Raw genomic sequence first — 222,723 nt, forward strand, 5'->3', positions numbered from 1 at the left:
CTGGCGGTAGGTTTCAACGGCAATGCGCTCGGCCACGAGGTTGGCGCGCACCATCGCTTGCAGGTCGGTGGACTCGTCGTAGCTGGCATGGCTGCGGTCGAGCAGGTGATTAGGCGCAAAGTCGGGCTCGCCGCCCAGCTGCACGATGCGTTCCGCAATGCGGTCGGCATGGGCCGACTCTGCATTCGCATGCCCCAGGAATTCTTCGGCGATCTTCGGCGACGACACGCCATGGGCGGTGAAGTAGTGGCGCTTGTATCGCAGCACGCAGACCAGTTCTGTGGCGAGCGCGTCGTTCAGCAGCTTCACGACATCGTCCCGCCAGGGGCCGTAGCTCGGCGTGACGGCGCCTTCGTCGAGACTCTTGGCGGCCTCGCCGATGGCTTTCTCGTCGAGCACCAGATGCTGGTGTCCCGCCGGGTTCGCGGCCGTGGAAACTTGGGCATTCATGAAGGGTCCTTTCGTGGGCTTGTGTGTTTCTGCATCAGCGTGTTGACGACGTCAGCAACGTCGGATGTCTTGAGCACAGCCGCGAGCACTGCCGTGAACGAAAGCAGGCGCCACGGCTTGAGCAGCACGAGCGCCGCGCCCGTGCCCGCAGCAATCGCCATGAGCTTGGCCGGCTCCTTGCGCGCATAGTGTTCGAGCAAGGGCCGCGCAAGCTGGCCCATGGCATGGGCCGGATGGCGGCGCCACCAGCGCTCGGTCATGCTGCGCGCCATCGAGACCCATCGTCGGCTCTGGCCGAATGAATGGCCTTGCGCCTCGGAATCGTCGAAGCCGGGTGTTCCGTCCGGCTCCTGCTCGGCCGCAGCGCGCCGGACGCGAGGGCGGTCGTCTCGCTCGTCGTCGCCGTTCAGCTCTCTGACGAGCGCCCGGCGCGAAATGGCAAGCCGCTCTTTCGGCGTGAGGGAATTGCGCTCAACGTCGTTCATGGCGGGCTCCTGCTGCGTGCAACGCCGTCAGGTCGGCATGGACCTGCTCGCGCAGGTCGTCGAACCCGTAGGCTGGAAACGGACGTGCGGCCAGCCAGGCGCAGGCGCCGGCAATCGCAAGTGCCGCGCCGGGTACGGCCACCAGCACCCAGTGGAAGCTGCCATGCAGCACGCCCATCAGCACCGCAACGCCGATGAGCCCCAGCGCCAGCATCGCGCTGGCTGCCGCCAGCACGCCAGCCACGATGCGCGCGACGATGCCGCGCCCGGCCTCGGAGGCCTCCTGCCTCACCAGGGCCGCGTAGTTCGCCGCGTGTTCGGCAATGAGTTCCGGATGCCCGAGCACCGTGGAAAAGATCGGATGAAGCATGGTGCGGGGGATGGGTGGAACAACGTATCAGCGGCAGTGGATCAGTAGTCGTCCCGGCGGTTGCGGCTGGCCAGCACGATCAGCGCGGTGATCGCGGCGCCAGCTGCGGCGGCAATCAGCACCGAGCGCACGGGCTGGTCGGAGATATAGCGGCCGGTGACGTCGGCCGCCTGTTCGAGCCGGCGCTGGGCACGGGCACTCGTGGTCGAGGCCGCATCGAGGCCGCGCTGCACGGCCTGCTGCACGCGCGCTGCCAGTTGCTCGACCGCCGGTTCCGCATCGCGGCGCAGTTCGCGCACCTTCTCGCCGGCCGCATTCACTGCGTTCTGCGCATACGCGCGGGTCGTGTCGACCGCGTCGTTGGCGGTCTGGCGCGCCTCTTCGGCAATTTGCGAGGGAGTCTTGGTCGTCGTGTTCATGAGAGTTTCCTTTCCGGGGAGATGAATTGCGGGAGCCTGTTGATCGTAACGACGCTACTTGCGCCTGAGCAAGCCGGCCAGGAAACTGGCGATGGCAAGCACGGCGAAGATCACGAAAAGGATCTTTGCGATTCCTACGGCGCTGGCTGCAATGCCGCCAAAACCGAACACTGCGGCAATCAGCGCGATTACCAGAAACACCACTGCGTAATACAACATGGGGACTCCTTCGAGGCTTCGCTCGTCGTGTTGAGTGGCCCGTTCAATAAAGAAGAAGGAGATGAACGGCTTGGAATCAACCTTAAGGGCCCCCCCCCGCGAGGGCCTGTCAGCAACCGGGCGCGGGGTGCGTAGGAGATGGCCGAGTTCCTCGGGGACTCGCGTTTAACGGGGGGCGCGGCAGCCTGCCGGCGACACCGGCCGCGGTGTGTCTCAGAGCACCTTGACTGTGGGCAGCATGGCGCTCAAGCGGGTGCCGCGGCCCGGCGTCGACGAGATGGTGAGCCTGCCGCGGGCGGCCTCGACCCGGTGGCGCATGCCGGCAAGGCCGTGGGTAGAAGGGTGCACGCGCCGGGGTTCGAAGCCCTTGCCGTTGTCGGCCACTTCCACGATCACGTGGTTGTCGTAGTTCTTCAGCACGATTGTGGCCTCCGTGGCCTCCGCGTACTTGCCGATGTTGGTGAGGCTCTCCTGCACCATGCGGTAGATCGTGAGCTGGCGCGATTCGTCCATGATCACGGGCTCGAGCGCCATCTGCACCTGGATGCCCGAGCGCTCGGCAAATTCGCGTCCCAGGATTTCGAGCGATGCGACCAGCCCGAGGTTCGAAAGCGACGAGGGGCGCAGGTCTTCGATGATGCGGCGCTTGAGCGCGATGCCGCTGTTGAGGAGCTCCGTCAGGTGCTGCAGCCGCTGGGTGGCATCTGGCGCATCCAGTAGCCTGGACTTGAGCCGGGCGACGTCCAGCTTGGCGGCGGTGAGCAGCGAGCCAAGCTCGTCGTGCAGCTCGCGGGCGAGATAGCCGCGCTCTGTTTCCCGCACGTCCTGCAGATGGGTGGCCAACTCGGCGAGCGAGGCGGTGCGTTCGCGCACCTCGTCTTCCAGCGCGTTGCGTTCCCGCTGCAGCGTTTCCTGCTGGCGCTCCCCGATGGAGCGCAACGCATGCGTCTGCCGCAGGTACAGGAAGAACGCAAAAAAAGCGGCGAGCGCCACGATGGCGGTGCCGATACGAGCGAGTTGCAGCGACTTCATCACCTGCACCTGGCTTTCCTGCAGGGTCTTGTTGCTGATGGCCACCAGGTCGAGTGCGCTCTTGCGGATGGCATCCATTTCCTCGCGCCCGACGTCCGTCGTGATGACGAACTTCCAGGCGTCGTCGTTGCCGTCCTGCCGCAGCCGCACGCTCATGTCCATTTCGGCGATCTTGCGCAGCACGTGTTTGGAGAGCTCTGCCAACTGGGTACGCTCGGTCGGCCGTTCGGCGTAAAGTTGGCGTAGGGTGGCCAGATGCCCGTCGACCTGCTTCACGGCCGTGTCATAGGGTTTCCGGTAGCTGGCTTCGCCGGTCAGGAGGAAGCCTCGCTGGCCGGTTTCGGCATCGAGCATGTTCTGCAGGATGAGGTTGAGCGTGGCGCGCACCTTTTGCGCCTCGCCGATGTCTGCCAGGGCACGGGTCGACTGGCGGTAACCAGCCTCGTTGATGCCAACGAGTGCCAGTGCAGCCAGCGCCGCGAGCAGGAGGCTCACGGCCATTTTTGGAGGGGTTAACCAGTGCATGAAACTTTCGAAGGTGCTTTCAACACAAGTTCGTGAATAATCGATAACTAGCAGGGGACCGGCATGTTGCAGCTTCCACAGATGCGACACAACGAAGAAAGTAACAGATGATCAAAATTGGAATTGTGGACGACCACGCCATCGTGAGATCTGGCCTGAGGCAGTTCTTCTCCGAACACGTTGACTTGCGCGTGGCCGGCGAAGCCGCCAGCGGCCGCGAAGCCATCGAACTGGTACGTACCACCGAACTCGACGTGCTGGTGATGGACCTCTCCATGCCCGGGCAGAGCGGCATCGACGCTCTTGCCATGATCCGCGCCAAGGCGCCGGACGTGGGTATCCTGATCCTGAGCGGCTACCCCGAAGAGCACTACGCGATGAATCTCATCCGGCAGGGCGCGAGCGGGTACCTCAACAAGGAGTGCGACCCGATAGAGATCGTCAATGCGATTCGCACCATCTCGCTCGGCCGCCGCTACATCACACCGGCCGTGGCCGAGTTGCTGGCGCGCCAGCTCGACCGCAAGGACGATGCTGCACCGCACGAACAATTGTCCGAGCGGGAATTCCAGGTTTTCCTGAAGCTTGCCAAGGGCGAAACCGCGGGCGACATCGCCAAGACGCTGTCGCTGTCGGTCAAGACGGTGAGCACCTACCGTACGCGCCTGATGGAGAAGATGAACCTGTCTTCCAACAGCGACCTCACGTACTACGCGCTGAAGAACAAGCTGATCGACTAAGAACAACGGCAGAGCGCCGAAGAAGAAGCGGCCCGTTGCGGCCGCTTTTTTGTTTTCATCAGTCGGTGTTGCCCGCAGCGGGGCGGTGAGCCACCGCCTCGAGGATGCAGAAGTCGACCAGCGCGTCGATCTCGTTCGACTTGTCGAACACCGCGTCAACACCGAATTCTGCGCAGCGGCGCCGGATGTCGGGCGTCGCATAGTTGCTGAGCACCACCACCTTCTGGTTGGTCCGGCGCGTGGTGCACGCCTGGAGCACGCCCAGCCCGCTGCCTTGCTTGAGAAAAAGATCGACGACCGCCAGGTCCCACTCTTCGCTGTGGTCGTGCAGCCATTGCCTGGCATGCGCTTCGGTTTCGGCAAAGCCCACGACCGTCGTGCAGGTGAGTTCTTCCAGAGTGCCAATGAGGTTTTCACGGATCGTGGGGTTGTCTTCGACGATATAGGTCTGCAATCTGGTATCCATGCCGAACCGCGCTTCCTCTGACGTTGGCAGGTGTCTCCAAACTCCTGCTGGCGATTGCCTGCTCATCGAACATTGATGCGCCGCCGGCAAGCATCATGCAGGGTTCGGGGGGAGCGTGTTGTAGGCGGGTTCTGACGAAGCCGCTTTATCTAGCGATTCCGTAGGCAATGCCGCACGGTTTTTGCGGTCGGCTGCCGACCCGTGAAAAGTCGCGCTAGGTTTATCCAGTCAGCATGGCAACGAACGTCGTCCTTCGCAACCGGCTGCGCAACGGGCCGCTCTGGCTCAAGCTGCTGGCGGTCTTCGTGCTGCTGCTCGCCGGGCTGGCGGTTGTGCTGGCGCTCTTTCCGTGGGACACGTTGCGTGAGCCCCTGAACCGCTACGTGAGCGAAAAGACCGGGCGCAAGTTCGAGATCACGCGCCGGCTCGACGTGGGCCTCGGCCTGCGCGGCGCCACCATCAAGGCCGACGGCATCGAGTTTGCAAATCCGCCGTGGGCGCGCGACCCCTACCTGGTCAAGGCCGAGCGCGCGGAATTCGACATCCGGCTTTGGCCTCTCATCAGACAGAAGGTGGTGATTCCGCGGCTGGCGCTCGTCTCACCCACGCTGGGCCTCCAGATGGAGGCCGACGGACGCCGCACGTGGGCGCTCGGCAAGGACACCTCCGATCCCGGCACCGTTCCCGTCATCGGCCTGATGGAGGTCGACAACGGTTCCGTCGATTTCCTGGCCAAGCACCTGGGAGTCGACCTGCACGCTGACGTGAATTACGACACCAGCCTCGGCACGCTGCCTCTCAGCTACCGCATCAAGGGCCGCTACAAGGGCCAGCCGCTCACAGCCGAAGGGCGCACGGGCAACGTGCTGCAACTCAAGGCGGCCGGCGGGCAGCCGTTTCCGCTGGAGATCGACGGCGCGGCAGGCCAGACGAAGCTCAAGGCCTCTGGCACGGTGACCGACTTTGCCGACCTCGACGGCATCGACGCGAAGTTCGACCTCAAGGGCCAGACCCTCGGTGCCCTGTTCCCATTGCTGGGCATCGCGCTGCCGGAAACCTCCCCCTATGCGCTGAGCGGCGACCTGCGCAAGCGCGGCAAGCAATGGGAAGTGGCCGGATTAAAGGGCAGGCTCGGCCTGTCCGACATCGCCGGCGACATGCGCTTCGACCAGGCGGGCAAGGTGCCGCACCTTGCGGGTGAACTGCGCTCCCGGGTGATGGACATGGACGACCTTGGCCCGCTCATCGGCCTGCCGCCCACTGAGCGGTCGGCCAAGGCGGTCGAGGGCGTGGCGCCGCCTCCCACCATCAAGCAAACCAGGCGCGGCAGGGACGCCAAGGTGCTGCCGAGCGCCACCCTCGACTTCAACCGGCTGCGCGCGATGAACGCCGACGTGAAGTACGTGGCCGACCGGATCAAGAACGTACGCGACATGCCGCTCGACCGCGGCAGCGTGCAGGTGAAGCTGAACAACAGCGTGCTTGTGCTGGAGCCGCTGGACCTGGGCGTGGGCGGCGGCAAGCTGGCCGGCGCCATCCGCATCGACGCCACCCAGAATCCGGCGGACATCCGCGCCTCCCTCGACCTGCGCAATGTGCAGCTCAACCGCCTGATCCCCAAGATCGAGACCATGCGAAGCAGCTTCAGCAGGCTCGATGGCCGCATCAATCTTTCGGGCCGAGGCACGTCGGTGGCAAGCTGGCTCGGCGGCGCTTCGGGCGACGTCGCGGCGATGACCGGGCGAGGGCGGTTCAGCAATTTGCTGCTGGAGTTCATGGGGCTGGACGGCGCCGAAATCATCAAGTTCTTGCTGCGCGGTGACCAGAACGTCGAACTGCGCTGCGCCGCCGTGGCCTTCGACGTCAACAAGGGCCTCATGACCAGCCGCAGCATGGTGCTGGACACCGAGGACACCGTTTTCTATGCGAGCGGCCAGGCCAACCTGGCGACCGAAAAGCTGGACTTCGTGGTGCGCCCCGAGCCCAAGGACCGGAGCTTCCTGTCGCTGCGTTCGCCGCTGGTCGTCGGCGGTACCTTCGGGGCGCCGACCGGCGGGGTGCAGGCGGCGCCATTGGCGGAGCGCGGCATCGCCGCTCTGGTGCTGGGCGCGCTCAATCCGCTTCTAGCCCTGGCCGCCACGGTCGAGACCGGGCCGGGCGAAGACGCGGATTGCAAGGGTGTGCTGTCGCAAGCCAACAAGCCCAGTCCAGGTGCTGCGGCTGCGGGTGCGGCCAAGGCGAAGGGTGCGAAGCAGCAGCGGTGATGCCTTCTGCGCCTACTGCGCGGCCTCTTGGCGCCGCGCTTTCCGTTAGTTGCCTGATGCTGCGCGGTGCGCGCACACGCTGCAATGCGGATCGCGCGCAACCTTCAGGGTGTCGAACGCCGTGCGGCGCCCGTCGAACATGAGGAGTTTGCCCGCCAGCGACGGACCGATGCCCGCCAGCAGCTTGAGCGCCTCGCTCGCCTGCAGCGTGCCGATGGTGCCCACCACAGGGCCGAACACACCGAGCACCGCGCACAGCGTTTCCTCGAAAGCCGCGTCCGGCGGAAAGATGCACGCGTAGCAGGGAGAGGCGGGGTCGCGCGTGTCGTACACGCTCAGCTGGCCATCGAAGCGGATGGCCGCACCAGCCACCAGCGGCTTGCCGTGCGCCACGCAGGCGCGGTTGACCGCGTGCCGGGTGGCAAAGTTGTCGCAGCAGTCGACCACCACGTCTGCCGTCGCAACCAGGTGCGACAGCAGCGCCTCGTCGGCCCGCAGGGCGTGCGTCTCGACGACGATGTCTGGATTGATGCCGCGCATGGCCTCGGCGGCCGATTCGACCTTCAGCTGGCCGACGCGGGCGTTGGTATGGGCGACCTGGCGCTGGAGGTTGGTGAGGTCGACCTCGTCGTCGTCCACCAGCGCGATGTGCCCGACGCCGGCGGCCGCGAGGTACAGCGCCACGGGCGAACCCAGGCCACCCGCGCCGATGACAAGCGCGCGCCCGGCACTGACGCGCGCCTGGCCGTCGATGCCGAATTCCTCGAGCAGGATATGGCGCGAATAGCGCAGCAGGTCGTCGTCGTTCATGGCTTGTCCCGGGTCTTCGCCAAACGCAAAATACCGCGGCCCGGCAGCGCCGGTTCCGCGGTATTTCGGGATCTGAAGGCGCCGGGCTCCAGATCAGTTCTCTTTTTTCTCTTCCTTGTTGTCGACGATGACCTGCGTCTTGCTCACGAGCACCGGCTGGCCCTTGAGGCGGTTGAGCGCCTGCACCAGCGGGAAGTCCTTGTCGGTGCCGAACTCGGGCACCTTGCGGTCCTGCGGCGGCTTCTTGGCTTCTTCCTCGAGACGCTTGCGGGCTTCGTCGCGCGCCTTTTCGCGTTCCGGGTCCTTGGTCTCGGGGCCCTGGCCGCTGGCCAGGTGCTTCTCGAGGTCGGCCTCGCGCATGCGAAGGGCTGCGAAGGGGCTGCCCTCGGCGCTTTCGTCGACCAGCACGTTGGGCACGATGCCCTTGGCCTGGATCGAGGTGCCGCTCGGCGTGTAGTAGCGCGCCGTGGTGATCTTGAGGCCCGTGTCCGGTCCGAGCGGGCGCACCGTCTGCACCGAGCCCTTGCCGAAGGTCTGGCTGCCCATGACGGTGGCGCGCTTGTGATCCTGCAGCGCACCGGCCACGATTTCGCTCGCGGAGGCCGAGCCTTCGTTCACCAGCACCACCAGCGGCACGGTCTTGAGGGCCGCGGGCAGGTTGCGCAGCGGGTCGCTGCCAGAGCGGCGCTGGTAGAACTCCGGCGCCGCCTTGTAGACCGACTTGCTCTCGGCCAGCTGGCCGTCGGTGGACACCACCGTGACGTTCTCGGGCAGGAAGGCGGCCGATATGGCCACCGCCGCGTCGAGCAGTCCGCCCGGGTCGTTGCGCAGGTCGAGCACCATGCCCTTGAGGTTGGGCTCTTCCTTGTAGATGTCTTCGACCTTCTTCACGAAGTCGTCGACCGTGCGTTCCTGGAACTGCGACAGCCGGATCCAGCCGTAGCCCGGCTCCATGACCTTGCCGCGCACCGATTGGGTGCGGATTTCTTCCCGCGTGATCGTGACCGGGAAGGTGCGGCTCTCGTCCTTGCGGAAGATGGTCAGCAGCACCTTGGTGTTGGCCTCGCCGCGCATGCGCTTGACGGCTTCATTGAGCGACAGACCGCGCACCGCCGTGTCGTCGATCTTGGTGATCAGGTCGTTCGGCTTGAGGCCCGCGCGGAAGGCCGGGGAGCCTTCGATCGGAGAAACCACCTTGATGAGGCCGTCTTCCTGCGAGATTTCGATGCCCACGCCGACGAAGCGGCCGGTCGTGCCTTCCCTGAATTCCTTGAAGGACTTCTTGTCGAAGTACTGGGAATGCGGGTCCAGCCCGGCCACCATGCCGGAAATGGCGTCGGAAATGAGCTTTTTCTCATCGACCGGCTCGACATAGTCGCTCTTGACCATGCCGAAAACGGCAGCGAGCTGCTGCAATTCTTCGAGCGGGAGCGGCGCAAGCGAGCCGCGCGCGACCGTCTGCAACGAGACGGTGGTCAGGACGCCAGCAACGGCGCCAGCGGCGACCCAGCCGGTAATCTTCAATTTCTGGCCCATCATGAGTGATTGTCCTTGTCGGCTGTCGAGCCAATATACACAGCTTGGAAGCAGAATGCCTGCCGGGGTTCCACGGGGGAGCGCCGCCAAGGGTTTTCTTTTTTCAGCCTTTGCCCTGCGACGCCACCGCCGCGGCGGCCTTTTCGGCGGCTGCGGCATCGCCGAGGTAGTAGTGCCGCAGCGGCTTGAGTTCGTCGTCGAGCTCGTAGACCAGCGGAATGCCGTTCGGAATGTTCAGGCCGACGATGGCGTCGTCCGAAATGCCGTCCAGGTACTTGACCAGCGCCCGGATCGAATTGCCGTGTGCCGCCACCACCAGGCGGCGTCCGGCGCGAATGGCCGGCGCCATCGATTCGTTCCAGAACGGCAGCACGCGCGCCACCGTGTCCTTCAGGCACTCGGTCAGCGGAATCTGCTCGGGCGAGAGCTTGGCGTAGCGCACGTCGCTGCGTTCGCTGCGCGGGTCGTCGGCTTCCAGCGGCGGCGGCGGGGTGCCGTAGCTGCGGCGCCAGACCAGCACCTGCTCGTCACCGTATTTCTTGGCCGTTTCGGCCTTGTTCAGCCCCTGCAGCGCGCCGTAGTGGCGCTCGTTCAGGCGCCATGAATGCACCACCGGGAGCCAGGTGCGGTCGAGCTCGTCCAGCGTATGCCAGAGCGTACGGGTGGCGCGCTTGAGTACGCTGGTGTAGGCGACGTCGAAGTCGTAGCCCTCGGCCTTGAGCAGCCGGCCGGCCTGTTTGGCCTGCTCGATGCCGGTTTCGGTCAGGTCGACATCCGTCCATCCGGTGAAGCGGTTTTCGAGATTCCAGGTCGATTCGCCATGGCGGATCAGTACCAGTTTGTGCATGTGGGAAGCCTTTGGCAGCGCTTGGGAAAACCAGCATTCTAAAATCCCAGGTTTGCCATCCAAGGAACCCCCGTGAAATTGATCGAATTCGTCACCGCCAACTGGATGCTGATCCTGATCGCACTCAGCTCGGGTGGCATGCTGGCCTGGCCGCTGATCCGCGGCGGCGCCGGCGGCGGCACCCTCACGGCCCAAGGGGCGGTGCAGCTCATCAACCGCGAGCGGGCGGTGCTGGTCGACGTGCGCGAACCCGAAGAGTTCGCCACCGGCCACATGATCGGCGCCAAGAACGTTCCCCTGAACCTGCTGGAAGAAAAGCTGACCGGCACGGTCAAGAACAAGAACGTGCCGCTGCTGCTGGTGTGCGCCACCGGAGCACGCGCCCAGCGCGCCGTGGCCATGGCCAAGAAACTCGGCTACGAGCAGGCCCAAGCGGTGGCCGGCGGCCTCAAGGCTTGGAAAGAGGCTAACCTGCCGGTTGAAAAAGCCTGAGCCTGCCTCAGCTAAAGCGTATGCAAGCCGTCAAGATGTACACCACCGCCTTCTGCCCGTACTGCGTTCGTGCCAAGCAGATCCTCAAGTCCAAGGGTGTCGAGGAGATCGAAGAAATTCGCATCGACAGCGATCCGGACGCCCGCAACACCATGATGGAGATCACCCGGCGCCGCACCGTGCCGCAGATTTTCATCGGCGACACCCACGTGGGCGGTTGCGACGACCTGATGGCGCTCGACAGCCGCGGTGGCCTGGTTCCGCTCCTGCAGGGCGCCTGAGACACCAAGCGGCCGGTTGCCACCGAAGCGGTTCGGGCGCCGGGCGATAATCGCGTGCACATTCATCTGCAGCCCGCTGCGGGAAACTCTCCCCGGCGGGCATTGTTTTGATCCTCGAAAGTTCAGCCATGGCCGACCAGCAAGCCCAAGATCCCGTTTTCCAGATCCAGCGCGTCTACCTCAAGGACCTGTCGCTCGAACAACCCAATTCGCCCGGCATCCTGCTCGAGCAGGAGCAGCCCACGGTCGACATCCAGCTTGGCGTGGACGCCCAGCCGGTCGCTGATGGCATCTTCGAGATCACCGTGTCGGCCACCGTGCAGACCAAGATCCAGGACAAGACCGTGTTCCTGGTCGAGGCCAAGCAAGCCGGCATCTTCGAGATCCGCAACCTGCCTGAAGACCAGATGGGTCCGATCCTCGGCATTGCCTGCCCGCAGATCGTCTACCCGTACCTCCGCGGCAACGTGGCCGACGTGATCCAGCGCGGCGGCTTCCCGCCCGTGCACCTGGCGGAAATCAACTTCCAGGCCATGTACGAGCAGCAGCAGGCTCAGGCCGCCGGCCAGCCCTCGCCGACCCTCGCGCAGTAAACCTGGCACAACGCCGCAACGCCGATGAAGATCTGCGTTCATGGCGCCGGTGCCTGGGGCACGGCGCTGGCCGTCAACGCGGCGGGCCGCCACGAGGTCACGCTCTGGGCGCGCGATGCCGCCCAGGCCGACGCGATCTCGAAGGCGCGCGAAAACATCCGCTACCTGCCCGGCCTCGCCTTGCCGCCCGCGCTTACCGTGCGCGCCGGCGATCTTCGCCACGCCCGCAGGGGCGCCGAACTCATCATCGTGGCCACGCCCATGGCCGCTTTGCGCCAGCAACTCACGGACTTGCGCGGGACGACCGCGCCGGTGGCGTGGCTTTGCAAGGGCGTGGAGCCAGCGCAGGGCAATTCCCCAACTTCCTTCGGCTTGCTGGCCCACGAGATATGGGCGCAGGTCGCTCCTGAATTGCTAGCGGGCGTACTCAGCGGGCCGAGCTTTGCGCAAGAAGTCGCCGAAGGCCGGCCGACCGCCCTGGTGGCCGCGAGCCCGCACGCCGAGGTGCGCGACGCCCTGGTCGATGCCTTCCACGGCCCGGCTTTGCGCGTCTACGCCAACGACGACATCGTGGGCGTCGAGGTCGGCGGCGCCGTCAAGAATGTGCTGGCCATTGCCACCGGCCTTTGCGATGGCCTGGCGCTGGGGCTCAATGCGCGCGCCGCGCTCATCACACGCGGCTTGGCCGAGATGACCCGCTTCGGCCTGGCGCTCGGTGCGCGCGCCGAGACTTTCATGGGCCTGTCCGGGCTCGGCGACCTGGTGCTGACCTCGACCGGAGACCTGTCGCGCAATCGCAAGGTCGGCCTGCTGCTGGCGCAGGGCCGCACCTTGGCAGAAGCCGTGGCTTCGCTGGGGCACGTGGCCGAAGGCGTCTATTGCGCACGCACCGTGGTGCAGCGAGCGCGGGGGCTGGGCGTGGAAATGCCCATCGCCGAAGGCGTCGTCGCGCTGCTCGACGGCAAGCTGAGCCCGAAGGAGGCCGTTGCCTCGCTGACCGGACGCGATCCGGTGCCCGAGTCGGTGCTCGCGCCCGCGGACCCACGCGGTTCACCCCAACAAGACTGAAGAGACAAGAGCCATGAGCCTTCGCTTTGATTTTTCGGCGCCGGCCGTGGCCGAGCTGGCCCACGCCGACGCCGCCCGCGCACTGCAGGAAGATGTGGCCGATGGCGACCTGACCGCTTCGCTGGTCGATCCCGGCCGCCGGGCCCTGGCCCGCGTGCTGGCGCGCGAGGCGGCCGTGGTCTGTGGTGCACCGTGGGTCGAAGCCACCGTGCGGCAGCTCGATCCGGAGGCCCGCATCCGCTGGCTGTGCGGCGAGGGCGAGCGCTGCTCGGCCGACCAGATCGTGCTCGAAATCGAGGGCAGCGCCCGCGCGCTGCTGACGGCCGAGCGCACCGCGCTCAATTTTCTTCAGCTGCTGAGCGCGGTCGCCACCAAGACCGCCCTGTACGCCGATGCGGTTCGCGGCACGCGCGCCCGTATCGTCGACACCCGCAAGACGCTACCGGGCCTGCGCCTGGCGCAGAAGTACGCGGTGCGCACCGGCGGCGGCCTGAACCACCGCATCGGCCTTTACGACGCGGTGCTCATCAAGGAAAACCACATTGCCGCGGCCGGCGGCGTGGCCGCCGCGTTGCGTGCGGTGGCGCAGGTGGCGCAGCGCGCGGCCTTCGTCGAGGTCGAGGTCGAGACGCTGGCGCAATTGCGCGAAGCGCTCGACGCCGGCGCGCGCATGGTGCTGCTCGACAACATGGACCTGCCGACCCTGCGCGAAGCCGTCCGCATCAACGACGACGCCGGGGCCGACCGCAAGGCCGTGCTCGAAATTTCCGGCGGCGTAACGCTCGAGGGCCTGCGCACCCTGGCCGAAACCGGGGTCGACCGCATCTCGGTGGGTGCGTTGACCAAGGACGTCAAAGCCATCGACTATTCGATGCGCTTCCAACCCGAGCACTGAACCGCCATGGTGACCGCTTCCGTCATCGACGTCGACTACGAACAGCCCGCGGCCCAAGGCAGCGTCTGCGACACCCGCCACGCCTGGGCGCGCGTGCCGCCCGAGCCTTCACCCGGCGAACGCGTCGTGCTCAAGGAGCGCATTCGCCGCCTCTTGCGCGAGCGCAATGCCGTCATGGTGTCGCACTTCTACGTGCACCCCGACCTGCAGGACCTGGCCGAGGAAACCGGCGGCATCGTGAGCGATTCGCTCGAGATGGCGCGCTTCGGCCGCGACCATGCCGCCACCACGCTGGTGGTGTCGGGCGTGCGCTTCATGGGCGAAACCGCCAAGATCCTTTCGCCCGAGAAGCGCGTGCTGATGCCCGACCTGGACGCCAACTGCTCGCTCGACCTGGGTTGCCCGGTCGACGAATTCAGTGCGTTCTGCGACCAGCATCCCGACCGCACCGTGGTCGTGTACGCCAACACCAGCGCGGCCGTGAAGGCGCGCGCCGACTGGCTCGTCACGTCGAGCTGCGCGCTCGACGTGGTGAGCGCGCTGCACGCACAGGGCCGCAAGATCCTCTGGGGCCCCGACCGCCACCTGGGTGACTACATCCAGCGCCAGACGGGCGCCGACATGGTGAGCTGGAACGGCGCCTGCATCGTGCATGACGAGTTCAAGGCGCTCGAGCTCGACCTGCTCATGAAAGAGCATCCGGCCGCGAAGGTGCTGGTGCACCCTGAATCGCCAGCCGACGTGATCGCATTGGCCGATGCCGTCGGCTCGACCTCCGCGATCCTGAATGCGGCACGGGGCATGGACGCGAAGGAATTCATCGTCGCCACCGACACCGGCATGCTGCACAAGTTGCGCACGCTGAATCCGGGCAAGACTTTTATCGAGGCGCCTACGGCCGGCAATGGGGGCACGTGCAAGAGCTGCGCGCATTGCCCTTGGATGGCGATGAACGGGCTCGTCGAGTTGGCGAATGCGTTGGAAACCGGCGCGGGTGAAATTCATGTCGACCCGGCGCTGGGGTTGCGGGCGCGGGTGCCGATTGATCGGATGCTGGCGTTCACCGCCGGGCTGAAGAATGGCCAACCGGCAGGCAGCCTGATCGCAGGTATCGGCGCCGCCTGAAGCGTTGTTCCCTCTCCCGCGTGCGGGAGAGGGCTAGGGTGAGGGGTTCTCACAACATCGCGCGGCCTTCATTGCCGCTCACCCTCACCCCAACCCTCTCCCCAAGGGGAGAGGGAGCAAAACCTAGAACTCCAGCGTGCAGCTGTCCCCCAGCGCCTCGCGCCACACGCGCACCCGCGCGAGCGTCGCATGAAATTCCGGCAGCGCATCGGCAATGAAAAGGCAGAGGTTTTCCAGCGTCGGCGGATGCAGCCCTTCCACGTCGTCGAGCAGATGATGGTCCAGCCGCTCGCGCACCTCGTCCAGCCGGCGGCGCAGCAGCCCGAGGTCGATCACCATGCCCGTCACGGGATCGCGCTGGCCCGAAAGCCAGACTTCGGCGTGGTAGGTGTGGCCGTGAATACGGCGGCTGCCTTCGACCTCGATGTCGCGCTTCAGCGTGTGCGCGGCGTCGAAGAAAAAGCGTTGGCTGACGGTGAATCGCATCTGGAAAGTCTCTCCGCACTCAGCGGATGCCGGTGATCTTGTGGGTCTGGACGCTGAGCCGCCAGATGGGGTCGCGCATGCACTCGGCAATGCACAGTTCGGTGTTGGCCACGCGGTCGGGGCCGTCCATCGGCTGCAGGAAGCGGTGGGTGAACTCACCGGTGCGGGCCATCGTGCCAAGCTCGAATTCGGTCTGCGGCCACACCAGCTTCAGTTCTTGCCCGCGCTGCTGCACCCACGGTGCGCCGGCCTTGGGGCTGATACAGAGCCAGTCGATGCCTTCGGGCGCCGCGACGGTGCCGTTGCTTTCGACGGCAATGCGAAAGCGGCGCGCATGCAACGCGTCGACCAGCTCCGCATCCACCTGCAGCAGCGGTTCGCCGCCGGTGAGAACCACCAAACGATGCTCGGCGTCGCCAGCAGGCCACTGCGCGGCGATGGTGTCGGCGAGCTGGCCGGCATCCTTGAACTTGCCGCCGAGCGTGCCATCGGTGCCGACGAAATCGGTGTCGCAGAAACGGCAGACAGCTGTGGCGCGGTCCTCCTCGCGGCCCGTCCACAGGTTGCAGCCGGCAAAGCGGCAGAACACGGCCGGCATGCCGGCCTGGCCGCCCTCGCCCTGCAAGGTATAGAAGATTTCCTTGACGCTGTAGGTCATGAAGCCGGTGCCTCGATCTCGAGGTTGTCAATCAGCCGCGTGCCGCCCAACCTAGCCGCGGCCAACGCCACGAGCGGCTCGCCGTTCATGCCGAAAGTGGGCGCCTGCAGGTCGGTACGCCGCCGCAACACAAGATAGTCCGGTTGCCAGCCGCGCTCCGTGAGCGCCTGCATTGCCCGCGCTTCTATCGCGGCCAAATCGCGTTCGCCGGCTTGCACGGCCTCGGCCATGGCCTTGAGCGCCTTCGACAGCTGCACGGCCTCCGCGCGCTCCCCATTGTTCAGGTAGCCGTTGCGCGACGACAGCGCCAGCCCATCGTCCGCGCGGAAGGTTTCGCTGCCGACGATCTCGATGGGCAGTGCGAACTGTCGCACCATGTGGCGGATCATCATCAGCTGCTGGTAGTCCTTCTTGCCGAACACGGCCACGCGCGGCTGCACGCACTGGAAGAGCTTCATCACGACCGTGCACACGCCCACGAAGAAGCCGGGGCGGAAGTGGCCTTCGAGGATGTCGGCCAGCGCCGGGTCCGGGTGCACCTTGCAGGTCTGCGGCTCGGGGTAGAGCGCCTTTTCGTCAGGCGCAAACAGCACGTCGCAGCCGGCCGCACGCAGCTTCTCGCAATCGCTGTCCCAGGTGCGCGGGTAGGTGTCGAAATCTTCGTGCGGCAAGAACTGCAGGCGGTTGACGAAGATGCTGGCCACGGTCACGTCGCCCAGCGGCTTGGCTTGCCTGATCAGCGCCAGGTGGCCGTCGTGCAGGTTGCCCATGGTGGGAACGAAGGCGGGGCGCTTGAACGCGGCGAGGTGGTCGCGCAGTTCGGCGATGGTGTGTGCGATGTACATGGTCTCGGTTCCTTACCAGGCGTGGAGTTGGTCGTCGGGGAAACTGCCGTCCTTGACGGCCTGCACGTAGGCCTTGAGGGCGGGCAGAACGCCCGGCGCGTCGGCCATGAAGTTGCGCACGAACTTCGGCATCTTGCCGAGGTTGATGCCCAGCATGTCGTGCAACACCAGCACCTGGCCGGCGGTGGCCTTGCCCGCGCCGATGCCGATGGTGGCGCAGTGCTTCAGCTCGACGGTGAGTTCGGCGGCCAGCGCGGCCGGCACCATCTCGAGCACCAGCATTGCGGCGCCCGCGTCTTGCAGCGCATGGGCCTGCTGCTTCAGCAGCGCGCCGGCGTCGCCCTTGCCCTGCACGCGGTAGCCGCCCAGCGCATGCACGGTTTGCGGCGTCAGGCCCAGATGCGCGCACACCGGAATGCCGCGCTCGACCAGGAAGCGCACCGTCTCGGTGGTCCAGCCGCCGCCTTCGAGCTTGACCATGTGCGCGCCGGCCTGCATCAGCACGGTGGCGCTGGCGAGCGCCTGTTCGCGCGACTCCTGGTAGCTGCCGAAGGGCAGGTCGGCAATCAGCCATGCCGTGCCCTGCACGCGGCGCAGGCCGCGCGAAACGCTGTCGGTGTGATAGCGCATGGTGTCCAGGCTCACACCCACTGTGCTGTTGAGCCCCTGGCAGACCATGCCGAGCGAATCGCCGACCAAGAGGCAGTCGACGCCCGCCGCGTCGGCCATGGCCGCGAAGGTGGCGTCGTAGGCCGTGAGCATGGCGATCTTCTCGCCGCGCGCATGCATGTCGGCCAGGCGCGGCAGGCTCACGGGCTTGCGCGAGGCAAGCGGGGAGGCCGGCGGCAGCGTGCCGTAGGGCGAGGCCGGGGGTGTTTCGGCAATGGGTGTGGTGTTCGACATGGTTGGGTTTCTCCCTGCGGGCGTCGGTGGCCGGGCATCCTTGAATGAAGAAAGCGAAGCGGGTGGGTCGATCAGTCGGCCGGCACCAGCACCGTGGGTGTGGTGGATTCGGCGAGCGAAGGATAGTCGCGGCTGAAATGCAGGCCGCGGCTCTCGTGGCGGGCCTGCGCGGAGCGCACGATCAGCTCGGCCACCTGTACCAGGTTGCGCAGTTCGAGCAGGTCGCGCGTGATGTGGAAGTTCGCATAGAACTCCTGGATCTCTGCCTGCAGCAGCGCGATGCGATGGCTCGCGCGCTCCAGGCGCTTGTTGGTGCGCACGATGCCCACGTAGTCCCACATGAAGCGGCGCAGCTCGTCCCAGTTGTGCGAGATGACCACCGTTTCGTCGGCATCGGTCACCTGGCTGTCGTCCCAGGCCGGCAGATCGGCGCTGCCGCGCGACGGCGCCGCGGCAATCGCGCCGGCCGCGGCGCGCGCGAACACCATGCACTCGACCAGCGAATTGCTCGCAAGGCGGTTGGCGCCATGCAGTCCGGTGCAGGCGGTTTCGCCGATGGCGTAGAGGCCGGGCACGTCGGTGCGGCCATTCAAGTCGCTCAGCACCCCGCCGCAGGTGTAGTGCGCGGCCGGCACCACGGGAATGGGCTCGCGCGTGATGTCGATGCCCAGCTCCGCGCAGCGCGCGAGGATGTTGGGGAAGTGTTCTTTCAGGAAAGCGGCCGGCTGGTGCGAGATGTCGAGGTGCACGCAGTCCAGGCCGTGCTTCTTCATCTCGAAGTCGATGGCGCGGGCCACCACGTCGCGCGGTGCGAGTTCGGCGCGCTCGTCGTGCTTCGGCATGAAGCGCGTGCCTCCCGCCGATTCCGGCAGCTTCAGCAGCCCGCCTTCGCCGCGCACCGCTTCGCTGATCAGGAAGGACTTGGCGTGCGGGTGGTACAGGCAGGTTGGGTGGAACTGGACGAACTCCATGTTCGACACCCGGCAGCCCGCGCGCCACGCAGCGGCAATGCCGTCGCCGGTGGCGGTGTCGGGGTTGGTCGTGTACAGGTACACCTTGCCAGCGCCGCCGGTGGCCAGGATGGTGTGCGGCGCGCGGAAGGCCAGCACCTCGTCGGTTTTGTCGTCCAGCGCGTAGAGGCCCAGGCAGGCCGGATCGTCCAGGCCCAGCTTGGTGCCGGTAATGAGGTCGACCAGCGTGTGGTGTTCGAACAGCGTGATGTTCGGCGTGCGGCGCACCCGCTCGATCAAAGTCTGCTGCACGGCCGCGCCCGTGGCGTCGGTCACGTGCACGATGCGGCGCTGGCTATGGCCGCCTTCGCGCGTCAGGTGCAGGCCACCGCCGTTTTCCTTCGCTTCTTCCGAGAACGGCACGCCGAGCTCGCGCAGCCAGCCGATGGCCTCGGGCGCATGCTCCACAACGAAGCGCGTGGCCTCGGGGTCGCACAGACCCGCGCCGGCCACCAGCGTGTCTTCCACATGCGCATCGAAGCTGTCGCCCGCGGCCAGCACGGCCGCAATGCCGCCCTGCGCCCAGGCGCTGGAGCCGTCGCTCAATGCGCGCTTGGTCAGCACGGCAACGCGGTGCGTCGGCGCCAGGTGCAATGCAGCGGAGAGGCCTGCGAGGCCGCTGCCGACGATGAGGACGTCGAAGTCGCGCACGCAGGGCTCCGCTGTCAGGCCGGCGAGTACGCCAGGCGCACGTAAATGGGTGCGAAGGCTTCCGCCTGCGTGATGTCGATCAGCGTTTCCTTCGCGAGCTCGAGCATCGCGATGAAGGTGACGATCAGTACCGGCGCGCCGCGCGACGGGTCGAACAGTTTTTCGAACTCGACGAAGCGCTGCCCCTGCAGATGCCGCAGCACGATGCTCATGTGCTCGCGCACGTTGAGTTCCTCGCGCGAGATCTTGTGGTGCTGCACGAGCTTGGCGCGCTTCATGATGTCGGCCCACGCATCGCGCAGCTCGACCACGTTCACGTCCGGAAAGCGGGGCTTGAGCGATTGCTCGATGTAGACCTGCCCCTTCCAGAAGTCGCGCCCGTAGGTTGGCATGGTGCTGATGGCGGCGGCCTGTAGCTTGGTCTGCTCGTATTCGAGCAGGCGGCGCACCAGCTCCGCGCGCGGGTCTTCGGCCTCTTCGCCTTCCGCCACCTTCTTGGGCGGCAGCAGCATGCGCGACTTGATCTCGATCAGCATCGCGGCCATCAGCAGGTACTCGGCAGCGAGCTCGAGATTCGTCTGGCGGATCTCGTCGACGTAGCTCAGGTACTGCCGCGTGAGCCCCGCCATCGGGATGTCGAGGATGTTGAAGTTCTGCTTCCTGATGAGGTAGAGCAGCAGGTCCAGCGGACCTTCGAAGGCTTCGAGAAAGACCTGCAGCGCTTCCGGCGGGATGTACAGGTCCTTCGGCATTGCGAACAACGGCTCGCCATAGAGCCTGGCGAGCGCGACCTGGTCGACCACCTCGGGCATGCTGGCCACGAGCGTGTCGTTGTCCCCGTTTCCCTTCATCGGGTGCTTGCTATCATTTTAATAGCTGAAGGCAATGGGGGCGAACGACGGATGCCGGATGGGCACCATTACTTGCTTTGGGTCTGGTAGACGTACGGCTGCTGCGGTACGCGGGCTTCCGCGTACTCCTCGAGCAGGCTGCGGTCGAGGTGCTTGTCCCACAGCAGGGCACGGCCGGCGCGCTGTTCGGCTTCCAGCGTCGGCTTCTTTTCCTTCATCTCCTCGATGAAGCTGGTGATCTCGGAGGTGTAGTGGGGGCGGCGGAAGATGGACATAGACTGGACCTTTGAAGCGCGAATTTTACCGGGGATGGCATGAAGCGACGACAACAGTGGCGGATCGGCTTTGCAACAGCGTTATTGGCGACGGCATTGATGGGACTTTCGGGTTGCGACCCGCAGCGCATCGGCGAGCTGGAGGAGGGCGTCTCGACCGAGGCCGACGTGCGCGCCAAGTTCGGCGAGCCCGAGAACATCTGGGACGCGCCGAACGGCCGGGTGCTTGAGTACAACCGCCAGCCGCAGGGCCAGAAGAACTACATGATCACCATCGGCGCCGACGGCAAGATGAGCGCGCTGCGCCAGGTGCTGACGCCCGAGAACTTTGCCAAGGTGCAGCCGGGCATGATGATGGAAGACCTGCGCAAGCTGCTCGGCAAGCCCGCCAAGGTCACGCCCTACGCGCTCAAGCGCGAAACGGAGTGGGAGTGGCGCTGGGTCCAGCCGCCGAATTCTCCGATGGTGTTCACCGCCACATTGAACGACGACCAGCGTGTGGTGCGAAGCGGCTCTTCGCCCGACCGCGCCACCGAGGCGAACTAGTCTTCGGCGGCGCGCGGCTGGCCGCTCGTCAGCTCGTCGGCAAAGCCCGAGCGCACGATTACCTCGAGCGGCTGCGGCTGCAGCGACTCCAGGCGCAGCAGCCCGTCGCGCGACAGCACTGCCCGGTGCAACTGGCGCAGCGCATCGACGCCGGTCGCGTCCAGGTAGATGAGGTGCGTGGCATCGAGTACCACCGTCATGCCGCGCGGTGCGCTCTCGGCCGCGTTCACCGCTTCATCCAGCTTGGCCGCGGCCCCGAAGAACATCGCGCCGTAGAGCCGATAGGTGAGCACCGGCGGCTGCATGGTGACCAGCTCGACGCTGAAAAGCTCGCTCATGCGCCGCACGAAGAGGGCGCACGCGAGCACGATGCCCACCTGCACCGCCACGGTCAGGTCGAACACGACCGTGAGAAAGAAGGTGCCCAGCATCAGCAGCCGGTAGTGGCGGCTGAAGTGCCGCAGCTGCCCCGGCGTGAACTCGCGCCATTCGCCCATGTTCAGGCCGACGAACACCAGAATGCCCGCCAGCACCGCGAGCGGCACATGGCGCGCCAGCGGCGCGGCCAGCAGCACCACCACCATCAGCGTGACGGCATGCACGATGCCGGCAATCGGCGAACTGCCGCCCGAGCGGATGTTGGTCACCGTACGCGCGATGGTGCCGGTGGCCGGCATGCCGCCGAAAAAGGGCGTGACCAGGTTGGCGATGCCCTGCGCCATCAATTCCTGATTCGGATCGTGGCGCGGCTGGCCACTGAGCTGGTCGGCCACGCGGGCGCACAGCAGCGACTCGATGGCGCCCAGCAGCGCGATGGTCAGCGTGGGCGTGACCAGCTGCTTGACCGTTTCCCACGAAAAATCGGGCAGCGCAAAGGCCGGGGCGCTTTCGGGAATGCCGCCGAAGCGCGTGCCGATGGTTTCCACCGGCAACTCGAAACCCCACGACACCAGCGTGAGCGTGACCAGCGCCACGATGGGCCCCGGCAAGCGCGCGCCCACCTGCACCGCGCGCGAGCGCGCCATGCGGCCCGCCAGGCGCTGCACCGCATGGCCCACCTTCGACTCATTGCTCAGCAGCATCGGCCAGACCGTCAAGCCGAGCACGCAGGCCAGGCCCAGGGCAAAGGCGTAAGGATTGAAGGTGCCGATCTGCAGCGCCATCGCATGCAGCTGCGAGAACACGTCGGCCGGCATCTTCTCCACCGTGAGCCCGAGCATGTCCTTGAGCTGCGACAGCAGGATCAGCACCGCAATGCCGTTGGTGAAGCCGACCACGATCGACAGCGGCACGAAGCGCACCAGCCGCCCGAGCCCGAACAGCCCCGCCGCGAACAGCAGCACCCCGGCGCAGGCGGTCGATATCAGCAGGTTCGCCACGCCGTAGCGTTCGACGATGCCGTAGACGATCACGATGAAGGCGCCGGCCGGCCCGCCGATCTGCACCGCAGACCCACCCAGCAGCGAGATCAGGAAGCCCGCGATGATCGCCGTCCAGATGCCGGCCTCGGGCTTGAGCCCCGAGGCGATGGCGAACGCCATGGCCAGCGGCAGCGCCACGATGCCGACCGTGGCGCCCGCGCCCAAGTCCTTGAAAAAACGTGTCCGGTCGTAGCCCGCCAATGCGTCCAGCAGGCGTGGGCGAAAGCGGGTGATGTTCAGCGGTGACTGCATGGGGCACCCATTGTGTACCCCGCGCAGGCGTTGCCTGCCCCCGCCCGTTCAGTCGCTGTCGGGAATCACCGCGTCGGCCGCCGCGCCCACCGCCTTGCCGGTGATGCGCGCGGTGCCAATGGCCGCATCCGCTGCCAAGCCCACAGCACTGGCGCCCACGCTCACGGCGGTACCCGCCACGGTCACCACCGCGCAGCCGCTCAGCATGGCGACGAAGGGCAACAGGAGGAGGGTGCGCTTCAGCATGGATTGGTCCTCTGGCTCAGCGAACCCGCATGCCGGGAGTGGCGCCGGGCCAGGGTTCGAGCACATGGATGCCGGGGGCGGCTTTTTCGTCGGCGTGGCTCGCAGCCAGCACCATGCCTTCGCTGATGCCGAACTTCATCTTGCGCGGCGCCAGGTTGGCGACCAGCACCGTGAGCTTGCCTACGAGCTGTTCGGGCTCATAGGCCGAGGCGATGCCGCTGAACACGTTGCGGGTTTTGCCCTCGCCGGCGTCCAGGGTCAACCGCAGCAGCTTGGTCGAGCCTTCGACTTTTTCGCATTCCACGATCTTCGCAATGCGCAAGTCGATCTTCGCGAAATCGTCGATGGTGATGGTGGGCGCGATGGCTTCGCCGCCGGGCAGCGCGCCGGCGGTGGCCGCTTCGGCCGCCGCCGGTTCGGGTGCGTCGAACAGCTTGTCGACCACCTTGGCGTCGGCTCGCTGCATCAGGTGCTTGTAGTCGCCGATGGCATGGCCAGTGGGCAGCGCCTGCGCGGCATCGGCCCACGCGAGCGGTGCGATTTTGAGGAAGGCCTCGACGTTCACGGCAAGCGCCGGCAGCACCGGCTTCAGGCACAGCGTCAGCAGGCGGAAGGCCTCGATGCACACCGTGCACACATCGTGCAGCCGCGCCTCCTGGCCTTCCTTCTTGGCCAGCTCCCAGGGCTTGTTCTGGTCGACGTACTCGTTCACCTTGTCGGCCAGCGCCATCACCTCGCGCAGCGCGCGGGCGTAGTCGCGGCCGTCGTAGAGCGAATGCAGCTGCGGCGCCGCGTCGCGCAGCGCGAACAGAAGTGCGTCGCCGTCGGCCGACACCTCGCCCAGCTTGCCGCCGAAGCGCTTGCCGATGAAGCCCGCCGCGCGGCTCGCAATGTTGATGTACTTGCCCACGAGGTCGCTGTTCACGCGCGCCACGAAGTCCTCGGGGTTGAAGTCGATGTCCTCGTTGCGCCCATTGAGCTTGGCCGCGATGTAGTAGCGCAGCCACTCGGGGTCCAGGCCGAGCGAAAGGTACTTGAGCGGGTCGATGCCGGTGCCGCGGCTCTTGCTCATCTTCTCGCCGCTTACCGTGAGGTGGCCATGCACGTACACCGCGTCGGGCGCCTTGCGGCCGCTGAAATGCAGCATCGCGGGCCAGAAGAGGGTGTGGAAGGTGATGATGTCCTTGCCGATGAAGTGCACCTGCTCAAGGTCCGGGTCGGCCATGTACTCGGTGTACGAGATGCCGTCGCCGCCCAGTTCGATGCAGCGCTTGTCGAGCAGGTTTTTCAGCGAGGCCAGGTAGCCCACGGGCGCGTCGAGCCACACGTAGAAGTACTTGCCCGGCGCATCCGGGATCTCGATGCCGAAATACGGCGCGTCGCGGCTGATGTCCCAGTCGCCGAGGCCGCCCTTGCCTTCGTCGTCCTTGTAGAGCCATTCGCGGATCTTGTTCTGCACCTCGGACTGCACGTGGCCCGGCGCGGTGGTCCATTCCTTCAGGTAGGCCTCGCAGCGCGGGTCCGAGAGCTTGAAGAAAAAGTGCTCCGAACTGCGCAGCTCCGGCTTGGCGCCCGACAGGGCCGAGTAGGGGTTGATCAGCTCGGTGGGCGCGTACACGGCGCCGCACACCTCGCAGTTGTCGCCGTACTGGTCCTTGGCGTGGCAGTTGGGGCATTCGCCCTTGATGAAGCGGTCGGCCAGGAACATGCCCTTGGCCGGGTCGTAGAACTGCTCGACGCTCTTGGTGCTGATGAAACCGTTGGTGCGCAGGTCGCGATAGATGTCCTGTGCGAGCTGGTGGTTCTCGGGCGCGTCGGTCGAGTGCCAGTTGTCGAACGAGATGTAGTAGCCGTCGAGGTAGGGCTTGCGGCCCGCGGCAATCTCGGCCACGAAGGCTTGCGGCGTCACGCCGGCTTTGTCGGCTGCGATGGTGATGGCCGCCCCGTGTGCGTCGTCGGCGCAGACAAAGTTGACCTCGGCGCCATTCATTCGCTGGTTCCGCACCCAGATGTCGGCCTGGATGTATTCCATCATGTGGCCGATATGGAACTTGCCGTTGGCATACGGCAGGGCGGTGGTAACGAAGAGCTTGCGCGGGGCGGACATCGGGAAGGGCGCTTTCGGGAGTGGCGGACTTGCTGGCAACGAAGGCGACCTGGGGCCGCCTTCGGGAACCGGGCATTTTAGGTGGCGCCGCCGCGCCCTGCCGAACACCCCCATCCCGGAGCTCGGCCACGGGGTGCCGAACTCGCAGTGACCCGAAAGCCGCCGGGGTGTCTCCGGCGCGACGTATGCTCCACCCCGCGCGTTTCGCCACGCTCCCTCCCCATATGGCGAAGAGATATACAAGATAGATATACAGAAAGCGAGTTTCCGATGACCACCCCCATTTCCGCAACCCTGATTCCTGGCGATGGCATCGGCCCCGAAATCGTCGACGCCACCCTTGCCGCGCTCGACGCGCTGAAGGCGCCCTTCGAGTGGGACCGCCAGATTGCCGGCCTCGGCGGCGTCCAGACTTCGGGCGATCCGCTGCCGCAAGCCACGCTGGACAGCATCCGCCGCACCCGCCTTGCCCTCAAGGGCCCGCTGGAAACGCCTTCGGGCGGCGGCTACCGCTCGTCGAACGTGCGGCTGCGCGAAGAGTTCCAGCTGTACGCCAACCTGCGCCCCGCGCGCACCATCATTCCGGGCGGCCGCTTCGACAAGATCGACCTGATGGTCGTGCGCGAAAACCTCGAGGGCCTGTACATCGGCCACGAGCACTATGTGCGCATCGACGGTGACCCGCATGCCGTGGGCATGGCCACCGGCATCAACACGCGCCAGGGGTGCCTGCGCCTGCTCGAATACGCTTTCGAGACCGCCGTGGCCACCGGCCGCAAGAAGGTCACGCTGGTCCACAAGGCCAACATCATGAAGGTGCTGACCGGCCTGTTCCTGGAGACCGGCCTTCGGCTCTATGAAGAAAAGTACAAGGGCAAGTTCGAGCTCGACACGATCATCGTCGACGCCTGCGCGATGAAGCTGGTGCTCAACCCCTGGCAGTTCGACATGCTGGTGACCACCAACCTGTTCGGCGACATTCTGTCCGACCTGGTGGCGGGCCTGGTCGGCGGCCTGGGCATGGCACCGGGCGCCAACATCGGCGCCGATGCGGCCATCTTCGAGGCCGTGCACGGCTCGGCGCCCGACATTGCCGGCAAGGGCATTGCCAACCCCACCGCACTGCTCTTGGCTGCCGCGCTGATGCTCGAGCACGTCAGGCTGCCCGACCTTGCCACGCGCCTGCGCAAGGCCATCGACGACACGCTCAACATCGACAAGGTGCGCACCGGCGACCTGGGCGGCACCGCGGGCACGGCGGCGTTCACCAAGGCGCTGGTCGCTCGCATCCAGAACGGCTGAAGCGAGAGGCGGCTTTCCGTGGCTTCATGAGAAAGCTGCTGCTCCTGCTGGCCTTGTGCGTGGCCGGCGCGGCCGGCCTGGCCACCGCGGCGGCGGCCAACGCCGAGCCACGCTACACCGTCGTGAAGATCGATCTGCGCAAGGAACGGCTCGAGCTGTTCCTGCGCGACGATGCGGGCGTCGAGTTCAAGCGCCTCGACCGCCTGGAGGCCTGGCTCGCCACGCACAATCGTCAGCTCGTGTTCGCGATGAATGCCGGCATGTACCACGCCGACTTTTCACCCGTGGGCCTGCTGGTGCAGGAAGGGCGTGAGGTTTCGCCGCTCAACCTGTCGGCGGGCGAGGGCAACTTTTTCTTGAAGCCGAACGGCGTGTTCCTGGTGTCCGGCACTCGGCCGCGCGTGGTCGAGTCGTCGGAGTATCCGGCGCTCTCAAAAGGCGTTCGGCTGGCCACGCAGTCGGGCCCGCTGCTGTTGCGCCGCGGCAGGGTGCATCCCGCTTTGATCCCAAACTCGGATTCGCGAAAGATTCGCAACGGCGTGGGCGTGTCGGGCCACACGGCCATCTTCGTGATCAGCGAAGACCCGGTGAACTTCTACGAATTCGCGCTTTATTTTCGCGACGTGCTGCGTTGCCGCGACGCGCTCTATCTCGACGGCACCGTGTCTGCTCTTCATTCGCTCGCGCTGCAGCGCACCGACTTCGTCAGGGAGCTGGGCCCGATACTCGGCGTGGCGGTGCCATGAACCGGTCTCTGGCCACCGTCGTTTCCATTACGATTTTTGAGCCATGACCCAACCCCTTCCCATTCTTTCGCTCGTTGAAACCCGCGTGCTCGGCGTGCTGGCCGAGAAGCAGCGCACCGTGCCCGACAGCTATCCGCTGACGCTCAACTCCCTGGTGTCCGGCTGCAACCAGAAGACCAGCCGCAACCCGGTGCTCGAACTGAGCGAGGCGCAGGTGCAGGCGGCCATCGACAGCCTGAAGGGCTACAGCCTGGTGGCGGAAACCAGCGGCGGCCGGGCGTTTCGCTACGAGCACAACGTCGACCGCGTGCTGCGCATTCCATCGCAGTCGGTCATTTTGCTCACCGTGCTGATGCTGCGCGGTCCCCAAACGGCCGGCGAACTTCGCATTGCCTGCGACCGCATGCACAACTTCGCGGACATCTCGTCGGTCGAGGGCTTTCTCGACGAGCTCGCCGAGCGACAAGCCGGGGCGTTGGTGGTGAAGCTTGCGCGCCTGCCCGGTGCGCGCGAAAGCCGCTGGGCCCATCTGCTGAGCGGCGCGCCGGCGGAAGAGGTTGCCGGGCCAGGTGGCGGGTCGGCCGAGGGAGCGTATGCGTCGCACGATGCATCGCTCGGCGAGGTGGCGGCGCTCAAGGCCAACGTGGCGCGGCTCGAGGCCGAGCTCGCGTCGCTGAAGGCGCTGGTGGGGCGGGTGTGTTCGGAGCTTGGGATTTCAGAGGCGGAGTGATCGGGCGCCGCGGGCACTAGCCCGGCAGTGCCGTTGTTGTACGCGGCACCGGCCGCGCAGATCGCGCCTCGCCGGCCAACTGCAGCAACTCATCGACTTCCCAATGGTCGTCCGCATGCGCGCCGTACTTGCACGCCACGATGCGCCCCTGCGCGTCGACGAGAAAGTCTGCCGGCAGGCCCAGGATGCCGTTCTCGGCCCGGGTGTAGAAGCGCCTGGCCGCCAAGATCCACCGCAGCCCGCTCCAGAAGACGCGGGGATTCAAGAGCGCCCGCACTGAGGTCTCGACGCCGAACGCCTTGAAATACTTCTTGCCGGGGTCGGCAATGCAATCGAACGGAAGCTGCGCCTGGTACTTGAGCATTTCTTCGCGCGACGAATGAAAGAAAACGAGCTGGCGAATGCCGGCCGCGGCAATTTCCGCGTGGCGCCTGCCCATGGTGAGCAGGTGAAAGTTGCACACCGGGCAACCCGCGAAGCGCCGGAACTGAAGATGCACGTAGCGCGGCAGCGGGTCCGGAACATGGGCAGGCTTGCCGTGGATGGTGCTGGCGGCAATGGCGGGAGCTGTGTCGCGGGGTGCGAATTTCATGAGCTTTCCTCTTTAAACGTACGATGTACGTAATTGAATATACTCGCGTCTTCCAAACTGCGTCAACCTCCACTCTTATGGGACGACCCGCCAAATTCACGCATTCGCAGCTCCAGGCCGCCGCATTGGCCCTTGTCGACAGGGAAGGACTCTCGGGGCTCTCGATGCGCGCGCTGGCCAGCGAGCTCGGCACCGGCGCGATGACGCTCTACAACTACGTCTCGCAGCGCGAGGACATCGACCTCTTGGTGGTGGAGGCGGTGATCGGCGAGGCGCGCTGGCCCGAAGGCAGTTACGCGGCGTGGCAGGACGAAGTCCGAGCCATCGCCACGGCGTTGTGGCAGGCGGTACGGGCCCATCCCCATGCCATTGCGCTGATCCTCACGCGCAGAAGCCGCTCTCCCGCGGTCTTTGGTGTGACCGAGGCGATGCTGCGCGCCCTGGCCCGCAGCGGGCGCTCAGGGCAGGCGCTGCTCGTCGCCTTCCGGGCCGTGTCGGGGCTGATCACGGGGCTCGCGCAGTCGGAACTTGCGGGCCCGCTGGCGCTGCAGGCTTCGGAGTCGGCGGAGCTCACCATCGAACGATTCCGAGCCTTGCCGGAAGACCGCTTTGCGCACCTGATCGACATCGCGAATGCAGCGACCGCAAGCACCGCCGATCAGGAGTTCCGAGCGAGCCTGGACCTGCTGCTGGCGGGCCTTTCAGCAGGGGGCGGCGGCGCTCGCTGATCTCCGTCAGGCTGCTGTTTCCAACCCGAAGAACCGCAGCACCTCGCCCTGCTGCCGCATCGCGTCGGCCCGCCCGAGCGCCATCAGCTCGCGCGTGTACGCCGACTCGAACAGCAGGTAGCTCGCGAGCGCGCCGCCTTTCACATCGGCGGCGCCCTTGGAGCCGCCCAGCAGGTGGCGCACGGCGCCGGGCAGTGCATCGACATGGCGCGCCGCGATCACGTCGAGCCGTTCCGACGGCGAGATCACCAGAAGGTCAAGTGGACGCAGCGAGCTGGAGGCGCGCGCTTCCTCGGGAATGAGGCCCAGCGTGTGGTTGATACGCCGAAGCCGCTCGATGTCCACCGCCAGCGCATCGAGAAAGATGCTCGACAGCGCATGGCCCGCGATCTGGGCCATGGTGGGGTAGCCGCTGTAGGTGTTGGGCGCGTCGGCGTCGCGCGGCTCGTGCATGCGGCCGGCGCCGATCACCAGGATGCGCTTGGCGCCGAGATGAATGGCCGCGGCAATCGGCGCCGACTGGCGCATCGAGCCGTCGCCGAAGTATTCGGTATGCCCTTGCATCGAGAGCGCCGTGGCCGGAAACACGAAGGGAATGGCCGACGAGGCCAGCAGGTGCGCGTGGCTGATGCGGTCGCGCACCGAGAGCCGCTGCGAACGCACCCAGGGTTCCATCGGCACGGCCGCTTCGAAGAAGGTGACGTGCTCGCCGGAGCTATAGCTCGATGCGGTAACGGCCAGCGCCTGCACGTGGCCTTGCTGCATCAGCCGGGGCAGCCGATCGAGCGGCACCATGCGGCCCAGCAGTTGGGCCAGCGGTGTGTTGTCGAGCAGCGAACGCGGCTTGATGCGCATCCAGTTGGCCGCGAAGCGCCCGAAGCCGAGCAGCATGCGCCAGCGCGCACCGCTGCCGATGACGGAGAGCGAGTCGGCGCGGTAGACCTGGCCGGCGTGGAAATCGCGCCAGACCTCTGCGATGCGCGCGACGGCTTCGTCGAAGTGGTCGGCCCCGCAGGCCAGCGCGGCCGCGTTGATGGCGCCGGCAGATGTGCCGGTGATCACGGGAAAGGGATTGCCTTCGCCAGCGAAACCTGCCGCGCGCCGGATACCGGCAATGGCCTCGAGCACGCCGACCTGGTAGGCAGCCCGGGCACCGCCGCCGGTGAGCAAAAGACCGGTGACCGGGGGTGTCTCAGGCATTGTTCTTGTTGCTGTGGCTGTTCAAAAAGCGCTTGCCTCCCCCGTGATTCGCAGGTGTTGCCCCCGGCAGCGGGAAGGCGAAGCGGCCCGAAGCGCGCGGGGCCCGCTGGCAAGCCACTAGACTACCCGCCATTCAGGAGTTAGATCAATGGCACTCACCCCAGAAGGGCTCATGGACGCGCTCAAGGCCGTCCAGGACCCGAACACCGGCAAGAATTTCGTGGCGACGCGTTCGCTCAAGAACCTGCAGATTACCGAAGGCGACGTTTCGTTCGACCTCGAGCTCGGCTACCCGGCCAAGAGTCAGCACCCGGCCCTTCGCAAGGCGCTGGTGGCGGCCGCCAAGACGGTGCCGGGCGTGAGCAACGTCTCGGTCAACATCACGACCAAGGTCATCAGCCATGCGGTGCAGCGCGGCGTGCAGCTGATGCCCAACGTCAAGAACATCATCGCGGTGGCCTCCGGCAAGGGCGGTGTGGGCAAGAGCACCACGGCGGCCAACCTGGCACTGGCGCTGGCGGCCGAAGGGGCGGCCGTCGGGCTGCTGGATGCCGACATCTACGGCCCGAGCCAACCCATGATGCTGGGCATCGAGGGCCGGCCCGAGAGCGAGGACGGCAAGACCATGGAGCCGCTGGAGAACCACGGCGTGCAGGTCATGTCGATCGGTTTCCTGGTCGACCAGGACGAGGCCATGATCTGGCGCGGCCCCATGGCCACCCAGGCGCTGGAGCAGCTGCTGCGCCAGACCAACTGGAAAGACCTCGATTACCTGATCGTCGACATGCCGCCCGGCACCGGCGATATCCAGCTCACCCTGTCGCAGCGCGTACCGATGACCGGCGCGGTGATCGTCACCACGCCGCAGGACATCGCGCTGCTCGACGCCAAGAAGGGCATCAAGATGTTCGAGAAGGTCGGCGTGCCGATCCTGGGCATTGTGGAGAACATGGCAGTGCACATCTGCTCCAACTGCGGCCACGTGGAGCACATCTTCGGCTCCGAAGGCGGCAAGAAGATGGCCGAGCAATACCAGATGGAATACCTCGGTGCGCTGCCGCTGGACATCAATATCCGCCTGCAGGCCGACAGCGGCAAGCCCACGGTGGTGGCCGATCCCGACGGCGAAGTGGCCGGCATCTACAAGGCCGTGGCGCGGCAAGTGGCCGTGGGCATTGCGGAGAAGGCCAAGGACTTCTCCGCCAAGTTCCCGACCATTTCGATCAGCAAGAACACCTGATCGACGGCGCGCCCCGTGAATCTTCTCGCGTCGATGCGCTACCTGGTCGCACTGAGCGAGCACAAGCATTTCGGACGCGCGGCGCAGGCCTGCCACATCACGCAGCCGGCGCTCTCGAATGCGCTGCGCTCGCTCGAAAGCGAGTTTGGCGTGGTCATCGTCAAGCGGGCGCGCGTGTACGTGGGCCTCACGCACGAGGGCGAGCGCGTGCTGGCCACCGCGCAGCGCATGCTGCGCGACAACGAGGTGCTGCAGCAGGAGCTGCGCAGCGAAGAGGGGCACCCACGCGGGCGGCTGCGCATGGCGGCGGTGCCCACCGCCATTCCGATGCTGTCGCGCTTTGCGGCGATGCTGCACGAGCTGCACCCGGGCATCGTGCCGGCCGTGCTCTCGATGAGCTCGCAAGACCTGGAAATGGGGCTGGAAAGCCTTTCCGTCGACCTGGCGCTTGGCTACACCGAACGCATGCACCTGCCGGGCATCAAGCTCACGGCCTGGCCGCAGAGCGTGGAGCACTACTTTCTGCTGCGCCGAGCGGCCAAGCCCTCGGCCGACCGGCTGCGTATCGGCCGGCCGATGTCATGGGCCGACGCCGGCAAGCTGCCACTGTGCCTGCTCACGCCTGACATGCACAACCGCTTCATCATCGACCAGGCGTTGCGCGACGCCGACACCGTGGTGGAGCCGGCCATCGAAACGAACTCGGTACTTACCCTTGCATTGGCCGTGCTCGCAGGGACCGTCAGCAGCGTACTGCCGGGCTCGATGGTCGCGGCCGTGCGCAGCTACCGCGAACTGGAGGCGCTGCCGCTGGTCGCGCCCGAGGTCAAGACTCCGCTGGGCTTCATGACCCAGACCGGCGTGCGCCCCTCGCGCGCGCTCGATGCCGCCCTCGTGTTCCTGCAGACGCCGGCTTGGCGCGAGCAGGTGCGGCTGCACAGCGGCGCGCTCGGCGAATAGCTGGCGGCCGGCCCAGAGCGGGCGCACCATTTAGTTATTGAATCGATCGATGCGCCGATCGAATTTGACGCACCCTGGGCGGCCCCACACACTCGGTCAGCCTCCCAGCATCCGCTCGGGGCAGAGCCAGACAGACACCCGAAAAAAGGCCTAGGCAGTGAACAACCACCCAGCCACGACCCGCGAGACAACAAAGGCGACCCCGACGCACACCATCGTGCCGCTCGCCACCGCCGACGAGATGCGCGAGCGCATCCGCCGCAAGAGCAAGCTCAAGGGCCGCCAACCCGAGGAAGCGGCGCTGCTCGAAGTGCGCACGCTCATCGGCGCGCCCCCGGCCGAGGGCCACCGGCGCGACCTGCTCATCGAGCACCTGCACAAGCTCAACGATGCTTTCCGCTGCCTGCACGACCGCCACCTGGTGGCGCTGGCGCGGGAAATGAACATCCCGATGGCCGAGGTCTACGAAGTCGCGACCTTCTATCACCACTTCGAGGTGGTGCGCGGCGACGATGCCGCGCCGGGCCTCACCGTGCGCGTGTGCGACGGCCTAGCCTGCGAGCTGGCCGGCGCCAAGGATCTGCTTGCGCGGCTACCCGAACTGCTCGGCGTCGAAGGCGGCGACGTGCGCGTGATTGCGGCGCCCTGCGTCGGCCGCTGCGAGCAGGCGCCGGTCGCGGTCGTCGACCAGCAGGCCGTGCCGCTCGCGACCACCGGCAAGGTGTTGCAGGCGCTGAAGTCCGATCCCGACGAGGCCACGGTCGCGTACTTCGACGCCGCCGCGTTCGCCGAAAAAAGCGTCTCGCCCCTGCCCGGCGCCATCGAGCGCATGCCGGCGTTCACCGACTACGCCACCTACCGCGCGCATGGCGGCTATTCGCTCGCGGCCGCACTCGTCAACGGCGAGGAAGACGCCGAGGCCATCATCAAGACCATGGAAGACTCGGGCTTGCGCGGCCTGGGCGGCGCGGGCTTTCCGGCCGGGCGCAAGTGGCGCATCGTGCGCGACCAGCCCGCGCCCCGGCTCATGGCGGTGAACATCGACGAAGGCGAGCCCGGCACGTTCAAGGACCGCACGTACCTCGAGCGCGATCCGCACCGCTTTCTTGAAGGCCTGGTGGTGGCGGCGCAGATCGTCGGCATCGAGCAGTGCTACATCTACCTGCGCGACGAATACCACGACTGCCGCGCGCTGCTGGAAAGAGAACTGGCCCGGCTCCAGGCCGATCCACCGTGTGCGCTGCCGCGCATCGAGTTGCGGCGCGGCGCAGGGGCCTACATCTGCGGCGAAGAGTCGGCCATGATCGAGAGCATTGAAGGCAAGCGCGGCGAACCCCGCATGCGCCCGCCGTACATCGCGCAGGTGGGCCTGTTCGGCCGGCCGACGCTGGAACACAACTTCGAAACCCTCTATTGGGTGCGCGACATCGTTGAAAAAGGCGCTGCCTGGTTCAGCGGCTTTGGCCGCAACGGCCGCAAGGGCCTGCGCAGCTTCAGCGTGAGCGGCCGGGTGAAGCACCCGGGCGTCAAGCTCGCGCCCGCGGGCATCACGGTGCAGGAACTCATCGACGAATACTGCGGCGGCATGCTCGACGGCCACTCGCTGTATGCGTACCTGCCCGGCGGCGCGTCGGGCGGCATTCTTCCGGCGCGAATGAACGACATTCCGCTCGACTTCGACACGCTGCAACCCCATGGCTGCTTCATCGGATCGGCCGCGGTGATGGTGCTGAGCCAGCACGACCGCGCCCGCGACGCTGCGCTGAACGTGATGCGATTCTTCGAGCACGAAAGCTGCGGCCAATGCACGCCGTGCCGGGTCGGTACCGCCAAGGCCGCGGCGCTGATGCAGGCGCCCACGTGGGACAGCGCCACGCTCGAAGACCTCGCGCAAGTCATGGGGGACGCCTCCATCTGCGGGCTCGGACAGGCGGCCCCCAATCCGATTCGGTGCATCCAGCAATATTTTCCGGAGGAGGTGGCATGAACGCCCCGTCCAAGCTCGCGGAGCTCATGCCGCAAACCATCGAATTCACGCTCGACGGCCAGGCCATCCAGGCCTTCGACGGCGAGACCATCTACAAGGCGGCCGAGCGCCATGGCGTGGAGATCCCGCACCTTTGCTACAAGGACGGCTACCGCGCCGACGGCAACTGCCGCGCCTGCGTGGTCGAGGTGAAGGGTGAGCGCACGCTGGCGCCCAGCTGCTGCCGCAACGTGACGGCCGGCATGGAAGTGAAGGCCACCAGCGAACGTGCGCTCAAGAGCCAGAAGATGGTCGTCGAGATGCTGCTGTCCGACATGCCCGACCAGGGCTACAAATGGATCGGCGACGACGCCACCCAGCAGCACGGCGAGCTCAGCGCCTGGGCCAAGAAGCTCGACATCGCGGTACGGCCCGAACTCAAGGCGCTGCGCCGCGAGCAGCCGAAGACCGACATCTCGCATCCGGCGATGGCCGTCAACTTGGACGCCTGCATCCAGTGCAACCGCTGCGTGCGCGCCTGCCGCGAGGAGCAGGTCAACGACGTCATCGGCTATGCCATGCGCGGTGGCGACAGCAAGATCGTGTTCGACCTGGACGACCCGATGGGCGACAGCACCTGCGTGGCCTGCGGCGAATGCGTGCAGGCCTGTCCGACCGGCGCGCTCATGCCCAAGAGCCACATCGGCTCGCAGCAGGTCGATCGCAAGGTTGATTCCGTGTGCCCGTTCTGCGGTGTGGGTTGCCTCGTGACCTACAACGTGAAGGACGAAAAGATCGTCAGCGTCGACGGCCGCGACGGACCGGCCAACCACAACCGCCTGTGCGTGAAGGGCCGCTTCGGCTTCGACTACGCGCACCACCCGCAGCGGCTGACCAAGCCGCTGATCCGCAAGGCCGGCGTGCCGAAGGACTTTGGCGATACGCCGCGTCCGGACGACTGGAGCGAGTATTTCCGCGAAGCCACCTGGGAAGAAGCGCTCGCGCTCACCACCGGCAAGCTCTCGGGGCTGCGCGACACCTACGGTGCCAAGTCGCTCGCGGGCTTCGGCTCGGCCAAGGGCAGCAACGAAGAGGCCTACCTGTTCCAGAAGCTCGTGCGCACGGGCTTCGGTAGCAACAACATCGATCACTGCACGCGCCTGTGCCACGCATCGAGCGTGGCCGCGTTGCTCGAAGGCGTGGGCTCAGGGGCAGTGAGCAACCAGGTCAACGACGTGGAGCATGCGGGGCTGATCTTCGTCATCGGCTCTAACCCCACGGCCAACCACCCGGTCGCCGCCACCTGGATGAAGAACGCTGCCCAGCGCGGCGCAAAGATCGTGCTGGCCGACCCGCGCCGCACCGACATCAGCCGGCACGCTTGGCGCACCCTCCAGTTCAAGGCCGACACCGACGTGGCCATGCTCAATGCGCTGATCCATGCCGTGATCGACGAAGGCCTGGTCGACCAGGAGTTCGTGCGCACGCGGGCCAGCAACTACGAGGCACTGCGCGAGAACGTGAAGGGCTACAGCCCCGAGGCGATGGCGCCCATCTGCGGCGTGCCGGCCGAAACCCTGCGTGAAGTGGCGCGCGCCTTTGCCACCGCCAAGGGCTCGATGATCCTCTGGGGCATGGGCGTGAGCCAGCACGTGCACGGCACCGACAACGCGCGCTGCCTCATTGCGCTGGCCACCGTGACCGGGCAGATCGGCAAGCCGGGTTCGGGCCTGCATCCGCTGCGCGGCCAGAACAACGTGCAGGGCGCGAGCGACGCAGGCCTGATCCCGATGATGTTCCCCAACTACCAGCGCGTCGACAACCCGGCTGTGCATGCATGGTTCGAGAACTTCTGGGGCACGCCGCTGGACGCAACGCCTGGCTATACCGTGGTCGAGATCATGCACAAGGCGCTCGCGCCCGACACCGATCCGCACAAGGTGCGCGGCATGTACATCATGGGAGAGAACCCGGCCATGAGCGACCCCGACCTGAACCATGCGCGCCATGCGCTTGCGAGCCTGGAGCACCTGGTGGTGCAGGACATCTTCATGACCGAGACCGCCTGGCTCGCCGACGTGGTGCTGCCCGCGAGCGCCTGGCCCGAGAAGACCGGCACGGTGAGCAACACCGACCGCATGGTGCAACTGGGCAAGCGCGCGCTCAACCCGCCGGGCGACGCGCAGCCCGATCTCTGGATCATCCAGCAGATCGCCAAGGGCATGGGCCTCGCGTGGAACTACGAGGGCGAAGAGTCCGGCGTGGCCGCGGTCTACGAGGAAATGCGGCAAGCCATGCATGCGGTGATCAGCGGCATCAGCTGGGAGCGGCTGCAGCGCGATTCGAGCGTGACCTATCCCTGCCTGAGCGAGGACGACCCGGGCCAGCCAACCGTGTTCATCGACGACTTCCCGACGGCGGACGGCCGCGTGAAGCTGGTGCCCGCCGACATCATTCCGGCCGACGAGCGGCCCGATGCCGAATACCCGTTCGTGCTCATCACCGGCCGCCAGCTGGAGCACTGGCACACCGGCAGCATGACGCGCCGCGCCACCGTGCTCGATGCGCTGGAGCCCATGGCGACCGCCTCGATGAACCAGGCCGACCTGCTGAAGCTGGGCTTGGAGGCCGGCGATGTGATCACGGTGCAGTCGCGGCGCGGCGAGGTGGCCATCCACGTGCGGCGCGACGACGGGACGCCGAACGGCGCGGTGTTCGTTCCCTTCGCCTACTACGAGGCGGCGGCCAACCTGATGACCAACGCCGCGCTCGATCCGATGGGCAAGATCCCGGAGTTCAAGTACTGCGCGGTGCGCATTGCGCGCGGCGGCCAGCCGATGGCGGCGGCCGGCTACGGCACCGGTTCTGGCGTGCTGGCGACGGTGGACTGACACGGGCGGTGGTGCAAGCAGCGCTGGCGTTGAGGTGCGCATGGTTTAACCTTTGCGCCCCGACGCCCCTGCACCGCTCACCACCACCGGCATGAAAACCAGAGTCCAGTTCCGCCTGCGCATCTACCGGGACGACAGCATCGCCATCGGCCCCGGCAAGATCGCCGTGCTGGAGGCCGTGGCGGAGACCGGCTCGATCTCGGCCGCGGCGCGCCAGCTGGGAATGTCGTACCGGCGCGCCTGGATGCTGATCGACGAGATGAACCACGCCCTGAGCTCCCCGGCCGTGAACACGGCGGCCGGCGGCTCTCGCGGCGGCGGCACCGCGCTCACGCCCGTGGGCGAGGAAATCGTCAAGCACTACCGCGCCATCGAGAATGCCGCGCGCCTGGCCACGGCGGCCGACGTGCGTGCGCTGACGCGCCTGCTGGCCTCCTGATCCCGTTCTCGCGCTGTATCCGGAAGGATATCGGCGCCGCCCTCCCGAAGCGGCCAACGAACCTCTCGTCGAGGGGGGGAGGGTTGGTTCGTGCACAATTGCGTTGTATCTTCATGAATACGACGAACTCCCTCATCGCCTCGGCCGACTGGTTTCCGCTGGTGCTGTCGCTCAAGGTGGCCGCGGTCGCGACCTTGCTCGCGCTTGTGGCCGGTGTGGCGCTGGGCTGGGTGTTCGCACGCAAGCGTTTTCCGGGCGACACGGTGCTGGAGGCGGTGTTCATGCTGCCGCTGGTGCTGCCACCCACGGTCATCGGCTACGCCATCCTGGTCGCGGCGGGGCGCCATAGCCCGCTCGGCAGTTGGCTGCGCGAGCACCTCGACTACAGCATCATCTTCAGCTGGCACGGCGCCGTCGTGGCATCCGCGGTGGTGGCGTTGCCGCTGGTGCTGAAATCGGCCAGCGCCGCCTTCGCGGGCGTGGACCGCTCGCTCGAGGCCGCCGCCAGCACGCTGCGGCAGTCGCCGTTCTCGGTATTTCTGCGCGTCACGCTGCCGCTGGCCTGGCCCGGCATCCTGGCCGGCACGCTGCTCGCATTCGCGCGTGCCATGGGCGAGTTCGGCGCCTCGCTGATGGTGGCGGGATCCATTCCGCAGCAAACGCAGACGCTGTCGATGGCGATCTACGACGCCGTGCAGGCCGGCCATGACGACTTGGCGTTGCTGCTGGTGGTGGTGACTTCGCTGCTGTCGGTCACGGTGCTGGTGCTGTCGAACCGGTTTTTCTCCCTGCGCTGATGGCCCGCGCATCCCACCCGTAAAAACCCGAATGCATCCCCTCCGCCTCTTGCCTCTCGTGCTGGCCTTGGCGCTGCCGCTGGGCGCGGTGGCTCAGCAGATCACCGTGTCCGCGGCGGCCAGCCTGACCGACGCGTTCAAGGCGCTGGGGCCGAAGTTCGAGGCCGTGAAACCAGGCGCCACGGTGCGCTTCAATTTCGCCGCTTCGGGCGTGCTGCTGCAGCAGATTGCACAGGGCGCACCGGTCGACGTGTTCGCCAGCGCCGACCAGGAGACCATGGGCCGCGCCGCCGAGCAGAAGCTCATCGATGCGGCCACGCGCCGGAACTTTGCGAGCAACGCCCTGGTGCTGATCGAGCCGCTGAGAGACGCGGCAGGCGTGCGGTCGCTGCAAGACCTTGCCGGCGCGGGCGTGCGAAAAATCGCAGTTGGCAAGACCGCCACAGTGCCGGTCGGCCGCTACACGCGGCAGGTGCTGGAAGGGGCAGGGCTCTGGAGCGTGCTCGAGCCCAAGTTCGTGCAGGCCGACAGCGTGCGCCAGGTGCTTGACTACGTGGCGCGCGGCGAAGTGGAGGCCGGTTTCGTCTACCGCACCGATGCGGCCGTGATGGGCGACAAGGTTCGGGTCGCCTTCGCGCCTGCAACCTCCGTGCCGGTGACCTACCCGGTCGCGGTGGTCGCCGACAGCCGGCAGAAAGCGCTGGCCGGCGATTTCGTGGCCTTTCTTTCGAGCGACGCGGCACGCGAAGTCCTCGCGCGTCATGGCTTCGGTACGCCATGATCGACGTCGACCTGAAGCTCACGGTCACCGACGGCACGCGCCGCTTCGACCTGGCGGCGCGTTTCGCGACCGATGTGCCATTCGCGGCGCTTTACGGACCTTCAGGCGCGGGCAAGACACTCACGCTGCAAGCCATCGCTGGTTTGCTGCGGCCGTCCGAAGGGCATGTGCGGCTTGATGGCCGCACGCTCTACGACTCTGCGCGCGGCATCGACGTGCCCGCGCCGGCGCGGCGCATCGGCTACCTGTTCCAGAACTACGCGCTGTTCCCGCACCTGTCGGTGCGCGAAAACGTGTCCTTCGGCCTGACCGCGTGGCACCGGCGCAAGCTGCCGCCGCGCGAGGCCGAGATGGTGCAGTCGCTGCTGGATGGTTTCGGCTTGGCCGCGCTGGCCGACAGCCGGCCGCAGAAGCTCTCGGGCGGCCAGCAGCAGCGCGTGGCGCTCGCCCGCGCGCTGGCCTGCCAGCCGCAGGTGCTGCTGCTCGACGAGCCCTTTGCCGCGCTCAACCCGATGTTGCGCAGTGAGCTGCGCAACGAGCTCGCGCAGGTCCGCCGCCAGTGGGGCATTCCGGTGCTGATGATCACGCACGACATCGACGACGTGCTCGCGTTGGCCGACGTGGCTTTCGTCTACGACAACGGCCAGGTGGTGCGGGAGATCGACCTGCACAACGGCGAGAGCCGCAACCTTGCGCTGCGCGAAGCGGGCGGCGTGCCGCCTGCGGAGGCGACGCCGCTGCATCGGAAGCTGCGTGGCCTGCTGCTGCAGGATGCGCCCGGCGCCTGAGTCTGTGGCGCATATGACCCTCGGCGCAAAAGCGGCTTGCGGTGGCGCTACGATCGCCGCATGAATCCTTCCATCGATGTTGCCGTCGTGATGCGCCGAGAGCGTGTCGAGAGCCGTTGGCAATCCTGGCGCTGGATTCTCGAAAGCGTCGGCCCCGACCAGCCCGGCTTCGGCACCGAGCCACGCCTGCTCGAGGCGAGCGATGGCGCGCAGCGCTGGCTGTACCCGGGTTTCAAGACCGAGCTGTTCCGCGACGAAGTGGAGGGCTACCACCTGAACGCCACCACGCCCGCGCCCTGCTGGTTCGTGCTGTGGCGCATGGAGGAAAACCCCAGCATCGCCAACGAGCCGCTGGCGCGGCCGGTGGTGGTGAGCCTCAGCTACAACGAAGCCGGACGCTGGCTCGACGCGCAGGAAACCGTGGAGCAAGTGCCTGCGCCCGAAGAGGTGATCGAGTGGATGCGCGGCTTCGTGCAAGAGCATTACGTGATCGAGCCCAAGCGCCGCAAGCGGCCCGAGAGTTTCCGTCCGCTGGTCGACCGCTTCGGCAACGCGGCCAGTGTGTCGACCGAGAAAAAGCGCGGCCACGGAGGAGGCGATGTCTGAGAACTTTTTCGACCGCTGGTCGCGGCGCAAGAACGAAGCGCGCGAAGAACTCGCGCCGCCGCCCGTCGTGCCGGAGACGCCGCCTACCGCGGAACCAATACCCGTTGCCGCGGGTCTTGCGGCCGAAGGGCAGGGGGAAGCGCCCCCGCCCACGCTGGCCGAGGCCGAGGCGCTCACGCCCGAGTCCGACTTTCGGCCCTTCGTGGCCAGGAACGTCGCGCCCGAGGTCAAGAACACCGCGTTCCGAAAGCTCTTTGCCGATCCGCAGTTCAATGTGATGGACGGCCTGGACACCTACGTCGACGACTATTCCAAGTCGACGCCGATCCCCGACAGCGTGCTGCGCCAGATCGCCAGCGCCAAGTTCCTCAAGCTGTTCGAGCACGAGGAAGAAACCGAGGAAGAAACCGAGGGAGATGAAACTCCCGCACCACCCCCGGAAACTCCCCACGCCGACACGCCGTCGGACGTGGCACAGTCCGAGCCTCCGGGGGATCTCCCCAGCCAGCAGGTTGCCGATGCGCAACCCGCAAGCCACAAAACCGATGACCACCACGCTGATCTGCGACTGCAACCAGACGATGCCGCTCGAGCCGAAGACGCTCGGCGCAGCGCTGGCTGAGCCGCTGCCCCTTCATTCCACCTTGTGCCGCCGTGAGGCGCCGGCTTTCCAGCGCGCCATCCGCTCGGGCGACGAAGTGGTGGTGGCCTGCACGCAGGAGCGCAAGCTGTTCACCGAGCTGGCCGAACAGACCGAAGGCGCGACCTCGCCGATCCGCTTCGTCAACATCCGCGAAACCGGCGGCTGGAGCCGCGACGCGAAGAACGCCAGCCCGAAGATCGCCGCCTTGCTGGCGGTGGCCCACCTGCCGGAGCCCGATCCAGTCTCGACCGTGAGCTATGCGAGCCAGGGCCGGCTCCTGATCGTCGGTCCGCTCGACGAAGCCGAAAAGGCCGCCGCGCTGGTGACCGACACGCTCCAGGTGTCGATCTTTTCCACCGGTCCGGGCGCCGCCGGCGGCGGGCAGGAACGCCGCTGGCCGGTGATGGCGGGACGCATCGCATCGCTTCAAGGCTGGCTCGGCGCCTTCTCGCTCAAGTGGACGCGCGACAACCCTATCGACCTGGACCTTTGCACGCGCTGCAATGCCTGCCTGAGCGTGTGCCCCGAGCAGGCGATCGGTCTCGACTACCAGATCGACCTGGCCAAGTGCACTTCGCACCGCGACTGCGAAAAAGCCTGCAGCGTGGCCGGTGCCATCAACTTCAGCCGGGCACCCGAGGCGCTCGATGCCGGGTTCGACCTGGTGCTCGACCTGGGCGCCACTGCGCTGATCGACTGGCATGCGCCGCCGCAGGGTTATTTCCACTTGGCGGGCGGACTCGCGCATGCCGAAGGCCTCTCGACCCTGCTGCGCCTGCGCGAGCTGGTGGGCGAGTTCGAGAAGCCGAAGTTCTTCGATTACAAGCAGAAGATCTGCGCCCACAGCCGCAACGAAGTGGTGGGCTGCAACGCCTGTGTCGAGGTTTGCTCGGCGCATGCCATCTCGAGCGACAAGGCGCGCCAGCGCATCGTCGTGAATCCGCAGCTGTGCGTCGGCTGCGGCGCCTGCACCACGGTGTGCCCGACCGGCGCGCTGGGCTACACCTATCCGCGCACGCCCGACCAGGGCCGCAAGCTGCGCACGCTGCTGTCCACCTATCTGGGTGCCGGCGGCCGCGACGCCGCGGTGCTGCTGCACAACGAGGAAGGTGGTCAGGCTCTCGTCGAACGACTCGGCCGTGAGGCGCAGCTCGGGCGCGGCAAGCGCGACGGTCTCGGTGGCGTGCCCGCGCACGTGCTGCCGGTGGCGCTGATGCATGTCGCGAGCACGGGCATCGATCTCTGGCTCAGCGCCATTGCGTTCGGCGCGTCGCAGGTGGCGGTGCTGACCACCGGCGAAGAGGCGCCCCAGTATCTGGACGCGCTGAAGAAGCAGATGGCCGTCGCGCAGGCGCTGCTCACGGGCCTGGGCTACACCGGTACGCACTTCCACCTGATCGAGGCCGCCACGCCGGCAACGCTGGATGCGGCGCTGACCGGCCTGCGCGCCACGCGGCAGCGCGTGCCCGGCAGCGCGGCGCGCTTTGCCGTCGGCGGCGAGAAGCGCGGCACGCTCGAGATGACGCTGGACCACCTGATGGCCCAGGCGCCCGCGCTGTCGGCGCCGGCTGCCGATGCCGCCGCACCGCTGGCGATTCCCCTGCCCGAGGGGTCTCCCTTCGGCGCGATCACCGTCAACAAGGACAGCTGCACGCTGTGCCTGGCCTGCGTGAGCGCCTGTCCCGCGAGCGCGCTGCAAGACAACCAGAACGCGCCGCAGCTGCGCTTCATCGAAAAGAACTGCGTTCAGTGCGGGCTCTGCGCCACCACTTGTCCCGAGAACGCCATTGCGCTCGTGCCGCGGCTTTCGACTGCCCCCGAGCGCAAGCAGCCCGTGGTGCTCAACGAGGCCAAGCCCTGGGCCTGCATCCGCTGCAGCAAGCCCTTCGGCACGCAGAAGGCCATCGAAGCGATGCTCGGCAAGCTGGCGGGCCACGCCATGTTCCAGGGCGAGGCGCTCGAGCGGCTCAAGATGTGCAGCGACTGCCGGGTGATCGACCTGTACAGCGCCCAGAACGAAATGAAGATCACCCAGTTATGAGTCAATTTCCTCCAATGACCTCGGCGCTCGACGAGGAGATTGCGCGTGCCGAGGTCTATGGCCTGCTCGCGCGCCTCTGGTATGCCGCGCCCGACGCCGAACTCCTCGGCGCCTTCAGCGTGGCACCGACCGAGGCGCCCGCGGCCGGCGCCTTTCTCGAAGAGCCCTGGCGGCAGCTGGTGGGCGCGGCGCGCGGCACCGACGCCGCTGCGGTGCATGCCGAGTACGACGCGCTCTTCGGCGGCATGGGCAAGCCCGAGGTGTACCTGTTTGGGTCGCACTACCTGAGCGGTTTTCTCAACGACAAGCCATTGGCCCAACTGCGCACAGACCTGGCCCGCCTCGGACTCGCGCGCGGCGACGCCGTCTCCGAAAGCGAAGACCATGTTGCCTGCCTGTTCGAGGTAATGCGCTACCTTATTGCCGGTGACGACGCAGCGGTAGCCAACCTTGCGCAGCAACAGGCTTTTTTCGCCACCCACCTGCAGTCGTGGCTGCCGACGCTCTGCGACGCAGTGGCGCAACATCCGAAGGCCCGCTTTTATGCCTCACTGGCCGGCTTTACCCGCGCCTTTGCCGAGGTCGAAGTCCAAGGCTTCGACATGCTCGGTTAATCGACATAGGGAAGTGTCGGATTGTGGGAAATAAGGGTCTAGACTAGTATCCAGATGTATGCAGATCAGTTCATATCTGGTTTGCCCCCCAGCCACTCCTGGAGATCACATGCAGGACAGCCAAGCGGTCGGAATCAAGCCGGCCTCGCGTCGAGGTTTCTTTTTAGGTGCCGCCAGCGCCGGTGCCGCGGTTGCCGCGGTTTCGGTGCTCCCCAAGGTCGTCGACACCCCCGCGGCGGTCGAAGTTGCCGCGCCCGCGGCGAAGCCCGCGCCTGAAAAAGGCGGCGGGTATTCGCTGAGCGAACACGTCAAGCATTACTACAAGACCGCTTCGACCTGAAGCGGACCCCACGATGTTGTTGACCAAGAAAACAGCCCCCGCGAACAGTGTCTCGCGGCAAGGGGAACGCGAGTCTTCCGCGTTCATTCACAGCCTGCGGCGCGGCCTTTCGGGTGCGCTGCCCACCATGGACCGGCGCGCCTTCCTCCGGCGTTCCGGGCTCGGCGTGGGCGTGGGCCTGGCCGCGGGCCAGCTCACGCTGATGCGCAAGGCCGAGGCGGCAGGCGAAGCGCGGCCCACCGCAATCGGCGCCGGCAAGGTCGAGATCAAGCGCACCGTGTGCTCGCACTGTTCGGTCGGCTGCGCCTCCGATGCGGTGGTCGAGAACGGTGTCTGGGTGCGCCAGGAGCCGGTGTTCGATTCGCCGCTCAACCTCGGCGCGCACTGCGCCAAGGGCGCTGCGCTGCGCGAGCACGGCCACGGCGAATACCGGCTGCGCTATCCGATGAAGCTGGTCAACGGCAAGTACGAGCGCATCAGCTGGGACACGGCGCTCAACGAGATCACCGCCAAGCTGAAGGACCTGCGTCAGGCCAGCGGTCCCGATTCGGTCTACTGGATCGGCTCGTCCAAGCACAGCAACGAGCAGGCGTACCTGATGCGCAAGTTCGTGAGCTTCTGGGGCAGCAACAACTGCGACCACCAGGCGCGCATCTGCCACTCGACCACGGTTGCCGGCGTCGCGAATACATGGGGCTATGGCGCCATGACCAATTCGTACAACGACATGCGCGGCTCCAAGGTGGCGATGTACATCGGCTCCAACGCCGCCGAGGCGCACCCGGTCAGCATGCTGCACATGCTCCATGCCAAGGAGCATGGGTGCAAGATGATCGTGGTCGATCCGCGCTTCACGCGCACCGCGGCCAAGGCCGACGAGTACGTGCGCATCCGCTCGGGCTCGGACATCGCCTTCCTGTTCGGCATCCTGCACCACATCTTCAAGAACGGCTGGGAAGACAAGCAGTACATCAACGACCGCGTCTTCGGCATGGAAAAGGTGCGCGAAGAGGTCCTGGCCAAGTGGACGCCCGACAAGGTCGAGGAGGCCTGCGGCGTCAAGGAGGCGCAGGTGCTCAAGGTGGCCACATGGCTCAACGAGAACCGCCCCGGCACCGTGGTGTGGTGCATGGGCCAGACCCAGCACACCATCGGCAATGCCATCGTGCGCGCCTCGTGCATCCTGCAGCTTGCGCTCGGCAACGTGGGCAAGTCGGGCGGCGGCACCAACATCTTCCGCGGCCATGACAACGTGCAGGGCGCCACCGACGTGGGCCCGAACCCCGACTCGCTGCCCGGCTACTACGGCATCGTCGAAGGTTCTTGGAGGCACTTCGCCGCCACCTGGGGCGTCGACTACGAATGGATCAAGGGCCGCTTCGCCTCGCCCGCGATGATGACCAAGCCGGGCATCACCGTGTCGCGCTGGATCGACGGCGTGCTCGAGAAGAACGAGCTGATCGACCAGGACTCGAACCTGCGCGGCGTGTTCTATTGGGGCCATGCGCCCAACTCGCAGACACGCGGCCTCGAGATGAAGCGCGCCATGGACAAGCTCGACCTGCTCGTGGTGGTCGACCCGTACCCCTCGGCCACCGCCGCCATGGCCGCAATGCCGGGCAACCCCGACGACCTCAACAAGAATCGCGCCGTCTACCTGCTGCCCGCGTGCACGCAGTTCGAGACCAGCGGCTCCGTGACGGCGTCGAACCGGTCGATCCAGTGGCGCGAGAAAGTGATCGAGCCGCTGTGGGAAAGCCGCAGCGACCACATGATCATGCAGCAGTTCGCCGACCGCCTGGGCTTCGGCAAGGAGCTCAGCAAGAACTTCAAGATGCAGAAGGTCAAGGGCATGGACGAGCCCCTGCCCGACGACATCCTGCGCGAAATCAACAAGACCTGCTGGGCCGTGGGCTACACCGGCCAGAGCCCCGAGCGGCTGCAGGCGCACATGCGCAACATGGGCGCCTTCGACGTGCGCACGCTCAAGGTGAAGGCCGGCGTGAAGGACAAGATCAACGGCTACGACCTCACGGGCGACTACTTCGGCCTGCCGTGGCCCTGCTACGGCACGCCCGAACTCAAGCACCCGGGCTCGCCCAACCTCTACGACACGTCCAAGCACGTGATGGAAGGCGGCGGCAACTTCCGCGCGAACTTCGGCGTGGAGCGCGACGGCAAGAACCTGCTGGCCGAGGACGGCTCGCATTCGGCCGGCGCCGACATCACCACGGGCTACCCCGAGCTGGACCACGTGCTGCTCAAGAAGCTGGGCTGGTGGGACGAACTCACCGAGGCCGAGAAGCCGAAGGCCGAAGGCAAGAACTGGAAGACCGACAGCTCGGGCGGCATGATCCGCGTGTTCATGAAGAACCACGGCTGCCATCCCTTCGGCAATGCCAAGGCGCGCGCGCTGGTCTGGAACTTCCCGGACGCGATTCCGCAGCACCGAGAGCCGCTGTACGGCAACCGGCCGGACCTGATGGCCAAGTACCCGACGCACGATGACAAGATGGCGTTCTGGCGTCTGCCAACGCTCTACAAGAGCGTGCAGCAGAAGAACATCGCCGACAAGGTGCACGAGAAGTTCCCGTACATCATGACCTCCGGCCGCCTGGTCGAATACGAGGGCGGCGGCGAGGAAACGCGCTCGAACCCCTGGCTTGCCGAGCTGCAGCAGGAGATGTTCATCGAGATCAACCCCAAGGTCGCGGCCGAAAAGGGCATCCGCAACGGCGAGCGCGCCTGGGTGCACACACCCACCGGCGCCAAGCTCAACGTGCAGGCGCTGATCACCGAGCGCGTGGGGCCCGACACCGTGTTCATGCCGTTCCACTTCTCGGGCCACTGGCAGGGCGTCGACATGCTCGGCTACTACCCGGCGGGCGCGGCCCCCGTGGTGCGCGGCGAGGCCATCAACACTGCTACCACCTACGGGTACGACAGCGTGACCATGATGCAAGAGACCAAGACCACGATCTGCAACGTGGAAAAAGCATAAGGAGGGCACCATGGCTCGAATGAAATTTGTCTGTGACGCAGAGCGTTGCATCGAATGCAACAGTTGCGTCACCGCCTGCAAGAACGAGAACGAGGTGCCCTGGGGCGTGAACCGCCGCCGGGTGGTCACGCTGAACGACGGGGTGCCGGGCGAGAAGTCGATCTCGGTGGCCTGCATGCATTGCTCCGACGCGCCCTGCATGGCGGTATGCCCGGTGCAGTGTTTCTACCGCACCGACGAAGGCGTGGTGCTGCACGACAAGGACGTGTGCATCGGCTGCGGCTACTGCTCGTATGCATGCCCGTTCGGCGCGCCGCAATTTCCGTCACAAGGCACCTTCGGCGTGCGCGGCAAGATGGACAAGTGCACCTTCTGCGCCGGCGGCCCCGAGGCCAACGGCTCCGAGGCCGAGTTCGAGAAGTACGGCCGCAACCGGCTCGCCGAAGGCAAGCTTCCGGCCTGCGCCGAGATGTGCTCGACCAAGGCGCTCCTGGCCGGCGACGGCGATGTGGTGGCCGACATCTTCCGCACCCGCGTGGTCCAGCGCGGCAAGGGTGCCGAAGTCTGGGGCTGGGGCACCGCCTACGGCTCCCAGCAAGCGGGCAAGCCGCCCGTGAACGGAGTGCAGAAATGAAGCGGCCGGGCCTTATCGCCCTGGGCGTTGCGCTGGCCGCAACCTGCCTCGTGGCCTGCGGCGAGAAGCCGCAGACCAATGCGCAGGGCGTGAAGCACGATGCCGTGCCCTGGAGCGGAACGAGCAGCCAGCAGAACGCCGGCACGGTGTTCACCGCACCCGGCTGGAAGGTCGGCGACAAGACGGCCTGGCAGCAGCAGCTCAAGACCCGCACGCAGAACGGGCAGAACGAATACACCAAAGAGAACTGAACGGAGAGCTTATGAAGCAAGCGCTGACCGCTCTGGTTCTTTGTTGTGCAGCACTGGGCTCGGCCTTCGGGCAGGCGCAGCCGCCGGCCGCACCCGGAACCACGTCCGCTCCCTCGGCGCCCGGTGTGAGTGCTACGCCGGCACCGCCCGCGGGCGGCATCCGGGGCCAGAACATCTTCGAGGTCAAGCCCGAAGCCAGCGAAGACCCCAACTACGCCAACCAGACCAACGGCGAGCGCATGAGGGTGCAGCCCGGCAACAACGCGCCCATGTGGCGCCAGGTCGGGCAAGGCGTGACCGGCTACAGCAGCCTGCCAAAGAGCGAAGCGCCCGAGGCCGGCAACCTGATCCAGCCTTCGGTGCAGTACCCTGGATCGCGCTACACCACGGCCGGCGAGGCCTGGCGGCAAGTTCGCAACGACTGGATCATTCCCTACGGCGCGGCGCTGCTGTTCGTCACGCTGCTGGCGCTGGCGATCTTCTATTTCACGCGCGGCCCCATCCGTCTGCACGGCCAGGAAACCGGCCGCAAGATCGAGCGCTTCACGCCTTTCGAGCGGGCCACGCACTGGTCGAACGCCATCGCGTTCGTCACGCTCGCGATCTCCGGCATCGTGATGGCCTTTGGCAAATTCTTCCTCTTGCCGTGGATGGGCCTGACGCTGTTCGGCTGGATCGCCTATGCGCTCAAGAACGTCCATAACTTCGTCGGTCCGCTCTTTGTGGTGACGACGGTGTTCATGGTGTTCACCTTCATTCGCGACAACCTCCCGCGCGCTGGAGACCTGAAATGGCTCGCGCGCTTCGGCGGCCTCTTCGGCGGACGGGAAGTGCCGTCGCACCGCTTCAACGCGGGCGAGAAGGTTGTTTTCTGGGGTGGCGTGCTGTTCCTCGGCCTCTTCGTCATCGGATCGGGACTCTTCCTGGACAAGCTGCTGCCGGGCTTCGTGTACACGCGCGGCGAGATGCAGGTGGCGCACATGGTCCACGGCGTTGCCACGCTGCTGATGATGGCGATGATCATGGGCCACATCTTCATCGGCACGCTCGGCATGACCGGCGCCTTTAAGGCTATGCGCACCGGCTACGTCGACGAGACCTGGGCCAAGGAGCACCATGAGCTCTGGTACGACGACATTGCCGCGGGCAAGATTCCCGCACAGCGCACGGTACCGGCCGACTCGTCGGTGCCGCCCGCACGGCCCGCGAGACCCGCCGAAGGAACGCCCTCATGAAAAAACTGTCGCTGAATTTCTGCATGCTGGTGCTCGCGCTGGCCGCACCCTTGGCCTGGGCCAAGCTGCCGCCGCCGCCCGCCACGCCGGAGGCAAAAGCCAAGGCCGCTGAAACCGCAGCCAAGACCGCTTGGACCGCCAAGGTCGATGCCTACAAGCTCTGCCAGGCGCAAGACCGCGTCGTGGCCAAGTACCGTGCGAGCGCGGCGTCGGCTGCCAAGCCGGTGCCAACTGCGGTTGTAGCCACGCCACCCTGCACCGACCCGGGCCCCTTCGCCTATACGCCGCCGCCGGACGCCAAGCCCATCGAGGCTGCGGGCGCGCATTCGCCGGCCACCACGGCCACATCGCCGCCAAGCACCACGCAGCCCGACGCCGCCGTCAATCCTGCGCCGAAGAAGGCGCAGTGACAACGCCGCTGCCGCCGTTGCCACTCCCACTCCCACGTCTCACCCAGGCCCGCGCCGCACTGACGCGCGAGGTCGAGGTCGTCGATGAGCATGGCGCGCGCGGCACGGTCTCTATCCCAGCCGAGCGCGATCTCACGGTATACGTGGACCGGCGCGAGCTCGTCACGCTGATGACGCTGGGCGCCCAGCCCGAACTGCTGGTGCTGGGCTACCTGCTGAACCAGCGCCTCATCGAATCGGCCAGCGACGTGGAGTCCGTCACGGTCGACTGGGAGGTGGGCGGCGCCGCGGTCAAGACCCACGCAGGCATCGACCGCATCGAGGAGCGCACCGCCAAGAAGGTGGTGACCACCGGCTGCGGCCAAGGGAGCGTTTTCGGCGACCTGATGGCCGACATCGACCAGCTCGAACTGCCGCCCACGCGCATGACGCAGGCGCAGCTCTATGCGCTGGTCAACGCCATCCGGCTCCAGGAGAGTACCTACAAGTCGGCCGGATCGGTGCACGGCTGCGCGCTGTTCACGCTCGAGCCCGGCGGTGCCGAGGCCACGATGCACTGCTTCGTCGAGGACGTGGGCCGCCACAACGCCATCGACACCATCGCGGGCTGGTGCGCCATGCAGCCGCCGGGCGCACTCGCGGGTGACCGCGTGTTCTACACCACCGGCCGGCTCACGAGCGAAATGGTGATCAAGTCGGCCCAGATGGGCGTGCCCATCGTGGTCTCGCGCAGCGGCATCACGCAGATGGGCCATGAGGTCGCCACGCGCGTGGGCCTGTGCGCCATCGGCCGGGCGACCAACCGGCACTTCGTCTGCTACGCGGGCGTCGATCGGCTGGTGCTGCAACCGGAACTCGCGCGCCGAAGTCCGGCCTAAGGCTGTTCGCCCCTTGCGGTAAGCCCCTCAAAGGCGCCGGCGCACGCGCGTCGGCTATCGTCTCGCCCATGAATGCCTCCCTTCGCCTTGGCTGGCGCACCCTCTGGCGCGATCTGCGCGCCGGCGAACTGCGCCTCTTGATCGTTGCCGTGCTGCTGGCCGTGGCCGCGCTCACCGCTGTCGGCTTCTTTGCCGACCGGTTGCAGGGCGGCCTGCAGCGCGATGCGCGGCAACTGCTGGGCGGCGACGCGGTCATCGTGAGCGACAACCCGACGCCCCCGACGTTCATCGACCAGGCCCGTGCTTTAGGCCTGGAGGGAACCGGGACCTACGGCTTTCCGACCATGGCACGTGCCGACGACGCCCAGGGCGGCGCCAGCAAGCTGGTGGCGCTCAAGGCCGTGACTGCGGGATACCCTTTGCGCGGCAGCCTGCAGACCGCCAGCACCGGCGAGGCACCCGGCACCATCACGCGCGACATTCCGCCGCCGGGCGAGGCGTGGGTCGATGCCTCGCTGCTCGATTCGCTGGGGCTCAAGGTGGGCGACCCGCTGCTTCTGGGTGACACCAGTCTGCGCGTCGGCCGCGTGATCACCCTGGAGCCGGATCGCGGAGCGGGCTTCATGAGCTTTTCGCCGCGCGTGTTGCTCAACCAGGCCGACGTGCCGCGCACCGGCCTCGTCCAGCCCGCGAGCCGCGTTGGCTACCGGTATGCGGTGGCTGGCGACGATGCGGCCGTCAAACGCTTTTCCGACTGGGCCGAGGCCGCGATCAAGAAGGGCGACTTGCGCGGCGTGCGGCTCGACTCCTTCGAAGGTGGGCGGCCCGAGATGCGACAAACGCTGGACCGCGCAGAGAAATTCCTGAGCCTGGTCGCGCTGCTCGCGGCGCTGCTGTCGGCCGTGGCCGTGGCGTTGGCCGCGCGCGGCTTCGCGGCCAGTCACCTCGACGACTGCGCCATGCTGCGCGTGCTGGGACAGAGCCAGCGCACCATCGCACTGGCTTACTCCTTCGAGTTCGCGGTCGTCGGCCTTGCGGCCAGCAGCCTCGGCGTGGCGCTCGGCTTCGCCGTGCACTACGTCTTCGTCGTACTGCTCGCGGGGCTGGTCGAAACCGCGCTCCCAGCGGCCACCTTGTGGCCGGTGGCGTTCGGCCTGGGTATGGGGCTCACGCTGCTGTTCGCCTTCGGCCTGCCGCCGGTGCTGCAGCTGGCCCGGGTGCCTCCGCTGCGCGTGATCCGGCGCGACGTGGGCGGGCTCAAGCCCGCGTCGCTTGCGGTGCTGGGCATTGGCGTGGCTGGTTTCGCGGCCTTGCTGATAGCGGCCAGCAGCGACCTGAAGCTGGGCCTGATCGCTGTGGGCGGCTTCGCGGGCGCGGTGGCCGTGTTTGCGCTCTTGAGCTGGCTCGCGGTGAAGGTGCTGCGCCGCAGCGTCAATGAAACCACCGCGCCGCGTTGGCTGGTGCTGGCCACGCGCCAGATCTCAGCGCGCCCGGCCTATGCCGTGGTGCAGGTCAGCGCACTGGCGGTGGGCCTGCTGGCGCTGGTGCTGCTGGTGCTGCTGCGCACCGACCTGGTCGCGAGTTGGCGCAAAGCCACGCCGCCCGATGCGCCCAACCGTTTCGTGATCAACGTCATGCCCGACCAGAGCACCGCGTTCCAGAAGTCATTGCGCGATGCCGGCGTGAACAAGTTCGACTGGTACCCGATGATCCGCGGCCGGCTGGTGGCCGTGAACGGCAAGCCGGTGTCGCCCGACGACTACGTGGAAGACCGCGCCAAGCGGCTGGTGGACCGCGAGTTCAACCTCAGCAACAGCGTGCAGGCACCGCCGCACAACAGCATCGTCGCGGGCGTGTGGAAGCCTGACGCGCCAGGCGAAGTCAGCGTGGAAGAAGGCCTGGCCGAAACACTTGGCCTGAAGCTGGGCGACACGATGCGCTTTGACATCGGCGGCATGCAGAACGACTCGCGCATCACCTCGCTGCGCAAGGTCGACTGGGGCTCGCTGCATGCCAACTTCTTCGTGATGTACACGGTGGCCGCATTGCCCGATGTGCCCGTGACCTACATGGGTGCCTTCCGCGCGCCCGAGACCCGGGGCTTCGATAACGCGCTGGTGCGCAGCTACCCCAATGTGACCAACGTCGACATGAGCGCCACCATCAACCAGGTGCAGCGAGTGCTCGACCAGGTGGTGCGCGCAGTCGAGTTCCTGTTCGGCTTCACGCTCGCGGCGGGTCTGGTGGTGCTGTTTGCCGCGGTCACGGCCACACGCGAGGAGCGCGCGCGCGAGTTCGCGGTGATGCGCGCAGTGGGCGCGCGGGCCAGCCTGCTGCGCCAGGTTCAGCGCGCCGAACTCGTGGGCGTGGGCTTGCTCGCGGGCTTCCTGGCGAGCATCGTGGCCTCGGCCATCGGCTGGGGCCTGGCGCGCTATGTGTTCGACTTCACCTGGACCGCGTCGCCCATCGTGCCGGTGGCCGGTGCGCTCGCGGGCGCGGTGCTGGCGCTGGCCGCGGGCTGGTGGGGGCTGCGCGACGTGCTGCGCAGGCCGGTGGTCGATACGCTGCGGCGGGCGGCGGAGTAGGGGATGAAGAATCTTCCTGTCCAATAGAGGCATGGAATATCCACCGAACGAACTCGCGGAACGGCTGACCGAGCTCGAGATCAAGTCGAGCTATGCCGAGGATCTGCTGGAGCAGCTCAACATGACGATCTACCGTCAACAGCAGCAGATCGACAGCCTCATTCTTCAGGTCACGCAATTGAAGCAGCAGAGCCAGAACGCGGGGCAGGAGGGGGCGGCGCGCAATCTTCGCGACGAGCTACCGCCGCATTACTGAAGCCCGGTTCTATTTGGGCTGCGCAAGTTGCTTGTTCGGGGCGCGCTCCCGCCGGCGGGGGTGCCTTGCTCCGCGAATGTCCCCCGCCCTTCGGGCTCCTCCTTTATTTCGCTGCGCAATGCACCCCGCCAGCGGGAGCGTGATTCAGAGCAGTCGTTGATCAGCGGTACACCCGCAGCGTGCCCCAGTGCACAGGGCGCCGGGTGCTCCCCGCAGCGAAATAAAGGAGGAGGCGAAGCCGGGGGACATTCGCGGAGGGGAGTACCCGGTGGCCTGTGCACGCGCAAAGATTCAACCGTGCGAGTGCCAGAGCACCGCAAAGAAATGGCACGCACTGCCCGCCAAGACGAACAGGTGCCAGACAAAGTGCGCAAACCGCACCTTGCTATCGAACAGGAAAACCACGGCACCCGCTGTGTAGAAGAGTCCACCGGCCACGAGCCAGCCGAGCCCCGCGGGCGACATGCGTTCGTACAGCGGCACTGCCGCCATCAACGCCATCCATCCCATCGCCACGTAGAGGCCCGTCGACCACAACGGATGCTGCAGCCGATTGAACAGCTTGGCGCCCACGCCCAGCGCTGCCGCGGCGCAGATGGCGCCGAAAAGCGTCCAGCCCCACGGCCCTCGCAGCACGCCGAACAGGAACGGCATGTAGCTGCCTGCAATGAAAAGGTAGATGGCTGCGTGATCGAGCCGGTTGAACCACGCCTTGGCCCTGCCCATGGGCAGCGCGTGATACAGCGTGGAGATCAGGTACAGCACGATGGCCGTGCCCGCAAAGAGAGATGCGCCGACGATGCTCGCGGCCTGGCCCTTCTGCGCAGCGCTGTAGACCAGGATCGGCAGCGAAGCAATCGCAAGCAGCAGACCGAGGCCGTGGCTCAACGCATTGAAGATCTCTTCCAGCGTGGTCTGATCACGGGCCAGAGCAGGCCGCTTGTCGGTGTGGACTGGAATGGCTTGCTGCAGTTGCATCGGTTGTCGATTCGTCATTGGTAACAGAATCTCCTGGGTCGGATTTGGTTCCACGGAATTTCGTGAAGCCGGCAACTCATGTTACTTGACCTGCTGTTTGCCTAATTTACGCGCCAATGTGCGCCGATGCATGCCGAGACGCCGCGCGGTCTCGGAAATGTTGAAGCCGGTCTCGGCCAGAGTCTCGTGGATGCGCTCCCATTCGAGCGTCTTGATCGAGGTCGATCTGTTGGTCAGTTCCACCTCGGTGGTGCCGGTGGCGCGGCCGAAGGCGGCCTCGATGTCGTCGGTGTTCGAGGGTTTGGCCAGGTAGTGGCAAGCGCCGAGCTTGATCGCCTCGACGGCCGTGGCGATGCTGGCAAAGCCCGTCAGCACCACGATCAGCATCTTGGGGTTGTGCCGGTGCAGCATCCGCACGCAGGCCAGGCCCGAGGCTTCGCCGTTGAGTTTCAGGTCGACCACCGCGTAGCCGTAGCCGGGCGCGTGCGTCTGCAACAGGCGCTCGACCTCGTCGGCATTGCTCGCGTGCGTGACCGCGTAGCTGCGGCGCTCGAACGACTTGCCGAGCGTGCGCGCGAAGGCCGCGTCGTCTTCGATAATCAGCAACTGGCGCTCGGCTTCAGCGGTTTCCGTCATGGGCTTTCGTTTCGATGGTGTCGATGGCCTCAGCCTCTTCGCCAATGTCTTCGTCGTCGTCTTCCTCTTCCAGCACGATGGCCGCGAGAGGCAGCGTGATGGCCACGATGGCCCCGCCTTCGGGCCGGTTGTGCACCGCGACGCGGCCGCCCAGGGTGCGCGCCACGTTGACCACCAGGAACAGCCCGAGCCCGCCGCCCGGCCGGCCCTTGCTCGATTGGTATGGCTTGCCGAACTCCTTCAGGATGGACGGCAGGAATCCGGGGCCGGCGTCGGTCACGGTGAGGGTCAGCGCATCGGCGTCGTGCGCCACCTCGAAGCGCAGCCAATGCGGCGAGGCTTCCAGGGCATTGTCGAGCACGTTGCAGATCATCTGCTTCAGGGCCGAGTCGGAAACCATGGGCAGGTCCCGCCCAAAGCGGTTGTCGTAGTCGAACTCTTCGACCGGCCGCGTAGTGCGCCATTCCTCCACCAGGTCGTCGAGGAAGGTGCTCACCGTGGTTTCTTCCGATGACTCGCCGCGCGCTTCGCCGGCCGACAGCAGGATGCCGCTCACGATGCTCTTGCAGCGCTGGATCTGCAGTTCCATCTCGGCCACCTCGGTCAGCAGCTCGGGGTCGGAGCTGAAATGCGGCAACCGGCGCCAGTCGCCGAGGATCACCGCCAGCGTGGCAAGCGGCGTGCCGAGCTCGTGCGCGGCGCCCGAGGCGAGCAGGCCCATGCGCACGATGTGCTCTTCTTCCGACGCGCGCTGGCGCAGGTCGGCCAGCCGCGCATCGCGTGCGCGCAGGTTGCGGCTGATGCGCGTGATGAACACCACCAGCAGTGCCGCGTTGAGTGCAAAGCAGATCAGCATGCCCTGTACGTACGGACTCCAGAGTCCGCGGTCGTGGTCGAGCGGCAACGCGAGTGGGCGCGAGAAAAGCGCCAATCCCGCAAAGCAGAGGCTGGTCACGCCGACGATGGTCCACGTCGACCAGGCCTTGAGCAGCACCGCGCCCAGGATGACCTGCAGCAGGTACAAAAAGACGAACGGATTGGTGGCTCCGCCGCTGAGATAGAGCTGCGCCGTGAGCGTGGCCACGTCGACCAAGAGCGCGAGAAAGAGCTCGCCGTTGGTCACCGGGCGAAGGCTGCGCGAGCGCAGCAGGCTCACGCCGTTGAAGAGCGCAAGGCAGGTCAGCACCTGCAGCATGCGGTCGAGCGGCAGGTGAATGCCGAAGCCGTAGTGCACCACCAGGATGGTGGCCACCTGCCCGACCACCGCGAACCAGCGCAGCTGAATCAGCTGCTGCATGTTCTTGTGGCCGGTGGCGTTGTCCAGGCTTGCCACGCCCGCGCGCGGCGCGTGCAGCTCTCCCGCGACGGCGAGGGGCTCAGTCGCGTTGGGCATCTGAACGGGAGCGGGCTTGGACATCGGCGGTATTTTCGCCCCTGCGGCGGCGCCTGCGCCCCTCGCGCCAGGCGTAGGCTGCGGCGGCCAAGACCATCAGCGCCAGGCCGTACCAGGTGAGGGCGTAGACAAGATGGCTGTTGGGAAAGGCGATGACCGTGAGCCCGCCGGCGGGCCAGGCAGGCGCCGTCGCCGTGCTGGGTGAAGAGGGTGCGGCATCCGCATCGACGAAGTACGGCGCCGCATTGCCGAGGCCGCGCGCCGCCGCAATGGCCTGCACGTCGCGCGAGAACCAGCGCCCGGCGGCCGGCTCGTTGGTGCGCAGGAAACCGCCCTTGGGCTCGGTGATGCGCAGCAGTCCGGTCACGGTGGCTTCACCCTGCGGCTCGGTGGCCGCGCGCGCCGAGCGCCCCTGCGCTTCGGGCGGCACGAAGCCGCGGTTGACCAGCACGATGCTGCCATCGGCAGCGCGCAGCGGCGTCAGCACCCAGAAGCCGGCGCCGAGCCGGGTGCTGGCCTGCACCAGCGTTTCCTTGTCGTGGAGAAAGGTGCCGGCGAGGCGCACGCGCCGGTATTCGTCGGCGGCCGCGTTGACCTGCGCCCAGCGCTCGGGCCCGGGGGCATCGGCGGCCGGGGCATGCACGCGCTGCTCGACGCGGGCGATGAGATCCAGCTTCCAGGCCCTGCGTTCGACCTGCCAGGTGCCGAGAGCGAAAAAGCCGGCAAAAGCCAGTGCCGCGCAGACCGCCAGTGCCGCCCGGGCCGCCGCGGAGCGCTGGCGGCCGGCCGGCGTGTCGAGGGTTTGGGTGCTGTGGTCTGGCGGCGGGGGCGTCAAGGCATGTTCTTCATGTCGTGCACCGACATCGGCATCATGTTGGTGTTCATGTGGTACATGACCCAGAGCGACCCGGCCAGCGTGATCACGACGAGCACGATCGTGAAGATCAGTGCCAGCATGTTCCACCCGCTCTCGGACTTGGCATCCATGTGCAGGAAGTAGATCATGTGGACCACGATCTGCACCGCGGCAAAACCGAGGATGACCAGCGAGGTCGTGTGCGTGTTGGCGAGCACCTTGCCCATCACGAGCCAGAACGGAATCGCCGTCAGGATCACCGCCAGCACGAAGCCGGTCATGTAGCCCTTGAAGGTACTGTGGCTGACAGGGCCGTCGTCGTGATGGTCGTCGTGGCCGTGCGCTGCGGTTTCGGTGTGGGTGGTGCTCATGCCATCGATCCCATCAGGTAGACAAAAGTGAAGACGCCGATCCAGACCACGTCCAGGAAGTGCCAGAACATCGACAGGCACATCAGGCGGCGGCGATTGGCTGCGGTGAAACCGTGCTTGGGCAGCTGGAACATCAGCACGATGAGCCACACGATGCCGAATGTCACGTGCAGGCCGTGGGTGCCGACCAGCGCGAAGAACGACGACAGGAACGCGCTGCGCTGCGGGCCCGCGCCTTCATGGAGGAGGTGCGCGAACTCGTACAGCTCCAAGCCGATGAAGCCCGCGCCCAGGAGGCCGGTGATGGCCAGCCACACAAGCGTGCCGCCCATGCGCTTGCGTTGCATCTCGAGCACCGCAAAGCCGTAGGTGATGGACGAGAAGAGCAGCAGCGAGGTGTTGACAGCCACCAAAGGCAGATCGAACAGGTCGGCGCCCGAAGGACCGGCCGCGTAGCTGCGGCCCAGCACGCCATACACCGCGAACAGGCAGGCGAAGACCAGGCAGTCGCTCATCAGGTAGAGCCAGAAGCCCAGCAGCGTGCCGTTCTCGGGGTGGTGATCGTTGCCGACGTGGAACAGCTCGAACACGGGCGGCTTACCCGTCTGGTCGCTGTGGGCGTGGCCCGCCGCGGGAGAGTGGAGGACGGAGGTATCAGACATGGACGGCTCCCAGCAGGCGCGTGCGATCGCCCTCGGTGCGAACGACGTCTTCCGCGGGGATGTAGTAGTCGCGCTTGTAGTTGAAGGTATGGATGATCACGGCGGCCAGCATGGCGACGAAGCCGATGCCCGCCACGAGCCACATCTGCCAGATCAGCGCGAAGCCGCAGACCGCTGCCAGGGCCGCGATGACAAAGCCGGCGGCCGTGTTCTTGGGCATGTGGATGGGCGTGAAGCCTTCGAGCGGCCGCTCGTAGCCACGCTTCTTCATGTCGGTCCAGGCGTCGTTGTCATGGATGCGCGGCGTGAAGGCGAAGTTGTAGGCCGGCGGCGGCGACGAGGTCGACCACTCGAGCGTGCGGCCGTTCCACGGATCGCCCGTGGTGTCGCGCAGCGAATCGCGGCGGATGTAGCTCACCACCAGCTGGATCAGGAACGACGCGATGCCCAGCGCGATCAGCACGGCGCCGAAGGCCGCCACCTGGAACCAGATCTGCAGAGACATGTCCTGGAAGTGGCTCATGCGGCGCGTGACGCCCATCAGGCCCAGCACATAAAGCGGCATGAAGGCGAACCAGAAGCCGACGATCCAGAACCAGAACGAGCACTTGCCCCAGAACGGATCGAGCTTGTAGCCGAACGCTTTGGGGAACCAGTAGGTGATGCCCGCCAGCATGCCGAACAGCACGCCGCCGATGATCACGTTGTGGAAGTGGGCGATCAGGAACAGGCTGTTGTGCAGCACGAAGTCGGCCGGGGGCACCGCGAGCAGCACGCCCGTCATGCCGCCGATCACGAAGGTGATCATGAAGCCGATGGTCCACATCATGGGCAGCTCGAAGCGGATGCGGCCGCGGTACATGGTGAAGAGCCAGTTGAAGATCTTCGCGCCCGTCGGGATCGAGATGATCATCGTCGTGATGCCGAAGAACGAGTTCACGCTGGCGCCGGAGCCCATGGTGAAGAAGTGGTGCAGCCACACCAGGTACGACAGGATGGTGATCACGACCGTGGCGTACACCATCGACGCATAGCCGAAGAGGCGCTTGCCCGAGAAGGTGGAGACCACTTCAGAGAAGATGCCGAAGGCCGGCAGGATCAGGATGTAGACCTCGGGGTGGCCCCAGATCCAGATCAGGTTCACGTACATCATGGCGTTGCCGCCGAGGTCGTTCGTGAAGAAATTGGTGCCGACGTAGCGGTCGAGCGACAGCAGGGCCAGCACGGCGGTCAGCACCGGGAAGGCAGCCACGATCAGCACGTTGGTGCACAGGGCGGTCCAGGTGAACACCGGCATCTTCATCATCGTCATGCCGGGCGCGCGCATCTTCACGATGGTGGCCAGCAGGTTGACGCCGGAGAGCAGGGTTCCGACCCCCGCTATCTGCAATGACCAGATGTAGTAGTCGACCCCCACGTCGGGGCTGAAGAGAATGCCCGACAGCGGCGGATAGGCCAGCCAGCCGGTCTTGGCGAACTCGCCGACGAAGAGCGACGCCATCACCAGGCCCGCGCCGAAGGTGGTCATCCAGAAGCTGAAGTTGTTCAGGAACGGAAAGGCCACGTCGCGTGCGCCGATCTGCAGCGGCACCACGAAGTTCATGAGGCCCGTGACCAGCGGCATGGCCACGAAGAAGATCATGATCACGCCGTGGGCGGTGAAGATCTGGTCGTAGTGGTGCGGCGGCAAAAAGCCGGCGTTGTCGCCGAAGGCGATGGCCTGCTGGGCCCGCATCATGATCGCGTCGGCAAAGCCGCGCAGCAGCATCACCAGCCCGAGGATGATGTACATGATGCCGATCTTCTTGTGGTCGATGCTGGTGATCCAGTCGCGCCACAGAGTGCCCCACAGCTTGAAGTAGCTCAGGGCGCCGAGGACGGCAAGGCCGCCCAGCACCACGGCCGCAAAGGTCGCAAGCAAAATGGGCTCGTGGTAGGGAATCGCCTCCCACGTGAGGCGGCCGAAGATGAGCTTCGTCAGGTCAAGGTTCTCGAACATCGTCATTCTTCGGTGGTGCACATTGCCGTGACGTACTTGCGCGTCGGCGAACTGGAATTGATGCTGTCGGGCTGCCAGGCGTTTGCCTTGCTGGCCACATTGAAGGCGCCGGGCTTGCCCAGGCCGCCTTCGGCGTCGATGGCCATCATCTGCTTCATGCACATCTTGTTGCGGTCGACGCAACGGTTCAGGATGGCGTCATACAGGTCGGGCGCCACGCTGGCGTAATGGCGCACGGGGTCCCGCTCGCTCGGCGCTTCGAGCTTCACGTAGGTTTCGCGGGAGAGTTCGCCGTCCTTGCCGGCCTTGGCCTTCTTCACCCACTCTTCAAAGCCGTCGTTGGTCAGGCCGTGGAACTTGAAGCGCATGCCCGAAAAGCCCGCGCCGCTGTAGTTGGCCGAGAAGCCCTCGAACTCACCCGGCTTGTTGATGACCGCGTGCAGCTTGGTTTCCATGCCCGGCATGGCGTAGATCTGGCCGGCCAGCGCGGGAATGAAGAAGGAATTCATCACCGAGGTGGCCGTGATCTTGAACGTGATCGGCCGGTCGATGGGTGCGGCCATCTCATTGACCGTGGCAAAGCCCTGCTCGGGATAGATGAAGAGCCATTTCCAGTCGAGCGCCACCACTTCGACCACCAGCGGCTTGGCTTCGGCGGGAATCGGGCGCTCGGCGTCCAGGCGGCTCAGCGGACGGTACGGGTCGAGCGTGTGGGTGCTGATCCAGGTGATGGCCCCCAGCGCGATGATGATCAAGAGCGGCGCGGCCCAGATCGCGAGTTCGAGCTGGGTGGAATGATCCCAGTCGGGGCTGTAGTCGGCCTCCTTGTTCGACTGGCGGTAGCGCCAGGCGAAGAAGATGGTCAGCGCGATCACCGGGATGATGATGATCAGCATCAGCACGGTAGAGACGACGATCAGGCGTCCCTGCTGGTTGGCGATGTCGCCGGAAGGGTTCATGAGCACCGTGTTGCAGCCCGCCAGCAAGGCGAGGGGAAGCAACAGGAGCCATCGGCGAAGGAAGTGGAGGGTGGGCATGCCGAAGAGAGAGAAAGAGGTGCGTGGGCTGCGCAAAGACTCCACAATCTACGACCAAAGGCTCCCGCCGCCTATTGGACGTTTTGTCCTATGGCGGGAAACTCAGTTCGGTGAGACCCTTGGACCCCTGTTCAATGGCCTACCTTTGTCACTGCCGGTGACACCGAATTAAAAAACGCAATGACGACGACGTCCAGCATCAGTCCGCAAGGCGCACAGCCTGTGCCGAACACGTCCGGAAACGACGCCCGGCAGGGCGACGAACACTCGCACATCGCACCCGGCGAGATCGCCGTGGGCGTGATCATCGGCCGTGCGTCGGAATACTTCGATTTCTTCGTCTACGGCATTGCCTCGGTGCTGGTCTTCCCAGCGGTGTTCTTTCCGTTCGAGGCGCGGCTGGAGGGAACCCTCTACGCCTTCGTGGTTTTTTCCTTCGCTTTCATTGCGCGGCCGTTCGGAACTGTCATTTCAATGGCCATCCAGCGACGGTTCGGGCGAGAGGCCAAGCTGACCATCGCGCTGTTCGTGCTGGGCACTTCCACCGCGGGCATCGCTTTCCTGCCGGGCTACGCGAGCATCGGCTTCACGTCCATCGTGCTGCTGTCGGTGTTCCGCTTTGGCCAGGGCCTGGCGCTCGGCGGCTCGTGGGACGGCCTGCCTTCGCTGCTGGCGCTCAATGCGCCGCAGAACCGCCGCGGCTGGTACGCCATGCTGGGCCAGCTGGGTGCGCCGCTCGGCTTCTTCGTGGCCAGCGCGCTGTTCGCCTACCTGTACGCCAATCTGGCGCTGAAAGACTTTCTCGATTGGGGCTGGCGCTACACCTTCTACGTTGCGTTTGCGATCAACGTGGTGGCGCTGTTCGCGCGTTTGCGGCTGGTGGCCACCGAAGAATATTCCCGCCTGCTCGAAGAGCGCGAGCTGCAGCCCACCAGCGTGGTCGAGCTGGCCCGCTCGCAGGGCGCCAACCTGCTCATCGGTGCATTCGCGGCCCTGGCCAGCTATGCGCTGTTCCACCTGATCACCGTGTTCCCGCTGTCGTGGATCACGCTGTACTCCGACCAGTCGATCACCGAATTCCTCGTGGTGCAGATGATCGGCGCGGTGTTCTGCGCCGGCGGCATCGTGGCCTCGGGCCTCATTGCCGACCGCGTGGGCCGTCGCTTCACGCTGGGCGGCCTGGCCGCGATGATCGCGGTGTTCAGCGGCTTTGCGCCCACGCTGCTCGACGGCGGCCGCATCGGCCAGGACATCTTCATTCTGCTGGGCTTCGTGCTGCTCGGGCTTTCATACGGCCAAGCGGCCGGCGCCGTGACCTCGAACTTCGAGCCCAAGTACCGCTACACCGGTGCCGCACTGACGGCCGACCTTGCGTGGCTTATCGGTGCCGCCTTTGCCCCGCTGGTGGCGCTTGGCCTGTCGGCGAACTTCGGGCTGGCCTACGTGAGCGTCTACCTGCTCTCGGGCGCGGTCGGCACGCTGGCGGCGCTGGGGTTGAACCGGGCGCTGGTGCGCGACTGAGCGGCGGATCTCAGCCGTTTCTCCAAAGGGGCCGGTCGGCCCCTTTTTGTTTTCCGGCGCACAGGCTTAGGATCGCGCCATGTTTGCCGCCGCCATCTTCGACATGGACGGGCTGCTCATCGATTCGGAGCGGCCCATCATGGCCGCCTGGATCGAAGCGGCTCGCACGCTCGACATCGAGCTTTCGCACGCCCAATATCTGCAGGTGGTAGGCCTTGCCATTGCAGAGTCGGAGCTGATTCTCGGAACGCTGCTCGGCGGGCCTGAAGCCTATCGACATGCCATCGACCACGTCCGCAAGCTGCTCCAGCTGCAGCGCGCGGAGGGCCTTCCGATGTTTCCCATCAAGCCCGGCGCGGCCGAGTTTCTGGGTGCACTGCGCCAGCGCGGAACGCGCTGCGCCGTGGCATCGTCTTCGACCAGCGGTCAGATCCAGGCCTGCCTTGGCAGCCTCGACGTGCTTCATCATTTCGACGCGTTCGCAGGCGGCGACGAGGTGGTACGGGCGAAGCCCGATCCGGCGCTCTACTTGCTCGCGGCGGAGCGCCTGGGCGTGGACCCGGCGCAATGCGTGGCCTTCGAAGACAGCGAAAACGGCGCCAAGGCCGCACTGGCGGCAGGTCTCAGGGTCGTGATCGTGCCTGATCTCAAGCACCCGCCAGCTTCGATTGTCGAGCGGGCGTTCCATGTGCTCGACTCCCTGCACGAAGCCGTTGCCCATGTGCCGCGGTGGTTTCCCGGCCAAGTGATACGCACATGATCAAGATCGGGACCCTCTGCCACGTGCTCGACAGCTGCCTCGCGTCGCCGATGACCGAGCGCGCAGTCGGACGCATCGTGGAGGTGGTCTCCGCGCCTTACGAGGCGCCCAGCGAGCGCTACCTGCCCGGCACCTACTACGACGTGCTGTTCGAGGGCTGGACCTTCTATTGCCGCAGCGACAAGCTCGTGCCCATTTCCGATCCCGATGCGGATGTCGGCAACTGGGAAGACGAATTCATCGACGCTCCCGCCGGCCCTCCATCGAGAGCGCCTCAGAGCACTTCGTCGCGCAGCTGCGGAAACACCTTCGACACCTTGGCGAGCAGGTAGTCGCCGTAGCGGCCGCTGAAGGCGTGCACGTTGGCGCGGTCCCAGCGCTCGGCGCTGTCGTCGCGCGCCTCCGCGCCCGCGAGGCCTTCGATGCGCTGCACGCGCGCCTCGAAATTCGGATCGAAGAACAACGGGAACGAAAGCCGGTCGCGGCCCGAGGTGTTGCGCCTCACGCGGTGCGGCGTCGACTTGTAGAGCCCGCCGGTCATGCGGTCGAGCATGTCGCCGATATTGCAGACGAAGGAGCCGGGAATCGGCGGCGCGTCGATCCAGCCGCCAGGCGTGTGCACCGCGAGGCCGCCCACGTCGTCCTGATGCAGGATGGTGAGCTGGCCGTAGTCGGTGTGCTCGCCCACGCCCCATTGCACGTCCAGCCCTTCGGGCACGGGCTGCGAGGGGTAGTTGAAGAGGCGGAACAGGATCAGCGGATCAGCGGTGTAACGCTCGGCGAAATACTCTGCCGGCAGGCCGAGGCTCAGTGCAATGCCTTCCATCAGCCGGTGGCCCAGCTGCGTGACCGCCGCCATGTAGTCGAGGATGGTTTCGCGCAAGCCCGGCACGTCGGGGAAAAGGTTGGGCCCGTGCACCGGTGTCTTCGCCTGCACCAGCGGGTGCGAGGCGGGTAGCTCGGTGCCGAGGTAGAGGCCTTCTTTCCAGTCGGGCCGGCCCGAGGTGAGTTCGCCGCCGAGCGGGAAGAAGCCGCGCCAGGCACGCCCGCCCAGGGCCATGCGCCATTGCATCTTGGTTTCTTCGGGTAACTCGAAGAAGCGGTGGCTCAGCATTTCGAGCCGCTGTACCAGCGCCGCATCGACGCTGTGGCCCGTGACATAGAAGAAGCCGTGCGCGCGGCAGGCAGCGCCGATCTGCGCGGCCACGCCGTCGCGTTCGGGCGTGCCGGCCACGAGCGGGGCGACATCGATCACGGGGAGCGTGTGCGTATCAGTCATGATCGTAGAGAGGATGTCACGCGCCGCGCGCGAAGGGCGAACGGATGTCCGAAAGAAACTGCTGCGCGCGGGGGTGCTGCGGCCGGTTGAAAAAGTCGTCCGGTGTGGCGCGCTCGAGCACCTTGCCCTCGTCCATGAAGATCACGCGGTCGGCCACTTCGCGGGCAAAGCCCATCTCGTGCGTGACGCAGACCATCGTCATGCCGTCGCGCGTGAGGTCGCGCATCACGAGCAGCACCTCGCCCACCATCTCGGGGTCGAGCGCACTGGTGGGTTCGTCGAACAGCATCAGCGGCGGCTGCATGGCGAGTGCGCGGGCAATGGCCACCCGCTGCTGCTGGCCGCCCGAGAGCTCGCTGGGCCATGCGTTGGCCTTGTTCGCAAGACCGACGCGCTGCAGCAGAGCCATTGCGCGCTCTTCGGCCTCCTTGCGCGAGAGGCCGCGCAGCTGCATTGGCGCCATCGTGCAATTCTGCAGCACCGTGAGATGCGGGAACAGGTTGAACTGCTGAAACACGAAGCCGATGCGCGAGCGGAACGCGTTCACGTCGGTGCCTGGGGCATGGATGTCCTTGCCTTCAAAAAGAATGCGGCCCGACTGGATCGGCTCCAGGCGGTTGAAGGTGCGAATCAGCGTCGACTTGCCCGAGCCCGAGGGGCCGCACACCACGACCACTTCGCCTTTGTGGATGGTCTCGTTGATGTCGACCAGGGCCTGGTAGCTGCCGTACCACTTGTTGACGTTCTGGAGTTCGATCATGCGGACACCTTGGGGGCCGAAGTGAGGTTGGCCACGGACATGCCGCGCCGCGCGAGACGGCGTTCGAGCCAGTAGGCGAAGCGCGACAGCCCGAAGCAGAGAATGAAATAGGTGAGGCCAAGGATCAGGTAGATCTGCGCCGGCTTGGTAAACACCTGCGTGTTGATCTGCGTCGCGATGAACGACACCTCGGCCAGCCCGATGATGTAGCCGAGCGAGGTTTCCTTGATGGTCGAGACGAACTGGTTCACCAGCGAGGGCAGCATGCTGCGCAGCGCCTGCGGCAGCACCACGAGCCGCATCGCGCGGCCATAGTCCAGGCCCAGCGCGCGGGCGGTTTCCATCTGGCCGCGCGGCAGGCCCTGGATGCCGGCGCGCACGATCTCGGCAAGGTACGCCGCATCGAACACCACGAGCGCGATCAGCATGGTGGTGAACTGGTCGGTCTTCACGCCCGTCACGCTGGGCAGGAAGAAGTAGGCCCAGAAAATCACCATCAGCAAGGGAAGGCCGCGCACCACGAAGACGAAGCCCGTGACCGGCCAGCGCAGCCAGCGCCACGGGCTCACGCGCGCGAGGCCGAGCACGATACCCAGCGGCAGCGCGAGCACCAGGCCGCAGGAGGCGAGCAGCAGCGTGAGCACCAGCCCGCCGAGCGGGCCGTTCGGGTACTGCCCGATCAGGAAGTAGACCCAATAGTCGTTGATGATCTCTAGCATCAGAAATGGCCCCCGCGCTCGGCACTGCGTGTCCTCGCTGCCCCCCGAGGGGGCCGCTCGCGCCTTGGGGCGGCCCGGCGGCGCTCGAACGCTTTCATATGGTTCGCACCGGAAAGCGGTGGTGGTACCAGGTGGCAAGGCCGGTGATCGCGAGCGACACCGTCAGGTAGGCCGCGCTCGCGAACGCGAACGACTCGAAGCTACGAAAGGTCGCGCTCTCGACCTGCCCGGCCTGGTACATCAGCTCGGCCACGCCGATCACGGTGGCGATCGAGGTGTTCTTCCAGAGGCTCAGCGTCTGCGAGATGAGCGGCGGCACCGTCACGCGCAGCGCCTGCGGCAGCACCACGCGGCGCATGGTGCCCAGAAAGCCGAAGCCCAGCGCGCGGCCGGCCTCGAACTGCACGGTGGGAATCGCGCGAATGCCGCTGCGGATGTCTTCCGCCATGAAGGCTGCCGTATAGAGCGAAAGCGCAATGATGGCGCTGTAGGCCTCGATGTGCCCCGCATAGAGCCATTGCTTGATGCCCTCCGGCAGCAGCTCGGGCGCGCCGAAGTACCAGAACAGCATGTGGGCGAGTAGCGGGATGTTGCGGATCGTCTCCACGTATGCAAAGCCCAGCCAGCGCAGCGGAGCAAAGGGCGAGAGCCGAAGCAGCGCCACCACCAGCGCGATGGGCAGCGCCAGCACCAGCGAGGCCGCCAGCAGCTGCAGCGACAGCAGCAGGCCCGCGACCAGCATGTCGTGGTACTTGCCGGTGAGCAGCAACGAATAGTCGAACAGGGGCATTGGGGGGCGACAGTATCACTGCCGCGACCGATTGGCTTGGCTCCCTCCCCCGCTGGGGGAGGGTTGGGGTGGGGGCACGGCGGCGCTCAATGCGCCCGCAGCTTGTTCAAAGGCCGCTTGCCCCCATCCCGGCCTTCCGCCGGAAGGGGAAGGAGAAACACCCGAGATCAGTCGATCTTGTCGCTCTCAAGCTTGAAGTCGCGCGTCTGGAATCCGGAAGCCGTGTTCGGCCCATACCACTTGACGAAGATCTTCTGCGCTTCGCCCGACTTTTCGAGCTCGCGCAGCGTCTCGTCCACCACCGCCTTCAGTCCGCTCTCGCCCTTCTTGATGCCGATGGCCAGCGCCTCGGTGCTCAGGTTCTGCTTGAGCACGACGTACTTGGCCTTCTGCGGGCCGAGCTTGGCGTAGCTTCGCAGCAGCGCGGCCTCATCGTCCACATAGCCCACGCCCTTGCCCTGCTGCAGTGCCTGGAAGGCCTGCTGGCTGGTGTCAAAGGTCACAACCTCGGCCGTGGGCACGGCCTTGCGGATGTTGGGCTCCTGCGTGCCGCCGCGGATGGTCAGCACTTTCTTGCCGGCGAGCTGCGGCACGTCGGTGATGCCGCTGTCCCTCTTCACGATGGCCTTCTGGCCCGTGACGAAAGTGGTGAGCGAGAAGTCGATCTGCGCCTCGCGCTCCTTGTTGTGCGTAAGGCCTGCGGCCACCAAGTCGACGTGGCCCTGCTGCAGCTCGGGAATGCGCGCGGCCACCGCGATCTGCTTGAGCACCGGCTTCACGCCGATCTTCTTGGCAATGGCGTTCACCAAGTCGACTTCGTAGCCGACGATCTGTCGCGTCTTAGGATCGATGAAAGTGGCGGGCTCGTCGGTTCCGAGCACGCCGACCACGAGTTCGCCTTTTTTCTTGATGTCGGCGAGCTGGTCCGCGTGAGCAGCGATACCCGTCAGCAGGGCGGAGGTCGCGAGGGCCGCGGCAATGAGGTTCAAGCGCATGTTCTTCTCCTTCTGGGATGGCAGGGACGGGACCATATCAATAAAACCGTGGATTATTAAATCCTCAATCGACATATACATATGGGCGCCCGAATGCGCCTGATGTGGACCTGGGAATCGCGGGAATTCGAGCCCCTCGCGCAGCCCAGCGTGCGGCTGGAGGGATACTCCCGCCATGCAGATTCACGAAAAGCCACCCGTCGACACGCCCTTCGAATGGATCGGCGGCGAACCCAGGGTGCAGGCGCTGGTCGACCGCTTCTACGACCTGATGGAGCTCGAGCCGGCCTATGCGCAGCTGCGCGCGGTGCACGGCACCAGCTTGGACAATGCGCGCCAACGGCTCTTCTGGTTCCTGTGCGGCTGGCTCGGCGGGCCGCAGCATTACACCGACCGCTTTGGCCATCCGATGCTGCGCGCGCGCCATCTGCCGCAAAGCATCGGCGGCCACAGCATCGGCATCAAGGAGCGTGACCAGTGGCTGGCCTGCATGGACCAGGCGATGGGCGAGACCGGTGTGCCCGAGGCGCTCCGCGCGCGGCTGCGCGATTCGTTTTTCCAGACCGCGGACTGGATGCGCAACCGCGGCGAGCAATAAACAGACAACAACTCCGAGAGCATCTTCTTCATGAATTCCATCGTCATCATCGGCGGCGGCCATGCCGCGGCCCAGCTTTGCGCCGGATTGGCCCAGGCGGGGCTGGGCGCCAACGTGCACCTCGTCTGCGAGGAGGCCTGCGAGCCCTACCATCGCCCGCCCTTGTCCAAGGCGTTTCTCAAGAGCGCCGAGGAAACCACACAGCCGCACAAGGCCGCCGACTGGTACCGCGAGGCGGGCATCACGCTGCACCTGGGCGACGCAGCAGTCGCCATCGACCGCGAAGCGCACACCGTCACGCTGCGCTCCGGCGCCGTCCTGCCCTGGGAGCGGCTGGTGCTGGCCACCGGCACGCGTGCGCGCCAGATGCCTGACCTGAAGCCGGGGCTGGAGAACGTCGCCAGCCTGCGCGCTGCCGATGAAGCGCATCGCCTGCGTTCGCGGCTTGCCGATACGCAGCAAGTCACGGTGCTGGGCGGTGGCTTCATCGGACTCGAAGTGGCAGCCACGGCCAAGGCGCTCGGCAAGAGCGTGCAGGTGATCGAAAGCGCGCCGCGGCTGCTGGGCCGCGCCGTGTCGCCCGAGCTCTCGGCCCATGTGCTGGCCACGCATCGCGCGGCGGGCATCGACGTCGTGCTTGGCGCGCGCACCGGAGCGTTCGAGATCGAAGGGGAGCGGCTGGTTTCGCTCCAGGTCAATGGCGTGAAGCAACCGGTGGATCTGCTGCTGCTCGGCATTGGCGCGGTGCCCGAAACCGCGCTGGCGCAGGCCGCCGGCATCGAATGCGCCGACGGCATCGTGGTCGATGGCCACATGCAGACCAGCGCGGCCGACGTGCTCGCTGTAGGCGATTGCACGCGCTTTCCCGATCGGCGCGCCGGGCGCGCACTGCGGCTCGAATCGGTACAGAACGCGAGCGACCAGGCGCGAACCGCGGTCGCCACGCTGACCGGCGCTGCACGGCCGCACGACGCCGTGCCGTGGTTCTGGTCCGACCAGGGCAGCCTGCGCCTGCAGATGGTCGGCCTGGTGCCGGCCGAAGGCACGCCGGGATTGACCAGCGTGCGTCGGCCGGGCCCCAAGCCCGATGCGTTCTCTCTGTTCCACTATGTCGACGGGCAGCTGGTGTGCGTCGAATCGGTCAATGCGCCGGTCGATCACATGATGTGCCGCAAGTTGCTCGAAGCGGGGCGCAGCCCCGCGCCCGAAGCGGTAGCCGACGCGGCCGTTCCGCTCAAGAATCACCTGGCATAGCCGTCACCCCGGTGGCAGCCTCGAAGTGAGCGAGGGACGGGGGTGGGCCCATTCAGCGCCGCGCCGGCGCCAGCAGCACCACCAGGGCGCCCGCGCCGCCCTCGGCCGGCTTGGCCTGCACGAAGGCGATCACCTCGTTCTTCTGGATCAGCCAGCGCTGCGCCTTGGTCTTGAGCACCGGCTGCTTGCCCGGTGAGCCCAGGCCCTTGCCGTGCACCACGCGCACGCAGCGAAGCCCTTGCTTGTACGCATTGCGAATGAAGCCGCCGAGCGCCTCGCGTGCCTCGTCGCTGCGCAGGCCGTGCAGGTCGACTTGCGCCTGGATGCTCCAGTCGCCCTTGCGCAGCCGCGCGGTCACGTCGGTGCCGATGCCCGGGCGGCGAAAGCTCATGGCGTCGTCGACGTCGAGCAGGGTCGTCACGTCGAATTCGTCGGACAGCGATTCGCGCAGCACGCGCTGCTCGTCGAGCTGGTGCTGCACGGGGATGGGTGCCGGAGGCTCGGGCGCGAGCGGCACGGCAGCCTTGCGGCGAAGCGGCTCGGTGGCGCCGATGGCGCGCGTGAACAGGTCTTTCTCGGCGGCGCGCTTGCGTTCTGCCGCGGCCTTGGCGGCGGCTGCGGCCGCTTCGCGCTCGCGGGTTTCGGCCAGCGTGCGCTGCACCTGCTTCAGGTCCGCCAGGTTCTTGATGGGTGGCGTGCGGGAAGCCATCAGAGCAGCCCTTTCTCGGCCATGGAAAAAGCCTGGCCGGCGCTGACGATCACGTGGTCGAGCACGCGCACGTCGATCAATGAAAGCGCAGCGCTGAGCGTTTGGGTCAGCGTCTCGTCGGCCCGGGAGGGTTCGATGCTGCCGCTCGGATGATTGTGCGACAACACCACGGCCGCGGCCCGGTGGTGCAGCGCGCGCGTGACCACCTCGCGCGGGTAGACGCTGGTCTGGGTGAGCGTTCCGCGAAACAGCTCTTCGAGCACGATGAGCCGGTGCTGCGCATCGAGAAACAGCACCGCAAACACCTCGTAAGGGCGCGACCCGATGTGCAGCTGCAGGTACTGCTTGACGGCCCCGGGCGAATCGAACACCGCCCGCTCCTTGAGGCGCTCGGCCATCGCACGGCGCGCCAGCTCGAGCACCGCGATGAGTTCGGCGCGCTTGGCGTCGCCGCCCATGCCCTTGATCACCTTGAGATCCTCGGCGCCGGTCTGGAGCAGCCCTGAAAGGCCTCCGAAGTGGTCGAGCAGCTCCTGGGCGAGCTGCAGCACGTTTTTCCCGGCCACGCCCGTGCGCAGCAGCAACGCCAGCAACTCGGCGTCGGCCAGCGCGCCGGCACCCCGCGCGATGAGTTTTTCGCGCGGGCGGGCGTGGGCGGGGAGATCCTTGAATGCCATCGAAAACCTGGTGAAACCTTGAAAGAGCGGGTGGAAGCCCCTGCTCCTTAAAATGCAGTCCAGTTTATCGGGACACCCCCTTGTCTTTGCCTACCTCTGCTGCACCCATGTCCCACGTCGTGACTTCCGGCTCGTTCCTGACCCTGCATTACCGGCTCGCCGGTCCGGCGGGCGACATCATCAATACTTTCGCCGACAAACCCGCGACCCTGTCGCTAGGTACCGGTGAGCTGTCGCCCGCCATGGAGCAGCGGCTCATGGGCCTGGCAGAGGGCACGCACGCCACCTTCGAGCTCCCCGCCGGCGAAGCCTTTGGCGAGCGCAACCCCGAGATGCAGCAATGGGTGGCCAGGAAGCTGCTGGCGCAGATGGGCGATCCCGACGAGCAATATGCAGTGGGCGACGTGGTGCAGTTCCCCACGCCCGACGGCACGGGCAGCTATGCGGGCGCGGTGGTCGAATCGAACGAGACCGCGGTGCGCTTCGACTTCAACCATCCGCTGGCCGGACAGCCCGTGACCTTCGAGGTCCGGCTCATAGGCGTGCTATGAATCGGAGCCTTGAAGAAGTCATCCTCGCCGAGCCGCGCGGCTTCTGCGCGGGCGTGGACCGCGCCATCGAGATCGTCGAGCGCGCGCTGGCCAAGTTCGGCGCGCCTATCTACGTGCGCCATGAGATCGTGCACAACACTTATGTGGTGAACGAACTCAAGGCCAAGGGCGCGATCTTCATCGAAGACCTGGCCGACGTGCCGCCCGGCGCCACGCTGGTGTTCAGCGCGCATGGCGTGAGCAAGGCGGTGCAGCAGGAAGCGCGCGACCGCGGCTTCGACATTTTCGACGCCACCTGCCCGCTGGTGACCAAGGTGCACGTTGAGGTCGCCAAGCTCGCCAAGGAAGGCTACGAGTTCATCATGATCGGCCACAAGGGGCATCCCGAGGTCGAGGGCACCATGGGCCAGCTCTCGAGCGGCATCCACCTGGTGGAAGACGTGAAAGACGTCGCGAGGGTGGCGCCCGCGCAGACCGACAAGCTCGCAGTCGTCACGCAGACCACGCTCAGCGTTGACGACGCCGCCGAGATTGCGGCCGCGGTGCGCGCGCGTTTTCCGAAGGTGCGCGAGCCCAAGCAGCAGGACATCTGCTACGCCACGCAGAACCGCCAGGACGCGGTCAAGATCATGAGCCCGCAGGTCGATCTCGTGATCGTGGTCGGCAGCCCCACCAGCTCCAACAGCAACCGGCTGCGTGAATTGGCAGAGCGCCTCGGCACCGAAAGCTACATGGTCGATTCGGCCGACGAGCTCAAGCCCGAATGGTTCGAGGGCAAGGGCCGCATCGGCCTCACGGCCGGTGCCTCGGCGCCCGAAGTGCTGGTGCGCGAGGTGATCGAGCGGGTGAGGGCGCTCGGCGCGGTGTCGGTCCGCAAGATGGAAGGCATCGAGGAAACGATCAAGTTTCCGCTTCCCAAGGGCCTCAAGCTCGACGACATTCCTCCTCCGGGACACATCTCTTGACTCACGAAAACACCGACTGGCGCTCTGAAATAGACGGCGCCTCCCGCAGGCTGCGCGAGCGCGCCGGCGACTTCCTGCGCCAGACGCCGCTCTGGAAATTGCCGGCTTCTGCTTTCGGCATCGAGGTGTCCGGCGTGGAGTTGTGGCTCAAGCTCGAGCACATGCAGGTGAGCGGCAGCTTCAAGGCGCGAGGCATGATGAACCGCCTGCTGGCCAACGACATTCCCGAGAGCGGCGTGGTCGTGGCCTCCGGTGGCAATGCCGGCATTGCCACCGCGGCGGCCGCCAAGGCGCTGGGCGTGCGCTGCCAGGTGTTCCTGCCCGGCGTTTCGCCCGAGGCCAAGCGCGCCAGGCTGCGCGCGCTGGGCGCCGAGGTGATCGTGGTCGGCGAGCTGTACCCCGACGCGCTGGCCGCCTGCCTTACGCGCCAGAAGGAAACCGGCGCCTTGCTAACCCATGCCTACGACCAACCCGAAGTCGTGGCCGGCGCGGGCACGCTTGGCGTCGAGATCGAAGCAGAGGGCGGCTTGCCCGATTCGGTGCTCGTGAGCGTCGGCGGGGGCGGCCTGATCGGCGGCCTTGCCGGCTGGTTTCAAGAGCGCGCCCGCGTGGTGGCGCTCGAGCCCGAGAAGGCGCCCACGCTGTTCCGCGCCCGAGAGGCCGGCGAGCCGGTCGACGTCGATGTGGGCGGCATCGCGGCCGATTCGCTCGGCGCGCGCCGCATCGGCGCTATCTCCTGGGAAATTACCCAGCAATACGTGCAGGACGCGCTGCTGCTGTCCGACGAATCCATCCGCGCCGCGCAGCAGTGGCTGTGGAAGGAACTCAAGCTCGCCGTCGAGCCGGCCGCCGCGCTGCCGCTGGCGGCGCTGCAGACTGGCGCCTATACGCCGCGCGAAGGCGAGAAGGTGTGCCTGATCGTCTGCGGTGCGAACGTCGACCCCGCCACCGTCGCCTGACCGTTTTTATTTCTCGCAGTTCACCATCCACGGCACGCCGAACTTGTCGGTCAACATGCCGAAGCCGACGGCCCAGAACTGCGGGCCGTAGGGCATGGTGATCTGGCCGCCCTCGGCCAGCGCGTCGAAGAGCTTTTTCCCTTCGTCGACGTTGTTGCCCTGCACCGACAGCGAAAAGCCCTTGTGCCCCTCGAACGGCATGCCGGGCGGCATGTCGGAGGCCATCAGCTGGTGGCCGCGGGCCTCCAGCGTGGCGTGCATGATTTTTTCCTTGTATGCGGCGGGCGTTTCGGCGCCCATGGGGCTTTCGCCGAACGTCATGCTGAAGATGACCTTGCCGCCCAGCGCCTTGGCGTAGAAGGCCAGTGCCTCGGCCGCGTTGCCGTTGAATGTCAGATAGGCTTGCATCGCGCTTTCCCTTCGGTTGAGGTGTGGGGGAGCGAAATGCTACGCCCACCTAAAATCCCCCCATGCTTGACATCACTCTGCTCCGCAAGGACCTGGCCTCCGCCGTCGCCGGCCTCGAAAAACGCAAGAAAAACCAGCCCTACCTCGACGTGGCGGCATTCACCGCGCTCGAGGCCGAGCGAAAGACACTGCAAACCCGTACCGAGGAAATCCAGGCGCGCCGCAACACGCTGAACAAGCAGATCGGGCCGCTCAAGGCCAAGGGCGAATCGACCGATGCGCTGATGGCCGAAGTCAACGCGCTCAAGGCCGAGCAGGAATCGCAATCCAGGCGCCTCGAAGAAATCCAGCCCGAACTGCAGGCGCTGCTGCTGGCGGTGCCCAACCTGCCGCATGCCAGCGTGCCGCTCGGCGAGGATGAAACCGGCAACGTTGAAATGCGCCGCTGGAGCCCGCAGGGCGGTGCCGGCGCCAACGCCACGCCGCTGGCCTTCACGGCCAAGGACCATGTGGATCTGGGCGCGCCGCTGGGGCTCGACTTCGAGATGGGCGCCAAGCTCTCCGGCTCGCGCTTCACCGTCATGAAAGGGCCGATTGCGCGCCTGCACCGCGCGCTCGCGCAGTTCATGCTCGACATCCAGACCGAGAAGCACGGCTACACCGAGTGCTACGTGCCCTACATCGTCAACGCCGCCACCCTGAGCGGCACCGGCCAGCTGCCCAAGTTCGAAGGCGACCTGTTCGCCGCGAAGAAGGGCGGCCAGGACGGCGAGCCCGCGCCCGACCATTCGGCGCTCTATCTCATTCCGACAAGTGAAGTGCCGCTGACCAACTTCGTGCGCGACGAGGTCGTGGCCGAGGCGCAGCTGCCGATCAGGCTCACGGCCCACACGCCGTGCTTCCGCTCCGAAGCGGGCAGTGCCGGCCGCGACACGCGCGGCATGATCCGCCAGCACCAGTTCGACAAGGTCGAGATGGTGCAGATCGTCCACCCCGAGAAGAGCTACGAGGCACTGGAACAGATGACCGGCCACGCCGAGGCCGTGCTGCAGGCCCTGGAACTGCCGTACCGGGTGGTGCTGCTGTGCACCGGCGACATGGGCTTTGGTTCAACCAAGACCTACGACCTCGAAGTGTGGCTGCCGGCGCAGAACACCTATCGCGAGATCAGCTCGGTGTCCAACTGCGAAGCCTTCCAGGCACGCCGCCTGCAGGCCCGTTTCAAGAATGCGCAGGGCAAGAACGAACTCGTCCATACGCTCAACGGCTCTGGCTTGGCGGTCGGCCGCACGCTGGTCGCGGTGCTCGAAAACCACCAGAACGAAGACGGCTCGATCAACGTTCCTGCCGCGCTGCGGCCCTACCTGGGTGGAAAGGAACTGCTGCGGGGCTGATAGAGCCCCGGGGGCTTCAAAACCCCCGATTTTGTCTGCTAGAATCGTAGGCTCGACAGCACCGGAGAGGTGGCAGAGTGGTCGAATGTACCTGACTCGAAATCAGGCGTACTAGCGATAGTACCGAGGGTTCGAATCCCTCCCTCTCCTCCAGAAATGGCCCCGCAAAGGGGCTATTTTTTTGCCTGTTTCCCGCCACTTCTCCCTAGATGGCCGCCCGCGATGGCGAAACGGGACCTTTCGTTTTCGGCCCTCTCGCTTCATTCGTGTTGCCGCATCACGGCGCTGCGCCATCGTCCAAAGTGGCCGCAACCGCCCGTTAAGATCGCCACCTCTTCATTCCCGCAACTTGCGGGCGGTTCCTGTAGTCGAAAACTAAAAAGAGGGCTCAGCGCCACATGGCCAATGCGTCGATCGCGAGCGTGACACCGGTCCCGGCTTCGGCCGATGAAGCCGAATCGTGGGTACGCGGCGAGCTTATCCGCAGCCTGATGCGGTCCGCGAAAGGCTCCTACATCGTCTCGGCGGCGCTCATGCCGTTGATGGTCGGCCTGAACTGGAGTTACATCCCGCACTGGGAACTGCTGACGTGGCTGGCGGCCGGCTTCATCGCCACCGCGTGCCGTGCCTGGGGCGCCAAGGTCTATGCAGTGCGCTATGCCGGCCGTAGCGCAGCCGCGCAGCAGCAGTTCACCGAGCGGTACGGTTTCATCTGGAGCGCCAGCGCGGTCGTATGGGGCGCGTCGGTCCTGTTGTTCTTCGAGCGCACGCCACAAGTCAACCAGTTCATGAGCTGGCTTATCGTGGCCGGCGTCGGCACTTTTCCGCTCAACGGGCTGGCGCTGCATCCGCCGCTGCTCAAGCGCTACGTCAATACGCTGTTCATCACGATGCTCGGGGCGGTCCTGATCCGTCTTGTGAGCATCAACATCGCGGAGCCGCATTTCCAGTACGGCTTCCTGATGCCGATCCTGCCGATCCTCCATTGGTTCTTGCTGCTGCGGGCGGGGCGCAACATCCATGAGTCAGCGCGCAACAGCCTGGAACTGCTGTTCCACAACCACATCCTGATCAAGTCGCTCACGCAGCAGCGTCAAGCCGCGGTGGCGGCCGTGGCCATGAAGAACCGCTTCCTGGCCAGCGCCGCGCATGACATGCGCCAGCCGGTGCTGGCCCTGTCGCTGTACGCCGACTGGCTGCGCAACGAGCCCGAACTGGTGCTGGAACTCGCGCCCAAGATCGTTCGCGCGACGCACGCGGTGAACGCGCTGTTCGACTCCATGTTCGACTTGGCGCGCATCGACTCGGGCCAGGTGCGCCTGCACATCGAGCGCGTGGACGTGGCCGAGCTGCTGCATGACCTGGAGTTGCAATACCGCCCCGTGGCCGAAAGCCGCGGCCTGGATTTTCGCGTGCACGTGACCGAGGGCAGCTTCCTGACCGACCCGATCCGCGTGCGCCGCATGATCGGCAACCTGCTTGCCAATGCCATCAAGTACACCGCCGATGGCGGCGTGCTGCTGGCCTCCCGGCAAACGCGCGACGGCCTGCGCATCGAGGTGTGGGACACCGGCATCGGCATTGCGCCCGAAAACCTGCGCGACGTGTTCCTGGAGTTCTACAAGGTCGCAGACCATGCCGGCACCTCCGACGGCTTCGGCCTCGGCCTAGCCATCGTCGCCCGCCTCTCGCACGTCCTCGGCCACCCCGTCAGCGTGCGCTCCCGCCTCGGCAGCGGCAGCGTCTTCCGCGTCGCACTGCACGACGCCGACGAAGCCGTCGCCCAAGCTCGCGTCAGCGCCTCCGGCGGCTGAGCCAAGCAAGAAGCCCCAACAAAAAAACCGCGCCGGAGCGCGGTTTTCAGCGGCCTTAACGGGGCCGACCTGTCCCTTCCAGAAACACCGAGGAACCGGCTTTGCCGGGCCTCAGGTGTTGCCCCCGGTAGGGGGTTGGCGAAGCGACACGAAGTGCGCGAAGACTGGGGGCGAGCCTAGTCTCGAGCCTAGTTACTCGAAATCAACCCATTCGTACGCGCATAGTGCAGCGCCTGCGTGCGGCTCTTCACGCCCAGCCGGCGGAACAGACGCCACAGGTGCACCTTCACCGTGTGCTCGCTGATCTCCAGGTCGGTGGCGATGTCGCGGTTGCTCATGCCCTTGTCGAGCATGGCAATCAGCTGCGTCTGGCGCTTGGAGAGCTTGCTGTTGCTGGCCAGCGCGGGCTCGTCCGCCTCTTCAGAGCCAGCCATCAGCAGGCCGCGCAGGGCCGCGGCAAGTTCGGCCGAGCTGGCCGACTTCTCGATGTAGGTGTCGGCGCCCGCTTCGATGCAGGCGTCTTCCATGTCCCCGGCCGGCGCCGCCGAATAAACGGCGATCGGCACGTTGGGATACACCTGCTTGACCGCGACCACGCCCGAAACGCCGTTGGTGTCGGGCAGCTTCAGGTCCAGGCAGAAAAGGGTGGGCGCACCGCGCTGCTGGACCGAACTCGCGAGCTTGTCGAGGCGCTCGAGCTCGACGATGTTCTCGGCCGGCCGGAGGCGCCGCAACACCATCACGATCGCGTCGCGCATCAGGGGGTGGTCGTCGATGACATAAATGCTCATGTTTTCTTCCTTAGTGTTCGCACCGTCTTCTTTCGTCTTTCCTCGGCGGGTAAGCCGACGGATGTTGCCGGATCAACTCCCGTTGGTGTGGGCCGTTGCTTCCGCCAGTGCCTCCAGCGCCTCGCTCGCGGCGCGCAATTCTTCCGGACCCGTGGGCTCCAGCTGGTCGGCCAGCGCGGCCAACGCCGCGCCGCGCTGCTGCTGCAGGGCGGCAATGGCACGGCCGGCTTCCTGCGGCGAGGCAAAGCCGCGGCTTTGCAGCAGGGTAGCGCCGCTCGCGTCGAGCAGCTTGAAATAGAACAGGCCATCGCGCTCGCGGTACTGCTTGAAGCTCGGCTTGGCCACCTTGGCCTTGCGGGCGCCTCCCTTGCCGGCTCCGGCTGCCAGGTTGCGCAGGCCCACGGCATGGCGCAGCTCGGTCATGAAGGGACGCGCCAGCTTGCGGGCCTTTTCGGCGCCGATGAGCAGGATGCGCTCGATCTCGGCCGGGTCGCTCATCAGCGCTTCGTAGCGCGCACGCAGCGGCGCCACTTCGAGATCGATCCGCTCGAACAGCATCTGCTTCGCGTCGCCCCAGCCGATGCCTTCCGAATACGCCTTGCGCAGCGCCTCGGTTTCTTCGGCCGTCGCAAAGGCCTGGTAGATCTGGAACAGCGCGGAGCCTTCGGTGTCCTTGGGCTCGCCCGGCGCGCGCGAGTCGGTCACGATGCTGGCAATCTGCTTTTGCAGCTGCGCGCGCGGCGCGAACATGGCAATGGTGTTGCCGTAGCTCTTGCTCATCTTGCGGCCGTCGAGCCCGGGCAGGGTGGCCACTGCATCGTCGATCTCGGCTTCGGGCAGCGTGAAGTGCTCGCCGTACTGGTGGTTGAAACGCTGCGCCATGTCGCGCGCCATTTCAATGTGCTGCACCTGGTCGCGCCCCACAGGCACCTTGTGCGCGTTGAACATCAGGATGTCCGCGCCCATCAGCACCGGGTACATGAAGAGGCCGGCCGTCACGTCGGCATCCGGGTCTTCGCCCTTGGCGACGTTCTTGTCGAGCTGCGCCTTGTAGGCGTGAGCGCGGTTAAGCACGCCTTTGCCCGTTACGCAGGTGAGGAACCAGGTCAGCTCGGGGATCTCGACGACGTCCGACTGGCGGTAGAAGGTGACGCGTTCCGGATCGAGCCCGCAGGCCAGCCAGCTGGCGGCAATCTCGAGCGTCGAGCGCTGGATGAGCGCCGGCTCCTGCACCTTGATGAGCGCGTGGTAGTCGGCCAGGAAGAAAAAGCTCTCCACGCCCGGCGCGACGCTCTGCCGCACCGAATGGCGGATCGAGCCGACGTAATTGCCAAGGTGCGGCGTGCCGGACGGCGTGATGCCGGTCAGGACGCGCAGGGGAGCGGAAGGAGACGTAGCCATGAAGAGGAACTTAACGCAGCAAAGCCGTGAGCGGTGAGATAAGCAGGTTGATGACGGTGTAGCCAAAGTCCATCAGCGGACGCAGCCAGAAGGTGCTGACGATGCCCGCAAGCACCAGGCCCATCACGATGAAGAAGCCGAAGGGCTCGATGCGCGCGAGGAAATTCTGCGCCGCACCGTTGGGAAGCAGGCCCGCGAGCACGCGGCCGCCGTCCAGCGGAGGCAGCGGAAATAAGTTGAAAGCCCACATCACGAGGTTGACCAGCACGCCGCCCTGCGCCATCTTGATGAAAAAGGTTTCATTCACGCCGGCCGCGATGAGCCCGACAAGCACCAGCGCCCAAAGAATCGCCTGCACGAAGTTCGACGCCGGCCCCGCCAGCGCCACCCAGATCATGTCGCGCTTCGGATGGCGCAGGCGCCCGAAGTTCACCGGCACCGGCTTGGCATAGCCGAAGAGAAAGGCTCCAGAAGTTGCAAAGTACAGCATCAGCGGCATCAGGATGGTCCCGATGGGGTCGATGTGCTTCATGGGATTGAGCGTGACGCGGCCCATCGCTTCGGCCGTGTTGTCGCCGAAATGGCGCGCCACATAGCCGTGCGCCGCCTCATGCACCGTGATCGCGAAGACCACGGGCAGTGCGTAAATAAGTACCGTCTGTATCAGGTTGGAAATATCCACTGTGCGATTGTGTCAGACAGAGTTAAAGCTTCAGTGCCGCTTGTCAGAGACCCAGCACCGCCAGAGCGCCGCGGCCTTGCCGCACCACCACCGGATCGTCGCCGGCGCCCATGGGCGTGAGGTCGACCACGGTGGTGGGTTGCGACGGGCACGCGCCCGCATCGATGACGGCGCCGATCTGTTTTTCGAAGCGCTCGCGGATAGTCTGCGCGTCGTTCAGCGCCTCCGTTTCTCCCGGCGCAATCAGCGTGGTTGCCAAAAGCGGCGCGCCGTGCAGCATCAGCAATTCGAGCAGCACCTTGTGGTCGGGCACGCGCAGGCCGATGGTCTTGCGCTGCGGATGGCTCACGCGCCGCGGCACCTCCTTGGTGGCCTCGAGCAGAAAGGTGTAGGGCCCGGGCGTGGCGGCCTTCAGCAGCCGGTATTGCTTGTTGTCGACACGCGCGTAGTTGGCCAGCTCGCTCAGGTCGCGGCAGATCAGCGTGAGGTGATGCTTCTCGTCGACCTGGCGGATGCGGCGCAACTGGTCGACCGCGTCCTTGTCGTCGAGATGGCAAGCCAGCGCATAGCTCGAATCGGTGGGCACGGCCACGATCTCTCCGCGCTGCAGCAGCGCCGCGGCCTGCTTCAGGAGGCGTTGCTGGGGATTGTCGGGATGGACTTCGAAGTACTGGGCCATGAAGAAAAAAGCTCCTGATCAGGATTCCGCCGGTTCGATGGGCACGCGGCGCTCGCGCACGGTGAGCCAGGCTCCGGCCGCGCCGCAAACCGCGATCATCGCCATTCCGACGAGCGAGAAGCGATCGGGCACGTGCGAAAAGACGAGCCAGCCGCCCAGCATGGCAAAGGCGATCTGCGCATAGAGGTACGGCGTGAGCGTGGAGGCCGGCGCGCGCTGGTAGGCCAGGATGAGAATGAAATGCCCCACCGTGCCCATGAAACCCATGAGGCACAGCAAGGCCCACCAGTGCCACGAGGGCAGTGCAGTCCACACGAAGGGCAGCGTGAGCGAGGCGATCAGCGCGCCGACCCAGCCGGTATAGAAATGCATGGTGAGCGGATTCTCGGTTTGCGCCAGCTTGCTCGTGAGCACCTGGAACCATGCATTGGTCAGCACCAGCCCCACCGGCAGCAGCACGGCCCAGCTGAATGCACTGCCGCCCGGCCGCAGGATGACCAGCGTGCCGATGAAGCCGCCGGCCACCAGCACCCAGCGCAGCGGCGAGACATACTCCTTGAGCGCGGTGGCTGCGAGCAGCGTAATGACGAGCGGCGCCACCAGCACGATTGACGTGAACTCGGCCAGCGGCATGTAGCGCAAGCTCAGGAAGGCCAGCGTGCTCGACACCAGCAAGAGCGCGCCGCGCAGCAGTTGATAGCGCGGATGCTGCGTGCGCAGCAGCGCGGTGCCGTGCCGCGGCAGCAGCACCGCCGTGGTGGCCGCCGCCTGGAAGGCATAGCGGAACCACACGCCCATGAGAATGGGCACGGCGGCGGTGGACGTCTTGGTGGCGGTGTCGAGCGTGGCAAAGCAGGCTACGGCCACCAGCACGAGGCCGATGCCCGCGAGGATGCGCTCGGATTCGGTTTCGCGCGCCCGGCGCGACGCGGCGCGGGCATTCGCCAGTGCCGCCGTTGCCGCGCTGTCGATGCCGGGCCCGGGGCTCTGGCTCACTGCTGGATGCGGTCGCTGAGCAGTTCCCACACCGGCGTGAGTGCGCCGGGCAACGGTGGCAGCTTGCCGAGATCGCAATGGCTTTCGTCGGGACTGTGGAAATCGCTGCCGCGCGAAGCGGCGAAATCGAACTCGAGCGCCTTGTCGGCGTACTCGACGTATTCGGCCGTCGTATGGCTGCCGGTGACGACCTCGATCGCCTGCCCGCCATGCGCCTTGAATTCGAGGAACAGCGCGTATTCCTCGTTCGCCGTGAACTTGTAGCGCCCCGGGTGCGCGATGACGGCCATGCCCTTGGCTGCCGTGATCCACTGCACCGCATCCTTGAGCGAGGCCCAGCGGTGCGGTACGTAGCCCGGCTTGCCTTCGGTCAGGTATTTACGGAACACCTCGGACGTGTCGCGGCAATGACCCTGCTCGACCAGGAAGCGTGCAAAGTGGGTGCGCGAGATCAGCTCGGGGTTGCCGACGAACTTGAGCGCGCCTTCGTAGGCGCCGTGGATGCCGACCTTGGCCAGCCCCTCGGACATTTCCTGCGCGCGCTTGCCGCGGCCGCCGCGCGTGTCGTAGAGGCCCTGCGTCATCGCGGCGTCTTCGGGGTCGAAGCCCAGGCCGACGATGTGCACCGTCTCGTTGGCGAAGGTCACCGAGATCTCGGTGCCGGTCAGATAGCGGATGCCGTTGGCGCGCGCCGCGGCGGCTGCGCGGTGCTGTCCGCCGACCTCGTCGTGGTCGGTGAGCGCCCAGAGCTCGACCCCGTTGGCTGCTGCGCGCGCGGCCAGTTCTTCAGGCGTCAGGGTGCCGTCGGAGACCACGGAATGGCAGTGCAGATCGGCATTGAGAATGGTGGACACATCGTCATTCTATTGGGTCTGGAAATCGATGCAGGCGCATGGATGCTATTGTGGTTGCTATTAAATAAATAGCATTACTGCAACTGCCGATGCGGTTCAGCGCTTCTTGCGGAAAGCCGTCCAGGCCGCCACCGCGGTAAAGCTCGCGACGATTGCCACGACGATCCAGAACCCGTGCTTGTGCTCGGCCAGCGGAATGCCGCCCACGTTCATTCCAAACAGGCCCGCGAGGATGTTGATCGGCAGCGCGAGCACGGTCACCACCGTCAGCACGAACAGGCTGCGGTTGTTGTCCTCGTTCACGTTGGCGGCAATTTCTTCCTGCAGCAGCTTGATGCGCTCCTGCAGTGCCTGCATGTCGCGCAGCACCACCGAGAACTCCTCGGTCGATCCGCGCAGTTCCTGCACGTCGGGCTCCGCCATCCAGCCCGGCGGCCCTTGCAGCAGGCGGAAGAGGGCGGCGGGTTCGGGCGCCAGCAGGCGCTGCAGCCGCACCAGCAGCCGGCGCAGCACGCCGAGCCGCGCGCGCTTGTGGTCGAGCCGGCCGGCAAGCAGCTCGTCCTCGATGCGGTCGATGCGCGAAGTGACGCCGCGCACGATCTTCACCAGCACGTCGGCCTGCGCGCGCAACAGGTGCTCGAGCAGCTCGGTGCTGGAGCGCGGCGCGTCGCCGGCTTTGACGGCGGTGCGCAGCGCATCGACCGAGCGCAGCGGCTTGGCGCGCGCCGTGACGACCAGCCGCGGTCCCACGCTGATCCAGAGTGTGGAAATGTCGGACGGCTCGAAGCTGAATTCGAAGTGCACGTCGTTGATGACCGCGATCAACGAATCGTCGGCGCGCTCGATGCGCGTGGAGGGCAGGCCCTCGTGCAGTGTTTCGTAGAAGGTGTCGGAGAGCTGCGCATGGCGCAACAGCCAGCGCTCGGCCTGGGCGTGGCTCAGGTTGAAGTGCAGCCAGAGGAATGCAGACCCCAGCGATGCGGACGCGCCGGTGTCCAGCCAGGCCGCAGCCTGCGCCGAATCGATGGCCCGCACAGGCTCCGGCGCATCGGCGTCGAACAGGTAGCCGCAGATCAGCCCGGCTTCGTCGCCGCCGTAAGAATTGGCGGCCAGGTCATGGAGTGCCGGCAAGGTGCGTGTGAATCAGGAAAGACAAAAGGGGTATGCCCCGGATGGTGTTCGCCATTTATGACAACTTCGTGTCGGTGGATTGCAGGCTGTCACGCGATGGTCATATGCGGCGGGCAGCATGCTTTGTTCTACCTCCACCTCTTCTCCTTGCCATGATGCTGACGAGCGCACTTCCAGACCACGAAGACCTGATGCAACGCATCGCCCGCGATCTGATCGACAGCTACGACGAAGAGCTCGAGCTGGAGATCGAAGACCGCAACATCGACGGGCTCGACCCCGCGGCGCAGCACACGACCGACAAGGCTGCCCGCCAGGCCTACTTCAAGGAGCTGTTCCGCCTGCAGGGCGAACTCGTGAAGCTGCAGGACTGGGTGCAGCACAGCAAGCAGAAGGTGGTCATTCTTTTCGAAGGCCGCGATGCGGCGGGCAAGGGCGGGGTCATCAAGCGAATCACCCAGCGCCTGAACCCGCGCGTGGCCCGCGTGGCCGCGCTGCCCGCGCCCAACGACCGCGAGCGCACCCAGTGGTACTTCCAGCGCTATGCTGCCCACCTGCCGGCCGCCGGCGAGATGGTGCTGTTCGACCGCAGCTGGTACAACCGCGCCGGTGTCGAGCGCGTAATGGGCTTTTGCAGCGACGACGAATACGAAGAGTTCTTTCGCACCGTGCCGGAGTTCGAGAAGATGCTGGTGCGCTCGGGCATCAAGCTCATCAAATACTGGTTCTCCATCACGGACGACGAGCAGCACATGCGCTTCCTCGGCCGCATTCACGATCCGCTCAAGCAATGGAAGCTGAGCCCGATGGATCTCGAAAGCCGACGCCGCTGGGAGGAATACACCAAGGCCAAGGAGATCATGCTGGAGCGCACGCACATTCCCGAAGCGCCCTGGTGGGTGGTGCAGGCGGTCGACAAGAAAAAGGCGCGGCTGAACTGCATCAGCCACCTGCTGGACCAGCTGCCCTACCGGGAGGTGCCGCATCCGCCGGTCGACCTGCCGGCGCGCGAGCGCCATGCGGACTACCTGCGCCAGCCCGTGCCGGCCCACATGATCGTGCCGGAAATCTACTGAGGCTTGTCGGCCGTTTGGCCGGCCGGCGCTTTGCCCTCACACTGCGCCCCATGGTCCGTCGTTCCACCGCATCCCTGTTCGCCCGCGCTTACGAGCGCAACCTGAAGGCACTCACCAAGCTCACCCTCAGCAACAGCAAGCGAGTGACCGGCCAGGTGCAGCGCGCCACTGCCAAGCGCCTCAAGCCGCCGCCGGGCAGGGGCGACTGGCTCAGCGGCATGGCGCTCGGCCCCGGCGGTGCGCGCGGCTATCACCTGTTCCGTCCCGCCGACCTGAAGCTGAAACCAGGCGAGAAGCTGCCGCTCATGGTCATGCTGCACGGCTGCGGCCAGACGGGGCGCGACTTCGCGGCCAGCACCCGCATGAACACACTGGCGGTGCGGCAGCGCTTCCTGGTGCTGTACCTGGAGCAAGACAGGCTCGCCCATCCGCAAGGCTGCTGGAACTGGTATGAGCGCCGATCGGGCAAGGCCGATGCCGAGGCCGCCACGCTGATGGCCGCCATCGACCAGGCCTGCGTGCTGTATCCGGTCGACCGCGAGCGCATTGCACTGGCCGGCCTTTCGGCCGGTGCCAGCATGGCGGCACTGCTGGCCACGCGCTATCCGTTGCGCTTCAAGGCTGTGGTCATGCATTCGGGCGTGGCGCCGGGTGCGGCCAAGTCTTCGGCCACTGCCCTGGGTGCGATGCGCGGGCAGCACACGCCGCCCATGCCGTCCACCGCGGTCGGTAAGGCGATGGGCGCGGCCGCCGTTTTTGCCACGCTGCCGCCGATGCTGGTGCTGCATGGCACAGCCGATGCCGTGGTGGCGCCCAGCAATGCCGTCAACAGCGCGGCCGTGTGGGCCACGGCCCTCGGCGCCAAGCCGGGAAAGCCGCGCATGCTCCAGCGGGGCAAGCGGCATCCCGTGCAGGTGACCGAGTTCCGGCGCAAAGGCCGCGCGGTGGTCACGCTGTGCGAAATTGAGCGCCTCGGGCATGCGTGGAGCGGCGGCACTGCCCGGCTGCTTTTCAGCGACCCGGAAGGGCCCGATGCCACGCGCATGACCTGGGCCTTTGCGGCGGCTCAGTTCAAGCTTGTTGCCATGGCCTGAGCCGGGCAGGCCCGCCCCACCCGCCTTGAATACCTCCGTGTACGCCACCCGGCGTATTTCTGGCGAGCGGGCGAATCCGCAGACTCCCCTCCATCGTCCGGCCAGCCGGCGACAAAGGTTTCAACCACCCTGGAGCAGGAGTCCACATGCAACGTCGTTTCACACTCAAGGCGCTCACCGCCGCCGTCGCCCTGGCCAGCATCTCCGCTGCGCCGGCCTTTGCCGCCGACACCATCAAGGTCGGTGTGCTGCACTCGCTGTCGGGCACGATGGCCATCTCGGAAACCGTGTTGAAAGACACGGTGCTGATGGCCATCGAGGACATCAACAAGAAGGGCGGCGTGTTGGGCAAGCAGCTCGAGCCCGTGGTGGTCGACCCGGCCTCCAACTGGCCGCTGTTCGCCGAAAAGACGAAGCAGCTGCTCGGCCAGGACAAGGTCTCGGTGATCTTCGGCTGCTGGACCTCGGTGTCGCGCAAGTCGGTGCTGCCGGTGGTCGAGGAAATGAACGGCCTGCTGTTCTACCCCGTGCAATACGAAGGTGAAGAACTCTCGAAGAACGTGTTCTACACGGGCGCCGCGCCCAACCAGCAAGCCATTCCGGCCGTCGACTACCTGATGAGCAAGGAAGGCGGCGGCGCCAAGCGCTGGGTGCTGCTGGGCACCGACTACGTGTACCCCCGCACCACCAACAAGATCCTGCGCGCCTACCTCAAGAGCAAGGGCGTGAAGGACACCGACATCGACGAGAAGTACACGCCATTCGGCCACAGCGACTACCAGACCATCGTCGCCGACATCAAGAAGTTCTCGGCCGGCGGCAAGACGGCCGTGGTGTCGACCATCAACGGCGACTCGAACGTGCCGTTCTACAAGGAACTCGGCAACGCTGGCCTCAAGGCCAAGGACGTGCCCGTGGTTGCCTTCTCGGTGGGCGAAGAAGAACTGCGCGGCGTGGACACCAAGCCGCTGGTTGGCCACCTCGCTGCATGGAACTACTTCATGAGCATCAAGAACCCGACCAACACGGCGTTCATCAAGCAGTGGGGCGACTACGCCAAGGCCAAGAACATCGCCGGCCACAAGGACAAGCCGCTCACCAACGACCCGATGGAAGCCACCTGGATCGGCATCCACATGTGGAAGCAGGCCGTCGAGAAGGCCAAGTCGACCGACACCGACAAGGTGATCGCGGCGATGGCCGGCCAGACCTTCACGGCTCCTTCGGGCATCGTTTCGAAGATGGACGAGAAGAACCATCACCTGCACAAGAGCGTGTTCATCGGCGAAATCAAGGCCGATGGCCAGTTCAGCGTGGTGTGGAAGACGCCGGGCCCGGTCAAGGCCAAGCCGTGGAGCCCGTATATCGAGGGCAACGACAAGAAGCCTGACCAGCCGGCTGGCAAGTCGCTGTAACTCACCATCGACAAGCCCCTTGCCTTGCTCCCTCTCCCCTCGGGGAGAGGGCGGGGGTGAGGGCAACGGCGGTCGATCTGGCCGCCGTGTCTGTTGAAAGGCCGACGGCCCTCACCCCAACCCTCTCCCCAAGGGGAGAGGGGGCAACACGAATTTCACGATGCTTCGACGATCCCTTCACTGCGCACTCGCCGCCATGCTCCTCATGGCATCGGCCGTCCACGCGCTGACCGCCGACGAAGCCAAGGCCATCGCCTCTGGCGAGTCCGAATCGCGTATCACCGCGCTTAACAAGGCCGTGCTGACGGCCGACGAAAAAACCGCCGCCTTCATCCAGGCCATGTCGGAAGACGCGGTCAAGTACACCGAAGACAAGGTCTTCGTGATGAAGGACGACAAAGGCTACGACCCCGTGACCGGCGCCGAACTGACGGTGCCCGACACGGCCGAGGACGTGGTCAACAACAACCTGATGCGCGGCGCGCTCGATGCCGCGCAAGCCGCGCTCAAGCTCACGAGCAAGGACGACGCGGTGCGCGCCGAAGCGGCCCAGGCGCTTTTCAAGGAGCCCGACGAATCGCGCATTCCGATGGTCGAGAAGGCGCTGGCCGCCGAGACCAACCCCGGCATCAAGGCGCAGCTGGAACTGGTGCGCGCCGCCAGCATGCTCACCAGCACGGACAAGGCCAAGCGCCTTGCCGCAGCCAAGGAGTTGGGCGCCAACAGCAGCCCCGATACCAAGCTGCTGCTCAACCAGCGCCTGGCCGATGAGACAGAGGCCGACGTCAAGGCCGCCATCGTCGCTTCCATTGCCAGCATCGACGGCTCGCTGGTGTGGGGCGACCGCATCAACGCGGTGTTCAGCGGCATCAGCCTGGGCTCGGTGCTGCTGCTTGCCGCGCTGGGGCTGGCCATCACCTACGGCCTGATGGGCGTCATCAACATGGCGCACGGAGAGCTGATGATGATCGGCGCCTATGCCACCTACGTGATGCAGGGCATTTTCCAGCGCTACATGCCCGAGGCGGCTTTCGGCTGGTACCTGGTGGCTGCCATTCCGGTGGCGTTCCTTGCATCGGCGCTCGTGGGCGCGGTGCTCGAGCGCGGCGTGATCCGTTTTCTCTACGGCCGCCCGCTCGAAACGCTGCTGGCCACCTGGGGCATCAGCCTGATGTTGCAGCAGCTCGTGCGCTCGCTGTTCGGCGCGCAGAACGTCGGTGTCGAGAATCCCGGCTGGATGAGCGGCGGCTTCACCATGCTGAGCAACGTCACGCTGCCTTGGAACCGCATCTGCATCATCATCTTCGCCGTCCTGGTGCTGCTTGCGATGGGCTGGCTCATCGGCCGCACGCGGCTCGGCCTCTTCGTGCGCGGCGTGACGCAGAACCGACCCATCGCCTCGTGCATGGGCGTGAACACCGCACGCATCGACACCTATGCTTTCGCGCTCGGCTCCGGCATTGCCGGCCTCGCGGGCTGCGCGCTGAGCCAGATCGGCAATGTCGGCCCCGACCTCGGCCAGAGCTACATCGTCGACAGCTTCATGGTGGTCGTGATGGGCGGCGTGGGCCAGCTCGCGGGCACGGTGTATGCGGCCATGGGCCTGGGCATTCTCAACAAGTTCATCGAAGGCTGGGCGGGCGCGGTGCTCGCGAAGATTGCGGTGCTCGTTTTCATCATCATCTTCATCCAGAAGCGGCCCCAAGGCATCTTCGCCATGAAGGGCCGGAGCGCCGAAGCATGAGCAACACCAAAGTCGTACTTCCAACCAAAGGGCCGCTCTTGAGTGGCAAGGGCTGGACAGCCTTCTTCGTCGCGCTGATCGTGGTGTGCGCAGTGGCGCCGGTTCTCAACATGGTGGTGCCGGCCGGCAGCCCGCTGCACATGAGCGACTACGCGGTGGCCCTGGTCGGCAAGATCATGTGCTATGCCATCTGCGCGCTGGCCATGGACCTGATCTGGGGCTACACCGGCATCCTCTCGCTGGGCCACGGCCTCTTCTTTGCGCTCGGCGGCTACATGATGGGCATGTACCTCATGCGCCAGATTGGGCGCGACGGCAACTACAAGAGCGACCTGCCGGACTTCATGGTGTTTCTCGACTGGAAGACACTGCCCTGGCACTGGACCTTCAGCGACAGCTTCATTGCCACGCTCGTCCTCATCGTCGCGGTGCCGGGCCTCATTGCCTTCGTGTTCGGCTTCTTCGCGTTCCGCTCGCGCATCAAGGGCGTGTATTTCTCGATCATCACGCAGGCCATGACCTTTGCGGCGATGCTGCTGTTCTTTCGCAACGAGACGGGCTTTGGGGGCAACAACGGCTTTACCGACTTCAAGCGCATCCTCGGCATTCCGATTGCCACGCAAGAGATGCGCATGACGCTCTTCGCGCTTACGGGCCTTACGCTGCTCGGCTTCTTCCTGTTCGCCAGGTGGCTCATCGGCAGCAAGTTCGGCCGCGTGCTGCAGGCCATTCGCGATGCCGAAACGCGCGTGATGTTCTCGGGCTACAACCCGCTGCCCTACAAGCTCACGATCTGGGTCATCTCCGCCATCATGTGCGGTGTGGCCGGCGCGCTGTATGTGCCGCAGGTCGGCATCATCAACCCCGGCGAAATGAGCGCGGCCAACTCCATCGAGATCGCGATCTGGGCCGCGGTGGGCGGGCGCGCAACACTCATCGGCCCGATCATCGGCGCCTTCATCGTCAACGGCGCGAAGAGCTGGCTCACTGTGGCGTATCCCGAGTACTGGCTGTACTTCCTGGGTGCCTTGTTCATTGCTGTCACGCTGTTCTTGCCGAACGGCATCGTGGGCCTGGTGAAAAAGTGGTTGTCGCGCGAGAAGGCTGCGCCGAGCGCCGGCCGAGAAGAAGCGCAACGCGCCATGGCCGCCGCGCAAGGCGTTGAGCCGGAGGCGCTGCACGCACCGCTGGTGCCCGAAGTGAAGGGAGCGCGCGCATGACGCCCGACCTGATGGAAGCCGGCGCCGAGCGCGCCGCACGCGCCAAAGGCATTCCCTATGTGAGCAGCAGCACCGAATCGGGCGGCCGTTCCGCGGATTTCGGTCGCATCGCAACGCCGGGCGAAGTCGACGTGACGCACGGCCGCATCCTCTATCTCGAAGACGTGAGCGTGAGCTTCGACGGCTTCAAGGCCATCAACAAGCTGTCGCTCGACATTGCGCCGGGCGAACTGCGCTGCATCATCGGCCCCAACGGTGCGGGCAAGACCACGATGATGGACATCATCACCGGCAAGACGCGGCCCGACTCGGGCACGGTGTTCTTCGGCAGCACCATCGACCTGCTGCGCCATCGCGAAGCCGACATTGCGCAGTTGGGCATCGGCCGCAAGTTCCAGAAGCCGACGGTGTTCGAGCATCTCACCGTGTTCGAGAACCTCGAGCTGGCGCTCAAGACCGACAAGGGCGTTCGCGCGTCGATGCTGTTCAAGCTCGATTCAACGCAGAGCGACAGGCTCGCCGAAGTGCTGCAGACCATTCACCTGGCCGACAGCGTCTCGCGCCTGGCCGGCAACCTGAGCCATGGCCAGAAGCAGTGGCTCGAGATCGGCATGCTGCTGATGCAGGACCCGAAGCTGCTGCTGCTCGACGAGCCCGTGGCCGGCATGACCGACGAGGAAACCGCCCGCACGGCTGAGCTGTTTCTCACGCTCAAGGGCAAGCATTCGCTGATGGTGGTGGAGCACGACATGAGCTTCATCCGAACCATTTCCGAGATCGTGACCGTGCTGTGCGACGGCTCCGTGCTGGCGCAAGGCACGCTCGATGAAGTGCAGGCTGATGAGCGCGTGATCGAGGTTTACCTTGGCCGCTGAGGAATCGAATTCATGCTGACAGTCAAGAACATCCACCAGTACTACGGCGGCTCACACATCCTTCGCGACGTGAGCTTCGAGGCGACGCTCGGCAAGGTCACGGTATTGCTCGGCCGCAACGGCGTGGGCAAGACGACGCTGCTCAAATCGCTGATGGGCCTCGTTCCCATCAAGAGCGGCAGCATCGAGCTCCAAGGCAAACCGATCCACAAGGCCACGCCGTATGAAAGAGCAAGAGCGGGCATCGGCTTTGTCCCCCAAGGCCGAGAGATCTTTGCCCGCCTCACGGTCGAGGAAAACCTGCGCATGGGCCTGGCCTACAAGAGCGGCAGCACGCCCATTCCGGCGGAACTGTTCGAGCTGTTCCCCGTGCTCAAGCAGATGATCAACCGCCGCGGCGGCGATCTTTCGGGCGGGCAGCAGCAGCAGCTGGCCATCGCGCGCGCGCTGGCCCCCAAGCCCAAGCTGCTGATCCTGGACGAGCCGACCGAAGGCATCCAGCCCAGCATCATCAAGGACATCGGCCGCGTGATCCGCATGCTGGCCGACCGCGGCGACATGGCCATCGTGCTGTGCGAGCAGTACTACGACTTTGCCCAGGAGCTGGCCGACGACTACCTCGTGATGGAACGCGGCGAAGTGATTGCGCGCGGGCTCGGCAAGGACATGGAAGCGCAGGGCGTGCGCCAGCTGGTCGCGATCTAAGCAGCCGGGGCGGCACGGCAGTACCAGCCGGCCGGCATCGCCGTACCAGCAGAAATTCAGGGTTTACCCTAAAATTGGGCCTCTGCCCGCCACCGCCGGGCACCCTCCCAGGAGCCTGGCCTTGAACGCCTCCCCACCCGCGCTGGACAGCGCGGATACCGACCTTTCCGCTTCCTCTTCCGCATCGCGCGTCGACTTCCTGCGGGCCGTGCTGGCCCTCGGCGTGGGCGGCTTTGCCATCGGCACCGGCGAATTCGTGATCATGGGCCTGCTGCCCGAAGTGGCGAGCGACATCGCGGTCACCATCCCGCAGGCCGGCCACGTCATCAGCGCCTACGCCCTCGGCGTGGTGATCGGCGCGCCAGTGCTCGCGGTGCTCGCCGCCGGCTGGGGCCGCCGCGCGCTGCTGATTGCGCTCATGGCCGTGTTTGCCGCCGGCAACTTCGCCAGCGCCATGGCGCCGGGCTACATGTCGCTCAACCTGCTTCGCTTTGCGACCGGGCTGCCGCACGGCACCTACTTCGGCGTTGCCGCGCTCGTGGCGGCCACGCTCGCACCACCGGGGCGCCGCGCGCGGGCCGTGGGCCTCGTGATGCTGGGGCTCACCGGCGCCACGCTGGTCGGCGTGCCCATTGCCGCGTGGCTCGGCCAGCTGTTCGGATGGCGCGCGGCCTTCGTGTTCGTGGGTGTCATCGCGCTCATCGCCGTGGTGCTGCTGCGCCGGGACATTCCCGACCTTGCGGCGCCCGCAGGTGCCAGCCCCTGGCGCGAACTGGGCGCGCTCAAGCGCAAGCAGGTGTGGTTCACGCTCGGCATCGGCGCCATCGGCTTTGGCGGCATGTTCTCGGTGTTCAGCTACATCAAGCCCACGCTGATCGAGGTGGCGGGCCTGCCGCTTGGCGGTGTGCCCTTCGTGCTTGCGCTGTTCGGCCTGGGCATGGTCGCCGGCAACATCGTCGGTTCGCGCCTGGCCGACAAGTCGCTCATGCGAACCATCGGCGGCCTGCTCGTCTATGCGGCGCTGGTGCTCGCGGTGTTCACGTTCGCGGCGCACAACGTTTTTACCGCGGCGTTCAACGTGTTCCTCATCGGCACCACTGTCGCCATCGGCCCGGCCCTGCAGATCCGCCTGATGGACGTGGCCGGCGACGCGCAGACGCTCGCTGCCGCGCTCAACCACTCGGCCTTCAACATGGCCAATGCGCTCGGCGCATGGCTCGGCGGCGTGGCCATTGCCGCGGGTCTGGGTTGGACATCGACCGGCTGGGTCGGCGCTTTGCTGGCGCTGGCCGGCATGGGGGTGTTCTGGTGGGCGGTGACGAGTGCACGCGCGAGCGAGCGGCCCGACGCGACGCAGCGCGCGCCGAACGCTTCGTAGATCGAACTCGCAAGCTCGCTGGCGCACGGTGTGGCCGCACCCGGCGGGGAGCGCCTGGGTCATCGGCCGCGCGAAGAAATTGCACAATGGCTCACCATGCCCGTGCGCCAGATCACCATCGACCGATCCGACTTCGCCCCGGCGGCGCGCGCAAAGACATGAGCGCGGCCCGGCCTGTCTTGCAGCGCCGCCGCCTGCTGCTCAGCGGCATGGCCGCTGCATCGCTGGGCCATCCGTTCCTGCGGCTGAACGCGCAACAACAAAGCTCGCGTGAACTCTTCACACTCGGCGTGGCGTCGGGCAGCCCCAGGCCTGACGGCGTGGTGCTATGGACCCGCCTCGCGCCCGACCCGCTGCAGGGCGGCGGCATGGGCGATGCATCGGTCGACGTGCGATGGGAAGTGGCACACGATGAAAACTTTGCGCGCATTGCCGCGGATGGCAAGGCCACGGCCGTCGCAGCGCTTGCGCATTCGGTGCACGCCGAAGTGCGCGGCCTCGCGCCCGGTCGGCCTTACTGGTACCGCTTCACGGCCGAAGGCGTGCGAAGCCCCGTGGGCTGCACCCGCACCGCGCCGGCCGAGTCCGATGCCGCGCCGCAACCGCTGCGCTTTGCCTTCGCCTCGTGCCAGCAGTACGAGCAGGGCTACTACGCCGCCTACCGCGACATGGCCGCGCAGCCTTTCGACTTCGTCGTGCACCTGGGTGACTACATCTACGAAAGCTCATGGGGCTCGCGCCACGTGCGCCGCCATCAGGGCGGCATTCCCACGCAGCTGGGCGAGTTTCGCGACCGCTATGCGCTCTACAAGACCGACCCGCACCTGCAGGCCGCGCATGCCGCGTTCCCCTGGCTCGTGACCTGGGACGACCACGAGGTGGCCAACGACTACACCGACGACGTGTCGCCGCGCACCATCGACCCCGCGCAGTTTCTTGCCATCCGCGCCGCGGCTTACCAGGCGTGGTACGAGCACATGCCCGTGCCCGCCAGCATGCGGCCGACCGGTGCCGCGGCCACCATCTACGGCCGCCATCGCTTCGGCCGCATGCTCGATGTGTTCCTGCTCGATGGGCGGCGGTACCGCTCGCACCACGCCTGCCTGGCGGGCCGCAGTGCATCGCCATTGGCCGACTGCGCAGACCGGCTTTCGCCGGAGCGCAGCTTCCTGGGCAAGAAGCAGGAAGCGTGGCTCGCGAACGAACTGGCCGCGCCGCCCGCGCGCTGGACGGTCATTGCACAGCCCACCTTGATGGCCGAGGCCGACCGCAAGCGCGGTCCTGAGCACGGCTACTGGATGGACGGCTGGGACGGCTATGCCGCGTCCCGCGCGCGCCTGCTCGACAGCCTGGCCGCCAACAAGGCGCGCGGCGGCGATGCGCTGGTCATCAGCGGCGACGTGCACGCCTTCTGGGCCGCCGACCTGCGCCGCGAGCCGCAAGGCCCGGCGGTGGCGACCGAATTCGTCGGGGGCGCCATCACCTCCGAAGGGCCCAGCGCCGCCAACGTGGCCAACCTGCTCGCGAAGAATGAGCACCTGCGCTACGGCCGGGGCGACAAGCGCGGCTATGCGCACATGGCGCTCGATGCGCGCGGCTGCACGGTCGAGTTCCGCGCCGTGGACGACGAAAAATCCGCAGACAGCGCCGTCGCCACGATGGCCCGCTTTGCGGTGGAGCGCGGCGCGCCCGGCGTGCACCTCGAAGCCACCTGAAATATCGGGTGCCAGCAGGATTGCGCGGCCGTGTCTATGATGGCCGCCGCCTTCCTCTCTGTCATCTCTCCCGATCGAGACCACCATGAGCATTCCCACCACTCGCCTCGGCCGCACGGGTCTTACCGTGTCGCGGCTTGCGCTCGGCACCATGACCTTCGGGCTACAGACCGACGAGGCGGCGTCGCACCGGATTCTGGACAAGGCCGCCGAAGGCGGCATCAACTTTCTCGACACGGCCGACGTGTACCCGCTTGGCGGCACCGTCGAAACCACTGGCCGCACTGAAGAAATCATCGGCCGCTGGCTGCAGAAGCAGGGGCCGACGGGCCGCCGCCGCTTCGTGGTGGCGACCAAGGCGGTCGGCAAGGTCGGGCCCAACAGCTGGGACCAGGGCGCCTCGCGCAAGCACCTGCTCGATGCCATCGATGCCTCGCTCAAGCGGCTGCAAACCGACCACGTCGACCTGTACCAGCTGCACAGCGACGACCGCGAGACGCCGCTCGAAGAGAGCCTGGAGGCGCTCGACGTCATCGTCAAGTCTGGCCGCGCGCGCTATATCGGCGTGTCCAACTTCCTGGCCTACCGGCTGGCCCGCGCGCTTGGCAAGGCCGAGCTGCACAAGCTCACGCGCTACGTGTCGGTGCAGCCGCGCTACAGCCTGCTGTTCCGCGAGATCGAGCGCGAGCTGCTGCCGCTGGCGGGCGAAGAGGGCCTGGGCGTGATTCCCTACAACCCGCTGGCCGGCGGCTTGCTCACCGGCAAGTACAAGCCGGGTGCCAAGCCCGAGGAAAACACCCGCTTCACCCTCGGCACCGCCGGCGGCATGTACCAGGACCGCTACTGGAACGAGCGCAGCTTCAACACTGTAACGCAGCTGCACAAGCTGGCCGACGAAGCCGGCGTGCCTCTCGCCACGCTGGCGGTGGCCTGGGTCATGGCCAACCCGCTCATCACCGCGCCGCTGCTCGGTGCGAGCCGTCCCGAACAGCTTGACGCCACACTGGCCGCGGCCGCATACAAGCTGGACCCCGCCCTGAAGCAGAAGCTGGACGAGTTGACCGCCGAGTACCGCAAGGGCGACGCGCCACGCTGATCCTTGTCTTGCTCCTTCCCCCTCTGGGGGAAGGCTGGGATGGGGGCGGGCAGAGTGCCCAAGGCGAGCGCCGTCGTGCCCCCACCCCCACCCTCCCTCAGCGGGGGAGGGAGTGAAGCCGAAACTGTCAGAACTGTCAGTTAGTCGACAGCGAGGGGTTTGAACCGGGTTCTTAGAGTGAACCCACCATGGTTCTCTTCGCTGCCACTCCTCCCTCTCGCAAGGCGACAGCCGTTGCACTCGCCGCACTGCTGCTCGCAGGCTGCGCCGTTGGCCCCGACTACGTGCGGCCCTCCATGGACCTGCCGGCAGCCTACAAGGAAACCGGCCCCTGGAAGACCGCCACCCCGCAGGTCATCGACGCCAGCCAATCCTGGTGGGAGGCCTACGGCGACAGCACGCTGAGCGCGCTGGTGGTGCAGGCCAACGCGGCCAACCAGAACATCCGCGTTGCAGAGGCCCAGTACCGCGAAGCACAGGCCATTGCAGCCGCGGCGCATGCGGGCTTCTTCCCGACGGTGGGCGTCGATGCAGGTGCCGCCCGCGCCCAGACCAACAGCACTGGCGTTGTCAAGCGAGCCACCACCGACACCCTCGGCTTGGCCGCGAGCTGGGAGCCCGACCTGTGGGGCGCGGTTCGCCGCTCGGTCGAGGCCGGCAATGCCGACGCGCAGGCCAGCGCAGACGACCTTGCCGCTGCCCGGCTCAGCATCCAGACCACGCTCGCGCAGGACTACCTGCAGATCCGCGTCATCGACCTGCAGCGCGATCTGTACGCCAGCACCATCGCGGCCTACGCCAAGGCGCTCGATCTCACGCAGCACCAGTACGCGGCAGGCACCGTGCTGCGCTCCGACGTGGCGCTCGCACAAAGCCAGTTCAAGACCGCCGACGCGCAGGCGGTGGACCTCGAAGCGCAGCGCAGCCAGCTCGAGCACGCCGTCGCGGTGCTGACGGGCCAGGCGCCTGCGTCCTTCTCGCTGCCGCCGCTCGCATCGTCCGCGCAGACAACGGCCGCATCGCTCTCGTCCACTCATGCGCTGCATGTGCAACTGCCGGTCACCCCCGCGGGCCTGCCGTCCGAACTGCTTGAACGCCGCCCCGACATTGCCGCCGCCGAGCGCCGTGTGCAGGCCGCCAATGCCAACATCGGCGTCGCCAAGGCCGCGTACTACCCGCAGATCGTGCTCAGCGCGAGCGGTGGTTTCAACGCCGGCAACCTCGCGTCGCTTTTCAACACGCCCAGTCGCGTGTGGTCGCTCGGCGCGGCGCTCGCGCAGACCGTGTTCGACGGCGGCCTGCGCAAAGCCCGCACCGACCAGGCCGTGGCCACATACGACGCCTCGGTGGCCCAATACAAGCAGACCGTGCTCGGCGGCTTCCAGCAGGTCGAGGACAACCTCGCGACGCTGCGCGTGCTCGACCGCGAATCCGCATTGCAGGCAGAGGCCGTGCAGGCCGCCCAACTTGCCGAGCGCCTGGCCCTGAGCCAATACCGCGCGGGCACGGCCACCTACCTCAGCGTGGTGACGGCGCAGCAGCTTTCGCTCACCAACCAACGCACGGCCGCACAGGTGCTCGGCCGCCAGCTCGCGGCCAGCGTGTCCCTGATCGCGGCCACGGGCGGCGGCTGGACCGCTGTCCAAGCGACTTCCGGAAATTGATGCCATGACGACGACAACCCCACCTCTTCTCCAGCGCCGCGCGACCTGGGTCCCGGCTGCAGCGTTAGCGATCGTTCTGGGCGGCAGCGCCTTAGCGCTCGATCACAACAAGGCCTTCGGCGCCAAACCCGAGGCGCCCAAGACGCCGCCGGTGCAGGCGACCATCGCGCGCGTCATGCCGCAGACCGTGCAGGTCTACCGCTCGGGCATCGGCACCGTCGCCTCGATGGCCACGGTCACGGTCAAGGCGCGCATCGACGGGCAACTCGACAAGGTCGGCTTCGTCGAAGGGCAGGACGTGAAAGCCGGCCAATTGCTCGCCCAGCTCGACCCGCGCACGCTGCAGGCGCAACTCGCGCAGGCGCAGGCCACCCGGGCCAAGGACGCGGCGCAGCTCGCCAACGCCCGCGCCGACCTGAAGCGATACACCACACTTATTGCGCAGGACGCCGCCACCCAGCAGCAGGTCGACACGCAGAAGGCGCTGGTCGACCAGCTCGAAGCCACCGTGCAGACGGACGCCGCGCAGGTGCAGTACGCCGAGGTGCAGCTCAGCTTCACGCGCATCGCCTCCCCGATGAACGGCCGTGTCGGCGCACGGTTGGTCGATCCCGGCAACATCGTTCACGCGGCCGACACCAGCGGCCTGGTCGTCATCAACCAGATCGACCCCATCGCCGTGCAGTTCACGCTGCCCGAAGATGCGGTGCAGGACATCAACCGCGTGCAGCAGCAAAGCAACCAGCCGCTCTCGGTGGTCGCCTACGACCGCAGCGGCAACGAGATGCTCGGCACCGGCAAGCTGATTCTGCTGAACAACCAGATCGACACTGCCAACGGCACCGTGCAGCTCAAGGGCAGCTTCGCCAACCCGCAGCACACGCTGTGGCCTGGCCAGTACGTGAACGTGCGGCTGCAGCTCGATCGCAAGCAGGATGCACTCACCGTGCCCGCCGCCGCCGTGCAGCGCGGACAAGACGGCACCTACGCCTGGGTGGTCGATGCAGAGGACAAGGCCAGCAATGTGCCCGTGCACGTGCTGCAAATCGCCGACGACGTGGCCGTGATCGACAAGGGCTTGGCAGCTGGCCAGCGCGTGGTGGTCGACGGCCAGTACAAGCTGCGCGCCGGCGCCACCGTGGTCGAGCCGCCGCCTGTCGCCGCGAGCAAGATCAGCAACGCAGCCCGGGTCGCGAGCGGGAGCGGCAATTGAGCATTTCCGCCGCCTTCATCAAACGCCCCATCGGCACCACGCTGCTCGCCCTGGCCATCCTGCTGGTCGGTGCGGCGGTGTTTCCGCTGCTGCCGGTGGCGCCGCTGCCGCAGGTCGACTTTCCGACGATCCAGGTGTCGGCCAACCTGCCGGGCGCAAGCCCGGAGACCATGGCGTCCAACGTGGCGCAGCCACTGGAACGGCAGTTCTCGCTGATCGCGGGCCTTTCGCAGATGACCTCGACCAGCGGCCTCGGCTCCACGCAGATCACGCTGCAGTTCGACCTCGACCGCAACATCGACGCCGCCGCGCTCGACGTGCAGGCCGCCATCAACGCCTCCACCGGCCAGCTGCCCGCCAACCTGCCGAGCCCGCCAACCTTCCGCAAGGTCAACCCTGCGGATTCGCCCATTCTGATTCTCTCGGTGCAGTCGAAGACGCTGCCGCTCACCGAGGTGAACGACTACGCCGACAACATCCTCGCGCAGCAGATCTCGCAGATCGCGGGTGTGGGCCTGGTCAACATCGGCGGTGCACAGAAGCCCGCAGTGCGCGTGCAGCTCGACCCGGCCAAGCTCGCCGCGCTGGGCCTGAGCCTGGAAGACGTGCGCACCGTGCTCTCGTCGGCCACGGTGAATGCACCCAAGGGCACCATCGACGGCCCGAACCAGAGCTTCACCGTGTACACGAACGACCAGCTGTTGAAGGCAGAGCCGTGGAACGACGTGATCCTCGCCTACCGCAACGGTGCCCCGATCCGCGTGCGCGACCTGGGCGTGGCGGTCGATGGCCCGGAGAACGCCAAGATCGCCGGCTGGGCCTATGCGGGCGCAGCGGCACCCGAGGGCAACACCATCCAGAACGGCCGCTCCATCGTGCTCGCCATCACCAAGCAGCCGGGTGCGAATGTGATCGAGACGGTGGACCGCATCAACGCGGCGCTGCCGCGCCTGAAGGCATCCATTCCGCCGACGGTGGAAGTCAACGCGCTGGTTGACCGCACGCAGACCATCCGCGCCTCGGTGCTCGATGTGGAGTTCACGCTGCTCTTGACCATCGCGCTCGTGGTGGCCGTGATCTTCGTTTTCTTGCGCAACGTGCCGGCCACGCTCATCCCGAGCGTCACGGTGCCGCTCGCGCTGCTGGGCACCGTCGCGGTGATGTACCTGCTGGGCTACAGCCTGGACAACCTCTCGCTCATGGCGCTCACCATTGCGGTCGGCTTCGTGGTGGACGACGCCATCGTGATGCTGGAGAACATCTACCGCTACCTGGAGGAGGGCATGTCGCCCATCGAGGCCGCGTACAAGGGCGCGGGCGAAATCGGCTTCACCATCATCTCGATCTCGGTGTCGCTCATTGCGGTTTTCATTCCGCTGCTGCTCATGGGCGGCATCGTGGGGCGGCTGTTCCGCGAGTTTGCGGTGACGGTCACGCTGACCATCGTGGTGTCGGTCGTCATCTCGCTCACCCTCACGCCAATGCTGTGCTCGCGGTTCCTGAAGAACGAGCATGCGCGCAAGCACGGCCGGCTCTACCTGCTGTTCGAGCGTGGCTTCGACGCGATGCTGAGCGGCTACAAGCGCGGGCTGCATGTGGTGCTCGACCACCAGTTCATCACGTTGTGCGTGTTCATCGCCACCGTGGCCGCCACCGGCGTGCTGTTCGCGGTCATTCCCAAGGGTTTCTTCCCGCAGCAGGACACGGGCTTTATCGCGGGCTTTGCCGAGTCGGCGCAAGACGCATCCTTTGCCTCGATGAACTCGCGCATGCTGGAGCTGGCCGACGTGGTGCGCAAGGACCCCGACGTGTCGGCCTTCGGCATGAGCGGCAGCTCGTCGACTTTCAACACCGGCAACTTCTACATCAACCTCAAGCCCAAGGACGAAGGCCGCATCGCCAGCGCCGACGAGATCATTGCGCGGTTGCGTCCACAGCTTGCCAAGGTGCAGGGCGTCAACCTGTTCCTGCAGGCAGCGCAGGACATCCGCGTGGGCGGCCGGGCTTCGCGCACGCAATACCAGTACACGGTGACCGACGCCAACCTCGACGAGCTCAACACCTGGGCGCCGAAGCTGCTGGCGCGCTTCAGGCAAATTCCCGAGATAACGGACCTGGCCTCCGACCAGCAGAACGCCGCCGCCTCGGCCGTGCTCACCATCGACCGCGACCGCGCATCGAGCTTCGGAATCTCGGCCGCAACCATCGACGCCACGCTCTACGACGCCATCGGACAGCGCCAGGTGGCGCAGTACTTCACCCAACTCAACAGCTATCACGTGGTGCTCGAGGTGACGCCCGCGCTGCAGCAAGATCCGGCGCTCTTCAGCAAGCTGTATCTGACGTCGCCGCTCACCGGCCAGCAGGTGCCACTCTCCACCTTCGTGAAGGTCGACACCAGCAAGACGGCGTATCTGTCGATCAGCCACCAGGGCCAGTTTCCGGCGGTGACCCTCTCGTTCAACCTTGCGCCGGGCCATGCGCTGGGCGAGGCGGTCAACGCCATCGACAAGGCGCAGGCCGACATGGGCCTGCCGCAATCGCTGAGCGGTTCGTTCCAGGGCACGGCGCAGGCCTTCCAGGATTCACTGGCCTCGCAACCCTACCTGATCGCTGCGGCGCTGGTGGCGGTGTACATCGTGCTGGGCCTGCTGTACGAGAGCTACATCCATCCGCTCACGATTCTCTCGACGCTGCCTTCGGCTGGCGTGGGGGCGCTGCTGATATTGATGGCGGGTGGCTACGACCTCAGCGTGATCGCGTTGATCGGCATCATTCTTCTCATCGGCATCGTGAAGAAGAACGGCATCATGATGATCGACTTCGCGCTCAAGGCCGAGCGCGAGCAGGGCATGGCGCCGCAGGAGGCGATCTACCAGGCGTGTCTCTTGCGCTTCCGCCCGATCATGATGACCACCATGTGCGCGCTGCTCTCCGGCCTGCCGCTGATGCTGGGCCATGGCTCGGGCTCCGAGTTGCGCCGGCCGCTGGGCTACGCGATGGTCGGCGGGCTGATACTCTCGCAGGCGCTCACGCTGTTCACCACGCCGGTGGTCTATCTCTATCTCGACCGCGCCCACTTCTGGTACCTGCGCCGAAAGGAAGCCCGCAAGGCCGGCAAGGCGCCGGTGGTGGCCGAAGCCCACGGATGAGCACTGGTTGAACGCAGCGACGGAATCGCAACGCCCATGAAGATCCTGATTGTCGAAGACGAACCGAGAACCGCGGACTATCTCTCCAAGGGGTTGACCGAGCAGGGCTGCGCGGTCGACATGGCGAACAACGGCATCGACGGCCAGCACCTCGCGCTCACCCACGAGTACGACGTGATCGTGCTCGACGTCATGTTGCCGGGGCAAGATGGCTTTGCTGTGCTGCGCGCACTGCGCGCCGTGAAGCAGACGCCCGTGATCATGCTCACCGCGCGCGACCGCGTCGAAGACCGCATCAAGGGCCTGCACGAAGGCGCGGACGATTACCTGGTCAAGCCCTTCTCGTTTCTCGAACTGCTGGCCCGCCTGCAGGCGCTCAACCGCCGCGGCCGCAAGCAAGAGCCGGTGCAACTGCGCATCGCCAACCTGCAGATCGACCTGCTCGCGCGCAAGGCCTCCCGCGGCGGCACGCGCATCGACCTCACGGCCAAGGAGTTTGCGCTGCTTGCGGTGCTGGGGCGGCGGCAGGGCGAGATCCTCTCGAAGACCGCCATCGCCGAGCTGGTGTGGGACATGAACTTCGACAGCAACACCAACGTCGTCGAGGTGGCCATCAAGCGGCTGCGCGACAAGATCGATGCGCCCTTCAGCCCGAAGCTGCTGCACACCATTCGCGGCATGGGCTACGTGATGGAGTTGCGCGACACCGGGAGCGAGAGCGAAGCCCAGGGGGAGGGCGGCGCCCTGTGAAGCGCTCCATCACCGTGAGGCTGGTGGCAATGTTCGCGGTGGCGGCGCTCGCCACCTTCGCGCTCATTGGCGCTGCGCTGCACGGCGTGCTCGCCCGCGAACTGGAGCGCCACCAGTACGACGAGCTCCGGATCGGGCTCAAGAACATGCAGTACTCCATCGAGCACGTCGGCACCGTCGACCGCTGGGCGCGCGTGCGGGCCAAGATGGACACCCTCACACCCGAGGACGGCAGCGTGCGCTTCTGGGTGCTGAGCGACGACCCGCGCTTCCAGTACGGCAAGGGGCTGGCCGAGATCGAGCGCATGACTCACGACCCCGACGGCCGCGGCAGCATCATCCTGCCGGGCCGCGCGCAGCCGCTGCGCACTTTGTCGGTCCACATCGGGCCGCTGGAAGACCGGCCGGACGTGCGGCTGATCGTCGGGAGCGACTCGGCCCCCTACATGCACACCCGCCAGGCCTTTCTGACCGCGCTGGTGGCGCTCGGCCTCGGCGCCGTTCTGGTGGTGGCGCTCGCGGGCTACTGGATCGCACGGCTCGGGCTCCAGCCTCTTGAGCGGTTGTCGAAGGAGGCGCAGGCACTGCGGCCCAAGACCCTGTCTCAGCGTTTGCAGACGACGCCATTGCCGGTCGAACTCTCGGCGCTCGCCGAGGCTTTCAACGGCGCGCTCAGCCGGCTCGAAGAGGCGTACAGGCAGCTCGAATCCTTCAACGCCGACGTTGCCCACGAGTTGCGCACGCCGCTGGCCAACCTCATCGGGAGCACGCAAGTCGCCTTGTCGCGCCAGCGCAGCGCGGGTGATTTCGAAGAGGTTCTGCAGGCCAACCTCGAAGACCTGGAGCGGCTGCGCTCCATCGTCAACGACATGCTCTTTCTCGCGCGGGCCGACCGCGGCGAAGTGGCGACCGGGCTGGTGCTGGCGCCCGTGGCGCAGGAAGTGCGCAAGACCATCGATTTCTTCGAGTTCGTGCTCGACGAGAGCCGCGCGCAGGTTGGCATTGCAGGCGATGTGCAGGCCGAGGCGCGTCTGGAGAGCGCGCTGTTCCGCCGCGCCATGTCGAACCTGCTGCAGAACGCCATCGAACATTCGCCGCCCGGGGCGCAGATCACCGTCAGCCTGCGGGAAGAGCCGGCCGCCACCTGGATCGCCGTGTCCAACCCCGGCGCCCCCATCGGCGGGCAGCACCTGCAGCACCTGTTTGACCGCTTCTACCGCGTCGACGCGGCCCGCAACGATGGCGGCGAGCACCGTGGCCACGGCCTGGGCCTGGCCATCGTGAAGGCGGTGGCGAGCATGCATGGCGGGCAGGTCAGCGCATCGAGCGAGGGTGGGGTGAATACCTTCGGTTTCAGCGTCTCGCGGGTGGGCTGAAACAGGCGTTTTCAATGGCCTGCGCCCAGTACGTTCTTGAGCCGTGCCGGACAATCAAGGTTCGCATGAACCCCGCTCCCGTCCCTCCATTGTTCCGCGCATCGATCGAACGGCGGCCATGGCACAGCTGATGTCGCTGCTGGTGCAGAACGCGATCGCGATCGTCTTCGCGGCGAGCTTTGCCGCGCGCCTCGGATTGCCGGTGCCCGCGGCCGCCGTGCTGGTGGTGTCGGGCGCGCTGCTGGCGGCTGGCAACGTCTCGGTGGCGGGCGTGGTGCTGGCGGCCGTGCTGGCCAACCTGCTGGGCGACGGCGCCTGGTTCTATGCCGGCCGCCGCTTCGGCTACCGCTTCATGCGCCTTCTGTGCCGCATCTCGCTGTCGCCCGACTCCTGCGTGCGGCGCGGCGAATCGCTCATCGGCCGCTGGGGCGGGCTCTCGCTGGTGGCGGCCAAGTTTGTGCCGGGCGTGTCGGTGGTGGCACCGCCCATGGCCGGCGCGCTGGGCATGCCGGTGTGGCGCTTCATCGTCTTCGACATTGGCGCGGCGCTGCTCTGGACCGGCATTTTCCTGGGTCTGGGCTGGGTGTTTCGCAACCAGATCCAGGACGTGCTGGCCATGCTGGCGCAGGCCGGCGGCATTGCCACCGCGGCGCTGGTGGTGGTGCTGGCCGTGACGCTGGCAGTGCGCTACTGGCGCCGCCGCGCGTTCATGCGGCTCACCGGCATGCCGCGCATCACCGTGGAAGAACTGCATGAACTGCTCGCCAGTGAGACGCCCCCGCTGGTGATCGACGTGCGCGGCGAGGCGGGCGTGCAGGTCGACCCGCGCCGCATTCCCGGTGCGCTGCCGTACACGCTCAAGGCGCTGCAGCAGCGGCACCCCGAGCTGCCGCTCGTCGGCGGGCGCGACGTGGTCATTTATTGCAACTGCCCCAACGAAGTATCGGCCGCCCAGGCTGCGCGCGTGCTGCTGGCCCGTGGTGCGCGACGGGCCCTGCCGCTGACCGGCGGCCTAGACGCCTGGGTGGCTTCGGGCCGGCCCACCAGCGTGCATTGAGTGAGGGCCGTCTGGCGACGGGCTCATGGTCGCGCCCGGTGGTAGTCTTGCCCCCCGATGAACCTCCGCACCAAGATCGTCGCGTTGGCTGTGGCACCGCTGCTGGTTGCGCTGGTGCTGGTGGCCCTGGCGGTGCGCCACCAGGAGCATGACCTGGCCCGGCGCGAGCGTGCGCTCATCGAAAAAAGCTACATGGACCAGCGGCGCAGCGAACTGCGCAGCTATGTCGACCTGGCCGTGAGCACCGTGCGGCCGCTGTACGACGCGGGCCTGGACGACGACGAAACCCGCACCGAAGCCCTGCGCCGCCTGGCCGCGCTCGACTACGGCGATGACGGCTACTTCTTCGTGTACGACATGCAGGGCCGCTCGCTCATGCATTCGCGCCAGCCCGACCTGGTGGGCAAGAACCTCTGGGACCTGCGCGACGCCCACGGACGCTTCACGATCCAGGACCTGATTGCCGGCGCGCGCGCAGGCGGCGGCTACGTCGAGTACGAATGGCGCAAGCCCTCCAGCGAGCAGATGGCGCCCAAGCTCGGCTACGTCACGGCGCTGCCGCGCTGGAACTGGATGGTCGGCACCGGCCTTTACCTGGACGACATCGAAACGACCATGCAGGCGCTCGACCGACAGATGAGCAGCAACGTCACCACCACGCTGCTATGGATTGCCGGCATTGCGGCGCTGTGCCTGGGCGTGGTGAGCGCCACCGGCCTGCTGCTCAACCTCAGCGAGCACCGCGTGGCCGAAGCCAAGCTGCGGCTGCTTGCGCGCCGCGTGGTGCAGTCGCAAGAAGAAGAGCGCGGCCACCTTGCGCGCGAGCTGCACGACGGCACCAGCCAAACGCTGGTGTCGGCCAAGCTGCTCATCGAATCCGCTGTGGAAGCGCTGGACCGCGAAAGCCAGGCCGCACCGCCCGCACTGGCCAAGGCGCTGCAACGGCTCAACGATTCGCTGCTGGAGGTGCGCCGCATCTCGCACCGCCTGCGGCCGGCCCTGCTCGACACCCTCGGCCTGCCCGCCGCGCTCCAGCGCCTGGGCGACGAGTTTGCCGAAGAAGGCACCATCGACGCGTCGATCATGATCGAGGGCGAAGCGTACGAACTTTCGCAAGAAGCCAAGACAGCGCTCTTCCGCGTCACGCAAGAGGCACTCACCAACGTGCGCAAGCATGCAAAGGCGCACCGCGTGCACATCGACCTGGGCTTTTTCGACGACGAAGGCGTGCGGCTGGAGATTGGCGACGACGGCATCGGCTTTGACGTGGACGCCATGCAGCTCGACCCGCGCCGCGGCATTGGCCTGCGCAACATGCGCGAGCGCATGGAGGCCATCGGCGGGCGCCTCCGCGTGACATCCGGCGAAGGCGGAACCACCATCGTCGCCGAAGTGCCGACCCGCAGCGCAAAGCCTGAGTAGCCAGATGACGAATAAAGACGCCGCCCCCATCCGCCTCTTTCTGGTCGACGACCATCCGCTGGTGCGCGATGGCCTGCGCGCGCGGCTCGGCGCCATGCCCAACCTCGAGATCGTCGGCGAAGCGGGCAGCGCAGCCGAGGCGCTGACCTTGATCGAATCGCTCAAGCCCGACTTGCTGCTGATGGACGTCGGCATGAAAGAAATGAACGGCATCGACCTTGCCGCGCTGGTGCTGCAACGCCAGCCCGCGCCGCACGTGGTGATGCTCAGCATGTACGACAACCCCGAGTACGTGCAGAAGGCCCTGCAGGTGGGCGCGCGCGGGTACGTGCTGAAAGATGCGCCAGCGGCCGAGATCGTCGCCGCGATCGAAGCCGTGTCAGGTGGCGGCACATTCCTGAGCCCGGCTGTGTCGAAGAAACTGTTTCGCAACCAGGCGCCAAGGCCGCTGCTCACGCCGCGGGAGAGCGAAATACTCACTGCGTTAGGCAGGGGCGAATCGAGCAAGCAGATTGCGCGGGACCTGGGCTTGAGCGTGCGCACGGTGGAGGCGCATCGGCAGAGTATCAAGCGGCGGTTGGGGATTGAGGGGCAGGCGGAACTCATCAAGTATGCGGTGGAGCATGCGCGGGAGTTTGGGGGGAGGTGAGCTGCTGCTGCCAAAACGCCGGGAAGGCGTTTCTTCAGAGACTGCTTGAGACTGGTTGCCGGCATTGGACGCGTCTGGGCGGACGGGCACCACTATCAGCGCCAACAGCGGTCATCTGGCGCACCGCCCAGGCGGTCGTTCAGTGCGGCATGGAAGTTAACGACGCCGCGAAGTGACGGTGACAGGTTCAAGGTTTGGTCAGATCCAATTGGCTCAAGCCGCCTTGAAGTCCCGGGCTTGGATGAATCCGAGCGCGCTTCTCGCATATCCAAGCAGCTCGGCTTCAGTTACTTCAACCTGAGGGAAACCTCCTGAAGTGTCGTGGTGGAACACAGCCGCGTAGTCGTTGAAGTGCACGAGTTCGCCATGGAGGGACTGGAGTCGTAGTAACGGATTTGGAGCCAGCGCAGACTTGATCGAATCAAGCATTACCCCAAGCGTCACGCCTTCGCTGAACTTGCCCGGAAAGCAGCGATGAAGGTGCCCTTCAACCAGAAGGCGCAATCCCTTCGCGACCTCCAGCAGATTGGCCCCCGGCACGGCGTTGATGAAATTCTCGACGATCAAATAGTGCTTGTAGTAATCGGATGCGCAGTATTCATCCAAGTCAAATTTGCCAAGGTAGCTGTAGTCTTGGGCGTCACGCAACAGCGTCAGTTCGACGGGAACGGCAAGCTGCTTCCTGACCGCCCAACGCTTAAGGTGGCGAAGGAAATGCGCGTCATGCGCCAGCGGGATGACCTGGGCACATTCGTGCAGCATCTTGAGAACCGCGTCGATCGTTTTGGCTCTACGGTGCTTGTCCAGACTGGTGAAGACGTCATCGAGCACCACAACGGCACTGCTTCTGTTCGGGTCGGCGAACAGTTTGGCAAGGAAAAAGGCAAAAGCCAATGTCCGCTTGTCGCCCTCGCTCAATGCCGTGTGAAAGGACAGTTCTCCCGGGGCGCCCGGTCCAATGTTCACGGTGGCGCCGCGAACCTTTAGAACGTACTCCGACCGAAGTCCACCTCCCCTGTACGTTGGCGCGAGTTGATCTACTTGGAATGGCGCTGAAAACTTGGTTAGCCATTCGTTAATGGCCTGCTGAAACTCGATCAAAGTCTTGGTCATGAGTTGATCCAGAGTCCCACGAGCCTTGTCCTTGGCGGCCTCTGCATTTTTGAAACTCAATCGCGCTGCTTCGACCGCAGCAACCAGTTCTACGGTCTTGGCGTCGTAGCGAGTCTTACGAAGCATCAAGCGTGTACGCTCCCTGGTCAAGGCATCGACATCCGGCTTTGCGTGCTTTTGCTTGTGGGCATAGATCTGTTCGTTGAGCCCTGTGATCGCTGTGTTGTAGTCGGTCGCCATGGCTATAACGGCACCAAGCTCGGCGAGAACCTCGGCGAAAAGCCCAGTGTCCAAAGCGGTCAACGGACTGGCCACTTTCGCCACCATGAGGGAATCGAGCTTTGCTCTGGCTACGATCAATATCGCCTCGGCCTTCTCTAAATCAAGATGGGGAACATCCTTGATTCCCAGGCTTTCAGCCCAGACATCAAGCAGCCCCTTGTTGAACTCAGGGCCGGTTCTCCATCTAAGAATTTCCCCTACCAAAAGGCGCTCCTCTACCTGTGAGCGCAGGCGTGAAACCTGTTGCATGTGATGCGAGTACGCATTGTCGAAGTACTCCATATATGCCTTGAGCAAAGGCAGCTCTTTGGTGTCTTGTCCGCAGAAGGGGCATTCCTCCTCAGGTTTGTGGCGAAGGCCGTTGGCAACCCATTGCTCGGTCTGCTGACCGTCATGCTTCGCGAAGTGGGCCTTTGCCATTTCTGCTGCTACGGCCGAAGTACTCTCGAACGAACTGGCGATCACTTCAGTAAGGTCTTCAAACGCGAACTGCGGCACGTTTACCGTCTTGAACTCCTGGCGTTTTGCGATCTGGTCTGCGGTCCTGGCTTCGCTGATCCGCCTGTCAACGTCCTCAAGCTGTTGGTCGATGTCTGCGATGGGCTGCATACCCATGTAGATGTTGATTGGATAGTTCCCACGAAGCCCAGTGAGAGCTGTCTCTGCAGCTGTCACTTTGATTGCGCAGTCCGTTTGCTGACTTGCAAGCTGCTCGTACTTGACACGCTCAGTGACGGCGGCATCGCCCAATGCCAGGGTCAACAGTGCTTCTCGCTGGTCCGGAAGTACGCCTGCGCTGGCAAATACGTTGCGTTCGACAAAAGCCTGGTTGAAGACATACAGGTTCGGCTTCGATCCTTTCCAGCTTGCCCCATCGAACTCCGAGTTGAAGGCGGCCACGCCTAGCGGACTGAAGCGGAGGATGACCTTTTGAGGCATGGTCGCACCGACAGTTTTGCGATCGATAACATCTTTCGCGGTGCCGTTTGCACATGCCAGGAGCAAGGAGGACAGGGTAGATTTCCCACGCGCATTGTCGGCATAGACAAGCGAAAGCTTGGTCAGGTCTACCGCTTGAGGTACCCCTTTTTTAAGAACACCGACGTTGTCGATGCAGATGAATTTTTCCAGCATGTTCCTCTTCCTCTTTTGCACTGAAGTATCGATGTTGCTGAACGTGCTGGCTAGGCGACACAATGACTCAGCGCGCTTTCAATAGTCCTCGTGCCAGCAGCGCACTGAGCGCCGGACCGGGGGCGGGAGGGGCGGCTCCCTCCGCGATCTTGACCCGGAAATCACCCAAAGGGGCTGGTGCCTCGCGTCGCCGTTGGCGACGAAGCGACTGTTGCAGAGGCGTCCCCGTAAAGCGCGCCGCCCATGGCCGCCCGACAACGCCCCTCTCGCTTGTTGCCAGATGGCGCGCAGCGTTTACGCGCTTCGGAGCGCTACGACCGAACGGCCGGTTCTGGCCCGACGGCCAAAGTCTAGGCTGCATCCGGCAAACGTCAGCAACCGCTGCATAGCCGCCATCAGCAGACCAGCGTCGAACGCTCGCAACGGGTCGACTGTGTAATTCACAGACTAACGCAGCAGACATTTGGTCAGCGTTGACCAGGCGCCAAGCAAATTAGGGTAGATAAAACTTCCATCCACAGTTAGCTGAAATCGCGCAGCGACGGAGGCTCTAGTTGCTATCGAGCGGCAGTGGCCAGAGTGGCTGAACTCCTGTCTGTCTTGGGTTAGTAGGCACCCATGTAGTCGCGCTTGCCGATCTCAATACCGTTGTGGCGCAAGATGGCATAGGTGGTGGTCACATGGAAGAAAAACTGTGGCAGTCCATAGTGCAGAAGATATGCGCCTGCGGTCAGCTTTTTTTCCTTGGGGGTGCCGGGGCGCAATACGATCTCGCGGCTCTCGCTTGAATCAAATTGCTCAGACTTGAAGGAGCCGATATGGGCCAAAGCTTTGGCGATCAACGCTTGCAGGTCGGCGAAGCTGACCTCAGTGTCGGGCCAGGACGGCACCTCGGCACCAGCCAGGCGGGAGGCAATGCCCTTGGAGAAGTCTGCGGCGATCTGTACCTGACGTACCAGCGGAAACATGTCAGGGAACAGCCGCGCCTGCAGCAGCGCATTTGGATCGATATTTTTTTGCGTCGCGTGGTCTTCGGCCTTCTTGAGCACGTCGGACAGGGCGCGCAGCATCTGCTGCATGACGGGAACGGAGGCGTTGTACAGCGGGCTGGTCATAGTGAGTTCACTTCTAAAATTGGGCACGATGGCCGGAGTTGGCGTGGCAGAGGCCCTGCCGACCATGTAAGGCTAACAGCACATGGCGAACTGAATCGCCCCGGCTTTTGTCACCAGCTTTTCTTCCCGCTGGTAGTCGGAGCAGCCGCGTTGAAGGGCAGTTCACTAGCAAGAAGCGAACGTCAATTGCAGACGCACGACAGACCGCGATCGCTGCAATGCAGACATCGTCGCGATCGACAAGCGCCTCGCCGCCCGGCCCCTGATACCCTCCAAACTGACCATCCAAGTCCATCCCGATGCCCAACCTTCCGCAAAGTCCCGCCGCCGACCGCAACAAGCAGCCCATCCTCGATGCATTGACCCGCATCCTCGGCGAGCGCGGCACCGCACTGGAGATCGCATCAGGCACGGGCCAGCACGCCGCTTGGTTCGCAGCAGCATTGCCCCAATGGATATGGCAGCCCACCGATGCAGATACGCGCATGCTCCCCGCGCTTGCAAGTCGAGTCGCAGAAGCCGCGCTGCCCAATCTCCGCGCACCGCTTTTGCTCGACGTGATGGCTCCTCAATGGCCGTCGCAGGGTGCCGCGTTTGCCGAAGAAGGAAAGAAGTTCGACGCGATCTACTGCGCCAACATGCTGCACATCGCGCCTTGGGCCACATGCGCCGCGCTGATGCAAGGGGCCGCGCAGCATCTGCTTCCTGGCGGGTTGCTGATCACGTACGGGCCTTACTTCGAAGAGGAAGTCCCACCGGCGCCGAGCAACCTGGCGTTCGATGAAGACTTGCGTGCCCGCAATTCCTCTTGGGGCATCCGCCGGCTGGAGGACGTGGCGGCAGAGGCGCGCCGAGAAGGTCTCTCATTGCGCGAGCGGCACGCGATGCCAGCGAACAACTTGCTGTTGGTCTTTGGCTTCTAAGGTCCGTTGGTGGGCGGGCAGTAGTTCCGTGTGTGTCATTTTCGTGGGCAGTCTGGAAGAATGACTCCATCGCTCGCATCTGACTTCGTCCATTGCCGAAACTCCCATCCATGACCGATCTCTCCACCTCCTCCCGCGTCGCCGTCGTCACCGGTGGCGCGCGCGGCATCGGCCTGGCCATCGGCCGCTGGTTCCTCGCGCACGGCTACAGCATCGCGCTGCTCGACATCGATGCTCCCACACTCGATCAGGCGGTGGCCGATCTGGCTGAGCCGGAGCGGGTGCTTGGCGTGCACTGCGACGTGTCGAATCCCTCGCAGGTAAGCAGTGCCGTGGCGGCCGTGGTCGCGCGCTTCGGGCATATCGATGCGCTGGTCAACAACGCTGGCGTGGCGGTGTTCAAGCCGGTACTGCAGACCTCGTTCGAAGAATGGCGCACCGTGCTGGGTACGAACCTCGACGGCGCGTTTCTGTGCACGCAGGCGTTCGGCACACTGATGGCGGAGCGCGGGCGGGGCGCGGTGGTCAACGTTGCTTCCATCTCGGGCTTGCGCGCGAGCACGCTGCGCGTCGCTTACGGAACCAGCAAGGCGGCGCTCATCCATTTGACCAAGCAGTACGCGGTCGAGTTGGGCAACACCGGGGTGCGCGTCAACGTGATCGCACCGGGGCCGGTAGAAACCGAGATGGCCAAGCTCGTCCACACGGTGGCGATCCGCTCCGACTACTACGACACCATTCCGCAAGGCCGCTACGGCACGCCGGAAGAGATGGCCAACGCGGTGGGCTTTCTGTGCAGCGACGAAGCCAGCTTCATCAACGGCCAGGTGCTCGCTGTGGACGGTGGCTTCGATGCCGCAGGCGTGGGCTTGCCGACCTTGCGCAAGGGCCCGCCCGCGTCCTGATACCTGCCTGTCTGCCTGTCTGTCAGCGCACGCGGGGCACCGCGGCCGTCAGCAGCGCAAGCGCCTGGTTCAGCGTCCAAGTCGCGAAGCGCTCGCCCTTGGAATGCCCAATGCGCACCACGATGAGATCGTGCGACGGGATCACCAGCACAAACTGGCCTCCCGCGCCGAGCATGTAGTAGGCCGATGTCGGCATGGCCAGCGAGCCCATCCCGTTGATCCAGAAGAAGCCGCCGTAGATCGGGCGCTTGTCCGCTGCCCAGGCCGGTGCAACGCTGCTCACAAAATTGACGAAGCCTTCGGGAAGAAGGCGCTCGCCGTTCCACACGCCGTCTTGCAGATAGAGGTTGCCCAGGCGAGCCCAATCGCGCGCCGACATGAAGTCGTAGCCCTGCGTGAGAAAGTTGCCGTAGGGGTCGGTCTCGATCACCATCGAGCGGATGCCGATCTTGTCGAAGAGCGCGCGCTGCGGAAACGACAGGTACTCTTCTCCACGCTTTTCTACCGCGAGGCGAACCAGGTAGTTTGCAAGTACCGGATCGGTATTGCGGTAGCGGCCCACTGCGCCCGCAGGCCATTGCTGCGGGCGAGTGGCGGCGTAGTTGAACGCATTGATGCGGCCCGTGTAGTAGTAGATGTGATCGGGGTAGGTGCCGTTGGGATCGAAGTCTGGATCGTCCGGCGCCTTGATCCGCAGTCCGCTCGACATCTGCAAGATGTCCGAGATCTTGATCTTCTGCCGCTCATCGCCAGCGGCTTGCCACTCGGGAATCGGCGCCGGCTGGTCGAGCTTGTACACGCCTTGCTTGATGAGCACTCCCATCATCGTGGCGACGACGCTTTTGCCCATGGACCACGATTCGAGCGGCGTCGTTGCACCGATGCCGTTCATGTAGCGCTCGGCCACGATGCGTCCCCTGTGCGTGACCACGAAGGCCGATGTGTAGGCCTCCGAAATGCCGAACGCGGCGTCTACGGCCTCGTTCACCTTGGCCATGTTGACTTCGGCCGGTGGCGGGTCGACCGGCAGCACGTCGCCCATCGGCCAGGGTTGAGTGGCGGGGTCGGGCAGCGTGCTCTTGACCACGACGGGCGTGAAGAAAACATCGTCCCTGCCGGCCGGCAGCGTGACGCAGCCTTGCGAGCCGAAATGCCGCGCCACCAGCGTCGGACCATTGGGAATCGAGATGCGAACTTCTTTCTTCACGCGGTCGACCACGGGCTTGCCCACGTTCTTGCGCTGCTCGTATGGTCCTACGAAGTAGCCGAGGCTTTCAGCGGCTACGTCGGGGTCGATGCCGGTGATGAACACGGCGGAGCACATCGTCTTGGCATAGCCGGAGGTGTTGTGCTCCAGCACGTTGCCGGGGGGCGGCACATAGGGCGTGTTGATTTCGAGCGCTCGTGCGCGGGCAATGAGCGCATCGCGTTCCGGCAACTGTGCGGTGGTGTTCGGCGCGTTCGTCAATGGAACGCCGAAGCCGACTCCCCCGCCACCACCTCCGCCGCCACCGCAAGAGGTCAGGGCGGCCGCGATGCTCAGGGCCGCGGCGGTCGTGGAAACTGAACGGCTGATCGAGAACTTCATTGAGGTCCTTGCTGGCATGCGTCAACACCGGCGGCATTCTGAGTGAATACCTCACGGCCGCCTAGCTCTTTCAACGGCAGCGCACGCGGTGTAGCTCCAAGGTTCTCCTTTGGGGGCAAGGAAAGCAGAACATCGTTAGAGGCACATGTCGTACCCGCCGGTCTCCAGGTGAAAGTGGTCCTTGTGCGCGGCGTTGTAGTTGGGGCCCAGCACGCCATTGAAGAAGCGGCACGCGCCACGGTGCGCATCGAGCAGGAGCATTGCGGCCGGGTCGTCCACGCTCGTGGCTGCGTCGCGCGGCCACGATTGCAGCACCGTGATGCGGCGGCCGCTGGCCAGCGTCAGGCCGGCCACGTCCAGTGCATCGGCGGTCGCGTGCCGGCTGCGCGAAGCGCCGGGCACTGCCCCTTCACCGCGGTTTACGTTGCGGCAGGCATAGCTGCCGACGTGATCGATGGCCACCACCGGCTGGCCGAAGCGCTGCATGGCGGCGGGCTGCAGCGCGTGGCGCTCCCACATGAAGAAGGACAGCGCCATCGGGCAGCTGAGCGAAGGCGTGCTGCCCAGGCGCACGCCGGCGGAGCGCAGCCTGACGGCGTTCCGAAAGCCGCAGCCCGGGCCGGTGACGCGATCGGTCAGCAGGTCGTATTGCATGCCGGTTTGCGCCAGTGCGGAAAGGCAGCGCACCGGGTCGCGTCGGGTCCGCGAAAGCTTGAAGCCCGTCAGCCAGTCTGGCTCGGCCGCCACGTCGAGCGGCGCCCATGGATTGAAGCGTTCCGGAATCTCGACTCTCCCGGTGGCGACGGCCCACACGCTTGCGGCAAGCGCGGCACAACACGCGGCAGCAGCCACGGCGAACCAGCGCTTGCGGCGCGAAGGTATCGGCTTGACCGAATCATCATCATGAGGCGCCATGCAGCAGACCTCGCGTGTTGTGCCTTTTGGCGGCTCGTTGCGTCAGAGCTGCACCGCAACCAGCGGATCCAGCTCGGCCCGTATGCGCCGTATCGCCACTTCGTGCCGCAGCGTCTGCGCGCCGCGTCCGTAAGTCATCGCCTTGCGGATCAGGCGCAGCTGCTCGCGCTGCAATTGCGTCTTCAGCCGCCTGGCGCGCAGGCCGAAGGTCCAGCCGATGTGCCGGCGAACGTTGTAACGCAGCAGAGGCGAACCCAGCCGCAGCCATTCATCGTCGCGGATCAGCTCGCGCTCCGGCACAAAGTAGGCTGCAAGCGCATGAAGGTATGCGCCGTTCTCGCGGGCGGCTTCGCGCCAGAAGAGCCAGGCCGCCGCCATCGCGGGAATGCCCTTGATGAAGAGCAAGATTGCCATGTCGCCATACCCGCCATCGAACAGGTCTTCGAGCCACGGTGAGTTCCAGATGAAGTGCATGGCCCACGCGAGCGCAAAGCACAACAGGGCGCAGGCGATCCTCAGCACCATCGACCGCTCGGGGTGCAGCACAAACCACGCAACGCCAAAGGAGGCGATCGTCGTGTAGGCAGCGTGGCTCCACAGGCCGCTCAGCAGCCCCCGCGTCAGCAGGTTGATGAGCACCGGATACACCTGGTTCTCGAGCGGAAAGCGCATCGATGCATTGACGGTGTACGTGAGGTTCTCGACCACCTGAAATCCCAGTCCCGTCATGGCACCGACGATCAGCACTGAAAGATAAGTCTGGAACTGGTTGCGCGCCACCAGCACCAGCAGCACGACGCCGGCAAGCTTCAAGAACTCCTCGGTAATGGGCCCCGCGATGGCCGGTCCCCAGGCCGCGACGAAATCCGGCGACACCAGCTTGGCGCACAGGCTTTGAATGGCGATGTTCGCGGGCGCGGCAAAGTACACGGCGCCCAGTCCACCCCATGCAAAGGCCAGCGCAAACGCCTCCGGCGGGTGCTGTTCGAGCAAGTCCAAGGCGCGAAAAACGAGAAGAAAAACCAGCGTGTAGATGGCCCACACCAGGATGCCGAGCAAGGCGGTGATGGGGACCACGCGGAATCCCATCGAGAACATGTTGACCGTGTAGAACAGGCCGTTGACGATCAACGCTGCCAGCACCCAGAAGGCTGCGCGATGCGGCTGAAAGAACGAGTCGGTGCCAATCGGCCAATCGCCCTTGTCCTGCTGCTTGGCGACGTGGAGAAGGTTCACAGCGGCGCCTCCAGGTCCATCGATTCGAGCATGCTCCGCGCATCGGCCATTGCTTCGTTCAGTCCGTCGGTGGCGCCGTAGAAGTCGATCTGCACCAGCGACCGGCGTTGAAGGTCGACCACCTGCCAAAACCGACCCGCCAGCTTAGATCCATAGTAGGCAAAGGTCTTACCCCGCAAGCCCCAGGTCGTGACGAAGTCCGATGGGTCGCCGTCGATGCGCAATCGCTGGCCGCGCTCCATGAGCCGTTGCTGCCGCACCAGCGGTCCATCGGCACCACCCGCCCATGGGCCTGTGGTCACCAGAAACTTGTGGCCGCCCTTGAACAGCATCAGCGACCGGCCCGCCTTCGAGCGGGACACGTCCATCTCCCACCCGCTGGCGGGAACGAATCGCGCATGGCCGATCTCGATCATTTCGCCCGCGGGCAGCGGCCGGTTGGCGGGCGTGTGCCTGTCCCAGAACACGAGGCCGCCCACGTAGCTTGCAATGGCCAGCAGAACAGCGAGCGCACCTGGCCAGGTGCGGTACGGGATTCGGCGTGAGGGCTCGGGCATGTTTTGATCGTGCCATATCCATCTGTTGCGCGGGCTCCATGCCTTGGCCGGACAGGCTGCTCGCGTTAGAGTCCGGCCACGTCCACAAGACCGCCAACCACATGCCCGACGCACTCGCAGTACCCACGCCACGTCCTCGCATGCCACTGCTGCTCCGTCTGCTTTCCATCGGCGCCTGTCTCCTCGCGCTGGGTTGCGCGAGCCCGCGGGCGCCGCCGCCATCGGCCGGCTACAGCAGTTCGCCGCTCACGTCCGAAGAATCGAACAGCGTTGCGATCCATGCCCTCGGCCTGGTGGGCACGCCATATCGCTATGGCGGCAACACGCCCGAGGGCGGCTTCGATTGCAGCGGGCTCATCGGCTACGTGTACAAGAACAGCGCGGGCCAGGCCACGCCGCGCACCGTGGCGCGCATGGCGGCGTTCGGCCGGCCGGTGTCCGCGTCGGACATCCGTTCGGGCGATTTGGTGCTCTTTGGCGCGTCCACGCCCACGCACGCGGGCATCTACGTGGGGGCAGGGCAGTTCGTGCACGCGCCATCGACCGGCGGGGAGGTGCGGCTCGACCGGCTGGACGGCGTCTACTGGTCGCGCCAACCCATGCAGGCGCGGCGGCTGTAGGCCCCGGAAAACGCCAGTCAATCCAACTTAACGGATCGGCGTAGTCATTGGTCTACAGGGATGCCTGCCTTGGGGCCGCCTGACCGGTGTGGCATGCTGTGCCGATGTCACCGAACCTCGGAGAGGTCCCCATGAAAAAACTCATCGTACTGGCCATCTTGGGCCTTGCCACCGCGCTCCCGGCCTTTGCACAGCGCGATCCCGACACCTACGAGCACGACCGCCGCTACTGCGCCAGCGGCCGTTCCGGCGTCGACTTCAACACCTGCATGTGGCGCGTCCAGCGCGACCGCGAGGAGCGCTATGAACGCCGCGAGCAGCGCGCCTATGAAAGGGAGCAGCGCCGCGATTACGAGCGCCGCGAACGCTGGGCCGAACAGCCTCCGCCGCCCCCGGCCTACCGCCAGTGGGACGGCCCGCAGGGCGGCGAGCAGCCGAGGCTGAGCGACATGCAGCAGCGCGCGCTGGACAACTGCAATCTGCTGGCCCCGCGCGACCAGCCCCGCTGCCGCGCGACGGTGATGTCGACCGTCCGTTGACGCCGCTGCCTGCATGAGGAGCGCCGCGGGCGCATGGCCGGCGCTAGGGTTTTCCATTAAGAATTGCCACGCATAGCGCCCGCGCGGTCCGACGGATGCGGCTTCGAGGCTGGCAGGGAACACTCCCGGTTCCAATACCGAGGAGACATTCCCAATGCACAGCATCCGCCGCCACCTGGTGTGGCTTGTCGTGGCCGTGGTCGGCGCATTCGCGCTGGGCACCGTCGCGCTCACGCGTGGTGAAAGCGTCAACGCCCTCTGGGTGGTGACCGCCGCGATCTGCACCTACCTGATCGCCTACCGCTACTACAGCCTTTTCATTGCCGAGAAGGTGCTGGGGCTGGACGGCAACCGCAAGACGCCGGCGCACCGCCACAACGATGGGCTCGACTACGTGCCCACCGACAAGAACGTGCTGTTCGGCCACCACTTCGCGGCCATTGCAGGTGCGGGCCCGCTGGTGGGCCCGGTGCTGGCTGCGCAGATGGGCTACCTGCCCGGACTCTTGTGGGTGCTGGCGGGCGTTGTGTTCGCGGGCGCGGTGCAAGACTTCATCATCCTTTTCATCTCCACGCGGCGCGACGGCCGCTCGCTCGGCGACCTCGTCAAGCAGGAGATGGGCACGGTGCCCGGCATGATCGCGCTGTTCGGCACCTTCATGATCATGATCATCATCCTTGCGGTGCTGGCGTTGATCGTGGTGAAGGCGCTGGCCGAATCGCCGTGGGGCACCTTCACGGTGGCGGCCACCATTCCGGTGGCGCTGTTCATGGGCGTGTACCTGCGCTTCATTCGCCCGGGGCGCATCGGCGAGGTGTCGCTGATCGGCTTCGTGCTGCTCATGCTCGCCATCTTCGGCGGCCAGGCCGTGAGCCAGAACCCCGTGTGGGCGCCGCTCTTCACCTTCGACGGCAAGGCGCTCACGTGGATGCTGGTGGGCTACGGCTTCATCGCCGCCAGCTTGCCTGTGTGGCTGCTGCTGGCGCCGCGCGACTACCTGTCGACCTTCCTGAAGATCGGCACCATCATCGCGCTGGCCCTGGGCATCGTGTTCGTCATGCCCACGCTGCAAATGCCTGCGCTCACGCAGTTTGCGCAAGGCGGCGGGCCGGTGTGGGCGGGCAGCATGTTCCCGTTCCTGTTCATCACCATTGCCTGCGGCGCGGTGTCGGGCTTTCATGCGCTGATCTCCTCGGGCACCACGCCCAAGATGCTCGACAACGAGCGCCATGCGCGCTTCATCGGCTACGGCGGCATGCTGGCCGAGTCGTTCGTGGCGGTCATGGCGCTGGTGGCGGCCTCGTGCATCGAGCCCGGCATCTACTTTGCAATGAACAGCCCCGCCGCACTGGTGGGCAGCACCGCGCAGCAGGCCGCGCAAACCATCTCGAGCTGGGGCTTCGTGGTCACGCCCGAGATGCTGGTGCAAACCGCCAAGGACGTGGGTGAAAGCACCATCCTCGGGCGCGCGGGCGGTGCGCCCACGCTCGCGGTGGGCATGGCCCACATCCTTCACCAGGTGATCGGCGGACAGGCCATGATGGCCTTCTGGTACCACTTCGCGATTCTGTTCGAGGCGCTCTTCATTCTCACTGCCGTGGACGCCGGCACCCGTGCGGGCCGCTTCATGCTGCAAGACCTGCTGGGCAGCTTCGTGCCCGCGCTCAAGCGCACCGATTCGCTGCCGGCCAACCTGACTGCCACGGCGCTCTGCGTGGCGGCCTGGGGCTACTTTCTCTATCAGGGCGTGGTCGATCCGCTGGGTGGCATCAACACGTTGTGGCCGCTCTTCGGCATCTCCAACCAGATGCTGGCCGCGGTGGCGCTGCTGCTCGGCGTGGTGGTGCTGTTCCGCATGAAGCGCGAGCGCTACGCCTGGGTGGCCATTGCGCCCGCAGCATGGCTTTTGGCCTGTACGCTCACGGCGGGCTGGCAGAAAATCTTCTCGCCCGACCCGAAGATCGGCTTCCTCTCGCATGCAGCAAAGTACACCGAAGGCCTTGCCAACGGCGTGCTGGTGGCGCCGGCCAAGACGACCGAAGCCATGTCGCGCATCGTCTTCAACGACCGGCTCGACGCGGCACTCTGCGCGCTCTTCATGTTCGTGGTGCTGAGCGTGCTGGTGTATGCCGTGAAGGCGTGCCTTGCGGCGCGCGCGGCCAACCGCCCGACCGCGCAAGAGACGCCGTTCGAACCGCTCGCCATATCGGCGGCGCGCTGAACGAAGCCATGGGTCTCGCAATGCCGGAAGCCGGGCGCTACTTCGCCCGCTCGCTCAAGCAGTCGCTGCGGCTCATGGTCGGCATGCCCGACTACGACGCCTACCTGACCCACATGTCGGCCACCCACCCGGACCAGCCGCCGATGAGCTACGAGGCGTTTTTTCGGGAGCGGCTCGAGGCGCGCTACGGCGCCGGCAAGGGCCGGTGCTGCTAGGGCGCAGGGCCCGTTTGTTGCTTGTTCTCTTGACCCGCGCGGAACGCGGGTGATAGCCTGCGATCGCCCGCGAGAAGCGGGCTTTCTTTCGCCCAAGCTCGAAGAACGAACAACAGAACGGACCTATGACCTTTCACAAGCGCCACCCCTTCTTCATGAAACCCGCGCCGCTGCGCATTGCCTGTCACGGCATGGTGTTGGCCTGCGCACTCTTGGCCGGCAACGCCATGGCCCAAAAGCCGCACCAGGCGGCGCTGGATGCGGCCACGCAGCAGAAGGACGAGGCGCTCAAACTGCTGGAACGCATGGTCAACATCGACTCCGGCTCTGCCAGCACCGAAGGCCTGGACAAGGTGCGCGGGATTGCCGTTGAAGAGCTGCGCAAGCTCGGTGCGCGCATCGAGACCTTTCCCGCGGAGCCGCATCCCGGCACCAACGTGGTCGCCACGCTCACCGGCCAGGGCAAGAAGAAAATTCTGATCCTCGCCCACATCGACACCGTGTTCAAGGACGGCACCGCCGCGGCCAAGCCGTTCTACATCAAGGACGGGCGTGCCTACGGCCCCGGCGTGATGGACAACAAGGGCGGCGTGGTTGCCGGGCTGCAGGCACTGAAGATCCTGCAGAAGATCGGCTTCAAGGACTATGGACAGATCACCTTCCTCATCGACACCAACGAAGAGGTGGGCTCGGTCGGTACCAGCGCGCTCATCGAGCGCGTGGCCAGGCAGCACGACGTCGCGCTGAACCTGGAGCCGGGCCGCCCCGCCGACGGCCTCGTGGTGGAGCGCAAGGGTTCGGCCACGGCGCTCATCGAAGTGAAGGGCCTGGCCTCGCACGCGGGCGTTGCGCCCGACGCGGGCCGCAATGCCGCCATGGAAGTGGCGCACCAGGTGCTGCAGCTTTCAAAGACGGGGGATGCCGCAAAGAAGACCACTGTGAACTTCACGGTGCTCGCCGCCAACGGCCCCACCAACGTGATTCCCGCGAGCGCCAGCGCCAAGGGCGACGTGCGCGCCGCCACGCCCGAAGAGCTCGATCGCGTCGAAAAGGACCTGCTCCGCATCTCGCAGAACAAGCTGATTCCCGACACCGAAGTGCGCGTGCGCCTCATCCGCGGCCTGCCGCCGATGCCGCGCTCGCCTGCGTCGGACAAGCTGGTCGCCATGGCCGAGGGCATCTACGGCGAGATCGGCAAGAAGCTCACCATCGAAAGCAGCGGCGGCGCGGCCGACGCCAGCCTGGTGGCGGGCGTGGGCGTGCCGGTGCTCGACGGCTTCGGCATCGTGGGTGGCGGCATCCACACGCCAGATGAATACGCCGAGGTCGAGAGCGTCGTGCCGCGACTCTATCTACTGTCGCGCATGCTGATGGACTTGAGCGCGAACTGACGCTTCGGCAGGCGCAGGCTCACTCGCAGGCTCAGGTGCCGCCTGAGCCTGGCTGTGCGAATTCCAGTTTCTTTTTGCAAGCGCTTGCTGCCACGATGCCCTCCACACAACTCAATGGTGGAGAACATCGATGGCATCCGAACTGAACCAGATCACGAGCTGGTCGCTGCGCTGGCGCATCTTTCTTGCGGGCGCGCTGTGCTTCGCGGCGGCGCTCTCCGCGGCGCAGCCGCTCGACGCGAACGTCGTGCTGCATGCCGAGCAGCGCTTTCAACTGGCATTGGAAGCGCAGGCGGCGCGCGACTACCGCGCCATGCTCGAAGAGCTCCGGCAGGCGGCTCTGGAGGACAACGCCGAGGCGCAGGAGATGCTGGGCATGGTGCTGCTGGCCGGCCCCACCCTGTATGGCACCGCGGTCAAGGCCGACCGCTGTGAGGCCCGCCGGTGGATGGTGCGGTCCGCGTCGCACGGCAGCGATACGGCCAAGGTCCAGCTCACTTTCCTGAACAGGCTGCGCCATTCCCCGGCCGGGAGAAACGCCTGCGAGTAAGCCCGCTAATCGAGCTGCGGTCACGTGCGGTTACCAGGGTGTGCGCGAGGACGTCTCATCAGTGATTGCGGGGCTAGACTGTTGGTCTACGCAATCTTCGGCATGAGCCGACTCATCAATGAAACTCTGGTCGATTTCCATGGCGCTCGCTTTTGCCGGCGCCGCCCACGGCGCTGAAAACTGCGAAGCCCTGCGCAGCCAGATCGAATCGAAGATCGCGGCGTCGGGCGTGACGCGTTTCAGCGTCACCACCATCGATGCCAATGCACAGGCCAATGGCCAGGTGGTGGGCAGCTGCGATCTCGGCAGCAAGAAGATCGTTTATCAGCGCGAAGGCGCTTCCCCGGCGGACGGCGCCGCGGTGCGCCCCGCACCGGCACCGGCGCCGGCGCCGGCGGGTGAACGTATCCTGACGGAATGCAAGGACGGCACGGTGACCGTCGGCGGCAGCTGCAAGCAATAAGCCGCCGTCCTGGCGTCGCACCTTTTTTTCCGGAGCTCATCTTGTCCCGCAAAGTCTTTCGCATTGCACTCTCGGCCTCGGCCGCCGCCGTTGGCGGCATCGCGGCGTACTGGACCATCCTGGCTGCGCGCCAGGGTCACATCCTTTTCAACGTCAGAAAGCTTCCGGTCGTTCATCTGTCCGATGACTTTTCGACCTACTCGCACACAGTGCCCGGCGGCATGGTCCGCGGCTACGTGTATCACCCGCAGGGCGAAGACGCGCTGCAAGACCTGTTCATCTATTTCGCCGGCCGCGGCGAGGACGTGCGCGCCACTGCGCAGGCGTTGCACTGGCTGCCCGAAGGCTTCGGCTTTGCGGCGGTCAACTATCGGGGCATGGCCGATTCTCAGGGCCATCCTTCCGAGATTGCCTCGGTTGCGGACGCGATCCAGTTTGCGAGCCACCTGCGCAAGGCCTTTCCAAAGGCGCGCCTGCACGTCGTCGGGCGCAGCCTGGGAACGGGCGTGGCCATCCAGCTGGTGGCGCAGCAGCATTTCTCGAGCCTGCAACTGGTCACGCCCTATGACTCGATGCTCGAAGTGGCGAAGCGGCGCTTTCCGCTGGTTCCGCTGTCGCTGCTGCTGCGGCATCGTTTCGACTCGCTCACGCACTGCAAGGAAGTGGCCGCCAAGACCCAGGTGCTGCTGGCCGAGAAGGACAACGTGGTGCTGCCCGAGCGCTCGCAAAAGCTCATTGCGGCGTGGCCGACGCCGGTCAACGTGCAGACCATTCCTGCCTCCGACCACCACAGCATCATGGGCCTGGAAGCGACCTGGCTCCACCTGGTCGACTTTGCGCTGACCGCAATTCTTCCGGAACCCGAGCCTGAACCGGCGGAGCCTGTGGCCGCCTGAGCCTGCAAGGAAAACCTGCTCAGCCCTCGTTCAAGGCGGCAAACCCGCGCTCCAAATCGGCCAGCAGGTCCGAAGGCGCTTCGAGTCCCACGTGCAGCCGCACCACGGCGCCGCGCGCGCTCCAGTCGGTCACGCTGCGGGCTGCGCGCATGTTGGCCCAGGCCACTAGGCTTTCGTAGCCGCCCCACGATGAGCCCCGGCCGAACAGCGAGAGTGCGTCGACCATTCGTTCGACCGCCGCGTTTCCGATGCCGGGTTGCAGCTCGAACGAGACCAGTCCGTTGGTGCCGCGGCAATCGCGCTTCCATAGTTCATGGCCCGGATGCTGCGGCAGCGCAGGGCAGAACACGGCCGCCACTTCAGGCCGCGCCTCGAGCCAGCCTGCCACTGCCAGCGCATGCCGTTCGTGCATCTGCAGCCGGGCCGACAGCGTGCGGATGCCGCGCAGCACCAGCCATGCGTCGTCGGGGCTCACCGTCATGCCGAAGGCGTCGCAGCGCTCGTTGAGCGGCTGCCAGGCTTCGCGCGTGGTGGCGACCGTGCCCATCATCACGTCGGAATGGCCCGAGAGGTATTTGGTGGCGGCCATCAGCGAGATGTCGGCGCCCAGCGCCAGCGGCCGGTACTGAACGCCCGAGCCCCAGGTGTTGTCCGCGGCCAGCAGGGCGCCGCGTGCATGCGCCAACTCGGCCAGGCGGGGCAGGTCGCACATCTCGTACACCAGCGAGCCCGGGCACTCGGCATACACGAGCCGCGTGTTGGGCTCGAAGCGTTCTTCCACGCCGCTGCCGTCCGCCGCAAAGAAGGTGCAGCGGATACCGTAGGGGTCGAGAAAGGAATGCACGAGATTGCGCGCGGGCTCGTACACGCTGTCGGACATCAGCACGTGGTCGCCCGGCTTCAGGTAGGACAGCAGCACCATGCCGATGGCTGCCAGGCCAGTGGGAAAAAGGCGTGTTCGAAAGCCTCCTTCGAGTTCGCTCACCGCATCTTCGAGCGCGAAAGTGGTGGGCGTGCCGCGAGCGCCGTAGCTGAAAACGCGCTCGTCATCGCGCCGAGCGCGGGCATCGCGCATGGCGGCCACGCTGTCGAACACCACGGTGCTCGCGCGCACCAGCGGCGGGTTGACAGGCTTGCCGCCGGCATGGAGCGACGACTTGCCGGTGTGGGCCAGGCGCGTTTGCAGTGCCTGCGCGGCGGCATCGGTATGCGAAGAGTCGGGCATGGTGGTGAACGAAGGGGCGGAGTTCGCAAGGCCTCTATGGTGCGTCAGTCGGCCTTGGCGCCGGAGAGCTTGACCACGCGCGACCAGCGGTCGATGTCCAGGCGCAACTGCGCGGCAAAGGCTTCGGGCGTGTTGGCCACCACTTCGCTGCCGCCGTCGGTCACGAGCTTGCTCACCTCAGGCAGGCGCAGTGTGCGCACGATGGCTTCGTTCAAATAAGCCACGCGCTCGGGCGGCGTGCCGGCCGGCGCGAAGAAGCCGTACCAGTCTTCGAAGCGGGCATTGGCATAGCCGAGCTCCTCGAGCGTGGGCACCTTGGCGAACACGCCGATGCGGCGCGGGCTGGTGACGGCCAGCACGCGCAGCTTGCCGCTCTGCACCATGCCCGCGACAGACGCGGTGGAGGTCACGAGCACGTCGACCTGGCCGCCGAGCAGGTCGGTGAGCGCGGGGCCGGCGCCCTTGTAGGGCACGTGGGTCATGTCCACGCCGCTGTCCTTTTGCAGCACCACGCCGACCAGGTGCGAGAGCGTGCCGTTGCCCGGCGTGGCATAGGTGACCTTGCCGGGGCTCGCCTTGGCGCGCGTGGCGAGATCGGCAAAGGTCTTGTAGGGCGAACTGGCTTCGACCACCAGTGCAAGCGGTGCCGCGTTGACCTGCGTGATGGGCATGAAGTTCTTGAGTGGATCGAAGCCCGGCGCCGAGTAGAGCGAGGGGTTCACCGCCATGATCGACACCTGCGAGGTGAGCACCGTGTAGCCGTCGGGCTTGGCCTCGGCCACCGACTTGGCGCCGATGTTCCCGCCCGCGCCGCCGCGGTTGTCGACCACCGCGGCCTGGCCCATGATTTCCGGCAGCCGCGTGGTCACCAGCCGGGCCGTGGCGTCGTTGCCGCCGCCCGGTGGAAAGGGCGAGACGAACTTCACCGTCTGCGAGGGAAAGCCGTTGCGCGCCGGCAGCGGCTCAGCCGCGGCAGGCTGCAGGGCCATGGCCGCCAGCCATGCGGCGGCGACGGAAAAACGGGCAAGGCTCGAAGCGCGATGGGCAGACGGCATGGCGGAACTCCTGAATGGAACGGACAACGGCGAACGAATGGAAGGGGCTCAGGCGTGTAGCGCGGCGGAAGCGGCGGGCAGCTTGAAAGCCGCGCGCTCCGCCGCATCGAGCTGCGCGACCAGCCCGGTTTCCCAAGCCAGGTAGCGGCGAGCCGCTTCCTTGTTGCCGTCGTGGCGGTCGTGCACGAAGAAGAGGTAGTCGATGCAGTCCGCATCGGCGGGCCGCTCCGGCGTTGCTTCGACCGGCAGCCCGGCGCCGCGCCATGCGGCCATGCCGCCTTCGAGCAGCAGCGGTGCGGGCGAACGGCCGGCCAGTTCGGAGCTTGTGGCCCAGGCTGCGAGCGCGGCGTCGTCGGCCAGCAGCACCAGTGGCCGCGTTTCGCTTTTCACGTCGTTGGCGAGCCGCGGGCGTATGGACCAGCGTGCCTGCGGAATATGGCCGGCGCGAAACTGCATGCTTGGACGCAGGTCGATCAGCGCCACGTCGCCTCTGTCCAGGCGAGTGGACAGTGCTTGCGCATCGATGGTCTGAAGGGCAGGAGCCTGGGGAACAGCCGCAGGCGCAAGCGCAAACCCGCTCGAAAGCCCGCCTTCAAGCACGCACGCGTCGTGCCCCATTTGCCGCAGCCAGCTCGCAATCGTCGGTGCGCGTACGCCGTCGTTGTCGAACAGCACGAGGCGCGCGCCGCGCACGCCGACATACTGGTCTCCGGCTTGCATCAGCTGGCCACCGGGCGTGTGCTGTGCGCCCGGCAGGCTGCCGGCCGCGAATTCTTCAGGCGTGCGCACGTCGCAGAGAAACAGGGTGCGGCCCGTATGGCCGGCCCATTGCTGCACGGTTTGCGCGGTGACCGTGGGCACGCCGAATCGTTGGGCCAAGGCTTGCGCGGCGGGCCGAAGATCGGTGTTGCCGCTTTCCGCCGGATAGCGCCGCGTGCCGCCGTGCTCCAGCGTGTGGTCGTTCAGGTACCAGCCTTGCGTGCCGTTCTCCAGTGCATAGACGGGGTTGGGCAGGCCGAGGTTGATGAGCGTCTGCGCGCCGATGATGCTGCGCGTGCGGCCGGCGCAATTGACGACGATGGGCGTGGTGGTGTCGGGCACCAGACGTCGCACGCGGTAGGCGAGTTCGCCGTTGGGGCAGCAGGTGGCCGTGGGGATGTTCATCTTGTGGAACTCGCTCACGGGCCGGCCGTCGAGCACCACCACTTTTTCGTTGCGCGCAAGCATGGCAGCCAATTGGTCGGCGCTGACGCGGGGCGTGTGATAGACCTCTTCGGCCAACTCGCCGAAGGTCTTGGAGGGCAGGTTGACGCCCGCAAAGAGCGCATGGCCCGCGGCCTTCCACGCGCGGGTGCCGCCTTGCAGCACATGCACGTCGGTGTAGCCCAGCACCGCGAGCCGCCGGGCGGCGCGTTCGGCCACGTCCGAATCGCCATCGTCATACGCGACCACTCGCACGCTGCGGCGCGGCACCAGGCGCGGCGCATCGAGTTCGAGCCGGCTGAAGGGCAGGGGGGTGCCGTAGAACAGATGCGCCTCGCCGTACTGGCCGTGCTCGCGCACGTCGAGCAGCGCGATCTCGCCGCCGTCGTGCAGCCAGAATTTGAGGGTCTTCGGATCGATGAAGGAGGTCGTCATGGGCCAGGAGAGAAATCGATAGAGCGACAGTGGCAGGGCGAGCGACTCCGTGCGACGCCGCACCGCGGCTCGCATCGGAAAATTGGAAAAGGGAATGCCTAGCGGCGCGTCTGCACGCCGATGCCCATCGTCTGGTACGTGCCCGCGGCCAGGTCGTACGCAGTGCGCTGGTTCAGCGTTTCGAGCGCGCGGCCGTACATGTGCAGGTGGCGGATGACCTGCTCGCCCTGGATCTCGACCGAGTGAATGTCTTCGGGCATCAGCGCGATGCCCTTGCCCGGTTCGACCACGACCAGCGCGGTTTCCTCGAGCTTGCCGACGCCGGGTACTGAGCCATCGTCGCGGCGCTCGTACACGCGGTTGTGCTCGGTACCTTCCACCGCGGCAATGCAGGCCCAGGTGGTGTGGTTGTGCGGCACGATCTTCTTGCCTGGCCGCATCACGTTGAGGTAGAGCGCGTAGCTCTGGTCCGGGTCTTCGGCAATCAGGTAGCGGGCCTGGTGCTCGCCGGCCTCGGGCGCCGGAAAGTCGGTGGCACCCCAATAGTCGGTACGCGCGGCCAGCCCGACCAGTGCATCGAGCACCGCATCGAGCTTTTCACGAGTGGGTTCAGCGCCGCCAATGGCTTTCTTCATCTGGTCGATGGACGCGGCAACCGCTTCGCGGCGCTGGTCGGACAGGGTGCTCATGCAGGTTTCTCCAGTGGGGATGCTTGTCTTGGTATGCATTCACTTTAGTGACGCGGGCGTGACCCGACAATCCAGCCGGCGCACGAAATACATCAATAAAATTAATGTATGCCCACGCTCGATCTCGAACTGCTGCGCTCCTTCGTGGCGGTTGTCAGCCACCGCAGCTTTGCGGCCGCGGCCGTGCACCTGGGGCGCACGCAGTCCGCCATCACGCAGCAGATGCAGCGTCTCGAAGAGCAGGCAGGCCACCCCCTGTTCGCCAGGCAGGGCCGGCAAAAGCGGCTCACTGAACATGGCGAGCGGCTCCTGACCTATGCGCACCATCTGCTCGCGCTCAACGACGAGGCGCTGCGCAGCCTCCGGCAAGGCGAGCTCGAAGGCAACCTGCGCATCGGTGCGCCGCACGACGTGGCCGAGACCATGCTGCCGCTGCTGCTGTCCGAGATAGCGCGCACATCGCCGCTGCTGCAGCTCGACATCCACATCGGCCGCAGCCCCTACCTCATGACCTCATTGAAGAGCGGCGAGGTCGACATGATCATCTCGAACCGCGCCGATCCGCAGTTCGACGGCGTGGTGCTGCGCAATTCGCCGACCGTGTGGCTCTGCGCGGCCAGCTATGTGCACGACCCGGTCAAGCCGGTGCCGCTGATCATGGCCGACGGTCCCAGCATCTTTCGCCGCATCGGCCATGAGGCGCTCGATGCCGCGGGAGTGGCGTGGACGCCGCGCTACACGTCGTCGAGCCTGATCGGCATCAAGGCCGCGTTGCGCGCCGGCCTGGGTGTGACGGCGCGCGGGGTTGAGCAACTGGATGCCGGGCTGCGCGTGCTCGGTGCGGGCGACGGCATGCCGCGCCTGCCCGACCTGGCGTACTACCTGTACGTGCGCAGCCACGTGGTGAACCCGGTCACGCGGCAGGTGTTCGAAACCTTGAAGAAGCACCTTCGGCTGCCGCGCACCGACATGCCGGCCTGAGCACTTGAGGCCGTGGCGGGATTAGGTCGCCCAGATGCGCGGAGAACTCGCGGGCAATTGCCACAGCTCGGCGCGCCATGCCTGCCACACCTGCCGCAGCAGCTGCATAGCGGGCTCGACCACTGGCGCGAGCACGCGCAGCACAACGATCTCGGCATGCGGGCTCGTCGCACCCGCGCTCTCCTGCAGGCCGTGCGCATCGATGGCCGTGCGCGCGAGCGCAAGCAGCGCCTCGCGCCGCGCCTTCGTGGCCGGCGTACCCGTCACGAAGAACAGCGATGCAATGCAGCGGTGCCCGCCGAAGCCCAGCGGACTTTGCAGCAGCCGATGGTCCGCCGCATCGATGCGTCCGCGTTCGAGCCACACACCGGGCACTTCGATGTGCTGCAGATAGGTGCCGCGCTCGAATGGCTGGTTGGCATTCGGCAGGCCGAGAGCGGTCACGTCCCAGCCGATCATCTCTGCGCCAGCTTCGGCCTCGATGGTGAGTCGGTTCTCCGCCCGGCAGCCGCTGTAGCAGATCGCCTCCAGCGGCAGCCACTCGAGCCGCGCGCCCTTGGCAAGCCGGATGCGCGTGCGCTGCAGCGCCAGCTCGCCTTCAGAGCGGTAGAAGCGCGATGCACCGGGTGTGGTGATCAGCCCATGGCTGCCGTCCGCCGCCTCGATGTCGATGTCCAGCGTGTCGCCGCCCACCAGCCCGCCTGGCGGGTGCACCAGCACGTTGTGGCAGATCGCATCTCCCTCCGGATAGAGGCTCTGAAGAATTCGAAGCGGCCCGTCATGGCGAAAGCGCGCGACGCTGCGAGCGGATTCGTGCCGGTAATCGAGATGGAGACGTGCGTGCCAGGACATCCAACGAGTCTATTCGCCCCGCAGCGTTCTCTTGTGGACCTAGCTGGCCCACGCTCCATCGTGGGCGGCGCTGGCTTCATGAAGCAGTGCAGGCCCGATGCATTCGATCGGATGCGGAGAGGCGCGGAACACGTCTCGGCACGACAGCTCCGCGTCGCGCTGATCCTGCCGCTCGCCGCGGAACACGCGCAGCCGCTCGGCGTCGATGCCGTACACCACGCGGCCGATGTTCGACCAGAAGATGGCGCCCGCGCACATCACGCAGGGCTCGCCCGATGCATAAAGGGTGGCGCTGGCAAGCTCCTCGCGCGTGAGGCCGCGCCCCGCGAGTGCGCGCAGGGCGTTCACCTCCGCGTGCGCCGTGCAGTCGCCGGTCTCGGCATTGCTGTTTCCCGCTTCGGCCAGCACTTCGCCGTCGGCCGAGACGATGAGCGAGCCAAAGGGCCGGTTGCCTCGGCGCCGAGCCGCATGCGACCAGACGATGGCCTTGCGAAGGTAGCGTTCGTCGCGCTCGTCGAGCGTGGTTTCTTCAGGGAATGCGATGTGGCTGCCAGCGGAATTCATGTCTTCGATCATGTCTTGAGTGGGGTTCGTTCGCTGCGCAATGGCAGCATCGAAGTATTGAAGATCGCGTCAGACGCGGGCTTGACCTTGAGGCCGAATACTTCGACGACCTCGTCGACCTGCAGCTCTAGCGTGAGCTTGTTGATGTCGCCCAGGCCGTGGCTTCGCGTATCGGCGGCGCCCACATATTGCGCCGTGACGCCCCAGCGTTCAAGCTCCATCCTTTCGTCGAGGATGGGTTCGCGCTGGCGCAGGGCCGCAATGCTGGGCGCGGGGTTGGCAAAGGTTTCGACGATGGCTCGGTTGGTGGCGCGCAGAAAGGCCGCAACCAGCTTCGGATTTTGAGCGATCAGGTTGCTGCTCGCGAGAATGGCGTTACCGTACAGGTTGACGCCCGCATCCGCATATTTGAGCACCGACAGCTCCTCGGGCTTCATGCGCGCAAAGAGCGAAATGGCCGAGTCATGAAAGTAAGTGGCGGCATCCACGTCGCCGCGCACCATCACGTTGTCGCGCGCGCTGAAGTCGGTGGTCTGCCACTGGAAGGCATCGCTGCGCATGCCCTGCTTGCGCGCCACCATCGGCCACGCACGGCGTGTCGATTCGACCGCCGCGGCCGCCACCTTCTTGCCGGCCAGGCTCTTGAAGTCGGTCGTCACTCCACGGTCCTTGCGGCCGATGATCACGAAGGGCGCGCGGTTGTAGTACTGGTACACGGCCTGGACCATCGGTGTGCCGGGGTTCTGCGCATTGAACTCCACCAGCGAGCTGATGTCGCCCAGGCCCATCTGGTAGACGCCGCTTGCAATGCGCGTGATCGACGCGACCGATCCGGCGCCGGTGTCGATGGTCACGTCCAGCCCTTCGTCCCTGTAGTAGCCCTTGCTGTGCGCAAGAAAGAACGGGGCGGTCTGACCGTTGATGCGGAAGTCGAGCGTGAACTTGAGTGGAGTCAGCTTGCCGCCGCTCTGGGCGAACACGGCGGGCGCGGCGAGAGGGAGCAGGGCGGCGGCGCTGGCGCCAAGAAAAAGTCGACGTTGCATGTGGGGCCTCGGAATCTATTGAGTCTTGAATCCCCTGCACAAGACAGAGGCACTTCAAGAGCAATTTCCGGGCGGGCGCACAACGGTGGTGCGTGCGCTGCTGAACGCTTCTACTCTTGCGGGCGCTGATGCACGAGCCATGCCAAGCCGCATGCCACGGTCTTTTGCTCGGGCATTGCACACGGGTGCTTTGAAGAGGCGCGGCCCCGAGCCACAATGCGGGCGCGCAATTTGCAAGTCGGATGGCGCAGAGTAGAAGCGTTCAGCCCCCGCGGCAGGAAATTGCTCTTTCAAGTTCGTACGTACCCACGCGCAACAGAAGGAGTCCACGCATGCTCGTCACCCAACAACCCGTCTTCCGCAAGTTCTGGCATGCCGTCATGCCGCTCACCGACCTGGCCAAGGGCCCGAAGCCTTTCAGGCTGCTGGGCGAAGACATCGTTCTCTTCATCGACGCCGACGGCCAGCCGGCCGCCCTGCGCGACCGCTGCTGCCATCGCACCGCCAAGCTGTCGAGAGGCTGGTGCGTCGATGCCGAAGGCCAGGCCTGCGGGCAGGGCGCCATTCAGTGCGGCTACCACGGCTGGACCTACGACCGCAGCGGACAGGTGATCCGCATCCCGCAGTACGAGGCCGACCGCAAGATTTCGCCGGAGTACAAGACAACGGCCTATCGCTGCACTGCGCGCTACGGCTACGCATGGGTGGCGCTCGAAGAACCCATTGCCGACATTCCCGCCATTCCGGAGTTCGACGATCCGGGCTACCGCACCATCTTCCAGTTTTATGAAGAGTGGCAGACCAGCCCGATGCGTGCGCTCGAGAATTCTTTCGACAACTCGCATTTCAGCTTTGTGCACCGCGCCACCTTCGGCGTGGCCGCGAGCCCGAAGCCGAGCAAGTACGAACTGGTGGAAAACGAGAACGGCTTCTATGCCGAGACGGTGATCGAGGCGGTGAACCCCGTCAAGTTTCACGCCATCAGCGGCGTGACCGATCCGATCACCACGCGCCACATGCGCAACGCCTACTTCCTGCCGTTCTCGCGCCGGCTCGACATCGAGTATCCGAGCGGCGTGCGCCACATCATCATCAACTGCTTCACGCCCATCGACGACGGCCGCATGCAGCTGTGCCAATGGCTGTTCCGCAACGACACCGAGGCCGACTGCACCGCGCAGATGCTGATCGACTTCGACGAGGCGGTGACGCGCGAGGACAAGGACATCCTCGAATCGACCGACCCCGATGCGCTGGTCGACACGCGGCGGCGGGGTGTCGAGTATTCGATGGAATCGGACCGGCCCGGCATGCTGATCCGCAAGCACCTGATGCAGCTGCTGGCGAAGCACGGCGAGGCGGAGATCTACCGCGGCATGACGAGCGCGACCATTCCGATTGCAAAAGCCGCTTGAGCGGCCGCTGCATCAAGCGTGTGCCGTTGCCGGATTCGGGCGTGTTGCGCGCGGCGAGCCCTGCGCGTAGCGGTCCATCGCCAATCCGTCGGTGCGGATTTCCGGGCGCTGGCCGGTCACGAGGTCGGAGATGAGCTTGCCCGAGCCGCAGGCCATGGTCCAGCCCAGCGTGCCGTGGCCGGTGTTGAGGAACAGGTTCGCATAGCGCGTGGCGCCGACGATCGGTGTGCTGTCGGGTGTCATCGGCCGCAGGCCGGTCCAGAAGGTGGCGCGCGGCAGGTCGCCGCCGGGGAACAGGTCGCTCACCACCTTCTCGAGCGTGGCGCGGCGGTGCGGGTTCAGCCGCAGGTCGAAGCCGCCAAGCTCGGCCATGCCGCCCACGCGAATTCGGTTGTCGAAGCGCGTGACGGCCACCTTGTAGGTCTCGTCGAGCACGGTCGATTGCGGTGCCAGCGATTCGTCGAGCAGGGGCACGGTGAGCGAGTAGCCCTTGACGGGGTACACCGGAATGTCGAGACCGAGCGATGCGATGGCGGCGCGCGAGTAGCTGCCGAAGGCCATCACATAGCGGTCGGCCGTGAGGATCTTGCCGGCGCTGGTGCGCACGCCCGTGATGCGGTCGCCTGCCATCTCCAGGCCTTCGATCGCCTGGCCGAAGCGGAAGTCCACGCCCATGCCGCGTGCAATGTCGGCCAGGCCTCGGGTGAACAGGTGGCAGTCGCCGGTCTCGTCGTTGGGCAGGCGCAGGCCTCCCGTGAGGCGATCGCGTGCGCCGGCCAGCGCGGGTTCGACACGCGCCAGCGCATCGCGGTCGAGCAGCTCGTAGGGCACGCCGCATTCCTCCAGCACCGCAATGTCGCGCTGCACCGCGTCGAGCTGCGCCTGGGTGCGGAACAACTGCAGCGTGCCGCCGGTGCGGTGCTCGTAGTTGAGGCCGGTTTCCGCGCGCAGCTGCTGCAGGCAGCCGCGGCTGTATTCGGCCACGCGCATCATGCGTTCCTTGTTGACGGCGTAGCGCTCGGGCGAGCAGTTGCGCAGCATCGCCGCCATCCAGCGCAACTGGAACAGCGTGCCGTCAGGCCGGATGGAGAGTGGGGCGTGCTTCTGGAACATCCACTTGATGGCCTTGAGCGGAATGCCGGGCGCGGCCCATGGCGTCGAGTAGCCCGGCGACACCTGTCCGGCGTTGCCGAAGCTGGTTTCTTCCGCGGGGCCGGACTGCCGGTCGAGCAGCGTCACGTCGGCGCCGGAGCGCGCAAGGTAGTAGGCCGTCGTGGTGCCGATCACGCCGCCGCCGAGAACGATGACTTTCATGGGTATTTCCGCGAATGAAGGTGAATAGATGGACTCTAAAGTGCACAATGCAGTGAATTTCATTGTTCTTATTGGTTTTGCAGTGGAATCCGCTGCGAGAAATCGCATTCATGCCACCTGCGAAGTGAAATGCCCGAACTCGACCGCATCGACCGCAAAATCCTCGACCTGCTGCAGCGCCAGGGTCGCATTTCCATGACCGAACTGGCAGAGCGCATAGGCCTCTCGGCATCGCCTTGCGCCGAGCGCGTGAAGCGCATGGAGCGCGAAGGCGTCATCAGCGGCTACCACGCACATGTGTCGCCCGAGGCGCTGGGCAAGACGCTGCTGGTGTTCGTGGAAATCAAGCTGTCGGCCAAGTCCGGCGACGTGTTCGACAAGGTGCGCAAGGAGCTGCTGCACATGCCCGAGGTGCTCGAGTGCCACCTGGTGTCGGGCAGCTTCGACTACCTGGTGAAGGCGCGGCTCAGCGGCATGAGCGAGTACCGGCACCTCTTGGGCGACATCCTCAAGAAACTGCCCGTGGCGGCCGAATCCCACAGCTACGTGGTGATGGAGGAGATCAAGGAAACGCTCATGCTCGCGGTGGACCGCTGACAGGCCGCTCACAAGCAACTGAAAAGGGCTTTGCGGGCTACGATGGCGCCGCATTCACACCTCCACAAGGACATCGGCATGAGCATCACGGTCCGGCGCGACGGCACCACGGGTACGCGTCACATCCTCAAGATCCGCAACCATGAAATTGCCATCGATGCCTCGCCGGCCGGCGGCGGCAGCGACGCTGGCCCGGAGCCCCATGACCTGTACGACGCGTCGTTGGCCGCCTGCAAGGCGCTCACCGTGCTGATCTATGCGCGGCGCAAGGGCATGCCGGTGGAGGACATCGAGGTGGTCGTCGATCGCGACGACAGCGAGGAGCGCAAAGGCGTCTACCGGCTCAGGTCGAGCCTGCGTGTGACCGGCGAACTCACCGAAGCCCAGCGCGACGAACTGCTGCGCGTAGCGGGCAAGTGCCCGGTGCACCGGCTCATGACCGAGGTGACTACCGAGATCGAGACCGGTTGGGCCTGAAACCCGTGGTCAGGTCCGATTTAGGGGGACGATTTACACTACTTGGCTCCCCCCGGCGCCGTCTACAGGACACTTTCAACAATGAAGTGGGTCATTCTTGCGATCTTCGCGCTTAGCGCGCTCTACGTTCATTTCCGCGGCCAGGTCCGGCATCGCTTCTTCAGGCAGCTGTCTGATCACTCGACCTTCCTGGCGCCGCTGAACGCCTTCATGTACATCTTCTCGAAGGTGCCGAGCACGCCGTACCTGTCGCCCGCGCAGTTTCCCGAAATGCGCGTGCTCGAGGACAACTGGCAGGTTATCCGCGAAGAGGCGCTTGCAATGCGCCACGGCGGCAGCATCAAGGCTTCGAGCCAGTTCAACGACGTGGGCTTCAATTCCTTCTTCAAGAGCGGCTGGAAGCGCTTCTACCTCAAGTGGTACGACGAAGCGCATCCCTCGGCGGCCGTGCTCTGCCCCCGCACCACTGAGCTGCTCAAGGGCATCGGCACCATCAAGGCGGCCATGTTCGCCGAGCTGCCGCCGGGCAGCCGCCTTGTGCGCCATCGCGATCCGTTCGCTGGTTCGCTGCGCTACCACCTCGGGCTGTGGACGCCTGGCGTGGAGGGCTGCTACATCGACGTGGATGGCCAGCGCTACCACTGGCGCGACGGCGAGGCCGTGGTGTTCGACGAGACGTACATCCACTACGCCGAGAACACGACCGACCACGACCGCGTGATCTTGTTCTGCGACATCGAGCGGCCGCTGAAGTACCGCTGGGCCAGCGCCGTGAACCGCTGGTTCGCCAAGAACCTGCTCGCCGCCGCCAGTTCGCCCAACGAGGCCGGCGACAAGACGGGCGGCATCAACCGCGCGTTCAAGTACATCTACCAGATCCGCGTCATCGGCAAGCGCCTCAAGGCCTGGGACAAGCGGGCCTACTACCTTGTGAAGTGGTCGATCTTCGGCGGCCTTGCCCTCTGGATCTTTTGGTAAGGCGCAAGCCTGCCGCGCGGTGCCAGCCGGCCACCGCTGCCCGCCCATGCCCCTCGCAGACAGAGACCTGCCCCAGCCGATTGACCTTGCCAGCGCCCAGGCGCTGATCGAGGCCGTTCAGTCCGAAGCCGTGGCGCAGCAGCTCGCCTTGCGCACGCCGCCGCCCGAGCCCACCACCTGCTGCGGTCGCGGCTGCAACGGCTGCGTGTGGGAAGGCTGGCTCGCGGCCATCGCGTACTGGCGCGACGAGGCGTCGCTGCTGCTGGCTTAGCGGGATTCCCAGAAGCCGCGGTGCGTGGCGATCATTTCTTCCGCCACTTCGGGCACAGGGCCGATCACCTCGATTTTCTTCTGTCCGCGCGCGAACACTTCGCGGCAGGGCAGGCTGAGCGTAGGGTTCTCGGGGTGGTCGCCCGTGAGCGCGAGCAGGGCGCTTTCTTCTGCACCGTAGACGATGCGGCCGATGTGGGCCCAGTAGCTGGTTCCCGCGCACATGGCGCAAGGCTCGAAGGTCGTCACCAGCGTGCATTGCCACAGGTAGTCGGCCGGCCAGTTCTGCGCGGCATGGCGCGCCAGCGTGGCCTCGGCGTGGTTCACCGTGTCGATGTTCCCTTGCTCGGCCAGGATGGTTTCGCCGTCCGGCGCAACGAGCACGGCGCCGAAGGGATGCCGGCCCATCGCCATGGCGCGCCGGGCCACCTCGTCGGCATGGCGCAGTGCGCGGATGATCTGGTCGCGAGTCATGCGCCGCGCCTCATTGGTTTTGTGATCCGCGGTGCGCCCAGCCGGTCGTGTGCTTCTCGATCACGCTGAAGAGTTCGTACATCAGCATGGCCATCGCACCGACCACCATCAGGCCCGCGAAGGCCAGGCCCATCTGCATGGCCGAGCCGGCCGAAATCAGCAGGTAGCCGATGCCTTCGTTGGCAGCGGTCATCTCGCTCACCGTGGTGCCGACGAAAGCCAGTGTGATCGCGACCTTCAGCGAGCCGAAGAAGTAGGGCATGGAGCGCGGCAGGCCGATCTTCACGAGCACGTCCCAGCGCTTGGCGCCGAGCACGCGCAGCACGTCTTCCAGCTCGGGCTCCAGCGTGGCAAGGCCGGTGGCGATGTTGACCATGATCGGGAAGAAGCTGATCAGGAAGGCCGTGAGAATCGCCGGGCCCACACCGATGCCGAACCACACCACGAGGATGGGCACGAAGGCCGCCTTGGGCAATGCGTTGAACGCCGTCATGAGCGGATAGATCGCTGCATAGGCGATGCGCGAACTGCCGATCACGAAGCCCAGCAGCACCCCCACCACAATGGCAAGGCCGAAGCCCGCCATCGTGACCCAGAAGGTGCGCCACGCATGGCCCGCGATGATTTCCTTGAACTCCCAGAACTGGTTCCAGATGCGCAGCGGGCTCGGAAAGATGAAGTCCGACACGCCGAAGCCGGCGCAGATCACCTGCCACAGGAGGATGACTGCAATGAGCAGCAGCCAGGGCGACCAGCGTTCGAGTTGCTTGGTGTTCTTCATGGCGCCCTCAGTGAGACACGGCGGCAGCGGCGGTTTGCGCCGCGCTGATGCCGGTGTTGCGAATGGCGCCGATGTGTCCGCGCAGCTCCAGCACGATGTCGGTGAACTCCTTGGTATAGGTGAGCTCCAGTTCGCGCGGACGCGGCAGCTCGATCTCGCGCTTGACCACGAAGCGGCCCGGGCTCTTGCTCATCACGTACACCGTGTCGGCCAGGAACACCGATTCACGCAGGTCGTGTGTCACCAGAATCACGTTGAACTGCTGCTCGGTCCAGAGGTCGCGCAGGATGCACCAGAGCTCCTCGCGTGTGAAGGCGTCGAGCGCGCCAAAGGGCTCGTCGAGCAGCAGCATCTTGGGCTCGTGGATGAGTGCGCGGCAAATGCTTGCGCGCTGCTGCATGCCGCCCGAGAGCTGCCACGGAAACTTGTCTTCGTAGCCCGCGAGGCCCACCTTCTGCAGCAGCTTGCGCGCGCGCTCGACATATTCCTTGCGCTTGGCCTTGAAGCTCGAGCGATAGGGCTCGACGATTTCAAGCGGCAGCAGCACGTTGTCGACCGTGGTGCGCCACGGCAGCAGCGAAGGCGCCTGAAAGGCCATGCCCGAGATCTTGAGCGGCCCGGTCACGGGCTGGCCGTCGATGCGGATCTTGCCCATCGACGGCATCTTGAGGCCCGTGGTGAGCTTCATGAAGGTCGACTTGCCGCAGCCCGAGGGACCGACGATGGCAATGAACTCGCCGCGCTTGACCTTCAGGTCGATGGCCTCGACCGCGAAGTGGTTGGCGCGCAGGAGCTCTTCGTTGTAGGCGAGCCAGACGTCCTGGAAATCGACGAAAGGAGCAGCGTCCGCGCTCGATGCGTCCGCCATCACTTGCGCAGCACGCCGTTGAGCTCGGCCGCGGGCGGCAGCAGCGCAGCGGTCCACACGGCGTCGGGGCTCACGCGCGTCTTGGTGTTGAATGCGTCCGACACCTGCGAGGCCATCAGCGACATGCGGCCCGCGTTCACCGCACCGAAGCCTTCGCTGCGCGCGTCGGCGCTGTTGATCACGGTGTCGATGGCCAGCTGCAGGCGGCGGGTTTCGAGCTTGCTGTCGATGATGCCGTCGCGGGCCTTGACCGATTCGATGGCCACCGCCGGGTTGGCGATGACTTCCTTCGCGCCCTTGGCAAAGGCCGAAAGGAATTTCTTCACCGCCTCGGGGTTCTCCTTGATCAGCTTGGGCGACGCGATGATCACGTTGCCGTAGAGCTTCACGCCGTAGTCGGGGTAGGGCAGCACGACGATGTCGGCGGCCTTGGCACCGCGCGCTTCCAGGTTCAGGAGCGAGGTGAAAGTGAAGCCGGTGATCGCGTCGATGTCGCCGCGAATAAGCATGGTTTCGCGCAGCGTCGGGTCCATGGCGGTCCAGTTCACGGCGCCGATGTTGTTGGCCTTGGCGAAGATCGGGAACGCGCGGCGGCCCGCGTCGAACACCGGGGCGCCGAGCTTCTTGCCGGCCAGGTCGGCCGGCTTGGCGATGCCGCTCTTCTTGAGCGCCATGACCGAGGCCGGCGTGTTGTTGTAAACCATCATCACAGCGACCGGCTTGTTCGGGCTGTCAGGGTTGTTGGCGTGGAATTCCATCAGCGCCGCCAAGTCGGCAAAGCCCATGTCGTAGGCGCCGGAGGCCACGCGCGTGACCGTGCCGCCCGAGCCGTTGCCTGCGTCGATGGTCACGTCGAGGCCAGCGGCCTTGAAGTAGCCCTTGGCCGCGGGATGCAGGAACAGGGCGGCCGGTCCTTCGAAGCGCCAGTCGAGCTGGAACTTGATCGGCGTCGTGGTCTGGGCAAAGGCCGAAGAAAGGCCGAAGCTGAGGGCCGAGGCGGCGAGGAAGGACTGGAGAAGTTGGCGCTTGTTCATGCGGGATCCGTAAAGGTGAATGCTTCAGCATTCAAGCAAAAACGGTGCCCGCACGCGATTGGTGCGAACCCTTCCGCCGGCCCCGCGCCTGGCTGGCTTAGAGTGCCGCGCCAATCTTGCGCAGCTCGGCGATCTGCGGCGCCTTGGGCAGCCAGATCTTGTCGAATTCCGCAATGATCGGTGCGGGGTTATAGCCCGCGTCGCTCTTGATGGTGATGCCGCTGGCCTTGAACTTGTCGACCAGGCCGAGCTCGGTGGTCACGATGTCCCTGATCTGCGCGTCGAGCGACTGCTTCACCAGGTCGGTGATGAGCGCCTTGTCCTTGGCGTCGAGCGTCTGCCAGATGCGGCCCGACACCAGCGGCGCAAAAGGCATGAACAGCGCGTTCATCGGCAGCATCGTCTTGGCCACGCGGTCGAAGCGCTGGTTCCACGAGAACTCGATGTCCGCCTCGAGCCCGTCGACCTGCCCGTTGGACATGGCGTCGAAAACGCCCGGCGTCGGAATCGGCGTGGGCGCGGCGCCCAGCAGCTGGTAGAAGTCGCGGTACACCGGCGTGGGGTTGATGCGCAGCTTCATGCCCTTGAGGTCGGTGGGCGCCGAGATGGGCTTGGTGGAAAACACCACGCGCATGCCGGTGATGCCCCAGCCCAGCCCGATGGTGCCGGTCTCGCGCGGCAGCACGTCGAGCAGCTTCAGCGCGGCGGGCGTGCGCACCAGCGAGGCCACGTTGGTGGTCGAGCGCACGAGGTACGGTGCGTTGATGGCCGCCACGCTGGAAACGCGCGATCCGAGTTCGGCGGCTTGGATCCAGCCCATGTCCAGCGCGCCGGACTGCAACTGCTGCATCATGGCCGACTCGTTGCCCAACTGGCCCGAATGGAACACGGTGGCGCTCAGGCGCCCGTCGGTCGCCTTCTTCAGCGCCTCGCCGAAGCCCAGCGCGGCGCGGTTCCATGAGTGGCCGGCCGGCGTGATGAGGCCGAGGCGGAATTCCTTGGCGGCCGCGGCGCGCGACACGCCGGTGAAGAGAGCGGACGACGCGGCGGCGGTTCCGGCGGCGGCCTGGACGACGAATTTGCGGCGGGAAAGGGACATGCGAGGCTCCGGTTGAGTGAAGGGGAAGGAAGGAAAGAGCGGGGACAGGGACCTACTTGATGAGCGCGAGCGACAGGCTCGGGAACAGCGACAGCAGCACCAGCGCCGCGCAGCAGATCAGGAAGAACGGCAAGGTGACGATGAACATCTTTCCGGGCTTGGCGCCAGTGACGGCGGAAGCCACGAAGAAGCTCAGGCCCACGGGCGGCGTCATCAGCCCGAGCACGAGGTTGATCACCACCACCACGCCGAAGTGGCGCGGGTCGATGCCGTAGATCTCGGTGGCAATGGGTAGCAGGATGGGCACCGTCATGATCAGGCCCGGGATGCCGTCGATCACCGTTCCGATCACCAGCAGGATCAGGTTCACCAGCAGCAAGAATGCGATCGGGTCTTTCGCCACGGTCTGGATCCACGTGGCCGTGGCCTGCGGCACCTTGCCGTAGATCAGGAGCCACGAGAACACGGCGGCCGCAGCCACCAGGAACAGCACCACCGCCGAGTAGATCGCCGACTTCAGCAGGATCTGCGGAATCATCCCGAAGCGGAATTCCTTCGTGACGTAGCGGCCCACCAGCACCGCGGCCACCGCGCCCACCGCCGCCGACTCGGTCGGATTGGCGATGCCACCCAGGATCGAGCCGACGATCACGATCGGGATCAGCAGCGTGGGGCAGGCCGTGAGCATCGTGTGCAGCCGCTGCCGGATGGTTCGCTTGGCTGTGCGCGGGTAGTCGTAGATGAACCCCATGCACGCAATCACGATGAAGAACAGCACCGTGAGAATCACGCCCGGAATGATGCCGGCAATGAGCATGTCGCCCACCGCCACCTGCGCCAGCACGCTGTACACCACGAACATCACCGAGGGCGGAATGATCGGCCCCAGCATGCCGCCGTACACCGTGATGCCGGCCGCAAAGGTCTTGTCGTAGCCCTGCTTCTCCATCTCGGGCACCATGATCTGGCTCATGATCGCCACCTGCGCGGTGGCCGAGCCGATGATCGACGACACCAGCATGTTGGCCAGGATGTTCACGTACGCAAGGCCGCCCTTCACCGAGCCGATGAAGGCCAGCGCGAGATCGACCAGCCGCTTTGTGATGCCGCCTCCGTTCATGATTTCGCCGATCAGGATGAACAGCGGAATCGCGATGAGGCTGTAGCTGTCGACCCCGCCGAACATCTGCACCGGGAACGACTGGAACAGCACGGTGTCGCCCGAGTCGAGGATGTAGACGATGCCCGCAAGGCACAGGCAGGCACCGATCGGCACGCCCACCAGCATGATCAATAGAAAGAATGCGGAAGTCAGCATGTCAGTTCACCGCGTCCGCGTTGGTCACGTGGAACTCGGTGTGCGTGCGCCGGGGCTGCAGGCCGAGGTCTTCGATGAAATTCGAGAGTGCATGCAGGCTGAGCGTGGCCGAGAAGATTGGCAGGATCAGCTGGATGGCCCAGACTGGCCAGTTCAGCGTCTGCGTGCGCTCGGTATAGAGAAAGTTGAAGGATTCGGCCGCGTATTCCTTGGCGTCGAAGCCCCAGCGCACGATGCCCACCGGGTCCATGTAGAGCCAGCACATCGCCAGCAGCGAAAGGCCCAGCAGCAGCACGCCGCCAGAGGCGCTGGCCTTGGCGATATGCGCGGCTTTCTCGCCCAGCTTGTCGGTGAGCAGCGTCACCGCAAAGTCGAGCCGAAGTCGCGTCATTGCGGAGGCTCCGATGAAGGTGAGCCACACCACGCAGTACACCGAGGCCTCGTCGACCCAGTAGAGCGGAAAGCCGCCATAGCGCGTGACCACGTTCAGCAGCACCAGCACGATGAGCAAACCCATCAGGCCCGAGAGAAGGCGGCGCTCGAAGCCCAGGACGAAGTCCGACGCGTCGAGCACCCAGCGGGAGAAGCCCCCGCGTTTCAAGGCATGTTCTTCCATGGTGTTATGGCCTTGCGGTGAGAGGTGCGTGGGATCAGGGAACCGACTGGTACTGCACAGGCCGCGTGGCCAGCGCCTTCTTCACGATCGCCTCCACGGCCGCGCGCTCTTCGCCGATGAGCGGCAGCCGCGGACGGCGCATGTGCTCCGTGCCCACGCCCACCAGCACGTCGATCAGCTTCAGGTTCTGCACCAGCTTGTTCGAGACATCCAGGTGCAGCATCGGCGTCATCCACTGGTACAGCGCCAGCGCCTCGGCGAACTTGCCCGCCTTCATCAGCTCGTACAGCGCCACGGTTTCCCGCGGAAACGCGCAGCCCACCCCCGCCAAGAGGCCGTCACAGCCCAGCGCCAACCCTTCATAGGCCAGGTCGTCCACCCCCAGGAACAGCTGGAAGCGGGTCCCCACCGTGTTGCGCAGGTCCGTGATGCGGCGGATGTCGCCCGTGCTCTCCTTGATGGCCGCGATCCACTCGCAGTCCGCCAGTTCGACCATGTGCTCGGGCTTCAGGTCCACCCGGTAGGCCACTGGGTTGTTGTAGACCATGACCGGCTTTTGGGCCGCATTGGCGATCGTGCGCACATTCAGCATCGGGCTTCAGGTCCACCCGGTAGGCCACTGGGTTGTTGTAGACCATGACCGGCTTTTGGGCCGCATTGGCGATCGTGCGCACATTCAGCATCGCCTCGCGCGCATCCGCCACGTAGATCACCGAGGGCATCACCATGAAGCCGGCCACCCCCAGCTTGTTGGCCCCGTCCACATAGCGAAGCGCTTCGCGGGTGCTGGTTTCCGACACATTCGCCAGCACCGGAATGCGCCCGTCGGCCGCCTCCAGCGCGATCTGAGCCACCTGCAGTTTCTCTTCGAGCGAAAGCGTGCTGGCCTCGCCCAGCGAGCCGCAGGTCACCAGGCCGTGGATGCCGTTGCGGATCTGGAAGTCGATGTGGCGCGCGGTGCCTTCGGCATCGATGNCGTGCTGGCCTCGCCCAGCGAGCCGCAGGTCACCAGGCCGTGGATGCCGTTGCGGATCTGGAAGTCGATGTGGCGCGCGGTGCCTTCGGCATCGATGCGTTCGTCGGCGTGGAACTTGGTGGTGATGGCGGGGAAGATGCCTTGCCAGCGGGGATGGGTCATGGGTTGCTTCTGAAATCGGAGAGGTGGATGGAGAGCCCAAAGGGGGCCGTTGCTTCGGTAAATATATTAATAAGATATTTAAAATATCCGCTCAGGGTATTAGCAGATTGCATGCCAGCCGAAAAAATGATGAGCAGCCGGAAAACGGCTTGAGCGGCGGCTGCGGCGCTCCCTTCTGGCGCGTGCGGGCGCCGCGTCGTGGCACGGCGTGCACCTGATCGGGCCGCAATGAAAAACGCCCCGCTGCATGGCGCAGCGGGGCGTTTGGGCGAAGAAAAGAAAGCGGGGAGCGCTTGCTACTTCAGCGCCGTGGTCGCGTTAGCCACAGCCAGCGCCGTCATGTTGACGACGCGCCGCACCGTCGATGACGGCGTGAGTACGTGCGCCGAGCCCGCGGCGCCCAGCAGGATGGGGCCGACCGTGATGCCGTTGGCGCCCGTCATCTTCAGCACGTTGTACAGGATGTGGGCCGAATCGAGGTTGGGACACACCAGCAGGTTGGCTTCGCCGGTGAGCGTGCTTTCGGGCAGCGCGGTGCGGCGCACTTCTTCCGACAGCGCCGCATCGCCGTGCATCTCGCCATCGCATTCGATGTCGGGTGCCAGCTGCGCGAACAAGTCGCGCGCATGCCGCATCTTGTGCGCCGACCCGCGGTTCGAGGTGCCGTAGTTCGAGTGCGAGAGAAAGGCCACCTTCGGCGGCAGTCCGAAGCGGCGCACTTCTTCGGCCGCCATGAGCGCAATGTTCGCGAGCAGCTCGGCGCTCGGGTCTTCGTTCACGTTGGTGTCGGTGATGAACACCGTGCGCTTCTCGAGGGTGAGCGCGTTCAGCGTCGCGAAGCCAGGCGCGCCGCGCTTCAGGCCAATCAGGTTGCGGATGTGCTCCAGGTGCACGTCGAATCGCCCGACCAAGCCGCAGATCATGGCGTCGGCATCGCCCAGGTGCATCATCAACGCCGCGATAGTGGTGTTGGAGCGGCGCACCATGGTCTTGGCGGCCTCCGGCGTCACGCCGCGGCGGCCCATGAGCTTGTGGAAGCTCTCCCAGTAGGTGCGAAAGCGCGGATCGTCCTCGGGGTTGACGATCTCGAAATCGGTGCCCGCGCGGATATGCAGGCCGGCCTTCTGGATGCGCGCCTCGATCACCGCGGGGCGTCCCACCAGGATAGGCTGGGCCAGGCCTTCGTCGATGGCCCATTGCGCGGCGCGCAGCACGCGCTCGTCCTCGCCCTCGGCGTAGGCCACGCGCTTGGATGCGGCGATCTTGGCGGCGCTGAACACCGGCCGCATGAACATGCTTGTCTGGTAGACGAAGCGGGTCAGGTGCTGGCGGTAGGCATCCATGTCTTCGATGGGCCGCGCGGCCACGCCGGAGGCGGCGGCCGCCTTGGCCACGGCCGGCGCGATGCGCAGGATGAGCCGCGAATCGAAGGGCTTCGGAATGATGTAGTCGGGCCCGAAGGACAGCTCCTGCCCCGCATAAGCCGTGGCCACTTCCTCGCTGATGTCGGCCTTGGTGAGCTCGGCGATCTCCCGCACGCAGGCCAGCTTCATCTCTTCCGTGATCTTGCTGGCGCCGCAGTCGAGCGCGCCGCGGAAGATGTACGGGAAGCACAGCACGTTGTTGACCTGGTTCGGGTAGTCCGAGCGGCCGGTGGCAATGATGCAGTCGGGCCGCACGGCCTTGGCGAGCTCGGGGCGGATTTCGGGCTCGGGGTTGGCCAGCGCCAGGATGATCGGCTGGCCGGCCATGGTTTTCACCATGTCGGCGCTCATCACGCCGGGGGCGGAGCAGCCCAGGAACACATCGGCGTCCTTGACCACGTCGGCCAGGGTGCGGGCGCCGGTGTCTTTCTGGGCGTAGCGCGCCTTGGATTCGTCGAACCCGCCCGCGCGGCCCATGTAGATGAGGCCCTTGGAGTCGCAGGCGTAGATGTTGGCGGGCTTGACGCCCAGGCCCACCATCACGTCCAGGCAGGCAATGGCGGCCGCGCCGGCGCCCGAGACGGCGACCTTCACTTCTTCGATCTTCTTGCCGACCAGTTCCAGGCCGTTTATGAGCGCGGCGGCCGAGATGATGGCCGTGCCGTGCTGATCGTCGTGGAACACCGGAATGTTCATGCGCTCGCGCAGCTTCTTCTCGATGTAGAAGCACTCGGGCGCCTTGATGTCCTCGAGGTTGATGCCGCCCAGCGTGGGCTCCAGCGCCGCGATGATGTCGACCAGCTTGTCGGGGTCGTTTTCGGCCAGTTCGATGTCGAACACGTCGATGCCGGCGAATTTCTTGAACAGGCAGCCCTTGCCTTCCATCACCGGTTTGGCGGCCAGCGGGCCGATGTTGCCCAGGCCCAGCACTGCCGTGCCGTTGGTGACCACGCCCACCAGGTTGCCGCGGGCGGTGAAGTCGGCCGCCAGCGACGGATCGGCCGCGATGTCCAGACAGGGATAGGCCACGCCCGGCGAATAGGCCAGCGACAGATCGCGCTGGTTCAGCAGGGGCTTGGTCGGCGTGACCGAGATCTTGCCCTTGACGGGCGATCGGTGATATTCGCGCGCTGCTTCGCGAAGAGCTTCTTCTGCGGGTGACAGGGGTGCAGCCATGAAAAGTCTCCTTGTTTCTGACGGGCAATGAGGCTACCGCAAAAGCGGGGCCTGTTCAGAGAGGGGGAATGCCGAAAACGCCTGGATCCATAGCCAATTCGGTACGGAGCGCCGGTTCGCTAAACTCGAAAGTGTTAGCCAAGGTCAACTGAGGTTGCACGAGGCAATTCAAAGCCGTGCAACCCAAGCGCCCGGCCATCGTCAACCAAGACACACACAAAGACAACAGAGGGGCAGCGCATGACACCCGGAGCTTTCACCACCACCGACCCCGATGTCGTGGTCATCGGCGGCGGGCCTTCAGGCTCCACCGTGGCCGCGCTGCTGGCCGACAAGGGCCACGACGTGGTGCTGATCGAGAAGGCGCAACACCCGCGCTTTCACATCGGCGAGTCGCTTTTGCCCATGAACATGCCGCTGTTCGACCGGCTGGGCGTGCGCACCGAGGTCGAGGCCATCGGCATCAAGAAGCACGGCGCCGAGTTTGTCTCGCCCTGGCACGACCACTCGAGCCACTTCGACTTCGGCGAGGCGATGGACAAGAGCTTTCCCTACGCCGTGCACGTGCGCCGCTCCGAGTTCGACGAGCTGCTGTTCCGCCACGCCGGCAAGCGCGGCGCGCGCACCTTCGAAGGCCAGCGCGTGACCGGTGTCGACATGGAGGCCGGCAAGGGCACGGCCGACAACCGCCCGCTGGTCAAGGTGAAGGCCGACGACGGCACCGAAACCAGCTGGCGCCCGCGCTTCGTGATCGATGCCAGCGGGCGCGACACGCTGCTGTCGAACCAGTTCGATGCCAAGCAGCGCAACCGCAAGCATGCGAGCGCGGCGCTCTATGGCCACTTTGCCAATGCCGAGCGCCGGCCCGGCCGCTTCGAGGGCAACATCTCGCTCTTCTGGTTCGACCACGGCTGGTTCTGGTACATCCCGCTGAAGGACGGCACCGTGAGCGTCGGCGCCGTGGCCTCGCCCGCGTACTTCAAGCGCCGCCAAGGCAAGTCGCTCGAAGAATTCCTGATGGAAACCATCGCGCTCGCGCCCAAGCTGGCCGCACGCCTGAAGAATGCCACGTTGATGGAAGGCGCGACCACCACCGGCAACTACGCCTACGACTCCAAGTTCTGCCGCGGCGACCGCTTCATGATGGTGGGCGACGCCTATGCCTTCGTCGACCCGATGTTCTCTTCGGGCGTGTACCTGGCGATGAACAGCGGCTTCGAGGCGGCCAAGGCGGCCGACCTGTGGCTCAAGGGCGAGGCGAAGGAAGCCGAAAAGGCCTTCCGCCACTTCGAGAAGGTCATGAAGCACGGGCCGAAGATGTTCTCGTGGTTCATCTATCGCATCACCTCGCCGGCCATTCGCCGCCTGTTCATGGCGCCGCGCAACATCTGGCGCATGCAGGAGGCGCTGCTGTCCATATTGGCGGGCGACCTGTTCCGCGACACGCCCATCGGCCCACGCTTCTGGGGCTTCAAGGTGACGTACTACGCCTCGTGCATCGGCATCCTGCCGCAGGCCGTGAAGACCTGGGCATGGCGCCGCCGCAACCTGAAAGAGTCGTTGGAAGCCGCGAAGACCTGAGCCGCAGGCTCAATCTGGCGTGACGGTGTGCTGGGCGAGCGCTTCGAGCGCGCGCACCAGCGCCGAGTGGTCCTGCTGGCCATGGCCCAATGCGGCGCACGCGTTCATCAACTGCGCCGCGCCTGCCGTCTGCGGCAGGGCCACACCCAGCGCCCGGGCGCTCTGCAGCGCCAGGTTCAGGTCCTTCTGGTGCAGCGAGATGCGGAAGCCCGGCGCGAAAGTGCGCTTGATCATGCGTTCGCCGTGCACTTCGAGGATGCGTGAGCTCGCAAAGCCGCCCATCAGCGCCTGGCGCACCTTGGCGGGATCGGCGCCCGCCTTGGACGCGAACAGCAGCGCCTCGCCCACGGCCGCGATGTTCAGCGCCACGATGATCTGGTTGGCCACCTTGCAGACCTGGCCGTCGCCCACGTTGCCCACCAGCGTGACGTTCTTGCCCATCTTCTCGAGCAGCGGTCGCACCTGGCCGAAGGTGCCTTCGTCGCCGCCGCACATGATGGTGAGGCTCGCGGCCTTGGCGCCCACTTCGCCGCCGGAAACCGGCGCGTCGATGTAGCCGCAGCCGAGCGCGATGATGCGCTTGGCAAAACCCTTGGTGGCAATCGGATCGATGGAACTGCAGTCGACCACGATCTTGCCGCGCGAGCCTTTCAGACCTTCGGCCACACCCAGCGTGCCGGGCTCGCCGAACAGCACTTTCTCCACATCGGGCGTGTCGGGCACCATGATGAAGATCACATCGGCCTGGCGCGCCACCTCGGCCGCCGAGGCGCAGATGGTGGCCTTCGAGATGAAGGGCTCGGGCGTGTTGCCCTGGGTGTTCACGAAAAGCTGATGCCCCGCGTCGAGCAGGTGGCCCGCCATGGGTGCGCCCATGATGCCGAGGCCGATGAATCCGATTTTTTGAGATTGCGACATGTCTTCAGTTTCCTTGGATGCTGTTGTCTTCTTCGTTCACTTCTGCTGGGTCAGGGCCTGGCGCCATCCGAGCCCGTCGACGGTGTCCGTGCGCGGCTTGTATTCGCAGCCGATCCAGCCGTCGTAGCCGATCGCATCGATGTGCCTGAAGAGCCATGGGTAGTTGATTTCGCCCGTGCCCGGCTCGCCGCGCCCGGGGTTGTCGGCCAGCTGGATGTGGCCGATGCGCGCGAGGTTCTTCGCGAGCGTGTTGCCGAGCTCGCCTTCCATGCGCTGCGCGTGATAGATGTCGTACTGCACCCGCAAGTTGGAAGAGCCCACTTCGTCGATCAGGGCCAGTGCCTGGTCGGTGCGCGTCAAGAAGAAGCCCGGAATGTCGAAGGTGTTGATGGGCTCGATCAAAAGTCGCAGGCCGGCCGCTTCGAGTTCGCCGGCGGCAAGGCGCAGGTTCTCGACCACGGTCTTATGCGCGGCCTCGGTGCTCACGCCCGCCGGCACCTTGCCGACCAGGCAGTTGAGCTGCGGGCAGCCCAAGCCTGTGGCGTAGTCGATGGCCATCGCGATGCCTTCGCGGAACTCGCCGGTGCGGTCCGGATGGCAGGCGATGCCGCGCTCGCCCTTGTCCCAGTCACCAGCCGGCAGGTTGTGCAGCACTTGCTGCAGGCCGTTGGCGCGCAGGGCCGCGGAGAGTTCCTTCTTCTCGAAGGGGTAGGGGAACAGGTATTCCACCGCCTCGAAACCGGCCTTGGCGGCGGCCTCGAAGCGTTGCATGAACGGCAGCTCGGTGAAGAGCATCGTGAGGTTGGCTGCGAACTTGGGCATGGTGCGTGTCTCCCTGCTCAGTCCAGCATCTCGGCCGCGACGGCGGTCGGTGCATCGGCCGGGTGTTCTGCCAGGGGCTCGAACTCGGTGATGTTGTCGATCTCGGTGCCCATTGCGATGTTGGTCACGCGCTCGAGCATCACTTCGATGACGACCGGCACGCTGAACTCGGCCATCAGCGCTTCGGCGCGCTGGATGGCCGGCGCAATCTCTTCCTGCTTGTTCACCCGGATCGCCTTGCAACCCAGGCCTTCGACGACCTTCAGGTGATCGACGCCGTAGCTGCTCTCGATGCCGGCGTCAGGGCCCGCATTGATGTTGTCGAACGCGAGCTGCACGCAGTAGTCCATCTCGAAGCCGCGCTGCGCCTGGCGAATCAGGCCGAGGTAGGAGTTGTTGACCACGATGTGGATGTACGGCAGCTTGAACTGCGCGCCCACGGCCAGCTCCTCGATCATGAACTGGAAGTCGTAGTCGCCCGAGAGCGCGACGATCTTGCGCGTCGGGTCGGCGGCGCGTACGCCCAGCGCGGCGGGAATGGTCCAGCCCAGCGGGCCGGCCTGGCCGCAGTTGATCCAGTGGCGCGGGTTGTACACGTGCAGGAACTGCGCGGCCGCGATCTGCGAGAGCCCGATGGTGCTCACGTAGCAGGTGTCGTTGCTGAAGTTGTTGTTCATGCACTGATACACGCGCTGCGGCTTCATCGGCACGCTGTCGAAGTTGGTCTTTCGCAGCATGGTCTTCTTGCGCTCGATGCACGACTTGGCCCAGCTGCGGCGGTCGGTGAGCTTGCCGGCCGCCTTCATCTCCTCGGCCACGGCCACGAACTGCTCGAGAGCGGCCTTGGCGTCCGAGACGATGCCGAAGTCGGGCGTGAACACGCGGCCGATCTGCGTGGGCTCGATGTCCACGTGCACGAAGGTGCGGCCCTTGGTGTAGACGTCGACTGAGCCCGTGTGCCGGTTGGCCCAGCGGTTGCCGATGCCCAGCACGAAGTCGCTCGCCAGCATGGTCGCATTGCCATAGCGGTGGCTGGTCTGCAGGCCGCACATGCCGGCCATCAGCGGATGGTCATCGGGAATGGCGCCCCAGCCCATCAGCGTGGGAATCACCGGTACGCCGGTGGCTTCGGCAAAGCGCACGAGCAGGTCGGACGCATCGGCGTTGATGACGCCGCCGCCGGCCACGATCAGCGGGCGCTCGGCCGCGTTGAGCATGGCGATCGCCTTCTCGATCTGGGCCCTCGTGGCGGCCGGCTTGTAGGGGGTGAGCGGCTCATAGCTGTCGATGTCGAATTCGATCTCGGCCATTTGCACGTCGAAGGGCAGGTCGATCAGCACCGGGCCCGGGCGGCCCGAGCGCATCAGGTGGAAAGCCTGCTGGAACACCTGCGGCACCTGGCCGGGTTCCCGCACCGTGACCGACCACTTGGTGACCGGCTTGGAGATCGACTCGATGTCGACAGCCTGGAAATCTTCCTTGTAGAGCCGTGCGCGCGGCGCCTGGCCCGTGATGCAGAGGATGGGAATCGAATCGGCCCAGGCCGAATAGAGGCCCGTGATCATGTCGGTGCCCGCGGGCCCCGAGGTGCCGATGCACACGCCGATGTTGCCAGCCACGGCGCGGGTGTAGCCCTCGGCCATGTGCGAGGCGCCTTCGACGTGGCGCGCGAGAATGTGGCCGATGCTGCCGCGCTGGCGCAGAGCCGAATACATTGGGTTGATGGCCGCGCCGGGCACGCCGAAGGCCTGCGTCACGCCTTCTTTTTCCATCACCAGCACGGCGGCCTGGACCGCTTTCATTTTTGCCATGGGACTGTCTCCTTGAGTGAGGTCCACTGTAGGAAGCAGAGGCCAATCCAAGAAGACGGCTGCGGACCATAAAACCTATTCCACCTTGGAATAAGTGGCTACCATCCGGCCATGGACCGATTGCTGGCAATGGAAATGTTCGTGCGCGTGGTCGAGACCGGCAGCTTCTCGAAGGCGGCGCTCGAGTTCCACACCACGCAGCCCACCGTGACCAAACAGGTCGCGGCCACCGAGGCGCGCCTGAAGGTGCGGCTGCTCAACCGCAACACGCGCGGCGTGAGCCTCACCGAACCCGGCGCGCTCTACTACGAGAAGTGCAAGAACATCGTGCGCGAGGCCGAGGAGGCCGAGAGCATCGTGCAGCTGCGGCAGAACCAGGCCCAGGGGCTCTTGCGAGTCGGCACGTCGGTGGCCTTCGGGCGGCGCGTGGTGGTGCCGCTGGCGCTGGAATACATGCGTCGGCATCCACAGGTGCAGCTCGACCTGAGCTTCGAGGACCGGTACGTCGACCTCATCGCGCAGGGCATCGACGTGGCCATCCGCATGGGCAAGCTGGCCGATTCATCGCTGGGTGCGCGCTATCTGGGCACCAACCCCTGGGCCATGGTCGCGGCGCCGGGCTACCTGAAGAAGCACGGCACGCCCAAGCGCGCGCAGGACTTGAGCGCGCACGTGGCCCTCATCTACAGCAGCGTGGTGGGCGACGAGTTCTGGCGCATGCACACGCCCAAGGGCGATGCGGTGACGGTGCCGGTCTCGGGGCGCTTTCGCTCGAACAACCTTTCCGCAGTGCTGGCCGCGGCGCGCGACGGCCTGGGCATTGCACTCATGCCACGCTACGTGGCGAGCGAGTCGCTGGCTTCGGGCAAGGTGCTCGAAGTGCTCGGCGACCATGCACTGCCCGAGCAGGAGATCCACGCCGTCTTTCCCTCGCCCAAGCTGGTGCCGGGTAAGGTGTCGGGCTTCGTGGCCTTCCTGCAGGGACGGTTTGCCGAAGGGTGGTGGGGCTACTGACGGCGCTCCATCACCTTTTTCATGCTGGCGCGAAGGCGCTATGGCGCGGAATTTCAGGCCAGAAGAGGGGAACGCTGTTCAGTTGCTTTTCTTGTCTTCATCGGAGTCAGCGGCGCTGGGCGGGTTCTCCCACTGGCCCGATTCGAGGAACAGGCTCCACGCCGCCATGAACAGCGCAGCAATCACCGGGCCGACCACGAAGCCGTTGACGCCGAAGATCGCCATGCCCCCGATGGTCGACATCAGCACGATGTAGTCGGGCATTTGCGTGTCCTTGCCCACCAGCACTGGGCGCAGGACGTTGTCGACCAGTCCGATCACGAACACGCCGATGAAGATCAGGATGCCGCCCTGCCAGAAATGGCCGGTGGCCAGGTAGTAGATGGCCACCGGCCCCCAGATGAGCGCCGCGCCCACTGCGGGCAGCAGTGAGAGAAAGGCCATCAGCACGGCCCACAGCAGCGCACCCTGCACGCCCAGCAACCAGAAGGCCAGGCCGCCGATGGCGCCCTGCGCAATGGCCACCGCCACGTTGCCCTTCACCGTCGCGCGGATCACGGTGGTGAACTTGTTGAGCAGGTAGTGCGTGTGCGGCTTGGCCAGCGGCACGGCTTCGCGCATCAACTTGGACAGCGTCGAGCCGTCGCGCACCAGGAAATACAGCAGGTACAGCATCACGAAGAAGCTGATGACGAAGTCGAACGTGTTCTGGCCGATGGTGAGCGCCTGCCCCGCGATGAGCTGGCTGCCCTGGGCAGCGCCTGTGGAAATGCGGGCTTGCCAGGCCTCCATGTTGCCGAGGTTGAAGCGGTCGAAGATGCTCACCAGCCACTGCGGCAAGGCATTGAGGATCTGCTGGAAGTAGGCTGCGAAATTGATCTGCCCGGACCGGATGTTCTGCGTCACCTGCACGATCTCCTGCACCAGCGACACCCCGACCATCACCAGCGGAAGAATCACGATGAAGAGGCAGATCAGCAGCGTCGAAAGCGCCGCAATGTTGTGCCGGCCGGGCATTTGCTTGAGCAGCCGCTTGTAGAGCGGCGTGAACAGGATCGCCAGTGCAACGCCCCACAGCACCGCGCCGAAGAATGGCAACAGCACCCAGAGAAAGGCGACGGTGACGACGGCGAGCAGGGCGAGAAACACGCCGCGCTGGAGTTGGGGTGAGTTCATAGGTGATTCAGACTGTAGCCGAGCCGGAACGCGTTCCGGTATCGGTCGGCAGGCCCTTGTCCTGGTGGCCGCTTTGGCCGGCGCGGGACAAGCCCGGGCGGTGTCAGCGCCTGGCGCGCGGCAGCGCCACCGGCGCCAAGGTGGCGCGCAGCCGGGCCGGGGCGTCGGGCTCGGCCGTGGGGCCGACCTCGAGCGAGCGTTCCACGTTGCCGATGTGCTCGATCATCAGCGCGCGCGCCCTGGCGGTGTCACCGGCTTCCAGTGCGGCGACGATGGCGCCATGCTCCGCGCAAGACTGCCCGGCCTCGTGCCTCGACTGGTAGAGCGTGGCGGCCAGCGTGGTGCGGGCCGTGAGGTCGCGCAGCACGTCGACCAGCAGCTGGTGGCCCATCTGTTCGGCGAGGCAAACATGAAAGTCCGCCAGCAGGAACGCGCGCGTGGCGGCGTCGGCGCCCTCGACGGCGCGCTGCTCGTCGGCGATGTGGTCGCGCAGCTTGCGAATCACCTTTTGCAGCGGCCGGCCTTCGCTTTCGGCCAGGATGCCGGCTTCGACGATGCGTCGCGCCGAGAAGGCATCGCGCGCTTCGTCGGCCGAGGGCTCCACCACGTACCAGCCGCGGCGCGACTGCACCTCGACGAAGCCGCGCGCCTGCAGCTGCATGAGCGCTTCGCGCACCATGGTGCGGCTGACCGCGAAGTTTTCGGCCAGCGCCTGCTCGCCGAGGCGCTCGCCGGGTGCGAGCTTTTGCGCCAGGATGGCTTCGACCACCCGTTCGGCAATGGAGGTTGGATTGACGTCGGCGGCCATCGGGGTCAGTGGCTGGCAGCGCCCGCGCCCAGGGGCGCCGCCGGCTGCTCGGACTCGGCCAGCGGCTCGTCGTCGGGCGAATAGGAGCCATCGAGCACGGCATGCGCGCGCTGGCGGTCGATGTCGCCCTCCCAGGCCGCGATGGCCACCGTGGCCACACAGTTGCCGATCAGGTTGCCCAGCGCGCGGGCAATGCCCATGAACCAGTCGACCGAGAGCACCAGCACCAGCCCGATGGCGGGAATGGCCGGAATCGCATGCAGCGTGGCGGCCAGCACCACGATCGCCGAGCCCGGCACGCCGTGCGCGCCCTTGGAAGTGACCAGCGCAATGGCCAGGATGGTCAAGAGGTCGGCCATCGAGATCGGCGTGTTGGTGGCCTGCGCGATGAACACGGCCGCCAGCGTGATGTAGATCGAGAACGCGTCCAGGTTGAACGAATAGCCCGTGGGAATCACCAGGCCGACTGTGGAGTCGCGAATGCCCATGCGGCGAAGCTTGGCCATGATCTGCGGCAGCACGCTGTCCGACGAGGTGGTGGCGAACACGATGGCGAGCTCCTCGCGCAGGTAGCGCAGCAGCTTCCACAGGCTGAAGCCCGACATGCGCATGACCAGCCCCAGCACCACGAACACGAAGACCAGCACCGCGCCGTAGAAGAGGGCGACCAGCATGCCGAGCTGCTTGAGAGAGCCGATGCCGTATTTGCCTACGGTGAAGGCAATGGCGCCCAGCACGCCGAGCGGCGCCAGCTTGATGATGATGCCCATGATCTTGAACAGCACCAGCGAGAGCGCGTCCACCACCGCGCCCACCGGCTTGCCGCGCTCTCCGAGCAGCGACAGCGCGCAGCCGAACAGCACCGCGAACAGCAGCACCTGCAGCACGTCGCCGGTGGCAAAGGCGTTCACCACCGTGGTGGGAATCAGCTTCATCAGGAACTCGACCGTGCCGCCGCTCGTGAGCTTGTCGGCGTTCGAGGCATAGGCGCTCATGGCGGCGGCGTCGAGCTTGCCCGGGTCCACGTTCATGCCCACGCCGGGCTCGAACACAAAGGCCAGCACAAGGCCCATGGCCAGTGCAATGGTGGTCAGCACCTCGAAGTAGATCAACGCCTTCACACCGACCCGGCCCACGCGCTTCAGGTCGCCCGCGCCGGCGATTCCGTGCACCACCACGCAGAACACCAGCACCGGGATGATCATCTTGATCAGCTTGATGAAACCGTCGCCGAGCGGCTTGAGTTTGACGGCGAACTCCGGTATGAAGAGGCCAGCGAGCACGCCGAGCACCAGCGCTATGACGACTTGGCCGAAGAGGGATTTGGCGAAACGGGGCATGGGGCGACCTTCCATGGGTTGAATGCAAGATCACCAAAATCTTGCATACAAGCAATGTAGGCAAGAAGGCTCCGATTCGTTCCGAGGGTATTCCCGTCTTCCATGGCGGCGTCGCACTCACGCAACCACTATGAATTAGTGTGACATTTTCACATTACTCACATATAGTCACATTCAAATGACTTGCGGGCCCGCTTTCGCTTTAAATGGAGAGCGGGTGGCCGAACGGGTTAGCTTATGTATCAGTTCTTAAGAAAATCGAAGCCCACATCGATGCGTGTTAGCTTGTCCGGCCCCCGGACGGGGCTAACGCGGGTGCGCGGCTTCTCGCTGATCGAACTGATGGTGACGGTGGCGATCGTCGGCATCCTCGCGGCCATTGCCTATCCCTCGTACACCAGCTACATAGTTCGCTCCAATCGGTCGGCGGCCCAGGGTTACATGCTCGAGGTCAGCAGCCTGCAGCAGCGCTACCTGCTGGACGCGCGGACCTATGCAGCTGACCTTGCCACGCTTAATTCGAGCGTTCCCTCCCACGTGTCGTCCAACTACACGGTCACGACGCCCCTCAAGACCGGAACCACGCTACCTGGCTTCACGGTCACGGCAACGCCGATCGGCAGCCAGTTGGCGCGGGACACCGCCTGCGGAACGCTGACCATTGATGAGGCGGGCACGAAAACCGCGTCGGGCTCCAGGGGAGTGGCGGGATGCTGGTAGGCCGCCGTTCGAAGCTCCGCGCGCAGGGCTTCACGCTGATTGAACTGGTTACAACCATCACGGTCATGGCGATCCTGGCCGGCCTCGCGTTGCCCTCCTTCAGCGCATTCGTTGCCAACCAGCGCATCCGCAACGTCTCCTTCGACCTCATGGCTGCCCTCACGCTTGCCCGCAGCCAGGCTGTGACCCGCAACACCAGCGTATCCCTGCAGAAGGTCGGAACCGCCTGGGACGGTGGTTGGAGAGTGAGCGATGGCACCCTCACGTTCCACAACCAGGAAGCCTACAAGAACCTCTCGATCACCGATTCGCAGGACCTGGGCGCCATCACCTATGGCAAGGATGGCCGCACCGTGACAACGAGCACTAAATTCACCATCGCACCGTCGTCCGAGGTGAGCGGCGTGAGTTCGCGCTGTGTCTCCATCGGCCTGAGCGGCGTGCCGAGCAGCAGCACGGGAGCCTGTTGATGTCACTCCGTACTTATGGTCACCTGCCTTCGGGGGCCGCACAACAGCAAGGGATCGCTCTGGTCGAAGTGCTGGTCTCGCTCGTCATCCTGCTGTTCGGGCTGCTTGGCCTCGTGGGGGTGAGCAGTCGTTCGAGCACGGCCGAAATGGAGTCCTATCAGCGGGTCCAGGCCCTTCAGCTCGTGCAGGACATGTCGGACCGCCTCAACGCCAACCGGAAGGTTGCGACGTGCTACTCCAATGGAGCGACCGGCGTGAAATTGGGCACTGGCACCGGGAACACCGGGGCGGCGAGCTGCGCTGCGGGAAATGCGCAGCAGCAGGCGCGAGCCGTGGCCGATCTGGCGGCCTGGGACAGCATGCTCAAGGGGCAGGCCGAGATCCAGCCGGCCACCAAGCCCGGCCAGGCGAGCACCAACGTCGGCGCCATGATCGGCGCTATCGGCTGCGTGACGCTCGACGACGCCGCAAACAACGTTTACATGATCGCCGTGTCGTGGCAAGGCCTCGTCAAGACGGCCGCTCCGACCCTGGCAGATGGCACCACTGCATTCCCCTGCGGAAGCGGCGCCTACAGCGACGAAAAACTGCACCGGGTCGTCACCACCAAGGTCCGGATCGGGGCACTCTCGTGAAAAAGCCAACTATGTTCCATCGAAGACGGTGCGGCCGGGGCTTTACGCTGATCGAGTTGATGGTGGCCATCACCCTTGGTCTGTTCCTTCTGATCGGCCTGAGCAGCCTGCTGGTGTCAACCGTCAGCTCCCGGTCCGAGCTCGACAAGTCTTCGCGCCAGATCGACAACGGGCGCTACGCATTGCAGGTGCTCACCGACGACATACAACTCGCCGGCTTTGTGGGCGCAAGCTCGAGCACGGCTTTCGCGACCGTGACGCCCGTGGCCTGCCCGTCGAGCATTGCCGACTTGGGCTATTCGGCGACGACGAGCCCGGGCACCTCCAACGTTCCGTTGCCGGTCTACGCGCTGGGCAGCGAGCCGAGTTGCCTCGACCACGTGATGTCCGGCACCGCCATCCTGGTCGTCACGCGCGTCGGCACGAGTGCCGTGACGGTGGCCTCGGCGGTCAGCGGCGAGCGCTACCTGCAGATCTCCGCCTGCTCGACCGACTTGCTGCCCTTCGTGGCGGCGGCCGGCTCCTCGACATCGAGTTTCAACCTGATGCAGAAGGACTGCCTTTCGACCAAGCTCGCGCCGGTGCGCAAGATCGTGCAGCACGTGTACTTCGTGAGCACCTGCAACGTGTGCGGCACCGACACCACACCCACGCTCAAGATGGCCGAATACGTCAATGGAGCGATGACCATCACACCGCTGGTGGAAGGCATCGAAAACCTGCAGCTCGACTACGGCGTCGACATGGATGCCAACGGCTCACCCGACTGCTACACCAGCAACCCGGGCAGCCCTCCCACGGCGGAAGTCGCCGTGGCCGTGTGCCCGCAAACGACGCCGGCCTACGACTGGACAGTGGCCGCGACCAATTGGGCCAACGTCATGGCAATCCGCATACACGTGCTGGCGCGCAACACCGAGTCCAGCAGCGGCTGGACCGACTCCCGGACCTACAACCTCGGCCTGGCAACGCCGACGGCCGGCCCGTTCAACGACCGCATCAAGCGGCACGTCTACAGCACGGTTGCCCGCCTGTACAACAGCTCGGGCCAGAGAGAAACACCATGAACCGTTCCAAAAATGCCTTCGCCCGCGCAAGGGTCCAAACAGGTGCAACCTTGCTGGTCTCCATGATCTTCCTGGTGGTGCTGACGCTCATGGTGGTTTCAGCCGTCAAGGTCACCAACGTCAACACGAAGGTGGTCGGCAACATGCAGACCGAGAGCGAGGCCAATGCGGCTGCAATGCAAGCGATCGAAGCGACGATCAGCACGGACTTCACATCGATGCCGGTGGCCAGCACCACCACGGTGGACATCAACAACAGCGGCCAGACCGGTTCCGCATACACCGCTGCCGTGGCTGCGCCGGTATGTACCGGCATCAAGCCCATCAAGCTCAGCGAACTGGATGCCACCCTGACCAGCGACCAGCCCTGCTACGTGAGCGGCGCCTCGCAGAACACGGGCATCGCCGGCAGCAGCGCTGGTGGCAATTCGCTGTGCTCCAACTCCAACTGGGACGTCAGTGCCAGCGCTACCCCGCCCGCCGGTGGCGCTCCGAACGCCCCGACTCACCAAGGCATTGCAGTGCGCGTCGCAGTGGGTGCGGCATGCTGATCAAACGGGAGTCGGACATGACGAAGAAATCGAATTTCTGGCAGTTGAGTGCCTTGGCTTTGCTTGCGCTGGCAAGCGCCGGCGCAAGGGCCGACGACATCGACATCTATCAGGGCACGGTCAGCGGCGGCGCCCCCAACCTGCTGCTAATGCTCGACAACTCGGCTGCGGCGAGTGCGAGTTCGAGCTTCACCTGTTCTGAACTGACAGTGAACGATCCCTCGAAGAATCTGGGCTTCGAGCAGTGCGGGTTGTACAGCGCCATCAAGTCAGTCGCCACCGATGCCGCCCTGAACGGCAACATCAGTCTGGGCCTGATGTACTTCCCAACGGGCGGGGCCAACGGCGGCACTTTCGTCCTGCCCGCTGCATCGCCGGCGCCGAGCTCCCTGCTGCTGATGGACGGTAACGGTACCGACGGCAAGGGTGTCAACCAGATGCTCTCGAGGGTCGCGGCTTTGAGCCTTGCCAGCGATAAGTCGAACAACAACCAGACTGCTCAGGCCATGCAGGAAGCTTGGGCCTTTTACCAGGGCAAGACCGGTCTGTCTGGCACCACCTACCCGGGGCTGACGAACCAGCAAGCCTGTGCCAGGAATTTCCTTCTCTACATCACGCTCGCCACCAACAACCAGAAACCACAGGACAGCGGCAACGTGGGCGGATCTGCCTTGCAGACAGCCGGAGCCCTGACCTCGCTTCCCACCCAGGTGGCGCTGCCGAGCTGGAAGTCGCCGATCTCTCCGAACGCCACAGCGGCTGCCAAGTACAAGAGCGACTACTCCGACGAGTGGGCGAACTTCATGTACACGGGGACTTCACCCAACCTCACGACGCCTTATCCGGCCATCACCACCTACACCATCATCCTGAGCGATGGCAGCAACCCGGATTACGAGCAGCTCATGGTCAGCATGGCCAACCAGGGGGGGGGCGCGTATTTCATAGTGAAGCTTGGCGACGTCAGCGCACTGGCCGATGCCATCAAACGGGTGTTCACGGAAGTGCAGGCCGTCAACAGCGTGTTCGCAGCGCCTGTATTGCCGGTGAGTGCCAACACGCAGGGCACCTACGTCAACCAGATCTACATGGGCATGTTCCGCCCGGACGGCTCCGACAACCCGCGCTGGATGGGCAATCTCAAGCAGTACCAGTTCGGCGTGGACATCACCGACCCGACCGCGCCCCAGCTGTTTCTGGCCGATGCCTCCTGGGGCACCTATTCGGCCGGCACCAATGCGAACCGGGCGTTGAGCGCGTCGGGGACCGGGTTCATCTCGCCCTCGGCGGTCAGCTTTTGGACCTCCAAGGACATCGCTTCGCTGCCTGACTCCAAGGGCGGCTTCTGGCTCAATGCCTTCAAGGCGCAAGGCGCCGCGGACGGCTACGACTGGGCGGACGGACAGGTCGTCGAGAAGGGCGGGGTCGGGCAGCAGATCCGTCTCAAGTACCTGAAAGACAGTTATCCCACGACTTCGACGGCAAGCGCGACGACGGCACGCAACGTGTACACCTGCGTCGGCACCGGGTGTACCGCCAATGCGGCATTGAGCACGATGCCTTTCAAGGCCGGTAACACGAACCTCACATCCACCGCGCTGGGAATCCCGGCGTCGAGCTCGGTAACGGCCGTCAACCTGATCAACTGGGCGCGCGGCGACGACACGTTCGCGGCAGGCGACTCAGTCGCAGGGACTGAGGGCAACACCCTGCCAGATTCCAGCATCACGATTCGCGGTTCGGTGCACGGCGACGTGCTGCACTCACGGCCCGCGGTGATCGACTATGGCGGCGCGACCGGCGTGGTGGTGTTCTACGGCGCCAACGACGGAATGTTCCGCGCCATCAATGGCAACCAGCCCAACAATCCCACCGACAGCAGTAAGCCCAAGGGCAGCTGTACGTTGTCGACGACGTGCGCCATTACCGTGAAGGACGCTACCGGCGCCACCGCAAGCGTGCCCCCGGGCGGCGAGCTGTGGAGCTTCGTGCCCTCGGAGTTCTACTCGGGCCTTCAGCGGCTTTACCAGAACAGCCCGGCGCTGAAGCTGGGCAACTCCTCCACGGGCACCCCGAAGACCTACTTCTTCGATGGCGCGCCGGGCGTCTACCAGAACAGCACCACAGGCAAGGCCTACCTCTTCCTGTCGGCGCGCCGTGGCGGCCGGTTGCTCTATGCACTGGACGTGAGCGATCCGGCCAACCCGAAGTTCATGTGGAAGCGCACCAATGCCGATACCGGCTTTGGAGAACTCGGGCAGACCTGGTCGCAGCCGAAGGTGGCAATGATCAAGGGCCGCACGAATCCTGTGCTGATTTTCGGTGCCGGCTACGACACCAATGAAGACGCCGAGCCGCCACTGGCCGACACCATGGGCCGAGGGATCTTCATCGTCGACGCGGTTACCGGCACCATGCTCTGGCAGGCCGGCCCTGGCGGTAGCGGTACGACTTGCACCGGCAACCCCTGCGCACTGGCGGGCATGAACTACGCGATTCCGGGCGACGTTACGCTGGTGGACCGAGACTTCGACGGCTACATCGATCGGCTCTACGCTGCAGACACGGGCGGCAACATCTGGCGCGTGGATCTCCAGCCGACCGGCAGCGGCGACTTGAGCACCTGGCAGGCGACTCAGATTGCCGCGTTGGGCGGAACCGGCACGACCAAGCGCAAGTTCTTCTTCCCGCCCGACGTGGTGCTGACGAAAAACTACGACGTGCTGCTGAACATCACCGGCGACCGGGAGCACCCGCTGCTGACCCAGAAGGCCACCAGCATCGTGAACCGCTTCTACATGGTCAAGGACACCAACGTGGGAGGAAATGCATCCACCTGGACGCCCGTGCGCGATGACACCAGCAGCACCGCGGACGCCGAGCCCACTGCGCTGTTTCACGTCACTGATTCTGTCCCGTACAACGGCACGCTGAGTGGGTTCTACAGGACCCTGAGCGGCTCGGGTGAAAAGGGCGTGAATGCGCCGACCACCGTCGGCGGCATCGTCTACTTCGGCACCAACCAGCCCATTGTCCCGAGCACCACAAGTTGCCAGGCCAACCTGGGTTCCGCGCGCAGCTATGGCATCAACTTCCTGACGGGCAGTGCGACCTCCAAGCTGCTCGACGGCGGCGGGCTGGCGCCTTCGCCGGTGTTCGGCATCGTCACGGTCAACGTCAACGGCACGAATCGGCAGTTGCCATTCCTGATCGGCGGTGGCGGCGGCTCCGGTGCGGACGGTAAATCGGGTCTCGGCGCGCAAAAGCCGATCATCCCCCTCCACGCCACACGAAAGAGAACCTACTGGTTCCGTGAGACCGACCGCTGAAAGTAGGTTCAGCTCGCTCAAGCATGAGCGAGCGCCCCTGCAAACAGCCTGACCATCTCACGATCAAAGGCAAGCAGGTCTTGCGGCTTGCGGCTCGTGATCAGGTTGCCGTCGACCACGACTTCGCTGTCGACCCACCTGGCGCCGGCATTGGTCAGGTCGGTGCGCAAAGACGGCCACGACGTCAGCGTGCGGCCTTGGACGGCCCCGGCCTCGATCAGCGTCCACGGTCCGTGGCAGATGGCGGCGACGGGCTTGCCGGCCTTGAAGAAGTCGCGAACGAAGGTGACGGCCTCCTCGTCGATGCGCAGCGCATCAGGGTTCATCACGCCGCCGGGCAGCAGCAGCGCATCGAACTCATGGGCGGCCGCCTGCGAAAGCGGTATGTCGACGTTGAACTCGTCGGCCGTTTTGTGATGCTTCCAGCCGCGCACCGTGTTGTTCTTCGGCGAGACGATCTTGGTGACGGCGCCCACAGCCTCGAGGGCCTTGCGGGGTTCCGTCATCTCCGACTGCTCGAAGCCATCGGCCACGAGAATGGCGACCTTTGCGCCATCGAGTAAGGTTTTGCTCATGGGGAATCCTTTCGACCGTGCCTCATCCAGAGGACATCGGCCATTCGTTCGTGCGTTTGCATTGGGGGGATGTGGCGCGCTTTTCATGCCATGCGCTTTTGCCCACGAGCCAAGCTCATTGGGCGGGTCCGCCGGCTTGTCTGGGGATCCTTGCGTCGTGCTCTCCAAGTTTCACAAAAGCACCGTCGGGGCCCAGAGGAGCGCACCACATCCGAAAAAACAGATTGCGCCGCCGGTCTCTTTCCTTGTGTCAGCGAGATGCCGAAGCACTGTAGGAATTTGGCCGACGGCGGCTCTTTTTTCAGGCGGGCTCTGAAATCTCGCAGAGCGCTTCGGCCACGGGCGCCGGTTGGCGTTCCTTCACGGCAATGTCGCCTAGCGCCACGATGCCCACCAGCCGCTTGTCCCGGTTGACGATCGGCAGGCGCCTGATCTGGTACTCGCCCATGATCGCGGCAGCGCGTGCCACCGGCTCGTCTTCATAGGCCCAGCGGATGTGCTCCGACATCACGTCGCGCACCTTGGCTTCGCCGCCACGGCCTTCAGCCACCGCTCGAATGGCAATGTCCCGGTCCGAAATGGAACCGATCATCCGATCGTTCTCGCCCACCGGCATCATGCCGAAGTCGCCATCGCGCATGCAGCGCGCGGCTTCCGCAATCGTTGCGTCGGGACTGATGACCTGCACGTCCCGGCTCATGACATCCTTGATCGTGTGCATAAGAATCTCCTCGTCGGTTGAAGGCATGCGGAAAGTCCAGCCGTTCGTTCGTTCCTCCGGCGGCACCCATGCCTTGCTTCACTTTGCGAAAGTTTGCGGCCCTGCATCTGTAGGACTCCGCCCCCCACGCGCGTGATCGCCCGCATCACATGCCTGCGCACCGAACTTTTTCCTTGGGTAACAACTTTCCGCTGGCGAGTGCGGGCGGGTTTCGGGGGCATCTCCCGGTCTCCCGTTAGGATTTGCCCGATGAGAACATTGCCTCTTTCCCGCTCGAGCGAAATTCCGGTCCTGGGTCTCGGCACCTGGCGCATGGGCGAGGCGGCCAACCACCGCAAGGCCGAAGTGGCCGCCGTGCGCGAAGCCATTGCCATGGGTTACCGGCTGATCGACACCGCCGAGATGTACGGCGAGGGCGGGGCTGAAACGGTGCTGGGCCAGGCATTGGCCGAAGCCCTGCGCGCGGGGGACGTGCGGCGCGACGAGCTCTTCATCGTCAGCAAGGTCTATCCGCACAACGCGAGCCGGCGCGGCACGCCCGAGGCTTGCGAGCGCAGCCTGAAGCGCCTCGGGCTCGATACGATCGACCTCTACCTGCTGCACTGGCGCGGCAGCCATCCGCTGCGCGAAACGGTCGATGCGCTGCAGGCGCTGATGGCCAAGGGGCGCATCGGTCATTGGGGCGTGAGCAATTTCGACATCGACGACATGGAAGAGCTGGCGCATGTCATCGGCGACGGACCCGGTTGCGCGGCCAACCAGGTGTATTTGTCTCTGGGCGAACGCGGGCCCGAATTCAGTCTGCTGCCGTGGCTGCGCGAACACGGCATGCCGTTGATGGCCTACAGCCCCATCGATCAGGGCGCACTGGCAGGGGACGATGCACTGGGAGCGCTGGCGGGCCAGCTCGGCGTGACCGCCGCGCAGCTTGCGCTGGCAGCGGTAATTTCTCGGCCCGGCGTGGTTGCGATTCCGAAGGCGGTGCGCAGCGCGCACCTTCAGGAGAACCTTGCCGCCGCTTCCCTGAAGCTCGATACGGCCACGCTCGCCGAACTCGAACGTCTCTATCCGCCGCCTCGGCGCAAGACGCCGCTGGCGATGATCTGACGGGCTTCTAGTGCGCCTCGGCCTGCTTGGCCGCGTCGATCACGGCCTGCTCGTCGTGCTTCGCACCATTGAGGAACAGGTTCAGCAGCACCGCGCTGATCGATGCCAGCAGAATGCCCGACTCGACCAGCGAGTGGATCGCATGCGGCATCCACTGCTTGAAGTTGGGTGCGATGAGCGGAATCATGCCGATGCCGATCGACACCGCGACGATCATCGCGTTGTGCCGGTTGCCCTTGAAGTCCACGCCCGAAAGAATGCGGATGCCCGTGGCGGCCACCATGCCGAACATCACCAGGCCCGCGCCGCCCAGCACCACGGTGGGCAGTGACTCGATCAGCGCGGCCATCTTGGGCAGCAGCCCGAGCACGACCAGGATCACGCCCCCCGCCACGCAGACATAGCGGCTCTTGATGCCCGTGACGGCCACCAGGCCCACGTTCTGCGAAAAGCTGGTGTACGGAAAGGTGTTGAAGATGCCGCCGATCAGCGTGCCCAGGCCGTCGGTGCGCAGCCCGCGCGCGAGGTCCTTCTGGCCGATCTTGCGATCGGTCATCTCGCCGACCGCGAGAAACATGCCGGTCGATTCGATCATCACCACGATCATGATCAGCGTCATCGTAAGAATGAGGATCGGGTCGAACTGCGGCATGCCGAAGTGGAACGGCAGCACCACGTCCACCCAGGCCGCCTTGCCGACCTTCTCGTAGGTCATGAGCCCTGTCGCCGAGGCCACCACCGCGCCGATCACGATGCCCAGCAGCACCGAGATGTTGGCGATGAAGCCCTTGGCGTACTTGACGATCAGCAGGATGGACACCAGTACCAGCGCCGCTACGCCGAAGCCCGAAAGGTCTGCGTACTTGGGGTTGGGCACCGTCGGCATGATGGCGAAACCCTTGGGCACTGCGGGAATCGAGCTGCCCGGCGAGGTCACCTCGGCCAACCACTTCGCATAAACCGGATCGACCAGCGCCGGCGCCGTCGGGCCCACGGGATTGCCGAAGATCCAGTTGATGCCCACGCGCATCAGGCTGATGCCGATCACCGCGATGATGGTGCCCGTGACCACCGGCGGAAAAAAGCGCAGCATGCGGCTCACCAGTGGGGCGATCAGTATCGACACGATGCCCGCACCGATGATGGCGCCGAACAGCAGCTGCGCGCCGTTCTGCCCGGGGTTGGCATTGGCAATGGCCACCATGGGCGCGACCGATGCGAAGGTGACGCCCATCATCACCGGCAGCTTGATGCCGAACCACTGCGTGGCGCCCAGCGCCTGGATCAGCGTGGCAATGCCGCAGCAGAACAGATCCGCCGAGATCAGCAGCGCCACCTCGTCGGGCGAGAGCTTGAGCGCGCGGCCGACGATCAGCGGCACCGCCACGGCGCCCGCATACATCACCAGCACATGCTGCAGGCCCAGGGCCGCGAGCTTGCCCGAAGGCAGGCGCTGGTCCACCGGATGGACTGTCTGAACTGGGGAATAGGTTTCGGCCGTCATCGTGTGTCTCCTGGCGCGGCAAGGGGAACGTGCGTGGTACGGCGCGGATGTCCGTGGCGTCCACAGTATGTGTACGCCAAACTGTATACAATTTATGGCGCAAAGCTGGATGCAGGAAAACCCGCATCGCCGCGCCCGGTCAGGCGAGCAGGGCCTTCACCAGGTCGAGTTGCCGGTCAGGCTTTTCGGTGCCCAGTTCGAGACTGGCCTCGATGCGCTCCAGGTGATCGATCATGCAGGCCACCGCGCCTTCCGCGTCGCCCTTGCGGCAGATGCGCAGAAACTCCGAGTGCTCGTCCGATGAGCAGTGCGGGTCGTTCGACGAGTGGTACAGCATGGCGATGAGCGAGCTGCGCGCCACCAGTTCGCGCACCAGTTCGGCCAGCGTCTTGTTGCCCGTGGCCTCGGCCAGTGCCACGTGAAAATCGCCCAGCACTTTCTCGCGCACGGTGCCCGTGGTGGTGGTCTGGCGTAGCGCGGTGCGCTCGAATCGGATGTGCTGCTCCAGCACTTGGTAGTCGCGCGGCCGCGCATTGGCGATGAACAGGCGCACCACTTCGCTTTCGAGGATGCGGCGCACCGCGAACACCTCGCGCGCCTCCTGCACCGTCGGCTGGCAGACGAACGCGCCCTTGTCGGGAATCATCTCGATGAGCTTGTCTTTCGACAGCATGAGCAGGGCCGCGCGGATCTTGGTGCGGCTCACCGAATAGACGCGGCCCAGCGCTTCCTCGCGCAGCCAGGTGCCGGGCGGCAGGCGCTTCTCGACGATGGCGGTGGCAATGTCCTGCGCAATGCTCTCGATGGAACTGCTCTTGTCGGTGGCAGCCGCGCCGTTCTCGGCAGAAGCGGCGGTGGCAATAGGGGAGGCGGGAGAGGCAGGGGATTTGGCGCGAGGCATGCGGAGATTGTGGCTCAGCGGGCTGGCCGCCGACCCCCGTGCCGCCCCTAGCGTGCGGCCAGGGTAAAGCCTTCGAGCGCACCCGTCATGCGCTTGGGCAACGGATGCGCCAACTCGCCGCGCTTGCTGGTCTGCAGCTTCAGCGCGACCAGCGACTCGATGAGCTTGGTGGCCGCCGCCACGCCGTCGATCACCGGCACATTGAGCAGGCCGGCGATGTGCTCGCACAAGTCGGTCATGCCGGCGCAGCCGAGCACGATGCAATCGGAGCCGTCTTCGTCGAGCGCGCGCCGGCATTCGCCCACGATGCGTTCGCGCGCATTGGAGCCGGGCTCCTCGAGTTCAAGCACTGGCAGCTCGCAGGCGCGCACGTTGGCGCAGAAGCGCTCCATGCCGTAGATCTCGGCCAGGTGCCAGGCCTGGCCCATGGTGCGGCCCAGCGTGGTGACCACGCTGAAGCGGCTGCCCACCATGCTGGCCATGTGCATCGCGGCTTCTGCAATGCCCACCACCGGGCCGCGCGCGAGTTCGCGGGCGGCCTTCAGGCCCGGGTCGCCAAAGCAGGCGATCACGTAGCCATCGATGCCCTCGCGCTCGCCGGCCGCAATCTCCCGCAACAGGCCGGGTACGGCCAGCGCCTCGTCGTAGTGGCTCTCGATGGAGACCGGCCCCATGGCGGGGCTGACCGCGACGATCTCGGTGCCGGGCTGCGCAACCGCGCGGGCGCAGGCACCGATCTTCTCGGTCATGCTCCAGGTGGTGTTGGGATTGATGATCTTGATGCGCACGGCGCGGTCCTTCTCTTTCAGTAGTTCAAGTCTTGTTGTTGCGGTTCAGCAGCACGTAGAGCACGAAGCCAAGACCCATGCCGATGAACCATGCATAGTTCGCGCCACCACGCAAAGCCGGCACCATCACGCAAAGAATCGGCACCAGCGCGGAAGGGATCAGCGCCTGGATCGCCTTCGGGTTGTAGCCGCCGCTGTACCAGTATTCGCCCTTTGGGCTCATGGAGTAGAGCGCATCCACATCGATGCGCTGCTTGCGCACGAAGTAGTAGTCGGCAATCAAGATGCCGAACAGAGGGCCGATGAACGAACCCAGCACGTCCAGCGTGTAGTGGATGACCTCGGGGCTGTTGTAGAGGTTCCACGGGGTGAGAAACACCGAGCCCACCGCGGCGATCATGCCGCCCGTGCGCCAGCTGATGTGCTGCGGCGCCACGTTCGAGAAGTCGAAGGCCGGCGAGACGAAGTTGGCGACGATGTTGATGCCGATGGTCGCGATCATGAAGGTCAGCGCGCCCAGCACCACGGCGGTGGTGCTGTCGATCTTGCCCACGGTGTGCACCGGATCGGTGATGAGTTCGCCAAACACCGGCAGCGTGGCGGCCGTGGTGATCACGGTCAAGAGCGAGAAGAAGACGAAGTTGATCGGCAGGCCCCAGAAGTTGCCCTTCTTCACCGCATCGAAGCTCTTGCCGTAGCGCGAGAAGTCCCCAAAGTTGAGCATCGGGCCGCTGAAGTAGCTCACCACCAGCGCAATGGCCGAGAGCATCACGGGCAGCGCGTCCCAACCCTGGAACTTGATGCCGCCCAGGTTCAGGTCGATGTTGCTCCAGCCCGCCTTCCACACCAGCCAGCCGCAAAGAATGGCCATCACCACGTACACGGCCGGGCCCGCCCAGTCGATGAACTTGCGAATCGCTTCCATGCCGTGCCAGAACACGAAGGCCTGCAGCACCCACATGATCATGAACGCCACCCAGCCCAGCGTCGACAAGCCCGCGAAGCCGTGCTGCGCCACGTCGGCATAGGGCGCGAGGTTCGGGAACATGTGCAGCGCCAGCACCATGAAGGCGGCCGATGCGAGATAGGTTTGCACGCCGTACCAGGCCACCGCGATCAGCCCGCGGATGATGGCCGGAATGTTGGCGCCCAGCACGCCGAACGAGGCGCGGCACACCACCGGGTAGGGCACGCCCGTCACCTGGCTCGGCTTGGCCACCAGGTTGCAGAAGAACTGGACGATGACGATGCCCACGAGCAGCGACACCAGCACCTGCCAGCTCGACAGGCCCAGCGCGAACAGGCTGCCGGCCGTGATGTAGCCGCCCACGCTGTGCACGTCGGACATCCAGAACGCAAAGATGTTGTATTGGCCCCAGGTCTGCTTCTTGAGCGGGGCCAGGTCTTCGTTGGTCAGCCGCGGGTGATAGCCGGGCTTGATCACCGCATTGGATTCGGTATGCGGCGCATGGCCGGCTTCGCTGGTGCCCGCGGGGGTCGGGCTGACGACTGTGCTCATGGTCTTTCCTCGTGCGAATGGTGTGAATTGAGGGACCGTTTTCCAACGCAAACGCCGCGCCGGTTATCGGGTGCGTTATTTGTATACAAAAACGGTGTGCAATCAACCCCATCCAGGGATTCATATATCCGTAGATTCCCTGAGGCCCCGTGCGGCAACTTCGTTTATTGCCGCCAGCCGTGCGAGCGGTCAGGCGAAGGTGCCGTACACGATGAAGCCCTCATGCGCGGCGACCTTGTCGTAGAGCCTGCGCCCGGCGGCGTTGGTAACGTGCGTCTGCCAGTACACCCGCTGCCCGCCCACGCCCTTGACGTGCGCGCACACACCTTCGATCAACTGGCGTCCCACGCCTCGGCCGCGTTCCGAAGGCAGCGTGAACAGATCCTGCAGGTAGCAGGTCGGCTCGATGCGCGTGGTGCTGCGATGAAAGAGGTAGTGCGTCAGCCCCACCAGCTGGCCGTCGCGCTCGGCCACCAGCGCATGAACCGGCTCATAGGCATCGAAGAAGCGCTGCCAGGTGACCTGCGTGATCTCGTCGGGGAGTGCGGTGGGACCCTCGCGCTTGTAGAAGGCGTTGTAGCCGTCCCAGAGCGGCTTCCATGCTGCGAAGTCGTCACGCGTCGGCGGGCGAATCAGGAGAGAGGGAGGAGAAGAAGAAGTGTTCGTCATGCGTCGGTTGCCTGCACGTTTGAAAACTTGCGATTGCAACACGACCCGGCCGCCCGCATCGGGCGGCAATCCTCAGGACTGGGGCAGCAGCCTGTCCGTCCGATCCGCCTTTGCGGTGGCGACCCGCACAACCTCGGGTGCCCTCGAAAGAGTACACACGGCCGCTTCCACGGGCGTCATTGGCGGAAACACCGGCGGCTCGCCGGCCGGCCCCATCGACTGCTCGAGAAAATCCAGCATCGTGCGCATGGCCGCGCTGTTGTGGCGGCGCTGCGAGTAGGCGGCATAAAGCCAGTGGTCGTGCGGCATGTGCTCGCGCAGCACCGGCACCAGCGCGCCGCGCTCCAGGTGCGATTGTGCGAGCGGCTCCGGCACGTAGGCCACGCCCGCTCCGCGCAGCGCCAGCTCGATGAGCGCGACTGCGTCGTTGGCCTCCAGGCGGCTGTGCACGGGCACGTCGATCGCCTTGCCGTCGGTCTCGAAGGGCAGGTGCGTGGTGGGCTTGGCCGAATAGCTCAGCACGTCGTGGCGAGCCAGGTCTTCCGGCACCCTGGGAATGCCGCGCCGGGCCCAGTAGGCCGGGCTCGCGCAGACCACCATGTCGAATGGCACCAGCCGCCGCACGATCAGGTTCATGTCGTCAATGCGCCCGCCCGTCAGGTGGATGTCGATGCCTTCCTCGATCAGGTCGATCTCGCTGTTCGTGAACACCAGGCTCACGTACACGTCGGGATAGAGCTTGATGAACTCTGCGATCACATCGGAGAGCCAGCCCGCAATCAGGCCGTGCGGCGCGCTCATGCGCAGCCGTCCGCGCGGATGCGAGGCATGGGCCTGCAGGTCGTTCAGCGTGGCCTCCGCCATGTTCACCAGCTCGGCGCTGCGGTCGAGCAGCACCTGCCCGGCGTCCGTGAGGCTCAGCGAGCGTGTGGAGCGGTTGAGCAGGCGCACGCCGCTGCGCTCCTCCAGCTCGGCCACGTAGCGGCTGACGGTGGCTTTGGACATGCCGAGCGAGATGGCTGCGCGGGAGAAGCTGCGCCGGAACGCCACTTCGCGGAATGTTTTGATGAGATCGAGGCCGTCCATGGTGGCTGCATTGTTCCAGTTTCCCGGGGCGTGCGTGGCGCGGGGTCTCTGCGGGGCGGTTTAAAGTAGGCCATGGCCGATTCGCTGCTGCCGCTGCTCACGCTCAACGCCGGATCGTCGTCGATCAAGGTTGCGCTGTTCGATGTGGCCAGCGGCGACAACAACGGCGGCGCGCTGCCCACCGCGCGATGGTCGGGCCAGGCCGATGGTCTTGGCGCGGGGCTCGAGGCGCGGCTTCGTGTGCACGACGCGAAGGGCAACAGGCTGCACGATGCCGTACTGCAAGGCGAACAGCGCTCGCATCAGGGCGCGCTGGCCGCGCTGCTCGACTGGCATGCGCGGCAGGGCGGCGGCGGCCGCATTGCCGCGGTCGGACACCGCATCGTGCATGGCGGCGTGAACTTCATCGAGCCGGTGCGCGCCGACGATGCAGTGCTGGATGCGCTGAAGGCGCTCGAGCCACTCGCGCCCCTGCACCAGCCGCACAACATTGCCGGCGTGCGCGCCGCCATGCAGGCCTTTGGCTGCGTGCCGCAGGTGCTGTGCTTCGACACTGCCTTTCATGCGGTGCAGCCCGAGGTGAACCGCCGCTTCGCGTTGCCTCGCGCATTGCACGACGCGGGCGTGCGGCGCTACGGCTTTCATGGCTTGTCCTACGAATCGATCGTGGCGCAGTTCGCGCAGCTTGCGCCGCAGCTCGCGCGGCAACGCGTGATCGTCGCGCACCTTGGCAACGGCGCTTCCATGTGCGCCATGGCAGAGGGCCGATCGGTGGCGACGACCATGAGCTTCTCACCGCTCGACGGCCTCACCATGGGCACACGCTGCGGCCGGCTCGACGCAGCCGTGGTGCTGTACCTCATGCGCTCGCGCGGCATGTCGACGGACGAAGTCGAGAAGCTGTTGTTCCGCGAGTCGGGCCTGCTGGGACTTTCAGGCGTATCGAGCGACATGCGCGAGCTCGAAGCCTCGAAGCAGCCCGCCGCAGCGGAAGCCGTCACGCATTTTGTCGAGCAGGTGGTGCAGCACGTCGGCAGCTTGGCTGCCGCGCTGCGCGGCGTCGATGCCATCGTGTTCACGGGTGGTATCGGCGAGAACGCCACGTCGCTTCGTGAGCGCATCCTTGCAGCGTGCGGTTGGCTCGGGCTGGACGTCGATGCGGCCGCCAATGCAGCCGGCGCGACGCGGCTGACCACGCCGCAGAGTCCTGTCAGCGCCTGGGTTTTCAAGACCGACGAAGAGGCGGTGATTGCGCGGCACACCGCACGCGTTCTTCAAGCCTGAAAATTCAACCGAAGCCCGGGCGTAGGCCAGTCATCGATGGCAATCAGCCGCCCACTGCCCGACAGCGTGATGTAGGCCGTTCGCATGTCGCGCCCGCCAAAGCAGATGTTGGTGGTGTAGCGGTCAGGCAGCGGAACGTGTTCGAACGTGCTGCCGTCAGGCGCGACGATGGTGATGCCGCCGTGCAGCAGCGTAGCCACGCACAGGTTGCCCAGCGCGTCCGCCGCCATCGAGTCGAAGCGCTGGTAGTGCCCGCCCGGCGACGCGCAAAGCATGCGCCCGCCGTGCGGCGAAGGCCAGCCTTCCTTGCGCACGCGCCCCGGCGCGGTGATGTCGAAAGCCCAGAGCCGCGCGCCTTCGGTTTCGGCGTAATAGAGCGTTCGGCCGTCGGGCGACAGCGCGATGCCGTTGGGCGTCATCACCGGCCGTGCAATCGCATGCGCACCGCTGCCGTCGCTATGGCCGTAGAACACGCCGCCGCGGTCCATGTCGCGCTCGCGCGTCTTACCCAGGTCGGTGAAATAGAAGCCGCCTTGCGCGTCGAACACAATGTCGTTCGGCCCGCGCAGCGCGCCGCCGTCGGCGGTGTCGCAGAGCCGCTCGGCGCGGCCTGTGGCCAGGTTCACACGCTCGATGCGCCCGCCCGAATAGTCATCCGCCTGGCCCACCGGCCGGTGGCAGCCGTCGGCTTCGGTGTGCCAGCGAAAGCCGCCGTTGTTGCACACATACACCGCGCCGTCAGGTCCCATGGCCGCTCCGTTCGGCCCGCCGCCCAGGTCGGCCACCACCTGCACCAGGCCGTCGTGCCGTACGCGCGTGAGCGTGCCGCGGGCAATCTCGACCAGGAGCACGGAGCCGTCGTCCATGGCGACCGGCCCTTCGGGAAACTGCAGGCCGGTGGCGAGTTCGCGGATTTGCATCAATCAGTCGATCAATCAATCAATCGCCACCGCACCCGCTGCGCTCCAGCACCGGCAGCACCTGCGGCCCCAGCGACTTCAACAACTGGGTCGGCAGCGCGCTCGTGAAGCGGTAGCGGGCGGCATAGGGCTCCTTCACGTAGGCCATGATGGTGCCGAAGTAGCGGTCGCCGATCATGAAGACGAAAGTGGCCGAGCGGCTGATCTTGCGTTCCGCCTTTCCGCTGCCGTGGCCGTAGCGGTGGTCGCCCGTGCCGGTTTTGCCGCCAATTTCGATCGCGTGGCCGTTTGTGTCCACCAGCGAGCCCTTCAGGCGCCGTGCGGTGCCGTGTTGCACCACGTCGACAAGCGCGCGGCGCACCGATGCGGCCACCTCGCTCGGCAGCACCCGTTCGTCCCGCATGCTGCGTTGCTCCAGGCGCGTTTCGTAGGGCGTTTCGCGCGCAAAGTGCAGGGCACCGACACGCTGCGTCGGCCGCCGCACGCCGTCGTTGGCGATGATGCCCATCAACTCGGCCAAGGCACGCGGCCGGTCGCCCGAGGCACCGATGGCGCTTGCGTACGAAGGCGTCAGCGATTCGAACGGATAGCCCAGCCGTTGCCACGAGCGATGGATTTCCGCGAAGGCATCGATCTCGACCAGCTCGCGCAGACGCTTGTCCTGCGCGCTCTTGTGGCGCGTCTTGAAGAGCCAGGCGTAGACCTCCTGGCGTTCGCTCGCACTCGCGTTCACCACCTCGGTCAACGTGGCGCCCGGGTGGCGCCGCAAATAGCCGACCAGCCACAGCTCGAGCGGATGCACGCGCGCCACGTAACCGCGATCGGCAAGCGACAAGCCGGAATAGGTGGTGCGCAGCGCCCGCAATGCACGCGGCGATCCGGCGGCGCGGCCCGTGCGCTGGATGAGCAGCTCGTCGAGCCGGGCATCGCTGGCCTCGGGGTCGATGGTGAACAGCACGCTTGCCAGGCGCGGTGCCGAGGGCCGGAGGCCGCGCATCAGCAGCGCCTCGGCCTCCGCCGGCTGCAGGCGCTTGTATTTTCGATAGAAGCGGATCAGGAAGGCCGAGCCTTCGCGGTCGGCAAAGCGCGCGAGCAGTTCGCGCCGGCGCGGGTCCAAAGGATCTTGCAGCATGCTCTCGGCGTCCGAAGCGCCGCCGAACATGCGATGCCGCACCAGGTCGCGCATCAGGCGAATGAACACCAGGTTGACAGAGTGCCTGAAGCCCTCGCGCACCGTGATGAATTCGTCGTTGCGCGAGCGCTCGAAATTCTCGAACTGGTGCAGCCCGCCGCCGGTGAAGAAAGCCTCTCCCGGGTTGGCCGAATATTTGCGCTCCATGGCTGCCTCAAGCATGGGCGTGAGGCGGCGATCCTTGGTGCGCTGCAGGTATTGCCGCGCCCACGCGCCCAGCGGATCCCGCGGGCTGGTCTTCAGCGCCGACAGCTGGGCGGGGCTCAGCTCGCCCCAGTGGCCGTGCAGTTCGGCCACCAGCTCCAGGTAGCTCACCAGCGTGCGCAGCTTGGCGGTGGAGCCAAGGTCCAGCCGCGCGCCCTGGTTCACGTCGAAGGGCTGGTCGATGTTGTCGGCCTGCACGCGCAGCAGGTTGGCGTGGGCGCCGCGCTCGAACAGCGTAAAGCTGTAGATCAGCGGTGCCGGGTCGGCGCCCGTGTCGAGCAGGTGGTGGCCGAACAATCCCGCCGTCTTGGCCGCGGCGGGCGCCTGCAGACTGGTGAGCACCCGCGCCGCGACCGCCTGTGCTTGGCTGTCCAGGCTGGTTTCGGCCTCCATGTCGAGGCGCTCCAGATCGTAGGCACGTGGCACGTTGAGCAGCGTGGAAATGTGGGTGCGCAGCGCGGTCGCGGCCTTGCGCTGTACAAAGTCGGGCCGGGGCACCGCAGGCAGTTCGGGCCGCAGGTGCAAGGGCACGGCCAGCGCCGCATCGCGCAGCACGGTGGAAATCAAACCCGCCTCCGCCATCAGCCGAAGATAGCTGTCGGTCAGCCGCGCCAGCGCCGTGCCGTCGCCCAGCAGGTGCTGCGACGGACGGCGCTGCGCAATCATCAGCGACAGGGCCTGCTTGAAGGCCTGAGCCTGGCGCTGCAGCGCCTCGGGTGTGGGCGCCGCTCCCTCTGCGTTGTCGACCAGCAGGCGGTTCACTTCGCCGAAATCGCGTCCGTACCACGTCCACAGGCCGTCACCCAGGCCGTGCACCTCGCCCATCCCCGGCCGCGCCGCCAGCGGAACGGTGTCCAGGTAGTCGACCACGATCTGGCGGCGCCGCGCCAGGGTGTCCTCGCCATCCTGGTAGGCGCGCACCGAGGCCGACATCATCTGGCGCAGCTTTTCGCGAACCGAGACGGTGCGGCCGTTCGGCGAATGGCGGTATTTTTCGATCTGGGTGGCCAGCGTGCTGCCGCCCGTCGCGCTCTGGCTGGGGTTGATCACCCGAAGCGCCTGCTCCATGGCCGCCTTGGCAAAGCGCTCCGGGTCCAGCGCGGGGTTGCGCTGCGCCGGCTGCGCATCGAGCAGGTGGCGGTCTTCCACGAACAGGAGGGCGCTGACCAGAAGCGGCGGCACCTCTTCGAAACGCTCGTAGGCGCGCTGGGGCACTCGTGTGTGCAGCATCGCCGTATTGCGGCAATCGCGCACCGTCAGGCCGGCCTGGTTTTTCTCGCGATACGGGATAAAAAGCCCGCTCTCCTGCAACTCGATCAGCCGCGGCGACATGCGCGCCTGGCGGGTGATGACGTAGCCCTCGGGCTGGAGGCGCTCGATGAAGTGGGGAAGATCGTGATAACCCATCCGCTCGTCGTACGGCCCGGTTTGGGGAAAACGGATCGCGTCGCTGGCGCCCGCTTCGACGGTGTAGCCCGCACCCTTGGAAAAGTCGCGCCACAGGGCCGATTGCCATCGGGAAGTCTTCAGCTCGTTGATCACCGCGTACGCGGCAAGCGCACCCAGCGCGGCGAGCCCGCCGCCAATCCAGAAGACCTTTTTGAACCTTGTCATGCTGCCTCGCACAGTCTGAACCGAGGGTCCGTCCATGGCGATGATGCGCTTTCCGCGGCCACTTGGCGCGTGCGCTTTGTGGTCTTCTGTTTCGGAGAACTACCTATGGTGGATTACCGCCACATTGGCATACAAGGTTTAGTTCTTTTGTTTCAGATTTGCAACGTGCGGGATTTCTCGGTCCGACGTCTTGATGAGGCGTTTGCGAGCGGCCTTGGCCAGCATCGAAGGCGCCGCGCACGAGGCCAGCCGCGCCGGCTCCGAGTCGGCCCGGCTCGTCAGGATCACCGGCACCCGGGTGCCCAGCACAATGCCCGCCGCATAGGCCCCGCCCAGGAAGGTGAGGCTCTTCGCCAGCATGTTGCCCGCGTCCATGCTGGGCACGATCAGCACATTGGCGCGGCCCGCCACCGATGAGATGCCCTTGATGCGCGCCGCCTCGGCGTCGATGGCGTTGTCCATGGCCAGCGGCCCGTCGAGCTGCGCGCCGGTGATCTGCCCGCGGTCAGCCATCTTGCACAGCACGGCCGCGTCGAGCGTGGAGGGCACCTTGGTGTTGACCGTTTCCGTGGCCGAGAGAATTGCCACCCGCACGGCAGGCATCTGCAGCGCATGCGCAAGGTCGATCGCGTTCTGCACGATGTCGACTTTTTCTTCGAGCGTGGGCGCGATGTTGATCGCCGCGTCTGAAATGATCAGCGGCTGCGAGTGGCCCGGAATGTCCATCACGAAGCAGTGACTGATGCGCCGCGACGTGCGCAGCCCGCCCTCGCGCCGCACCACCGCGCCCATCAGCTCGTCGGTGTGCAGGCTGCCCTTCATCAACGCATCGACCTCGCCGCGCAAGGCCATGGCTACGGCGGCATCGGCTGCGGCGTGGCTGTGGGGGGCGTCGACGATGGGGATGTTGGAGAGGTCTGCACCGGCCTCGCGTGCTGCGGCTTCGATCTTTGCGCGCGGGCCGATGAGCGTGGGGGCGATGAGGCCCAGTGCGGCTGAAGCTAGGGCCGCTTCGAGGGAGACGGCGTTGGCTGGGTGGACGACTGCGACGCGCAGGGGAGGGAGGGCGCGGGCTGCGGCGATGAGGCGGTCGTAGTGGGGGTGCGGGGCAGCAAGAGGAGATGAAGGCGCCATGCGGGCTCCAGAGGATGAGGTGGTTCGAGCAGTTTGCAGCAAGCAACTCTCATTGGAGGTTGTCCGCACGCCTCAAGTCAGCAACGCGTTTCGACCAGCTGCGCTGACGTGCCGTCGGAGAACTTGAACCACCGCGGGCTTTTCATAGATGCTTGCGCTGAGGCCTCCCAGTCCGAGTCCGCAGCCAGTTCACGAGTCGCGGCGCTTGATGGTTCCCTGATCTCTGCTCCTAAGAGGATCACTGGCGCCAGAAGTCACATCGGCCAGAGGCAGCGATATGGTTTCAGCGGCGGAATTCACTAACTCGCACACGCCCGCGATCCACGCCCCGACCGGACTCCTGTGTGCACCATCGCTCAAGATGGTCGGCCAAAAAACGAAGAGACGGCGACATCGCTCGGGCCGGTGCCTTCTGGCTGGGTCGTGGTCTCTGCGCATGGCGTGGGCGAACATGCTATCGACGCCGAAGTTGTTTGTCTGGGATGGCGGGTTGCCGAAAGCTGCGCAGCAGGCGCGCCCCACTCCTTACATCGACGCATCGTCGCGGCGCAGTTGCGAGACTAGAAAAAGGGGTGGCTGCTACTTACTCGATGCTGGGGTTCATCTGAGCGAACACGTCACTCAGATTCTCTGGCTGAAGTGCCCATCGATAGGCTGGATGCATTTCCCAGTCAAAACCAAAATCCGCAAACTGATGGGATAGGTAGCGGCTTTCTTCGAAGTAGCGGCGGTCAATGAATTTTCCAATTTCTTTCCTCGCAGTTAAAAAATTGATTTTGTACATGAACGCTGCGAGTGCTTTGCGCTCAGCTATTTTGCCTCCTGCAAAACGAAATGTGCCTGACTGCATTACGTTTTCTATTTTCTTTAGCAATGCTTCAGTGGTATAGGAATAGCTCGTGATTGCTTTTTTATCTTTTCTTGAGGGCTTCATTCCGAACAGAAGGCGCTCCACCTCTGGAAGCTCGGATCGATATTCATTGATCGTATCTTGAAGGCGACCTTGCGAGTATTCTTCGAAGATTGCATTGAAGTGCTCTGTTGAAATTCTCTCATCTTTCTTCTCAGCTGCCTTTCTGGCAGCTAGCGTGCAGAGCTTCACTAGATCACGAGGCCTTTTCCGGATGAGAGACATTAGCATTCTATGGGTCGGAATTCCTGCCCAATTTCCTTTGCCTTCGAATATTGGCATCATCACCGGATCCAACATTTTTGCGAGATCTTTTTGATTCGAGCGAATTAGCGTTTCAGCGTCATGCGTTCGGCCGAAGTATTGCTCTACCCGTTTCGCGAGCATCGCAAGAATTTCGTGATTGGTCCAAGAGTGCCAAACAACGGAGCCCTCTATTTTGTCTGTAGACTCATCCGAAGTGCGGACAAGATAGTACACATCTGACCGCAAGCTAACGCGAAAAGACACCCCTTTGCTGTCAGAGGAAATATCTCTGATAGCGTTTATCAGTGCAGAGATTTTTCGAATGTCTTTCTTCTGACCTTCCCATCCGCGATCAAGGTCATCGAGGTAAACGTAAATTCTCCCGTTCTTTAGAAATTGCTCAACTATTCCTTTTTTTGCCGCAGATAAATTTAGATATTTTTCTGTTTTGAACGTGCTTTGAAGGAATTCAATAAATTTTCCACCGTAAGAATTTAAATTCTCTCGCCATCCGTCATATGGTAGGCCGAACGATGAAATTGCCTTCTTTGCAATTATTTCGATTATTCCGACCTTCCATTCCCTGATAAGTTTTAGAAAATCTTCTTCTTTGTCGCCGATGCCTGCAATGTCGTCTGGTTTTACTAGAATAGACAGTTTCCCGGCGTTTTGCTCTTCTGCGATCGCCACGTGGAATAACGCGGATTTCCCGATTCCTTTGTGTCCAACTAGTACGCGAAGTGGCAGATCATTGGCAACTTGATCAAAGACGTTGCTTTTAAAATAGTATGCACGCAATCGATCAAGATCTTCATCCTCTGCTGCTTCATGACCGAAAATTTGCGCGATTTCAGTCTCGTTGAATTTCAACGTCTTTCCTATCTAAGAAATTTCTGCAGCATTTGTATAAATTTTTGCGGTGCTTGAAATCTCAGAGAATTCCTCTGCCTTTTCTTCGCGCTAGGATTGTCTTTGAAAAGCATATCGCTGCAGACATGGTACTGGATATGGGCTAGAAGGTATATTGGGTTTGCCCGTGAGCGTGAAGTGCTGCAAGTCGAAGCGGATCTTGGACGATGGCGGGATGGCCCCGTTCGTTGAGTAGGCGCGTGACGAATGTTCGAGACCGACTAGCGGGTACCTACTGCCGACGAGGGCTGTGGTCGAAGCAGAGTGTGACTCATTGTCCGTAGACTGATCGTCAGCATAATTTCACAGTTCAGTCCTGTGAAGAAAAAACTAACCCCAAATCAGCAGTTCGGGCTGCGTGTGCGCGAACTCCGCCTAGCCCGAGGGTGGTCTCAAGAAGAACTCGGCGCGCGATGCGGTATCGATCGCACCTATGTTAGCGGCGTTGAGAGGGGCGTTCGCAATCCCACCCTAACCGTTGTTGCTGCCATCGCGGTCGGCTTAGAGACACCCCTTCGAGAGCTGTTTTCAGCGTCGGAGGGCCATTAAAGATGGAGATTCTCAAGCGGACCAGTTCTGGGCGCGGCGAATATGAGCTCGCAGGTTCTGTCGATAGTGTCGCAACAAGCGCTCTGATCGATAAGCCGCTGCTTATTGACACTCAGTCAAGTCTCGGTCAACTTTCTACCGGCATCTGGCTGCAGTCGCAGGGGGGTAAACCTCGCTTGCGGATGATTGAGAAAGGCAAAGGCATTCACATTCATCGACAGATCGAAGCGCTGCTTCTTATGCCGCAATCGATCCGGGATGAAACTCAACTTCTTGGCGGGCAGCCTGTGGTACTTGCGGGGCGCTATGTCATGAGGCGCGTGGAAGTGTCGTCCGCTAAGTTTGTTGATGCTTCTGCAATCCTGCAACTTCGCGCGATTGATTGCTTGAACGACACACTGACACATCAAATCGATTTTCCGAATCGTATACAGAGCATTCTCCGCCTCTATGCTGGTGCCGAAAAACTGCCGCCGCGCGTAGCAAAAGCCCTCCATGCTCATCAGGCGGACGTTATTTCTACTAGGCGGGTAAGTGCATCCACCGAGAGGATCGTGGCCGAGATAATTTCGGCCACCGAGGCCGCTGCTGAGGAAAGCGATATTGTCTTAATCCGAGGGGAGGATCCGGTCCCTCTTTTGCTAGATCTATTGCGATCGCAGCCAACGGTCGAGATTCCACCTATTTCCGATATCGATCCGGAAGACCTGGTAATGCGGCGCAGAGTCGCAGATAGATGGAGAATGCAAAAGGACCGAGGTCCCGAGTCAACAAAATTCAGATCTGCGGTGCGCAAAGCCTATAAGTCAACGTGCCTGTTTTGCGGGCTTCGACTTGTCTCGCCAGATGTGCGTGTTCCAGGAATCGATGCGGCTCACATTGCCGCATGGGCGCATTACGAGGCAGATGTGGTGGGTAACGGACTATGTCTGTGCAAGTTGCATCACTGGGCTTTCGACCAATATCTGCTTGCCCTCAAATTTGATGAGGGCGTGGGCTACTCTATAGTAGTCACGCAACTCGCACTTGATGCATTCGCTTCAGATCCGGCTGTACTGGAAAGCCTTGCCGCCGTTGCAGGACCAATCAATAAACAGCGCCTTCCTGATGATCCAAATGACTGGCCCCGCCCTCAGTTCTTAAACCTGCTGTACGAGGACATGCGGGTCAATTTCTAGTCGATTCCGGGGCACACCTTCTGGCCGTCTGCGAGGCGGAGTTTCTGAACGTTTCCTCGCTGCGGCACGCTTTGCCGCATTGTATTTCGCGGTGCGTGCAGCGAGCGCTGCGGCCACGCGATGACCAATCCATTCGACAACGTTAACCGTAACGGCGTTGCCCGCCGCATGGTATCGCTTCGATTCAATTCGTTCCGAGTCCTCATCAAAAGTCAAGGGCAGCGTCCAATTATCGGGAAAGCCTTGAATGCGCTCTGATTCGATTGGTGTTAGCCGGCGTACCCGTCCGGACGGGTAGGATACGTATGTGCGGCTCCAATCAGTGCCGGTATGCCGCGCCGAGCAGGCGTACAAGCAGTACGCTAGTCCTTGGACGACGGGGCCTTTGACAGGATCTCCATAGCTTGTCTTAAAGGGGGAAACAGGCTTCTCCCCATTTGATCCGCTCGGCGAATTGCTCCCTTCGCTGCATTCGGACTCAAAAAGTATTTGTCCGGCAAGTTCTGGGTCTCGATGAGTGGCAACAATAAAGACTCTTTGGCGAGATTGGGGGACTCCGAAGTACCGGCTGTTAAGCACTCGCCATGCCACACCATACCCGAGGTTGGCCAGCGTGCGAATAACGATTCCGAAGTCTCGTCCTCCGTGGGAAGAGAGGAGACCTGGTACGTTTTCGATAACGACAACAGGGGGGCGGCGGCTTTCAATAAGCTTTGCGTAGTCGTAGAAGAGCCCCGATTTTTTTCCGCGAAGTCCGTTTCGCGGACCCATGCGGGCGACTGAGACGTCTTGGCAGGGGAATCCTCCGACCCAAACATCGGCATCTGGGATTTCATCAGGTGTCACCTTTGTAATGTCTGTGGCTAGCGGAACGTGCGGCCAATGTTGGCGGAGAATTTTCTGGCAGAAGGGTTCGACCTCGCACTGCCAGACGACTTTCATGCCAGCACGTTCAAAGCCAAGGTCGAAGCCGCCGATTCCGGCGAAAAAAGAAGCAACGCGGAGCGTCATAGCAAGGTTCTCGCAGTCCTTCGCGGCCCGTCGGGCCGATACTGTTGATTCTGCCAGTGTAGACCAAGAGCAGCAAGTGCAGAGCCCGAAAGGGCTTTTTTGGGGGTCCAAGTTGGCTTTTCTGGGCAAGTGAAGTAAACTGTGTGTATCAGCGGGCATTTCTCATGGCAACAGACACTTTGATTAAAGGGGAGTCGCTCAAGGAGATGCTTAGCGTCGGGGCAAGCGTCGACGTGACGATTTCGGCGGAGAGCGACACCTATGTGGTGTTGATTGGCGCTGGACTAACGCAGCGACTTCTTCAGGCTAAACGCGGCCACGTTCGACGGTTTCGGACGCTGGATAGCGCGGCTCAGTTTTTGAGTAAGTTAGGTTGCAGGCATGCAGCCATTGACATGGCTCATTGGGAGCCTGCTCAACGTTCGCTGGAGTGATGCGCGCGCAAGTCAGAGCTTCGAGTTCTCCATGAATGCCTTCAAGGTCGTTAGCAGGTTTTCTGCTTGCCGAACCTCGCATTCCCACACTTCGAGTACCGTCCAGCCCTGTTGTTCGAGCGCAATGCGGTTTCGTGCATCTCGCGCTTTGTTGCCGCTAATCTTTGTGCTCCAGTAGCTCTCGTTGGACTTCGGCTTGGAGGCGCGTCGGCAGGTATGGCCATGCCAAAAACATCCTTGAACGAGGATGATCTTTCGATGCCGGGGTAAAACAATATCGGGGTGGCCTGGCAAGTCCTTCCGGTGCAGTCGGAAACGATAGCCTAAGCCGTGAAGGATTGAGCGGACTGCTAGTTCTGGCTTGGTATCCTTGCTGCGGATCCTGCTCATTAACGCAGAACGCTTCGCTGGAGTAAGCGTGTCCATGTCTTACGTCGCCTAAATAGGTCGTGAAAACAGCGAGGAACTCTGATCATAGCGACGGCGAGAGGCCCTGTTTTGCCCCAGACACCTAGGCAGATCGGCGACGCGTAAGTCGCATCCGGATCACAAATCATGAACGTAACGCCTACCGCCGGTCATCGGCTAGGCGACGTTCGCGACGTAGTCGCTTCGCTTCAACTATTTGCTCGCAACGACTGTGACAGCGAAAAGGGGACAGGCCATGACAGCCTGTCCCCTCTATTTGGTGCCGGAGAGATGAATCGAACACCCGACCTTCTCATTACGAATGAGCTGCTCTACCGACTGAGCTACACCGGCTAAGCCCGCGATTATAGCAAGAGCTTCAGGCCTTTTCGGCGTGGTACTGCGTCAAACGCTCGACTTCGTTACGCGAACCCAACATCACGCTCACGCGCTCGTGCAGTTTGGTGGGCTGCAGGTCGAGGATGCGCTGCTTGCCGTTGGTGGCCGCGCCGCCGGCCTGCTCGACGAGCCAGCTCATGGGGTTGGCCTCGTACATCAGGCGCAGCTTGCCGGCCTTTTCGGGCTCGCGCTTGTCCCACGGGTACATGAAGACGCCGCCGCGCATCAGGATGCGGTGCACGTCGGCCACCATGCTGGCAATCCAGCGCATGTTGAAGTCTTTGCCGCGGGGGCCGTCCTTGCCGGCCAGGCATTCTTCGATGTAGCGCGTCATGGGCTCGTCCCAATGGCGCATGTTGCTCATGTTGATGGCAAATTCTTTGGTGTCCGCCGGAATCTGGATGTCTTCCTGCGTGAGCACGAAGCTGCCTTGCTCGCGGTCGAGCGTGAACATGGCCACGCCGTTGCCCACGGTAAGCACCAGGGTGGTCTGTGGGCCGTAGATACAGTAGCCCGCGGCCACTTGCTGGGTGCCGGCCTGCAGAAAGTCGGCTTCCTGCACGCCGGGGGTGTCGTCGGGCTTCTTCAGCACGCTGAAGATGGTGCCAATGCTCACGTTCACGTCGATGTTGCTGCTGCCGTCTAGCGGGTCGAACATGAGCAGGTATTCGCCCTGCGGGTAGCGGTTGGGCACCACGTAGATGCTGTCCATTTCTTCGCTGGCCATGGCCGCGAGGTGACCGCCCCATTCGTTCGCTTCAATGAGCACTTCGTTGGCGATGATGTCCAGCTTCTTCTGGATCTCGCCCTGCACGTTCTCGCTTTCGGCAGTGCCGAGCACGCCGCCCAGCGCGCCCTTGTTGACGGCCTGGCTGATGCTCTTGCAGGCACGGGCAACCACTTCGAGCAAGAGGCGCAGCTGGCCGGGAATGAGGCCGTCGGCGCGTTGCTGTTCGACGAGATAGCGGGTAAGGGAGATCTTCTGTTGTTGAGCCATGTGCTTTCTGTGTTCCTTGGTTAGTTACCGGCCAGGGCGCGGGTAACGACTTCGTGGGTGTCCTTGCTCAGGTCGGGCTTGGCGGCCACGCGGGCGATGGCTTCGCGCGCGGCGCTGCGGTAGGGCTCGGCCAACTTGCTCCAGCGGTCGAGGGCGCGGGCAAGGCGAGCGGCCACCTGGGGGTTGATGGCGTCCAGCTCGATGACGCGCTCGCTCCAGAACACGTAGCCGGCCGCATCGGGGCGATGGAATGCTCCGGGGTTGGCGCTGCAGTAGCTGAAGATTACGCTGCGGGCGCGGTTCGGGTTCTTGATGGAGAAGTCCGGGTGCTTCATCAGCTGCTTGACCAGCGGCAAGATGTCGCCGCCGCGGTCGGGCGCACCGGCCTGCAGCGAGAACCATTTGTCGATGACCAGCGCCTCGTCCTTGAAGATGGCGTGGAAGCGCGCGAGCGCCTGTGCGGCCAGAGTGTGGCCTGACGACACCAGCGCGTTGAGCGCGTTGAAGCGGTCGGTCATGTTGCCGGCATCCTTGAAACGCTGCAGGGTCTTGCCGGGCCACACGGTGTCGCCCGATGAGCGCGCCGCCAGGCACAAGAAGTTGAGCGCCATGCCGGCCAGCGCGCGTCGGCCAGAAGAGGTCGGGTCGGGCGTGTAAGCGCCGGTGTCGTGGTTCTCTTCGTAGACCTGTTGCCAGTCGGAGAAGAGGGCGCTGGCCAGCTGGGCACGCATGGCATCGCGCACCAGGTGCACGCGCTGCGGGTCGACTACGTCGAGCTGCTCGGCAATGTAGGTTTCCGACGGCAGCGTAAGCACCAGCTCCTTGAAGGCGGCATCGAGCTTGGGGTTGCGCAGCACGCTGCGCATGGCGTCGATGTAGGCGTCGTTCAGCACCGGGGTGATGTCGGTCGCCAGCGCCGCAATGCCCTGCAGCGCGGCGCGCAGGCCCAGGCGCTGGCCGGCTTCCCAGCGGTTGAACGGATCGGGGTCGTTGGCCAGCAGGGTGAGCAGCTGGGCGTCGGTGTATTCGAAGTCCAGGATCACCGGTGCGCTGAAGCCGCGCAAGATCGACGGCACGGGCTCGGCGTCCAGGCCCACAAAGGTGATCTGCTCGCCGGCGCGCGAAAGCACCAGCGTGCGTGTGCCGTGCGTGATGCGCTCTTCGCCTTCGAGCTGCATCGGCAGTTCGCGTCCGCTGGCGTCGAGCAAACCAATGTTCACCGGAATGACAAAGGGTTCCTTGGTCGCCTGGCCGGGCGTGGGCGGGCAGCTCTGCACGATGCTCAGCGTATAGCTGCGGTTCTGCGCGTCGTACACGCCGTGGGCGGCAAGGCGCGGCGTGCCGGCCTGGCTGTACCAGCGCTTGAACTGCGGCAGCAAGCGAGACAGTTCCGAATCGGGGTTGGCGTCGGCAATGGCTTGCGCAAAATCGTCGCAGGTCACGGCCTGGCCGTCGTGGCGTTCAAAGTAGAGGGTGATGCCCTTTTCAAAGCCCTTGCGGCCGACCAGCGTCTGCATCATGCGCACTACCTCGGCACCCTTTTCATAGATGGTGACGGTGTAGAAGTTGCTGATCTCGATGTAGCTGTCGGGCCGCACCGGGTGAGCCATGGGGCCGGCGTCTTCAGGGAACTGTGCAGTGCGCAGCACGCGCACGTCTTCGATGCGCTTCACGGCGCGGGCCGAGGCGTCGGCGCACAAATCCTGGCTGAACTCCTGGTCGCGGAAGACGGTGAGGCCTTCTTTGAGCGACAGCTGGAACCAGTCGCGGCAGGTCACGCGGTCGCCGCTCCAGTTATGAAAGTACTCATGGCCGACCACGCTTTCGATGTTGCTGTAGTCGGCGTCGGTGGCGGTGGCCTGGTTGGCCAGAACGTACTTCGTGTTGAAGATGTTCAGGCCCTTGTTCTCCATGGCGCCCATGTTGAAGTCGCTGGTCGCAACAATCATGAAGCGGTCCAGGTCCAGCGGCAGGCCAAAGCGGGCTTCGTCCCACAGCACGGAGTTGACCAGCGAGTTCATCGCATGCTCGGTCTTGTCGAGGTCGCCGGCGCGCACGTACACCTGCAGCAAGTGCTCCTTGCCGTTGCGCGCGGTAATGCGCTGCTCGCGCGCCACCAGCTTGCCGGCCACCAGCGCGAACAGGTAGCAGGGCTTCCTGAAGGGGTCGACCCACTTGGCAAAGTGGCGGCCTTCGGGCAGCTCGCCTTGCTCGACCAGGTTGCCGTTCGACAGCAGCACCGGATACGCGGCCTTGTTGGCGCGCAGCGTCACGGTGTACATCGCCATCACGTCCGGACGGTCGAGGAAGTAGGTGATCCGGCGGAAGCCTTCGGCCTCGCACTGCGTGAAGAAGGTGTCTTCACTCACGAACAGGCCCATCAACTTGGTGTTCTTGATGGGGCAGCAGGTGGTGAAGATCTCGAGTTCGAAGGCCCCTTCTTCGGCGGACGGCAGGCCGTCCAGCACGAGCTGGTCGCCTTCCATGCGGAAGGATGCGCCCTGTCCGTTGACTAGCACGCGCGCCAGGTTCAGCTCATCGCCGTCCAGGCGCAGCGGCTGGGCCGGCGCGTCGGGGTTGCGGCGCAGTTGCATGCGGTTGAGCACGCGGGTCTTGGCGGGGTCCAGGTCGAAGGTCAGGTCGACGGTGTCGATCCAGAAGGCCGGAGCGGCATAGTCTTCGCGGCGAATGGCAATCGGTTGCCCTTGGGCGTCACGCTGCAGCAGCATCGAGTGTCTCCAGAAAGTTCGAATGGGCGAGTTCGTCGTAGTCGCGAACCGCGGCAATCACATGGGGGCCGGCAAGCTCGGCGGCGGAATGGGTGCTGCACACGGCCACGGCACGCATGCCGCCGCGGCGTGCGGCCTCGATACCGAAGGGCGCATCTTCAAACACGATGCAGCGCTCGGGCGCCACGCCAATGCGGCGCGCAGCCTCCAGAAAAATCTCGGGCGTGGGCTTGCCGGCAAAGCCTTCGTCGCCGCCCACAATGGCGAGCGGCAATGGGTCCATCTTCAGGCGCGACATCGCAAACTCGATGTTGTGTTTGTCGCCCGCCGTGCCCACGGCCACCTTCAGGCCGCGCGCCACGGCGGCCTTGGCAAAGGCGGTGAAGCCTGCTACCTCGGTGAAGTTGTCGCTGAACATGGCGCGGTAGATTTCTTCTTTTTCGTGCACCAGGGTTTGGCACTCGGCGTCGGAAAGATCGCGCTCGAACAGCTCGCGCATGCACTCGGTGCCGGTGCGGCCCGTGGTGCGCGCAAGAATGTCGGTCACGTCCAGCTTGAGCCCATGGCGGGCCACAAACTCCACCCACGAGCGCGCATGCCAAGGCATGGAGTCGATCATCGTGCCGTCCATGTCGAAGATGAAGGCTTCGACCTTGTCGTGCGTGAGGCTCATCGATTACACGCCTTGCTTCAGCGATGCTTCGATGAACACGTCCAGGTCGCCGTCGAGCACCTTTTGCGTGGCTGACACTTCGACGTTGGTGCGCAGGTCCTTGATGCGGCTGTTGTCCAGCACGTAGCTGCGGATCTGGTGGCCCCAACCCACGTCGGTCTTGCTGTCCTCGAGCTTTTGCTGCTCTTCCTGGCGCTTGCGCATCTCGTGGTCGTACAGGCGCGAGCGCAGGCGCTTCCACGCCACGTCGCGGTTGCTGTGCTGGCTGCGGCCGTCCTGGCACTGCACCACGATGCCGGTCGGGATGTGCGTCAAACGCACGGCCGAGTCGGTCTTGTTGATGTGCTGGCCGCCCGCGCCCGAAGCGCGGAAAGTGTCGGTGCGCACGTCTGACGGGTTGATCTCGATCTCGATGGAGTCGTCGATTTCCGGGTAGACAAAGATCGATGCAAAGCTGGTGTGCCGGCCACCCGACGAATCGAACGGCGACTTGCGCACAAGGCGATGCACGCCGGTTTCGGTGCGCAAGAGGCCAAAGGCGTAGTCGCCTTCCACCTTGATGGTCGCGCCCTTGATGCCGGCGGTATCGCCCGGGGTTTCGTCTTCGATCTGCGTCTTGAAGCCCTTGCGCTCGGCGTACTTCAGGTACTGGCGCAGCAGCATGCTGGCCCAGTCGCAGGCCTCGGTGCCGCCCGCGCCGGCTTGAATGTCGACAAAGGCGTTGAGCGGATCGGCCGGGTTGTTGAACATCCGGCGGAATTCCAGCTGCTTGATGTCGGCTTCGAGCGCGGCGGCGTCATCGGCAATGGACTGCAAGCCGTCCATGTCGCCTTCTTCCTTCGACATCTCGTACAGCTCGGAGTTGTCCGAGAGTCCGCTGGTGAGGCGGTCGAGCGTCACGACGACGTCGTCGAGCGATTTCTTCTCGCGGCCCAGCTCCTGGGCCTTCTTCGGGTCGTTCCAGACGTTAGGGTCTTCGAGCGATGCGTTGACCGTCCTCAGGCGTTCGGATTTGGCATCGTAGTCAAAGATACCTCCGTAAATCGGCCGTCCGGGCGCTCAGGTCCGTGAGGGTTGCGCCGATTTGGTTGATTTGTTCTGCGTCCATGGGGTGTCCTGACTGTGTTCGGGGGGAAACCGCACATTTTCTCATGGACCGATTACCCGCCCCGGAAGTCCCTTGTATTGCTCCTTCCCCCTCTGGGGGAAGGCTGGGATGGGGCGGGCAGGGCGCCCATTGGATGCACCGCTTGCCCCCACCCCAACCCTCCCCCAGAGGGGGAGGGAGAAAGAAAAACTCAAAATGCCGGGACCAGCGAGCCCTTGAACTGCGTTTCGATGAAGCTCTTCACCTCCGCCGACTGGTACGCCGCCACCAAGCGCTTGGCCCAGGGCCTGTCCTTGTCGGCGCGGCGCACGGCGATCAGGTTGGCGTATGGGCTCTTGGCCGATTCCTTGATGACCGCGTCCTTGTTGAGTGAAAGCCCGGCCTTCTCGGCGTAGTCGTTGTTGATGGCGGCAATGACCAGGTCGTCGAGCGAGCGGGGCAGTTGGGCCGCATCCAGCGCTACCAGTTTCAGCTTCTTGGGGTTGCTCACCACATCTAGCGGCGTGGCGGTGTTGTTCTTCACGGCTTCGGGCTTCAGGGTGATGAGGCCGGCCGACTGCAGCAGCAGCAGCGCGCGGTTGCCGTTCGACGGGTCGTTCTGGATGCCAACCGATGCGCCCTCGGGCAGCTGGTCGATCGACTTGATCTTGCGCGAGTAGAAGCCCAGCGGCGCGGTGATGGTCAGGCCCACGGGCACGATGTCGAAACCGCGCGCCTTGTTCTGGTTGTCCAGAAAGGGCTGGTGCTGAAAGGCGTTGGCGTCCAGGTCACCCGAAGCCAACGCCGCGTTGGGCAGCTGGTAGTCGTTGAACACCACCAGCTGGATGTTCAGGCCGTCTTTCGCGGCCACCTTCTTCACCACTTCGAACACCTGCTCGGCGCTGCCGACGGAGACGCCGACCTTGACGGTGTTCTTGTCTTGCGCGAGCGCGGCGCTGCTGCCGGAAAAAAGGGCGACGGCCAGCGTTGCAAAGGCGAGGGAGCGGCGGCGGAAATTGGTGTGCATGTTGTGTGGCGCGAAATCAAAAAAATGAAGGCGCGAATGTGGCATTGCCCGGCGCACTTGGGAACGAACGAATGCGCATATCGATATGGCATCGCTCGATCATGTGTGTGGGGTCTTATGCGATTTATCGAATAAGCACGCGACGATTTGTTCGTTCCTTTTCGGTGCCTTTGTTTTCATACTCGGCCCCTTTTTGCGAACCTTCGCGGTCGGCTCCACGCCCGCCGCTGCCTTTTTTATGAGCAACCCTTCCTCCGGCGCGGGCCGCGGCAACGCGCAGCCCGTGATCCGTCTTCAATCGGTGCAGAAATCATTCGCACTTCCCAGCGGCGAGGTGTTCGACGCAGTGCAGTCGCTCTCGCTCGACATCCACCATGGCGATGTGTTCGGCCTGATCGGCAAGAGCGGCGCGGGCAAGTCGACCCTGCTGCGCCTCATCAACCTGCTGGAGCGGCCCGATGCGGGCAAGGTCTTCGTCGGCGGGCGCGACCTCACCACGCTCTCGCGCCGCGAGCTGCGCGACACGCGCCAGAACATCGGCATGATCTTTCAGCAGTTCAACCTGCTGCAGAACGCCACGGTGTTCGACAACGTGGCCTTCCCGCTGAAGATCCACGGCCGCCATTCGCGTGCCGAGATCGATGCGCGGGTGCGCGAGTGCCTGGCGCTGGTGGGCCTGGCCGAGAAGATCGACACCTACCCGGCGCAGCTCTCGGGCGGGCAGAAGCAGCGCGTGGCCATTGCACGCGCGTTGGCGCCGCGGCCGCAGGTGCTGCTGTGCGACGAGCCCACCTCGGCGCTCGACACGGAAACCACGCGCGCGCTGCTCGAAACGCTGCGCGACATCAACCAGAAGATCGGCGTGACGATCGTCATCGTGACGCATGAGCTCTCGGTGGTCGAAGTGCTGTGCCGCAACGTGGCAATCCTGGAGAAGGGCCGGCTGGTCGAGCAGTTCGCGGTGCTCGATGCGCCGAGCGAAGAGCGCCAGACGGCATTGGGCCGCGAGATCGACGAACTGGTGCGACGCCGCGAACGCGAGGCGCGCGAACCCGTCGAGCCGCGACCGCAGGCGTTGCGGCGCAACCCAGAGGAGGTGGCCTATGTTTGAGAACATCGCCCCCATCCTCCCGGAGCTCTGGACCGCCACCGGCCAGACCTTTTTGATGCTGGCTATCGGCCTCTCGGCCGCGGTGCTCATCGGCGGGCCGCTGGGCATTCTGCTTTTCCTGCTGGGGCCGGGTCAGTCGCTCGAAAACAAGCCGGCGTTCCTGGTGCTCAACTGGATCGTGAACACCGTGCGGTCGTTTCCTTTCATCATTTTGCTGGTGGCGCTGGTGCCATTCACGCGCGTGATTGCGGGCACCTCCATCGGCCCGCTGGCGGCGGCGGTGCCGCTGTCGTTCGCGGCCATTCCGTACTTTGCGCGGCTGGTCGACCAATGCCTGCGCGAAGTGCCGCGCGGCGTGATCGAGGCGGCGCACGCCATGGGCGCGTCGGAGCTGCAGATCGTCTGGCGCGTGCTGGTGGTGGAGGCGCGCTCGGGCCTGGTGCTGGCGCTCACGGTGCTTGCGGTGAGCTTTCTCTCCTACTCGGCCATTGCCGGCGTGGTGGGCGGCGGCGGCATCGGCGACCTGGCCATTCGCTACGGCTACTACCGCTTCCAGACCGACGTGATGGTGCTCACCGTGGCGCTGCTCGTGGTGCTGGTACAGATCCTGCAATTCGTGGGCAACACCACGGCGCGCAGGCTGGACAAGCGTTGAATTTTTGTTCCCTTACTTTTTTGATCTCATGAAAACCGCACTGCTGCGCCGTTCCGTCCTCGCCTTGTCCCTGGTTGCCCTGTCGTTCGGCGGGCTTTCGCTGGCACAGGCCCAGGAAGCCAAGAAGAACCTCGTCATCGGTGGCACCGCCGGCTCCAACATCGACCAGCTCAAGGCCGGCATCGTGCCCATCCTCGAGAAGAAGGGCTACAAGGTGAAACTGGTCGAGTTCAACGACTACGTGCAGCCCAACCTCGCACTTGCGCAGGGTTCGCTCGATGCCAATTTCTTCCAGCACCAGGTCTACCTGAAGAAGTTCTCGACCGACCAGAAGCTCGACCTCGCGGAGCTGGTGCAAGGCCCTATCGCGCCGCTGGGCGTGTACTCCACCAAGCGCAAGTCGCTGGCCGAACTGAAGGAAGGCGACCGCTTCACGTTGCCAAACGATCCGAGCAATCTGGCTCGCGCGCTGATGCTCCTGGAGCAGAACAAGCTCATCACCATCAAGTCCGGCGTCGATCCGCTGCGCGCGTCTGAAAAAGATGTGGCCGAGAACCCGAAGAAGCTCAAGTTCATTCCGCTCGAAGCCGCGCAGCTGCCGCGCTCCCTGGGCGACACCGAATACGCCATCGTCAACGGCAACTTCGCGATCTCGTCGGGCCTGAAGCTCAGCGAGGCGGTGGTGCTGGAGAAGACGCCCGACCACTACCTCAATGTGGTGGCCGTGAAGAGCGCTGACAAGAACACTGCCTGGGCCAAGGACATTGTGGAGGCCTACCATTCGAAGGACTTCAAGGCCGTGGTCGACACCAAGTTCCAGGGCTATGCCAAGCCCAGCTTCCTGCAATAACTCTCAAGCAAAAGGACGCCCATGCCCGTGCTCGCTGTTTTCGACACCGAAGGAAACTGGCGCGACACGCATGTGTGCGACGGCTGGATCAACGAGCACCTGGCTCGGCAGGGCGTGGCCTGGGGCCGCGAAGCCGCGCCGCAAGGGCAGCAGGTGCTCGACCGCGCGGCGCTTGTCTACCTGCCCACGCAGGACGGCTACCTGGGCCTGCTGTTCGAAGCCGGGGAATGGGTGGCGCTGCCGGCCGACAAGCCGCTTTTCTTCGATGCCGGCGAGGCGGAGTCGTTCGATGGATTGCCCGCCGCGCTGCCGCTGTTCGAGGCCTTCGTCGAACAAGTGCTGTCCCTCACGGGCAACGACGCTGACGATGACGCGTGAGTGATGGCGCGGCCCTTGGCCGCCCGCCGTTTGCGCCTCAGTGTTTCGCCTCGTTCTTCAGAAAGTCAACGAAGGCGCGCAGCGGCGCCGGCATGTGCGTGCGGCTCGGGTAGTAGAGAAACGGGCCTGAGAAGCTCTGCCACCAATCCTCCAGCACCGGTACCAGCGCGCCGCTGTCGAGCGACGGGCGCAGGTACTCGTCGAAGGTGTAGATGAGCCCAAGGCCCGACTCGGCCGCATGCAATTCGAGATCGATCATCGACGCCACCAGCGGCCCGCTCGGCGTGATGCGGACGGTCTTGCCCTTGCGCACGAAGCCCCAGGCCGCGAGCACGCCGCTCGGAAAGCGGTGACCGATGCAGGCGTGCTGCAGCAGGTCGGTCGGGTGCCTGGGCGTGCCGTGCGCCGCCAGGTAGCGCGGTGACCCGGCGGCCACGAAGCGCTGCACGCGCGGGCCTAGCGGCACGGCAATCATGTCGCGCGCAATGCTCTCGTCGTAGCGAATGCCGGCGTCGAAGCCGGCTGCGAGCACGTCGATGAAGGTGTCGTTGGTCGTCACCTCCAGCGTGATGCCGGGGTGCGCGGCCAGGAATCGGCTGGCCAGTGGCGGCAGCACGCGCTGCGTCACGATGGTCGGCACGTTGAGCCGCAGCGTGCCGGTGGGGCTGTCGCGAAAGCTGTTGAGCGTGTCGAGCGCGCCCGAGATGTCGTCGAGCGCCGGCGCGATGCGTTCCAGCAGCCGCTGGCCGGCCTCGGTGGGCGTGACGCTGCGCGTGGTGCGGTTCAAAAGCCGCACGCCCAGCTGCGCCTCGAGCCGGCGCATGGCTTCGCTGAGCGAGGAGGGCGACACCCCGCGCAGCGCGGCGGCACCGCGAAAGCCGCTCGCCCGCGTCACCGCCACGAAGGCGCCGAGGTCCGAAAGGTCGGGATCGGTCATGGTGTCGGATTGTGCGGTTTTTTGCACAGCTCGTGCGGTGCTGGGCGGATTATCGAACGAGGTTCTTTCTTCCAGACTACCGCCATACCGCTTGCAACCGCTTGCGGCCTTCAACGAAAGGAAGCGCAATGAACACACGTCAACTCGGGGCCAGGGGCCCGAAGGTTTCCGCCATCGGCCTCGGCTGCATGGGCATGTCGGCGCTGTACGGCCCCTCGGACCGCACCGAAAGCATCGCCACCATTCATGCCGCCATGGACGCGGGCATCACGCTGCTCGACACCGGCGACTTCTACGGCGGCGGCCACAACGAAATGCTGATCGGCGAAGCACTCAAGGGCCTCAAGGGCTCGCAGCGCGACGCGGCCCTGGTCAGCGTGAAATTCGGTGCCCTGCGCGATCCGGCCGGCGGCTGGAGCGGCTACGACGCGCGGCCCGAAGCGGTGAAGAACTTCCTGGTCTATTCGCTGCAGCGGCTGGGTGTGGACCATATCGACATTTACCGCCCGGCGCGGCTCGACTCGAACGTGCCGATCGAAGACACCGTGGGCGCCATTGCCGACATGGTGAAGGCCGGCTACGTGCGGCACATCGGGCTCTCGGAAGTGGGCTCGCACACCATTCGCAAGGCGGCGGCGGTGCACCCGATTGCCGACCTGCAGATCGAGTATTCGCTGATCTCGCGCGGCATCGAGGACGACATTCTTGCGACCTGCCGCGAGCTGGGCATCGGCATCACGGCGTATGGCGTGCTGTCGCGCGGGCTGATCAGCGGACACTGGAAGAAAGAGGGCGCGGGCGCCACGGACTTTCGCGCGCACAGCCCGCGCTTCCAGGGCGAGAACGTCGAGCGCAACCTGGCGCTGGTCGATGCGCTGCGCAAGATCGCGGACGCCAAGGGCGTGACGGTCGCTCAGATTGCCATTGCATGGGTGGCGGCGCAGGGCGAAGACATCGTGCCGCTGGTGGGTGCGCGGCAGCGCACGCGGTTGCAGGAAGCGCTGGGCTCGCTCGGTGTTGCCTTGAGCGCGGACGATCTCGCAGCCATCGAACGCGCGGTGCCGAAGGGCGCCGCGGCCGGCGAGCGCTACGCCGCCGCGCAGATGGCCCATCTGGACAGCGAGGCGGGCCACGCTTGACCAAGCCTGACGGCCGGGAGTCGCGCCTCGGCCTGTGCTTCAGGGCGAAAGAATCATCACCTTGCACTGGCTCGGCACGATGCGCATGCCGACCATGTTGTTGCGGTTTTGCGTGCTGAGGCTGGTCATGCGCGTGGCCGGCGTGCCCTTGATGAGCACGGTGAAAGCGCCGGTCACGTGCCGCGACTGGCTCATGAAGGTCTGCGAGACGATGCCGCCGCCGGCACCGGTGGTGTCGCCCAGCGTGATGGGCGTGGTGGTGGCCATGTTGTGCGCGGGCATGCCCATGAAGAGGATGTTCCACGCGTTGGGCACTGCCGTGGGCCCGAACGCCATGTTCGGATACGGAATGGGCGCCATGGCCGCGGGAGGCGTCTTGCAGACATCGGGGAAGGCCAGGTCCATTCCCATCAACTGGCAGTTGGCAAACATCGGTGGTTCTCCTTGAATCGGCTGGTGTATCAACCCATGTGGATTTGCGCGGCATCGACCTTGACGAGCTCGCTGGCCGTGAGCACCGTGTGCCTGGCATGCAGGCGCGTGGTGCCGGCGGCCTCGCAGTCGAGGTGGCCCACGCGCACCTGCTCGGTTTCGTCCACCACGCGCAGTGCGCTGCGCGCCATCTGCACGATGCGGTCGGCCACCGATTCGAAGACGCGCCCGACCAGGCGCAGGCGGCCGACGGTGGCGTCGAGCGCCTGGCCGGTGTAGCGCATGTCGTCGACGCGGCAGCTGGCGTTGGCGGCCTGCAGGTGCCATTGCGCGCCTTTCATCTGCAGCTGGCCGCCGCTTTGAAGGCGCACGTCGCCGGGGCTTTCGATCGAGAGTGCGCCGGGCGCGTCGATGCGGCTGAGGGAGGCATCGGCCTGCTCGAGCACGGCAATGAGGTACACCCTGTGGCTGTCGGGGCCTGAGAGCAGCACCGTGTCGCCCACTTCGGGCCTGAGCAGGCAACTGGCGGCGCGCCGACAGCGCCAGGCAAGTCCGCCGTCGTCCTCGACGTCGAACTGCGAATCGGGCAGCGCAGCCGTGAGTCGCCCCATGAAATGAACCGGCATGGGCGCCAGCGCCGTGGCGGCGGCGATGGCGGGGCGCAGTGGAACGACATTCATGGCGGATTCCTTTCTTGCTTGCTGTTGGCGGCTGGAAAACGGGTGAGAGGTGTTGGCGCTCAATGCGACCCGGACCATACCTGGGCCTTGAAGAGCTCTGGATCGCTCTCGATGATTCCGCCGCGGCTGGAGAAGTGGGTGCCTTGCTGGAGCGCGCGATGAAGGCGGGTGCGCAGAAAGCAGGCACCGCGGAGGTCGGCACCGCGGAGGTCGGCGTATGAAAGGTCTGCGTCCTGCAGTTGGGCGTCCCGCAGGCTCGCACCTGTGCAGCGTGCGCGGTGAAAGACGGCGAGCGGCAGGCGGGCGTGGCTGAAGTCGACGCGCTCCAGAACAGCTTCCACCCAGATCGACTGGTCGAAGCGCCCGCCGCTGCAGTTCGCGCCGCTGAGGTCGGCCTCCGGAAACAGCGCCTGGCAGGCATCCGTATGCGAGAAGTTCGCGCGCCGCAGCGATGTTCCCTTGAAGTTGCCTTGCGTGAGCGTGGCGCCGCTGAAGTCGGCGTCGTCGAGCTGGCTGTCGGTGAACTGGCACAGGCGCAGCGACAAGCCGGCGAAGCATTGTCCGTCCAGGTCGCATTCGAGGAACATGACGCTCAGGCATTGCGTCTGCGCAAAGACCGCTGTCTTCAGGTCGAGGCGGTGAAAGGTGACGAAGTTCAGCGTGGCGCCGGTGAAGTCGGCCCGGTCGAGCTGAGACTCCAGGAAGCTTGCACGTTCGAACTGCTGCGACTGCAGCAGGCTTTCCGTCAACTCGCATCGGAAGAACCTGGCAAAGTCCAGCCGCGTGTCCTTGAAGCTGGCCTGCCGTGCCTGGCATTCGACGAAGGATGCGCTTTCGAGCGTGGCGGTGTCGAAGCGCGCAGCATTCACGCAGCAGCGAAAGAACTGCACCTCCTTCAGATGGCCGGCGGAAAACTCGCAGCCCGACAGGTTGCAGTGCGACAGCGCGCTGCCTTCGAGATTGGCGTTCGCAAAGTTGGCGCCTCTGAAATCGACGTCGTCCAGCAGCGCGCCCGAGAGGTCGAGGCCGCTCAAGTCCCACCCCCTGCAATCGGCGCTGCCGATCTGTGTGCCGTGACGGATCCTGTCGACGAATTCATCGCGCGTCATTCGAGGGTCATTCGGGCGCTGCAGCGCCCCGCGCCGGCCAGATCTTCGTCTGCTGCGTATAGGCGCCCAGGAGGTGGGTGGTGCCGTCGATCAGGCTCTGTGACACGTCGGTGCGGAAGAGGTTGGCGGTGCTCAGATCCGCCTGCGTGAAATCGGCCTTGGAGAAATTGGCGTCGATGAGGTTGGCGCCGCGCAGCACGGCGCCTGTGAGGTCCGCGCGCACGAAAAGGCTTTCGCCCGCCTCCAACCGCTCGAGCCTGGCGCCCCGCAAGTCGCACTCCGAAAAGTCGCAGTTGTCCAGCCGTGCCGCGCCAAGGTCGGCCCCGGGGAGCGGCGTGGTGCGAAAGCCGCATTGCCTGAGTGTGGCGCGGCGGAATCCGGCGCCGGCCAGGGAGCTTCCATGCGCGAAGCTGCTGCCGTCGATGCGCGCATCGGAAAAATCCACCGCGCCGCTGCAATCGGTGGTGACGAATCCGCAGCGCACCAGCGTAGCGTTGACGAAGCTCACGTCTTGCAGCGTGCACTCGAGCCACACTACCTGGTTGAACGAGGCACCGCCGAAAGCCATGCCGTCCATGCGCAGTTTCGTCAGGAAGACCTGCTGCCAGTCGGATCCGCGGAAGTCGCATTGGCTGAGTTCGGTCTCGGCGAGGCGCGTCTGGTCGAACTGGGTGTTGGCCATGTTGCAGGACTTGAAGCGCGTCTTCTCGCAATGGGCACCACCCAGGTCGGCGCCGGAGAAGTTGGCGAACTCGCAATTCGCGCCGCCGAGGTTGGCGTTCTTGAAAGTGGCGTTGATCAGCGACGTGCGCGAGAGCCGGGCGCGTGCCAGCACGGCGCTGTTGAAGTTGGCATCGTCGAGCAGGGCCGCATCGAGATTGGCGTCTTCGAGAGAGGCGCCCGAGAAGTCGGCCCCGCGCAGGTCCATGCCCGAAAGGTCCGCACCGATCAGGCGCATGCCCGAGAAGTTGCGTTCGCCCGGTGCGGCTTCGGCCAGACGGCGCCGGATCTTGGCGGACCGGTAGGAAGGCATGGGTGGCGCAGCGTCGGAAAGGTGGGCCGCATAGAGATACCCGAGCTTGATCTGCGCGCCCGTGCGCTCCTTGGTGCTGGCGGCAATGAGCGAAGGCGCGGCCACCGCGCTGGACGGGCTCTGCGGGACCGGCGCGGCGAGTTCTTCGAGTTGCTGCAGCAGTTCGTCGGGATCGAAGCGCTGCGGCCGGCTACGGCTTTCTCGCAGCAAAGCCGGGTCGATTTCTTCGTCCTGCGCCTTGTGCATTCGTTCGGCGTGGGCCTGCAGGTCTTGCTTGGCTTTCATCATGTCTGCCTCCATGCGCTCGAAGTATTCCGGCACGTCGTCGAATGCCAGTGGCTCGGCCGGGGGCGCAGGCGCGGGCAGGTATTGGTCGGGGTCGACGCCCAGGGCCAGGAGCTCGGCGCGGCGGCTTTCGTGGTCGCGCTGTTGGCCGGCGCGCAGGTTGCGAATCAGCGGCCGCGCCATCGGGTCGGGCATGTCTATGGCGCTCCAGCGCCCGAGAATGGCCTTTGGGGCGAGGTCACTGTCGCGAAACGCCAGCAGGCCGCCGCGCGCCGGATCGAGCCGCTGCAGCAGCGCCGATTGGTAGTGCGCAAGCGGCCGGGGCTCGCGGGGGAGTTCGAGTGCCGGCATGATGTGCCGCACGTCGGCGGCGTCGTCCTCGCGCACCGGCAGCGTCCCGTGCCAGACCAGCGCCACGCGCTCGCGGTGCGGAAAAAACCATGCGGTGGTGAGCCGCAGCGCAACTTCCCGCAGCTCGCGGCCTTGCTTGTCGAAGCTCACGAAGCAGCGCGCGAGCCAGTCGGGCAGGTGGCCGCTGAGCACCGGCTCCACGGGGTGCATGTTCAGAATCTCGTAGGCCGCGCGGGGCGGAAGCTCCTGGCGGTCGGGCCATTGCTGGTCGGCGGGCGCGGCGTTGAAGAAGCGCCAGTCCATGTCCTCGGCGAAACCGGGAAACTGGTGCTGCAGCCAGTCGTCGCCGTACTCGCTGCCCATCAGGGCCATGCGTTGCGGGCTCTCCACCGGCACGGCGCCAAAACTGGCGGGGCTCACGGCGTGGCCGCGCGACTTCATGCGCGCACCAACCGCTTCCACGTTGGGCGCGCGGCGCGTGCGGACACCATTCATCAGTTCGTCGAACGCACCGATGCCCGCGGGGTTCTCCGGTACGCCGGGGCCGCCGTAGGCATGGGCCCAGTCCAGGCGCATCTGCTCGAAGGGCTGCGGCGCCGTCAGCCGACCGTCGAGCCAGTAGCGATCGCCGGAGACGAACAGGGACTTCTCGACATCGGCAACGCGAATGCGCACCGCGCAGGCGGTCTTGTCCTGTTGATGAAGGGTGTAGCCATAGCCGCTCGCCAGAATCTCCGGCACGCGCTTGGGAATGCCCATGTCGAACACGCTCGAGCTGCCGATCTCCTCGCCGACGGTCTGCCAGAGCTCCTGGTCAGCCATGAGGCGAGGTTCGGTGCCCATGCTGGCCAGTGCCATGACGGACACGCCCAGGTGATCGGCACCCTGCCAGCGGTAAGGCCGGGTAAGGATGCCGAGCCGCAGCGGCTTGACGGTCTTCATGCGCCTGCTGTCTTTTTGACGGCCGGATGCGGCCGCGAAACATCGGCGCCGAAATAGGCGGCCGAGCCGGCGCGGCGCTCGACGGCGAGCTCGCGGCTCGCGGGATCGAAGCGCACGGCAATCGTCTTGCCGGGTGCGTAGTCGGGCAGTTCGGCCACGGCAATCGAGGTGGTCTGCTCCACGTCGAAGGGATCGGCTGCATCGGCCGGCTTCACGCGAAGCTCGAGCTTTGCCACCGCCCAGATGGCCCCATTTGCGGAGCGGCGCTGGCCGGTGTCGGAGAGCGCCATCACATCCGCCATGGCGGGCTCGCCGTATTCGAGCAATTCGGCGGCGCGTTGCGCGCGAGACGACCGCGCACCATGCTTTCGGTATTCGCGCAGCAGCGTGACGACCAGGGTAAAAGCGAGCCAGACGAGCAACGGTACAAGAATCCACTCAACCGAGAAGCCCGAGGTCGCCATGCGGGGTGATGCATTCAGCCGAACAGCACGAAGCCCTTGAGCGCACCCCAGAAGCCGCCCACATGCTCCTGGGCCACCACGTTCGAGAAGCTGACGGAGCCGAAGTTGGCCTGGTGCGCGTACATGTTCAAGATCTGCGCCGTGGCATCCATCTTCTTGATGTTGCTTGTGAACGTGAAACCCGAGTTGCTGTTGTTGACGCCATAAGTGGCACTGGAGGCACCGAAGGCCGTGATGGCCGTGGGCGCCCAGTCCCACAGCAGCACGCGGTTCACGTGTTTGACCTTGTTGCCCTCGAAGGTGAAGTCGCCGCTGGCCTTGACGTTGACGTCGCCCGCCGTGGCCTCGATGGTCACGGCCTTGGCCTTGCCCGAATAATTGCCAGCCGACACGGTCGAGACGTGGTCGCCGGTCTCGATGGTCTCGGTGAGGCCGCCCTTGATCGTGTCGGAGCCGCCGCCCCCCACGATGGTTCTTTGCCAGCCGGTCTGGTAGGTTTCCTGCCGGTTGCCGTCCAGTGTCTTGAGGATCGAGTTGCCGGTGTGCACCTCTTCGTCCATGCCGAGCTTGACGTCGACGAGCAGGCCCTTGTCGAAGGTCTCGTGGCGCAGGCCGGCGTTGACGACGACTTCCGAATCGCCCGTCAGCACGGTTTCCTTCGAGCCCATCTTGGTGGTGGTCTCGATGCGGTTGTCGAAGAAGTGTTCGGTCAGCGCGCCCGACACGGTGAGCTTGGAGCCGTTGCGGTATTCGGCCGTGTCCTTCTGCTTGATGGTGGTGTCGCGGGTCTTGTCGACGGTGAGGGTGTCGGTGCCTTCGATGTGGGTGGTGCGGTTGCCCTCGACCGTTTCGGTCTCGTTGTTTTCGACGTGAATGTCGAAGTCGTTCTCGACGTCGATTTCGAAGTTCTTTTCGGCGTGAATGCGCACCAGCTCGCAGCCCGGCGCGTCGTCGAGAATGAATTCGTTCGCGTTGGCCGGCGAGCCGTCCCGGCTGCGGCTCACGAAGCCGCTCACCGTCACCTGCGCCGGCAGTTCGAGCGGGGGCATCTGGTCGGCGTTGTAGACCCGCCCGATGATGATCGGCCTGTCGGGGTGGCCGCCGATGAAGTCGACCACGACCTCCTGCCCTTTGCGCGGATGGTTGACTGCGCCGTAGTTGGAGCCGGCCCATGCGCTGGAGACGCGCACCCAGCAGGAGCTGTTCTCGTCGCTCTTGCCGTAGCGGTCCCAGCGGAACTGCACTTTCACGCGGCCGTACTGGTCGACCCAGAACTCCTGGCCTGCCTTGCCGACGACGGTGGCGGTTTGCGGGCCGTTGGCGCGCGGCAATGGCGTGATGCGGGGCGCGCGGAAGAGATACGTGGTGGGCTGCACGGCAAAGTCGAAGCTGTAGTGGCCTTCGGCGCCGCCGCTGGCGTAGCCGCCTTCGCGCAGCGCATACGACACCGACACCACCAGGTATTCGCGGTTGTCTTCCTGCCGCGGGCAGTTCTGCATGGTGAAGCGGTAGCCGGGCGCCATGCCGCGCACGTTGGTGTGGCCGATGTCGCGTTCGGCCTGCGCCTGTGCTTCTTCGAGGCGGATGCGCGAGTAGTGCTCGCCCTGTTCGGCCTCGCTGAAGCCCCCGAGCCATTCGTACATCTCGTACTGGCCGTGGTCGTTGCCACGCGGCTGGCTGCGCACGTTCATCAGGTCGGCGCGGGGCTTCTTGAAATCGAAGTCGTCCACCACGTAGGTGCCGGGGCGAATCTCTTCGGTGACCTGCCACTGGTCGATCACTTCCTGCCACGGGTCGGCGCCGCGCTCGGTCGCGAGATAGCTGATCCTGGCGTAGCCGGGAAGGGTGTCGTGCGCGGCGATGTCGTCGGCCAGCACCAGCGTGTGCTGGTCCTTGTCGTGCGTGAAGTAGTAGTAGATGCCTTCGTGCTCCATCAGGCGGCTCACGAAGGCGAAGTCGGTTTCCTGGTATTGAACGCAGTACTCCCACTGCCGGTAGCTGGCGCTGAGTTTCTTCTCGAAGGCAAAGCCGTAGTCGGCGAACACCTCTTCGAGGATGTCGACCACCGACTTGTTCTGGAATATCTTGCAGTCGCTGGTGCGCGTGAGATACCAGAGCCATGGCCGCACCGTGGCGCGGTAGATCACATAGCGCGAAGTGCCGCCCTCCTTGCCGATCATCGTGAAGCGGACGATCTGCCCGTTCAGGAAGCGCGGCGCGCCTGCGGTCTGGATCTCGAGTACCAGTGGCTTGCCCAGCACGGCTTTCATGTCGATGGACATGCTGGGGCTCAGCAGCTCGACATCGAATTCGAACAGCTGTGACAGCCCCTCGGTTCCGTGCATCGAGCGGAACAGCAGCTGGTCTTCGCCCAGCGGGGTGTGCGCGCGAACGACTCTGGCCAAGTGAGAACTCCCTTCGCTCATGAAAGCGCCGACTGCACCAGCATCGACCATCGCGCCGCAGCCAGCGGCAGCAGTTGCGAACTTATGTCTGAACGGTGTGTTCGCCTGCGAACCCGTATGGGGCCCCGGCTGCTTCATCGTTGTGCCCTGTGCATCGGCAATGCCTCGTTTCTTGCAAGTAGCAGGCCAGCGCACGTCGGACATGGCGCCGTGTTGCAGGCCAGCAGCGAGCTTGTAGGATGGCCGCATGACCCAGCACATCGGAATCGTCGGATGCTCCGCCGAAGGCGCGGCGCTCTGCTACCAGACCATCTGCGTGGAAGGGGCCCAACTGCTTGGGCCGCATGCGCATCCTGAAGTCTCGATGCACACGCCCTCGCTCGCGGACTACATGGCGCACATCTACCGAAACGACTGGCGCGGCGTGGGCGAGGTGATGCTCGCGTCGGCCAACAAGCTCGCGAAGATCGGCGCGAGCTTTCTGGTCTGCCCCGACAACACCATTCACCAGGCGCTGCCGTTCATCGAAGCACGTTCGCCGCTGCCGTGGCTGCATATTGCCGAATGCGTGGCCGACGAGGCCGCGCAGCGCGGGTTCAAGCGCCTGGCCATCACCGGCACGCGCTGGCTGGTGGAGAGCGAGGTCTATCCCGAGAAGCTCTCTGCCAGGGGGCTCGAGTACGTTCGGCCTGCTGTCGATGAACGCGAAGAGATCAACCGCATCATCATGGAAGAGCTGGTTTGCGGTGTCTTCACGCCCGATGCGGTCACGGCGTTCCGCCGCGTCATCCAGCGCATGAAGGACGAGGACGGCTGCGATGCGGTCGTTCTCGGCTGCACCGAGATTCCGCTCATCATCAACGACGTGAACTCGCCGCTGCCGACGCTCGATTCGACGCGGCTCCTTGCACGCGCCGCGTTGCAGCGCACGGTGCAGGGCCGCGCCGCGGCTGAAGAGCCCTGAACCTCAGCCCGCCAGGAACTGCTCGATCAGCCCGGCCACGCGCTGCGGCTGGTCGTGGTGCAGCATGTGGCCGGCGTCTTCGAGCCGCTCGATGCGCACCGAAGGCACGGACCGGAGGCGCTCATGGAACTCGTCCAGCGTGTAGCGGTTTTTCCACCACCCCTGCAGGCTGTCGTCCGCGGCTTCGATCATGAGCGTGGGCGCCGAGATCCGCGCATAGAGCGCGAGGGTTTCATCGACCCGGAAGATGTTGGCGTTGATGATCTTATGCCCGGGATCGCCTAGGATTTGCCAGCGCTCGCTGCCGTCGGCCTGCACCTGCAGCGCCGACCAATGGCTGGCGAGCCAATTGGCCTTGTCGGGGGTGAGTCGCGGGTTGGTCTTCATGAGCCGCCGTGCCACGCCGTCGACCGCGGAGTAGCCGGCCAGCGCCATCTCGCCGCGGTGCAGCCGCTTGAGCTCGTCGATCCATTGGCCGTAGCGCCCGGGCGCTTCTTCAGGCTTGCGCGCCGGCATGCCGAAGCCTTCGAGGTTGACGAGGCGGCGGATGCGCTCGGGCCTTGCGCCGGCGTAGTGCATGGCGACGTTGCCGCCCATGCTGTGGCCGACCAGGTCGACCGGCCGCGCCGCGTCGCCTTCGCCCGCGTAGTGGTCGAGCAGCCATTCGAGATCGGCCATGTAGTCGGGCAGCCAGTAGTTGTCGACCCCGCCGCCGTCGGTGAGGCCGAAGCCGCGCCAGTCGGGCGCGACGATGAAGCGCTCTTCGGCCAGCGCATCGACCACGAACTGCCAGGAGGCCGCCACGTCCATCCAGCCGTGCAGCAGCACCAGCGGCGGCCGCGCGGCCGAGGGCTCGCCCCAGAGGCGCACGTGGTAGCTGAGGTTGCGCACGGGCACGAATTCGCTGCGCGAGGGACGGAGGGCTTGGTACATGGGCGTCGATGATAAGGAGCCCGGCGCCGGCGTGCAGTCCGGCACAGGACAGCCCTTCGCTCGGCTTTTTTGCCGGCGGCCAGCGCATTGCGGGGGAGGGCGGTAGCATCCCGCGCATGAAAAAAATCCAACTCGGCCAGAGCGACCTGCACGTCACCCCGATCTGCCTGGGCACCATGACCTTCGGCGAACAGGTGGACGAACCCACTTCCCATGCCATATTGAGCCGCTCGCTCGAGCGCGGCGTCGATTTCATCGACACGGCCGAGATGTATTCGGTGCCCACGCGCAAGGAGACCTTCAGCGTCACCGAAACCATCATCGGCAACTGGTTTGCGGCCAACCCCGGTGCGCGCCAGAAGATCACGCTGGCCACCAAGGTGGCCGGTCCGTCGCGCGGCATGCCCTGGGTGCGCGCAGGCAGCGGCATGACGCCCGAAGACATCGAGGCCTCGTGCAATGCGAGCCTCAAGCGCCTGAAGACCGACGTCATCGACCTTTACCAGATCCACTGGCCCGAGCGCCACGTGCCGGCCTTCGGCAACATCTATTACGACCCCGCCAAGGAAAGCTCGAAGACGCCGATCCACGACCAGCTCGAAGCGCTCGGCAAGCTGGTGAAGGCCGGCAAGGTGCGCGCCATCGGCCTCTCGAACGAGACGCCCTACGGCGTGCACGAATTCGTGCGGCTGGCCGAGCAGCACGGCCTGCCGCGCGTGGCCACGGTGCAGAACGTCTACAACCTGGCGAGCCGCGGCCTGGAGAACGGGCTCGACGAGACGATGCACCGGCTGGGCGTGTCGCTGCTGGCGTATTCGCCGCTGGCCTTCGGCCTCTTGACCGGCAAGTACGACCAGAGCGGCATCGAGGGGCCCGACGCACCCAAGGGCGCGCGCATTTCGAGTTACGAGTCCGTGCGCAAGCAACGCTGGGGCCGCCCCGACGCGCTGAAGGCCGCGCGGCTGTACAACCAGCTGGCGCGCGACAACGGCCTGACGCCGGTGCAGCTCGCGCTGGGCTTCTGCTACACCAAGTGGCAGGTGGCAAGCACGATCATCGGCGTGACCACGCTGGCGCAGCTCGACGAAGACATCGACGCCTACGGCACCACGCTCTCGCCCGACGTGCTGGCCGAGATCGACAGGATCCGGTGGGAGATCCGGGATCCGGCGGCGTGAGCAAAAAGGCTCACGTTTCAGAAACCCCAGCTACGCAGCTGCTGCGCGCGAACAAGGTCGTTTTCACCGAGCATCCGTATGAGTATTTGGAGCACGGCGGCGCACAGCACAGTGCCGAGGTGCTCGGCTTCGATCCCTTCACCGTCGTGAAAACGCTGGTGATGCAGGACCAGGATGCCAAGCCGCTGATCGTGCTGATGCATGGCAACCGCACGGTGTCGACCAAGAACCTGGCGCGGCAGATCGGTGCCAAGTCGGTCGAGCCGTGCAAGCCCGAGGTGGCGCAGCGCCACAGCGGCTACATGGTGGGCGGCACCTCGCCCTTCGGCACGCGGCGCCAGATGCCGGTCTACATCGAGTCGACCATCCTCGAACTGCCCAGGATCGCCATCAACGGCGGTCGGCGCGGCTACCTGGTGGGCATCGACCCGCAAGTGTGCGTCACCTTGCTGGCGGCCAAGCCGGTGCAGTGCGCGCTGGCAGAATAGCCGGCCCGCCGGCCTGAGACCGGCGGCACCCCTTCTGTCCGAATCAGCGAATAAGAACATCCATCCTTCGTGGAGCGCCGCCTTGAGCTTTCATCTGCCTTCCCTCCTGGCCATCGTGGCCTCCTACCTGATCGGCTCGCTGTCCTTCGCGGTCATCGTGAGCAAGTCGCTCGGCATGGCCGACCCGCGCAGCTACGGCAGCGGCAACCCGGGCGCGACCAACGTGCTGCGCTCCGGCAACAAGGGCGCGGCATTGGCCACCTTGCTGCTCGATGCGCTCAAGGGCTGGCTGCCGGTGTTCCTGATTCGCCACTTTGGCGCGCAGTTCGGGCTGGGTGAGGGCGTGGCCGCGCTGGCGGGCCTGGCGGCCTTTTTGGGCCATCTGTACCCGGTGTTCTTCGGCTTCCAGGGCGGCAAGGGCGTGGCCACGGCGGCGGGCGTGCTGGTGGGCATTGCGCCCTGGCTGGGGCTGGCCACCGGCGCCACCTGGCTGATCATCGCGGTGTTCTTCCGCTATTCGTCGCTGTCGTCGCTGGTGGCGGCCTTCTTTGCGCCGGCGTATTACCTTCTGGGCGGCAACATTGCGTGGCCGCTCGACCGCACGGTGCTGATTGCGATCATCATCATGAGCTTGCTGCTGATCTGGCGGCACCGCGAAAACATCCGCCGGCTCGCGGCCGGCACGGAGTCGAAACTCGGCTCGAAGAAAAAGGCTTGAACATCATGGCATCCATCACCCGCTTCCACGTCGGCCCGCGCCTCTCTGAAACGGCCGTGCATAACGGCACCGTCTACCTCGCGGGCCAGGTGCCCGACGACACCACGCAGGACATCCGCGGCCAGGCCACGCAGGTGCTGGATATGGTCGACCGCCTGCTGGCCGAGGCCGGCAGCGACAAGTCGCGCATCCTCATGACGCAGATCTTCCTGGCCGACATCACCGACATCACGGCCATGAACGATGTGTGGGATGCGTGGATTCCCGCCGGCAACACGCCGCCGCGCGCGACGGTGGAGGCCAAGATGGCCAATGCGGCCTACAAGATCGAGATCGTGGTCACGGCCGCGCAGGCCTGACGCTCGCGCTCAATAGCGTTTTTCGAGGACCATCTGGTCCGCGTCCCGGCGCATCGAAAAGCGGTTGATGAAGCTGTTGCCCAGCAGCACGAAGGGCATGGGCTGCGGTGAGACGATGGCGTCGATGTCGTACACCTCGACGTCGCCCACGCGCACCGATTGCAGCCGCAGCTTGTAGCCGCTGGCCACGCCGTTGGCGGTGTTCATCTGGACGCGCTGCCCCTTGCTGTAGTCCAGCCCGATGCGCTGTGCATCGGCGGCCGACATGGCAATCGACGTGGCGCCCGTGTCGAGCATGAAGGTGACGGGGCGGCCGTTGATGGCGCCTTGCGTCATGAAGTGGCCGCGGCTGTCGGCCGGCAGCACGATGCGGCTGCCGCCGCCCGTTCCCCCTCCGCCGCCAATGCTCACGGGCGTGTCCATGCGCAGGTTGAGGCGCTTGCCTTCGAGCTCGACCACCGCCTGCTCGGCCTGCAGCGACACGAGCTTGACGCCCTGGAAGGTCTCGCCGACGGCCACGGTCTTGGGCGGAGCGCCGTCGACGATCAGGATCGCCCGGCTGCCGATGGTGCCTGTCAGCATGACGGAGCTTGCCGCATGCGCCCCTGCAGCGGCAGCCAGGAGCTGCGCTGCGACGACCAGGGATTTCATTTGCAGATCAGTCGCGGAAGTTGTTGAACGACAGCGGCATGTCGGGCACGTCTTTCTTGATGAGTGCCATGGCGGCCTGCAGGTCGTCGCGCTTGGCGCCGGTGATGCGCACCGCGTCGCCCTGGATGGCGGCCTGCACCTTGAGCTTGCTGTCCTTGATGATGCGGGTGATCTTCTTGGCCTGCTCGGTTTCGATACCGCTCTTGACCTTGATGACCTGCTTGACCTTGTCGCCGCCGATTTTCTGCACGTCGCCCTTGTCGAGAAAGCGCACGTCGACGCTGCGCTTGGTGAGCTTGGCGCGAAGAATGTCTTCCACCTGCACTAGCTGGAACTCGGCGTCACCGATCATGGTGATTTCCTTGTCCTTGAGCTCGACGGCGGCGGCCGTGCCCTTGAAATCGAAACGCGTTGCGATTTCCTTGGCGGTGTTTTCGACCGCGTTCTTCACTTCGGGCAGATTCGGTTCGCAGACGGTATCGAAAGACGGCATTGGGCTCCTCCTGGAATCGCGGGTGCTGGATGCGACAATTCTCCCATGATCGTGGAGAACAACGTCCCGCTGCAGCCGTACAACAGCTTCGGCATCGTCGCGCGCGCGCAGAACCTGGTGCGCATCGCCAGCGAAGGGGACGTGGCCGAGCTGCGGGCCGATCCCCGCTGGCGCGACGCGCCCCGTTTCGTACTGGGCGGGGGCAGCAACATCGTGCTCACGGGCGACGTGAAGCCCTTGGTGCTGAAAGTCGAGATCAAGGGCCTGCGGCTGGTCGAGGAAACCCCGCGCGCCTGGATCGTGGAGGCCGGCGCGGGCGAGGTCTGGCACGACGCCATTCAGTGGATGCTCGCCAACGGCTACCCGGGGCTCGAAAATTTGGCGCTCATTCCCGGCACGGTGGGCGGTGCGCCGGTGCAGAACATCGGCGCCTACGGGGTCGAGCTGCAAGACCGTTTCGATTCGCTCGACGCCATCGACCTGGACACCGGGCGGAGCTTCACGCTGGACGCCGCGCAATGCGCTTTCGGCTATCGCGACTCGGTGTTCAAGCACGTGCGCAGCGGGCCGAACGATTTCGGGCTTTCGGGCCGGGCGCTGATCACCCGCGTGCGCTTTCGCCTGCCCAAGCCGTGGAAGGCGGTGGTGGGCTACCTCGACCTGGAACGCAAGATGGAGGAGGCCGGCAACTTCACGCCCAGCGCAACCGACGTGTTCGACTGGGTCTGCGCCATCCGCCGCGCCAAGCTCCCTGACTGGCGCGTGCTGGGCAATGCCGGCAGCTTCTTCAAGAACCCGACCGTCACCCCGGAGCAGTGCGCCGACATCATTGCGCGCGACCCGAAGATCGTGCATTACCCCATGGCCGACGGCAGCATCAAGCTCGCGGCGGGCTGGCTCATCGACGCCTGCGGCTGGAAGGGCAAGTCGGTCGGCAATGCCGGCGTCTACGAGAAGCAGGCGCTGGTGCTGGTGAACCGGGGCGGGCTCGAAAACCCTGTGACGGGCGGCGAGGTGATGACGCTGGCCAAGGCCATCCAGACGAGCGTGTACGAGCGCTTCGGCATTCGGCTGGAGCCGGAGCCGGTGGTCGTCTGATGGATCTCGACTTCCTGCACCTGAATTACCGGCGGCGCATTGCCGCGCTGATCTGGGCTCGCCGGGCAATTGTGCTGGGCGCCATCGTCGCGGTGTTCTTCACCTTCCGAAGTGGCGGCCGATTTGTGCTGGTCCCGCTGGTCCTGGGTGGATGGCTTCTTGCCGCCACGCTGGGCTTCATGGAATCCAGCCTGCGCCGCCAGTTCATCCGCGAGGCGCGCATGCCGCCTTTCCTCATCGGCAAGCTGCGCGCCGCACATCCCGGGCTCAGCGTTCGCGACGCCGAACTGGTGTTGCGCGGCCTGCGCCAGTTTTTCATGGCCCATCTGCGCAGCGGCCGCAAGTTCGTTGCCATGCCGTCCAAGGTGGTCGACACCGCGTGGCACGAGTTCATCCTGCACACGCAGGGCTACCAGAACTGGTGCAAGGCGGCCTTTGGCGGCATGCTGCACCACAGCCCTGCCGAAGTGCTGGGCAAGGACCCGAAGCGCAACGACGGCCTGCGCCGCAGCTGGTACTGGGCCTGCAAGGAAGAAAGCATCGATCCGCGCACGCCGGCGCGCCTGCCGCTCTTGTTTGCGCTCGACGTGAAGTTCGGCATTCCGGGCGGCTTCGACTACGTGCCCGACTGCAAAGCCGTCGACCGGCACAACGGCTCCGACGCCCATTGCGGCACCAGCTTTGGCGACTCGTCATCCTCATCGGATGGCGGCAGCTCGGGCGATGCCAGCGGCTTTGGCGGCAGCGAATCGAGCGGCAGCGGTGACGGCGGCAGCGGGGGAGGGGACTCCGGCGGCGGTGGTTGCGGTGGCGGGTGCGGAGGAGGCGGCGGCGGCGACTGATCGATCGGCACGCGCGCACCGCGCACCATGCAAAACGGGCCCCGAGGGGCCCGTTGTCATTGCAAGAAGCGCGTCGGCTTACTTGCTCTCGTCGTCGTTCGAGAGCCGCGGCACCGAGGTGCCCTGGCCCGGGGACAGCAGCCCGGTACGGGTGTAGATCGCAAGCTTCTCGCGCGTGTCGACGATGTCGAGGTTGCGCATCGTCAGCTGGCCGATGCGGTCCAGCGGCGTGAACGCGCCGGCAACCTTTTCCATGCTCAGGCGCTCGGGCTGGTACGTGAGGTTGGGCGAGACGGTGTTGAGAATCGAGTAGTCATTGCCGCGGCGCAGCTCGACAGTCACTTCGCCGGTGATGGCGCGCGCCACCCAGCGCTGGGCGGTCTCGCGCAGCATGATGGCCTGCGGGTCGAACCAGCGGCCCTGGTAGAGCAGGCGGCCGAGCTTGCGGCCGTTGTCGCGGTACTGCTCGATCGTGTCTTCGTTGTGGATGCCGGTCACCAGGCGCTCGTAGGCGATGAACAGCAGCGCGAGGCCGGGGGCTTCGTAGATGCCGCGGCTCTTGGCCTCGATGATGCGGTTCTCGATCTGGTCGCTCATGCCCAGGCCGTGGCGCCCGCCAATGCGGTTGGCTTCCAGGATCAGGTCGACAAGGTTTGCGTACTCCACGCCGTTCAAAGCGACGGGGCGGCCTTCCTCGAAGCGCACGCTGACCGTTTCGCGCTTGACCTCGACTTCGTCTTTCCAGAACGCGACGCCCATGATCGGCTGCACGATCTGCATGCCGCTGTCCAGGTTCTCCAGGTCCTTGGCCTCGTGCGTGGCGCCGAGCATGTTGGAGTCGGTGCTGTAGGCCTTCTCGGCCGACATCTTGTAGCCGAAGCCGGCCTTGGTCATGAACGCCGACATTTCGGCGCGGCCGCCGAGCTCGTCGATGAACAGCTGGTCGAGCCAGGGCTTGTAGATCTTGAGGGCAGGGTTGGTGAGCAGGCCGTAGCGGTAGAAGCGCTCGATGTCGTTGCCCTTGTAGGTGCTGCCGTCGCCCCAGATGTGGACGTCGTCTTCCTTCATGGCCGACACCAGCATGGTGCCCGTCACCGCGCGGCCGAGCGGCGTGGTGTTGAAGTAGGTGACGCCGGCGGTGGTGACGTGGAAGGCGCCGGCCTGCAGCGCGGCAATGCCTTCGTTGGCGAGCTGCGCGCGGCAGTCGATCAGGCGCGCGTTCTGCGCGCCATAGAGCATCGCCTTGCGGGGAATCTCGTCGTAGTCGGGCTCGTCGGGCTGGCCGAGGTTGGCGGTGTAGGCGTAGGGAATCGCGCCCTTCAGCTTCATCCAGTGCAGCGCGGCGCTCGTGTCCAGGCCGCCCGAAAAGGCAATGCCGACCTTCTGGCCGGCGGGAACGTTTTGGAGAATGGTCGACATGTGGGTGTTCCGTTTGTGGTGGCGCTGTTCAGTGACTCATGGCCTCGGTGGCGTGCCTCTGCGCCGGGGATACCGTGGAACCGGCTTCGCCGGGCCACTGGTATCGCCCCCTGCAAGGGGGTTGGAGAAGCGACACGAAGTGCGCGAAGCCTGGGGGTTTATCCAAAATGGCAGATGTAGCTGTAGGGCTCGCCGGTCACCCGGATCTGGAAGCTCGAATTGCCCGGCACGCTGAACTTCTGGCCGGCGCCAGAGGGAATCCACTCGCTGGTTCCTGCCAGCTGGTATTCGCAGCTTCCGGCGGTGCCTTCCATGATTTCGGGCGCGCCGGTGTTGAAGGTCAAGGTGGACGGAAGAATCACGCCGACCGATTTTTTCGTGCCGTCGGCGAGCGTGAGGCTGTGGCTCACGCACTTTCCGTCGAAATACACGTTGGCCTTGGTCGCCACTGCGGCGCTGTTGAGAGTGTCGGTAGTCGTCGTCATTGGATGGCGCCGGCGCATGCGCGGTCGGCTTGTCGAGGACGCGCCGCCGCGGCGGCGCACCCCTTGGGGGTTGGAAAAGTCCTCGATTTTAGGGCTTGGCCGACATTGCCAGCCCGACTACCGTATCGCGCGGTTCAGCGCCAGTGGCGGTAGCCGTATCCGCGATAGCCGCCCCAGCCCCTGGAGTAGCCCAGGTTCAGCGAAATGCCGACCGGCGGATAGACGTAGGGTTGCGGATAGACGTAGGTCGGCTGCGCGTAGATGGGGGCCGGATACACCGGTGCCGGCTGCGCGTAAACGGGCGGCGGCGGCGCATTGGAGACCACCACGCCAGGCTCGGGCACCACGCTGTCCCATGCCGATCCGCCTGGCTGCGCGTATTGCGGGGGCTGCTGGTATTGGTACTGCTGCTGGCCGCTGTCGGCTTCGGCCGGATAGGGCTGCAACTGGGACTGAGGCGCGACCGGTGCCGTCGTCACGCCATAGGCGCTGGCCTGGATCGGAATGGTGGCGCCCGGCCGGCTGTTCATGCGCGTGGTGTACTGGCGCCCGTTGTACTCGTATGTCACGTTGTAGCTGGGGCTGCTGCCGGTGGTCTCATAGACGGGGGTGGCGGAAATCACCCTCGCCCATGCCTCCTGGGCCTGGACTACGCCAGCGGCGCCCGCCGTCAACAGGCCGGCCACGGAAAGGCCCGTGAGGGCGCGAAAAACTTGTCGGTTCATGGTGTTCTCTCCTGCAGATCGGGGTTGGAGGCCGGCCGGCGAGACGGGTTCCGGGGTTTACACGGCGTTCACAGCAGCCCAGGCTTCGGCGTCGAACCCTGTCGTAACGCCGGTTTTGGCCCCCCAGTTGACCACCGGCCGCTTGATGAGGCTAGGGTTGGCCAGCAATGCGGCGCGGGCGGAAGCGGCATCGACCACCGCGTTGCGGGTGGCTTCGTCGAGCTTGCGCCAGGTGGTGCCGCGGCGGTTGACCAAGGCCTCCCAGCCCGGCTTTTTGAGCCACTGGTCGAGATCGGCCTCGGGCACCCCCTGCTTCTTGAAATCATGGAAGGTGTAGGCAACGCCGTGTTCGTCGAGCCAGGCGCGGGCGCGCTTGACGGTGTCGCAATTGGGAATTCCGTAAATGTTGATCATTACGAGGGAAAGCAGGGGTCGGATTGGTTGAGTAGCTAGGAATCGTACTAGGCCGCAGCCATTCGAGTCTCGTGCGAGGGGCGGTGGCGTACTTAGTTGAACGTTCGCCAACCTAGCGGCGCTCTATCGCCTCGACCCGATCAAGGTCGAGAACAAAGACCCCCACGTGCCCGCTGTAGCCAACGGCATCGTGGACTTGCGGACGGGGGGTGCGGCCCGAGCCGCGGACTTGATTCTGAAGCGCTATGCCGCCGCGTATAGCGAGACGGAGTCCAAGACGTCTGGCGCCCTTCGCGCTCGTGACTTTGTCCGGACGGTAGCCTCTCGGGCTGATGGAACCCCACACCCGGAGCGCGAGCGGTATTTGCAGACACGACTCGGCTCCGGACTACGTGGGTTTAACTCCACCACCTCGGCGGATATTCTTTCCGGTCAGGGTCTCTCGCAGCCGCCATTTGTAGTGCTTGCAGCCATCTACGTTGCGTCACCGCATCTTGACGCGATTGATTGGGGTCGGTTGGACGTGATTTCCAGCGCCGTCGTCCCACGCCAATTCGCAGGTATGGCCATCCCAGTCTTCTGGTTCGTTCAGGTCTACAAAGACCCGCCCTCCAGGCAGTAGTCGCGCGAGAGGAAAAACGTCACCTAGGGACGGCTTGGGAACAAGACCTTGTTCAAGAATAAGTCGGACATTCCGTGCGACGCTCTGTCCCGAGTTAATAACCTCCAACCTAAAAGAAATTATGCGATTTCCGTGAAGCACGGCGGTGAGCTTTGCCTTCTTTGCGTCCTCAATCAAAGCCCGCTTCTCGACCAACTGAATCTTGTTGAGTAGGTGTTGTGTACGCGCATAGAAGGCTGTGAACCCCGCACTCGCCAACGAAACCGCGAGCGCGCTTAAAGAAATCCAATCGCTGGTTTGCATTTATCCTCCATCCACGCTTCTTACAGATGCTCATCATCGCGCACTTTCGAAGGCTTTGAGGCTCAGTAGCGCCCGGGTCAGTCGGCGTGTTTACGGGGCTCGACCTGCCGAAGGCCGGGTACGCGGGGTCGCTCGGCCCAGATCGCCCGCCGCTACGCCCCGGTCTGCCAACACGCCATCGAGGCATGTCAAGAACTGATGCTCGCCGTCGTGGCGCAAGGGCTCGCCGACGACGACCTAGCCTATGTCGTGAGCCCGACAGTCATCCACCATCTTCTTTACGTGGGGCTGGATCCGGATGCTGCGCTTCAGGCCAAGTTCAAGTACCTGCGTGGCGAGGTCAACCTATGCGAATTAAGGTGGATTTGATGGAAGCGGGGCGGGTGGGGGCGACGGGGACGTAGCTTGTACCTCGCGGCGCAATTTAGCAACTTGCAGGCTGAGCATCTCGTCCTGCAGCGGTTGAATCTCGCGATGCCATTTGAAGAATCCAAATCCCATGAGAAGGAATCCCACGGTGGCGAGCCCGGAAAGTGAGTTGTTGAAGTAGTCCTTGTCACTCTTGGCTACGTCGATCAGCCGCTCAAGCAATTGCCTCTTGATAGTGTCAGCTGCCGTGGGTTTCTCAACGGACTTGACCGCCTCTAGGTCAATCAGCGACTTGTACATGAAGTCGTTGGTGCTTCTCTGGACCGCAATTATGCCGCCTATCGAGAACATGAATGCAAGAAGCCCGAACAGGGCATAGAACTTGTAGATATTGTCGGTAGGCAGGGGGATTCGGCTCTCCATAGGCCCTCACTTTGTATCGAGCTTGAATCGCCCAACTCTAACCGTTGCCTCGTCGGCTTGAAGGATTTCGGAATAGGCAGTTTCCGACCAGTAAAAGCGACCGGTTTTCTTCATCAGGTGAAGAATGCTTGTTCCACTGAAGTACACGGGATTTTGGAGAACTATGCTGTATTGGTCATTGCGTACGAGCCCGAGTCCGATCTGCTGTTTGCTTCCAGGATTCACGCCGAACCACTTGCCTCGTTGCTCAACGATCAATGTAATCGGGTGATCTGCTTTCTCGCACGGAAAACTACGTGACTCTGCCCTATAGCTGCACGATTGATCAAAAGCGAGTTCGTATTCAAACGCGTTCGCTGTCACCGCGGTCAGTGCGAAACCGCATGTGATAAATAGGTGTTTCATGTTGTATTGCTCCAAGCGAGAATTCGCGCGTTTACAGCGACACACGATCGGTGTGCAGGTCGATGGATCTTTTTGTTTAAGAACGCGTAATGCGTCTCCGACCGCGATGGAGTAGTGCCCGAGCGCATCTCGCACCACAGCCATTGGCACGTCAGCCTGTAGCAGCGTACAGCCGAACGTGCGCCGTAAGTCGTCCCATTCCCCAGTGGCACTGTCTAATTCCTGGCAGTTGCGCCAGTCCTTGAGCGCTTGATCCGCGTCAAGCCGCAAGCGCATACGGATTTCCTGACGGTTTTTGCTCTTCCGCCAGGGAACGAGCCATTCGCCGGTGTCGAGATCCATTTCCTCCCAGCGAGCCGACGCGAGATTGCCCACCGAACACCGTCAGCATGAGTAGCCGGATGAATGGCTTCACGTAAGGCATGAGAAAAGGTTGGTGCAGCGCGGCAATGACTCGTGCGCGCTCATCGCATCCAATATTCGAGTGCGCTCCGGGAACTCCTGAATCTTGAGGCCTGGGTGATGTCACGACCCTGAAGCCTCGCTTCTTCCGCTTCTTCCGCTTCTTCCGCTTCTTCCGATCGTATGAAAAAACCGCTCTAAAAGCTTTCGCTGCGCTACCTGCTGCCGCAGGCCCGTTCGCGACAACTGTTTGTGTGGACGGAGAACATCGCAGACCCTTTCAGTTGGGAATTCCGTAGAGGGTTGTCATGGTCGCCAATGATGCCGATAAAACGTGGGGCGCCGGGCGCATTCCGGGTCGGCGACAATGCCGGCCTCCATGGAAACCCTTAACGACTGGCTCGCACGCGCCGAGCAACTCCATCCGAAGAACATCGAGCTCGGGCTCGACCGCGCCAAAGAGATGGCGGCCCGGATGGGCCTGCGCTTCGACTGCCCGGTCATCACCGTGGCCGGCACCAATGGCAAGGGCTCGACCTGCGCCATGCTCGAATCGATCCTCCGGCATGCCGGCTATCGCACCGCGGTCTTCACGTCGCCGCATCTGGTGCGCTTCGAGGAACGGCTGCGGCTCTCGGGCGAAGCGGTTGATGCTTCAAAATTAATAGCAAACTTCGAGGCGGTGGAAGTGGCCCGGGGCGACATGCCGCTGACGTATTTCGAGTTCACCACCTTGGGCATCCTGCGTTGCATGATCGAGGAGAAGCCGGACGTGGCCATTCTCGAGGTCGGGCTTGGCGGCCGGCTCGACGCGGTCAACATCATCGACACCGATTGCGCGGTCATCACCAGCATCGACCTCGACCACATGGACTACCTCGGGCCCGACCGCGAAAGCATCGGCTTCGAGAAGGCCGGCATCCTGCGCCCGGGCAAGCCCGCCATCGTGAGCGACCCGATGCCCCCGCAAAGCGTGATCGACCACGCGGCCGCCATCGGTGCCGATCTCTGGCGCTTCGGGCACGATTTCAACGTCTCGGGCGACAAGCAGCAGTGGGGCTGGTCGGGCCGTGGCCGGCGCTACAGCGGGCTGGCCTATCCGGCGCTGCGCGGCGCCAACCAGCTGCTCAACGCGGCGGGCGTGCTTGCGGCGCTCGAAGCGCTGCGGCCGCAACTGCCCATCACCGCGCAGGCCGTGCGCACGGGGCTCGCGATGGTCGAGCTGCCCGGACGCTTCCAGATCATCCCGGGCGAGCCCGCGCTGGTGCTCGACGTGGCCCACAACGCCCATGCGGTCGCGGCACTGGCCGAGAACCTCGACGCGATGGGCTTCTACCCCACCACGCACGGCGTGTTCGGCGTCATGGCCGACAAGGACCTGGCCCCGATCCTTGCGCGCATCGGCCCGATGATCGACCGCTGGTACTTCACCGATCTGCCGACGCCGCGCGCCGCCAAGGCGAGCGATCTGCTTGCGAGCTGGCAGGCGCAAAACACGCGCGCCGATGCCTCCGGCAGCACGCATGCGGGACCGATGGAAGCGCTCCGTGCGGCCATCGAGCACGCGGACCCCGCTGATAGAATCGTGGTCTTCGGATCGTTCTTCACCGTGGGTGGCGTGCTGGAGCACGGCACTCCCCGGCTGCAAGCCAAACACCTGCTGCCCGGCGGCTGATCGCCGGGCCGTCCGCACCATCTGGCACCACCTCGCTGCACTCCTTCAGGGATCGAACTTCATGGCGTTTTTCAAGTTCCGCACGCGCGGCCCGCAAGGCAACGAAGGACGCAGCGCGCCGGCTGCCGTCCCCGCGGAAAGTGTCGAAACCATGCGCCGCCGCGCGCGGCACCGGCTGGTGGGCGCGGCCGTTCTGGTGCTGCTTGGCGTGATCGGATTTCCGCTGCTGTTCGACACCCAGCCACGCCCGGTTTCGGTCGACATCCCCATCGAGATTCCCGACCGCAACAAGGTCAAGCCATTGCCGGTGCCTGCAACGCCGGCACCCGCGGCGCCCACGACCGGCGCAGCCGACAGCGGCGCCCGCGTGGCGGCGGCACCTCCTTCGACGTCGAGCGGCGGCATGATCACCGAGACCGCCGACGGCACCGAGATCACACCCGGCAAGCCGGCCGCCAGCACGCCGCCGGCCGAGACGCGGCCCACCGCCGAAGCCAAGCCGGAGCCCAGGCCCGAACGCAAGCCCGAGCCGAAGCCGGAACACAAGCCCGAACCCAAGCCCGAGCCGAAACCAAAGCCCGAGCCAAAGCCGGAAGCCAAGCCCGAACCCAAGCCCGAACCCAAGCCCGCAGCGCCCAAGCCGGCTGCGGCCGAGGACGGCAACCGCGCGCGCGCCTTGCTCGAAGGCAAGCCTTCCAACACCAGCACCACCAAGCCCACCGCCGAAGACGGCGGCCGCTTCGTCGTGCAGGTCGGTGCCTTCGCCGATGCCGACAAGGCGCGCGAAGTGCGGCAAAAGCTCGAGAAGGCCGGCCTCAAGACCTATGTCAACGTGGCCAAGACGTCCGACGGCGAACAGCGCACGCGTGTGCGTGTCGGTCCGTTCAGCTCGCGCGCCGAGGCGGACAAGGCCGCGGAAAAGGTCAAGGGCTTGTCTTTGTCGGCCGCCATCCTCACGTTGTAGTAGCCATCGCCCGTTGCCGTGGCCCTGCTCGATTGGATCGCCGTCGCGCTCATCGTCGTGTCGATGCTGTTCGGCCTTTGGCGAGGCCTGGTGTTCGAAGTGATTTCGCTGGCGGGTTGGGTGGCTGCATTCTTTGCCGCCCAATGGCTGGCGTCGGGTGTGGCGGCATGGCTGCCGTTCGGCGACCCGCAGGCAACCTGGCGCTATCCGCTGGCCTTCGTGCTGGTGTTCGTGGCGGTGGCGTTCGGCGTGGGTCTGGTGGCGGCGCTGACGCGAAAGTTGATTGCGGCTGTCGGCCTCAGGCCGGTGGACCGGCTATTGGGTGGGGCCTTTGGAGCGGCGCGGGGTGCGGTTGCCCTGCTCGTGCTGGCGGTCATTGTTCATTTGCTGGCGTTGAGCGACAGTGCCTGGTGGCACGAATCGCGCAGCGCCATTGTTCTCGATGCGGCATTGCAGGGCCTGAAACCCGCGCTGCCCGAAAAGTTGGCAAGCTACCTGCCCTGAGAGGAATCGTTCATGTGTGGAATCGTCGGCGTTGTCAGTAACGCACCCGTCAATCAGCTGCTCTATGACGCCTTGCTGCTGCTGCAGCATCGCGGCCAGGACGCGGCCGGCATCGTCACCCTGCTTGAACGCAAGTTCTTCATGCACAAGGCCAAGGGCATGGTGCGCGACGTGTTCCGCACGCGCAACATGCGCGGGCTGCCGGGCAGCGTGGGCCTGGGCCAGGTGCGCTACCCGACGGCGGGCAACGCCTACAGCGAAGAAGAGGCTCAGCCCTTCTACGTCAACGCACCCTTCGGCATCGTGCTGGTGCACAACGGCAACCTGACCAACGCGCATGCGCTGCGTTCGGAGCTGTTCTCCACCGACCATCGCCACACCAACACCGAGAGCGACTCCGAAGTGCTGCTCAACGTGCTCGCGCACGAACTCGAGGGCGCATCGCGCGGCGTGCCGCTGAATCCGGCCGAGGTGTTTGCCGCGGTCAAGAACATGCACAAGCGCCTGCGCGGCTCGTATGCCGTGGTGTCGCTGATTGCCGGCCACGGCCTGCTGGCCTTCCGCGATCCGTACGGCATCCGTCCGCTGTCGATGGGCCGCAGCGCCGATGGCACGGTGATGGTGGCCAGCGAATCGGTGGCGCTCGAAGGGTCGGGCCACGTGTTCGAGCGCAACATCGCGCCGGGCGAAGCCGTGTTCATCGACCTGCAGGGTAACGTGCACTCCATGCAGTGCGCCGAGGCGCCCACGCTGAACCCCTGCATCTTCGAATTCGTGTACCTGGCGCGTCCGGACTCGGTGCTCGACGGCATCTCGGTGTACCAGGCGCGCCTGAACCTGGGCGAGACGCTGGCCAAGCGCGTGGTGTCCACCGTGCCGCCAAACCAGATCGACGTGATCATCCCCATTCCCGAATCGAGCCGCCCGAGCGCGACGCAACTCGCGCATCTGCTGGGTGTGCCGTACCGCGAAGGCTTCGTGAAGAACCGCTACGTGGGCCGCACCTTCATCATGCCGGGGCAGGGCGTGCGCAAGAAGTCGGTGCGCCAGAAGCTCAACGTGATTGCCAGCGAGTTCAAGGGCCGCAACGTGCTCTTGGTCGACGACTCGATCGTGCGTGGCACCACCAGCCGCGAAATCGTTCAGATGGCACGCGATGCCGGCGCGCGCAAGGTCTACCTTGCCAGCGCAGCGCCGCCGGTACGCTACCCCAACGTCTACGGCATCGACATGCCCACCAAGGACGAACTGGTGGCGCATGACCGCACCATCGAGCAGATCCGCGAGCTGATCGGTTGCGACGCACTGATTTATCAAGACGTCGATGCCATGAAGCGCGCCATCGGGTCGCTCAACCCGAAGCTCGACGGCTTCGACGCCTCCTGCTTCGACGGCGTGTACGTGACCGGCGACATCGACACCGAAGCGATCTCGCGCATGAACGGCAACCGTCCGCGCATCGAAGAGACCGAAGAAGATTCTTCGCGCCTCGCGCTTCCCAATCACAGCGAGTGAGAGCTGAATTGACTGCCGACGAACGAACCCTCCCGCCCGGACTGCATCGCGACACGCTCGCGCTGCGCACCGGCCTGGCGCCCAGCCAGCACGGCGAGCACTCCGAAGCGCTGTTCCTGACCAGCGGCTTCGTGCAGCCCGACGCCGAAACATCGGCGCGCCGCTTTGCCGGCACCGAAGCGGGCTTTACCTACTCGCGCACTTCCAATCCCACGGTCACCAGCTTCGAGCAGCGGCTTGCGGCGATGGAAGGTACCGAGGCCGCCATCGGCGCCTCCACCGGCATGGGCGCGATCCTCATGATGTGCATGGGCCTGCTGAAGGCGGGCGACCACGTGATCTGCTCGCGTTCGGTGTTCGGCTCCACGCTCAACCTGTTCGGCAAGGAGTTCGCCAAGTTCGGCGTAGCGACCACTTTTGTCTCGCAGACCGACGTGGCCGAATGGCGCGCGGCCGTGAAGCCCAACACCAAACTCCTGTTCGCCGAGACGCCGACCAATCCGCTCACCGAGGTGTGCGACATCCGCGCGCTGGCCGACCTGGCGCACGGCGCAG

At 65.3% G+C, this 222,723-nt stretch carries 218 protein-coding genes, 2 tRNA genes and 2 pseudogenes (2 of these 222 running past the window's edge); 110 read left to right on the forward strand and 112 right to left on the reverse strand.

Annotation, left to right across the window (positions count from 1 at the left end; all coding sequences use genetic code 11):
- The 6 genes from ASC78_RS15665 to ASC78_RS15685 all read right to left on the reverse strand — a co-directional run.
- Positions 1-450, reverse strand: partial view of a ferritin-like domain-containing protein gene (locus ASC78_RS15665; protein WP_055802893.1) — the 5' portion only. The gene continues 111 nt to the left of window position 1, outside the view; 450 of the gene's 561 nt are visible here — the first part of the coding sequence; its start codon is at positions 448-450; its stop codon lies beyond the left edge, outside the window.
- A complete protein-coding gene (locus ASC78_RS15670) occupies positions 447-935 on the reverse strand; it encodes a hypothetical protein (protein ID WP_055802895.1) in 489 nt (162 codons plus the stop codon). Before ASC78_RS15670 ends, ASC78_RS15665 begins: the two co-directional genes overlap by 4 nt.
- On the reverse strand, positions 922-1,305 hold the full coding sequence (locus ASC78_RS15675) for a hypothetical protein (RefSeq protein ID WP_055802897.1): 384 nt from the start codon (positions 1,303-1,305) through the stop codon (positions 922-924). The genes ASC78_RS15670 and ASC78_RS15675 overlap by 14 nt, the downstream gene beginning before the upstream one ends.
- Before the next feature lie 41 nt (positions 1,306-1,346).
- The gene (locus tag ASC78_RS15680; RefSeq protein ID WP_055802899.1) at positions 1,347-1,724 is read right to left on the reverse strand and encodes a hypothetical protein; all 378 of its coding nucleotides are present in this window, start codon (positions 1,722-1,724) and stop codon (positions 1,347-1,349) included.
- Between the two features lie 54 nt (positions 1,725-1,778).
- Positions 1,779-1,943, reverse strand: coding sequence for a DUF1328 domain-containing protein (locus ASC78_RS27100; protein WP_015866884.1), 165 nt, complete (start codon positions 1,941-1,943; stop codon positions 1,779-1,781).
- A gap of 213 nt (positions 1,944-2,156) precedes the next feature.
- Entirely contained in the window at positions 2,157-3,476 is a 1,320-nt protein-coding gene (locus ASC78_RS15685; protein ID WP_055802901.1) for a sensor histidine kinase, read from the reverse strand.
- Positions 3,477-3,607: 131 nt separating this feature from the next.
- Between ASC78_RS15685 and ASC78_RS15690 the strand changes: the two genes are divergently transcribed.
- Positions 3,608-4,240 carry a response regulator gene (locus tag ASC78_RS15690; RefSeq protein ID WP_007837167.1) on the forward strand — a complete coding sequence of 211 codons (633 nt, stop codon included), beginning with the start codon at positions 3,608-3,610 and terminating at the stop codon, positions 4,238-4,240.
- A gap of 58 nt (positions 4,241-4,298) precedes the next feature.
- On the opposite strand, the gene ASC78_RS15695 is transcribed toward ASC78_RS15690, so the two are convergent.
- Positions 4,299-4,706: a response regulator gene (locus ASC78_RS15695; RefSeq protein WP_055802903.1), complete on the reverse strand. Its 408-nt coding sequence runs from the start codon at positions 4,704-4,706 to the stop codon at positions 4,299-4,301.
- A 233-nt stretch (positions 4,707-4,939) separates the two neighbouring features.
- Here ASC78_RS15695 and ASC78_RS15700 point away from each other — a divergent pair, with 233 nt between their 5' ends.
- Entirely contained in the window at positions 4,940-6,970 is a 2,031-nt protein-coding gene (locus ASC78_RS15700) for an AsmA family protein (protein WP_055802905.1), read from the forward strand.
- Between the two features lie 45 nt (positions 6,971-7,015).
- On the opposite strand, the gene ASC78_RS15705 is transcribed toward ASC78_RS15700, so the two are convergent.
- From ASC78_RS15705 to gpmA, 3 genes are all read right to left on the reverse strand, one after another.
- Positions 7,016-7,780, reverse strand: coding sequence for a HesA/MoeB/ThiF family protein (locus ASC78_RS15705; RefSeq protein WP_055802907.1), 765 nt, complete (start codon positions 7,778-7,780; stop codon positions 7,016-7,018).
- Between the two features lie 93 nt (positions 7,781-7,873).
- Positions 7,874-9,316 carry a S41 family peptidase gene (locus tag ASC78_RS15710; protein WP_055803425.1) on the reverse strand — a complete coding sequence of 481 codons (1,443 nt, stop codon included), beginning with the start codon at positions 9,314-9,316 and terminating at the stop codon, positions 7,874-7,876.
- 103 nt (positions 9,317-9,419) lie between these two features.
- Positions 9,420-10,163, reverse strand: a complete 744-nt coding sequence (gene gpmA / locus ASC78_RS15715) for a 2,3-diphosphoglycerate-dependent phosphoglycerate mutase (protein WP_055802909.1) — start codon at positions 10,161-10,163, stop codon at positions 9,420-9,422.
- 105 nt (positions 10,164-10,268) lie between these two features.
- On the opposite strand from gpmA, the gene ASC78_RS15720 reads away from it, so the two are divergent.
- The 6 genes from ASC78_RS15720 to nadA all read left to right on the forward strand — a co-directional run bounded on the left by ASC78_RS15720 (position 10,269) and on the right by nadA (position 14,617).
- Entirely contained in the window at positions 10,269-10,655 is a 387-nt protein-coding gene (locus ASC78_RS15720) for a rhodanese-like domain-containing protein (RefSeq protein ID WP_443082724.1), read from the forward strand.
- 20 nt (positions 10,656-10,675) lie between these two features.
- The gene (grxC, locus tag ASC78_RS15725; RefSeq protein ID WP_055802911.1) at positions 10,676-10,936 is read left to right on the forward strand and encodes a glutaredoxin 3; all 261 of its coding nucleotides are present in this window, start codon (positions 10,676-10,678) and stop codon (positions 10,934-10,936) included.
- Positions 10,937-11,064: 128 nt separating this feature from the next.
- Positions 11,065-11,529: a protein-export chaperone SecB gene (secB, locus tag ASC78_RS15730; protein WP_055802912.1), complete on the forward strand. Its 465-nt coding sequence runs from the start codon at positions 11,065-11,067 to the stop codon at positions 11,527-11,529.
- Between the two features lie 24 nt (positions 11,530-11,553).
- Positions 11,554-12,597 carry an NAD(P)H-dependent glycerol-3-phosphate dehydrogenase gene (locus ASC78_RS15735; protein WP_055802914.1) on the forward strand — a complete coding sequence of 348 codons (1,044 nt, stop codon included), beginning with the start codon at positions 11,554-11,556 and terminating at the stop codon, positions 12,595-12,597.
- Positions 12,598-12,610: 13 nt separating this feature from the next.
- A complete protein-coding gene (gene nadC / locus ASC78_RS15740) occupies positions 12,611-13,492 on the forward strand; it encodes a carboxylating nicotinate-nucleotide diphosphorylase (RefSeq protein ID WP_055802916.1) in 882 nt (293 codons plus the stop codon).
- A 6-nt stretch (positions 13,493-13,498) separates the two neighbouring features.
- Complete coding sequence (nadA, locus tag ASC78_RS15745; protein WP_055802918.1) at positions 13,499-14,617, forward strand: quinolinate synthase NadA; 1,119 nt, start codon at positions 13,499-13,501, stop codon at positions 14,615-14,617.
- Between the two features lie 123 nt (positions 14,618-14,740).
- Here the strand turns inward: nadA and ASC78_RS15750 are convergent, their stop codons facing one another.
- From ASC78_RS15750 to ASC78_RS15780, 7 genes are all read right to left on the reverse strand, one after another.
- Positions 14,741-15,103: a 6-carboxytetrahydropterin synthase gene (locus ASC78_RS15750; RefSeq protein WP_055802921.1), complete on the reverse strand. Its 363-nt coding sequence runs from the start codon at positions 15,101-15,103 to the stop codon at positions 14,741-14,743.
- Between the two features lie 19 nt (positions 15,104-15,122).
- Positions 15,123-15,761: a 7-carboxy-7-deazaguanine synthase gene (gene queE / locus ASC78_RS15755; protein ID WP_055802923.1), complete on the reverse strand. Its 639-nt coding sequence runs from the start codon at positions 15,759-15,761 to the stop codon at positions 15,123-15,125.
- Entirely contained in the window at positions 15,758-16,606 is an 849-nt protein-coding gene (gene panC / locus ASC78_RS15760) for a pantoate--beta-alanine ligase (protein WP_055802925.1), read from the reverse strand. The genes queE and panC overlap by 4 nt, the downstream gene beginning before the upstream one ends.
- Before the next feature lie 12 nt (positions 16,607-16,618).
- Complete coding sequence (gene panB, locus ASC78_RS15765) at positions 16,619-17,509, reverse strand: 3-methyl-2-oxobutanoate hydroxymethyltransferase (protein ID WP_055802927.1); 891 nt, start codon at positions 17,507-17,509, stop codon at positions 16,619-16,621.
- A 71-nt stretch (positions 17,510-17,580) separates the two neighbouring features.
- Entirely contained in the window at positions 17,581-19,170 is a 1,590-nt protein-coding gene (gene nadB, locus ASC78_RS15770; RefSeq protein WP_055802929.1) for an L-aspartate oxidase, read from the reverse strand.
- Between the two features lie 14 nt (positions 19,171-19,184).
- The gene (locus ASC78_RS15775; protein ID WP_055802931.1) at positions 19,185-20,021 is read right to left on the reverse strand and encodes a segregation and condensation protein A; all 837 of its coding nucleotides are present in this window, start codon (positions 20,019-20,021) and stop codon (positions 19,185-19,187) included.
- A 68-nt stretch (positions 20,022-20,089) separates the two neighbouring features.
- Positions 20,090-20,296 (reverse strand): DUF3460 family protein, encoded by a 207-nt coding sequence (locus ASC78_RS15780; protein WP_055802933.1) that lies wholly within the window; start codon positions 20,294-20,296, stop codon positions 20,090-20,092.
- 39 nt (positions 20,297-20,335) lie between these two features.
- On the opposite strand from ASC78_RS15780, the gene ASC78_RS15785 reads away from it, so the two are divergent.
- Positions 20,336-20,842, forward strand: a complete 507-nt coding sequence (locus ASC78_RS15785) for a hypothetical protein (protein ID WP_055802935.1) — start codon at positions 20,336-20,338, stop codon at positions 20,840-20,842.
- Here ASC78_RS15785 and ASC78_RS15790 read toward each other — a convergent pair.
- From ASC78_RS15790 to metG, 3 genes are read right to left on the reverse strand one after another with little or no spacing between them, the layout of a single operon-like run.
- Positions 20,839-22,515, reverse strand: coding sequence for a SulP family inorganic anion transporter (locus ASC78_RS15790; RefSeq protein ID WP_055802936.1), 1,677 nt, complete (start codon positions 22,513-22,515; stop codon positions 20,839-20,841). The two genes, ASC78_RS15785 and ASC78_RS15790, sit on opposite strands and share 4 nt — an antisense overlap.
- A 48-nt stretch (positions 22,516-22,563) precedes the next feature.
- Positions 22,564-22,761, reverse strand: a complete 198-nt coding sequence (locus tag ASC78_RS15795; protein ID WP_055802938.1) for a hypothetical protein — start codon at positions 22,759-22,761, stop codon at positions 22,564-22,566.
- Between the two features lie 16 nt (positions 22,762-22,777).
- Positions 22,778-24,868: a methionine--tRNA ligase gene (gene metG, locus ASC78_RS15800; protein ID WP_055802940.1), complete on the reverse strand. Its 2,091-nt coding sequence runs from the start codon at positions 24,866-24,868 to the stop codon at positions 22,778-22,780.
- A 270-nt stretch (positions 24,869-25,138) separates the two neighbouring features.
- Between metG and ASC78_RS15805 the strand changes: the two genes are divergently transcribed.
- Genes ASC78_RS15805 through ASC78_RS15815 form a run of 3 tightly spaced genes read left to right on the forward strand, consistent with a single transcriptional unit; the run spans position 25,139 to position 27,646 of the window.
- The gene (locus tag ASC78_RS15805; RefSeq protein WP_055802943.1) at positions 25,139-26,170 is read left to right on the forward strand and encodes an isocitrate/isopropylmalate dehydrogenase family protein; all 1,032 of its coding nucleotides are present in this window, start codon (positions 25,139-25,141) and stop codon (positions 26,168-26,170) included.
- A gap of 26 nt (positions 26,171-26,196) precedes the next feature.
- Positions 26,197-26,916, forward strand: coding sequence for a phosphodiester glycosidase family protein (locus ASC78_RS15810; protein ID WP_055802944.1), 720 nt, complete (start codon positions 26,197-26,199; stop codon positions 26,914-26,916).
- A 43-nt stretch (positions 26,917-26,959) separates the two neighbouring features.
- Positions 26,960-27,646 carry a YceH family protein gene (locus ASC78_RS15815; protein ID WP_055802946.1) on the forward strand — a complete coding sequence of 229 codons (687 nt, stop codon included), beginning with the start codon at positions 26,960-26,962 and terminating at the stop codon, positions 27,644-27,646.
- A 16-nt stretch (positions 27,647-27,662) separates the two neighbouring features.
- On the opposite strand, the gene ASC78_RS15820 is transcribed toward ASC78_RS15815, so the two are convergent.
- Positions 27,663-28,238: a redoxin domain-containing protein gene (locus tag ASC78_RS15820; protein WP_055802948.1), complete on the reverse strand. Its 576-nt coding sequence runs from the start codon at positions 28,236-28,238 to the stop codon at positions 27,663-27,665.
- Between the two features lie 77 nt (positions 28,239-28,315).
- Between ASC78_RS15820 and ASC78_RS15825 the strand changes: the two genes are divergently transcribed.
- Positions 28,316-28,966, forward strand: a complete 651-nt coding sequence (locus ASC78_RS15825; RefSeq protein ID WP_055802950.1) for a TetR/AcrR family transcriptional regulator — start codon at positions 28,316-28,318, stop codon at positions 28,964-28,966.
- 6 nt (positions 28,967-28,972) lie between these two features.
- On the opposite strand, the gene ASC78_RS15830 is transcribed toward ASC78_RS15825, so the two are convergent.
- A complete protein-coding gene (locus tag ASC78_RS15830) occupies positions 28,973-30,166 on the reverse strand; it encodes a patatin-like phospholipase family protein (protein WP_055802952.1) in 1,194 nt (397 codons plus the stop codon).
- A 148-nt stretch (positions 30,167-30,314) separates the two neighbouring features.
- Here ASC78_RS15830 and apbC point away from each other — a divergent pair, with 148 nt between their 5' ends.
- The 21 genes from apbC (at position 30,315) to ASC78_RS15935 (ending at position 53,522) form a co-directional block, all read left to right on the forward strand.
- Positions 30,315-31,406, forward strand: a complete 1,092-nt coding sequence (gene apbC / locus ASC78_RS15835) for an iron-sulfur cluster carrier protein ApbC (RefSeq protein WP_055802954.1) — start codon at positions 30,315-30,317, stop codon at positions 31,404-31,406.
- A 15-nt stretch (positions 31,407-31,421) separates the two neighbouring features.
- On the forward strand, positions 31,422-32,366 hold the full coding sequence (locus tag ASC78_RS15840) for a LysR substrate-binding domain-containing protein (RefSeq protein ID WP_055802955.1): 945 nt from the start codon (positions 31,422-31,424) through the stop codon (positions 32,364-32,366).
- A gap of 241 nt (positions 32,367-32,607) precedes the next feature.
- Positions 32,608-34,353 (forward strand): NAD(P)H-dependent oxidoreductase subunit E, encoded by a 1,746-nt coding sequence (locus ASC78_RS15845; protein ID WP_055803431.1) that lies wholly within the window; start codon positions 32,608-32,610, stop codon positions 34,351-34,353.
- Positions 34,350-37,223, forward strand: coding sequence for a formate dehydrogenase subunit alpha (fdhF, locus tag ASC78_RS15850; RefSeq protein WP_055802957.1), 2,874 nt, complete (start codon positions 34,350-34,352; stop codon positions 37,221-37,223). Before ASC78_RS15845 ends, fdhF begins: the two co-directional genes overlap by 4 nt.
- Before the next feature lie 91 nt (positions 37,224-37,314).
- Positions 37,315-37,662 carry a winged helix-turn-helix domain-containing protein gene (locus ASC78_RS15855; protein WP_028258819.1) on the forward strand — a complete coding sequence of 116 codons (348 nt, stop codon included), beginning with the start codon at positions 37,315-37,317 and terminating at the stop codon, positions 37,660-37,662.
- Between the two features lie 113 nt (positions 37,663-37,775).
- Entirely contained in the window at positions 37,776-38,459 is a 684-nt protein-coding gene (gene modB, locus ASC78_RS15860; protein ID WP_028258820.1) for a molybdate ABC transporter permease subunit, read from the forward strand.
- 31 nt (positions 38,460-38,490) lie between these two features.
- On the forward strand, positions 38,491-39,240 hold the full coding sequence (gene modA, locus ASC78_RS15865) for a molybdate ABC transporter substrate-binding protein (RefSeq protein WP_055802959.1): 750 nt from the start codon (positions 38,491-38,493) through the stop codon (positions 39,238-39,240).
- The gene (locus ASC78_RS15870; RefSeq protein ID WP_055802961.1) at positions 39,237-40,028 is read left to right on the forward strand and encodes an ABC transporter ATP-binding protein; all 792 of its coding nucleotides are present in this window, start codon (positions 39,237-39,239) and stop codon (positions 40,026-40,028) included. Before modA ends, ASC78_RS15870 begins: the two co-directional genes overlap by 4 nt.
- A gap of 60 nt (positions 40,029-40,088) precedes the next feature.
- Positions 40,089-40,634: a DUF3305 domain-containing protein gene (locus tag ASC78_RS15875; protein ID WP_200934316.1), complete on the forward strand. Its 546-nt coding sequence runs from the start codon at positions 40,089-40,091 to the stop codon at positions 40,632-40,634.
- Positions 40,627-41,256, forward strand: a complete 630-nt coding sequence (locus ASC78_RS15880; protein ID WP_055802965.1) for a DUF3306 domain-containing protein — start codon at positions 40,627-40,629, stop codon at positions 41,254-41,256. The genes ASC78_RS15875 and ASC78_RS15880 overlap by 8 nt, the downstream gene beginning before the upstream one ends.
- Entirely contained in the window at positions 41,180-43,318 is a 2,139-nt protein-coding gene (locus ASC78_RS15885; protein WP_200934317.1) for a 4Fe-4S dicluster domain-containing protein, read from the forward strand. The genes ASC78_RS15880 and ASC78_RS15885 overlap by 77 nt, the downstream gene beginning before the upstream one ends.
- The gene (locus tag ASC78_RS15890) at positions 43,315-43,932 is read left to right on the forward strand and encodes a TorD/DmsD family molecular chaperone (RefSeq protein WP_055802966.1); all 618 of its coding nucleotides are present in this window, start codon (positions 43,315-43,317) and stop codon (positions 43,930-43,932) included. Before ASC78_RS15885 ends, ASC78_RS15890 begins: the two co-directional genes overlap by 4 nt.
- Before the next feature lie 109 nt (positions 43,933-44,041).
- Positions 44,042-44,272 carry a hypothetical protein gene (locus ASC78_RS15895; RefSeq protein WP_055802968.1) on the forward strand — a complete coding sequence of 77 codons (231 nt, stop codon included), beginning with the start codon at positions 44,042-44,044 and terminating at the stop codon, positions 44,270-44,272.
- A 13-nt stretch (positions 44,273-44,285) separates the two neighbouring features.
- Positions 44,286-47,273: a formate dehydrogenase subunit alpha gene (locus ASC78_RS15900; protein WP_055802970.1), complete on the forward strand. Its 2,988-nt coding sequence runs from the start codon at positions 44,286-44,288 to the stop codon at positions 47,271-47,273.
- A gap of 10 nt (positions 47,274-47,283) precedes the next feature.
- Positions 47,284-47,907: a formate dehydrogenase FDH3 subunit beta gene (gene fdh3B, locus ASC78_RS15905; RefSeq protein WP_055802972.1), complete on the forward strand. Its 624-nt coding sequence runs from the start codon at positions 47,284-47,286 to the stop codon at positions 47,905-47,907.
- On the forward strand, positions 47,904-48,158 hold the full coding sequence (locus ASC78_RS15910; RefSeq protein ID WP_055802974.1) for a hypothetical protein: 255 nt from the start codon (positions 47,904-47,906) through the stop codon (positions 48,156-48,158). Before fdh3B ends, ASC78_RS15910 begins: the two co-directional genes overlap by 4 nt.
- Positions 48,159-48,169: 11 nt before the next feature.
- Complete coding sequence (locus ASC78_RS15915) at positions 48,170-49,393, forward strand: formate dehydrogenase subunit gamma (protein ID WP_055802977.1); 1,224 nt, start codon at positions 48,170-48,172, stop codon at positions 49,391-49,393.
- Complete coding sequence (locus ASC78_RS15920; RefSeq protein ID WP_055802979.1) at positions 49,390-49,803, forward strand: hypothetical protein; 414 nt, start codon at positions 49,390-49,392, stop codon at positions 49,801-49,803. Before ASC78_RS15915 ends, ASC78_RS15920 begins: the two co-directional genes overlap by 4 nt.
- Before the next feature lie 8 nt (positions 49,804-49,811).
- Complete coding sequence (locus tag ASC78_RS15925) at positions 49,812-50,681, forward strand: formate dehydrogenase accessory sulfurtransferase FdhD (protein WP_443082725.1); 870 nt, start codon at positions 49,812-49,814, stop codon at positions 50,679-50,681.
- 68 nt (positions 50,682-50,749) lie between these two features.
- Complete coding sequence (locus ASC78_RS15930; RefSeq protein WP_055802982.1) at positions 50,750-53,266, forward strand: ABC transporter permease; 2,517 nt, start codon at positions 50,750-50,752, stop codon at positions 53,264-53,266.
- Positions 53,267-53,297: 31 nt separating this feature from the next.
- Positions 53,298-53,522, forward strand: a complete 225-nt coding sequence (locus ASC78_RS15935) for a SlyX family protein (RefSeq protein WP_055802984.1) — start codon at positions 53,298-53,300, stop codon at positions 53,520-53,522.
- A gap of 291 nt (positions 53,523-53,813) precedes the next feature.
- Here the strand turns inward: ASC78_RS15935 and trhA are convergent, their stop codons facing one another.
- The 8 genes from trhA to cyoA all read right to left on the reverse strand — a co-directional run bounded on the left by trhA (position 53,814) and on the right by cyoA (position 61,454).
- Positions 53,814-54,500 (reverse strand): PAQR family membrane homeostasis protein TrhA, encoded by a 687-nt coding sequence (gene trhA, locus ASC78_RS15940; RefSeq protein ID WP_055802986.1) that lies wholly within the window; start codon positions 54,498-54,500, stop codon positions 53,814-53,816.
- Between the two features lie 81 nt (positions 54,501-54,581).
- Positions 54,582-55,136 carry a response regulator transcription factor gene (locus ASC78_RS15945; protein ID WP_055802988.1) on the reverse strand — a complete coding sequence of 185 codons (555 nt, stop codon included), beginning with the start codon at positions 55,134-55,136 and terminating at the stop codon, positions 54,582-54,584.
- On the reverse strand, positions 55,120-56,529 hold the full coding sequence (locus tag ASC78_RS15950; protein ID WP_055802990.1) for an ATP-binding protein: 1,410 nt from the start codon (positions 56,527-56,529) through the stop codon (positions 55,120-55,122). Before ASC78_RS15950 ends, ASC78_RS15945 begins: the two co-directional genes overlap by 17 nt.
- The gene (locus ASC78_RS15955; protein WP_055802992.1) at positions 56,513-57,364 is read right to left on the reverse strand and encodes an SURF1 family protein; all 852 of its coding nucleotides are present in this window, start codon (positions 57,362-57,364) and stop codon (positions 56,513-56,515) included. The genes ASC78_RS15950 and ASC78_RS15955 overlap by 17 nt, the downstream gene beginning before the upstream one ends.
- Entirely contained in the window at positions 57,361-57,756 is a 396-nt protein-coding gene (gene cyoD / locus ASC78_RS15960; protein WP_055802994.1) for a cytochrome o ubiquinol oxidase subunit IV, read from the reverse strand. The genes ASC78_RS15955 and cyoD overlap by 4 nt, the downstream gene beginning before the upstream one ends.
- On the reverse strand, positions 57,753-58,418 hold the full coding sequence (gene cyoC, locus ASC78_RS15965) for a cytochrome o ubiquinol oxidase subunit III (RefSeq protein ID WP_055802997.1): 666 nt from the start codon (positions 58,416-58,418) through the stop codon (positions 57,753-57,755). The genes cyoD and cyoC overlap by 4 nt, the downstream gene beginning before the upstream one ends.
- Positions 58,411-60,423 carry a cytochrome o ubiquinol oxidase subunit I gene (gene cyoB / locus ASC78_RS15970; RefSeq protein WP_055802998.1) on the reverse strand — a complete coding sequence of 671 codons (2,013 nt, stop codon included), beginning with the start codon at positions 60,421-60,423 and terminating at the stop codon, positions 58,411-58,413. The genes cyoC and cyoB overlap by 8 nt, the downstream gene beginning before the upstream one ends.
- Complete coding sequence (gene cyoA / locus ASC78_RS15975; RefSeq protein ID WP_055803000.1) at positions 60,420-61,454, reverse strand: ubiquinol oxidase subunit II; 1,035 nt, start codon at positions 61,452-61,454, stop codon at positions 60,420-60,422. The genes cyoB and cyoA overlap by 4 nt, the downstream gene beginning before the upstream one ends.
- Positions 61,455-61,634: 180 nt before the next feature.
- Here cyoA and ASC78_RS15980 point away from each other — a divergent pair, with 180 nt between their 5' ends.
- From ASC78_RS15980 to ASC78_RS15990, 3 genes are all read left to right on the forward strand, one after another.
- Positions 61,635-62,975, forward strand: a complete 1,341-nt coding sequence (locus ASC78_RS15980; protein WP_055803001.1) for an MFS transporter — start codon at positions 61,635-61,637, stop codon at positions 62,973-62,975.
- A gap of 79 nt (positions 62,976-63,054) precedes the next feature.
- Positions 63,055-63,735, forward strand: coding sequence for an HAD family hydrolase (locus ASC78_RS15985; protein ID WP_055803003.1), 681 nt, complete (start codon positions 63,055-63,057; stop codon positions 63,733-63,735).
- Entirely contained in the window at positions 63,732-64,067 is a 336-nt protein-coding gene (locus ASC78_RS15990) for a hypothetical protein (RefSeq protein WP_055803005.1), read from the forward strand. The genes ASC78_RS15985 and ASC78_RS15990 overlap by 4 nt, the downstream gene beginning before the upstream one ends.
- Here ASC78_RS15990 and ASC78_RS15995 read toward each other — a convergent pair.
- The 5 genes from ASC78_RS15995 to ASC78_RS16015 form a co-directional block, all read right to left on the reverse strand.
- On the reverse strand, positions 64,010-65,014 hold the full coding sequence (locus ASC78_RS15995) for an isopenicillin N synthase family dioxygenase (protein WP_055803007.1): 1,005 nt from the start codon (positions 65,012-65,014) through the stop codon (positions 64,010-64,012). The genes ASC78_RS15990 and ASC78_RS15995 overlap by 58 nt on opposite strands.
- Positions 65,015-65,030: 16 nt before the next feature.
- Complete coding sequence (locus tag ASC78_RS16000; RefSeq protein ID WP_055803010.1) at positions 65,031-65,774, reverse strand: amino acid ABC transporter ATP-binding protein; 744 nt, start codon at positions 65,772-65,774, stop codon at positions 65,031-65,033.
- Positions 65,771-66,493 carry an amino acid ABC transporter permease gene (locus ASC78_RS16005; protein ID WP_055803012.1) on the reverse strand — a complete coding sequence of 241 codons (723 nt, stop codon included), beginning with the start codon at positions 66,491-66,493 and terminating at the stop codon, positions 65,771-65,773. Before ASC78_RS16005 ends, ASC78_RS16000 begins: the two co-directional genes overlap by 4 nt.
- Before the next feature lie 94 nt (positions 66,494-66,587).
- Positions 66,588-67,283 (reverse strand): amino acid ABC transporter permease, encoded by a 696-nt coding sequence (locus tag ASC78_RS16010; RefSeq protein WP_055803014.1) that lies wholly within the window; start codon positions 67,281-67,283, stop codon positions 66,588-66,590.
- 167 nt (positions 67,284-67,450) lie between these two features.
- A complete protein-coding gene (locus tag ASC78_RS16015; protein WP_055803437.1) occupies positions 67,451-68,278 on the reverse strand; it encodes an ABC transporter substrate-binding protein in 828 nt (275 codons plus the stop codon).
- 175 nt (positions 68,279-68,453) lie between these two features.
- Here ASC78_RS16015 and ASC78_RS16020 point away from each other — a divergent pair, with 175 nt between their 5' ends.
- Positions 68,454-68,876, forward strand: a complete 423-nt coding sequence (locus ASC78_RS16020) for a group II truncated hemoglobin (RefSeq protein ID WP_055803016.1) — start codon at positions 68,454-68,456, stop codon at positions 68,874-68,876.
- A gap of 30 nt (positions 68,877-68,906) precedes the next feature.
- Positions 68,907-70,130 carry an NAD(P)/FAD-dependent oxidoreductase gene (locus ASC78_RS16025; protein WP_055803018.1) on the forward strand — a complete coding sequence of 408 codons (1,224 nt, stop codon included), beginning with the start codon at positions 68,907-68,909 and terminating at the stop codon, positions 70,128-70,130.
- Positions 70,131-70,182: 52 nt separating this feature from the next.
- On the opposite strand, the gene ASC78_RS16030 is transcribed toward ASC78_RS16025, so the two are convergent.
- Positions 70,183-70,839 (reverse strand): Smr/MutS family protein, encoded by a 657-nt coding sequence (locus ASC78_RS16030; RefSeq protein ID WP_055803020.1) that lies wholly within the window; start codon positions 70,837-70,839, stop codon positions 70,183-70,185.
- On the reverse strand, positions 70,839-71,516 hold the full coding sequence (gene radC / locus ASC78_RS16035) for a RadC family protein (protein WP_055803022.1): 678 nt from the start codon (positions 71,514-71,516) through the stop codon (positions 70,839-70,841). Before radC ends, ASC78_RS16030 begins: the two co-directional genes overlap by 1 nt.
- A gap of 107 nt (positions 71,517-71,623) precedes the next feature.
- Between radC and ASC78_RS16040 the strand changes: the two genes are divergently transcribed.
- The 3 genes from ASC78_RS16040 to ASC78_RS16050 are packed head-to-tail and all read left to right on the forward strand — an operon-like array spanning position 71,624 to position 73,991.
- Complete coding sequence (locus tag ASC78_RS16040; RefSeq protein ID WP_055803023.1) at positions 71,624-72,067, forward strand: FKBP-type peptidyl-prolyl cis-trans isomerase; 444 nt, start codon at positions 71,624-71,626, stop codon at positions 72,065-72,067.
- Entirely contained in the window at positions 72,064-73,032 is a 969-nt protein-coding gene (ispH, locus tag ASC78_RS16045; protein WP_055803024.1) for a 4-hydroxy-3-methylbut-2-enyl diphosphate reductase, read from the forward strand. The genes ASC78_RS16040 and ispH overlap by 4 nt, the downstream gene beginning before the upstream one ends.
- Complete coding sequence (locus ASC78_RS16050; protein ID WP_055803026.1) at positions 73,029-73,991, forward strand: threonine/serine dehydratase; 963 nt, start codon at positions 73,029-73,031, stop codon at positions 73,989-73,991. The genes ispH and ASC78_RS16050 overlap by 4 nt, the downstream gene beginning before the upstream one ends.
- A 6-nt stretch (positions 73,992-73,997) precedes the next feature.
- Here the strand turns inward: ASC78_RS16050 and ASC78_RS16055 are convergent, their stop codons facing one another.
- On the reverse strand, positions 73,998-74,399 hold the full coding sequence (locus tag ASC78_RS16055; protein WP_055803028.1) for a VOC family protein: 402 nt from the start codon (positions 74,397-74,399) through the stop codon (positions 73,998-74,000).
- Between the two features lie 62 nt (positions 74,400-74,461).
- On the opposite strand from ASC78_RS16055, the gene serS reads away from it, so the two are divergent.
- The 3 genes from serS (at position 74,462) to shkS (ending at position 77,607) form a co-directional block, all read left to right on the forward strand.
- A complete protein-coding gene (gene serS / locus ASC78_RS16060; RefSeq protein WP_055803030.1) occupies positions 74,462-75,793 on the forward strand; it encodes a serine--tRNA ligase in 1,332 nt (443 codons plus the stop codon).
- A 63-nt stretch (positions 75,794-75,856) separates the two neighbouring features.
- A tRNA-Ser gene (locus tag ASC78_RS16065) sits at positions 75,857-75,946 on the forward strand.
- Between the two features lie 245 nt (positions 75,947-76,191).
- Positions 76,192-77,607, forward strand: coding sequence for a surface-behavior sensor histidine kinase ShkS (shkS, locus tag ASC78_RS16070; RefSeq protein WP_055803032.1), 1,416 nt, complete (start codon positions 76,192-76,194; stop codon positions 77,605-77,607).
- A 188-nt stretch (positions 77,608-77,795) separates the two neighbouring features.
- Here the strand turns inward: shkS and ASC78_RS16075 are convergent, their stop codons facing one another.
- The 7 genes from ASC78_RS16075 to ASC78_RS16105 all read right to left on the reverse strand — a co-directional run bounded on the left by ASC78_RS16075 (position 77,796) and on the right by ASC78_RS16105 (position 84,141).
- On the reverse strand, positions 77,796-78,398 hold the full coding sequence (locus ASC78_RS16075; RefSeq protein ID WP_055803034.1) for a response regulator transcription factor: 603 nt from the start codon (positions 78,396-78,398) through the stop codon (positions 77,796-77,798).
- Positions 78,399-78,470: 72 nt separating this feature from the next.
- Positions 78,471-79,799: a tryptophan--tRNA ligase gene (locus ASC78_RS16080; RefSeq protein ID WP_055803036.1), complete on the reverse strand. Its 1,329-nt coding sequence runs from the start codon at positions 79,797-79,799 to the stop codon at positions 78,471-78,473.
- A gap of 10 nt (positions 79,800-79,809) precedes the next feature.
- Positions 79,810-80,481 carry a site-2 protease family protein gene (locus ASC78_RS16085; RefSeq protein ID WP_055803038.1) on the reverse strand — a complete coding sequence of 224 codons (672 nt, stop codon included), beginning with the start codon at positions 80,479-80,481 and terminating at the stop codon, positions 79,810-79,812.
- 43 nt (positions 80,482-80,524) lie between these two features.
- Positions 80,525-81,160, reverse strand: coding sequence for an L-threonylcarbamoyladenylate synthase (locus ASC78_RS16090; protein ID WP_055803040.1), 636 nt, complete (start codon positions 81,158-81,160; stop codon positions 80,525-80,527).
- Positions 81,161-81,178: 18 nt separating this feature from the next.
- Positions 81,179-82,156, reverse strand: a complete 978-nt coding sequence (locus ASC78_RS16095; protein WP_055803042.1) for a DMT family transporter — start codon at positions 82,154-82,156, stop codon at positions 81,179-81,181.
- Positions 82,153-83,010, reverse strand: coding sequence for a 3',5'-nucleoside bisphosphate phosphatase (locus ASC78_RS16100; protein ID WP_055803045.1), 858 nt, complete (start codon positions 83,008-83,010; stop codon positions 82,153-82,155). Before ASC78_RS16100 ends, ASC78_RS16095 begins: the two co-directional genes overlap by 4 nt.
- Positions 83,011-83,106: 96 nt before the next feature.
- Positions 83,107-84,141, reverse strand: a complete 1,035-nt coding sequence (locus ASC78_RS16105; RefSeq protein WP_055803047.1) for a transporter — start codon at positions 84,139-84,141, stop codon at positions 83,107-83,109.
- Positions 84,142-84,296: 155 nt separating this feature from the next.
- Here ASC78_RS16105 and ppk2 point away from each other — a divergent pair, with 155 nt between their 5' ends.
- From ppk2 to ASC78_RS16195, 18 genes are all read left to right on the forward strand, one after another.
- Positions 84,297-85,217: a polyphosphate kinase 2 gene (ppk2, locus tag ASC78_RS16110; protein WP_443082726.1), complete on the forward strand. Its 921-nt coding sequence runs from the start codon at positions 84,297-84,299 to the stop codon at positions 85,215-85,217.
- Positions 85,218-85,267: 50 nt separating this feature from the next.
- The gene (locus ASC78_RS16115; protein WP_055803439.1) at positions 85,268-86,311 is read left to right on the forward strand and encodes an extracellular catalytic domain type 1 short-chain-length polyhydroxyalkanoate depolymerase; all 1,044 of its coding nucleotides are present in this window, start codon (positions 85,268-85,270) and stop codon (positions 86,309-86,311) included.
- Between the two features lie 146 nt (positions 86,312-86,457).
- Entirely contained in the window at positions 86,458-87,726 is a 1,269-nt protein-coding gene (gene urtA / locus ASC78_RS16120) for an urea ABC transporter substrate-binding protein (protein ID WP_055803051.1), read from the forward strand.
- 196 nt (positions 87,727-87,922) lie between these two features.
- Positions 87,923-89,470, forward strand: coding sequence for an urea ABC transporter permease subunit UrtB (gene urtB / locus ASC78_RS16125; protein ID WP_055803053.1), 1,548 nt, complete (start codon positions 87,923-87,925; stop codon positions 89,468-89,470).
- Positions 89,467-90,690, forward strand: coding sequence for an urea ABC transporter permease subunit UrtC (gene urtC / locus ASC78_RS16130; RefSeq protein WP_055803055.1), 1,224 nt, complete (start codon positions 89,467-89,469; stop codon positions 90,688-90,690). Before urtB ends, urtC begins: the two co-directional genes overlap by 4 nt.
- The gene (gene urtD / locus ASC78_RS16135; RefSeq protein ID WP_055803058.1) at positions 90,687-91,565 is read left to right on the forward strand and encodes an urea ABC transporter ATP-binding protein UrtD; all 879 of its coding nucleotides are present in this window, start codon (positions 90,687-90,689) and stop codon (positions 91,563-91,565) included. Before urtC ends, urtD begins: the two co-directional genes overlap by 4 nt.
- Before the next feature lie 12 nt (positions 91,566-91,577).
- Positions 91,578-92,270: an urea ABC transporter ATP-binding subunit UrtE gene (urtE, locus tag ASC78_RS16140; protein ID WP_055803059.1), complete on the forward strand. Its 693-nt coding sequence runs from the start codon at positions 91,578-91,580 to the stop codon at positions 92,268-92,270.
- Positions 92,271-92,391: 121 nt separating this feature from the next.
- Entirely contained in the window at positions 92,392-93,648 is a 1,257-nt protein-coding gene (locus tag ASC78_RS16145; RefSeq protein WP_082517556.1) for an MFS transporter, read from the forward strand.
- A 158-nt stretch (positions 93,649-93,806) separates the two neighbouring features.
- The gene (locus ASC78_RS16150) at positions 93,807-95,363 is read left to right on the forward strand and encodes an alkaline phosphatase D family protein (protein ID WP_055803061.1); all 1,557 of its coding nucleotides are present in this window, start codon (positions 93,807-93,809) and stop codon (positions 95,361-95,363) included.
- Positions 95,364-95,448: 85 nt separating this feature from the next.
- Positions 95,449-96,459 (forward strand): aldo/keto reductase, encoded by a 1,011-nt coding sequence (locus ASC78_RS16155; protein ID WP_055803063.1) that lies wholly within the window; start codon positions 95,449-95,451, stop codon positions 96,457-96,459.
- A 188-nt stretch (positions 96,460-96,647) separates the two neighbouring features.
- On the forward strand, positions 96,648-98,123 hold the full coding sequence (locus ASC78_RS16160; RefSeq protein ID WP_055803064.1) for an efflux transporter outer membrane subunit: 1,476 nt from the start codon (positions 96,648-96,650) through the stop codon (positions 98,121-98,123).
- A 4-nt stretch (positions 98,124-98,127) separates the two neighbouring features.
- A complete protein-coding gene (locus ASC78_RS16165) occupies positions 98,128-99,336 on the forward strand; it encodes an efflux RND transporter periplasmic adaptor subunit (RefSeq protein ID WP_055803066.1) in 1,209 nt (402 codons plus the stop codon).
- Complete coding sequence (locus ASC78_RS16170; RefSeq protein ID WP_055803068.1) at positions 99,333-102,488, forward strand: efflux RND transporter permease subunit; 3,156 nt, start codon at positions 99,333-99,335, stop codon at positions 102,486-102,488. Before ASC78_RS16165 ends, ASC78_RS16170 begins: the two co-directional genes overlap by 4 nt.
- Positions 102,489-102,524: 36 nt before the next feature.
- Positions 102,525-103,238: a heavy metal response regulator transcription factor gene (locus ASC78_RS16175; RefSeq protein WP_055803070.1), complete on the forward strand. Its 714-nt coding sequence runs from the start codon at positions 102,525-102,527 to the stop codon at positions 103,236-103,238.
- Positions 103,235-104,614 (forward strand): heavy metal sensor histidine kinase, encoded by a 1,380-nt coding sequence (locus ASC78_RS16180; protein WP_055803072.1) that lies wholly within the window; start codon positions 103,235-103,237, stop codon positions 104,612-104,614. Before ASC78_RS16175 ends, ASC78_RS16180 begins: the two co-directional genes overlap by 4 nt.
- Before the next feature lie 118 nt (positions 104,615-104,732).
- Positions 104,733-105,671 (forward strand): DedA family protein/thiosulfate sulfurtransferase GlpE, encoded by a 939-nt coding sequence (locus ASC78_RS16185; protein WP_055803074.1) that lies wholly within the window; start codon positions 104,733-104,735, stop codon positions 105,669-105,671.
- Positions 105,672-105,728: 57 nt separating this feature from the next.
- Complete coding sequence (locus ASC78_RS16190; RefSeq protein ID WP_055803076.1) at positions 105,729-107,093, forward strand: cache domain-containing protein; 1,365 nt, start codon at positions 105,729-105,731, stop codon at positions 107,091-107,093.
- 4 nt (positions 107,094-107,097) lie between these two features.
- A complete protein-coding gene (locus ASC78_RS16195; RefSeq protein WP_055803077.1) occupies positions 107,098-107,742 on the forward strand; it encodes a response regulator transcription factor in 645 nt (214 codons plus the stop codon).
- 213 nt (positions 107,743-107,955) lie between these two features.
- Here the strand turns inward: ASC78_RS16195 and ASC78_RS16200 are convergent, their stop codons facing one another.
- A complete protein-coding gene (locus ASC78_RS16200) occupies positions 107,956-110,271 on the reverse strand; it encodes an AAA family ATPase (RefSeq protein ID WP_055803079.1) in 2,316 nt (771 codons plus the stop codon).
- Positions 110,272-110,876: 605 nt separating this feature from the next.
- A complete protein-coding gene (locus tag ASC78_RS16205; RefSeq protein ID WP_055803081.1) occupies positions 110,877-111,386 on the reverse strand; it encodes a DUF1993 domain-containing protein in 510 nt (169 codons plus the stop codon).
- 299 nt (positions 111,387-111,685) lie between these two features.
- Here ASC78_RS16205 and ASC78_RS16210 point away from each other — a divergent pair, with 299 nt between their 5' ends.
- Positions 111,686-112,309 carry a DUF938 domain-containing protein gene (locus tag ASC78_RS16210; RefSeq protein WP_055803083.1) on the forward strand — a complete coding sequence of 208 codons (624 nt, stop codon included), beginning with the start codon at positions 111,686-111,688 and terminating at the stop codon, positions 112,307-112,309.
- A gap of 110 nt (positions 112,310-112,419) precedes the next feature.
- Positions 112,420-113,214 carry an SDR family NAD(P)-dependent oxidoreductase gene (locus tag ASC78_RS16215; protein WP_055803085.1) on the forward strand — a complete coding sequence of 265 codons (795 nt, stop codon included), beginning with the start codon at positions 112,420-112,422 and terminating at the stop codon, positions 113,212-113,214.
- Between the two features lie 22 nt (positions 113,215-113,236).
- Here the strand turns inward: ASC78_RS16215 and ASC78_RS16220 are convergent, their stop codons facing one another.
- The 4 genes from ASC78_RS16220 to ASC78_RS16235 form a co-directional block, all read right to left on the reverse strand.
- Positions 113,237-114,802, reverse strand: coding sequence for a serine hydrolase domain-containing protein (locus ASC78_RS16220; protein ID WP_055803087.1), 1,566 nt, complete (start codon positions 114,800-114,802; stop codon positions 113,237-113,239).
- A 135-nt stretch (positions 114,803-114,937) separates the two neighbouring features.
- Positions 114,938-115,717, reverse strand: coding sequence for an extensin-like domain-containing protein (locus ASC78_RS16225; RefSeq protein ID WP_055803088.1), 780 nt, complete (start codon positions 115,715-115,717; stop codon positions 114,938-114,940).
- A 42-nt stretch (positions 115,718-115,759) separates the two neighbouring features.
- Positions 115,760-116,953: a PrsW family intramembrane metalloprotease gene (locus ASC78_RS16230; protein WP_055803090.1), complete on the reverse strand. Its 1,194-nt coding sequence runs from the start codon at positions 116,951-116,953 to the stop codon at positions 115,760-115,762.
- Entirely contained in the window at positions 116,950-117,510 is a 561-nt protein-coding gene (locus tag ASC78_RS16235) for a hypothetical protein (protein ID WP_055803092.1), read from the reverse strand. Before ASC78_RS16235 ends, ASC78_RS16230 begins: the two co-directional genes overlap by 4 nt.
- 101 nt (positions 117,511-117,611) lie before the next feature.
- Here ASC78_RS16235 and ASC78_RS16240 point away from each other — a divergent pair, with 101 nt between their 5' ends.
- From ASC78_RS16240 to ASC78_RS16275, 8 genes are all read left to right on the forward strand, one after another.
- On the forward strand, positions 117,612-118,130 hold the full coding sequence (locus ASC78_RS16240; RefSeq protein WP_055803445.1) for a C40 family peptidase: 519 nt from the start codon (positions 117,612-117,614) through the stop codon (positions 118,128-118,130).
- Between the two features lie 131 nt (positions 118,131-118,261).
- Positions 118,262-118,669 (forward strand): hypothetical protein, encoded by a 408-nt coding sequence (locus ASC78_RS16245; protein WP_055803094.1) that lies wholly within the window; start codon positions 118,262-118,264, stop codon positions 118,667-118,669.
- Positions 118,670-118,823: 154 nt separating this feature from the next.
- Positions 118,824-120,890 (forward strand): carbon starvation CstA family protein, encoded by a 2,067-nt coding sequence (locus tag ASC78_RS16250; protein WP_055803096.1) that lies wholly within the window; start codon positions 118,824-118,826, stop codon positions 120,888-120,890.
- 8 nt (positions 120,891-120,898) lie between these two features.
- Positions 120,899-121,105, forward strand: a complete 207-nt coding sequence (locus ASC78_RS16255; RefSeq protein ID WP_055803098.1) for a YbdD/YjiX family protein — start codon at positions 120,899-120,901, stop codon at positions 121,103-121,105.
- Positions 121,106-121,260: 155 nt separating this feature from the next.
- A complete protein-coding gene (locus tag ASC78_RS16260; RefSeq protein ID WP_055803448.1) occupies positions 121,261-122,496 on the forward strand; it encodes a glutamate carboxypeptidase in 1,236 nt (411 codons plus the stop codon).
- 130 nt (positions 122,497-122,626) lie between these two features.
- On the forward strand, positions 122,627-123,046 hold the full coding sequence (locus tag ASC78_RS16265) for a hypothetical protein (RefSeq protein ID WP_055803100.1): 420 nt from the start codon (positions 122,627-122,629) through the stop codon (positions 123,044-123,046).
- Positions 123,047-123,164: 118 nt separating this feature from the next.
- Positions 123,165-123,509 (forward strand): DUF1161 domain-containing protein, encoded by a 345-nt coding sequence (locus ASC78_RS16270; RefSeq protein WP_055803102.1) that lies wholly within the window; start codon positions 123,165-123,167, stop codon positions 123,507-123,509.
- Between the two features lie 38 nt (positions 123,510-123,547).
- The gene (locus tag ASC78_RS16275) at positions 123,548-124,405 is read left to right on the forward strand and encodes an alpha/beta hydrolase (protein WP_055803450.1); all 858 of its coding nucleotides are present in this window, start codon (positions 123,548-123,550) and stop codon (positions 124,403-124,405) included.
- 19 nt (positions 124,406-124,424) lie between these two features.
- Here ASC78_RS16275 and metC read toward each other — a convergent pair whose 3' ends face one another.
- From metC to ASC78_RS16295, 4 genes are all read right to left on the reverse strand, one after another.
- Positions 124,425-125,630, reverse strand: coding sequence for a cystathionine beta-lyase (gene metC, locus ASC78_RS16280; protein WP_055803104.1), 1,206 nt, complete (start codon positions 125,628-125,630; stop codon positions 124,425-124,427).
- A 44-nt stretch (positions 125,631-125,674) separates the two neighbouring features.
- The gene (locus ASC78_RS16285; protein WP_055803106.1) at positions 125,675-126,685 is read right to left on the reverse strand and encodes a Bug family tripartite tricarboxylate transporter substrate binding protein; all 1,011 of its coding nucleotides are present in this window, start codon (positions 126,683-126,685) and stop codon (positions 125,675-125,677) included.
- A 48-nt stretch (positions 126,686-126,733) separates the two neighbouring features.
- Complete coding sequence (locus ASC78_RS16290) at positions 126,734-128,323, reverse strand: rhodanese-like domain-containing protein (protein WP_055803452.1); 1,590 nt, start codon at positions 128,321-128,323, stop codon at positions 126,734-126,736.
- 98 nt (positions 128,324-128,421) lie between these two features.
- Positions 128,422-129,012 (reverse strand): mercaptosuccinate dioxygenase, encoded by a 591-nt coding sequence (locus ASC78_RS16295; RefSeq protein WP_055803108.1) that lies wholly within the window; start codon positions 129,010-129,012, stop codon positions 128,422-128,424.
- Between the two features lie 108 nt (positions 129,013-129,120).
- On the opposite strand from ASC78_RS16295, the gene ASC78_RS16300 reads away from it, so the two are divergent.
- The gene (locus tag ASC78_RS16300) at positions 129,121-129,993 is read left to right on the forward strand and encodes a LysR substrate-binding domain-containing protein (RefSeq protein WP_055803110.1); all 873 of its coding nucleotides are present in this window, start codon (positions 129,121-129,123) and stop codon (positions 129,991-129,993) included.
- 21 nt (positions 129,994-130,014) lie between these two features.
- Here ASC78_RS16300 and ASC78_RS16305 read toward each other — a convergent pair whose 3' ends face one another.
- Genes ASC78_RS16305 through ASC78_RS16315 form a run of 3 tightly spaced genes read right to left on the reverse strand, consistent with a single transcriptional unit; the run spans position 130,015 to position 132,452 of the window.
- A complete protein-coding gene (locus ASC78_RS16305) occupies positions 130,015-130,845 on the reverse strand; it encodes an urease accessory protein UreD (RefSeq protein ID WP_055803112.1) in 831 nt (276 codons plus the stop codon).
- 39 nt (positions 130,846-130,884) lie between these two features.
- Positions 130,885-131,409, reverse strand: coding sequence for a nucleoside deaminase (locus ASC78_RS16310; protein ID WP_055803455.1), 525 nt, complete (start codon positions 131,407-131,409; stop codon positions 130,885-130,887).
- A gap of 8 nt (positions 131,410-131,417) precedes the next feature.
- Positions 131,418-132,452, reverse strand: a complete 1,035-nt coding sequence (locus ASC78_RS16315; RefSeq protein ID WP_055803113.1) for an ABC transporter substrate-binding protein — start codon at positions 132,450-132,452, stop codon at positions 131,418-131,420.
- Between the two features lie 332 nt (positions 132,453-132,784).
- On the opposite strand from ASC78_RS16315, the gene ASC78_RS16320 reads away from it, so the two are divergent.
- On the forward strand, positions 132,785-133,867 hold the full coding sequence (locus ASC78_RS16320) for an aromatic ring-hydroxylating dioxygenase subunit alpha (RefSeq protein ID WP_055803115.1): 1,083 nt from the start codon (positions 132,785-132,787) through the stop codon (positions 133,865-133,867).
- 12 nt (positions 133,868-133,879) lie between these two features.
- Here the strand turns inward: ASC78_RS16320 and ASC78_RS16325 are convergent, their stop codons facing one another.
- Positions 133,880-135,289 carry a D-amino acid dehydrogenase gene (locus tag ASC78_RS16325; RefSeq protein WP_327198132.1) on the reverse strand — a complete coding sequence of 470 codons (1,410 nt, stop codon included), beginning with the start codon at positions 135,287-135,289 and terminating at the stop codon, positions 133,880-133,882.
- A gap of 21 nt (positions 135,290-135,310) precedes the next feature.
- On the opposite strand from ASC78_RS16325, the gene ASC78_RS16330 reads away from it, so the two are divergent.
- The 4 genes from ASC78_RS16330 (at position 135,311) to ASC78_RS16345 (ending at position 137,504) form a co-directional block, all read left to right on the forward strand.
- On the forward strand, positions 135,311-135,778 hold the full coding sequence (locus tag ASC78_RS16330; RefSeq protein ID WP_055803119.1) for a winged helix-turn-helix transcriptional regulator: 468 nt from the start codon (positions 135,311-135,313) through the stop codon (positions 135,776-135,778).
- A gap of 78 nt (positions 135,779-135,856) precedes the next feature.
- Positions 135,857-136,255 (forward strand): OsmC family protein, encoded by a 399-nt coding sequence (locus ASC78_RS16335; protein WP_055803458.1) that lies wholly within the window; start codon positions 135,857-135,859, stop codon positions 136,253-136,255.
- Positions 136,256-136,336: 81 nt separating this feature from the next.
- Entirely contained in the window at positions 136,337-137,233 is an 897-nt protein-coding gene (gene lpxO, locus ASC78_RS16340) for a lipid A hydroxylase LpxO (protein ID WP_055803121.1), read from the forward strand.
- A gap of 46 nt (positions 137,234-137,279) precedes the next feature.
- Positions 137,280-137,504 (forward strand): oxidoreductase-like domain-containing protein, encoded by a 225-nt coding sequence (locus ASC78_RS16345; protein WP_055803123.1) that lies wholly within the window; start codon positions 137,280-137,282, stop codon positions 137,502-137,504.
- Here the strand turns inward: ASC78_RS16345 and ASC78_RS16350 are convergent.
- The 10 genes and pseudogenes from ASC78_RS16350 to ASC78_RS16390 form a co-directional block, all read right to left on the reverse strand.
- Positions 137,501-137,977 (reverse strand): nucleoside deaminase, encoded by a 477-nt coding sequence (locus tag ASC78_RS16350; RefSeq protein WP_055803125.1) that lies wholly within the window; start codon positions 137,975-137,977, stop codon positions 137,501-137,503. The genes ASC78_RS16345 and ASC78_RS16350 overlap by 4 nt on opposite strands.
- Positions 137,978-137,987: 10 nt before the next feature.
- The gene (locus tag ASC78_RS16355; RefSeq protein ID WP_055803127.1) at positions 137,988-138,758 is read right to left on the reverse strand and encodes an ABC transporter permease; all 771 of its coding nucleotides are present in this window, start codon (positions 138,756-138,758) and stop codon (positions 137,988-137,990) included.
- A 7-nt stretch (positions 138,759-138,765) separates the two neighbouring features.
- Positions 138,766-139,626 (reverse strand): ABC transporter ATP-binding protein, encoded by an 861-nt coding sequence (locus ASC78_RS16360; RefSeq protein WP_055803128.1) that lies wholly within the window; start codon positions 139,624-139,626, stop codon positions 138,766-138,768.
- A complete protein-coding gene (locus ASC78_RS16365) occupies positions 139,626-140,660 on the reverse strand; it encodes an ABC transporter substrate-binding protein (protein ID WP_055803130.1) in 1,035 nt (344 codons plus the stop codon). The genes ASC78_RS16360 and ASC78_RS16365 overlap by 1 nt, the downstream gene beginning before the upstream one ends.
- Positions 140,661-140,757: 97 nt before the next feature.
- Positions 140,758-141,759, reverse strand: coding sequence for a TRAP transporter substrate-binding protein (locus tag ASC78_RS16370; protein WP_055803132.1), 1,002 nt, complete (start codon positions 141,757-141,759; stop codon positions 140,758-140,760).
- A gap of 52 nt (positions 141,760-141,811) precedes the next feature.
- Positions 141,812-143,077, reverse strand: coding sequence for a TRAP transporter large permease (locus ASC78_RS16375; RefSeq protein ID WP_055803134.1), 1,266 nt, complete (start codon positions 143,075-143,077; stop codon positions 141,812-141,814).
- Between the two features lies 1 nt (position 143,078).
- Entirely contained in the window at positions 143,079-143,693 is a 615-nt protein-coding gene (locus tag ASC78_RS16380; protein ID WP_055803136.1) for a TRAP transporter small permease, read from the reverse strand.
- A gap of 34 nt (positions 143,694-143,727) precedes the next feature.
- Positions 143,728-144,668: pseudogene (locus ASC78_RS16385) on the reverse strand (dihydrodipicolinate synthase family protein); the annotation flags it as partial.
- Position 144,669: 1 nt separating this feature from the next.
- Positions 144,670-144,831: pseudogene (locus ASC78_RS28025) on the reverse strand (dihydrodipicolinate synthase family protein); the annotation flags it as partial.
- Positions 144,832-145,127: 296 nt separating this feature from the next.
- Positions 145,128-147,431, reverse strand: a complete 2,304-nt coding sequence (locus tag ASC78_RS16390) for an NADP-dependent malic enzyme (RefSeq protein WP_055803138.1) — start codon at positions 147,429-147,431, stop codon at positions 145,128-145,130.
- Positions 147,432-147,671: 240 nt separating this feature from the next.
- Here ASC78_RS16390 and ASC78_RS16395 point away from each other — a divergent pair, with 240 nt between their 5' ends.
- Positions 147,672-149,012, forward strand: a complete 1,341-nt coding sequence (locus ASC78_RS16395) for an NAD(P)/FAD-dependent oxidoreductase (protein WP_055803141.1) — start codon at positions 147,672-147,674, stop codon at positions 149,010-149,012.
- Positions 149,013-149,021: 9 nt separating this feature from the next.
- Here the strand turns inward: ASC78_RS16395 and ASC78_RS16400 are convergent, their stop codons facing one another.
- Genes ASC78_RS16400 through gcl form a run of 3 tightly spaced genes read right to left on the reverse strand, consistent with a single transcriptional unit; the run spans position 149,022 to position 152,563 of the window.
- Positions 149,022-149,930, reverse strand: coding sequence for a 2-hydroxy-3-oxopropionate reductase (locus tag ASC78_RS16400; protein ID WP_055803142.1), 909 nt, complete (start codon positions 149,928-149,930; stop codon positions 149,022-149,024).
- Between the two features lie 36 nt (positions 149,931-149,966).
- Positions 149,967-150,752, reverse strand: a complete 786-nt coding sequence (hyi, locus tag ASC78_RS16405) for a hydroxypyruvate isomerase (protein ID WP_055803144.1) — start codon at positions 150,750-150,752, stop codon at positions 149,967-149,969.
- Between the two features lie 17 nt (positions 150,753-150,769).
- Entirely contained in the window at positions 150,770-152,563 is a 1,794-nt protein-coding gene (gcl, locus tag ASC78_RS16410; protein ID WP_055803146.1) for a glyoxylate carboligase, read from the reverse strand.
- A 111-nt stretch (positions 152,564-152,674) separates the two neighbouring features.
- Here gcl and ASC78_RS16415 point away from each other — a divergent pair, with 111 nt between their 5' ends.
- A complete protein-coding gene (locus tag ASC78_RS16415) occupies positions 152,675-153,577 on the forward strand; it encodes a LysR family transcriptional regulator (protein WP_055803148.1) in 903 nt (300 codons plus the stop codon).
- 78 nt (positions 153,578-153,655) lie between these two features.
- Here ASC78_RS16415 and ASC78_RS16420 read toward each other — a convergent pair whose 3' ends face one another.
- The 3 genes from ASC78_RS16420 to ASC78_RS16430 form a co-directional block, all read right to left on the reverse strand.
- The gene (locus ASC78_RS16420; protein WP_055803150.1) at positions 153,656-154,753 is read right to left on the reverse strand and encodes an AI-2E family transporter; all 1,098 of its coding nucleotides are present in this window, start codon (positions 154,751-154,753) and stop codon (positions 153,656-153,658) included.
- Between the two features lie 103 nt (positions 154,754-154,856).
- Entirely contained in the window at positions 154,857-155,561 is a 705-nt protein-coding gene (locus tag ASC78_RS16425) for a GntR family transcriptional regulator (protein ID WP_055803151.1), read from the reverse strand.
- A gap of 5 nt (positions 155,562-155,566) precedes the next feature.
- Positions 155,567-156,901 carry a C4-dicarboxylate transporter DctA gene (locus ASC78_RS16430; RefSeq protein WP_055803462.1) on the reverse strand — a complete coding sequence of 445 codons (1,335 nt, stop codon included), beginning with the start codon at positions 156,899-156,901 and terminating at the stop codon, positions 155,567-155,569.
- A 285-nt stretch (positions 156,902-157,186) separates the two neighbouring features.
- On the opposite strand from ASC78_RS16430, the gene ASC78_RS16435 reads away from it, so the two are divergent.
- From ASC78_RS16435 to ASC78_RS16460, 6 genes are read left to right on the forward strand one after another with little or no spacing between them, the layout of a single operon-like run.
- Positions 157,187-157,621, forward strand: a complete 435-nt coding sequence (locus ASC78_RS16435; protein WP_268810391.1) for a type IV pilin protein — start codon at positions 157,187-157,189, stop codon at positions 157,619-157,621.
- The gene (locus ASC78_RS16440) at positions 157,612-158,091 is read left to right on the forward strand and encodes a GspH/FimT family pseudopilin (RefSeq protein WP_055803152.1); all 480 of its coding nucleotides are present in this window, start codon (positions 157,612-157,614) and stop codon (positions 158,089-158,091) included. The genes ASC78_RS16435 and ASC78_RS16440 overlap by 10 nt, the downstream gene beginning before the upstream one ends.
- The gene (pilV, locus tag ASC78_RS16445; protein WP_055803153.1) at positions 158,091-158,726 is read left to right on the forward strand and encodes a type IV pilus modification protein PilV; all 636 of its coding nucleotides are present in this window, start codon (positions 158,091-158,093) and stop codon (positions 158,724-158,726) included. The genes ASC78_RS16440 and pilV overlap by 1 nt, the downstream gene beginning before the upstream one ends.
- Entirely contained in the window at positions 158,723-159,793 is a 1,071-nt protein-coding gene (locus ASC78_RS16450) for a PilW family protein (protein ID WP_235505109.1), read from the forward strand. The genes pilV and ASC78_RS16450 overlap by 4 nt, the downstream gene beginning before the upstream one ends.
- Positions 159,790-160,344 carry a pilus assembly PilX family protein gene (locus tag ASC78_RS16455; RefSeq protein ID WP_082517558.1) on the forward strand — a complete coding sequence of 185 codons (555 nt, stop codon included), beginning with the start codon at positions 159,790-159,792 and terminating at the stop codon, positions 160,342-160,344. The genes ASC78_RS16450 and ASC78_RS16455 overlap by 4 nt, the downstream gene beginning before the upstream one ends.
- A 17-nt stretch (positions 160,345-160,361) precedes the next feature.
- Complete coding sequence (locus tag ASC78_RS16460; RefSeq protein ID WP_082517566.1) at positions 160,362-163,673, forward strand: pilus assembly protein; 3,312 nt, start codon at positions 160,362-160,364, stop codon at positions 163,671-163,673.
- Positions 163,674-163,690: 17 nt separating this feature from the next.
- On the opposite strand, the gene ASC78_RS16465 is transcribed toward ASC78_RS16460, so the two are convergent.
- Both ASC78_RS16465 and ASC78_RS16470 read right to left on the reverse strand, forming a co-directional pair.
- Positions 163,691-164,248, reverse strand: coding sequence for a type 1 glutamine amidotransferase domain-containing protein (locus ASC78_RS16465; protein WP_055803161.1), 558 nt, complete (start codon positions 164,246-164,248; stop codon positions 163,691-163,693).
- Positions 164,249-164,549: 301 nt separating this feature from the next.
- The gene (locus ASC78_RS16470; RefSeq protein WP_055803162.1) at positions 164,550-164,969 is read right to left on the reverse strand and encodes a CBS domain-containing protein; all 420 of its coding nucleotides are present in this window, start codon (positions 164,967-164,969) and stop codon (positions 164,550-164,552) included.
- 249 nt (positions 164,970-165,218) lie between these two features.
- Between ASC78_RS16470 and ASC78_RS16475 the strand changes: the two genes are divergently transcribed.
- A complete protein-coding gene (locus ASC78_RS16475; RefSeq protein ID WP_055803165.1) occupies positions 165,219-166,076 on the forward strand; it encodes an aldo/keto reductase in 858 nt (285 codons plus the stop codon).
- A gap of 7 nt (positions 166,077-166,083) precedes the next feature.
- On the opposite strand, the gene ASC78_RS16480 is transcribed toward ASC78_RS16475, so the two are convergent.
- The 6 genes from ASC78_RS16480 to ASC78_RS16505 form a co-directional block, all read right to left on the reverse strand.
- Complete coding sequence (locus tag ASC78_RS16480; RefSeq protein ID WP_055803168.1) at positions 166,084-167,580, reverse strand: nucleobase:cation symporter-2 family protein; 1,497 nt, start codon at positions 167,578-167,580, stop codon at positions 166,084-166,086.
- A 139-nt stretch (positions 167,581-167,719) separates the two neighbouring features.
- Positions 167,720-168,481, reverse strand: coding sequence for a GntR family transcriptional regulator (locus ASC78_RS16485; RefSeq protein WP_055803170.1), 762 nt, complete (start codon positions 168,479-168,481; stop codon positions 167,720-167,722).
- A 47-nt stretch (positions 168,482-168,528) separates the two neighbouring features.
- Complete coding sequence (locus ASC78_RS16490; RefSeq protein WP_055803174.1) at positions 168,529-169,269, reverse strand: aspartate/glutamate racemase family protein; 741 nt, start codon at positions 169,267-169,269, stop codon at positions 168,529-168,531.
- A gap of 25 nt (positions 169,270-169,294) precedes the next feature.
- On the reverse strand, positions 169,295-170,788 hold the full coding sequence (locus ASC78_RS16495; RefSeq protein WP_055803177.1) for an NCS1 family nucleobase:cation symporter-1: 1,494 nt from the start codon (positions 170,786-170,788) through the stop codon (positions 169,295-169,297).
- A 189-nt stretch (positions 170,789-170,977) separates the two neighbouring features.
- Positions 170,978-171,457, reverse strand: a complete 480-nt coding sequence (locus ASC78_RS16500; RefSeq protein WP_055803179.1) for a GNAT family N-acetyltransferase — start codon at positions 171,455-171,457, stop codon at positions 170,978-170,980.
- Positions 171,458-171,529: 72 nt separating this feature from the next.
- On the reverse strand, positions 171,530-172,543 hold the full coding sequence (locus tag ASC78_RS16505; RefSeq protein ID WP_055803183.1) for a LysR family transcriptional regulator: 1,014 nt from the start codon (positions 172,541-172,543) through the stop codon (positions 171,530-171,532).
- A gap of 72 nt (positions 172,544-172,615) precedes the next feature.
- Here ASC78_RS16505 and ASC78_RS16510 point away from each other — a divergent pair, with 72 nt between their 5' ends.
- Entirely contained in the window at positions 172,616-173,827 is a 1,212-nt protein-coding gene (locus ASC78_RS16510) for an acetate/propionate family kinase (RefSeq protein ID WP_055803186.1), read from the forward strand.
- Here ASC78_RS16510 and ASC78_RS16515 read toward each other — a convergent pair.
- The 4 genes from ASC78_RS16515 to ASC78_RS16530 all read right to left on the reverse strand — a co-directional run bounded on the left by ASC78_RS16515 (position 173,818) and on the right by ASC78_RS16530 (position 180,917).
- A complete protein-coding gene (locus tag ASC78_RS16515; RefSeq protein WP_055803190.1) occupies positions 173,818-174,747 on the reverse strand; it encodes an SMP-30/gluconolactonase/LRE family protein in 930 nt (309 codons plus the stop codon). The genes ASC78_RS16510 and ASC78_RS16515 overlap by 10 nt on opposite strands.
- A 19-nt stretch (positions 174,748-174,766) precedes the next feature.
- The gene (locus ASC78_RS16520) at positions 174,767-177,757 is read right to left on the reverse strand and encodes a transglycosylase domain-containing protein (protein WP_055803192.1); all 2,991 of its coding nucleotides are present in this window, start codon (positions 177,755-177,757) and stop codon (positions 174,767-174,769) included.
- Positions 177,758-177,895: 138 nt separating this feature from the next.
- Entirely contained in the window at positions 177,896-178,891 is a 996-nt protein-coding gene (locus tag ASC78_RS16525; protein ID WP_055803195.1) for a bifunctional enoyl-CoA hydratase/phosphate acetyltransferase, read from the reverse strand.
- 583 nt (positions 178,892-179,474) lie between these two features.
- Complete coding sequence (locus ASC78_RS16530; RefSeq protein ID WP_055803197.1) at positions 179,475-180,917, reverse strand: P-loop ATPase, Sll1717 family; 1,443 nt, start codon at positions 180,915-180,917, stop codon at positions 179,475-179,477.
- A 357-nt stretch (positions 180,918-181,274) separates the two neighbouring features.
- Here ASC78_RS16530 and ASC78_RS27105 point away from each other — a divergent pair, with 357 nt between their 5' ends.
- Complete coding sequence (locus ASC78_RS27105; RefSeq protein WP_082517559.1) at positions 181,275-181,505, forward strand: helix-turn-helix domain-containing protein; 231 nt, start codon at positions 181,275-181,277, stop codon at positions 181,503-181,505.
- A 2-nt stretch (positions 181,506-181,507) separates the two neighbouring features.
- Entirely contained in the window at positions 181,508-182,683 is a 1,176-nt protein-coding gene (locus ASC78_RS27110) for an HNH endonuclease (protein WP_082517560.1), read from the forward strand.
- Here the strand turns inward: ASC78_RS27110 and ASC78_RS27115 are convergent.
- Positions 182,645-183,694: a DNA cytosine methyltransferase gene (locus ASC78_RS27115; protein WP_082517561.1), complete on the reverse strand. Its 1,050-nt coding sequence runs from the start codon at positions 183,692-183,694 to the stop codon at positions 182,645-182,647. The two genes, ASC78_RS27110 and ASC78_RS27115, sit on opposite strands and share 39 nt — an antisense overlap.
- A gap of 164 nt (positions 183,695-183,858) precedes the next feature.
- Between ASC78_RS27115 and ASC78_RS16540 the strand changes: the two genes are divergently transcribed.
- Positions 183,859-184,128: a hypothetical protein gene (locus tag ASC78_RS16540; protein WP_028259222.1), complete on the forward strand. Its 270-nt coding sequence runs from the start codon at positions 183,859-183,861 to the stop codon at positions 184,126-184,128.
- Between the two features lie 12 nt (positions 184,129-184,140).
- Here the strand turns inward: ASC78_RS16540 and ASC78_RS27120 are convergent, their stop codons facing one another.
- From ASC78_RS27120 to ASC78_RS16570, 7 genes are all read right to left on the reverse strand, one after another.
- Positions 184,141-184,554 (reverse strand): very short patch repair endonuclease, encoded by a 414-nt coding sequence (locus ASC78_RS27120; RefSeq protein ID WP_082517562.1) that lies wholly within the window; start codon positions 184,552-184,554, stop codon positions 184,141-184,143.
- Between the two features lie 260 nt (positions 184,555-184,814).
- Positions 184,815-184,890 (reverse strand) — tRNA-Thr (locus ASC78_RS16545).
- A gap of 25 nt (positions 184,891-184,915) precedes the next feature.
- On the reverse strand, positions 184,916-185,932 hold the full coding sequence (locus ASC78_RS16550) for a class 1 fructose-bisphosphatase (protein ID WP_055803202.1): 1,017 nt from the start codon (positions 185,930-185,932) through the stop codon (positions 184,916-184,918).
- 20 nt (positions 185,933-185,952) lie between these two features.
- On the reverse strand, positions 185,953-188,661 hold the full coding sequence (gene pepN / locus ASC78_RS16555) for an aminopeptidase N (RefSeq protein WP_055803205.1): 2,709 nt from the start codon (positions 188,659-188,661) through the stop codon (positions 185,953-185,955).
- Positions 188,645-189,334: an HAD family hydrolase gene (locus ASC78_RS16560; protein ID WP_055803210.1), complete on the reverse strand. Its 690-nt coding sequence runs from the start codon at positions 189,332-189,334 to the stop codon at positions 188,645-188,647. The genes pepN and ASC78_RS16560 overlap by 17 nt, the downstream gene beginning before the upstream one ends.
- A gap of 3 nt (positions 189,335-189,337) precedes the next feature.
- A protein-coding gene (gene prfB, locus ASC78_RS16565) for a peptide chain release factor 2 (RefSeq protein ID WP_139188741.1) occupies positions 189,338-190,442 on the reverse strand; the annotation gives its coding sequence in 2 pieces (ribosomal slippage) (positions 189,338-190,360 and positions 190,362-190,442; 1,104 coding nt in all).
- A 190-nt stretch (positions 190,443-190,632) separates the two neighbouring features.
- The gene (locus ASC78_RS16570) at positions 190,633-191,448 is read right to left on the reverse strand and encodes a MetQ/NlpA family ABC transporter substrate-binding protein (protein WP_055803470.1); all 816 of its coding nucleotides are present in this window, start codon (positions 191,446-191,448) and stop codon (positions 190,633-190,635) included.
- 238 nt (positions 191,449-191,686) lie between these two features.
- Here ASC78_RS16570 and ASC78_RS16575 point away from each other — a divergent pair, with 238 nt between their 5' ends.
- From ASC78_RS16575 to ASC78_RS16590, 4 genes are read left to right on the forward strand one after another with little or no spacing between them, the layout of a single operon-like run.
- Complete coding sequence (locus ASC78_RS16575; RefSeq protein ID WP_055803213.1) at positions 191,687-192,559, forward strand: methionine ABC transporter ATP-binding protein; 873 nt, start codon at positions 191,687-191,689, stop codon at positions 192,557-192,559.
- Entirely contained in the window at positions 192,552-193,214 is a 663-nt protein-coding gene (locus ASC78_RS16580; RefSeq protein ID WP_055803217.1) for a methionine ABC transporter permease, read from the forward strand. Before ASC78_RS16575 ends, ASC78_RS16580 begins: the two co-directional genes overlap by 8 nt.
- A 28-nt stretch (positions 193,215-193,242) precedes the next feature.
- Positions 193,243-194,064: a MetQ/NlpA family ABC transporter substrate-binding protein gene (locus ASC78_RS16585; protein WP_055803220.1), complete on the forward strand. Its 822-nt coding sequence runs from the start codon at positions 193,243-193,245 to the stop codon at positions 194,062-194,064.
- A gap of 21 nt (positions 194,065-194,085) precedes the next feature.
- Positions 194,086-194,442, forward strand: coding sequence for a hypothetical protein (locus tag ASC78_RS16590; protein WP_055803223.1), 357 nt, complete (start codon positions 194,086-194,088; stop codon positions 194,440-194,442).
- Positions 194,443-194,479: 37 nt separating this feature from the next.
- Here ASC78_RS16590 and ASC78_RS16595 read toward each other — a convergent pair whose 3' ends face one another.
- On the reverse strand, positions 194,480-195,379 hold the full coding sequence (locus tag ASC78_RS16595) for a LysR family transcriptional regulator (protein ID WP_055803226.1): 900 nt from the start codon (positions 195,377-195,379) through the stop codon (positions 194,480-194,482).
- Positions 195,380-195,507: 128 nt separating this feature from the next.
- On the opposite strand from ASC78_RS16595, the gene ASC78_RS16600 reads away from it, so the two are divergent.
- Positions 195,508-196,518 (forward strand): aldo/keto reductase, encoded by a 1,011-nt coding sequence (locus tag ASC78_RS16600; protein ID WP_055803229.1) that lies wholly within the window; start codon positions 195,508-195,510, stop codon positions 196,516-196,518.
- 39 nt (positions 196,519-196,557) lie between these two features.
- On the opposite strand, the gene ASC78_RS16605 is transcribed toward ASC78_RS16600, so the two are convergent.
- The 6 genes from ASC78_RS16605 to ASC78_RS16630 are packed head-to-tail and all read right to left on the reverse strand — an operon-like array spanning position 196,558 to position 204,219.
- On the reverse strand, positions 196,558-196,950 hold the full coding sequence (locus ASC78_RS16605; RefSeq protein ID WP_055803231.1) for a DUF4150 domain-containing protein: 393 nt from the start codon (positions 196,948-196,950) through the stop codon (positions 196,558-196,560).
- A gap of 29 nt (positions 196,951-196,979) precedes the next feature.
- The gene (locus ASC78_RS16610; RefSeq protein ID WP_055803233.1) at positions 196,980-197,630 is read right to left on the reverse strand and encodes a DUF3540 domain-containing protein; all 651 of its coding nucleotides are present in this window, start codon (positions 197,628-197,630) and stop codon (positions 196,980-196,982) included.
- A gap of 59 nt (positions 197,631-197,689) precedes the next feature.
- The gene (locus ASC78_RS16615) at positions 197,690-198,739 is read right to left on the reverse strand and encodes a pentapeptide repeat-containing protein (RefSeq protein ID WP_055803236.1); all 1,050 of its coding nucleotides are present in this window, start codon (positions 198,737-198,739) and stop codon (positions 197,690-197,692) included.
- A 7-nt stretch (positions 198,740-198,746) separates the two neighbouring features.
- Positions 198,747-201,350 carry a DUF2169 family type VI secretion system accessory protein gene (locus ASC78_RS16620; RefSeq protein ID WP_055803239.1) on the reverse strand — a complete coding sequence of 868 codons (2,604 nt, stop codon included), beginning with the start codon at positions 201,348-201,350 and terminating at the stop codon, positions 198,747-198,749.
- Entirely contained in the window at positions 201,347-201,814 is a 468-nt protein-coding gene (locus ASC78_RS16625) for a hypothetical protein (RefSeq protein WP_055803243.1), read from the reverse strand. The genes ASC78_RS16620 and ASC78_RS16625 overlap by 4 nt, the downstream gene beginning before the upstream one ends.
- Before the next feature lie 14 nt (positions 201,815-201,828).
- A complete protein-coding gene (locus ASC78_RS16630) occupies positions 201,829-204,219 on the reverse strand; it encodes a type VI secretion system Vgr family protein (RefSeq protein WP_055803245.1) in 2,391 nt (796 codons plus the stop codon).
- A gap of 247 nt (positions 204,220-204,466) precedes the next feature.
- Here ASC78_RS16630 and ASC78_RS16635 point away from each other — a divergent pair, with 247 nt between their 5' ends.
- Positions 204,467-205,183: an aspartate/glutamate racemase family protein gene (locus tag ASC78_RS16635; RefSeq protein WP_055803247.1), complete on the forward strand. Its 717-nt coding sequence runs from the start codon at positions 204,467-204,469 to the stop codon at positions 205,181-205,183.
- Between the two features lie 3 nt (positions 205,184-205,186).
- Here the strand turns inward: ASC78_RS16635 and ASC78_RS16640 are convergent, their stop codons facing one another.
- On the reverse strand, positions 205,187-206,116 hold the full coding sequence (locus ASC78_RS16640) for an alpha/beta fold hydrolase (protein ID WP_055803250.1): 930 nt from the start codon (positions 206,114-206,116) through the stop codon (positions 205,187-205,189).
- 116 nt (positions 206,117-206,232) lie between these two features.
- Between ASC78_RS16640 and ASC78_RS16645 the strand changes: the two genes are divergently transcribed.
- From ASC78_RS16645 to ASC78_RS16660, 4 genes are all read left to right on the forward strand, one after another.
- Positions 206,233-207,294, forward strand: coding sequence for an aldo/keto reductase (locus ASC78_RS16645; protein WP_055803252.1), 1,062 nt, complete (start codon positions 206,233-206,235; stop codon positions 207,292-207,294).
- Entirely contained in the window at positions 207,291-207,782 is a 492-nt protein-coding gene (locus ASC78_RS16650) for an aminoacyl-tRNA deacylase (protein ID WP_055803255.1), read from the forward strand. Before ASC78_RS16645 ends, ASC78_RS16650 begins: the two co-directional genes overlap by 4 nt.
- 82 nt (positions 207,783-207,864) lie before the next feature.
- Entirely contained in the window at positions 207,865-208,500 is a 636-nt protein-coding gene (gene plsY / locus ASC78_RS16655) for a glycerol-3-phosphate 1-O-acyltransferase PlsY (RefSeq protein WP_055803260.1), read from the forward strand.
- Between the two features lie 5 nt (positions 208,501-208,505).
- A complete protein-coding gene (locus tag ASC78_RS16660; protein ID WP_055803263.1) occupies positions 208,506-208,859 on the forward strand; it encodes a RidA family protein in 354 nt (117 codons plus the stop codon).
- 9 nt (positions 208,860-208,868) lie between these two features.
- Here ASC78_RS16660 and ASC78_RS16665 read toward each other — a convergent pair whose 3' ends face one another.
- Both ASC78_RS16665 and ASC78_RS16670 read right to left on the reverse strand, forming a co-directional pair.
- Positions 208,869-209,510: a retropepsin-like aspartic protease family protein gene (locus ASC78_RS16665; protein WP_055803266.1), complete on the reverse strand. Its 642-nt coding sequence runs from the start codon at positions 209,508-209,510 to the stop codon at positions 208,869-208,871.
- Positions 209,511-209,517: 7 nt separating this feature from the next.
- Entirely contained in the window at positions 209,518-210,003 is a 486-nt protein-coding gene (locus ASC78_RS16670; RefSeq protein WP_028259207.1) for a YajQ family cyclic di-GMP-binding protein, read from the reverse strand.
- Positions 210,004-210,048: 45 nt separating this feature from the next.
- On the opposite strand from ASC78_RS16670, the gene murB reads away from it, so the two are divergent.
- Both murB and ASC78_RS27640 read left to right on the forward strand, forming a co-directional pair.
- Positions 210,049-211,101 (forward strand): UDP-N-acetylmuramate dehydrogenase, encoded by a 1,053-nt coding sequence (gene murB, locus ASC78_RS16675; RefSeq protein ID WP_055803269.1) that lies wholly within the window; start codon positions 210,049-210,051, stop codon positions 211,099-211,101.
- Positions 211,101-211,943, forward strand: coding sequence for a glycine-rich domain-containing protein (locus ASC78_RS27640; protein WP_055803271.1), 843 nt, complete (start codon positions 211,101-211,103; stop codon positions 211,941-211,943). The genes murB and ASC78_RS27640 overlap by 1 nt, the downstream gene beginning before the upstream one ends.
- Before the next feature lie 78 nt (positions 211,944-212,021).
- Here the strand turns inward: ASC78_RS27640 and argG are convergent, their stop codons facing one another.
- The 5 genes from argG to ASC78_RS27490 all read right to left on the reverse strand — a co-directional run bounded on the left by argG (position 212,022) and on the right by ASC78_RS27490 (position 215,911).
- Positions 212,022-213,362, reverse strand: coding sequence for an argininosuccinate synthase (gene argG, locus ASC78_RS16685; RefSeq protein WP_055803273.1), 1,341 nt, complete (start codon positions 213,360-213,362; stop codon positions 212,022-212,024).
- Between the two features lie 158 nt (positions 213,363-213,520).
- Entirely contained in the window at positions 213,521-213,847 is a 327-nt protein-coding gene (gene ppnP, locus ASC78_RS16690; protein ID WP_055803276.1) for a pyrimidine/purine nucleoside phosphorylase, read from the reverse strand.
- A 134-nt stretch (positions 213,848-213,981) separates the two neighbouring features.
- Positions 213,982-214,572 (reverse strand): hypothetical protein, encoded by a 591-nt coding sequence (locus ASC78_RS16695; protein ID WP_055803279.1) that lies wholly within the window; start codon positions 214,570-214,572, stop codon positions 213,982-213,984.
- Positions 214,573-214,629: 57 nt separating this feature from the next.
- Positions 214,630-214,986, reverse strand: a complete 357-nt coding sequence (locus ASC78_RS16700) for an ArsC family reductase (protein WP_055803281.1) — start codon at positions 214,984-214,986, stop codon at positions 214,630-214,632.
- 484 nt (positions 214,987-215,470) lie between these two features.
- Complete coding sequence (locus tag ASC78_RS27490) at positions 215,471-215,911, reverse strand: hypothetical protein (RefSeq protein WP_157634464.1); 441 nt, start codon at positions 215,909-215,911, stop codon at positions 215,471-215,473.
- Between the two features lie 198 nt (positions 215,912-216,109).
- On the opposite strand from ASC78_RS27490, the gene ASC78_RS27495 reads away from it, so the two are divergent.
- On the forward strand, positions 216,110-216,280 hold the full coding sequence (locus ASC78_RS27495) for a hypothetical protein (protein WP_157634465.1): 171 nt from the start codon (positions 216,110-216,112) through the stop codon (positions 216,278-216,280).
- On the opposite strand, the gene ASC78_RS16705 is transcribed toward ASC78_RS27495, so the two are convergent.
- Both ASC78_RS16705 and ASC78_RS16710 read right to left on the reverse strand, forming a co-directional pair.
- Positions 216,266-216,703 (reverse strand): hypothetical protein, encoded by a 438-nt coding sequence (locus tag ASC78_RS16705; protein ID WP_055803284.1) that lies wholly within the window; start codon positions 216,701-216,703, stop codon positions 216,266-216,268. The genes ASC78_RS27495 and ASC78_RS16705 overlap by 15 nt on opposite strands.
- A 6-nt stretch (positions 216,704-216,709) precedes the next feature.
- On the reverse strand, positions 216,710-217,450 hold the full coding sequence (locus ASC78_RS16710) for a hypothetical protein (protein WP_055803287.1): 741 nt from the start codon (positions 217,448-217,450) through the stop codon (positions 216,710-216,712).
- 427 nt (positions 217,451-217,877) lie between these two features.
- On the opposite strand from ASC78_RS16710, the gene folC reads away from it, so the two are divergent.
- The 5 genes from folC to ASC78_RS16735 all read left to right on the forward strand — a co-directional run.
- Complete coding sequence (folC, locus tag ASC78_RS16715) at positions 217,878-219,185, forward strand: bifunctional tetrahydrofolate synthase/dihydrofolate synthase (RefSeq protein ID WP_055803291.1); 1,308 nt, start codon at positions 217,878-217,880, stop codon at positions 219,183-219,185.
- Positions 219,186-219,246: 61 nt separating this feature from the next.
- Positions 219,247-220,149 (forward strand): SPOR domain-containing protein, encoded by a 903-nt coding sequence (locus ASC78_RS16720; RefSeq protein WP_055803294.1) that lies wholly within the window; start codon positions 219,247-219,249, stop codon positions 220,147-220,149.
- A gap of 18 nt (positions 220,150-220,167) precedes the next feature.
- Positions 220,168-220,653 carry a CvpA family protein gene (locus ASC78_RS16725; protein WP_055803297.1) on the forward strand — a complete coding sequence of 162 codons (486 nt, stop codon included), beginning with the start codon at positions 220,168-220,170 and terminating at the stop codon, positions 220,651-220,653.
- A 12-nt stretch (positions 220,654-220,665) separates the two neighbouring features.
- Positions 220,666-222,168 (forward strand): amidophosphoribosyltransferase, encoded by a 1,503-nt coding sequence (gene purF / locus ASC78_RS16730; RefSeq protein ID WP_055803300.1) that lies wholly within the window; start codon positions 220,666-220,668, stop codon positions 222,166-222,168.
- An 8-nt stretch (positions 222,169-222,176) separates the two neighbouring features.
- On the forward strand, positions 222,177-222,723 hold the 5' portion of the coding sequence (locus ASC78_RS16735) for an O-succinylhomoserine sulfhydrylase (protein WP_055803303.1). Its footprint extends 677 nt past the window's final position; 547 of the gene's 1,224 nt are visible here — the first part of the coding sequence; it begins with the start codon at positions 222,177-222,179; its stop codon lies beyond the right edge, outside the window.

Origin of the sequence: Variovorax sp. Root318D1, from assembly GCF_001424835.1 — a bacterium.
In the GTDB taxonomy this organism is placed as follows: Bacteria; Pseudomonadota; Gammaproteobacteria; order Burkholderiales; family Burkholderiaceae_C; genus Variovorax.

What these genes read in the sequence shown, in the direction of transcription:
- serS (WP_055803030.1), top strand. Translation starts at nt 74,462, where the DNA reads ATGCTTGACATCACTCTGCTCCGCAAGGACCTGGCCTCCGCCGTCGCC.
- ASC78_RS15945 (WP_055802988.1), bottom strand. Translation starts at nt 55,136, where the DNA reads ATGACGGAAACCGCTGAAGCCGAGCGCCAGTTGCTGATTATCGAAGAC.
- ASC78_RS16365 (WP_055803130.1), bottom strand. Translation starts at nt 140,660, where the DNA reads ATGAACAAGCGCCAACTTCTCCAGTCCTTCCTCGCCGCCTCGGCCCTC.
- urtA (WP_055803051.1), top strand. Translation starts at nt 86,458, where the DNA reads ATGCAACGTCGTTTCACACTCAAGGCGCTCACCGCCGCCGTCGCCCTG.
- fdh3B (WP_055802972.1), top strand. Translation starts at nt 47,284, where the DNA reads ATGGCTCGAATGAAATTTGTCTGTGACGCAGAGCGTTGCATCGAATGC.
- ASC78_RS15995 (WP_055803007.1), bottom strand. Translation starts at nt 65,014, where the DNA reads ATGACTGATACGCACACGCTCCCCGTGATCGATGTCGCCCCGCTCGTG.
- ASC78_RS16015 (WP_055803437.1), bottom strand. Translation starts at nt 68,278, where the DNA reads ATGCGCTTGAACCTCATTGCCGCGGCCCTCGCGACCTCCGCCCTGCTG.
- cyoD (WP_055802994.1), bottom strand. Translation starts at nt 57,756, where the DNA reads ATGAGCACCACCCACACCGAAACCGCAGCGCACGGCCACGACGACCAT.
- hyi (WP_055803144.1), bottom strand. Translation starts at nt 150,752, where the DNA reads ATGCCCAAGTTCGCAGCCAACCTCACGATGCTCTTCACCGAGCTGCCG.
- ASC78_RS16265 (WP_055803100.1), top strand. Translation starts at nt 122,627, where the DNA reads ATGGCATCCGAACTGAACCAGATCACGAGCTGGTCGCTGCGCTGGCGC.
- ASC78_RS15920 (WP_055802979.1), top strand. Translation starts at nt 49,390, where the DNA reads ATGAAAAAACTGTCGCTGAATTTCTGCATGCTGGTGCTCGCGCTGGCC.
- ASC78_RS16355 (WP_055803127.1), bottom strand. Translation starts at nt 138,758, where the DNA reads ATGAAGAACACCAAGCAACTCGAACGCTGGTCGCCCTGGCTGCTGCTC.
- queE (WP_055802923.1), bottom strand. Translation starts at nt 15,761, where the DNA reads ATGACCTACAGCGTCAAGGAAATCTTCTATACCTTGCAGGGCGAGGGC.
- ASC78_RS16575 (WP_055803213.1), top strand. Translation starts at nt 191,687, where the DNA reads ATGAGCAACCCTTCCTCCGGCGCGGGCCGCGGCAACGCGCAGCCCGTG.
- ASC78_RS15820 (WP_055802948.1), bottom strand. Translation starts at nt 28,238, where the DNA reads ATGAAATTCGCACCCCGCGACACAGCTCCCGCCATTGCCGCCAGCACC.
- ASC78_RS16010 (WP_055803014.1), bottom strand. Translation starts at nt 67,283, where the DNA reads ATGCCCCTGTTCGACTATTCGTTGCTGCTCACCGGCAAGTACCACGAC.
- ASC78_RS16620 (WP_055803239.1), bottom strand. Translation starts at nt 201,350, where the DNA reads ATGAAGACCGTCAAGCCGCTGCGGCTCGGCATCCTTACCCGGCCTTAC.
- ASC78_RS16520 (WP_055803192.1), bottom strand. Translation starts at nt 177,757, where the DNA reads ATGACAAGGTTCAAAAAGGTCTTCTGGATTGGCGGCGGGCTCGCCGCG.
- ASC78_RS15880 (WP_055802965.1), top strand. Translation starts at nt 40,627, where the DNA reads ATGTCTGAGAACTTTTTCGACCGCTGGTCGCGGCGCAAGAACGAAGCG.
- ASC78_RS16640 (WP_055803250.1), bottom strand. Translation starts at nt 206,116, where the DNA reads ATGTACCAAGCCCTCCGTCCCTCGCGCAGCGAATTCGTGCCCGTGCGC.
- ASC78_RS16610 (WP_055803233.1), bottom strand. Translation starts at nt 197,630, where the DNA reads ATGAATGTCGTTCCACTGCGCCCCGCCATCGCCGCCGCCACGGCGCTG.
- ASC78_RS15780 (WP_055802933.1), bottom strand. Translation starts at nt 20,296, where the DNA reads ATGTCCATCTTCCGCCGCCCCCACTACACCTCCGAGATCACCAGCTTC.
- ASC78_RS16225 (WP_055803088.1), bottom strand. Translation starts at nt 115,717, where the DNA reads ATGGCGCCTCATGATGATGATTCGGTCAAGCCGATACCTTCGCGCCGC.
- ASC78_RS16695 (WP_055803279.1), bottom strand. Translation starts at nt 214,572, where the DNA reads ATGAACCGACAAGTTTTTCGCGCCCTCACGGGCCTTTCCGTGGCCGGC.
- urtD (WP_055803058.1), top strand. Translation starts at nt 90,687, where the DNA reads ATGACGCCCGACCTGATGGAAGCCGGCGCCGAGCGCGCCGCACGCGCC.
- cyoA (WP_055803000.1), bottom strand. Translation starts at nt 61,454, where the DNA reads ATGCCCACCCTCCACTTCCTTCGCCGATGGCTCCTGTTGCTTCCCCTC.
- ASC78_RS16465 (WP_055803161.1), bottom strand. Translation starts at nt 164,248, where the DNA reads ATGAGCAAAACCTTACTCGATGGCGCAAAGGTCGCCATTCTCGTGGCC.
- ASC78_RS16390 (WP_055803138.1), bottom strand. Translation starts at nt 147,431, where the DNA reads ATGGCTGCACCCCTGTCACCCGCAGAAGAAGCTCTTCGCGAAGCAGCG.
- folC (WP_055803291.1), top strand. Translation starts at nt 217,878, where the DNA reads ATGCCGGCCTCCATGGAAACCCTTAACGACTGGCTCGCACGCGCCGAG.
- ASC78_RS16710 (WP_055803287.1), bottom strand. Translation starts at nt 217,450, where the DNA reads ATGGATCTCGACACCGGCGAATGGCTCGTTCCCTGGCGGAAGAGCAAA.
- ASC78_RS16200 (WP_055803079.1), bottom strand. Translation starts at nt 110,271, where the DNA reads ATGCTGGAAAAATTCATCTGCATCGACAACGTCGGTGTTCTTAAAAAA.
- ASC78_RS16455 (WP_082517558.1), top strand. Translation starts at nt 159,790, where the DNA reads ATGAACCGTTCCAAAAATGCCTTCGCCCGCGCAAGGGTCCAAACAGGT.
- modB (WP_028258820.1), top strand. Translation starts at nt 37,776, where the DNA reads ATGAATACGACGAACTCCCTCATCGCCTCGGCCGACTGGTTTCCGCTG.
- modA (WP_055802959.1), top strand. Translation starts at nt 38,491, where the DNA reads ATGCATCCCCTCCGCCTCTTGCCTCTCGTGCTGGCCTTGGCGCTGCCG.
- ASC78_RS16115 (WP_055803439.1), top strand. Translation starts at nt 85,268, where the DNA reads ATGGTCCGTCGTTCCACCGCATCCCTGTTCGCCCGCGCTTACGAGCGC.
- ASC78_RS15805 (WP_055802943.1), top strand. Translation starts at nt 25,139, where the DNA reads ATGACCACCCCCATTTCCGCAACCCTGATTCCTGGCGATGGCATCGGC.
- ASC78_RS16055 (WP_055803028.1), bottom strand. Translation starts at nt 74,399, where the DNA reads ATGCAAGCCTATCTGACATTCAACGGCAACGCGGCCGAGGCACTGGCC.
- ASC78_RS27490 (WP_157634464.1), bottom strand. Translation starts at nt 215,911, where the DNA reads ATGCAAACCAGCGATTGGATTTCTTTAAGCGCGCTCGCGGTTTCGTTG.
- ASC78_RS16255 (WP_055803098.1), top strand. Translation starts at nt 120,899, where the DNA reads ATGGGTCTCGCAATGCCGGAAGCCGGGCGCTACTTCGCCCGCTCGCTC.
- ASC78_RS16420 (WP_055803150.1), bottom strand. Translation starts at nt 154,753, where the DNA reads ATGAACTCACCCCAACTCCAGCGCGGCGTGTTTCTCGCCCTGCTCGCC.
- ASC78_RS16500 (WP_055803179.1), bottom strand. Translation starts at nt 171,457, where the DNA reads ATGACGAACACTTCTTCTTCTCCTCCCTCTCTCCTGATTCGCCCGCCG.
- metC (WP_055803104.1), bottom strand. Translation starts at nt 125,630, where the DNA reads ATGCCCGACTCTTCGCATACCGATGCCGCCGCGCAGGCACTGCAAACG.
- ASC78_RS15845 (WP_055803431.1), top strand. Translation starts at nt 32,608, where the DNA reads ATGCGCGAGCGCATCCGCCGCAAGAGCAAGCTCAAGGGCCGCCAACCC.
- ASC78_RS16460 (WP_082517566.1), top strand. Translation starts at nt 160,362, where the DNA reads ATGACGAAGAAATCGAATTTCTGGCAGTTGAGTGCCTTGGCTTTGCTT.
- ASC78_RS16175 (WP_055803070.1), top strand. Translation starts at nt 102,525, where the DNA reads ATGAAGATCCTGATTGTCGAAGACGAACCGAGAACCGCGGACTATCTC.
- ASC78_RS15855 (WP_028258819.1), top strand. Translation starts at nt 37,315, where the DNA reads ATGAAAACCAGAGTCCAGTTCCGCCTGCGCATCTACCGGGACGACAGC.
- ASC78_RS16360 (WP_055803128.1), bottom strand. Translation starts at nt 139,626, where the DNA reads ATGGCGGACGCATCGAGCGCGGACGCTGCTCCTTTCGTCGATTTCCAG.
- gcl (WP_055803146.1), bottom strand. Translation starts at nt 152,563, where the DNA reads ATGGCAAAAATGAAAGCGGTCCAGGCCGCCGTGCTGGTGATGGAAAAA.
- ASC78_RS16425 (WP_055803151.1), bottom strand. Translation starts at nt 155,561, where the DNA reads ATGGCCGCCGACGTCAATCCAACCTCCATTGCCGAACGGGTGGTCGAA.
- ASC78_RS16205 (WP_055803081.1), bottom strand. Translation starts at nt 111,386, where the DNA reads ATGACCAGCCCGCTGTACAACGCCTCCGTTCCCGTCATGCAGCAGATG.
- ASC78_RS16090 (WP_055803040.1), bottom strand. Translation starts at nt 81,160, where the DNA reads ATGGCCCAGTACTTCGAAGTCCATCCCGACAATCCCCAGCAACGCCTC.
- ASC78_RS15810 (WP_055802944.1), top strand. Translation starts at nt 26,197, where the DNA reads ATGAGAAAGCTGCTGCTCCTGCTGGCCTTGTGCGTGGCCGGCGCGGCC.
- secB (WP_055802912.1), top strand. Translation starts at nt 11,065, where the DNA reads ATGGCCGACCAGCAAGCCCAAGATCCCGTTTTCCAGATCCAGCGCGTC.
- ASC78_RS16350 (WP_055803125.1), bottom strand. Translation starts at nt 137,977, where the DNA reads ATGACTCGCGACCAGATCATCCGCGCACTGCGCCATGCCGACGAGGTG.
- lpxO (WP_055803121.1), top strand. Translation starts at nt 136,337, where the DNA reads ATGAAGTGGGTCATTCTTGCGATCTTCGCGCTTAGCGCGCTCTACGTT.
- ASC78_RS16570 (WP_055803470.1), bottom strand. Translation starts at nt 191,448, where the DNA reads ATGCACACCAATTTCCGCCGCCGCTCCCTCGCCTTTGCAACGCTGGCC.
- purF (WP_055803300.1), top strand. Translation starts at nt 220,666, where the DNA reads ATGTGTGGAATCGTCGGCGTTGTCAGTAACGCACCCGTCAATCAGCTG.
- ASC78_RS16165 (WP_055803066.1), top strand. Translation starts at nt 98,128, where the DNA reads ATGACGACGACAACCCCACCTCTTCTCCAGCGCCGCGCGACCTGGGTC.
- ASC78_RS16400 (WP_055803142.1), bottom strand. Translation starts at nt 149,930, where the DNA reads ATGTCGCAATCTCAAAAAATCGGATTCATCGGCCTCGGCATCATGGGC.
- ASC78_RS27120 (WP_082517562.1), bottom strand. Translation starts at nt 184,554, where the DNA reads ATGGACACGCTTACTCCAGCGAAGCGTTCTGCGTTAATGAGCAGGATC.
- ASC78_RS16595 (WP_055803226.1), bottom strand. Translation starts at nt 195,379, where the DNA reads ATGACCGATCCCGACCTTTCGGACCTCGGCGCCTTCGTGGCGGTGACG.
- ASC78_RS16580 (WP_055803217.1), top strand. Translation starts at nt 192,552, where the DNA reads ATGTTTGAGAACATCGCCCCCATCCTCCCGGAGCTCTGGACCGCCACC.
- ASC78_RS15735 (WP_055802914.1), top strand. Translation starts at nt 11,554, where the DNA reads ATGAAGATCTGCGTTCATGGCGCCGGTGCCTGGGGCACGGCGCTGGCC.
- ASC78_RS27100 (WP_015866884.1), bottom strand. Translation starts at nt 1,943, where the DNA reads ATGTTGTATTACGCAGTGGTGTTTCTGGTAATCGCGCTGATTGCCGCA.
- pepN (WP_055803205.1), bottom strand. Translation starts at nt 188,661, where the DNA reads ATGCTGCTGCAGCGTGACGCCCAAGGGCAACCGATTGCCATTCGCCGC.
- ASC78_RS16040 (WP_055803023.1), top strand. Translation starts at nt 71,624, where the DNA reads ATGTCCCACGTCGTGACTTCCGGCTCGTTCCTGACCCTGCATTACCGG.
- ASC78_RS15910 (WP_055802974.1), top strand. Translation starts at nt 47,904, where the DNA reads ATGAAGCGGCCGGGCCTTATCGCCCTGGGCGTTGCGCTGGCCGCAACC.
- radC (WP_055803022.1), bottom strand. Translation starts at nt 71,516, where the DNA reads ATGGCATTCAAGGATCTCCCCGCCCACGCCCGCCCGCGCGAAAAACTC.
- ASC78_RS16375 (WP_055803134.1), bottom strand. Translation starts at nt 143,077, where the DNA reads ATGCTGACTTCCGCATTCTTTCTATTGATCATGCTGGTGGGCGTGCCG.
- ASC78_RS15915 (WP_055802977.1), top strand. Translation starts at nt 48,170, where the DNA reads ATGAAGCAAGCGCTGACCGCTCTGGTTCTTTGTTGTGCAGCACTGGGC.
- ASC78_RS16550 (WP_055803202.1), bottom strand. Translation starts at nt 185,932, where the DNA reads ATGGCTCAACAACAGAAGATCTCCCTTACCCGCTATCTCGTCGAACAG.
- ASC78_RS16245 (WP_055803094.1), top strand. Translation starts at nt 118,262, where the DNA reads ATGAAAAAACTCATCGTACTGGCCATCTTGGGCCTTGCCACCGCGCTC.
- ASC78_RS16335 (WP_055803458.1), top strand. Translation starts at nt 135,857, where the DNA reads ATGAGCATCACGGTCCGGCGCGACGGCACCACGGGTACGCGTCACATC.
- ASC78_RS15895 (WP_055802968.1), top strand. Translation starts at nt 44,042, where the DNA reads ATGCAGGACAGCCAAGCGGTCGGAATCAAGCCGGCCTCGCGTCGAGGT.
- ASC78_RS15785 (WP_055802935.1), top strand. Translation starts at nt 20,336, where the DNA reads ATGAAGCGACGACAACAGTGGCGGATCGGCTTTGCAACAGCGTTATTG.
- ASC78_RS15750 (WP_055802921.1), bottom strand. Translation starts at nt 15,103, where the DNA reads ATGCGATTCACCGTCAGCCAACGCTTTTTCTTCGACGCCGCGCACACG.
- ASC78_RS15825 (WP_055802950.1), top strand. Translation starts at nt 28,316, where the DNA reads ATGGGACGACCCGCCAAATTCACGCATTCGCAGCTCCAGGCCGCCGCA.
- ASC78_RS16485 (WP_055803170.1), bottom strand. Translation starts at nt 168,481, where the DNA reads ATGCCTCGCGCCAAATCCCCTGCCTCTCCCGCCTCCCCTATTGCCACC.
- ASC78_RS15950 (WP_055802990.1), bottom strand. Translation starts at nt 56,529, where the DNA reads ATGCCCAACGCGACTGAGCCCCTCGCCGTCGCGGGAGAGCTGCACGCG.
- metG (WP_055802940.1), bottom strand. Translation starts at nt 24,868, where the DNA reads ATGTCCGCCCCGCGCAAGCTCTTCGTTACCACCGCCCTGCCGTATGCC.
- ASC78_RS16150 (WP_055803061.1), top strand. Translation starts at nt 93,807, where the DNA reads ATGAGCGCGGCCCGGCCTGTCTTGCAGCGCCGCCGCCTGCTGCTCAGC.
- ASC78_RS16075 (WP_055803034.1), bottom strand. Translation starts at nt 78,398, where the DNA reads ATGAGCATTTATGTCATCGACGACCACCCCCTGATGCGCGACGCGATC.
- ASC78_RS27110 (WP_082517560.1), top strand. Translation starts at nt 181,508, where the DNA reads ATGGAGATTCTCAAGCGGACCAGTTCTGGGCGCGGCGAATATGAGCTC.
- ASC78_RS16080 (WP_055803036.1), bottom strand. Translation starts at nt 79,799, where the DNA reads ATGGCTACGTCTCCTTCCGCTCCCCTGCGCGTCCTGACCGGCATCACG.
- ASC78_RS16185 (WP_055803074.1), top strand. Translation starts at nt 104,733, where the DNA reads ATGGCACAGCTGATGTCGCTGCTGGTGCAGAACGCGATCGCGATCGTC.
- ppnP (WP_055803276.1), bottom strand. Translation starts at nt 213,847, where the DNA reads ATGACGACGACTACCGACACTCTCAACAGCGCCGCAGTGGCGACCAAG.
- ASC78_RS16325 (WP_327198132.1), bottom strand. Translation starts at nt 135,289, where the DNA reads ATGCGATTTCTCGCAGCGGATTCCACTGCAAAACCAATAAGAACAATG.
- ASC78_RS16020 (WP_055803016.1), top strand. Translation starts at nt 68,454, where the DNA reads ATGCAGATTCACGAAAAGCCACCCGTCGACACGCCCTTCGAATGGATC.
- ASC78_RS15935 (WP_055802984.1), top strand. Translation starts at nt 53,298, where the DNA reads ATGGAATATCCACCGAACGAACTCGCGGAACGGCTGACCGAGCTCGAG.
- ASC78_RS15685 (WP_055802901.1), bottom strand. Translation starts at nt 3,476, where the DNA reads ATGGCCGTGAGCCTCCTGCTCGCGGCGCTGGCTGCACTGGCACTCGTT.
- ASC78_RS16030 (WP_055803020.1), bottom strand. Translation starts at nt 70,839, where the DNA reads ATGGCTTCCCGCACGCCACCCATCAAGAACCTGGCGGACCTGAAGCAG.
- ASC78_RS16380 (WP_055803136.1), bottom strand. Translation starts at nt 143,693, where the DNA reads ATGGAAGAACATGCCTTGAAACGCGGGGGCTTCTCCCGCTGGGTGCTC.
- trhA (WP_055802986.1), bottom strand. Translation starts at nt 54,500, where the DNA reads ATGCAACTGCAGCAAGCCATTCCAGTCCACACCGACAAGCGGCCTGCT.
- ASC78_RS16590 (WP_055803223.1), top strand. Translation starts at nt 194,086, where the DNA reads ATGCCCGTGCTCGCTGTTTTCGACACCGAAGGAAACTGGCGCGACACG.
- ASC78_RS16670 (WP_028259207.1), bottom strand. Translation starts at nt 210,003, where the DNA reads ATGCCGTCTTTCGATACCGTCTGCGAACCGAATCTGCCCGAAGTGAAG.
- ASC78_RS16625 (WP_055803243.1), bottom strand. Translation starts at nt 201,814, where the DNA reads ATGGCGACCTCGGGCTTCTCGGTTGAGTGGATTCTTGTACCGTTGCTC.
- ASC78_RS16430 (WP_055803462.1), bottom strand. Translation starts at nt 156,901, where the DNA reads ATGCCCCGTTTCGCCAAATCCCTCTTCGGCCAAGTCGTCATAGCGCTG.
- ASC78_RS16210 (WP_055803083.1), top strand. Translation starts at nt 111,686, where the DNA reads ATGCCCAACCTTCCGCAAAGTCCCGCCGCCGACCGCAACAAGCAGCCC.
- ASC78_RS16475 (WP_055803165.1), top strand. Translation starts at nt 165,219, where the DNA reads ATGAGAACATTGCCTCTTTCCCGCTCGAGCGAAATTCCGGTCCTGGGT.
- ASC78_RS15675 (WP_055802897.1), bottom strand. Translation starts at nt 1,305, where the DNA reads ATGCTTCATCCGATCTTTTCCACGGTGCTCGGGCATCCGGAACTCATT.
- ASC78_RS16605 (WP_055803231.1), bottom strand. Translation starts at nt 196,950, where the DNA reads ATGTTTGCCAACTGCCAGTTGATGGGAATGGACCTGGCCTTCCCCGAT.
- ASC78_RS15830 (WP_055802952.1), bottom strand. Translation starts at nt 30,166, where the DNA reads ATGCCTGAGACACCCCCGGTCACCGGTCTTTTGCTCACCGGCGGCGGT.
- ASC78_RS16000 (WP_055803010.1), bottom strand. Translation starts at nt 65,774, where the DNA reads ATGATCGAACTCCAGAACGTCAACAAGTGGTACGGCAGCTACCAGGCC.
- ASC78_RS27640 (WP_055803271.1), top strand. Translation starts at nt 211,101, where the DNA reads ATGGATCTCGACTTCCTGCACCTGAATTACCGGCGGCGCATTGCCGCG.
- ASC78_RS16585 (WP_055803220.1), top strand. Translation starts at nt 193,243, where the DNA reads ATGAAAACCGCACTGCTGCGCCGTTCCGTCCTCGCCTTGTCCCTGGTT.
- ASC78_RS16665 (WP_055803266.1), bottom strand. Translation starts at nt 209,510, where the DNA reads ATGAAATCCCTGGTCGTCGCAGCGCAGCTCCTGGCTGCCGCTGCAGGG.
- ASC78_RS16415 (WP_055803148.1), top strand. Translation starts at nt 152,675, where the DNA reads ATGGACCGATTGCTGGCAATGGAAATGTTCGTGCGCGTGGTCGAGACC.
- ASC78_RS15870 (WP_055802961.1), top strand. Translation starts at nt 39,237, where the DNA reads ATGATCGACGTCGACCTGAAGCTCACGGTCACCGACGGCACGCGCCGC.
- ASC78_RS15690 (WP_007837167.1), top strand. Translation starts at nt 3,608, where the DNA reads ATGATCAAAATTGGAATTGTGGACGACCACGCCATCGTGAGATCTGGC.
- ASC78_RS15930 (WP_055802982.1), top strand. Translation starts at nt 50,750, where the DNA reads ATGAATGCCTCCCTTCGCCTTGGCTGGCGCACCCTCTGGCGCGATCTG.
- ASC78_RS16320 (WP_055803115.1), top strand. Translation starts at nt 132,785, where the DNA reads ATGCTCGTCACCCAACAACCCGTCTTCCGCAAGTTCTGGCATGCCGTC.
- nadC (WP_055802916.1), top strand. Translation starts at nt 12,611, where the DNA reads ATGAGCCTTCGCTTTGATTTTTCGGCGCCGGCCGTGGCCGAGCTGGCC.
- ASC78_RS15890 (WP_055802966.1), top strand. Translation starts at nt 43,315, where the DNA reads ATGAGTCAATTTCCTCCAATGACCTCGGCGCTCGACGAGGAGATTGCG.
- ASC78_RS27495 (WP_157634465.1), top strand. Translation starts at nt 216,110, where the DNA reads ATGCTCGCCGTCGTGGCGCAAGGGCTCGCCGACGACGACCTAGCCTAT.
- ASC78_RS16270 (WP_055803102.1), top strand. Translation starts at nt 123,165, where the DNA reads ATGAAACTCTGGTCGATTTCCATGGCGCTCGCTTTTGCCGGCGCCGCC.
- ASC78_RS15900 (WP_055802970.1), top strand. Translation starts at nt 44,286, where the DNA reads ATGTTGTTGACCAAGAAAACAGCCCCCGCGAACAGTGTCTCGCGGCAA.
- grxC (WP_055802911.1), top strand. Translation starts at nt 10,676, where the DNA reads ATGCAAGCCGTCAAGATGTACACCACCGCCTTCTGCCCGTACTGCGTT.
- ASC78_RS16635 (WP_055803247.1), top strand. Translation starts at nt 204,467, where the DNA reads ATGACCCAGCACATCGGAATCGTCGGATGCTCCGCCGAAGGCGCGGCG.
- ASC78_RS16300 (WP_055803110.1), top strand. Translation starts at nt 129,121, where the DNA reads ATGCCCACGCTCGATCTCGAACTGCTGCGCTCCTTCGTGGCGGTTGTC.
- ASC78_RS15990 (WP_055803005.1), top strand. Translation starts at nt 63,732, where the DNA reads ATGATCAAGATCGGGACCCTCTGCCACGTGCTCGACAGCTGCCTCGCG.
- ASC78_RS16315 (WP_055803113.1), bottom strand. Translation starts at nt 132,452, where the DNA reads ATGCAACGTCGACTTTTTCTTGGCGCCAGCGCCGCCGCCCTGCTCCCT.
- ASC78_RS16305 (WP_055803112.1), bottom strand. Translation starts at nt 130,845, where the DNA reads ATGTCCTGGCACGCACGTCTCCATCTCGATTACCGGCACGAATCCGCT.
- ASC78_RS16250 (WP_055803096.1), top strand. Translation starts at nt 118,824, where the DNA reads ATGCACAGCATCCGCCGCCACCTGGTGTGGCTTGTCGTGGCCGTGGTC.
- cyoB (WP_055802998.1), bottom strand. Translation starts at nt 60,423, where the DNA reads ATGACGATGTTCGAGAACCTTGACCTGACGAAGCTCATCTTCGGCCGC.
- ASC78_RS27115 (WP_082517561.1), bottom strand. Translation starts at nt 183,694, where the DNA reads ATGACGCTCCGCGTTGCTTCTTTTTTCGCCGGAATCGGCGGCTTCGAC.
- ASC78_RS16510 (WP_055803186.1), top strand. Translation starts at nt 172,616, where the DNA reads ATGGCCGATTCGCTGCTGCCGCTGCTCACGCTCAACGCCGGATCGTCG.
- nadA (WP_055802918.1), top strand. Translation starts at nt 13,499, where the DNA reads ATGGTGACCGCTTCCGTCATCGACGTCGACTACGAACAGCCCGCGGCC.
- ASC78_RS15875 (WP_200934316.1), top strand. Translation starts at nt 40,089, where the DNA reads ATGAATCCTTCCATCGATGTTGCCGTCGTGATGCGCCGAGAGCGTGTC.
- ASC78_RS16345 (WP_055803123.1), top strand. Translation starts at nt 137,280, where the DNA reads ATGCCCCTCGCAGACAGAGACCTGCCCCAGCCGATTGACCTTGCCAGC.
- ASC78_RS16295 (WP_055803108.1), bottom strand. Translation starts at nt 129,012, where the DNA reads ATGAGCACCCTGTCCGACCAGCGCCGCGAAGCGGTTGCCGCGTCCATC.
- gpmA (WP_055802909.1), bottom strand. Translation starts at nt 10,163, where the DNA reads ATGCACAAACTGGTACTGATCCGCCATGGCGAATCGACCTGGAATCTC.
- ASC78_RS15790 (WP_055802936.1), bottom strand. Translation starts at nt 22,515, where the DNA reads ATGCAGTCACCGCTGAACATCACCCGCTTTCGCCCACGCCTGCTGGAC.
- ASC78_RS16470 (WP_055803162.1), bottom strand. Translation starts at nt 164,969, where the DNA reads ATGCACACGATCAAGGATGTCATGAGCCGGGACGTGCAGGTCATCAGT.
- urtB (WP_055803053.1), top strand. Translation starts at nt 87,923, where the DNA reads ATGCTCCTCATGGCATCGGCCGTCCACGCGCTGACCGCCGACGAAGCC.
- ASC78_RS16370 (WP_055803132.1), bottom strand. Translation starts at nt 141,759, where the DNA reads ATGTCCCTTTCCCGCCGCAAATTCGTCGTCCAGGCCGCCGCCGGAACC.
- fdhF (WP_055802957.1), top strand. Translation starts at nt 34,350, where the DNA reads ATGAACGCCCCGTCCAAGCTCGCGGAGCTCATGCCGCAAACCATCGAA.
- ASC78_RS15710 (WP_055803425.1), bottom strand. Translation starts at nt 9,316, where the DNA reads ATGGGCCAGAAATTGAAGATTACCGGCTGGGTCGCCGCTGGCGCCGTT.
- shkS (WP_055803032.1), top strand. Translation starts at nt 76,192, where the DNA reads ATGGCCAATGCGTCGATCGCGAGCGTGACACCGGTCCCGGCTTCGGCC.
- ASC78_RS16660 (WP_055803263.1), top strand. Translation starts at nt 208,506, where the DNA reads ATGGCATCCATCACCCGCTTCCACGTCGGCCCGCGCCTCTCTGAAACG.
- ASC78_RS15680 (WP_055802899.1), bottom strand. Translation starts at nt 1,724, where the DNA reads ATGAACACGACGACCAAGACTCCCTCGCAAATTGCCGAAGAGGCGCGC.
- ASC78_RS16215 (WP_055803085.1), top strand. Translation starts at nt 112,420, where the DNA reads ATGACCGATCTCTCCACCTCCTCCCGCGTCGCCGTCGTCACCGGTGGC.
- ASC78_RS16540 (WP_028259222.1), top strand. Translation starts at nt 183,859, where the DNA reads ATGGCAACAGACACTTTGATTAAAGGGGAGTCGCTCAAGGAGATGCTT.
- ASC78_RS15705 (WP_055802907.1), bottom strand. Translation starts at nt 7,780, where the DNA reads ATGAACGACGACGACCTGCTGCGCTATTCGCGCCATATCCTGCTCGAG.
- ASC78_RS16600 (WP_055803229.1), top strand. Translation starts at nt 195,508, where the DNA reads ATGAACACACGTCAACTCGGGGCCAGGGGCCCGAAGGTTTCCGCCATC.
- ASC78_RS16025 (WP_055803018.1), top strand. Translation starts at nt 68,907, where the DNA reads ATGAATTCCATCGTCATCATCGGCGGCGGCCATGCCGCGGCCCAGCTT.
- ASC78_RS16440 (WP_055803152.1), top strand. Translation starts at nt 157,612, where the DNA reads ATGCTGGTAGGCCGCCGTTCGAAGCTCCGCGCGCAGGGCTTCACGCTG.
- ASC78_RS15980 (WP_055803001.1), top strand. Translation starts at nt 61,635, where the DNA reads ATGACGACGACGTCCAGCATCAGTCCGCAAGGCGCACAGCCTGTGCCG.
- urtE (WP_055803059.1), top strand. Translation starts at nt 91,578, where the DNA reads ATGCTGACAGTCAAGAACATCCACCAGTACTACGGCGGCTCACACATC.
- ASC78_RS15815 (WP_055802946.1), top strand. Translation starts at nt 26,960, where the DNA reads ATGACCCAACCCCTTCCCATTCTTTCGCTCGTTGAAACCCGCGTGCTC.
- ppk2 (WP_443082726.1), top strand. Translation starts at nt 84,297, where the DNA reads ATGCTGACGAGCGCACTTCCAGACCACGAAGACCTGATGCAACGCATC.
- ASC78_RS16615 (WP_055803236.1), bottom strand. Translation starts at nt 198,739, where the DNA reads ATGACGCGCGATGAATTCGTCGACAGGATCCGTCACGGCACACAGATC.
- ASC78_RS16720 (WP_055803294.1), top strand. Translation starts at nt 219,247, where the DNA reads ATGGCGTTTTTCAAGTTCCGCACGCGCGGCCCGCAAGGCAACGAAGGA.
- ASC78_RS16285 (WP_055803106.1), bottom strand. Translation starts at nt 126,685, where the DNA reads ATGCCGTCTGCCCATCGCGCTTCGAGCCTTGCCCGTTTTTCCGTCGCC.
- murB (WP_055803269.1), top strand. Translation starts at nt 210,049, where the DNA reads ATGATCGTGGAGAACAACGTCCCGCTGCAGCCGTACAACAGCTTCGGC.
- ispH (WP_055803024.1), top strand. Translation starts at nt 72,064, where the DNA reads ATGAATCGGAGCCTTGAAGAAGTCATCCTCGCCGAGCCGCGCGGCTTC.
- ASC78_RS16395 (WP_055803141.1), top strand. Translation starts at nt 147,672, where the DNA reads ATGACACCCGGAGCTTTCACCACCACCGACCCCGATGTCGTGGTCATC.
- ASC78_RS16705 (WP_055803284.1), bottom strand. Translation starts at nt 216,703, where the DNA reads ATGGAGAGCCGAATCCCCCTGCCTACCGACAATATCTACAAGTTCTAT.
- ASC78_RS15670 (WP_055802895.1), bottom strand. Translation starts at nt 935, where the DNA reads ATGAACGACGTTGAGCGCAATTCCCTCACGCCGAAAGAGCGGCTTGCC.
- ASC78_RS16330 (WP_055803119.1), top strand. Translation starts at nt 135,311, where the DNA reads ATGCCCGAACTCGACCGCATCGACCGCAAAATCCTCGACCTGCTGCAG.
- ASC78_RS16240 (WP_055803445.1), top strand. Translation starts at nt 117,612, where the DNA reads ATGCCCGACGCACTCGCAGTACCCACGCCACGTCCTCGCATGCCACTG.
- ASC78_RS16525 (WP_055803195.1), bottom strand. Translation starts at nt 178,891, where the DNA reads ATGGCGCCTTCATCTCCTCTTGCTGCCCCGCACCCCCACTACGACCGC.
- pilV (WP_055803153.1), top strand. Translation starts at nt 158,091, where the DNA reads ATGTCACTCCGTACTTATGGTCACCTGCCTTCGGGGGCCGCACAACAG.
- ASC78_RS16190 (WP_055803076.1), top strand. Translation starts at nt 105,729, where the DNA reads ATGAACCTCCGCACCAAGATCGTCGCGTTGGCTGTGGCACCGCTGCTG.
- apbC (WP_055802954.1), top strand. Translation starts at nt 30,315, where the DNA reads ATGGCACTCACCCCAGAAGGGCTCATGGACGCGCTCAAGGCCGTCCAG.
- ASC78_RS15700 (WP_055802905.1), top strand. Translation starts at nt 4,940, where the DNA reads ATGGCAACGAACGTCGTCCTTCGCAACCGGCTGCGCAACGGGCCGCTC.
- ASC78_RS16505 (WP_055803183.1), bottom strand. Translation starts at nt 172,543, where the DNA reads ATGGACGGCCTCGATCTCATCAAAACATTCCGCGAAGTGGCGTTCCGG.
- ASC78_RS16235 (WP_055803092.1), bottom strand. Translation starts at nt 117,510, where the DNA reads ATGCCCGAGCCCTCACGCCGAATCCCGTACCGCACCTGGCCAGGTGCG.
- ASC78_RS16310 (WP_055803455.1), bottom strand. Translation starts at nt 131,409, where the DNA reads ATGAATTCCGCTGGCAGCCACATCGCATTCCCTGAAGAAACCACGCTC.
- ASC78_RS16480 (WP_055803168.1), bottom strand. Translation starts at nt 167,580, where the DNA reads ATGACGGCCGAAACCTATTCCCCAGTTCAGACAGTCCATCCGGTGGAC.
- ASC78_RS16195 (WP_055803077.1), top strand. Translation starts at nt 107,098, where the DNA reads ATGACGAATAAAGACGCCGCCCCCATCCGCCTCTTTCTGGTCGACGAC.
- cyoC (WP_055802997.1), bottom strand. Translation starts at nt 58,418, where the DNA reads ATGTCTGATACCTCCGTCCTCCACTCTCCCGCGGCGGGCCACGCCCAC.
- ASC78_RS15775 (WP_055802931.1), bottom strand. Translation starts at nt 20,021, where the DNA reads ATGAAGGGAAACGGGGACAACGACACGCTCGTGGCCAGCATGCCCGAG.
- urtC (WP_055803055.1), top strand. Translation starts at nt 89,467, where the DNA reads ATGAGCAACACCAAAGTCGTACTTCCAACCAAAGGGCCGCTCTTGAGT.
- panB (WP_055802927.1), bottom strand. Translation starts at nt 17,509, where the DNA reads ATGTCGAACACCACACCCATTGCCGAAACACCCCCGGCCTCGCCCTAC.
- ASC78_RS16560 (WP_055803210.1), bottom strand. Translation starts at nt 189,334, where the DNA reads ATGAGCCTCACGCACGACAAGGTCGAAGCCTTCATCTTCGACATGGAC.
- ASC78_RS15720 (WP_443082724.1), top strand. Translation starts at nt 10,269, where the DNA reads ATGCTGATCCTGATCGCACTCAGCTCGGGTGGCATGCTGGCCTGGCCG.
- ASC78_RS16155 (WP_055803063.1), top strand. Translation starts at nt 95,449, where the DNA reads ATGAGCATTCCCACCACTCGCCTCGGCCGCACGGGTCTTACCGTGTCG.
- ASC78_RS15695 (WP_055802903.1), bottom strand. Translation starts at nt 4,706, where the DNA reads ATGGATACCAGATTGCAGACCTATATCGTCGAAGACAACCCCACGATC.
- ASC78_RS16260 (WP_055803448.1), top strand. Translation starts at nt 121,261, where the DNA reads ATGAAACCCGCGCCGCTGCGCATTGCCTGTCACGGCATGGTGTTGGCC.
- ASC78_RS16645 (WP_055803252.1), top strand. Translation starts at nt 206,233, where the DNA reads ATGAAAAAAATCCAACTCGGCCAGAGCGACCTGCACGTCACCCCGATC.
- ASC78_RS15885 (WP_200934317.1), top strand. Translation starts at nt 41,180, where the DNA reads ATGACCACCACGCTGATCTGCGACTGCAACCAGACGATGCCGCTCGAG.
- ASC78_RS16495 (WP_055803177.1), bottom strand. Translation starts at nt 170,788, where the DNA reads ATGAGCACAGTCGTCAGCCCGACCCCCGCGGGCACCAGCGAAGCCGGC.
- ASC78_RS16220 (WP_055803087.1), bottom strand. Translation starts at nt 114,802, where the DNA reads ATGAAGTTCTCGATCAGCCGTTCAGTTTCCACGACCGCCGCGGCCCTG.
- ASC78_RS15795 (WP_055802938.1), bottom strand. Translation starts at nt 22,761, where the DNA reads ATGCTGAAGCGCACCCTCCTCCTGTTGCCCTTCGTCGCCATGCTGAGC.
- panC (WP_055802925.1), bottom strand. Translation starts at nt 16,606, where the DNA reads ATGTACATCGCACACACCATCGCCGAACTGCGCGACCACCTCGCCGCG.
- ASC78_RS15985 (WP_055803003.1), top strand. Translation starts at nt 63,055, where the DNA reads ATGTTTGCCGCCGCCATCTTCGACATGGACGGGCTGCTCATCGATTCG.
- ASC78_RS16515 (WP_055803190.1), bottom strand. Translation starts at nt 174,747, where the DNA reads ATGCAAATCCGCGAACTCGCCACCGGCCTGCAGTTTCCCGAAGGGCCG.
- ASC78_RS16290 (WP_055803452.1), bottom strand. Translation starts at nt 128,323, where the DNA reads ATGACGACCTCCTTCATCGATCCGAAGACCCTCAAATTCTGGCTGCAC.
- argG (WP_055803273.1), bottom strand. Translation starts at nt 213,362, where the DNA reads ATGTCGACCATTCTCCAAAACGTTCCCGCCGGCCAGAAGGTCGGCATT.
- ASC78_RS16005 (WP_055803012.1), bottom strand. Translation starts at nt 66,493, where the DNA reads ATGCTAGAGATCATCAACGACTATTGGGTCTACTTCCTGATCGGGCAG.
- ASC78_RS16160 (WP_055803064.1), top strand. Translation starts at nt 96,648, where the DNA reads ATGGTTCTCTTCGCTGCCACTCCTCCCTCTCGCAAGGCGACAGCCGTT.
- ASC78_RS16700 (WP_055803281.1), bottom strand. Translation starts at nt 214,986, where the DNA reads ATGATCAACATTTACGGAATTCCCAATTGCGACACCGTCAAGCGCGCC.